Annotated in this window: 219 protein-coding genes (1 of these 219 cut by a window edge); 131 read left to right on the forward strand and 88 right to left on the reverse strand. The window is 63.0% G+C overall.

Annotated features, from left to right (window positions below; translation table 11 throughout):
* Positions 1-181 carry the beginning of a 3-oxoadipyl-CoA thiolase gene (pcaF, locus tag JL2886_RS13900; RefSeq protein WP_065272555.1) on the reverse strand. The gene continues 1,022 nt to the left of window position 1, outside the view, so 181 of the gene's 1,203 nt are visible here — the first part of the coding sequence; its start codon is at positions 179-181; its stop codon lies beyond the left edge, outside the window.
* 299 nt (positions 182-480) lie between these two features.
* Between pcaF and JL2886_RS13905 the strand changes: the two genes are divergently transcribed.
* The 4 genes from JL2886_RS13905 to JL2886_RS13920 all read left to right on the forward strand — a co-directional run bounded on the left by JL2886_RS13905 (position 481) and on the right by JL2886_RS13920 (position 7,141).
* Complete coding sequence (locus JL2886_RS13905; RefSeq protein ID WP_065272556.1) at positions 481-2,271, forward strand: acyclic terpene utilization AtuA family protein; 1,791 nt, start codon at positions 481-483, stop codon at positions 2,269-2,271.
* 129 nt (positions 2,272-2,400) lie between these two features.
* Entirely contained in the window at positions 2,401-4,017 is a 1,617-nt protein-coding gene (locus JL2886_RS13910) for an acyl-CoA carboxylase subunit beta (RefSeq protein ID WP_065272557.1), read from the forward strand.
* A gap of 14 nt (positions 4,018-4,031) precedes the next feature.
* Positions 4,032-6,002, forward strand: coding sequence for an acetyl/propionyl/methylcrotonyl-CoA carboxylase subunit alpha (locus tag JL2886_RS13915; RefSeq protein ID WP_065273709.1), 1,971 nt, complete (start codon positions 4,032-4,034; stop codon positions 6,000-6,002).
* Positions 5,999-7,141 (forward strand): nitronate monooxygenase, encoded by a 1,143-nt coding sequence (locus JL2886_RS13920; RefSeq protein WP_065272558.1) that lies wholly within the window; start codon positions 5,999-6,001, stop codon positions 7,139-7,141. Before JL2886_RS13915 ends, JL2886_RS13920 begins: the two co-directional genes overlap by 4 nt.
* An 18-nt stretch (positions 7,142-7,159) precedes the next feature.
* Here JL2886_RS13920 and JL2886_RS13925 read toward each other — a convergent pair whose 3' ends face one another.
* Positions 7,160-7,696 carry a GNAT family N-acetyltransferase gene (locus tag JL2886_RS13925; protein WP_065272559.1) on the reverse strand — a complete coding sequence of 179 codons (537 nt, stop codon included), beginning with the start codon at positions 7,694-7,696 and terminating at the stop codon, positions 7,160-7,162.
* Positions 7,697-7,911: 215 nt separating this feature from the next.
* On the opposite strand from JL2886_RS13925, the gene JL2886_RS13930 reads away from it, so the two are divergent.
* From JL2886_RS13930 to JL2886_RS13940, 3 genes are all read left to right on the forward strand, one after another.
* Positions 7,912-9,552 carry a sulfatase-like hydrolase/transferase gene (locus JL2886_RS13930; protein WP_065272560.1) on the forward strand — a complete coding sequence of 547 codons (1,641 nt, stop codon included), beginning with the start codon at positions 7,912-7,914 and terminating at the stop codon, positions 9,550-9,552.
* Positions 9,553-9,752: 200 nt separating this feature from the next.
* Positions 9,753-10,067 carry a DUF2834 domain-containing protein gene (locus JL2886_RS13935; protein ID WP_065272561.1) on the forward strand — a complete coding sequence of 105 codons (315 nt, stop codon included), beginning with the start codon at positions 9,753-9,755 and terminating at the stop codon, positions 10,065-10,067.
* A gap of 95 nt (positions 10,068-10,162) precedes the next feature.
* The gene (locus tag JL2886_RS13940) at positions 10,163-10,813 is read left to right on the forward strand and encodes a GntR family transcriptional regulator (protein WP_065272562.1); all 651 of its coding nucleotides are present in this window, start codon (positions 10,163-10,165) and stop codon (positions 10,811-10,813) included.
* A 6-nt stretch (positions 10,814-10,819) separates the two neighbouring features.
* Here the strand turns inward: JL2886_RS13940 and JL2886_RS13945 are convergent, their stop codons facing one another.
* Positions 10,820-11,509, reverse strand: a complete 690-nt coding sequence (locus JL2886_RS13945) for a type 1 glutamine amidotransferase (RefSeq protein ID WP_237028375.1) — start codon at positions 11,507-11,509, stop codon at positions 10,820-10,822.
* A 97-nt stretch (positions 11,510-11,606) separates the two neighbouring features.
* Here JL2886_RS13945 and JL2886_RS13950 point away from each other — a divergent pair, with 97 nt between their 5' ends.
* The 4 genes from JL2886_RS13950 (at position 11,607) to JL2886_RS13965 (ending at position 15,548) form a co-directional block, all read left to right on the forward strand.
* Entirely contained in the window at positions 11,607-12,866 is a 1,260-nt protein-coding gene (locus JL2886_RS13950) for a cytochrome P450 (RefSeq protein ID WP_065272564.1), read from the forward strand.
* A 179-nt stretch (positions 12,867-13,045) separates the two neighbouring features.
* The gene (locus JL2886_RS13955) at positions 13,046-14,335 is read left to right on the forward strand and encodes a glutamine synthetase family protein (RefSeq protein ID WP_065272565.1); all 1,290 of its coding nucleotides are present in this window, start codon (positions 13,046-13,048) and stop codon (positions 14,333-14,335) included.
* Between the two features lie 30 nt (positions 14,336-14,365).
* Positions 14,366-14,683, forward strand: coding sequence for a 2Fe-2S iron-sulfur cluster-binding protein (locus tag JL2886_RS13960; protein WP_065272566.1), 318 nt, complete (start codon positions 14,366-14,368; stop codon positions 14,681-14,683).
* Positions 14,684-14,813: 130 nt separating this feature from the next.
* The gene (locus JL2886_RS13965) at positions 14,814-15,548 is read left to right on the forward strand and encodes an FkbM family methyltransferase (protein WP_237028376.1); all 735 of its coding nucleotides are present in this window, start codon (positions 14,814-14,816) and stop codon (positions 15,546-15,548) included.
* Between the two features lie 173 nt (positions 15,549-15,721).
* Here the strand turns inward: JL2886_RS13965 and JL2886_RS13970 are convergent, their stop codons facing one another.
* Positions 15,722-17,077, reverse strand: coding sequence for an aspartate aminotransferase family protein (locus JL2886_RS13970; protein ID WP_065272568.1), 1,356 nt, complete (start codon positions 17,075-17,077; stop codon positions 15,722-15,724).
* A gap of 76 nt (positions 17,078-17,153) precedes the next feature.
* Positions 17,154-17,933 (reverse strand): IclR family transcriptional regulator, encoded by a 780-nt coding sequence (locus JL2886_RS13975; RefSeq protein WP_065272569.1) that lies wholly within the window; start codon positions 17,931-17,933, stop codon positions 17,154-17,156.
* 181 nt (positions 17,934-18,114) lie between these two features.
* On the opposite strand from JL2886_RS13975, the gene JL2886_RS13980 reads away from it, so the two are divergent.
* The 12 genes from JL2886_RS13980 (at position 18,115) to JL2886_RS14030 (ending at position 32,748) form a co-directional block, all read left to right on the forward strand.
* Positions 18,115-19,059: a tripartite tricarboxylate transporter substrate binding protein gene (locus tag JL2886_RS13980; RefSeq protein ID WP_065272570.1), complete on the forward strand. Its 945-nt coding sequence runs from the start codon at positions 18,115-18,117 to the stop codon at positions 19,057-19,059.
* Positions 19,060-19,132: 73 nt separating this feature from the next.
* Positions 19,133-19,663, forward strand: a complete 531-nt coding sequence (locus JL2886_RS13985; protein WP_065272571.1) for a tripartite tricarboxylate transporter TctB family protein — start codon at positions 19,133-19,135, stop codon at positions 19,661-19,663.
* Positions 19,664-19,687: 24 nt separating this feature from the next.
* Positions 19,688-21,307 carry a tripartite tricarboxylate transporter permease gene (locus JL2886_RS13990; RefSeq protein ID WP_065272572.1) on the forward strand — a complete coding sequence of 540 codons (1,620 nt, stop codon included), beginning with the start codon at positions 19,688-19,690 and terminating at the stop codon, positions 21,305-21,307.
* Positions 21,214-22,656 carry an aldehyde dehydrogenase family protein gene (locus JL2886_RS19255; protein WP_082996089.1) on the forward strand — a complete coding sequence of 481 codons (1,443 nt, stop codon included), beginning with the start codon at positions 21,214-21,216 and terminating at the stop codon, positions 22,654-22,656. The genes JL2886_RS13990 and JL2886_RS19255 overlap by 94 nt, the downstream gene beginning before the upstream one ends.
* Before the next feature lie 17 nt (positions 22,657-22,673).
* Positions 22,674-23,906, forward strand: coding sequence for a Tm-1-like ATP-binding domain-containing protein (locus JL2886_RS13995; RefSeq protein WP_065272573.1), 1,233 nt, complete (start codon positions 22,674-22,676; stop codon positions 23,904-23,906).
* A gap of 398 nt (positions 23,907-24,304) precedes the next feature.
* Positions 24,305-26,398 (forward strand): 3-hydroxyacyl-CoA dehydrogenase NAD-binding domain-containing protein, encoded by a 2,094-nt coding sequence (locus JL2886_RS14000; protein WP_065272574.1) that lies wholly within the window; start codon positions 24,305-24,307, stop codon positions 26,396-26,398.
* 1 nt (position 26,399) lies between these two features.
* On the forward strand, positions 26,400-27,575 hold the full coding sequence (locus JL2886_RS14005; protein WP_065272575.1) for an acetyl-CoA C-acyltransferase: 1,176 nt from the start codon (positions 26,400-26,402) through the stop codon (positions 27,573-27,575).
* A gap of 100 nt (positions 27,576-27,675) precedes the next feature.
* Positions 27,676-28,875 carry an acyl-CoA dehydrogenase family protein gene (locus JL2886_RS14010; RefSeq protein ID WP_065272576.1) on the forward strand — a complete coding sequence of 400 codons (1,200 nt, stop codon included), beginning with the start codon at positions 27,676-27,678 and terminating at the stop codon, positions 28,873-28,875.
* Positions 28,872-30,005, forward strand: coding sequence for an acyl-CoA dehydrogenase family protein (locus JL2886_RS14015; RefSeq protein WP_065272577.1), 1,134 nt, complete (start codon positions 28,872-28,874; stop codon positions 30,003-30,005). The genes JL2886_RS14010 and JL2886_RS14015 overlap by 4 nt, the downstream gene beginning before the upstream one ends.
* Positions 29,986-30,408, forward strand: a complete 423-nt coding sequence (locus JL2886_RS14020) for a PaaI family thioesterase (RefSeq protein ID WP_335645278.1) — start codon at positions 29,986-29,988, stop codon at positions 30,406-30,408. Before JL2886_RS14015 ends, JL2886_RS14020 begins: the two co-directional genes overlap by 20 nt.
* Positions 30,405-31,184, forward strand: a complete 780-nt coding sequence (locus JL2886_RS14025; protein ID WP_065272579.1) for an oxepin-CoA hydrolase, alternative type — start codon at positions 30,405-30,407, stop codon at positions 31,182-31,184. Before JL2886_RS14020 ends, JL2886_RS14025 begins: the two co-directional genes overlap by 4 nt.
* 64 nt (positions 31,185-31,248) lie before the next feature.
* Positions 31,249-32,748, forward strand: a complete 1,500-nt coding sequence (locus tag JL2886_RS14030) for a class I adenylate-forming enzyme family protein (protein ID WP_065272580.1) — start codon at positions 31,249-31,251, stop codon at positions 32,746-32,748.
* 271 nt (positions 32,749-33,019) lie between these two features.
* On the opposite strand, the gene rpe is transcribed toward JL2886_RS14030, so the two are convergent.
* Complete coding sequence (gene rpe / locus JL2886_RS14035; RefSeq protein ID WP_065272581.1) at positions 33,020-33,709, reverse strand: ribulose-phosphate 3-epimerase; 690 nt, start codon at positions 33,707-33,709, stop codon at positions 33,020-33,022.
* A gap of 265 nt (positions 33,710-33,974) precedes the next feature.
* Here rpe and phnC point away from each other — a divergent pair, with 265 nt between their 5' ends.
* The 5 genes from phnC (at position 33,975) to JL2886_RS14060 (ending at position 38,820) form a co-directional block, all read left to right on the forward strand.
* Positions 33,975-34,799, forward strand: coding sequence for a phosphonate ABC transporter ATP-binding protein (gene phnC / locus JL2886_RS14040; RefSeq protein ID WP_065272582.1), 825 nt, complete (start codon positions 33,975-33,977; stop codon positions 34,797-34,799).
* A 68-nt stretch (positions 34,800-34,867) separates the two neighbouring features.
* On the forward strand, positions 34,868-35,770 hold the full coding sequence (gene phnD / locus JL2886_RS14045; protein WP_065272583.1) for a phosphonate ABC transporter substrate-binding protein: 903 nt from the start codon (positions 34,868-34,870) through the stop codon (positions 35,768-35,770).
* 127 nt (positions 35,771-35,897) lie between these two features.
* On the forward strand, positions 35,898-36,779 hold the full coding sequence (gene phnE, locus JL2886_RS14050) for a phosphonate ABC transporter, permease protein PhnE (RefSeq protein ID WP_065272584.1): 882 nt from the start codon (positions 35,898-35,900) through the stop codon (positions 36,777-36,779).
* The gene (gene phnE, locus JL2886_RS14055) at positions 36,776-38,173 is read left to right on the forward strand and encodes a phosphonate ABC transporter, permease protein PhnE (protein WP_082996090.1); all 1,398 of its coding nucleotides are present in this window, start codon (positions 36,776-36,778) and stop codon (positions 38,171-38,173) included. The genes phnE (JL2886_RS14050) and phnE (JL2886_RS14055) overlap by 4 nt, the downstream gene beginning before the upstream one ends.
* 32 nt (positions 38,174-38,205) lie before the next feature.
* Positions 38,206-38,820 (forward strand): chloramphenicol acetyltransferase, encoded by a 615-nt coding sequence (locus JL2886_RS14060; protein WP_065273711.1) that lies wholly within the window; start codon positions 38,206-38,208, stop codon positions 38,818-38,820.
* Positions 38,821-39,000: 180 nt separating this feature from the next.
* On the opposite strand, the gene JL2886_RS14065 is transcribed toward JL2886_RS14060, so the two are convergent.
* Complete coding sequence (locus tag JL2886_RS14065; RefSeq protein ID WP_065272585.1) at positions 39,001-39,585, reverse strand: TetR/AcrR family transcriptional regulator; 585 nt, start codon at positions 39,583-39,585, stop codon at positions 39,001-39,003.
* Between the two features lie 105 nt (positions 39,586-39,690).
* Between JL2886_RS14065 and JL2886_RS14070 the strand changes: the two genes are divergently transcribed.
* On the forward strand, positions 39,691-40,155 hold the full coding sequence (locus JL2886_RS14070; RefSeq protein ID WP_065273712.1) for an MAPEG family protein: 465 nt from the start codon (positions 39,691-39,693) through the stop codon (positions 40,153-40,155).
* A gap of 92 nt (positions 40,156-40,247) precedes the next feature.
* Here JL2886_RS14070 and JL2886_RS14075 read toward each other — a convergent pair whose 3' ends face one another.
* The 3 genes from JL2886_RS14075 to apbC are packed head-to-tail and all read right to left on the reverse strand — an operon-like array spanning position 40,248 to position 42,507.
* A complete protein-coding gene (locus JL2886_RS14075) occupies positions 40,248-40,727 on the reverse strand; it encodes a DUF6505 family protein (RefSeq protein ID WP_065272586.1) in 480 nt (159 codons plus the stop codon).
* On the reverse strand, positions 40,727-41,443 hold the full coding sequence (locus JL2886_RS14080) for a biotin/lipoate--protein ligase family protein (protein ID WP_065272587.1): 717 nt from the start codon (positions 41,441-41,443) through the stop codon (positions 40,727-40,729). The genes JL2886_RS14075 and JL2886_RS14080 overlap by 1 nt, the downstream gene beginning before the upstream one ends.
* The gene (gene apbC / locus JL2886_RS14085) at positions 41,440-42,507 is read right to left on the reverse strand and encodes an iron-sulfur cluster carrier protein ApbC (RefSeq protein WP_065272588.1); all 1,068 of its coding nucleotides are present in this window, start codon (positions 42,505-42,507) and stop codon (positions 41,440-41,442) included. Before apbC ends, JL2886_RS14080 begins: the two co-directional genes overlap by 4 nt.
* 83 nt (positions 42,508-42,590) lie before the next feature.
* Between apbC and JL2886_RS14090 the strand changes: the two genes are divergently transcribed.
* Positions 42,591-43,475: a hypothetical protein gene (locus JL2886_RS14090; protein ID WP_237028377.1), complete on the forward strand. Its 885-nt coding sequence runs from the start codon at positions 42,591-42,593 to the stop codon at positions 43,473-43,475.
* Here JL2886_RS14090 and JL2886_RS14095 read toward each other — a convergent pair.
* Entirely contained in the window at positions 43,469-45,415 is a 1,947-nt protein-coding gene (locus JL2886_RS14095) for a 4Fe-4S binding protein (RefSeq protein WP_065272589.1), read from the reverse strand. The genes JL2886_RS14090 and JL2886_RS14095 overlap by 7 nt on opposite strands.
* Before the next feature lie 374 nt (positions 45,416-45,789).
* On the opposite strand from JL2886_RS14095, the gene JL2886_RS14100 reads away from it, so the two are divergent.
* The 10 genes from JL2886_RS14100 (at position 45,790) to JL2886_RS14140 (ending at position 55,649) form a co-directional block, all read left to right on the forward strand.
* Entirely contained in the window at positions 45,790-46,329 is a 540-nt protein-coding gene (locus JL2886_RS14100; protein WP_065273714.1) for a DUF3305 domain-containing protein, read from the forward strand.
* Complete coding sequence (locus JL2886_RS14105; protein WP_065272590.1) at positions 46,326-47,015, forward strand: DUF3306 domain-containing protein; 690 nt, start codon at positions 46,326-46,328, stop codon at positions 47,013-47,015. The genes JL2886_RS14100 and JL2886_RS14105 overlap by 4 nt, the downstream gene beginning before the upstream one ends.
* On the forward strand, positions 47,012-47,653 hold the full coding sequence (locus JL2886_RS14110) for a TorD/DmsD family molecular chaperone (RefSeq protein ID WP_065272591.1): 642 nt from the start codon (positions 47,012-47,014) through the stop codon (positions 47,651-47,653). The genes JL2886_RS14105 and JL2886_RS14110 overlap by 4 nt, the downstream gene beginning before the upstream one ends.
* 59 nt (positions 47,654-47,712) lie before the next feature.
* A complete protein-coding gene (locus JL2886_RS14115) occupies positions 47,713-47,904 on the forward strand; it encodes a twin-arginine translocation pathway signal protein (protein WP_065273715.1) in 192 nt (63 codons plus the stop codon).
* A gap of 115 nt (positions 47,905-48,019) precedes the next feature.
* Positions 48,020-50,914, forward strand: coding sequence for a formate dehydrogenase subunit alpha (locus JL2886_RS14120; RefSeq protein ID WP_065272592.1), 2,895 nt, complete (start codon positions 48,020-48,022; stop codon positions 50,912-50,914).
* 12 nt (positions 50,915-50,926) lie between these two features.
* A complete protein-coding gene (fdh3B, locus tag JL2886_RS14125; protein ID WP_065272593.1) occupies positions 50,927-51,520 on the forward strand; it encodes a formate dehydrogenase FDH3 subunit beta in 594 nt (197 codons plus the stop codon).
* Between the two features lie 97 nt (positions 51,521-51,617).
* On the forward strand, positions 51,618-52,838 hold the full coding sequence (locus JL2886_RS14130) for a formate dehydrogenase subunit gamma (protein ID WP_065272594.1): 1,221 nt from the start codon (positions 51,618-51,620) through the stop codon (positions 52,836-52,838).
* Between the two features lie 21 nt (positions 52,839-52,859).
* On the forward strand, positions 52,860-54,161 hold the full coding sequence (locus tag JL2886_RS14135) for a c-type cytochrome (protein WP_065272595.1): 1,302 nt from the start codon (positions 52,860-52,862) through the stop codon (positions 54,159-54,161).
* Positions 54,162-54,165: 4 nt separating this feature from the next.
* Positions 54,166-54,291 (forward strand): hypothetical protein, encoded by a 126-nt coding sequence (locus JL2886_RS19770; RefSeq protein WP_257784210.1) that lies wholly within the window; start codon positions 54,166-54,168, stop codon positions 54,289-54,291.
* Positions 54,288-55,649 carry a sigma-54-dependent transcriptional regulator gene (locus JL2886_RS14140; RefSeq protein WP_065272596.1) on the forward strand — a complete coding sequence of 454 codons (1,362 nt, stop codon included), beginning with the start codon at positions 54,288-54,290 and terminating at the stop codon, positions 55,647-55,649. The genes JL2886_RS19770 and JL2886_RS14140 overlap by 4 nt, the downstream gene beginning before the upstream one ends.
* 33 nt (positions 55,650-55,682) lie before the next feature.
* Here JL2886_RS14140 and JL2886_RS14145 read toward each other — a convergent pair whose 3' ends face one another.
* From JL2886_RS14145 to JL2886_RS14185, 9 genes are all read right to left on the reverse strand, one after another.
* The gene (locus JL2886_RS14145; protein ID WP_065272597.1) at positions 55,683-57,635 is read right to left on the reverse strand and encodes a sensor histidine kinase; all 1,953 of its coding nucleotides are present in this window, start codon (positions 57,633-57,635) and stop codon (positions 55,683-55,685) included.
* A gap of 147 nt (positions 57,636-57,782) precedes the next feature.
* A complete protein-coding gene (locus JL2886_RS14150) occupies positions 57,783-58,511 on the reverse strand; it encodes an SDR family NAD(P)-dependent oxidoreductase (protein WP_065272598.1) in 729 nt (242 codons plus the stop codon).
* Between the two features lie 10 nt (positions 58,512-58,521).
* Positions 58,522-59,241, reverse strand: a complete 720-nt coding sequence (locus tag JL2886_RS14155; RefSeq protein ID WP_065272599.1) for an SDR family NAD(P)-dependent oxidoreductase — start codon at positions 59,239-59,241, stop codon at positions 58,522-58,524.
* A gap of 1 nt (position 59,242) precedes the next feature.
* Entirely contained in the window at positions 59,243-59,791 is a 549-nt protein-coding gene (locus JL2886_RS14160) for a DUF3833 domain-containing protein (RefSeq protein ID WP_065272600.1), read from the reverse strand.
* Positions 59,788-61,008 (reverse strand): MFS transporter, encoded by a 1,221-nt coding sequence (locus tag JL2886_RS14165; RefSeq protein WP_065272601.1) that lies wholly within the window; start codon positions 61,006-61,008, stop codon positions 59,788-59,790. The genes JL2886_RS14160 and JL2886_RS14165 overlap by 4 nt, the downstream gene beginning before the upstream one ends.
* Complete coding sequence (locus JL2886_RS14170; protein ID WP_065272602.1) at positions 61,008-61,535, reverse strand: chalcone isomerase family protein; 528 nt, start codon at positions 61,533-61,535, stop codon at positions 61,008-61,010. Before JL2886_RS14170 ends, JL2886_RS14165 begins: the two co-directional genes overlap by 1 nt.
* Complete coding sequence (locus JL2886_RS14175; protein ID WP_065272603.1) at positions 61,528-62,685, reverse strand: SAM-dependent methyltransferase; 1,158 nt, start codon at positions 62,683-62,685, stop codon at positions 61,528-61,530. Before JL2886_RS14175 ends, JL2886_RS14170 begins: the two co-directional genes overlap by 8 nt.
* The gene (locus JL2886_RS14180) at positions 62,685-63,452 is read right to left on the reverse strand and encodes a DUF1365 domain-containing protein (RefSeq protein WP_065272604.1); all 768 of its coding nucleotides are present in this window, start codon (positions 63,450-63,452) and stop codon (positions 62,685-62,687) included. Before JL2886_RS14180 ends, JL2886_RS14175 begins: the two co-directional genes overlap by 1 nt.
* Positions 63,449-64,744, reverse strand: a complete 1,296-nt coding sequence (locus tag JL2886_RS14185; RefSeq protein WP_065273716.1) for an NAD(P)/FAD-dependent oxidoreductase — start codon at positions 64,742-64,744, stop codon at positions 63,449-63,451. The genes JL2886_RS14180 and JL2886_RS14185 overlap by 4 nt, the downstream gene beginning before the upstream one ends.
* Before the next feature lie 152 nt (positions 64,745-64,896).
* Between JL2886_RS14185 and JL2886_RS14190 the strand changes: the two genes are divergently transcribed.
* The 4 genes from JL2886_RS14190 to JL2886_RS14205 all read left to right on the forward strand — a co-directional run bounded on the left by JL2886_RS14190 (position 64,897) and on the right by JL2886_RS14205 (position 68,444).
* Positions 64,897-65,547, forward strand: a complete 651-nt coding sequence (locus JL2886_RS14190) for a sigma-70 family RNA polymerase sigma factor (protein WP_065272605.1) — start codon at positions 64,897-64,899, stop codon at positions 65,545-65,547.
* Positions 65,544-66,194, forward strand: coding sequence for a ChrR family anti-sigma-E factor (locus tag JL2886_RS14195; RefSeq protein ID WP_065272606.1), 651 nt, complete (start codon positions 65,544-65,546; stop codon positions 66,192-66,194). Before JL2886_RS14190 ends, JL2886_RS14195 begins: the two co-directional genes overlap by 4 nt.
* Positions 66,195-66,386: 192 nt before the next feature.
* Entirely contained in the window at positions 66,387-66,647 is a 261-nt protein-coding gene (locus JL2886_RS14200; RefSeq protein ID WP_065272607.1) for a helix-turn-helix domain-containing protein, read from the forward strand.
* 75 nt (positions 66,648-66,722) lie between these two features.
* Entirely contained in the window at positions 66,723-68,444 is a 1,722-nt protein-coding gene (locus JL2886_RS14205) for a SulP family inorganic anion transporter (protein ID WP_065272608.1), read from the forward strand.
* A gap of 106 nt (positions 68,445-68,550) precedes the next feature.
* Here the strand turns inward: JL2886_RS14205 and gap are convergent, their stop codons facing one another.
* Positions 68,551-69,579 (reverse strand): type I glyceraldehyde-3-phosphate dehydrogenase, encoded by a 1,029-nt coding sequence (gap, locus tag JL2886_RS14210; RefSeq protein WP_065272609.1) that lies wholly within the window; start codon positions 69,577-69,579, stop codon positions 68,551-68,553.
* Between the two features lie 187 nt (positions 69,580-69,766).
* Here gap and JL2886_RS14215 point away from each other — a divergent pair, with 187 nt between their 5' ends.
* On the forward strand, positions 69,767-70,771 hold the full coding sequence (locus tag JL2886_RS14215; protein WP_065272610.1) for a LacI family DNA-binding transcriptional regulator: 1,005 nt from the start codon (positions 69,767-69,769) through the stop codon (positions 70,769-70,771).
* A gap of 9 nt (positions 70,772-70,780) precedes the next feature.
* Here JL2886_RS14215 and JL2886_RS14220 read toward each other — a convergent pair whose 3' ends face one another.
* Positions 70,781-71,440: a TetR/AcrR family transcriptional regulator gene (locus JL2886_RS14220; protein ID WP_065272611.1), complete on the reverse strand. Its 660-nt coding sequence runs from the start codon at positions 71,438-71,440 to the stop codon at positions 70,781-70,783.
* A 79-nt stretch (positions 71,441-71,519) separates the two neighbouring features.
* Between JL2886_RS14220 and JL2886_RS14225 the strand changes: the two genes are divergently transcribed.
* From JL2886_RS14225 to JL2886_RS14240, 4 genes are read left to right on the forward strand one after another with little or no spacing between them, the layout of a single operon-like run.
* Positions 71,520-72,836: a flavin-containing monooxygenase gene (locus JL2886_RS14225; RefSeq protein ID WP_065272612.1), complete on the forward strand. Its 1,317-nt coding sequence runs from the start codon at positions 71,520-71,522 to the stop codon at positions 72,834-72,836.
* The gene (locus tag JL2886_RS14230) at positions 72,833-73,735 is read left to right on the forward strand and encodes a bile acid:sodium symporter family protein (protein WP_065272613.1); all 903 of its coding nucleotides are present in this window, start codon (positions 72,833-72,835) and stop codon (positions 73,733-73,735) included. Before JL2886_RS14225 ends, JL2886_RS14230 begins: the two co-directional genes overlap by 4 nt.
* Entirely contained in the window at positions 73,732-74,682 is a 951-nt protein-coding gene (locus tag JL2886_RS14235; RefSeq protein ID WP_065272614.1) for an SDR family oxidoreductase, read from the forward strand. The genes JL2886_RS14230 and JL2886_RS14235 overlap by 4 nt, the downstream gene beginning before the upstream one ends.
* Positions 74,679-75,452 carry an SDR family NAD(P)-dependent oxidoreductase gene (locus JL2886_RS14240; protein WP_065272615.1) on the forward strand — a complete coding sequence of 258 codons (774 nt, stop codon included), beginning with the start codon at positions 74,679-74,681 and terminating at the stop codon, positions 75,450-75,452. Before JL2886_RS14235 ends, JL2886_RS14240 begins: the two co-directional genes overlap by 4 nt.
* Here JL2886_RS14240 and JL2886_RS14245 read toward each other — a convergent pair.
* Positions 75,449-75,934, reverse strand: coding sequence for an Lrp/AsnC family transcriptional regulator (locus JL2886_RS14245; protein ID WP_065272616.1), 486 nt, complete (start codon positions 75,932-75,934; stop codon positions 75,449-75,451). The two genes, JL2886_RS14240 and JL2886_RS14245, sit on opposite strands and share 4 nt — an antisense overlap.
* Before the next feature lie 203 nt (positions 75,935-76,137).
* Between JL2886_RS14245 and JL2886_RS14250 the strand changes: the two genes are divergently transcribed.
* The 10 genes from JL2886_RS14250 to JL2886_RS19490 all read left to right on the forward strand — a co-directional run bounded on the left by JL2886_RS14250 (position 76,138) and on the right by JL2886_RS19490 (position 84,637).
* The gene (locus JL2886_RS14250) at positions 76,138-77,229 is read left to right on the forward strand and encodes a pyridoxal-phosphate dependent enzyme (RefSeq protein WP_082996091.1); all 1,092 of its coding nucleotides are present in this window, start codon (positions 76,138-76,140) and stop codon (positions 77,227-77,229) included.
* Positions 77,222-78,385: a M24 family metallopeptidase gene (locus tag JL2886_RS14255; protein ID WP_065272618.1), complete on the forward strand. Its 1,164-nt coding sequence runs from the start codon at positions 77,222-77,224 to the stop codon at positions 78,383-78,385. The genes JL2886_RS14250 and JL2886_RS14255 overlap by 8 nt, the downstream gene beginning before the upstream one ends.
* 3 nt (positions 78,386-78,388) lie before the next feature.
* Positions 78,389-79,129: an aspartate/glutamate racemase family protein gene (locus JL2886_RS14260; protein WP_065272619.1), complete on the forward strand. Its 741-nt coding sequence runs from the start codon at positions 78,389-78,391 to the stop codon at positions 79,127-79,129.
* 200 nt (positions 79,130-79,329) lie between these two features.
* On the forward strand, positions 79,330-79,455 hold the full coding sequence (locus JL2886_RS19775) for a hypothetical protein (RefSeq protein WP_257784211.1): 126 nt from the start codon (positions 79,330-79,332) through the stop codon (positions 79,453-79,455).
* Positions 79,456-79,846: 391 nt separating this feature from the next.
* Positions 79,847-80,983: an ABC transporter substrate-binding protein gene (locus tag JL2886_RS14265; RefSeq protein ID WP_065272620.1), complete on the forward strand. Its 1,137-nt coding sequence runs from the start codon at positions 79,847-79,849 to the stop codon at positions 80,981-80,983.
* Between the two features lie 57 nt (positions 80,984-81,040).
* A complete protein-coding gene (locus JL2886_RS14270) occupies positions 81,041-81,961 on the forward strand; it encodes a branched-chain amino acid ABC transporter permease (protein WP_065272621.1) in 921 nt (306 codons plus the stop codon).
* A gap of 2 nt (positions 81,962-81,963) precedes the next feature.
* Positions 81,964-82,947: a branched-chain amino acid ABC transporter permease gene (locus JL2886_RS14275; protein ID WP_065272622.1), complete on the forward strand. Its 984-nt coding sequence runs from the start codon at positions 81,964-81,966 to the stop codon at positions 82,945-82,947.
* A complete protein-coding gene (locus JL2886_RS14280; protein WP_065272623.1) occupies positions 82,940-83,707 on the forward strand; it encodes an ABC transporter ATP-binding protein in 768 nt (255 codons plus the stop codon). Before JL2886_RS14275 ends, JL2886_RS14280 begins: the two co-directional genes overlap by 8 nt.
* A complete protein-coding gene (locus JL2886_RS14285) occupies positions 83,704-84,393 on the forward strand; it encodes an ABC transporter ATP-binding protein (RefSeq protein WP_065272624.1) in 690 nt (229 codons plus the stop codon). Before JL2886_RS14280 ends, JL2886_RS14285 begins: the two co-directional genes overlap by 4 nt.
* Positions 84,394-84,430: 37 nt before the next feature.
* On the forward strand, positions 84,431-84,637 hold the full coding sequence (locus JL2886_RS19490; protein ID WP_133245354.1) for a hypothetical protein: 207 nt from the start codon (positions 84,431-84,433) through the stop codon (positions 84,635-84,637).
* Positions 84,638-85,622: 985 nt separating this feature from the next.
* On the opposite strand, the gene JL2886_RS14290 is transcribed toward JL2886_RS19490, so the two are convergent.
* The 6 genes from JL2886_RS14290 to JL2886_RS14315 all read right to left on the reverse strand — a co-directional run bounded on the left by JL2886_RS14290 (position 85,623) and on the right by JL2886_RS14315 (position 93,312).
* Entirely contained in the window at positions 85,623-86,900 is a 1,278-nt protein-coding gene (locus JL2886_RS14290; RefSeq protein ID WP_065273717.1) for an amidohydrolase family protein, read from the reverse strand.
* Positions 86,900-87,844: an ABC transporter permease gene (locus JL2886_RS14295; RefSeq protein WP_065272625.1), complete on the reverse strand. Its 945-nt coding sequence runs from the start codon at positions 87,842-87,844 to the stop codon at positions 86,900-86,902. Before JL2886_RS14295 ends, JL2886_RS14290 begins: the two co-directional genes overlap by 1 nt.
* 1 nt (position 87,845) lies before the next feature.
* A complete protein-coding gene (locus JL2886_RS14300; protein WP_065272626.1) occupies positions 87,846-88,895 on the reverse strand; it encodes an ABC transporter permease in 1,050 nt (349 codons plus the stop codon).
* Positions 88,885-90,429 carry an ABC transporter ATP-binding protein gene (locus JL2886_RS14305; RefSeq protein WP_065272627.1) on the reverse strand — a complete coding sequence of 515 codons (1,545 nt, stop codon included), beginning with the start codon at positions 90,427-90,429 and terminating at the stop codon, positions 88,885-88,887. Before JL2886_RS14305 ends, JL2886_RS14300 begins: the two co-directional genes overlap by 11 nt.
* Positions 90,430-90,445: 16 nt before the next feature.
* On the reverse strand, positions 90,446-91,471 hold the full coding sequence (locus JL2886_RS14310; protein ID WP_065272628.1) for a BMP family protein: 1,026 nt from the start codon (positions 91,469-91,471) through the stop codon (positions 90,446-90,448).
* Between the two features lie 233 nt (positions 91,472-91,704).
* Positions 91,705-93,312, reverse strand: a complete 1,608-nt coding sequence (locus JL2886_RS14315; RefSeq protein ID WP_065272629.1) for an acyl-CoA synthetase — start codon at positions 93,310-93,312, stop codon at positions 91,705-91,707.
* Between the two features lie 224 nt (positions 93,313-93,536).
* On the opposite strand from JL2886_RS14315, the gene JL2886_RS14320 reads away from it, so the two are divergent.
* From JL2886_RS14320 to JL2886_RS14330, 3 genes are read left to right on the forward strand one after another with little or no spacing between them, the layout of a single operon-like run.
* Positions 93,537-94,244 carry an ABC transporter ATP-binding protein gene (locus JL2886_RS14320; protein ID WP_065273718.1) on the forward strand — a complete coding sequence of 236 codons (708 nt, stop codon included), beginning with the start codon at positions 93,537-93,539 and terminating at the stop codon, positions 94,242-94,244.
* A gap of 4 nt (positions 94,245-94,248) precedes the next feature.
* Positions 94,249-96,612 (forward strand): ABC transporter permease, encoded by a 2,364-nt coding sequence (locus JL2886_RS14325; RefSeq protein WP_065272630.1) that lies wholly within the window; start codon positions 94,249-94,251, stop codon positions 96,610-96,612.
* A gap of 7 nt (positions 96,613-96,619) precedes the next feature.
* Entirely contained in the window at positions 96,620-97,828 is a 1,209-nt protein-coding gene (locus JL2886_RS14330; protein WP_065272631.1) for an efflux RND transporter periplasmic adaptor subunit, read from the forward strand.
* A 28-nt stretch (positions 97,829-97,856) separates the two neighbouring features.
* Here JL2886_RS14330 and JL2886_RS14335 read toward each other — a convergent pair whose 3' ends face one another.
* The 7 genes from JL2886_RS14335 to JL2886_RS14365 form a co-directional block, all read right to left on the reverse strand.
* Positions 97,857-99,353: a class I adenylate-forming enzyme family protein gene (locus JL2886_RS14335; RefSeq protein ID WP_065272632.1), complete on the reverse strand. Its 1,497-nt coding sequence runs from the start codon at positions 99,351-99,353 to the stop codon at positions 97,857-97,859.
* A gap of 49 nt (positions 99,354-99,402) precedes the next feature.
* Positions 99,403-99,849: a PaaI family thioesterase gene (locus JL2886_RS14340; RefSeq protein ID WP_065272633.1), complete on the reverse strand. Its 447-nt coding sequence runs from the start codon at positions 99,847-99,849 to the stop codon at positions 99,403-99,405.
* A 146-nt stretch (positions 99,850-99,995) separates the two neighbouring features.
* Positions 99,996-100,820 carry an IclR family transcriptional regulator gene (locus JL2886_RS14345; RefSeq protein WP_237028378.1) on the reverse strand — a complete coding sequence of 275 codons (825 nt, stop codon included), beginning with the start codon at positions 100,818-100,820 and terminating at the stop codon, positions 99,996-99,998.
* 18 nt (positions 100,821-100,838) lie between these two features.
* Positions 100,839-102,179, reverse strand: coding sequence for a TRAP transporter large permease (locus tag JL2886_RS14350; protein WP_065272635.1), 1,341 nt, complete (start codon positions 102,177-102,179; stop codon positions 100,839-100,841).
* The gene (locus JL2886_RS14355) at positions 102,179-102,691 is read right to left on the reverse strand and encodes a TRAP transporter small permease (RefSeq protein WP_065272636.1); all 513 of its coding nucleotides are present in this window, start codon (positions 102,689-102,691) and stop codon (positions 102,179-102,181) included. Before JL2886_RS14355 ends, JL2886_RS14350 begins: the two co-directional genes overlap by 1 nt.
* Before the next feature lie 121 nt (positions 102,692-102,812).
* Entirely contained in the window at positions 102,813-103,874 is a 1,062-nt protein-coding gene (locus JL2886_RS14360) for a C4-dicarboxylate TRAP transporter substrate-binding protein (RefSeq protein WP_065273719.1), read from the reverse strand.
* A 220-nt stretch (positions 103,875-104,094) separates the two neighbouring features.
* Positions 104,095-105,162, reverse strand: coding sequence for an AraC family transcriptional regulator (locus JL2886_RS14365; protein ID WP_065272637.1), 1,068 nt, complete (start codon positions 105,160-105,162; stop codon positions 104,095-104,097).
* Positions 105,163-105,344: 182 nt separating this feature from the next.
* Here JL2886_RS14365 and JL2886_RS14370 point away from each other — a divergent pair, with 182 nt between their 5' ends.
* Genes JL2886_RS14370 through JL2886_RS14380 form a run of 3 tightly spaced genes read left to right on the forward strand, consistent with a single transcriptional unit; the run spans position 105,345 to position 107,905 of the window.
* Positions 105,345-106,121 carry an SDR family oxidoreductase gene (locus JL2886_RS14370; protein ID WP_065272638.1) on the forward strand — a complete coding sequence of 259 codons (777 nt, stop codon included), beginning with the start codon at positions 105,345-105,347 and terminating at the stop codon, positions 106,119-106,121.
* 38 nt (positions 106,122-106,159) lie between these two features.
* Positions 106,160-107,395: a styrene monooxygenase/indole monooxygenase family protein gene (locus tag JL2886_RS14375; RefSeq protein ID WP_065272639.1), complete on the forward strand. Its 1,236-nt coding sequence runs from the start codon at positions 106,160-106,162 to the stop codon at positions 107,393-107,395.
* A gap of 9 nt (positions 107,396-107,404) precedes the next feature.
* Positions 107,405-107,905: a flavin reductase family protein gene (locus JL2886_RS14380; protein ID WP_065273720.1), complete on the forward strand. Its 501-nt coding sequence runs from the start codon at positions 107,405-107,407 to the stop codon at positions 107,903-107,905.
* Between the two features lie 19 nt (positions 107,906-107,924).
* Here JL2886_RS14380 and JL2886_RS14385 read toward each other — a convergent pair whose 3' ends face one another.
* Positions 107,925-108,860, reverse strand: coding sequence for a 2-hydroxyacid dehydrogenase (locus tag JL2886_RS14385; RefSeq protein WP_065272640.1), 936 nt, complete (start codon positions 108,858-108,860; stop codon positions 107,925-107,927).
* Positions 108,861-108,983: 123 nt separating this feature from the next.
* On the opposite strand from JL2886_RS14385, the gene JL2886_RS14390 reads away from it, so the two are divergent.
* Positions 108,984-110,219 carry an acyl-CoA dehydrogenase family protein gene (locus JL2886_RS14390; protein ID WP_065272641.1) on the forward strand — a complete coding sequence of 412 codons (1,236 nt, stop codon included), beginning with the start codon at positions 108,984-108,986 and terminating at the stop codon, positions 110,217-110,219.
* Positions 110,220-110,224: 5 nt separating this feature from the next.
* A complete protein-coding gene (locus JL2886_RS14395; RefSeq protein ID WP_065272642.1) occupies positions 110,225-111,040 on the forward strand; it encodes a thioesterase family protein in 816 nt (271 codons plus the stop codon).
* A 325-nt stretch (positions 111,041-111,365) separates the two neighbouring features.
* On the opposite strand, the gene truA is transcribed toward JL2886_RS14395, so the two are convergent.
* Positions 111,366-112,145: a tRNA pseudouridine(38-40) synthase TruA gene (gene truA / locus JL2886_RS14400; protein ID WP_065272643.1), complete on the reverse strand. Its 780-nt coding sequence runs from the start codon at positions 112,143-112,145 to the stop codon at positions 111,366-111,368.
* 176 nt (positions 112,146-112,321) lie between these two features.
* Between truA and JL2886_RS14405 the strand changes: the two genes are divergently transcribed.
* The 3 genes from JL2886_RS14405 to JL2886_RS14415 are packed head-to-tail and all read left to right on the forward strand — an operon-like array spanning position 112,322 to position 115,217.
* Entirely contained in the window at positions 112,322-113,740 is a 1,419-nt protein-coding gene (locus tag JL2886_RS14405) for a YcjX family protein (protein ID WP_065272644.1), read from the forward strand.
* The gene (locus JL2886_RS14410; RefSeq protein ID WP_065272645.1) at positions 113,737-114,192 is read left to right on the forward strand and encodes a GNAT family N-acetyltransferase; all 456 of its coding nucleotides are present in this window, start codon (positions 113,737-113,739) and stop codon (positions 114,190-114,192) included. Before JL2886_RS14405 ends, JL2886_RS14410 begins: the two co-directional genes overlap by 4 nt.
* Positions 114,192-115,217: a YcjF family protein gene (locus tag JL2886_RS14415; RefSeq protein WP_065272646.1), complete on the forward strand. Its 1,026-nt coding sequence runs from the start codon at positions 114,192-114,194 to the stop codon at positions 115,215-115,217. The genes JL2886_RS14410 and JL2886_RS14415 overlap by 1 nt, the downstream gene beginning before the upstream one ends.
* A gap of 9 nt (positions 115,218-115,226) precedes the next feature.
* Here the strand turns inward: JL2886_RS14415 and JL2886_RS14420 are convergent, their stop codons facing one another.
* Positions 115,227-115,667 (reverse strand): group III truncated hemoglobin, encoded by a 441-nt coding sequence (locus tag JL2886_RS14420; RefSeq protein ID WP_237028379.1) that lies wholly within the window; start codon positions 115,665-115,667, stop codon positions 115,227-115,229.
* Positions 115,668-115,842: 175 nt separating this feature from the next.
* Here JL2886_RS14420 and JL2886_RS14425 point away from each other — a divergent pair, with 175 nt between their 5' ends.
* Positions 115,843-117,138, forward strand: coding sequence for a calcium-binding protein (locus JL2886_RS14425; RefSeq protein WP_065272647.1), 1,296 nt, complete (start codon positions 115,843-115,845; stop codon positions 117,136-117,138).
* 111 nt (positions 117,139-117,249) lie between these two features.
* Positions 117,250-117,960 carry a VIT1/CCC1 transporter family protein gene (locus JL2886_RS14430; protein ID WP_065272648.1) on the forward strand — a complete coding sequence of 237 codons (711 nt, stop codon included), beginning with the start codon at positions 117,250-117,252 and terminating at the stop codon, positions 117,958-117,960.
* 149 nt (positions 117,961-118,109) lie between these two features.
* On the opposite strand, the gene JL2886_RS14435 is transcribed toward JL2886_RS14430, so the two are convergent.
* On the reverse strand, positions 118,110-118,652 hold the full coding sequence (locus JL2886_RS14435; protein WP_133245353.1) for a hypothetical protein: 543 nt from the start codon (positions 118,650-118,652) through the stop codon (positions 118,110-118,112).
* A gap of 327 nt (positions 118,653-118,979) precedes the next feature.
* Here JL2886_RS14435 and ileS point away from each other — a divergent pair, with 327 nt between their 5' ends.
* The gene (gene ileS, locus JL2886_RS14440; protein ID WP_065272650.1) at positions 118,980-121,901 is read left to right on the forward strand and encodes an isoleucine--tRNA ligase; all 2,922 of its coding nucleotides are present in this window, start codon (positions 118,980-118,982) and stop codon (positions 121,899-121,901) included.
* Between the two features lie 126 nt (positions 121,902-122,027).
* Here the strand turns inward: ileS and JL2886_RS14445 are convergent, their stop codons facing one another.
* Complete coding sequence (locus JL2886_RS14445) at positions 122,028-122,594, reverse strand: hypothetical protein (protein WP_065272651.1); 567 nt, start codon at positions 122,592-122,594, stop codon at positions 122,028-122,030.
* Positions 122,595-122,920: 326 nt separating this feature from the next.
* On the opposite strand from JL2886_RS14445, the gene JL2886_RS14450 reads away from it, so the two are divergent.
* Positions 122,921-123,409, forward strand: a complete 489-nt coding sequence (locus tag JL2886_RS14450; RefSeq protein ID WP_065273722.1) for a methylated-DNA--[protein]-cysteine S-methyltransferase — start codon at positions 122,921-122,923, stop codon at positions 123,407-123,409.
* Positions 123,410-123,452: 43 nt separating this feature from the next.
* Here JL2886_RS14450 and JL2886_RS14455 read toward each other — a convergent pair whose 3' ends face one another.
* The 3 genes from JL2886_RS14455 to JL2886_RS19495 form a co-directional block, all read right to left on the reverse strand.
* A complete protein-coding gene (locus JL2886_RS14455) occupies positions 123,453-124,127 on the reverse strand; it encodes a hypothetical protein (protein ID WP_065272652.1) in 675 nt (224 codons plus the stop codon).
* A gap of 192 nt (positions 124,128-124,319) precedes the next feature.
* The gene (locus tag JL2886_RS14460) at positions 124,320-125,015 is read right to left on the reverse strand and encodes a CDP-alcohol phosphatidyltransferase family protein (RefSeq protein ID WP_065272653.1); all 696 of its coding nucleotides are present in this window, start codon (positions 125,013-125,015) and stop codon (positions 124,320-124,322) included.
* Positions 125,016-125,054: 39 nt separating this feature from the next.
* The gene (locus JL2886_RS19495; protein WP_133245352.1) at positions 125,055-125,273 is read right to left on the reverse strand and encodes a hypothetical protein; all 219 of its coding nucleotides are present in this window, start codon (positions 125,271-125,273) and stop codon (positions 125,055-125,057) included.
* A gap of 224 nt (positions 125,274-125,497) precedes the next feature.
* On the opposite strand from JL2886_RS19495, the gene JL2886_RS14465 reads away from it, so the two are divergent.
* Positions 125,498-126,109: a class I SAM-dependent methyltransferase gene (locus tag JL2886_RS14465; protein ID WP_065272654.1), complete on the forward strand. Its 612-nt coding sequence runs from the start codon at positions 125,498-125,500 to the stop codon at positions 126,107-126,109.
* A gap of 19 nt (positions 126,110-126,128) precedes the next feature.
* Here JL2886_RS14465 and JL2886_RS14470 read toward each other — a convergent pair whose 3' ends face one another.
* From JL2886_RS14470 to fsa, 3 genes are all read right to left on the reverse strand, one after another.
* Positions 126,129-127,049 carry a tyrosine recombinase XerC gene (locus JL2886_RS14470; protein WP_065272655.1) on the reverse strand — a complete coding sequence of 307 codons (921 nt, stop codon included), beginning with the start codon at positions 127,047-127,049 and terminating at the stop codon, positions 126,129-126,131.
* On the reverse strand, positions 127,046-127,759 hold the full coding sequence (locus JL2886_RS14475) for a DUF484 family protein (RefSeq protein ID WP_065272656.1): 714 nt from the start codon (positions 127,757-127,759) through the stop codon (positions 127,046-127,048). Before JL2886_RS14475 ends, JL2886_RS14470 begins: the two co-directional genes overlap by 4 nt.
* A gap of 423 nt (positions 127,760-128,182) precedes the next feature.
* Positions 128,183-128,836, reverse strand: a complete 654-nt coding sequence (gene fsa / locus JL2886_RS14480; RefSeq protein WP_065272657.1) for a fructose-6-phosphate aldolase — start codon at positions 128,834-128,836, stop codon at positions 128,183-128,185.
* Positions 128,837-128,970: 134 nt separating this feature from the next.
* On the opposite strand from fsa, the gene JL2886_RS14485 reads away from it, so the two are divergent.
* Positions 128,971-131,166 (forward strand): primosomal protein N', encoded by a 2,196-nt coding sequence (locus tag JL2886_RS14485; RefSeq protein ID WP_065272658.1) that lies wholly within the window; start codon positions 128,971-128,973, stop codon positions 131,164-131,166.
* Between the two features lie 64 nt (positions 131,167-131,230).
* Here JL2886_RS14485 and JL2886_RS14490 read toward each other — a convergent pair whose 3' ends face one another.
* The 4 genes from JL2886_RS14490 to JL2886_RS14505 all read right to left on the reverse strand — a co-directional run bounded on the left by JL2886_RS14490 (position 131,231) and on the right by JL2886_RS14505 (position 134,099).
* The gene (locus JL2886_RS14490) at positions 131,231-132,010 is read right to left on the reverse strand and encodes an anti-sigma factor family protein (protein ID WP_065272659.1); all 780 of its coding nucleotides are present in this window, start codon (positions 132,008-132,010) and stop codon (positions 131,231-131,233) included.
* On the reverse strand, positions 132,007-132,531 hold the full coding sequence (locus JL2886_RS14495; RefSeq protein ID WP_065272660.1) for a sigma-70 family RNA polymerase sigma factor: 525 nt from the start codon (positions 132,529-132,531) through the stop codon (positions 132,007-132,009). The genes JL2886_RS14490 and JL2886_RS14495 overlap by 4 nt, the downstream gene beginning before the upstream one ends.
* Before the next feature lie 31 nt (positions 132,532-132,562).
* Entirely contained in the window at positions 132,563-132,940 is a 378-nt protein-coding gene (locus JL2886_RS14500; protein ID WP_065272661.1) for a hypothetical protein, read from the reverse strand.
* Between the two features lie 97 nt (positions 132,941-133,037).
* Positions 133,038-134,099 (reverse strand): YeeE/YedE family protein, encoded by a 1,062-nt coding sequence (locus JL2886_RS14505; RefSeq protein ID WP_065272662.1) that lies wholly within the window; start codon positions 134,097-134,099, stop codon positions 133,038-133,040.
* A gap of 129 nt (positions 134,100-134,228) precedes the next feature.
* Here JL2886_RS14505 and JL2886_RS14510 point away from each other — a divergent pair, with 129 nt between their 5' ends.
* The 3 genes from JL2886_RS14510 (at position 134,229) to JL2886_RS14520 (ending at position 136,917) form a co-directional block, all read left to right on the forward strand.
* On the forward strand, positions 134,229-135,464 hold the full coding sequence (locus tag JL2886_RS14510; protein WP_065272663.1) for an MFS transporter: 1,236 nt from the start codon (positions 134,229-134,231) through the stop codon (positions 135,462-135,464).
* Between the two features lie 125 nt (positions 135,465-135,589).
* Positions 135,590-136,462 carry a 50S ribosomal protein L11 methyltransferase gene (locus JL2886_RS14515; protein WP_065272664.1) on the forward strand — a complete coding sequence of 291 codons (873 nt, stop codon included), beginning with the start codon at positions 135,590-135,592 and terminating at the stop codon, positions 136,460-136,462.
* Positions 136,463-136,572: 110 nt separating this feature from the next.
* Entirely contained in the window at positions 136,573-136,917 is a 345-nt protein-coding gene (locus JL2886_RS14520; RefSeq protein ID WP_065272665.1) for a hypothetical protein, read from the forward strand.
* A 162-nt stretch (positions 136,918-137,079) separates the two neighbouring features.
* Here JL2886_RS14520 and JL2886_RS14525 read toward each other — a convergent pair whose 3' ends face one another.
* The gene (locus JL2886_RS14525) at positions 137,080-137,298 is read right to left on the reverse strand and encodes a DUF1127 domain-containing protein (RefSeq protein ID WP_065272666.1); all 219 of its coding nucleotides are present in this window, start codon (positions 137,296-137,298) and stop codon (positions 137,080-137,082) included.
* 349 nt (positions 137,299-137,647) lie between these two features.
* On the opposite strand from JL2886_RS14525, the gene ruvC reads away from it, so the two are divergent.
* The 18 genes from ruvC (at position 137,648) to folD (ending at position 154,443) form a co-directional block, all read left to right on the forward strand.
* The gene (gene ruvC / locus JL2886_RS14530; RefSeq protein WP_065272667.1) at positions 137,648-138,145 is read left to right on the forward strand and encodes a crossover junction endodeoxyribonuclease RuvC; all 498 of its coding nucleotides are present in this window, start codon (positions 137,648-137,650) and stop codon (positions 138,143-138,145) included.
* A complete protein-coding gene (gene ruvA, locus JL2886_RS14535) occupies positions 138,142-138,834 on the forward strand; it encodes a Holliday junction branch migration protein RuvA (RefSeq protein ID WP_065272668.1) in 693 nt (230 codons plus the stop codon). The genes ruvC and ruvA overlap by 4 nt, the downstream gene beginning before the upstream one ends.
* Before the next feature lie 137 nt (positions 138,835-138,971).
* Entirely contained in the window at positions 138,972-140,003 is a 1,032-nt protein-coding gene (gene ruvB / locus JL2886_RS14540; protein ID WP_065272669.1) for a Holliday junction branch migration DNA helicase RuvB, read from the forward strand.
* Between the two features lie 249 nt (positions 140,004-140,252).
* Positions 140,253-140,912 carry a hypothetical protein gene (locus tag JL2886_RS14545; RefSeq protein ID WP_065272670.1) on the forward strand — a complete coding sequence of 220 codons (660 nt, stop codon included), beginning with the start codon at positions 140,253-140,255 and terminating at the stop codon, positions 140,910-140,912.
* A gap of 18 nt (positions 140,913-140,930) precedes the next feature.
* Positions 140,931-141,488: an RNA 2',3'-cyclic phosphodiesterase gene (gene thpR / locus JL2886_RS14550; RefSeq protein WP_065272671.1), complete on the forward strand. Its 558-nt coding sequence runs from the start codon at positions 140,931-140,933 to the stop codon at positions 141,486-141,488.
* Positions 141,489-141,555: 67 nt separating this feature from the next.
* Positions 141,556-141,942, forward strand: a complete 387-nt coding sequence (gene ybgC / locus JL2886_RS14555) for a tol-pal system-associated acyl-CoA thioesterase (protein WP_065272672.1) — start codon at positions 141,556-141,558, stop codon at positions 141,940-141,942.
* A gap of 107 nt (positions 141,943-142,049) precedes the next feature.
* Positions 142,050-142,745 (forward strand): protein TolQ, encoded by a 696-nt coding sequence (gene tolQ, locus JL2886_RS14560; RefSeq protein WP_065272673.1) that lies wholly within the window; start codon positions 142,050-142,052, stop codon positions 142,743-142,745.
* Positions 142,746-142,748: 3 nt separating this feature from the next.
* Positions 142,749-143,267, forward strand: coding sequence for a protein TolR (gene tolR / locus JL2886_RS14565; RefSeq protein WP_065272674.1), 519 nt, complete (start codon positions 142,749-142,751; stop codon positions 143,265-143,267).
* A gap of 15 nt (positions 143,268-143,282) precedes the next feature.
* Complete coding sequence (locus tag JL2886_RS14570; RefSeq protein ID WP_065272675.1) at positions 143,283-144,428, forward strand: energy transducer TonB; 1,146 nt, start codon at positions 143,283-143,285, stop codon at positions 144,426-144,428.
* On the forward strand, positions 144,425-145,765 hold the full coding sequence (gene tolB / locus JL2886_RS14575; protein WP_065272676.1) for a Tol-Pal system beta propeller repeat protein TolB: 1,341 nt from the start codon (positions 144,425-144,427) through the stop codon (positions 145,763-145,765). The genes JL2886_RS14570 and tolB overlap by 4 nt, the downstream gene beginning before the upstream one ends.
* 106 nt (positions 145,766-145,871) lie before the next feature.
* Positions 145,872-146,378, forward strand: coding sequence for a peptidoglycan-associated lipoprotein Pal (gene pal / locus JL2886_RS14580; RefSeq protein ID WP_065272677.1), 507 nt, complete (start codon positions 145,872-145,874; stop codon positions 146,376-146,378).
* A 4-nt stretch (positions 146,379-146,382) separates the two neighbouring features.
* Positions 146,383-147,228, forward strand: a complete 846-nt coding sequence (ybgF, locus tag JL2886_RS14585) for a tol-pal system protein YbgF (protein WP_116560313.1) — start codon at positions 146,383-146,385, stop codon at positions 147,226-147,228.
* The gene (gene tilS, locus JL2886_RS14590; RefSeq protein ID WP_082996093.1) at positions 147,225-148,478 is read left to right on the forward strand and encodes a tRNA lysidine(34) synthetase TilS; all 1,254 of its coding nucleotides are present in this window, start codon (positions 147,225-147,227) and stop codon (positions 148,476-148,478) included. The genes ybgF and tilS overlap by 4 nt, the downstream gene beginning before the upstream one ends.
* Positions 148,479-148,553: 75 nt before the next feature.
* Positions 148,554-150,467, forward strand: a complete 1,914-nt coding sequence (gene ftsH, locus JL2886_RS14595) for an ATP-dependent zinc metalloprotease FtsH (protein WP_065272678.1) — start codon at positions 148,554-148,556, stop codon at positions 150,465-150,467.
* Positions 150,468-150,685: 218 nt separating this feature from the next.
* Positions 150,686-151,261 carry an MOSC domain-containing protein gene (locus tag JL2886_RS14600; protein WP_065272679.1) on the forward strand — a complete coding sequence of 192 codons (576 nt, stop codon included), beginning with the start codon at positions 150,686-150,688 and terminating at the stop codon, positions 151,259-151,261.
* A gap of 187 nt (positions 151,262-151,448) precedes the next feature.
* The gene (locus JL2886_RS14605; protein WP_065273725.1) at positions 151,449-153,125 is read left to right on the forward strand and encodes a formate--tetrahydrofolate ligase; all 1,677 of its coding nucleotides are present in this window, start codon (positions 151,449-151,451) and stop codon (positions 153,123-153,125) included.
* Positions 153,126-153,188: 63 nt separating this feature from the next.
* Positions 153,189-153,494, forward strand: a complete 306-nt coding sequence (locus tag JL2886_RS14610; protein ID WP_065272680.1) for a chorismate mutase — start codon at positions 153,189-153,191, stop codon at positions 153,492-153,494.
* A gap of 46 nt (positions 153,495-153,540) precedes the next feature.
* A complete protein-coding gene (gene folD, locus JL2886_RS14615; protein WP_065272681.1) occupies positions 153,541-154,443 on the forward strand; it encodes a bifunctional methylenetetrahydrofolate dehydrogenase/methenyltetrahydrofolate cyclohydrolase FolD in 903 nt (300 codons plus the stop codon).
* 90 nt (positions 154,444-154,533) lie between these two features.
* On the opposite strand, the gene JL2886_RS14620 is transcribed toward folD, so the two are convergent.
* From JL2886_RS14620 to JL2886_RS14635, 4 genes are all read right to left on the reverse strand, one after another.
* On the reverse strand, positions 154,534-154,944 hold the full coding sequence (locus tag JL2886_RS14620; RefSeq protein WP_065272682.1) for a PaaI family thioesterase: 411 nt from the start codon (positions 154,942-154,944) through the stop codon (positions 154,534-154,536).
* A gap of 75 nt (positions 154,945-155,019) precedes the next feature.
* The gene (gene pdeM, locus JL2886_RS14625) at positions 155,020-155,676 is read right to left on the reverse strand and encodes a ligase-associated DNA damage response endonuclease PdeM (protein ID WP_082996170.1); all 657 of its coding nucleotides are present in this window, start codon (positions 155,674-155,676) and stop codon (positions 155,020-155,022) included.
* A 26-nt stretch (positions 155,677-155,702) separates the two neighbouring features.
* The gene (locus tag JL2886_RS14630) at positions 155,703-158,129 is read right to left on the reverse strand and encodes a ligase-associated DNA damage response DEXH box helicase (protein ID WP_065272684.1); all 2,427 of its coding nucleotides are present in this window, start codon (positions 158,127-158,129) and stop codon (positions 155,703-155,705) included.
* Positions 158,130-158,163: 34 nt separating this feature from the next.
* Positions 158,164-158,820 (reverse strand): MarR family winged helix-turn-helix transcriptional regulator, encoded by a 657-nt coding sequence (locus JL2886_RS14635; RefSeq protein ID WP_165832668.1) that lies wholly within the window; start codon positions 158,818-158,820, stop codon positions 158,164-158,166.
* 131 nt (positions 158,821-158,951) lie between these two features.
* Between JL2886_RS14635 and JL2886_RS14640 the strand changes: the two genes are divergently transcribed.
* A complete protein-coding gene (locus JL2886_RS14640; protein WP_065273727.1) occupies positions 158,952-160,472 on the forward strand; it encodes an MFS transporter in 1,521 nt (506 codons plus the stop codon).
* 58 nt (positions 160,473-160,530) lie between these two features.
* On the opposite strand, the gene JL2886_RS14645 is transcribed toward JL2886_RS14640, so the two are convergent.
* The 13 genes from JL2886_RS14645 to JL2886_RS14700 all read right to left on the reverse strand — a co-directional run bounded on the left by JL2886_RS14645 (position 160,531) and on the right by JL2886_RS14700 (position 172,634).
* Positions 160,531-161,838: an ATP-binding protein gene (locus JL2886_RS14645; RefSeq protein WP_065272685.1), complete on the reverse strand. Its 1,308-nt coding sequence runs from the start codon at positions 161,836-161,838 to the stop codon at positions 160,531-160,533.
* A gap of 193 nt (positions 161,839-162,031) precedes the next feature.
* Entirely contained in the window at positions 162,032-162,553 is a 522-nt protein-coding gene (locus JL2886_RS14650; protein ID WP_116560311.1) for a prepilin peptidase, read from the reverse strand.
* Positions 162,554-162,556: 3 nt separating this feature from the next.
* Positions 162,557-163,408 (reverse strand): tetratricopeptide repeat protein, encoded by an 852-nt coding sequence (locus JL2886_RS14655; RefSeq protein WP_065272686.1) that lies wholly within the window; start codon positions 163,406-163,408, stop codon positions 162,557-162,559.
* A 41-nt stretch (positions 163,409-163,449) separates the two neighbouring features.
* Complete coding sequence (locus tag JL2886_RS14660; protein WP_082996095.1) at positions 163,450-164,064, reverse strand: tetratricopeptide repeat protein; 615 nt, start codon at positions 164,062-164,064, stop codon at positions 163,450-163,452.
* Positions 164,065-164,066: 2 nt separating this feature from the next.
* A complete protein-coding gene (locus tag JL2886_RS14665; RefSeq protein WP_065272687.1) occupies positions 164,067-165,047 on the reverse strand; it encodes a type II secretion system F family protein in 981 nt (326 codons plus the stop codon).
* 10 nt (positions 165,048-165,057) lie between these two features.
* The gene (locus JL2886_RS14670; protein WP_065272688.1) at positions 165,058-166,026 is read right to left on the reverse strand and encodes a type II secretion system F family protein; all 969 of its coding nucleotides are present in this window, start codon (positions 166,024-166,026) and stop codon (positions 165,058-165,060) included.
* Positions 166,026-167,486, reverse strand: a complete 1,461-nt coding sequence (locus JL2886_RS14675; RefSeq protein WP_065272689.1) for a CpaF family protein — start codon at positions 167,484-167,486, stop codon at positions 166,026-166,028. Before JL2886_RS14675 ends, JL2886_RS14670 begins: the two co-directional genes overlap by 1 nt.
* Before the next feature lie 26 nt (positions 167,487-167,512).
* Entirely contained in the window at positions 167,513-168,751 is a 1,239-nt protein-coding gene (locus JL2886_RS14680) for an AAA family ATPase (RefSeq protein ID WP_065272690.1), read from the reverse strand.
* 147 nt (positions 168,752-168,898) lie between these two features.
* Positions 168,899-169,528 (reverse strand): OmpA family protein, encoded by a 630-nt coding sequence (locus JL2886_RS14685; RefSeq protein ID WP_065273730.1) that lies wholly within the window; start codon positions 169,526-169,528, stop codon positions 168,899-168,901.
* 20 nt (positions 169,529-169,548) lie between these two features.
* Positions 169,549-170,955, reverse strand: coding sequence for a type II and III secretion system protein family protein (locus JL2886_RS14690; RefSeq protein ID WP_065272691.1), 1,407 nt, complete (start codon positions 170,953-170,955; stop codon positions 169,549-169,551).
* A gap of 238 nt (positions 170,956-171,193) precedes the next feature.
* Entirely contained in the window at positions 171,194-172,054 is an 861-nt protein-coding gene (cpaB, locus tag JL2886_RS14695; protein WP_065272692.1) for a Flp pilus assembly protein CpaB, read from the reverse strand.
* 110 nt (positions 172,055-172,164) lie between these two features.
* Positions 172,165-172,299 (reverse strand): hypothetical protein, encoded by a 135-nt coding sequence (locus JL2886_RS19780; protein WP_257784236.1) that lies wholly within the window; start codon positions 172,297-172,299, stop codon positions 172,165-172,167.
* Positions 172,300-172,439: 140 nt separating this feature from the next.
* Positions 172,440-172,634, reverse strand: coding sequence for a hypothetical protein (locus tag JL2886_RS14700; RefSeq protein ID WP_065272693.1), 195 nt, complete (start codon positions 172,632-172,634; stop codon positions 172,440-172,442).
* Between the two features lie 368 nt (positions 172,635-173,002).
* Here JL2886_RS14700 and JL2886_RS14705 point away from each other — a divergent pair, with 368 nt between their 5' ends.
* A complete protein-coding gene (locus JL2886_RS14705; RefSeq protein WP_065272694.1) occupies positions 173,003-173,827 on the forward strand; it encodes a lytic transglycosylase domain-containing protein in 825 nt (274 codons plus the stop codon).
* Between the two features lie 23 nt (positions 173,828-173,850).
* On the opposite strand, the gene JL2886_RS14710 is transcribed toward JL2886_RS14705, so the two are convergent.
* Complete coding sequence (locus JL2886_RS14710; protein WP_065272695.1) at positions 173,851-174,432, reverse strand: TetR/AcrR family transcriptional regulator; 582 nt, start codon at positions 174,430-174,432, stop codon at positions 173,851-173,853.
* 220 nt (positions 174,433-174,652) lie between these two features.
* Between JL2886_RS14710 and JL2886_RS19500 the strand changes: the two genes are divergently transcribed.
* From JL2886_RS19500 to JL2886_RS14725, 4 genes are all read left to right on the forward strand, one after another.
* The gene (locus JL2886_RS19500; protein WP_133245351.1) at positions 174,653-174,913 is read left to right on the forward strand and encodes a hypothetical protein; all 261 of its coding nucleotides are present in this window, start codon (positions 174,653-174,655) and stop codon (positions 174,911-174,913) included.
* A gap of 100 nt (positions 174,914-175,013) precedes the next feature.
* Positions 175,014-175,478, forward strand: coding sequence for a DUF1348 family protein (locus JL2886_RS14715; RefSeq protein WP_065272696.1), 465 nt, complete (start codon positions 175,014-175,016; stop codon positions 175,476-175,478).
* A gap of 35 nt (positions 175,479-175,513) precedes the next feature.
* Positions 175,514-176,128: a pyridoxamine 5'-phosphate oxidase family protein gene (locus JL2886_RS14720; protein ID WP_065272697.1), complete on the forward strand. Its 615-nt coding sequence runs from the start codon at positions 175,514-175,516 to the stop codon at positions 176,126-176,128.
* 56 nt (positions 176,129-176,184) lie between these two features.
* On the forward strand, positions 176,185-177,144 hold the full coding sequence (locus JL2886_RS14725; RefSeq protein WP_237028381.1) for an alpha/beta fold hydrolase: 960 nt from the start codon (positions 176,185-176,187) through the stop codon (positions 177,142-177,144).
* Positions 177,145-177,397: 253 nt separating this feature from the next.
* Here JL2886_RS14725 and JL2886_RS14730 read toward each other — a convergent pair whose 3' ends face one another.
* Positions 177,398-178,027 (reverse strand): 3-oxoacid CoA-transferase subunit B, encoded by a 630-nt coding sequence (locus JL2886_RS14730; protein ID WP_065272698.1) that lies wholly within the window; start codon positions 178,025-178,027, stop codon positions 177,398-177,400.
* Positions 178,027-178,749, reverse strand: coding sequence for a CoA transferase subunit A (locus JL2886_RS14735; RefSeq protein WP_065272699.1), 723 nt, complete (start codon positions 178,747-178,749; stop codon positions 178,027-178,029). Before JL2886_RS14735 ends, JL2886_RS14730 begins: the two co-directional genes overlap by 1 nt.
* Positions 178,750-179,007: 258 nt before the next feature.
* On the opposite strand from JL2886_RS14735, the gene JL2886_RS14740 reads away from it, so the two are divergent.
* Positions 179,008-180,138: a Hint domain-containing protein gene (locus tag JL2886_RS14740; protein ID WP_065272700.1), complete on the forward strand. Its 1,131-nt coding sequence runs from the start codon at positions 179,008-179,010 to the stop codon at positions 180,136-180,138.
* A 189-nt stretch (positions 180,139-180,327) separates the two neighbouring features.
* Here JL2886_RS14740 and topA read toward each other — a convergent pair whose 3' ends face one another.
* From topA to tldD, 3 genes are all read right to left on the reverse strand, one after another.
* Positions 180,328-183,024 carry a type I DNA topoisomerase gene (gene topA, locus JL2886_RS14745; protein WP_065272701.1) on the reverse strand — a complete coding sequence of 899 codons (2,697 nt, stop codon included), beginning with the start codon at positions 183,022-183,024 and terminating at the stop codon, positions 180,328-180,330.
* Positions 183,025-183,211: 187 nt separating this feature from the next.
* Positions 183,212-184,408 (reverse strand): DNA-processing protein DprA, encoded by a 1,197-nt coding sequence (dprA, locus tag JL2886_RS14750; protein WP_065272702.1) that lies wholly within the window; start codon positions 184,406-184,408, stop codon positions 183,212-183,214.
* Positions 184,409-184,665: 257 nt separating this feature from the next.
* Positions 184,666-186,087 (reverse strand): metalloprotease TldD, encoded by a 1,422-nt coding sequence (gene tldD / locus JL2886_RS14755; RefSeq protein ID WP_065272703.1) that lies wholly within the window; start codon positions 186,085-186,087, stop codon positions 184,666-184,668.
* Between the two features lie 207 nt (positions 186,088-186,294).
* Between tldD and coxB the strand changes: the two genes are divergently transcribed.
* The 11 genes from coxB to JL2886_RS14810 all read left to right on the forward strand — a co-directional run bounded on the left by coxB (position 186,295) and on the right by JL2886_RS14810 (position 196,479).
* Complete coding sequence (gene coxB, locus JL2886_RS14760; protein WP_065272704.1) at positions 186,295-187,134, forward strand: cytochrome c oxidase subunit II; 840 nt, start codon at positions 186,295-186,297, stop codon at positions 187,132-187,134.
* A gap of 127 nt (positions 187,135-187,261) precedes the next feature.
* The gene (gene cyoE / locus JL2886_RS14765) at positions 187,262-188,203 is read left to right on the forward strand and encodes a heme o synthase (RefSeq protein ID WP_065273732.1); all 942 of its coding nucleotides are present in this window, start codon (positions 187,262-187,264) and stop codon (positions 188,201-188,203) included.
* Between the two features lies 1 nt (position 188,204).
* Complete coding sequence (locus JL2886_RS14770) at positions 188,205-188,375, forward strand: cytochrome C oxidase assembly protein (protein WP_065272705.1); 171 nt, start codon at positions 188,205-188,207, stop codon at positions 188,373-188,375.
* Complete coding sequence (locus tag JL2886_RS14775) at positions 188,375-188,962, forward strand: cytochrome c oxidase assembly protein (protein ID WP_065272706.1); 588 nt, start codon at positions 188,375-188,377, stop codon at positions 188,960-188,962. Before JL2886_RS14770 ends, JL2886_RS14775 begins: the two co-directional genes overlap by 1 nt.
* A 23-nt stretch (positions 188,963-188,985) precedes the next feature.
* Entirely contained in the window at positions 188,986-189,801 is an 816-nt protein-coding gene (locus JL2886_RS14780; RefSeq protein ID WP_065272707.1) for a cytochrome c oxidase subunit 3, read from the forward strand.
* A 130-nt stretch (positions 189,802-189,931) separates the two neighbouring features.
* Entirely contained in the window at positions 189,932-190,618 is a 687-nt protein-coding gene (locus JL2886_RS14785) for an SURF1 family protein (protein ID WP_065273733.1), read from the forward strand.
* A 4-nt stretch (positions 190,619-190,622) separates the two neighbouring features.
* Positions 190,623-192,011 (forward strand): threonine synthase, encoded by a 1,389-nt coding sequence (gene thrC / locus JL2886_RS14790; protein WP_065272708.1) that lies wholly within the window; start codon positions 190,623-190,625, stop codon positions 192,009-192,011.
* Positions 192,008-193,273: a M16 family metallopeptidase gene (locus JL2886_RS14795; protein ID WP_065272709.1), complete on the forward strand. Its 1,266-nt coding sequence runs from the start codon at positions 192,008-192,010 to the stop codon at positions 193,271-193,273. Before thrC ends, JL2886_RS14795 begins: the two co-directional genes overlap by 4 nt.
* Positions 193,273-193,863, forward strand: a complete 591-nt coding sequence (locus JL2886_RS14800) for a GNAT family N-acetyltransferase (protein ID WP_065272710.1) — start codon at positions 193,273-193,275, stop codon at positions 193,861-193,863. The genes JL2886_RS14795 and JL2886_RS14800 overlap by 1 nt, the downstream gene beginning before the upstream one ends.
* 307 nt (positions 193,864-194,170) lie before the next feature.
* Positions 194,171-195,010, forward strand: a complete 840-nt coding sequence (locus JL2886_RS14805) for an MBL fold metallo-hydrolase (RefSeq protein ID WP_065272711.1) — start codon at positions 194,171-194,173, stop codon at positions 195,008-195,010.
* Between the two features lie 41 nt (positions 195,011-195,051).
* The gene (locus JL2886_RS14810) at positions 195,052-196,479 is read left to right on the forward strand and encodes an FAD-binding oxidoreductase (protein ID WP_065272712.1); all 1,428 of its coding nucleotides are present in this window, start codon (positions 195,052-195,054) and stop codon (positions 196,477-196,479) included.
* Between the two features lie 123 nt (positions 196,480-196,602).
* Here JL2886_RS14810 and JL2886_RS14815 read toward each other — a convergent pair whose 3' ends face one another.
* The 5 genes from JL2886_RS14815 to JL2886_RS14835 form a co-directional block, all read right to left on the reverse strand.
* Complete coding sequence (locus JL2886_RS14815) at positions 196,603-197,829, reverse strand: MFS transporter (protein WP_065272713.1); 1,227 nt, start codon at positions 197,827-197,829, stop codon at positions 196,603-196,605.
* A 67-nt stretch (positions 197,830-197,896) separates the two neighbouring features.
* A complete protein-coding gene (locus JL2886_RS14820) occupies positions 197,897-198,376 on the reverse strand; it encodes a fasciclin domain-containing protein (RefSeq protein WP_065272714.1) in 480 nt (159 codons plus the stop codon).
* Positions 198,377-198,589: 213 nt separating this feature from the next.
* Positions 198,590-199,129 (reverse strand): adenine phosphoribosyltransferase, encoded by a 540-nt coding sequence (locus JL2886_RS14825; RefSeq protein WP_065272715.1) that lies wholly within the window; start codon positions 199,127-199,129, stop codon positions 198,590-198,592.
* Positions 199,130-199,311: 182 nt separating this feature from the next.
* Entirely contained in the window at positions 199,312-200,178 is an 867-nt protein-coding gene (locus JL2886_RS14830; RefSeq protein ID WP_065273734.1) for an S-methyl-5'-thioadenosine phosphorylase, read from the reverse strand.
* Between the two features lie 139 nt (positions 200,179-200,317).
* Positions 200,318-200,728 carry a helix-turn-helix domain-containing protein gene (locus JL2886_RS14835; RefSeq protein ID WP_065272716.1) on the reverse strand — a complete coding sequence of 137 codons (411 nt, stop codon included), beginning with the start codon at positions 200,726-200,728 and terminating at the stop codon, positions 200,318-200,320.
* A gap of 55 nt (positions 200,729-200,783) precedes the next feature.
* Between JL2886_RS14835 and JL2886_RS14840 the strand changes: the two genes are divergently transcribed.
* A complete protein-coding gene (locus JL2886_RS14840; protein ID WP_082996096.1) occupies positions 200,784-201,308 on the forward strand; it encodes a DUF2938 family protein in 525 nt (174 codons plus the stop codon).
* A gap of 106 nt (positions 201,309-201,414) precedes the next feature.
* The gene (locus JL2886_RS14845) at positions 201,415-203,058 is read left to right on the forward strand and encodes a SulP family inorganic anion transporter (protein ID WP_065272717.1); all 1,644 of its coding nucleotides are present in this window, start codon (positions 201,415-201,417) and stop codon (positions 203,056-203,058) included.
* Between the two features lie 290 nt (positions 203,059-203,348).
* On the opposite strand, the gene JL2886_RS14850 is transcribed toward JL2886_RS14845, so the two are convergent.
* Both JL2886_RS14850 and JL2886_RS14855 read right to left on the reverse strand, forming a co-directional pair.
* Positions 203,349-203,990 (reverse strand): CatB-related O-acetyltransferase, encoded by a 642-nt coding sequence (locus JL2886_RS14850; RefSeq protein WP_065272718.1) that lies wholly within the window; start codon positions 203,988-203,990, stop codon positions 203,349-203,351.
* An 8-nt stretch (positions 203,991-203,998) separates the two neighbouring features.
* On the reverse strand, positions 203,999-204,604 hold the full coding sequence (locus JL2886_RS14855) for a flavin reductase family protein (protein WP_065273736.1): 606 nt from the start codon (positions 204,602-204,604) through the stop codon (positions 203,999-204,001).
* Positions 204,605-204,693: 89 nt separating this feature from the next.
* Between JL2886_RS14855 and JL2886_RS14860 the strand changes: the two genes are divergently transcribed.
* The 4 genes from JL2886_RS14860 (at position 204,694) to JL2886_RS14875 (ending at position 206,994) form a co-directional block, all read left to right on the forward strand.
* Positions 204,694-205,191 carry a GNAT family N-acetyltransferase gene (locus JL2886_RS14860; RefSeq protein ID WP_065273737.1) on the forward strand — a complete coding sequence of 166 codons (498 nt, stop codon included), beginning with the start codon at positions 204,694-204,696 and terminating at the stop codon, positions 205,189-205,191.
* A gap of 100 nt (positions 205,192-205,291) precedes the next feature.
* Positions 205,292-205,771: an NUDIX hydrolase gene (locus JL2886_RS14865; protein ID WP_065272719.1), complete on the forward strand. Its 480-nt coding sequence runs from the start codon at positions 205,292-205,294 to the stop codon at positions 205,769-205,771.
* Between the two features lie 50 nt (positions 205,772-205,821).
* Complete coding sequence (locus JL2886_RS14870) at positions 205,822-206,340, forward strand: DUF1178 family protein (RefSeq protein WP_065272720.1); 519 nt, start codon at positions 205,822-205,824, stop codon at positions 206,338-206,340.
* A gap of 12 nt (positions 206,341-206,352) precedes the next feature.
* The gene (locus JL2886_RS14875; RefSeq protein ID WP_065272721.1) at positions 206,353-206,994 is read left to right on the forward strand and encodes an SDR family oxidoreductase; all 642 of its coding nucleotides are present in this window, start codon (positions 206,353-206,355) and stop codon (positions 206,992-206,994) included.
* A gap of 86 nt (positions 206,995-207,080) precedes the next feature.
* Here JL2886_RS14875 and JL2886_RS14880 read toward each other — a convergent pair whose 3' ends face one another.
* Positions 207,081-208,835 (reverse strand): trypsin-like peptidase domain-containing protein, encoded by a 1,755-nt coding sequence (locus tag JL2886_RS14880; RefSeq protein ID WP_065272722.1) that lies wholly within the window; start codon positions 208,833-208,835, stop codon positions 207,081-207,083.
* Positions 208,836-209,088: 253 nt separating this feature from the next.
* Here JL2886_RS14880 and JL2886_RS14885 point away from each other — a divergent pair, with 253 nt between their 5' ends.
* The 7 genes from JL2886_RS14885 to folP all read left to right on the forward strand — a co-directional run bounded on the left by JL2886_RS14885 (position 209,089) and on the right by folP (position 218,577).
* On the forward strand, positions 209,089-210,048 hold the full coding sequence (locus tag JL2886_RS14885) for a glycine--tRNA ligase subunit alpha (protein ID WP_065272723.1): 960 nt from the start codon (positions 209,089-209,091) through the stop codon (positions 210,046-210,048).
* 14 nt (positions 210,049-210,062) lie between these two features.
* Positions 210,063-210,587, forward strand: coding sequence for a DUF6446 family protein (locus JL2886_RS14890; protein ID WP_065272724.1), 525 nt, complete (start codon positions 210,063-210,065; stop codon positions 210,585-210,587).
* 82 nt (positions 210,588-210,669) lie between these two features.
* Positions 210,670-212,895 carry a glycine--tRNA ligase subunit beta gene (glyS, locus tag JL2886_RS14895; RefSeq protein WP_065272725.1) on the forward strand — a complete coding sequence of 742 codons (2,226 nt, stop codon included), beginning with the start codon at positions 210,670-210,672 and terminating at the stop codon, positions 212,893-212,895.
* 236 nt (positions 212,896-213,131) lie between these two features.
* Complete coding sequence (locus tag JL2886_RS14900; RefSeq protein ID WP_065272726.1) at positions 213,132-215,696, forward strand: putative PEP-binding protein; 2,565 nt, start codon at positions 213,132-213,134, stop codon at positions 215,694-215,696.
* 169 nt (positions 215,697-215,865) lie between these two features.
* Entirely contained in the window at positions 215,866-216,513 is a 648-nt protein-coding gene (locus JL2886_RS14905) for a cell wall hydrolase (protein WP_065272727.1), read from the forward strand.
* 148 nt (positions 216,514-216,661) lie between these two features.
* Positions 216,662-217,582, forward strand: a complete 921-nt coding sequence (locus JL2886_RS14910; RefSeq protein WP_065272728.1) for a dihydroneopterin aldolase — start codon at positions 216,662-216,664, stop codon at positions 217,580-217,582.
* Positions 217,579-218,577 carry a dihydropteroate synthase gene (gene folP / locus JL2886_RS14915; RefSeq protein WP_065272729.1) on the forward strand — a complete coding sequence of 333 codons (999 nt, stop codon included), beginning with the start codon at positions 217,579-217,581 and terminating at the stop codon, positions 218,575-218,577. The genes JL2886_RS14910 and folP overlap by 4 nt, the downstream gene beginning before the upstream one ends.
* 8 nt (positions 218,578-218,585) lie before the next feature.
* Here folP and JL2886_RS14920 read toward each other — a convergent pair whose 3' ends face one another.
* The 3 genes from JL2886_RS14920 to ilvC form a co-directional block, all read right to left on the reverse strand.
* A complete protein-coding gene (locus JL2886_RS14920; protein ID WP_065272730.1) occupies positions 218,586-219,488 on the reverse strand; it encodes a DMT family transporter in 903 nt (300 codons plus the stop codon).
* A 174-nt stretch (positions 219,489-219,662) separates the two neighbouring features.
* The gene (locus tag JL2886_RS14925; protein ID WP_065272731.1) at positions 219,663-220,580 is read right to left on the reverse strand and encodes a DMT family transporter; all 918 of its coding nucleotides are present in this window, start codon (positions 220,578-220,580) and stop codon (positions 219,663-219,665) included.
* A 97-nt stretch (positions 220,581-220,677) separates the two neighbouring features.
* Positions 220,678-221,700 carry a ketol-acid reductoisomerase gene (gene ilvC / locus JL2886_RS14930; RefSeq protein ID WP_065273738.1) on the reverse strand — a complete coding sequence of 341 codons (1,023 nt, stop codon included), beginning with the start codon at positions 221,698-221,700 and terminating at the stop codon, positions 220,678-220,680.
* Between the two features lie 130 nt (positions 221,701-221,830).
* Here ilvC and JL2886_RS14935 point away from each other — a divergent pair, with 130 nt between their 5' ends.
* The 3 genes from JL2886_RS14935 to JL2886_RS14945 all read left to right on the forward strand — a co-directional run bounded on the left by JL2886_RS14935 (position 221,831) and on the right by JL2886_RS14945 (position 224,060).
* Entirely contained in the window at positions 221,831-222,286 is a 456-nt protein-coding gene (locus JL2886_RS14935) for an Lrp/AsnC family transcriptional regulator (protein ID WP_065272732.1), read from the forward strand.
* Entirely contained in the window at positions 222,283-222,747 is a 465-nt protein-coding gene (locus JL2886_RS14940; RefSeq protein WP_065272733.1) for an Lrp/AsnC family transcriptional regulator, read from the forward strand. The genes JL2886_RS14935 and JL2886_RS14940 overlap by 4 nt, the downstream gene beginning before the upstream one ends.
* Positions 222,748-222,935: 188 nt before the next feature.
* The gene (locus JL2886_RS14945) at positions 222,936-224,060 is read left to right on the forward strand and encodes an aminotransferase class V-fold PLP-dependent enzyme (RefSeq protein WP_065272734.1); all 1,125 of its coding nucleotides are present in this window, start codon (positions 222,936-222,938) and stop codon (positions 224,058-224,060) included.
* A gap of 28 nt (positions 224,061-224,088) precedes the next feature.
* Here JL2886_RS14945 and JL2886_RS14950 read toward each other — a convergent pair whose 3' ends face one another.
* On the reverse strand, positions 224,089-225,051 hold the full coding sequence (locus JL2886_RS14950; RefSeq protein WP_065272735.1) for an alpha/beta fold hydrolase: 963 nt from the start codon (positions 225,049-225,051) through the stop codon (positions 224,089-224,091).
* 18 nt (positions 225,052-225,069) lie between these two features.
* Positions 225,070-225,873, reverse strand: a complete 804-nt coding sequence (locus tag JL2886_RS14955) for a PaaX family transcriptional regulator C-terminal domain-containing protein (RefSeq protein WP_065272736.1) — start codon at positions 225,871-225,873, stop codon at positions 225,070-225,072.
* Positions 225,874-225,935 lie beyond the last annotated feature (62 nt).

Genomic DNA, 225,935 nt, shown 5'->3' on the forward strand with positions numbered 1-225,935 from the left:
CCCCGGCCTGGTTGGCATCGCCAAAGATCACATCGTCAATGCTGGCCCAGTCCACGTCCGGGTTGCGCGCGACCAGCGCGGCAATCGGGGCAGCGGCCAGATCATCGGTGCGGACCTGGCTGAGGGCGCCGCCGTAGCGGCCAATGGGGGTCCGGGTGGCATCGCAGATGAATGCATCCATGGGGTTCGCGTCTCCTGTTTGGCTCAAAAATTAGCCGACCGTGTAGTCGGTGTACATTAAAGCAGCGATTCGCGGCAAGCAAAATGTAACGTAAAAAGTATGCGGTTGGAAAATCTGTAACACATTTTCGAAATCTGAATGACTTAACGTCCTTTTCCAACGGCGCGGATTTTCTGTTGCGGCCTGCCTGCGCTTTCAGGCAGGCTGAAACAGAACGATCGGTCTGTTGTGGTGTGGAGGACATCGCGACAGCTTTGCTAGGCCTGAAACAGGCGCATTGCGTCACGGGGGGAGAGGACATGGCGGATATTCTGCGCATCGGCGGCGCCAGCGGCTTCTGGGGGGATGCTGCGCTGGCCACACCGCAGGTGCTGGCAGCGGGCGGGCTGGATTTCATCGTCTATGACTACCTGGCCGAGATCACCATGGCGATCCTGGCCCGCGCGCGCGCCAAGGATCCGGGCGCAGGCTACGCCACGGATTTCGTCAGCGGCGCCATGGCGCCCAACCTGTCCCAGATCGCGGCGCAGGGTGTGCGGATCATCTCCAACGCGGGTGGGGTGAACCCCGGCGCCTGTGCTGCAGCCCTGCGCGAGGAAATCGCCCGGCAGGGGTTGTCGTTGAAAGTGGCCACCATCGAAGGCGACGATCTGACCGGGCAGGCTGAAGAGATCGCCGCAACAGCCCCGATCGAGATGTTTTCCGGCGCGCCTTTTCCGCCCAAGGACAAGATCGCCAGCATCAACGCTTATCTTGGCGCCTTTCCCATCGCCGCCGCGCTGGACCGGGGCGCTGATATCGTCATTACAGGTCGTTGCGTCGACAGCGCCGTCACCCTTGGCGCCTGCATCCATCATTTCGGCTGGGCGCCGCAGGATCTGCACCAGCTCGCAGGCGGGTCACTGGCAGGGCATATCCTGGAATGCGGACCGCAGGCCACGGGTGGGAATTTCACCGATTGGCGCGATGTGGTGCAGGGGCTGGACCGCATTGGCTATCCCATCGCCGAAGTCTGCCCCGATGGCTCCTTTGATGTCGTGAAGCCCGAAGGCACCGGCGGGCTGGTCTCTTGCGGCACGGTGGGCGAGCAGATGCTCTATGAGATCGGCGATCCGCAATCCTACGTGCTGCCGGATGTGATCTGTGACTTCTCGAATGTGACACTGACAGAGACTGGTCCCGACCGGGTGCATGTGGCCGGGGCCAAGGGCCTTGGCGTGCCGGAGGCCTATAAGACCTGCCTGACCCATGCCGATGGCTATCGCGGCGGGCATATTTTCACCTTCTACGGGCTGGAGGCCGAGGAAAAGGCCCAGGCCTTTGCCGATGCGGCGCTAGCGCGAACTCGGGCGGCTTTGACCCGCATGAACGCGCCCGATTTCACCGATGTCAGCGTGGAGCTGATCGGCGCCGAAAGCCAGTTCGGCGCGATGCGCCAAAGCGCCCCGGCGCGCGAGATCGCTGCCAAGATTGCGGTGCGCCACGTCGATGCCCGCGCCATTGGCCTTTTCATGAAAGAGGCAACCGGCCTGGGTCTTGCCACACCGCCGGGCCTTTCAGGATTTGCGGGCACACGGCCCCGGCCCAGCCCGGTGCTGGCGCTGTTTTCTTACCTCACGCCAAAGGATCAGGTGCCGGTGACGCTGCGCGACGGGGCGGGAGAGGTCGAGATCCCGGCGGCTGCGCCGCAGCCCGCCGATCCGCCCAAGCGCCCTGCGCTGCCGGTAGCTTCGGCAGCGAATAGGGTGGTCGAGGTGCCGCTCGTGCGCCTGGCCTATGGGCGCAGCGGTGACAAGGGTGACATCGCCAATATTGGCATTCTCGCCCGTCGCCCAGACTTCATGCCCTGGATCTGGTCCGCGCTGGATGAGGACCATCTGCGGCGCGTGTTTGGCCATTTCACCAAAGGCCGGATTGAGCGGTTCTACCTGCCGGGCAGCCAGTCGATGAACATCCTGCTGCACGGCGCGCTGGGCGGGGGCGGCACCTCCTCCCTGCGCAATGACCCGCAGGCCAAGGGATACGCGCAACTGCTGCTGGCCGCCCCGGTGCCGGTGGATGCGGATCTGCTGGGGGGGTGGGATGAATAACGAGGTGTCAGCCAGAAGGGCAGAGCTCGTCCGCGGGCGGAAGCGAAGCGCCCGCCCATGGGGGCGGACGGGCGCTGCCCGGCCTGTTGGCCGGGCGGGACAAGGCAAGATGATACAGGGAGCCGTGACATGACAGTCTTTCAAAGCCGGATCAGCCCGGCCAGCGATGCCTTTCAGCAGAACCGCGCCGAGATGCTGGCGCTGGTGGATCGGATGCGCACATTGGAAGCCCGCGCGGCGGCGAAATCCGATGAGCGCCGCCCGGTCTTTGACAAACGCGGCCAGCTTTCTCCGCGCGAACGGATCTCGGCGCTCTTGGATCCCGGCATGCCCTTTGTCGAGCTTTACAACATGGCCTCATACCTCGTGGATGACCCGGACCCGGAGACCTCGATCCCCGGTGCCTCGATCATCACCGGGATCGGCTATGTCTCGGGTGTGCGCTGCATGGTCTTTGCCGATGATGCGGGGATCAATGCAGGGGCGATGACTGGAAAATCGGTGGACAAGGCGCTGGGCGCGCTGGAGATCGCGCATCGGCAGAAGCTGCCCTTTATCCATTTGGTCGAAAGCGCGGGCGCCGATCTGATGCGCTATACGGTGGAACTCTGGGCCCATGGCGGCGGCATGTTTGCGGGGCTTGCAAGGCTCTCGGCGGCGGGCATTCCGGTGATCACGGTGCTGCATGGCGCATCGACCGCCGGGGGCGCGTATCAGCCGGGACTGTCGGACTATGTGATCGGGGTCAAGGGCAACGGCATGGCGATGCTGGCGGGTGCCGCGCTGGTGCAGGCCGCCACCGGAGAGGTCGCCAAGGACGCCGACCTTGGCGGTGCCGAGATGCACGCCGAGGTGACCGGACTGGTGGAGTACCTCGCCGAGGATGACGCCCACGGGATCGAGATCGCCCGCGATGTGGTGGCGGGGCTGGGCTGGCCTTCGGGGGCTGCGCAGGTTCCAGACTATGATGCGCCGCAATACGACCCCGATGAACTGGCGGGCGTTGTGCCGGTCGATTACCGCAAACCCTACGACATGCGCGAGGTCGCGGCGCGGATCGTGGATGGCTCGCGCCTTTTGGATTTCAAACCGGGCTATGGGCCTGCAACCCTGTGTCTGCAGGCGCGCATTATGGGGCAGCCCGTTGGGATCCTCGCCAACAACGGACCCATCGACCCGGACGGCGCCACCAAGGCGACGCATTTCCTGCAGGCGATGGATCAGGCGGGCACGCCGGTTGTCTTTCTGAACAACACCACCGGCTACATGGTCGGCACCGAGTATGAGCGCGGCGGCATGATCAAGCATGGCTCCAAGATGATCCAGGCGGTCACCAATCTGCGGGTGCCCAAGATCTCGCTCTATGTAGGGGCCAGTTTCGGGGCCGGGAATTATGGCATGTGCGGCCATGCCTTTGGCGCCGACTTCTTGTTCACCTGGCCCAACGCGATGACCGGCGTGATGGGCGGGGAACAAGCCGCGCTGACCATGGAGCAGGTCGCCCGCCGCACCGCCGAACGCAAAGGGATTCCGGTGGATGAGGAACGACTTGCCGCCCAGCGGGCCAAGATCACAGCGCATTTCGACCGGCAATCGGACGCCTTTTACACCTCGGGGCATATGCTCGACATGGGGATGATCGATCCGCGCGACACACGCCGGGTGATCGGCTTTTGCCTTGCCACCTGCGCCGAAGGGCGGGCCCGCGATCTGCGGCCCAACGCCTTTGGCGTGGCGCGGGCATGACGGGGGAGACGGACATGACACAGATCACATCACTCCTTGTGGCCAACCGGGGCGAGATCGCTCTGCGCATCATGAAAACCGCCCGCGCCATGGGCATCACCTGCATCGCGGTCCACACCGAGGCGGACGCGGGCAGCCCGCATGTGGCTTTTGCCGACCGCGCCATCTGCATTGGAGCGGGGCCTGTGGGCGACAGTTATCTTGCGGCGGAAAAACTGATCGCGGCAGCGCGGGAGGCGGGTGCGGATGCGGTGCATCCGGGCTATGGCTTCCTGTCGGAAAGCGCCGAATTCGCAAGCGCCTGCACAGGGGTGGGCCTCATCTTCATTGGCCCCGGTGCAGAGGCGATTGCGCTGATGGGCAATAAGGCTGCCGCGAAGCGCCGCATGATCGCGGCGGGGGTGCCTTGTGTGCCGGGATACGAGGGTGAAGACCAGTCGGCGGATGTCTTGGCGGCAGAGGCAGACCGCATCGGCTATCCGGTGATGATCAAGGCGGCAGCAGGTGGCGGCGGGCGAGGCATGCGTCTGGTGGAGGCACCAGCGGAGTTTGCAGGCGCATTGGGGCTGGCGCAAAGCGAGGCTTTGTCCGCCTTTGGATCAGACGAGGTGATCCTGGAAAAGGCGGTGATCCGCCCGCGCCACGTGGAAATACAGGTCTTTGCCGACAGGGATGGCAACACGATCCATCTGGGCGAACGCGATTGTTCCGTGCAGCGCCGCCATCAAAAGGTGGTGGAGGAAGCGCCAAGCCCGGCGCTGGATGCGGATCTGCGCGCCCGCATGGGCGCCGCCGCCGTGGAGGCCGCCCGCGCCATTGGCTATGTCGGCGCCGGCACGGTGGAGTTCCTGCTGGACGACAGCGGTGCCTTCTACTTCCTTGAGATGAACACGCGTCTGCAGGTGGAGCACCCGGTCACCGAAATGGTCACCGGTCTGGATCTGGTGGCGCTGCAGATCCGCGTGGCGGGGGGGCAGCCCCTTGGGATCGTGCAAGAGGATGTAACCCTCTCGGGCCACGCCATCGAGGTGCGCCTTTACGCCGAAGACCCCGCGCAGGATTTTCTGCCGCAGGCCGGGCGCATTGCCCTCTGGCAGGCGCCGACGGGCGTGGGCATCCGCATCGATGCAGGGATTGTCAGCGGGCAGGAGGTCTCTCCCTATTATGATCCGATGCTGGCCAAGGTGATTGCCCATGGCGCGACCCGGGCCGAGGCTCTGGAACGGCTCATCGGCGCCCTGAAGGATCTCGCCCTCTTCGGCCCCGCCAGCAACCGCGACTTCCTGCTCAGGGTGCTGAGCCATCCGGAATTCGCCGCAGGCAAAGCGACGACCGGTTTTATTGCAGATCATCTGCCTGAGGATCTGACCACACTGCTCGGATCGGCGGAGATCGCCCTGGCAGCGGCGCTGATCTACCGCGCCGATCAGGCTGCGGCGGCGCGGGCCAGCGGTGTGGCGCCCGAGCTTCTTGGCTGGTCCGCGCAAGGGGCTTTGCAATCGCGGATGAAGATCGCCGCCGGTGAAGCGGTCCATGATCTGCGGCTCAGCGAGACGGGCGGTGTCTTGACCGTCGCAGGGGGGGAGTGGTCGCATCAGGTGACCGGGCTGGACAGCGCGCTGCGCGTGGATGGCACCCGCGCGGATCTGCGGCACACTCATATGGAGGGCGACCGTCTTTTCCTGGCGACGGGCGCGCGCATTTTCGAGGTCACGCGCATCCGCGCCGGGGCCAGCGCGGCAGCAGGAGAGGCTGATGGCCAGATCACCGCGCCGATGCATGGCGCGCTCTTGGAGGTCTGCGTCGCGGCGGGCGACAGTGTCACGCCGGGCAGCCGCCTCGCGGTGCTGGAGGCGATGAAGATGCAGCATGAAATCCTTGCCGCTGCTGCAGGCGTGGTGGCCGAGGTTCCGGTCGCTGCAGGCACACAGGTCAAGGCAGGCGATCTGTTGGTTTCCATCGACGTGGAAGGCGGCGCGGCATGAAATCGGATCTGTGCAAACAGCTTGGCATTGAATTTCCGCTCTTTGCCTTTTCCCATTGCCGCGATGTGGTGGCCGCCGTCACCAATGCGGGCGGCATGGGCGTCTTTGGCGCCGCGATGATGAGCCCCGAGCAGCTTGAAGAGGAACTAAGCTGGATCGACGATCACGTGGACGGGCGACCCTATGGCGTCGATCTGATCGTGCCCAATAAGTTCGAGGCCAAGGGGCAGGACATTCCTGACGAACAGATCCTTGCCATGGTGCCCGAGGGGCATAAGGAATTCGCCGCCTCGGTGCTGCGCGACAAGGGCCTTGATCCCGGAGATCTGGACGCGCGGCGGCAGGAGCTGTTGGTCTTTCGCGACAATATCAGTGCGGACGGGGCACGACGCAGTCTGGAGGTCGCCTTTCGCCACCCCATCGCGCTGATTGCCAATGCGCTGGGCGTGCCGCCTGCCGATATGCTGGAGATGGGCAAGGCGCATGGGGTTGCCGTGGCTGCGTTGGTCGGTACCGCACAGCACGCCCGCGCGCAGGTCGCTGCCGGGGTGGATATCATCGTCGCCGCAGGCGGAGAGGCCGGCGGGCACACGGGTGAGATTTCCACCATGGTGCTGGTGCCCGAGGTGGTTCAGTCCATCGCCGATATGGGCGCTGATGTGCCCGTGCTGGCGGCGGGCGGCATCGCCAGCGGTGCGCAGATGGCGGGCGCCATGGCGATGGGGGCGGCAGGGGCCTGGTGCGGCTCGGTCTGGCTGACGACCGCCGAGGCGGAGACCAACCCGGTGGTGAAGGAAAAGATGCTGGCGGCCAGCAGCGCCGATACGGTGCGGGCGCGGTCGCGCACCGGCAAGCCCTCGCGCCAGCTGGTCAGCGGCTGGACCGAGGCCTGGGAGGGGAAAGGCGCGCCCAAACCGCTGCCGATGCCCTTGCAGACGCTGGTATCTGAACCGGCGCTGGCGCGGATCGACCAGCTGAGCCAGACAGGCGACGCAGGCGCGCAGGAGCTGGCCACCTATTGGGTCGGGCAGGGCGTTGGTCTGATGACGCAGGCCATGTCCGCAGGCGCGGTGGTGCAGGCCTTCAAGGAGGATTTCCTGCGTGGCTATGAGCGGCTTCAGGCGGCGCTGGAAGGGTGAGGCAAGGCGCTGGAGCGGTCAGTCGCCGGTGTAGTGCAGCACCGTGTTGGGATAGCCGGTGCCGTCGATCTCAAAGACGGTTTCGCCAACCGAGGCAAATCCCTGACGGTGATAAAACCCGATGGCGGGAGTGTTTTCGGAGTTCGTGGAGAGCCACGGCGCGCCCAATCCCTTGGCGCGGCAATGGTCCAGCCCGGCCCGCAACAGCGCCTGTCCGATGCCTCGCCCGTGGTGGCGCGGCTGCACGTAAAGGGTTGTGATCTCGGTCTTCGCGCCGCCGACTGGTGAGGGGCGATCTTCGGTGATCCGGATATAACCATCGATCCCGACCCGGTTCTGCGACACGATCAGCGTCTCACCCGGGTCCTGCAGCAGCGCGGCGAAATGGGCGGGGGTAAAGGTCTCCAGCACAAAGGTGGCAAAGGTGTCATTAACGCCTTCGCGCAGGTAGGTGCCGGTCCAGACCTCGATCGACAGCGCCGCCAGCGCGGCGCAATCGGTGGTTTTTGCCGGGCGCAGCTGCAGGAGGTGTTTGGTTTGGGGCTTTGCGGACATGGGGTCTTTCCGTTTTCTGTCTGCGCATCCGTTGCGCCGCAACAGGGATCACATCCCGGCAGCGGTGGAAATGGCGCGCCTGCATTTCGCGCTGCGGTTGCGGCGCGGCGGCAACAGGCCGTGCGCTCTGATCTTAGGCTTTTGCGGCTGGCCTTCTTGCTTCACCTGTTTAATAGTTTGCTGACAAATCGCGGAGCAACGGGAGGGGAGCGCCGATGAATATTCTCTACATCATGTTTGACCAGTTGAGGTTCGATTACCTCAGCTGTGCGGGGCACCCTCATCTGCAGACGCCGCATATCGATGCGCTGGCAGCAAAGGGCGTGCGCTTTACCCGCGCCTATGTGCAGTCGCCGACCTGCGGCTCGTCGCGGATGTCCAGCTATACCGGGCGCTATCCTTCCAGCCACGGGGTGCAGTTCAACGGCTATCCCCTGCGGGTTGGGGAATGGACTATGGGCGATCACCTGCGCCGTGCCGGGATGGGCTGCCATCTGATCGGCAAGACCCATATGGTGGCCGATGCCGACGGGATGGAGCGTCTGGGGCTGGCGCCCGACAGTGTGATCGGCGTGCGGCAGAGCGAATGCGGCTTTGATCCATTTATCCGCGACGACGGGCTTTGGGCCGAGGGGCCCGATGGGTTCTACGACGCCAAGCGCAGCCCGTATAACGAATACCTGAAATCCAAGGGCTATCCTGGCGAAAACCCATGGAACGACTTTGCCAATGCCGGGGTCGAGGGCAACGACGTCGCCTCGGGCTGGTTCATGGTCAATGCCGACAAGCCCGCCAATATCGCCGAAGAAGACAGCGAAACCCCCTGGCTGACCACCCAGGCGATGGAGTTTATCACTCAGGCTGAGGCGAAGGGTGATCAGCCCTGGTGCGCGCATCTGAGTTATATCAAGCCACATTGGCCCTATATCGTTCCGGCGCCCTATCACGACATGTACGGCCCCGAACACGTGCTGCCTGCGGTGCGTTCGGAAGCGGAGCGGGAAGATCCGCATCCGGTCTTTGGCGGCATGATGAACAACCGGATCGGCAAGACATTCTCGCGTGATGAAGTGCGCGAGCGGGTGATCCCCGCCTACATGGGGCTGATCAAGCAGGCTGACGACCAGATGGGTCGGCTGTTCGCCTGGCTAGAAGAGACCGGGCGCATGAAGGACACGATGATCGTGGTGACCTCAGATCACGGCGATTATCTGGGTGATCACTGGATGGGCGAGAAGAACCTGTTTCACGAACCGTCGATCAAGGTGCCGCTGATCATCTACGATCCGCGCGCCGAGGCCGATGTCACCCGGGGCACTACCTGTGATGAGCTGGTGGAGGCGATCGACCTGTTGCCCACCTTCCTTGAGGTCGCAGGCGGCGCTCCGGCGCCGCATATCCTGGAGGGACGCTCACTGATGCCGCTGCTGCGCGGGGAGGAAACCGAGTGGCGCGATCACGCGGTGGCGGAATTCGATTACGCCACCAACCCGATCTGCGAAACGCTGGGGCTGGCGCCAAAGGATGCGCGGCTGTTCATGGTTGTGGACCGGCGCTGGAAGTTCATGCATGCCGAAGGTGGCCTGCGCCCGATGCTGTTCGATCTGGAAACCGACCCGGACGAGCTGGTGGATCTGGGCGCCAGCGCCGAGCATGCCGAGGTGATCGACCTGATGTACGACCGGTTGCTGGCCTGGGGGCTGCGCATGTCCCAGCGCATCACCCTGTCGGATGAACAGATTGCCGCACGCCGTGGCAAGGCGCCGCGCAAGGGCATCCTGCTGGGCGTCTATGAACCGGATGAGCTGGCGCCCGAGCTGACAGCGAAATACCGGGGCGCTGTTCCGTCAGAGTAGGGCAGGGAATACGGGGAGGCTCCCGCCCGGCCGGGTCCTTTTGAAAAAGGACGCAGGCCCGTTGGGCCGGGCGCCGCGCAGGGCGCGGCGCTGCACCGTGCAAAGCACGGTGCCATGCCCAAGGCCTCCAGGGACGACCCGGCCCCGCCGGTTGACCTGCGGGCGCGGGAGCCTGCGCTCCCTTCGTGAGGAGAAATCACATGCGCACATTCTATGCCGTTTCAGCCATCATCGGCACGTTGGTGCCTTGGCTGTTCTTCGGCTCCTTCTTTGCCCTCAACGGGATTGATATCCCGGCCTTTCTGCGTGGGTTGTTTGCCAATGGCGCGGCGGCAGGGTTCTCTGCCGATGTCCTGCTGTCGATGCTGGTGTTCTGGGTCTGGAGCTGGCGGGACGCCCGCGATCTGGGCCTGCGCCGCTGGTGGTTGGTCCTACCTGCAGGCTGCACCGTCGGGCTATCCCTTGCACTGCCGCTGTATCTCTGGATGCGCGAAGGGCGGATGGGCCCGGCCTGATCTTGTCAGACTGCCGGGGCCGGGCGCCGTTGCCTCTGGCCGGGGGGCACCCTATCCTGCGGCCAAAGCCAAAGAGGCGGGAGAACGGAACAGGCATGGCCGGGCAGAGCGAGCAGCTACTCAACGCGATCCTCAGCGATATCGACGCCGGGCGGCTGAGCCCGGGCGATGTGCTGGACGAAGCGGGTCTTGTGGCCCGCCACAATGTCTCGCGCACGCCTGTGCGCGAGGTATTGATCCAGCTGGAAACCGCCGGGCTGATCCGCCGCCTGCCGAGGAAGGGCGCGGTGCTGTTCAAACCGACGCTGGAGGAGTTCCTCGCCATCCTCGAAGTGCACGCCAAGCTGGAAGGACAGGCCGCGGGCCTTGCCGCGCGCCGCATGACCAAGGCGCAAGCCGCGGAACTGGAGCGTATTGTTTCTGCCTGCGAGGCGCACGCGGCCGAGAAGGGCGACGGCGATCCCGATGGTTACTATCAGCTAAACCTGCGCTTTCACGAGGTGATCGCGCTCGGCTCGGGCAATCCCTTCCTTGTGGAGATGATCAAGACGAACGCGCGCAAGCTGATGGCCTATTACCGGGCGCGCTATCGCTATCCCGGTTCCATCGCGCAATCGGCCAAGGACCACCGCAGGCTGGCTGGGTTGATTGAGGCGCATGACAGCGCAGCAGCGGAGGCCGAGATGGCCGCTCATGTGCAATTTGATCAGGTCACGGTGATGGATCTCTTGGCGGCGCTGGGCTGAGCTGCCTCAGCCGATGCCCTGCTCGAAGAACCGCGCCAGCGCCTCGGTGAAGCGGGCCTGATCAGATGTCTCCGCAAGGCTTGCCACAGCCTGCGCATGCACATCTTCCGGCAACATGCCCTTCATTTCCTCGGTCAGGGCGGTGATGAAGACATGGCTCATTTCCGGGTGATGCTGGGTGGTCCAGATGTGGCGGCCGATGGTGAACCCCGCGATCATGCCGTTGCTGGTGGCTGTCCGCACCGCGCCCTGCGGCATGGCGCAGACGCATTCCTTGTGAGACCCATAAAGGCGCAGGGGATCCGGCAGCTCCCGCGCCCAGGGCGGGGTGTTTTGCAAGGCGTTGAGCGTCAGCCCCTGCACCCAGCCGCAGGGGTTGACGCCAAGGCTGCCGCCAAGGGCAAGTGCCACGGCCTGATGGCCAAAACAGGCGCCGAACAGCGGCTGTTTGCGGGTGTTCATGTCTCGAATCAGATCCATCAGCGGTGCGATCCAGGGCAGATCATCGCGGACCGAGGCCGGGCTGCCGGTAATCATCGCACCGTCAAAATCCGCGATGTCCTTGGGGAACACGCCATCCTTTACCGAAAAGACCGAAACGTCCCAGCCGGGGCGGGCCATGTGGATGAGGTCCGCGAACTTTTCTCCATCCTTGGGGTGGTGCGCGGCAAAGTCGCTCTCGTCCGTGTTGGTCATCAGAATGGCCAAGTGCATGATATGACTCGCAAGATTTTCGTTTACATATTTATGAGGTCTAATAATATACACAAAGCAACCATTCGGGAAGCCCCTCATGACGATCTGGACACCGCAGGACGACGGCTTTGCCGATCTCAGCAGCCACGACACCTTTGCCAATGGCGCGCCGCATAACACCTTTGCCCGGCTGCGCCGCGACGATCCCCTGCACTGGACGGAATACGCGGGCGGTGAAAACTACTGGTCCGTCACCCGCTATGAAGACATCACCGCGATGAACAAGAACACCGAGGTGTTTTCCTCGGCGCGCGGTATCCGGATGGAGGATCAGTCCTACGAGGAATATCTCGCCCGCCGCACCTTTCAGGAGACTGATCCGCCGGAGCATTCCAAGGTGCGCATGAAGCTGATCAAGGCCTTCTCCAAGACCACCATGGCGCAATACGAAGAGGATATTCGCACGCTTTGTGCCGAGATCCTGGATCAGGCGCTAGCGAAGGGCACATTTGACGCCACCAAGGAAATTGCCCGGCAATTGCCGATGCGGATGCTGGGGCGCGTGGTGGGCCTGCCGGAGGAAGACCTGCCCTGGCTGGTGGAAAAGGGCGATGCGCTGATTGCCAATACGGACCCGGATTTCACCACCCATGTGCTCGACAAGATGGACACGGATGAATTCCGCATGATGCCGTTTAACTCTCCGGCGGGGGCGGAACTCTATGTCTATGCCAAGGAGCTGATGGAGGCGAAGGCGAAGAAGGGCGACACCTCTGGCGTTTTGAACCTGATCCTGGAACCGGCCAAGGACGGATCCACCATCACCGAGACCGAGTTCCGCAATTTCTTCTGCCTGCTTGTTGCAGCAGGCAACGATACCACGCGCTATTCGATTGCGGCTGGCATTCAGGCCATGTGCCATCAGCCCGAGCTGCTCGCGCAGATGCAGGCGGGCGGCGCGGTGTGGGACACGGCGGCGGATGAGATCATTCGCTGGGCCACGCCTGCGCTTTACTTCCGCCGCACCGCGACCCGCGACGTTGAGATGCACGGCAAGACGATCCGGGCAGGGGACAAGGTGCTCTACTGGTTCATCTCGGCTAACCGGGACGAAAGCTATTTCGGTGATCCTTTCCGCGTCGACCTGATGCGCAGCCCCAACCGGCATGTGTCCTTTGGGCAATTCGGCCCGCATGTCTGTCTTGGCATGTGGTTGGCCCGGCTGGAGGTCACGGTGCTGTTTCAGGAGCTGGCCAAGCGGATTTCGCATATCGAGGCAGCGGGGCCGCATAAATTCCTGCGCTCCAACTTTGTCGGCGGCATCAAGGAATTGCCGGTGCGGGTTAAGGCGGCTTAGGCTGGGATAAACCTTTGGTCCGGGGCAAAGGCCCGGACAGCGCCCGACCTCCCGCACGGGAGGGCGCTTACGCACCCACCCGAGGTCGGCCGCTGTCCTCTGGTGGTTGGGTGAAATGATATGGGCATAACGGCACGCAAAAGATGCCGCAGCCCGTCCAACAGGAAGGACCTTGAGCTATGAAGACCCGCCTGCGCGCGATGTTCTGCGATCACCTCAGCATCATGCGGGGAAAATACCTCCCCAATTCCAAGATCGGTGACGATGCCACGCGGTTCTGCCGCTCGGTCTTTGGCACCCATTACGACAAGGACCTGCTGGACGCGCCGGGATCCCTGGTCAAACAGGGCCTGCCGGATATGGAGCTGAAATGGCTGCACGATGATATCCGCGACAGCTGGCATGCCTCGACCAAGGTGGTGCTGGGTGACCTCTACGACGATGCGGGGGAGCCGCTCTCCCTTTGCCCGCGTGGGGCGCTGAAACGGGCAGTGGCGGCCTGGTCCGCCAAGGGGCTGCAGCCCAAGGTGGGGATCGAGCTGGAAGCCTTTGCCCTGCAGGCCGATGAGAACGGCCGCCTGATGCCATACGATGCGCCGGGTGGCGTGGTCTATGGCACCGGCCCTTTTGCTGACCCCTTGCGGTTCAACGACCGGATCTGGGCGATGGCGGATGAGATGGGCTTTAGCCTTGATATGATCACCGCTGAATTCGACAGCCCCCAGTTCGAATACACGCTGACCTTTGATGATGCGGTGAAGGCAGTGGACGATATCGTGCTGTTCCGCCTGATGGCGCGGGAGATCGCGCTGGAATACGGCATCGTGCTGACCTTCATGCCCAAACCCATCGCCGAGGCGGGCGGATCGGGCATGCATATCAATTATTCCTTCGTGGACGAGGCGGGCGGCAATGCGCTGTCCTCAGGCCCGCGTGGCGGGCCCGAGCACATGAACGATCTGGCGCGCGGCTGCCTTGCTGGTGTGCTGCACCACCACAAGGGGTTGGCCGGTCTGATTGCACCGACCGCAAACAGTTACATGCGGCTGCAGCCCGGCAGCTTGTCGGGGTACTGGCAGAACTGGGGCGGCGATCACCGCAACGTCACCACAAGGATCAGCTCCGAAGGCGGCGCCAAGGCGCGGCTGGAACACCGGATGGCCGATGCCTCGGCCAATCCCTACACGGCGGTGGCGGCGGTGCTGCAGGCGTCTCTCTTGGGGGTCGAGAAGGGTTACTCCCTGCCGCCGATGGAAACCGGCGACGGTTTTGACCGCACCGATGCGCGCGAAGGTACGGCGATCGACCTGAAAGGCGCGGTGACGGATCTGGAGCGCGACACGGTTCTGGCAAAGGCAGTCGGGGAGGAACTGGTGGCAAACCACGTCTTCATGAAACGTAAGGAAGTGCGCAAGACCCGCGATCTGGAAGGCGACGGGATGCGCGATTTCTATGTGCATTTTGTCTGACTGCGGCAGGCGGGACCGAGTGGGGGAGAGATGACAGTGAAAGTGACCTGGAAACTGCCGGATGGCACAGAGATCACCGGCGCAGCGGAAAACGGGCAGAACCTGATGCAGGCCGCGCTGGCTCATGATGTGCCGGGGATCATCGGTGAATGCGGCGGCACGCTCAGCTGCGCCACCTGCCATGTCTATGTGGATCCGGCCTGGTCCGACAAATGCGGTGCGCCCGAGGATTTCGAGGACGCGATGCTGGATATGGCCGAGGAACGGCGCGACAGCTCCCGCCTCAGCTGCCAGATCGAGGCGAGCCCGGATCTGGACGGGCTGGTGCTGATCGTGCCCGAAGAGTAACGCGCCCGGCGAAACAGCGGTGCCCGGCGCGGCTGCTCTTGTCTTTGGTCCGGGCGCTGCGCAGTCTGCGCCAGACCAACAACGGGACGAGGGCAAGCGCGTGGCGGAGACAGGGCAGAGGGCAGACGATTTGGAATTGCAACCCGATGTCGTGGCGGCCAATTGTCTTGGCGTTCTGGTGCCGCAATCAGGCTTCCTCAATGAAAAGCGCATCGCCCGGATCAACGCGGCCCGCTATGAGGGGCAGGAGATTGCCGGTGCGCTGCATGTGATCGAAAAGGGCGACCGGGTGCTGGAAATCGGCGCCGGGATCGGTGTCGTCGGTGGCGTGATGGCGCGCCACAGTGGGGCAGAGCGTATTCTATCGTTCGAGGCCAACCCGCAGCTGATCCCGGTGGTTCGCGCGCTCCATGCGATGAACGGGCTGGAAGAACGGATCGAGGTGCGCAACGAAGTGCTGGTGACGGCGCCCGATGCGCCGGAGGCGATGGAATTCCATGTGCGCAGCAGCTACCTCGGCTCTTCCCTCCTGAACCCGGAGGGGCGCCCCTCGGACCTGGTCCGGGTGCCGACGCGGTCCTTTGCAGAGGTTTGCGCCGAGCTGAAACCCAATATTCTGATCATGGATATTGAGGGAGGCGAGCTGGAACTGCTGCGCCACATGGATCTGTCGGGTTTCCGGGGCGTGGTGCTGGAATTCCACCCCGAGGCCTATGGCATCGGCGGCATGCGGGAATGCAAGAATGTGCTGCGGGATGCCGGATTTACCCGCATCGCGGAGAAGTCGACCCGCATCGTCTGGACCTGTCTGCGGATGGAGGTAAAGGTCGAGGGCGATGGGGCCTCTGTAGCGGAAACCACCTGAACTCTCGAAATAAAGTGCGCTGGCTGTACCCCGGTGCCGCGCCGCGTCAGCGGCGCTACCGAGAGGCGCGGTCCCGAAGCGGAGGCTTCGGGACCGCCATGGTATCTGGTGGCCTGTGCCGGGCCATTGGCCCGGCACAGGCGCCCGCGCACGAATGCAGAGCAAAGCGCAGATCAGCTGGCGGCAGCAAGGCCCGCATCAAGGGCCGAAAGGATGGTGCTGACATCGGCGGCCTCCAGCACCAGCGGCGGCGACAGGATGATATTTGGACCAGAGACCCGCACCATGGCGCCCGATTGATAGGCAACCTCCTGCACCATGCCGATGGTCTTCTTGTCGATCGGGGTCTTGCTGACGTGATCGCCAACCAGTTCCAGCGCGCACATCAGCCCGTGGCCACCACGCACATCACCGATGAGGCCGTATTTGTCCTTCAGCGCCAGAAGACCCTCGTGCAGTTCCGCGCCGCGCGCTGCGGCGTTTTCCGGCACGTTGAGGCGTTTGGTTTCCGCAAGGCAGGCGAGCGCCGCGGCCGCCCCCACCGGGTGGCCGGAGTAAGTGTAGCCGTGGCCAATGGCCGCCTTGCCGCTTTCGTCGCTCTCAAAGACCTCGGCCACCCCATCGGCGATCATCACCGCGCCAAAGGGGAAATACCCATTGGTGATCGCCTTGGCGGTGCACATCAGGTCGGGCTGCACCCCCCAGTGACGCGATCCGGTCCAGGAGCCGGTGCGGCCAAAGGCGGTGATCACCTCATCCGCGATCAATAGAATCCCGTGTTTCGAGCAGATCTGCCGCACGCCGGGCATGAAGCTTTCATGTGGCGGGATCACCCCGCCGGCGCCCAGGATCGGCTCCATGATGAAGGCGGCGATGGTGCCTGCGCCCTGAAAGGCGATCTCATCCTCCAGCGCCTGCAGGCAGAGCTGGGCCAGACGCTCGGGATCACTCTCATTGAAGGGGTTGCGATAGGTATAGGGCGCCGGGATGTGGTGGCAGCCGGGTAGAAGCGGTTCGTACTGGGTGCGGAAATTCGCGTTTCCGTTGACCGAGGCGCCGCCCATATGGGTGCCGTGATAGCCCTTCTTGAGGCTGAGGAACTTGGTGCGCCCCTCCTGACCGCGGATCTTGTGGTACTGGCGCGCCAGCCGCAGGGCGGTTTCCACCGAGTCCGAGCCGCCCGAGGTGAAGAACGCGCGGCTGAGGCCGTCGGGGGCAAAGAAATCCTTCAGCTCTTCGGCCAGTTGGATCACCTGATCGTTGGTGGTGCCCCGGAAGGTGGAATAATAGGGCAGGACATCCAGCTGCGCGGCGATGGCATCCTTCACTGGCTGGCAGGAAAACCCGAGGTTCACGTTCCAGAGGCCCCCGACCGCATCCACGACCTCGTGCCCGTCAACATCGGTGATCGAAACGCCCCGGGCGCCGGTCACGATGGTGGGGGGATTGGCAAGGCTGTCGGCCGGATGCGCCATCGGGTGCCAGAGTGATTTGGCGTTATGTTCTTTGAGGAAATTGGAATCTTTCATGGAACGAGCTCCTGATTGCGGGGCCATCCGGCGGCGCCGGTGGGGGAAAGGCGGAAAAACGGGATCATATGCGGCATCATGCGGCGGCCTCTTGGGGGTAGTCGGCCGGGGCGGCGCCGCCGATACGATGGGTCAGGGTCTGACCGGCGCGGTGCAGGGCGGCGGGGATCAGAACGGATTGTTCCGGCGTCATGCGGGACACCGGCGCGGCCACGGCAAGGGCGCCGATCACCTGCCGGTCGGCGCCAAAGACCGGCACCGCATGGGAATGCACCTCGGCTTCGAAGCCGCCGATGGATTGCGCCATGCCGCTGCAACGGACCTCTTCCAGCTGGCGGCGAATCTCTTCCGGATCGGTTACGGTGGCGGCGGTGTGGCTGTGCAGCGGCCCGGACAGAACCGCATCGACGAACTCGGGATCGGCATAGGCCAGAACGGCCAGGCCGGAGGCGGTGCCGTGATAGGTCAGAACCTCGGCATCCTCCATCATCACCCGGGCGGCGTGGCGCGGCGAATAGGCGTGGCTAAGTGAGTTGAGCTGGGTGCCCTGCACCAGCGACAGATGGGTGGTTTCCCCGGTTTCCTCGCTCAGATCCTTCAGCACCCGGCGCGAGACGGACAGGATCGGAACCGCGGCTTCGCGTAGGGCGGCGAGGCGCAGGACCTGCGGACCCAGCCGGTAGGACCGGTCGCCATCGGCCTGTTCGACAAAGCCTGATTCCTGCATTTCACCCATCAGCCGATAAACAGTCGCCTTGTTCATGCCTGACAGGCGCGTGAGATCGCTGAGGCCGATCTCGGTGCGGCCATGATTGAAATATGTCAGCAATGACAAGGCTTTGGAGACTGTACCCATGTGGTTCGGCGATCCCGTAAGTGCTGTGTGATCAGGCAAAGTCCAGGAATTTCCGCCTCTGCCTTTCAAATTTGTTGACAGATAACCGGGGAGGCTGTCAATCTAAATTCAAACCAACGGTTCGAATAATGAACCAACATGACCCAACAGAGTCCAACTGACAGCAACCGGGAGACTTGCAATGAAACTGACCACCATCGTCAAAGGCGCAGCGGCGGCCACCGCCCTTGGCCTCAGCGCCGTTGCGGCGCAGGCCGAGTATCCGGAAAAGCCGGTGAACTTCATCGTGCCTTGGCCTCCGGGCGATCTGGAAGACGTGCTGACCCGGATGATCGCCGAGGATTTCCAGAACGAATACGGCGTCGCGGCGGCGGTGGTGAACAAGCCCGGCGGTGGCGGTGGACCCTTCCCCGGTGCGATCGAGGTCGCCAATGCGCCCGCTGATGGTTACACCATCGGCTCCTTCGTGATCGGCGTGCCGGTTGTCGGTCACCAGATCGACATCCCGCCGCTGACCCCGGCCAAGTTCGACCCGCTGGGGATCTTCCTGACCTATCCCTTTGTCATCGCAACCTCGGGCGATGCGCCCTATTCCTCGATGGAGGAACTGGCAGCATACGCCAAGGAAAACGACGTGGCGCTGGGCCATTTCGGCGACGTGCTGACCCCGACCCAAGTGACCAAGGCCTTTGCCAAGAACGCCGGTTTCGAATGGGGCTCTGACGCGGCCTTTGACGCGCTGGATTGCAACACCCTGGCCTCGGGCGATGCGGATGTGATCAACACCACGCTGCAGCTGATCCTGCCCTGCCTTGATGATGTGAAGGTGCTGGTCTCGATCACCGATGAACGCATTCCGCTGGTGCCCGATGCGCCTGCGATCGGCGAGCTGGACGACAGCCTCAACATCGCGCTGTGGAATGGTCTCTTCGTGACCAAGGACACGCCGCAGGACGTGCGCGACAAGATCATCGCGGTGGCCGAGAAAACCGTGATGAGCGAACGCGCCCAGAACGTGGCCAAGGAAACCGGCGCGCTGATCTACTGGCAGAACGCCGAGGACAGCGCCGCCCGTGTGGCCGCTGACATCGACACAATGGCGCGGATCGGTTCGATCCTCGAATAAGCCATCCTCCCGGATCGGGGCGCCTCGCGGGCGCCCCGGACCCTTGTTTCCTGCGCGACAGAAGTTCCCCTCCATGACGACAGAACGCGAACGCCGTTTTCCCGGACCCCGGCGCGGACAGCTGGTTTTTGCCCTTGGGTTTCTTGGGCTTTCCGTGCTGCTGCTGGTGCTGATTGGTGATCAGACCGCTTGGGTGAAAAAGACCAAACTCTTTGCCCAGCCCCGGTTCTGGCCCGGCGTGGCCCTGGGCGGCATGGTTCTGATGGGGGGCTTGCATCTCTACCGGCTGCCCTGGCGACGCACGACGCGGTTCGACCTGAACGAGGCCCGGCGCTGGGGGCAGGCGGTGGAATACGTCGCCTGGTTCATGGCCTACGTGCTGCTGGTGCCGCTTGTGGGCTATCTGCCGGTGACGCTGGTCTTCGTGCCGCTGCTGACCTGGCGCATGGGCTATCGCAGCCGCCTGATGCTGTGGACCAGCGCTGGTTTCGCCCTTGCCGTGGTGCTGGTGTTCAAGGGGCTGCTATCGGTGAAGATCCCCGGCGCGCTGCTCTATGAATATCTGCCGGGGGCCCTGCGCAGTTTTGCCATCCTCTACCTCTAAGCCTTCAGTTTAACGGGATCCCCGATGGACCTTATTCTTTCTGCAATCGAGATCCTGATGCGCTGGGACGTGGCGCTGGCGCTGCTGGCCGGATCCATCGGCGGCGTGCTGATCGGTGCCATCCCCGGCGTCGGCCCGGCGGTGGCGATTGCCATCCTGCTGCCCGCGACATTCTCGATGGATCCCATCGTGGGGCTGACCGTGCTGCTCGGCATCTACGGCTCCTCCATGTACGGTGGTGCCATTCCGGCGATCCTGATCAACACGCCCGGCACGGCGGTCAACGCGCTGACCACCTATGACGGCTACCCGATGACCGCGCGGGGGGAACCGCGACGCGCGCTCAGCCTTGCCTATTCCGCCAGTTTCTTTGGTGGCGTTTTCTCGGTCATCTGTCTGATCCTTTTTGCCCCGGTGCTGGCTAAGGTGGCGCCGATGTTCGGCAGTCGCGAGATCTTCCTCGCCGCGCTGCTGGGCCTCTTGCTGGTGGTGGTGGCCCATCGCGGGCAGGCGCTAATCGCAGGGGCGCTCGCTTGCTTTGGCATTTTCCTCAACACCATCGGCATGGAGCCGGTGAAATACACCCAGAGATACACCTTCGGGCAGGATTTCCTAGGCGGTGGCATCAACCTCATAGTCGTGGTTCTTGGGCTGTTTGCGATCTCTCAGGCTTTTGTGCTGCTGACGGATGAGGACGAGAAGATCCGTCTGACACGCCTGCGCGGCGGCATGTTCCAGGGCTTGCGAGAGCTGTCGCGCCATCCCCGTGTGGCGTCAGTCTCTGCCGGGTTTGGCGTCTTGATGGGGATGATTCCCGGCGTCGGCGAATTCACTGCGCAGTTCATGTCCTACACCTATGCGCAGAAGACCTCCAAACGACCGCAGGATTTCGGGCGCGGGTCGTCCGAAGGGCTAATCGCCGCCGAAACCGCCAATAACGCCGTGCCCGCCGCCGCCATGGTGCCGCTGCTGGCGCTGGGTATTCCGGGTGAGGCGCTGACGGCGATGATGCTGAGCGTCTTTTACGTCCATAACGTGGTGCCGGGGCCGGGGCTGTTCCAGAACGACATGGATTTCGTGGTGGCGCTCTATCTCGCGCTCTTGATCCTCAACGTGCTGGTGCTGATCTTCCTTCTGTTTGCGACCCGCAGCCTGATCCAAGTGGTCAGGATCCCCAATCGCTTCCTTGGCGTCTGTATCCTGACGCTCAGCTTTGTCGGGGTCTATTCCCTGCGCAACTCTGCCACCGACTGCGTGATGGCGGCGGCATTTGGTCTGGTGGGCTATGTGCTGAAGCGCCTGTCGCTGCCTGCGGTGCCGATCATCCTTGGCATGGTTCTGGGCGGCATCATGGAGGTGAAGCTGCGCGCGGCCATGGCGCGGGTCAAAACCCCCCTTGATTTCATCGACCGCCCGGTGGCGTTCATCCTGTTTTCCATCATCATACTGGTCCTTGTGATGCATACCGTCCGCATTTTGCGCGACCGCAAGGAGCTGAAGGAGGCCGAATGGCAGACCAAAACCTCATCAACGAACTTCGGCGGGCTGATGTGGCGCCGCAAAAACTCTTTCTTGAAGGATCGTGGCAAGCAGGTTCGGGCACGCCATGCGAAGTTACTTCGCCGATTGACGGATCTGTTCTGACCACGCTTGAAGGCGCGTCAGCGGCGGATGTGGAGCGTGCGGTGGCTGCTGCCCGCGCCGCGTTTGAGGATGGCCGCTGGTCGCGCCTTGCGCCCGCTGCGCGGAAAAAAGTGCTGCATAAGATCGCCGATCGGATCGAGGCGGAGGCACTGTCGCTGGCCGTTCTGGGCGTGCGCGACAATGGCACCGAAATGGGCATGGCGCTGAAGGCCGAGCCGGGATCGGCGGCGGGCACCTTCCGCTATTATGCGGAGGCGCTGGACAAGGTCGCGGGAGAGGTCGCTCCCACCGCCCCCGATGTGCTGGGGCTGGTGCAGCGCGCGCCGGTGGGCGTCGTCGGCGCCATCGTGCCGTGGAATTTCCCGCTGATGATTGGCGCCTGGAAACTGGCGCCTGCACTGGCGATGGGCAATTCGGTGGTCTTGAAACCCGCCGAGACCGCCTCGCTGTCGCTGTTGCGTTTGGCCGAGATCTGCGCCGAATGCGGTCTGCCGGATGGGGTGCTGAACGTGGTCACCGGCGCGGGCGCAGAGACCGGCGCGGCGCTGGCCGAATCCATGGGCGTCGATGTGCTGGCCTTTACCGGATCGGGCGGCACCGGACGCAAGCTGCTGGAGGCCTCGGCGCGCTCCAACCTCAAACGCTGCTATCTGGAGTTGGGCGGCAAATCCCCCAATATCGTCTTTGCCGATGCCCCCGATCTGCGTCACGCGGCCAAGGTTTCGGCGGCGGGAATCTTCCGCAATTCAGGGCAGGTCTGCGTGGCTGGGTCACGCCTTCTGGTCGAAGCCTCGGTGCATGATGAATTCGTCGCCATGCTGATCAACGAGGCCGAGGCGCTGCGGGTGGGCGACCCGCTGGATCTGGGCAATCATATCGGTGCGGTCAATTCCGAGGACCAGCTGCGGCGCAACCTGTCTTTCATGGATATGGCCCGCGCCGAAGGTGGTCAGGTGGTGACCGGCGGCAACCGGATCCTGCAGGAGAGCGGCGGCACCTATATGGCGCCCACCATCGTGACCCACGTTGCACGGGACCATGCCCTGTTCCAGCGCGAGGTCTTCGGACCGGTGCTGTCGGTGACCAAGTTCGAAACCGAGGAACAGGCGCTGGCGCTGGCGAATGGCACCGATTTCGGCCTTGCCGCCGGGGTTTGGACCGCGAACCTGTCCCGTGCCCATCGCATGGTCGCGGGCATCCGCGCGGGGGTGGTCCATGTGAACACCTATGGCGGCGCAGATAATACGGTGCCGCTGGGCGGGGTCGGGCAGTCCGGCAATGGCCACGACAAATCGCTGCACGCACTCGACAAATACGTCGATCTGAAAACCGCCTGGATCCAGCTTTAACCGGAGGCAATGACAAGATGCCCGATAAAACCATTCTGATCGCCGGGACCTATGACACCAAGGATGCCGAGCTGGCCTACCTGGCGGATGTGATCCGGGGGCAGGGCGGCGGCGTCCTGACCATGGATGTCAGCGTCTTGGGCGATCCGAGCCAGCCCACCGACATCAGCAAGCATCAGGTGGCCGAGGCAGGCGGCAGCTCCATCCAGGCCGCCATCGACAGCGGCGATGAAAACACCGCCATGCAGATCATGGCGAAAGGATCGGCAGCCAAGGCGCTGGAGCTTTATCGTGCTGGTTCCATCGACGGGGTGATCGTGCTGGGCGGCACCATGGGCACCGATCTGGCGCTGGACCTCTGTGCGGCGCTGCCGCTGGGGGTGCCGAAATATATCGTCTCCACCGTGTCTTTTTCACCGTTGATGCCGCCCGAGCGTATCCCGGCGGATGTGCAGATGATCCTCTGGGCCGGGGGGCTTTATGGTCTGAACTCGGTCTGCAAGGCTTCGCTGAGCCAGGCGGCGGGCGCGGTTCTGGGCGCGGCCCGTGCGGTGGAGCCGCCAAAGCGGGAGCGGCCACTGATCGGCATGACCTCCTTTGGTAAAACGGTGCTGCGCTATATGGTGACGCTGAAACCGGCGCTGGAGGACCGCGGCTATGAGGTGGCCGTCTTCCACGCCACCGGCATGGGTGGGCGGGCCTTTGAAAGCCTTGCCAGCGAAGGCGCCTTTGCTGCGGTGATGGATTTCGCCCCGCAGGAGGTGACCAATCACCTGTTCGGCGGTCTGTCGGCGGGCGCGGACCGGATGACCAATGCAGGAGCCGCGGGCACCCCGCAGCTGGTGGCGCCGGGCTGTTATGATCTGGTGGATTTTGTCGGCTGGCAAGAGACCCCGCCGCAGCTACAGGGGCGACCCAGCCATGCCCACAACCGGCTGCTGACCTCGGCGGTTCTGGACGCCGACGAGCGCCGCCTTGTCGCCCGTACCATCAGTGACAAGCTGCAAGGCGCCACCGCCCCGGTCGCGGTGCTGCTGCCCGAGCAGGGCTGCAACGAATGGGACCGCCCCGGCGGCGATCTGCACGATGCCGAGGGGTTGTCGGCCTTTTGCGATGAAATGCGCGCGGCCTGCCCGGGCATTGCGACGCTGCACGCGCTGGACTGTCATATCAACGACGCAGCCTTCGCTGAGAAGGCGCTTGAGATCTTCGATGGCTGGGTGGCTGAGGGACTGATTCCGCAGGGATAGACGTCTGCGCGCCTGCCGGATCACCAAATCTTGAAAGCGCAACAAGGGCGCCCGCGACAGTGGGCGCCCTTGTTGCGCGTTAGGGTGAAGAGAATAGGGTCTCGGTGTTTTGCTGCCGAAAATACTTCCTGCGCGCAATGATATTACTTGCCAGGCGAAGGGACGCGGCCTAGGGTGCTGTCAAATTAGTGGAACAATGTTCTACATAGTGGAATAGGGATTGACAGTCAGACCGCTGGCCTGAATTCTGCGGCTCCGCAGATGACGCCGGGTTCTGGCAAGGGCGGCAAAGACCGGCCTTGGCGCGCGGAGGAGGGCGTGGCTAGATCCCGACAGGAACAGGGGGCGTGTGCAAAAGGCCAGAGGCCCGCAGCCCCGCCAAGGAGAGGAAAATACGGATGACGGATGCCATTGGATACGAACGCGTTGGGGATATTGCGGTCCTCAAGGCGCAGAACCCGCCGGTAAATGCGCTGGGCCTGGACGTGCGCCAGGGCCTGGTGGACGGGATCGAGCGGGCCGAATCGGAAGGCGCCAAGGCGGTGCTGATCTATGGTGACGGTCGCACCTATTTCGCCGGCGCCGATATCCGCGAATTCGGCAAGCCGCCGCAGGGGCCGTTTCTGCCCGATGTCTGCACCCGCATCGAATCGTCGCCGCTTCTGGTGATTTCGGCGCTGCATGGCACCGCACTGGGCGGCGGTCTGGAGATCGCGCTTGGCTCGCACTATCGCATCGCCGTGCCTTCCGCGCGTATCGGTCTGCCGGAAGTGCTGATCGGCGTGATGCCGGGCGCCGGTGGCACCCAGCGTCTGCCGCGTCTGATTGGTATTGACGCCTCGGTTGACGTGATCACCTCGGGCCGTCAGGTCGGCGCCAAGGAAGCTTTGAGCCTCGGCATTTTGGACCGCGTCGAAGAGGGCGAGCCGCGCGAGATCGGCCTTGCCTATGCGCAGGAACTGCTGGATCAGGGCGCCCCGCGCCGCGCCATCAGCGAAATGCCCGCGCCCGAATCCGTCGATTTCGATGCGCTTTATGACTCTGTGCTGAAAAAAGGCCGCGGCCTGCTGGCACCTGCGGTTGCGATCCGCGGCATTCAGGCCTGCTGCGAGCTGCCGTTTGACGAGGGCATGAAGCGTGAGCGGGAACTCTTCATGGAGCTGATGAGCACCGATCAGCGGCAGGGCATGATCCATGCCTTCTTCTCGGAACGCGCAGTCAGCAAGCTGCCGGAGCTGAAGGGCGTTGAGCCGCGCGCGCTGAACAGCCTCGGCGTTATCGGTGGCGGCACCATGGGGGCAGGCATCGCCACGGCAGCGCTGCTGGCCGGTCTGCCTGTCGTAATGCTGGAGATGACCGCCGAGGCCGCCGAAGCCGCCAAGGGCCGCATCGCGGGCAACCTTCAGGGCGCGCTGAAGCGCGGCAAGATCAGCCAGGAGAAGTTCGACCATCTGACCGGTGAGGCGCTGACTCTCGCCACCGATTACGATGCACTGAGCGATGTCGATCTGGTGATCGAGGCCGTCTTCGAAGAAATGGGCGTCAAGAAAGAGGTCTTTGGTAAGCTGGATGCCGTCTGCAAGAAAGGCGCGATCCTGGCCTCTAACACTTCGTATCTCGATGTGAACGAGATCGCCGCCAGCACCTCGCGTCCCGAGGATGTGATCGGTCTGCACTTCTTCTCTCCGGCGCATGTGATGAAGCTCTTGGAGATTGTTGTTGCCGACAAGACCGCGCTCGACGTGGTTGCCACCGGGTTCGAGCTGGGCAAGCGGCTCAAGAAAATCTCGGTCCGCGCCGGCGTCTGCGATGGTTTCATCGGCAACCGGATCCTTGCCACCTATCGCAAGGCGGCCGATCACATGGTTCTGGACGGTGCCTCTCCGTACCAGATTGACAAGGCGCTGACCGATTTCGGTTTCGCCATGGGGCCTTTCGCGGTGGCGGATCTGGCGGGGCTCGACATCGGCTGGGCCGTGCGCAAGCGCAAGCGCGCCGAGGGCATGGACCCGCGCGAGCGTGACAGCAGCTACATGGACAAAATCTGTGAGGCGGGCAACTTTGGCCAGAAGACCGGCAAGGGCTATTACGTCTACGAGGCAGGCAAGCGCGGCGGCACCCCGAACCCCGAGGTGGCCGAGTTGATCGAGGCAGAGCGCGCCGAGAAGGGCATCACCCCGAAAGAGTTCACCGACGAAGAGATCGTGACCCGCTACATGGCGGCCATGGTCAATGAGGCCGCCAAGGTGGTGGGCGAAGGTATCGCGCGCCGTCCGCTGGACGTCGATATGACGCTGCTCTTCGGCTACGGCTTCCCGCGCTATCGTGGCGGGCCGCTGAAATGGGCCGACATGCAGGGGCTGGATACGCTTCTGGCGAACATCAAATCCTACGCCGAAGAAGACGATTATTTCTGGCAGCCCGCGCCGCTGCTGGAGCAGTTGGTTGCCGAGGGGCGCACATTCGACGATCTGAACAAGGAAAACAGCTGATATGAAAGAAGTCGTTATCGTCTCTGCCGCCCGTACCGGGCTGGCCAAATCCTTTAGGGGATCCTTCAACATGACCCACGGCGCCACCATGGGCGGTGCCGCGGTCGAGGCCGCGATGGCCCGCGCCGGGATCGAAGGCGCCGAGATCGAGGATTGCATCATGGGCTGCGGCGCTCCCGAAGGGGAAACCGGCGCCAATATCGCCCGCCAGATTGCTCTGCGCGCCGGGCTGCCGGTCACCGCATCGGGCATGACCGTGAACCGCTTCTGCTCCTCCGGTCTGCAGACCATCGCCTTGGCGGCGCAGCAGATCATCTGCGAAGGCGCAGGCCCGATGGTGGCAGGTGGGGTGGAAAGCATCTCGATGGTGCAGCCGAAACTGCGCCCCGTGCAGGAAGCCTGGCTGAAAGAGCACAAGCCCGCCGTCTATATGACTATGATCGAAACCGCCGATATCGTCGCGGAGCGTTATGGCATCAGCCGCGAAGATCAGGACGCCTATGGTCTGCGCAGCCAGCAGCGTATCGCTGCGGCGCAGGAAGCCGGTCTGTTCAAGGATGAGATCATTCCCGTCTCCACCACCATGGCGGTGAAGGACAAGGAAACCGGCGAGATCTCGATGAAGGACGTTGTCGTGGACCGCGACGAATGCAACCGTCCTTCCACCACGCTCGACGGTCTCGCTGGTCTGGCGCCGGTGCGCGGCGACGGCAACTTCATCACCGCAGGCAACGCCAGCCAATTGTCCGATGGCGCGGCAGCGGTTGTGCTGATGGAGGCCAAGGAGGCCGAGAAGCGCGGGCTTGAGGCTATGGGCGCCTTCAAAGGCTTCTGCGTTGCAGGCTGCGAGCCGGACGAGATGGGCATCGGCCCGGTCTTTGCCGTGCCGCGGCTGCTGGAACGCCACGGGCTGACGGTGGATGACATCGATATCTGGGAGCTGAACGAAGCCTTCGCGAGCCAGGCGCTCTACTGCCGCGACCGTTTGGGTATCGATGACGAGAAATGCAACGTCAACGGCGGCTCAATCGCCATCGGTCACCCCTTTGGCATGACCGGCGCCCGTATGACCGGCCACATCCTGCGCGAAGGCAAGCGCCGCGGCGCCAAGCTGGGCGTCGTCACCATGTGTGTCGGCGGCGGCATGGGCGCAGCGGGCCTGTTCGAAATCTACTGAACCGCAATCAAAGACCACGCGGCACCCGGCGGGCAGTCATCGCCCGCCGGATGTCGCCCGGCCCGATTGGATCGTGCCAAAGGGCCATGAGGAGAATGAAATGGATCTGAGTTACACCCCCGAAGAACAGGCCTTCCGCGAGGAGGTGCAGCGTTTTCTGGACGAGAAACTGCCCAAGGAAATGTCGGATGCGGTCCGCGAGGGGCGCAGCCTCGGCAAGGAAGGCCACGAACGCTGGCATGCCATCCTGAACGAACAGGGCTGGCTGGCGCCGAATTGGCCGCGCGAATTTGGCGGCTGCGAATGGAATGCCGTGCAGCGCCATATCTTCGAAGAGGAATGCTGCCGCGCTCATGCACCGCGCATCGTGCCCTTTGGCCTGACCATGCTGGCGCCGGTGTTGCAGAAATTCGGATCCAAGGAACAGCAGGACTATTACCTGCCCAAGATCCTGAGCGGCGAACACTGGTGGTGCCAAGGCTATTCCGAGCCGGGCGCGGGCTCTGACCTAGCCAGCCTGAAAACCAAGGCGGTGCGCGAGGGCGACCACTATATCGTCAACGGCCAGAAGACCTGGACCACGCTGGGCCAGCACGCCAACTGGATCTTCTGCCTGGTGCGTACCGACCCCGATGCCAAGCAGCAGGAAGGCATTTCCTTCCTTCTGATCGATATGGACACGCCGGGCATCGAAGTGCGCCCGATCATCCTGCTGGACGGCACCCACGAGGTGAATGAAGTCTGGTTCACCGATGTGAAAGTGCCGGTCGAAAACCTGGTGGGCGAGGAAAACAAGGGCTGGACCTACGCCAAGTACCTCCTGACCCATGAACGTACCAATATCGCCGGTGTCGGATTCAGCCAGGCCGGTCTGGATGCGGTGAAACGTCTGGCGCGGGTGCAGATGCACAAGGGCCGCCCGCTGATCGAAAACCCCTATTTCGCGGCCCGCATGGCGCAGGCGGAGATCGATCTGATGGCCATGTCCACCACCAACCTGCGCATCATCTCGGCTGCGGCCTCGGGGCAGGCGCCGGGTGTCGAAAGCTCGATGCTGAAGGTGAAGGGCACCGAAATCCGTCAGGAAATCAACGATATGGCGCGTCGGGCCGCGGGCGTTTACGCGATGCCCTTTGCCTCCGAAGCGGTGGAAGGCGGCAATGAACCGCCGGTCGGCCCCGAAGGCACGGCTGCCGTTGCCGCGCAGTATTTCAACAACCGCAAACTGTCGATCTTTGGCGGTTCCAACGAAATCCAGAAGAACATCATCGCAAAAGTGAAAATGGGAGGCCGGGCATGAACTTCGACCTGACCGAAGAGCGGCAGATGCTGCAGGACAGCCTGCGTCGCTTCCTGTCGGACCGCTACACGACATCCGTGCGCAACGACATCCTGGAAAGCGAGACCGGGTTTTCCGCCGATATCTGGGGCCAGCTGGCCGAACTGGGTGTCATCGGTGCGCTGTTTTCCGAGGAAGACGGCGGGTTTGGCGGCGCTGGTTTCGATATCTCCACCGTGTTCGAGGAACTGGGCCGCGCCGGCGTGGTTGAGCCGCTGCTGGACACCGCACTGCTGGGTGGTGGTCTGATCGCGGCACTGGGCAATGACGATCAGAAGGCTCTCGTTGAAGAGGTGATCGGCGGCGCCGTGCAGCTGGCCTTTGCGCACGGCGAGCCGAACAGCCGCTATGAGCTGTCGCGCGTGGAAACCACGGCTCAGGCCGAGGGTGATCAGATCGTTCTGAACGGGCGCAAGGCTGTTGTCGTCAACGCCGAGGCTGCCGATCACCTGGTGATCTCTGCTCGCGAAAGCGGCGCAGCGGATGCGACCGATGGGATCTCGTTGTTCCTGGTGCCCCGCGATGCCGAGGGCCTGTCGCTGCGCGGCTATGCGCTGCTGGCTGGCGGTCGCGCTGCCGAGGTCGAGCTGGATAACCTGCGCCTGCCTGCCTCTGCCCGTCTGGGCGGTGCTGGCGCCGCATGGTCTGCCATGGCCGGGGTCTTTGCCCGCGCCGAGGTGGCGCTGGCTGCCGAAACCCTGGGCGCGATGGAAACCGCAACCGAGCTTACCCGTCAGTACCTGCTGACCCGCAGCCAGTTTGGCCGCCCGATCGGCACCTTCCAGGCGCTGCAGCACCGGGTGGCGGATCTGCTGATCGAGATCGAGCAGGCGCGCTCGGCCGTGATCAACGCGGCCGGCCATCTGGAAGGCGACGCGCGGATGCGCGATCTCAACGTGGCGGCGGCGCGCAACCTGATTGGCCGTGCAGGTCGTCTGGTGGCCGAGGATTCGATCCAGCTGCACGGCGGTATCGCCATGACGCAGGAATACGAACTGGCCCATATCGCCAAACGAATCGTCATGGCGGAGCACCGCTTTGGTGATGCGGACACGCAGCTGGAGCGTTTTCTTGACCTCAGCGCCGCGTGATACCGGCGAGGTCCGCCTGATCGAGGAACCCGGTTGTCAACAGATGGTTGGCTACCGGACCGAGGTCGATACCCGGGATGGCTCCTGCACCGTGACGCTGGAGCTGGAGCCCCGGCATATGAACCGCCATGGCATCGTCCATGGCGGCATGGTGGCCACGGTTCTGGATGTGGTCTGCGGCAATACTGCAATGCAGTTCTTCGATCCGGACGGAAACGCGGACCTGGTCACCGTTTCGCTGAACCTCTCCTATGTGGGGTCGACGCGGACCGGGGCCATTACGGCCCGCGCCCGGCCTACGGGGGGCGGCAAAAGCATCGCCTATGTCTATGGGGAGCTGTTTGATGACACCGGCCGCCTGCTGGCCACGGCAAACGGAATTTTCAAGAGGATACGGAAATGACCCGACGTGCACGGATGGACGATCTTGGCGACCGCGCGGTTGTCGTGAATATGAACCCGGATCGCCGGGGCGCCCTGTCGCAGGATCTTTACGACGCCATTCAGGCGGCGCTGGATCTGGCGCAGGAGCCGCGCATACGTGCTGTGCTGCTGACCTCGGAAGGTGGGTTTTTCTGCGCGGGCGGCGATCTCAACGTGCTGATCGAACGTCGCGGCCTCAGCGAGGACGAGCGCCGCGCCAAGGTCAACAACCTGCATGATCTGATGCGCGGGATCCGGGACTGCCCGGTGCCGGTGATCGCCGCCGTCGAGGGCGGCGCGGCCGGGGCCGGTCTGTCGCTGGCGCTGGCAGCGGATCTGATCGTGGCCTCTTATGGGGCGAAATTCACCGCCGCCTACGTCAAGGCGGGACTGGTGCCGGATGGCGGGCTGACCGCCTCGCTGGCTCGGATGCTGCCGCGTCCGCTGGCGATGGAAATGTGTCTTTTGGGTCGGCCGGTGACAGCCGGACAGTTGGCTGCCCTCGGCGCGGTCAATCAAGTGGTGGCGCCGCAGCGCGTTCTTGGCGCGGCGCACAGTCTGGCCGATGCGCTGGCCCAGGGCCCGCGCGCGGCGCAGGGCACCATCCGGCATCTGGTCTCCAGCGCTTATGAGGCGGCAGAAACTGCACAGCTTGATGCGGAATGCGCCGCCATGGCCCGTGCGGCTGGCGGCGAGGAGGCAGGCGAGGGCATCGCGGCCTTCCTGGAAAAACGCGCGCCGCAGTTCAGCGGCTAGGGTCCGGCCCGCACAGGGCCTGCACCCACGACATAACCGGCGCCGGATTTGGGAGGAGAGGGCAATGGAACGATGGCATGATTTACTGGCCGCTCAGGTGGCCGAGCGGCCGGAGGCTGCGGCCTTTTCCGACAGCGGCGGCACGGCCTGGAGCTATGCCGAGCTTTCGACAGCCGTAGAGGCGGTGGCAGACAATCTGCGCAAGGTTGGCGTGCAGCCGCGTGACCGGGTCATGGTCTTGTCGGAAAACTGCTGCGCGGCGGTGGCAGCGATGCTGGGCGCCTCGCGGATCGGGGCCATAGCCGTGCCGGTCAATGCAAGGATGAGCGCGGGGGAAGTGGACCGGATCCTGTCCCACGCGCGCCCGGCGGCGGTGCTGTGCACCTCTGCAATTTCCCCCGAGGCTGCGGCCCATGCCGCGCGGCTTGAGGCACGCGAGATCAGTGGCGCCTTTGGCACTCTGCATCTGGCCTGTCTCTATGCCTCAAATCCCGATGCACCGGAGGAGGTTGCGGTTCTGCTTTACACCACTGGCACCACGGGCGCGCCAAAGGGGGTGATGCTGACCCATGCGAACCTGCTGTTTGGCGGCAAATCCTCGGCCGAGCTGCGCGATATGGGACCGGGAGATGTGATCTATGGCGTGTTGCCGATGACCCATGTCTTTGGTCTGGCTTCAGTGATGACGGCGGCGATCCTGTCCGGGGCCGAGGTCTGGCTGGAGGTGCGTTTCTCGGCGGCGAAACTCTATGAGGCGCTGCGCCGGGGCGTAACGCGTCTGGCGGCGGTGCCGCAGATGCACGCGCTGGTGATGCAATACGCCAAGGAACAGGGGCTGGAACGGCTTGGCAGCGAGGTCTTGCAGTACGTTTCCTCCGGGGCGGCGCCGCTGGATCCCGAATGGAAGCGCAAGGCCGAAGGGTTTTACGGGGTGGCCCTGCAGAATGGCTATGGAATGACCGAGACCACTGCCGGGGTCTGCGCCACCAAGAACAGCCAGTTGGGGGATCCTGACATTTCCACCGGTCCGCCGATGCCCGGGGTCGAGGTGCGCATCGATGAGAGCGTTCCGGGCGGTGGCGATGGGCTGGGAGAGGTTCTGGCGCGTGGGCCGAACATCATGCTGGGCTATTATCGCAACCCCGAGGAAACCGCCAAAGTTCTGGACGCAGAAGGCTGGATGCACACCGGTGACATGGGCCGTCTGGACGCGCGCGGGTTCCTGCATATCGAGGGGCGCTCGAAGGAGTTGATCATCCACGGTGGTTTCAATGTCTTCCCGCCCGAGGTGGAGGCGGCGCTGAATGCCCATCCGCAGGTGGTGCAATCTGCCGTGGTCGGGCGCAGGGTCAGCAGCGATGAAGAGGTTCTGGCCTTTGTGCAGGTGGTGCCGGGCGATGCGCCGGATCCGGCAGAGCTGATGGCATTCGTGCGCGGTCAGCTGGCCGGATACAAATGTCCGGCGCAGATCATCCTGGTCGAAGCCTTGCCTGCGGCCCCGACGGGCAAGATCCTGAAGCACAAATTGCTGGAGACTTTTGCGGACCGGCTGCAAGAGGCGTGAGCGGGGCGCTCCCGTCCCCGGACGGGCGGCCTGCGGGGCAGGCCTTGTGCGGGGTTGGGCGTGGCGCCGCTGCGCGGCGCAGGGAAAGATCTGCTGAGAGGCGTTTCAGGGGCAGGTCTGCCCTGAAAGCGCGACGCCCAGTGTTGGGCCAGGAGAGCGCCGCCTCAAGGGTAAACCGCGCCGTTGGCGCGGCTGCAGGCGCAGCCCTTGACCCGCCGCTCTCCCTCAGATGCCGTCTCCGATGGAGACGGCGGCAGGAGGGGAGGTTCCCTCAGGTCCAGGTGCCTTCGGCGGCGGCGCGGATGGCGCGGATGTTTTCGCCATAGACGCCCGGGTTATCGACCGAGCCGCCGCGGAAGACCGCAGAGCCGGCCACCAGCACATCGGCGCCGACCTTGGTCACCAGCGGTGCGGTGCTGGGATCAACACCGCCGTCGATTTCAATATGCACGGGACGGTCGCCGATCATCTGGCGCAGCGTCGCGATCTTGCCGGTCATGTCGATGAATTTCTGCCCTCCAAAGCCCGGATTTACCGTCATCACGCAGATCAGGTCGGTGAGGTCGAGAAGATGCGCCACAGCCTCGGCCGGGGTGCCGGGATTGAGTGCAACGCCTGCCTTCATGCCTGCCGCGCGAATGGCTTGCAGAGTGCGGTGAATATGCGGGCCTGCCTCGACATGGGCGGTCAGAACATCGGCGCCCGCATCGGCATAGGCGTCGATATAGGGATCCACCGGCGCGATCATCAAATGCACATCCATCACCGTTTTCACATGCGGGCGGAAGGCTTTGACCGCTGCGGGGCCAAAGGTGAGGTTCGGCACGAAATGCCCGTCCATCACGTCCACATGGACCCAGTCGGCGCCTTCGGCCTCGATGGCCTGGATTTCCTGGCCGAAGTTGGCGAAATCGGCGGAGAGGATGGAGGGGGCGATCTTAACACTGCGGTCAAAGGACATGGGAGGGGTTCCTGCATACTGGGGCGCTGGTGGAGGGTCTTCTGCGCATATAGACTGGCGCGGGCGCGGTTTACAGGGGGCAGTTTGTCCTTGCCCGCTATTTCCCCCCGTTGCCCTGTGGCCCGTGGCCCTTGGTGCGCTCTGTGACGCGGGCATGACGGTTTTGGCACCGCGGGGCGGTCCGCGTTACAAATAATTCACCGCGATTACACAAATGATTTGAGGAGCACCGTTAGGCAGTCCCGGAAACGAACGGGGGCCGATTGTGCTGCGCATACAAAAACTCACCAAACGCTTTGGCGACAAGACCGCGGTGGATACCGCGACTCTCGACATCGACAAGCCCTGCATGATCGGCATTATCGGCCGCTCCGGTGCGGGAAAATCGACCCTGCTGCGCATGATCAACCGTTTGGGCGATGCCAGTGAAGGGCAGATCCTGTTCGAAGGGCGCGATGTGACCCGGCTGAAAGGGCGTGAGAAGCGCGCCTGGCAGTCGGACTGCGCGATGATCTTTCAGCAGTTCAACCTGGTGCCGCGCATGGATGTGGTGTCGAACGTGCTGCATGGCACGCTCAACCGCCGCTCGGCGCTGGCGACCATGTTCAACCTATATCCGATGGAAGACATCCACCGGGCGATCGACATTCTGGACCGTCTGGGCATTGCCGAACACGCGGCCAAGCGGGCCGAGGCCTTGTCGGGCGGGCAGCAACAGCGCGTCGCCATCGCCCGCGCCCTGATGCAGGACCCGAAGATCATCCTGGCGGATGAACCCATTGCCTCACTCGATCCGATGAATGCCCAGACCGTGATGGAGGCGCTGCGCCGCATCCACGAAGAAGACGGGCGCACCGTCATCGCCAACCTCCACACGCTGGATACCGCGCGCCGCTATTGCGACCGGGTGGTGGGGATGCGGGACGGGCGCATCGTCTTTGACGGGCTACCCGAGCAGCTGACCACCGGCGTTGCCCGCGAGATCTACGGCGCCGGCGCCGATTTCTCAGAAGCCGCGACATCCACCGAGATCGAAACGCTGACGCGTACCGAAGGCCCCATCCGAGAGGCCGAGGCCGCCGCGCTCTGATCTTCACCCTCTTTCATCATCCCAAAGCACGAGGCTTTGGGCCCAAACCAAACCGGAGTGACCTAGAGATGAAAAAACTGATTGCTGCCGCCCTGATGACAACTGCCCTGACCACACCGGTCATGGCCGAGGACATTCAGGAATTCCGCATCGGCATCCTTGGCGGTGAAAACGCCCAGGACCGCATGAACAACAACGAGTGCCTGCGCGCCAAGACCGAAGATCTGCTGGGCGTCGAAACCAAGCTGTTCGCCCCCGCTGATTATAACGGCGTGATCCAGGGTCTGTTGGGCGGCACCATCGACATGGCCTGGCTGGGCGCCTCTGGCTATGCCAAGACCTTCCTGTCCGACCCCGAAGCGGTTGAGCCGATCCTGGTGAAAGTGAACAACGACGGTGGCTACGGCTACTACTCGGTTGGTTTTGCCCGCAAGGACAGCGGCATCACCGCGCTGGAAGACGTCAAAGGCAAGGTCTTCGGCTTTGGCGATCCCAACTCCACCTCCGGCTTCCTGATCCCCTCGATCGAGATCCCGCAGGCAACCGGCGCCAGCATGACCTCGGGCGACTACTTTGGTGAAGTGAAGTTCACCGGCGGTCACGAGCAGACCATCGTTGCGGTCAACAACGGCGATATCGACGCCGGTGTGACCTGGGCCGACGGCCTGGGCAACTGGGAAGACGGCTACAACTCCGGCGCCCTGCGCAAGGCGGTTGATGCCGGTCTCGTCGACATGAACGACCTGGTCAAAATCTGGCAGTCCAAGCCGATCCCGGAAGGCCCCGTTGTTCTGCGCAAGGACCTGCCTGAAAACGTCAAGGTCAAGATGACCGGCCTGATGGCAAGCCTCAAATCCATGGATGCAGATTGCTTCTACGGTGTGGCCGCGGGTGAAGCCAAAGGCTTCATGCCGATCACCCACGATGCCTACGAGGTGATCATCGAAGCACGCAAATTGAAGTCCAACTGATTTTAGGACCAACGCGGCGGGGTCCGGTCTTTGTGCCGGGCCCCGTATTCCTCTGACGCGCGCCCTTGCAGGGGCGTCCCTGCGATCAGAGGCCCATCCGAACACCAATATATCCCCAGGAAACCCCATGGCAGATCTGACAGCGGCCCCGCCTTCCGGTGCCTCCTCGACCGAGGCCATCCGCGCCGAATATGTCGACCTCACCCGGCGCAAGCGTCTTTACGGGTCGATCCTTCTGATCGTCTTTGTTGCCATGATGGTGGCGGGGTTCCGCACGGCAGATGACCGCAATGCCGGGTCGTTTGCCGACGGCTTCACCCGTATTTTCGACTACCCGGCCGAGGTGCTGAGCGAAGCTGCCGAGAAGGTGACAGAGCTGCCCGGCCAGGTGGTGCATTTCTTCCCGGCGCTGGTGGAGACGCTGAATATCGCGGCGGCCTCGACCCTGATCGGTGCCATCTTCGGCACGCTTCTGTCGCTCTTGGCGACGCGGGGCATGGCGCTCTGGCCATCGCTGATCCCGGTCTTTCGCCGGGTGATGGATATCTGCCGGGCGATCCCGGAAATCGTCATCGCGCTGGTGCTGATCTTCCTCCTGGGTGGTGGCCCGGTGCCTGCCATGATCGCCATTGCCATCCACACGGCGGGGGCATTGGGCAAGCTGTTTTCCGAGGTGAACGAAAACGCCTCGCTGAAGCCGGTCGAAGGCCTGTCCTCGGTCGGGGCCACCTGGGCACAGCGCATGTGGCTTGGCGTCATCCCGCAGGTGGGGCCGAACTATGTCAGCTATGCGCTGCTGCGGTTTGAAATCAACATTCGCGCGTCGGCGATCCTTGGCTTCGTCGGCGCGGGCGGCATCGGCTACGAGCTGAAGAACGCCATGTCCTGGGGCAAGGGCCGCTACGACGAGGCCGCAGCCATCTTTATCCTCCTGTTCGTCACCATCGTCGTGGTCGATCAGATCTCTGGCAAGCTGCGTGACCGGCTGATCAATGGAGCCAAACAATGACGACTCTGGATGTGAACCCGGGTGCAGGCGCGCGCCGTGACGCCGCCGCGCTGAAGCAGGAGATGGCGGGGCTGTTCCGCACCAAGAAGCTGACGGCCTTTGCGGTGCCGCTGGTGGTGCTGGTCTATATGGCCTATGTCTTTTTCGCCTTCGACGTGCCGGGCCTGTGGGAGCGTGCCAGTCTTGAAAACGCCCGCACTCTTGTCAGCGACAGCTACAGCTACAAGACCCATGTGACGCGCGACAACCGCGATGCCTCTGTCTCGGTCGCTATCGAAGGTGAGCGTAAGGGCAGCTATCCCGAAGGCGAGGCGCCGGATTGGGTGAGCCTTGGCGAAACCACGGTGATCGATCTGGAAAACGGCCATACCGTGCGCTTTGGACCTGAAACCGTGGAATATGACATTCCCGGCTACGGCACCGTGCGCGCCACCCCCAGCCGAAGCGCCGGGGTGCAGGCCGAGTTTCCCGCGGGCGATGTACCGGACTGGATCAGCTCATCGAAGAACCGTCTGGCGATCAAGACCGACGCAGGCCGTCTGACAGTGACCCGCAACCGCTCTGAAGTGTTCCGCTATTTCACCGGCTGGGAGCTGTTCTTCTTTACCCTCGACAGTCCCTATCACGGGATGAGCGCTTCGGCGCTGTTGGGCCGCGCAGTGTCGGGTGAAGCGGGCGCGATCTTCAACGACTTCTGGACCAACAAGATGTGGCGCCATCAGGATGTGGCCTGGGCCATTGGGGAAACCCTGCTGATGGCCTTCCTCGGCACCATCGGTGCAGGCATCGTGGCGTTGCCGCTTGCCTTCCTTGCAACCCGCAACTTTATGCCGATCCGCACCCTGCGGTTCGCCACCCGCCGCCTGTTCGATTTCGTGCGCGGGGTGGACAGCCTGATCTGGACCGTGGTTCTGGCACGCGCATTCGGACCCGGTCCGCTGACCGGTGCGCTGGCGATCCTGGTGACCGATACCGGCACCTTCGGCAAGATCTTCTCGGAGGCGCTGGAGAATGTCGATGAAAAGCAGATCGAAGGCGTGGCCTCGACCGGTGCCAAACCGGTGCAGCGCTATCGGTTCGGGGTAATCCCGCAGGTGACCCCGGTTCTGCTGTCGCAGCTGCTCTACTTCCTTGAATCCAACACCCGCAGCGCCACGATCATCGGCGCCATCACTGGCGGCGGTATCGGCCTTTTGCTGACCCAGGCGATCATCACCCAGAAGGACTGGGAAGAGGTGGCCTATTACATCGTGCTGATCATCGTGATGGTGATGCTGATGGACTGGTTCTCGGGCATGTTGCGCCGCCGCCTGATCCAGGGCGATCCCGGCAAGCCGCGCCGGGACAAGGCGAAGAAGGGCGAGAAGAAGAAGATGCCCTTCGTGCTGCCCTGAGTATGCAAGAGACCGGAACAGGAAAACAGACCATGGCCCGCCTTCAGGCAGATCAGCCGTTCATCCATCCCGATTGCCAGATCACCGGTAGCCATTTCGGTGCCTATGTGGAGATCGGCGCAGGCAGCCGCATCGCGAACAGCCGCTTTGGCGACTACAGCTATTGCGACCGCACCTGCGATATCGCCAATGCGGAGGTGGGGAAGTTTGCCAATATCGCCAGCTTCACCCGCATCGGGGCGACGGATCACCCGATTGAGAAGGCGTCATTGCATCACTTCCTGTATCGGTCTGCCGACTATTGGGATGATGCCGGGGTCGATGAGGACTGGTTTGCCCATCGCGCCAGCCGCATGGCCCATATCGGCCACGACACCTGGATCGGCCACGGCGCGATGATCAAGCCCGAGGTCACCATCGGCCACGGCGCAGTTGTGGCGTCAGGTTCGGTCGTAACCAAGGATGTTGCGCCCTACACCATCGTCGGCGGTAACACTGCCCGCCTGATCCGCCGTCGCTACCCTGAACCAGTGGCCGAAGCGATGATGGATCTTGCCTGGTGGGACTGGGACAATACCACCCTTAGGGCCGCTTTGCCCGATTTCCGCGCACTGCGGGCCGAAGAGTTCCTCGAAAAATACGCCTGATTTCAGATGCGCGGGGGTGCTCCCGCCCGTGTCTGGCCCTTCTGTGAGAAGGGCCGGCCCGGTTGGGCCGGGCGCCGCTTGCGCGGCGCCGGGGATATTAGGGTGGCGTTGTAGGCGTTTGCAAAGTGTGTTGGGCGGGTTTGAGCACGGCGGAGATCACGATGCATACGGCACCGTTTTTCATGTGGATCGAAGAGACGCGATCAACGCGCTGACCATCTCGGATGCGTTGTGTTTCAAAGGGTCTCTCACACTGTCGGCAAGTCCGAACATGAGCAGCAATCCCAGGACCGCCGAGTGTATCGCCAGGGCTTCCTGACGCACGCCTTTTGCATCGCTGTCCAGCCTATCCGCAAGGGCGCCGTACATCCTGTCGGTCACAGGGTGAATCTTGTCTAGCAGCGCGGCATCGTGAGAGGCTTTGACGCTTTGCTTGATGGTCTGCGGCAACAGATACATCATCCGAAATCGGTCGAGGTCCTCAAAATGAAATCCGGCGATGGCTCTGACAAATGCCTCGACGGCCTCATCGCGCCTCGTGGTCCCGGACACCGACTGTATTGCGGTTTCCGCTTCAGCCTCAAGCCACGGAAGAAACATCGCGGCGAGCAGGTCATGCTTGCTTGGATACCAGTAGAGCACCGCTTGTTTCGTGCACCCCAGACGACGGGCTATCGCATCGAACGATACCGCCGCCAGACCTTCGGATGCCAACAGGTCGCGAGCGGTTTCCAAAATCTGATCACTTGTATTCTTGTGCGGCATCGACACGATCCTTGACTGCTTACCAATGGTAAGATACTTTGTTTACCAATGGTAAGGCAGGGTGGTAACCTCTGCAACCAAAGGCGCCATACGGGGAGCCGAAAGATGACCGCACTCACTTTGGAAAATCCGGTCTTCGTCACCTATGTGATTGCCGCTGCGCTCCTGGTGCTCAAGGTTATGGCACAGGGTTGGATGACAGTTCACCGAATGATGAAAGTCAGGGCGGGCTGGGCGAGTCCCGAAGACCTTCAAAAAGGGTTCCTCAATACAGCTCCCGATCCGTCGCAACTGGACGTCAATGAATACGTTGACCGATCCCGTCGGATGCACCGGAATGACCTGGAAAACATACCGGCCTTCTGGGCGGCAGGCCTTCTGTTTGTTGCAATCGGCCCTTCTGTCTGGCTGGCGCATGTCCTGATGTATGGTTTTGTTGCGGCGCGGCTGGCGCACTTCTGGGCCTATACGACGAAGCAATCCCATGAAATCCGGGCGACATTCTACACCGTCGGGTCCCTAATCGTCATTTACATGGCGTGCCATGTGCTCTGGGTTGCGATCACGTAGGCACACGCGTTCACCCGCGCCGCGTCAGCGGCGCCCGGCCCAACGGGAGCGGATCATACCCATGATCCGGCGCCGGGCGGGAGGGCTTCGCCTCAGCCCTCGATATCACCGTGGATGGCGAATTGCTCAAGGCCTGCCGATTGCGCTTCGATCATCCGGTAGCTTTCGCGCACGCCCGCATCGGTCAGCTCTCGCATCACGGTCAGCAGGGTGTTGGGCGCGTGATCGGCGCAGAGGTCGGCCATGTGGGCGATCTCCTCGGCCGCCACGGGGCGGGCGGCGGCCACATCCGGCGCGCCGTAGTAGCTGACAAAATGATGCGCCAGAAGGTCGGTCAGGGTTTCCAACTCGGCCTCTTCGATCTTGGTCACCGCGACGAAGGTCACCCGCCCGCCGGTTTCCAGCCCCATCCAGCCATTGGAAAAGGCCTGACGCTGCTTGCCGGTCAGATCCGCCTCGCCCCAGTTGGAAAATTCAAAACCGCCCGAGATGCACCATTCGCCGGTGCGGGCCGGGCTGGCAAAGACGTTTTGATCGCTCTCGTCGAAATGGATGGCGCGGGCCAGTTGCATCACGGGGTCTCCAGAAGCGTTGTCAGGGGTATGAGATGGGTGGTGTCGCCGTCGCGCAGCAGCATGCCGAAATCCTCGTCAATGCCAAGGAAGGTGCCGCTGAGGTCATTCTGCCGGGTCTCTTCGCCGATACCATGGGCGAGGCCGCGCCATTCTTCGTGCAGCGGTTTGCTGCCGTCCTCTTCCCAGCGGGTGATCCAGTGCAAGCAGTGGCGGGCCCAGCTTTCGACCAGGGCAGGCGCCTCCACATCGGCGCAGCCTTCGGCATAAAGCGCGGTGTCCTCGGGCGCGGCGCCGCCGTCCTCGTCTTTGGGCCAGAGCGGCAGCTCCAGCCCGATCACCAGCCAGTCGGGTTCCTCGTTGGGGGCGGCTGTGCTGGCGGCGGCGCGCAAGCGGCCGCAGCGGGCACCGTTGATGCGGATCGCGCCGCCCCAGTCCAGATGCACCGCGACCTCGGGCGGGGCCAGCGCGCCAAGCGCGTTCTGAAAACCGACGCCGCAGGTGGGCAGCATCGCCATCGCGCGCGTGAGTGGCACTTCGGGGGCAAAGACCAGTGCTGCGCGCAGGGTGTCATGCGCCAGATTATAGACCACCAGACCGGCATCACAGCCCAGGACCGCCCGTTTGCAGGCGGTCTCGAACGGGTCCTCAGGGCCGGTCACCGCCTCGCCGGACATCAGCGGTGGAAAGGACAGGGCAGGGGTGGCCTCGCTCATGCGGCGCCCCGTTGGATGAGGCCGAGCGCCACCTCCTGGAATGCCTTGGCCTGCGGGCTGTCGGGTTTGCTGACCACCACCGGCGCGCCGCCATCAGCGGCAAGGCGCACGTCCAGATGCAGCGGGATCTCAGCCAGGAGCGGCACGTTCAGCTTCTTGGCTTCGGCGGCGACGCCCCCATGGCCAAAGATATGTTCCTCATGGCCGCAGTTGGAGCAGATATGGGTGGACATGTTCTCGATCAGCCCGACGATCGGCACGTGCAGCTGTTTGAACATGTCGATGCCCTTGCGCGCGTCGATCAGCGCAACGTCCTGCGGGGTGGAGACCACGATGGCGCCATCCACATGGGCCTTCTGCGCAAGGGTCATCTGCACATCGCCGGTGCCCGGCGGCAGGTCCACGATCAGCACATCCAGCGCGCCCCATTGCACCTGCATCATCATCTGCTGCAGCGCGCCCATCAGCATCGGACCGCGCCAGACCACGGCCTGATCCTCGTTTGTCATCAGGCCGATGGACATCATGGTGACGCCGTGGTTGCGCATCGGCAGGATGGTCTTGCCATCGGGGCTGGCGGGACGGCCGGACACGCCCAGCATGCGCGGCTGCGAGGGGCCATAGACATCCGCATCCAGCAGACCGACACGGCGGCCTTCGGCAGCCAGCGCGCAGGCGAGGTTCGCCGAGACGGTGGATTTGCCAACGCCGCCCTTGCCCGAAGCGACCGCGATGATGCGATCCACGCCGGGGATCTTCTGCGGTCCCTGGGGCTGGGCGGCTTTCTTCGGTTTCAGATCCGGCGGCGGCGCCTTGGTGGAATGGGCGGTCAGCAGGGCCGAGACCTTTTCCACACCTGCAAGGGCGGTGACCTTCGCCTCTGCCGCGTCGCGCACGGGGGCATAGGCCTCGGCGCGGGCCGGGTCGACTTCCAGCACGAAACGCACGGCGCCGTCTTCGATATTCAGGGCCCGCACGATGCCGGCGGCGACGATATCGCTGCCGCTGACGGGGTCGGTGATGGTCTTCAGTGCCTCGAGGACAGTTTCACGGGTGAGGGACACGCCGGTCTACTCCTTTGGTGGGTTCGTTTGCGTCTGTGTACGGAACACTTGACTGAAATGTAGGTTGATCCCTAGCATTTCGAATGGTCCGTTTGTCTTTTCTCTATCCGATCCGGCCAGAGCGTGCAGCGCTCAATTTTACCGGGGTGCGTGCAGCGCTCAGTTTTGCAGGAGTGCCTGCATTGCTGCACTGGATCAGGACTGCGGCGGCGGGCCGGGCTGCGTTGATCCCGGTGCTTGTGCTCTGGCTGCTGACGGTCGGCAGTCCCGGTCAGGCCGAGGATCGGTTGGTCCGGCTGGCGGTGCCGCAGGCGCTGGTCGAAACCGGATTTCTGAAACATCTGCTGCCGCGGTTTTCCCTGAAAACGCAGGTGCGCATCGAACTCGTCACGCCCGGCGAGGCTGCCGAGGCCGCGTTTTCCGACGTGCCCAAGGGAACGCCGGTGTTTCAGGATGTGGCCGCGCTCTGGCACATGCAGGTGTTGGATGGCGCCCATCCGGGCACGGCGCGGTTTGTGGACTGGCTCGGCTCGGACGTCGGTGCGCGCACGATCACCGCCTATGCGCCGGATGGGGTGCAGATGTTCACCCTGCCGCAGATCACCACCGAGGTGGAGGAAGAGATCGTCTTCGAAGGCGACGCGATGAAAGGACAGGACCTGTCGCGCAGCAAATGCGGGCGTTGCCACGCGGTGGCCGAGGACATGCGCATGACCGATATCGGATCGACGCCGTCCTTTTTCGTGCTGCGGGCGCTGCCGGACTGGGATTACAGGTTCCAGGCCTTTTATGCGCTGAACCCGCACCCGTCCTTTACCCAGGTCGCCGATGTGACCGAGCCCTTCCCCGCGGACCGCCCGTCGCCCATCGTGCCCGTGGCCATGACGCTGGACGAGCTGGAGGCGATCCTGGCCTATGTGTCCAGCCTCACCCCGGCGGATCTGGGAGCCCCCTTGCAACATCAGTGATCGCGGCGCTTGCTGAGGTAATCGGCCGTGGTGCGTACGCGCGGGCGCTCCTTGCCTTCGAAGGGATTGTTTTCCTGATGGAACTGCGCGTTGACCCGGCAATCGTCGCACATCTGGATCATCCGTGCCGCATCCGAGGTGGCGAACATCGCGTGTTTTCCGGCCAGTTTTTCGGTGATCCGTTCGATGGTGGATTTCACCCCGAACAGCGTGCCGCACTCGACGCAGGCAAAGGGTTCTTCTTCGTGCACCACCACCTGGCTTAGCGCTTCGGGTTGGAGGTTCAGGCGCGGTTCATAGCTGATCGCCTGTTCAGGGCAGACATTGGCGCAGAGGCCGCATCGCAGGCAGGCGTCCTCTTGGAACCGCAGCTGTGGCAGGTCGGGATTGTCCCCCAGCGCGCCGGAGGGGCAAAGGGAGACGCAGGACAGGCACAGGGTGCAGCTGTCGGTATCGACCAGCACTGCGCCATAGGGCGCATCATCCGGCAGGGGCAGCATGTCGGCCTCAGGCGCCAGCGCGCGAGCGGCCTGACGGGTGATCTGGCGGCGGGTGCCCATGGGGCGCAACGGCTCATTTATCGGCGCGGGCACTTCGGCGCCAAACAGCGCATCGCTCAGCGCGTCAGGGTCGTTCAGGTCCAGCAGCGTGGCCTTGTCGCCCGCGATGGCCTGGGCCAGGGTCAGCTCACGCTCCTGCACTGCGCGGTCCACCTTGGGCGACATCAGCAGCGACACATGGGCAAATCCGGCGGCCAGTGCCGCGAGGATTTCGGCATGACCAAAGGTATTCATCGCTTCCAGCTCCAGCGGCAGCACATCGGCAGGCAGCCCGCGTCCGAACCGGGCCGCAAGGCGGATCATCTCGGCGCCGTGTTCGTTCACCACCAAGAGGCGCGGGGCGCTGCCCCCGGCATCGAGATAGGCCTTTGCCAGCACCTGAATGCGGCGCATCAGCGTATCGGTGGGCGGCGCGTCATAGGTGATCGAGCCAGAGGGACAAAGCGAGGCACAGGCGCCGCAGCCGGCGCAGATCATCGGGTCGATGCTGACGTGATCGCCATTGGGGCTGATGGCGCCGGTAGGGCAGACATCAAGACAATTGGTGCAGCCGGTCTGGCTGGCACGTGAATGGGCGCAGAGCAGCGGTTCGCTGCGCACGTAGAGCGGTTTTTCGAAGGTGCCGACCAGTTGGCTGGCCTCCAGCACTGCATCGGCCACCGCCTGCACGCCCTTGGGGTCGGCACGCAGGTATCCTTCGCGTTTTTCATGGGCCGGGAACAGCGGCGTGCCGCCGGTCAGGTCCAGAATGATATCGCATTCCGAGCGACCACCATCGCGGGGGGCTGTCCAGCTCCAGCTGCGGCCGGTGGTGTCGAGCTGCTGCAAGGCGTCGATGGTGACCTGAAACTGGCCAAGCGCGCCAGAGGCCTGCCGCAGCTGTCCCCGCACCACGTCGAAGTCGCGGCTCATCGGCGGTTCGTCGTCACCGGTCAGCAGCACCGTCACGGCCAGACTTTCCTGCAACCGTTTGGCGGCGGCCAGCGCCACATCGCCCGAGCCGACGATCAGGCACAGGCCCTCGGACACCACATCGACGGTCTTGGCCGCCGAGGTATCTAGCGCCGCCTCGGCCACGAGGGCGGACATTTTGGGTAGCAAATCGCCCTCATCGGCGGTCCATCCGGCCCTGTCCCTGAGGTCGAGGAAGGCCGGAGAGGGGGCACCGATCTCGCCCGCGATCTCCTCGAAAAGGCGCTGTTCCTGAGTGCAGCAAATGACCGCGTCTCCGGCACCGATTGCAGCGGCAGCGCTGTCGGTCTGGCTGGTGCAAAGGGCCGAATGCATCTTTGAACATGACAATCCCGTGACGTCGGAAAGTCGCTCCGAATCGATCTCCTGAGATCCGGAACAATCGCATAGAATCAACTGCTTGGCCATTCTTTCCTCGCTTGCATCAGGGCTGGCGTGACGGGCGGATAACCGCCATCCGGGCCACAGATTAGGCATGATTCTGAAGCCACGTAAACCGGTTTGCACCCCGCAGCAGGCCCCGGATGGGGCGCAAAATACCGGGGTGATTCGCGCGGTTTTGTGTACAGCGGTATTCCGATTATTTTTGTCGACATAGACAATTCGACCAAGGCGGAACTCTACCCCCCTGCGTCTGCCCCAATTTGTCCGGGTTGCGGGAAATTTGCAGATCGGGTGCAGAGCAGGCTTTCACGAAGGCGTGACCTTGCGGCACACTTGTCCGACGCAGGGAGATGTAGGGTGCGCAACCAGTGAGCCGTAGTTTGGACAAGACCGACGTGATGCCGCTTGGCATCGTACTTCGCCGGACCCCGGGGGTGACCCGCTGGGCACGATGGTCTTGGAAGGTGGCAGGCGTCTTGCCCGCAGCCCGGTCCGCAGACTGGCAATTGCTGCGCGAGGAAGACGGCGCCAGCGAATTCCACGCCGCGACACTGCCGCTGGAACTGCACCGCGCCGATGCCGAAGCCTATATGCACGGGCTGACCGCCGAACCGCCCTGTGTCTACGTTGTGATGCGTGAAAGCGATGATGCCGACCGCCCGCTGGAAATGACGCTGGTCACCGCCTCTCCTTACGAGGCGCAGGACTATGCCGACAGCGGCGAGGAACTTGTGGAGAAGGTGCCGATGCCCTCTGGTCTTGTGGCCTGGGTGCGGGAATTCGCGCTGGCGCATTTCAAGGAAGAGGAATTCAAGAAACGCCGCCGTGACAAGCGCACCGTGGGGGAGGCCGAGGATGGCATTGGCGATCCGCGCATCGCGCAGCTGACCGACGTGTACCGCTCGCCCGCCCTGGTCAAGAAGGGGCGCCTGCAATGAGCCGCGATTTCTGGTCCCGCCGCAAGGCCGCCGTAGAGGCCGAAGCCGCAGCCGAAGCCCGCGCAGAGGCTGCTGTTGAGGCAGCAGAACGCGACGCGGCGCTGGAGGAAAAGAGCGACGCCGAGATACTGGCTGAGCTGGAATTGCCCGATCCCGACACGCTGGAGGAAGGCGACGATTTCAAGGTCTTCCTGCGTGACGTGGTTCCGGCCCGCATTCGCACCCGCGCCCTGCGCCGCCTGTGGCGTCTGAACCCGGTGCTGGCCAATATCGACGGGCTGGTCGATTACGGTGAGGATTTCACCGACAGCGCCATGGTCGTGGAGGGCATGCAGACCGCCTATCAGGTGGGCAAGGGCATGACCAAACACGTCGAGGAACTGGCCCGTCAGGCAGCAGAAAAGGCCGAGGCCGAAGCGGCAGTCGCCGCTGCACCCGCCGAAGGCGCACCCGAAGAGGGCGCAGAAAGCGAAGAGCAGGGCACAGACATCGTTGCGGAGACCTCTGAGGTCGTCGCTGCCGGGCCTGCACAGACCGCCGACGACTGGAACGCCACCCGGCAAGAGCCGCAGACCGAGGCTGACCCGAGCGGGGATTCCGGTGATACTGCCCCCGGGAACATGATGCCGCGCCGGATGCGCTTTTCCTTTGATGGAAGCCAGAGCCAGATCCGGGGCACGGCATGAACAAGGAGCAAGACATGACAGCCACCGCTGATGCCGCAGCGCCGTTGGTAAGCGAAGAGGACCGCCTGCGCGCGGATCTGTATAATTTCCTGGGTCTCATCCTGGCGTCGCCGCCGGATGAGTTCCTGCTGGGGCAGACCGCTGGTCTGCAGGGGGATGACACCGATCTGGGCGTGGCGATCAACGCGCTGGCCAAGATCGCCAAACTGTCGAAGCCGCCCGCGGTAGAGCGTGAGTTCAACAAGCTGTTCATCGGCCTCGGCCGGGGCGAGCTGCTGCCCTATGCCAGCTACTACCTGACCGGGTTCCTGAATGAAAAACCGCTGGCGCAGCTGCGCCGGGACATGGCAGCGCGGGGCATGACCCGGGCGCAGAACGTCTATGAGCCCGAAGACAATATCGCCTCGCTGATGGAAATGATGGGGGCACTGATCGCGGGCCGCTTTGGCGAACCTGCCTCGCTGGCCGATCAGAAGACCTTCTTCAACACCCATATCGGCCCCTGGGCCGGTCACTTCTTTTCGGATCTCGAGAAGGCAAAGAACTCGGTTCTCTATGCCTCGGTCGGCGCTGTCGGCCGGGTGTTCATGGAGATCGAGGCCGAAGGGTTCCGGATGAGCGCGGAGAAATCCGCATGAGCCGGGGCGGCAAGGTCCGCCCCACAACCGTGAGCGATCACCAAGGAGGAGAGACTCACATGACCAAGAAAGCAGAGGCAGCATCGAGCCGCCGCGACTTTCTGAAGATCGCCGCAACCACGGCGCCGCTGGCAGCGGTGGCGGTTGCGACGACCGGGGGCGAGGCCGAGGCCGCCGCACCCGATCTTGCAAAGGAGACGATGCAGGATACCGCGCATACCCGCGCCTATTACGAAAGCGTCCGGTTCTAACGCGCCGCATGCATCCCATGACCGACGGCAACTGGTTGCGTGACGCCCGACCGCCAGAGGTTTTTCGTTAACCCAGCGCGCTTTCTGAGGAGGAAGCAAGCAAGGGAGGTTCTAAATGCTTAGGAAAAAGACCAACGGGGTTGCGAGACGCCCCCAGCGGACCAGTATCCTGTCCAACGTCGCGGAAACATCCGTCGACCGCCGCGCCTTTCTGCGCGGCTCCGGCCTGGCCATCGGCGGCCTGGCTGCCATCAGCGCCACCGGCGGGTCGGTGACCCAGGCCAATGCGGCCACCGCTGCGGCGGGCGCTGTTGAAACCGTAAAATCCGTCTGCACCCACTGCTCGGTCGGCTGTACCGTCGTAGCAGAAGTTCAGAACGGTGTCTGGGTCGGGCAGGAACCCGGCTGGGACAGCCCGTTCAACCTCGGCGCCCATTGCGCCAAGGGTGCATCGGTGCGCGAGCACGCCCATGGCGAGCGTCGTCTCAAGTACCCGATGAAGAAAGAGAACGGCGAGTGGAAGCGCATCAGCTGGGATCAGGCCATCAACGAGATCGGCGACGGCATGATGCAGATCCGCGAGGAAAGCGGACCTGACAGCGTCTACTGGCTCGGCTCGGCCAAGCATAACAACGAACAGGCCTACCTGTTCCGCAAGTTCGCCGCCTATTGGGGCACGAACAACGTGGATCACCAGGCACGGATCTGTCACTCCACCACCGTTGCGGGTGTTGCAAACACATGGGGCTACGGCGCCATGACCAACAGCTACAACGATATCCATAACTCCAAGGCGATCTTCATCATCGGCGGCAACCCGGCCGAGGCGCACCCCGTCTCGCTGTTGCACGTGCTGAAGGCCAAGGAGCAGAACAACGCGCCGCTGATCGTCTGCGATCCGCGTTTCACCCGTACCGCGGCCCATGCCGACGAATATGTGCGCTTCCGTCCCGGCACCGATGTGGCGCTTGTCTGGGGCATCCTGTGGCACATCTTCGAAAACGGCTGGGAAGACAAAGAGTTCATCCGCACCCGTGTCTGGGGCATGGACCAGATCCGCGAGGAAGTGGCCAAGTGGACCCCCGAAGAGGTCGAGCGCGTCACCGGCACGCCCGGCAGTCAGCTGCGCCGGGTTGCGCGCACCATGGCCAACAACCGTCCCGGCACCGTGATCTGGTGTATGGGCGGCACCCAGCACACCACCGGTAACAACAACACCCGCGCATACTGCGTGCTTCAGCTTGCGCTGGGCAACATGGGTGCATCGGGTGGCGGCACCAATATCTTCCGCGGCCATGACAACGTGCAGGGTGCAACCGACCTTGGCGTTCTGTCGCACACGCTGCCGGGCTACTATGGCCTGTCCAAAGGCGCCTGGGCGCATTGGGCGCGGGTCTGGGAAGAAGATCCCGAATGGCTGGCAGGCCAGTTCGACACGCTGAAAGGCGCGGACGGCAAGGACAAGAGCCTGCAGAACCTGACGGGTATTCCGGTCAGCCGCTGGATCGATGGTATCCTTGAAGACAAGGAAAACATGGATCAGCCGAACAACGTTCGGGCCATGGTTCTGTGGGGCCACGCGCCCAACTCGCAGACCCGGATGACGGAAATGAAGACGGCGATGGAAAAGCTGGACATGCTGGTCGTTGTCGACCCGTATCCCACCGTTTCCGCCGTGCTGCATGACCGCGAAGACGGTGTCTACCTGCTGCCGGCCTGTACCCAGTTCGAAACCCGCGGTTCCGTGACCGCGTCGAACCGGTCGTTCCAGTGGCGCGACAAGGTGGTGGATCCGCTGTTCGAAAGCCTGCCCGATCACGTGATCATGGCGAAATTCGCCAACAAGTTCGGCTGGGCGGATCGGCTGTTCCGCAATATCGAGATGGAAGACGCGGAAACGCCGAACATCGAGAGCATCACCCGCGAGTTCAACAAGGGTCTGTGGACCATCGGCTATACCGGTCAAAGCCCGGAACGGCTGAAGAAGCACATGGCCAACCAGCACACCTTTGACCGCACCACGCTGCGCGCGGTGGGTGGCCCGGCCGATGGCGACTACTACGGTTTGCCCTGGCCCTGCTGGGGAACGCCTGAGATGAACCACCCGGGCACGCCGAACCTTTATGACATGTCCAAACCGGTCTCCGAAGGTGGTCTCACCTTCCGCGCCCGTTTCGGCGTGGAGCGGGACGGTGACAACCTGCTGGCCGAAGGCGTCTATTCCGTGGGCTCTGAAATCCAGGACGGCTATCCTGAATTCACCATGCAGATGCTGATGGATCTCGGCTGGGACAGCGACCTGACCGACGAGGAACGCGCTGCGATTGATGCTGTGGCGGGTCCCAAGACCAACTGGAAAACCGACCTTTCCGGCGGCATCCAGCGGGTCGCGATCAAGCACGAATGCGCGCCCTTCGGCAACGCCAAGGCCCGTGCCGTCGTGTGGACCTTCCCGGATCCGGTGCCGGTTCACCGCGAACCGCTCTATACCAACCGCCGGGATCTGGTTGCGGATTATCCGACCTACGAGGATCGCAAATTCTATCGTCTGCCGACGATGTATGCCTCGATCCAGAAGAAGGATGTCTCGCAGGACTTCCCGATCATTCTCACATCCGGCCGTCTGGTCGAATACGAGGGTGGCGGCGACGAGACCCGCTCCAACCCCTGGCTGGCCGAGCTTCAGCAGGACATGTTCGTGGAAATCAACCCGCGCGATGCCAATAACCTTGGCGTGCGGGATGGCGAACAGTGCTGGGTCGAAGGTCCCGAGGGCGGCAAGGTCAAGGTCATGGCCATGGTCACCGAACGGGTCGGCGAGGGCGTTGCCTTCATGCCGTTCCACTTTGGCGGTCATTTCCAGGGCGAGGACCAGCGGCACAAATATCCCGACGGCGCTGATCCATATGTGCTGGGCGAAAGCACCAACACGGCTCAGACCTACGGGTATGACAGTGTGACCCAGATGCAGGAGACCAAGTGTACTCTCTGCAAAATCATGCCAGCGTAAGGAGATAGAGTAATGGCAAGAGCGAAGTTTCTCTGCGATGCCGAACGCTGCATCGAATGTAACGCCTGTGTCACCGCCTGTAAGAACGAGCATGAGGTGCCCTGGGGTATCAACCGCCGCCGCGTTGTGACCATCAATGATGGCAAGCCCGGCGAACGGTCGATCTCGGTCGCCTGTATGCATTGTTCGGACGCGCCCTGTATGGCCGTTTGCCCAGTGGACTGCTTCTACCAGAACGAGGAAGGGGTGGTTCTGCACTCCAAGGACCTCTGCATCGGTTGTGGTTACTGCTTCTACGCGTGCCCCTTTGGCGCGCCGCAGTACCCGCAGGCAGGCAACTTTGGCAGCCGTGGCAAGATGGACAAATGCACCTTCTGCGCCGGTGGCCCGGAGGAGAACCACTCCAACGCGGAGTTCTCCAAATACGGCCGCAACCGGATCGCCGAGGGCAAGCTGCCCATCTGCGCCGAAATGTGCTCGACCAAGGCGCTGCTCGCCGGTGACGGCGACGTGGTGTCTGCCGTCTACCGCGAACGCGTCGTGGCGCGCGGATTCGGCTCGGGTGCTTGGGGCTGGGGCACGGCTTACGAGCAAAAGGGCGGCTAAACCCGTCTTTTCAGCGTAAAGCTGGGGATGGCCTGCCGTGCGCGGGCCATCCTGACCTATCTGTTATACATACGACAAACCCGAAGGAGTGTGGCACATGCTGCGCATGGCTTTCGCATTTGTTCTGCAACTTACGCTGCTGGTTGGCGCGGTGCAGGCCCAGGAGGCGGCTGTACCAGCGCCTGCGGACCGCAGCGCCACAGGTGGTGCGCAGACGCTTGAAGATATCCTCGCCCGGCAACGCGGCGAGAAACTGGATGACTCCTTCCGCCGCGACGCAACCGGAGACCCGGATGCGGCGGCAGGGATTTCCCAACAACTTGGCACCCTTGGCGGTGTCTCTGATCCCGAGGTCTGGCGCCAGGTGCGCTATGGTTCGGCCGAGGTTACCGTCTCTGCCGGGGGCGAGGTCGCCAGCGTCCTGATGCAGGATGGCGGCATGACCTGGCTCTCCTTCCGCGAGGGGCCGCTGCGCCAATACGGCGGCTGGCTGCTGCTGGGCACCCTTGGGGCGCTGGTGGTGTTCTACCTGCTGCGCGGACGTATCCCCGTCGACGGAGAGCTGACCGGCCGCACCGTCACGCGATTCAAATTCATCGAACGGATGGCGCATTGGACATTGGCCGGATCCTTCATCCTGCTGGGGATCACCGGCCTTCTGACCCTGTTTGGCCGCGCCTTCATCGCGCCTTATCTGGGCAAGGATCTGAACTCCTTCCTGCTGATCTATGGCAAATGGCTGCACAACTCGGTCGCCTGGGCCTTCATGGTGGCGCTGGTATTGGTCTTCGTGATGTGGGTGATGCACAATATTCCCAACCGCACCGATCTGGTCTGGATCCGTCAGTTCGGCGGCATCATCGGCAACAAGCACCCGCCCGCGAAGAAATTCAACGCAGGCCAAAAGGTGATCTTCTGGTCGGTGATCCTGTTCGGCGCCTCGATTTCGGTCTCGGGTCTGTCGCTGCTGTTCCCCTATGAGCTGCCGCTTTTTGCCAAGACATTTGCGGTGCTGAACGACATCGGTCTGCCGCAGTGGGTCGGGCTTGGCACCCTGCCGGAGCAGTTGTCTCCGCAAGAGGAAATGCAGTTCGCCCAAGCCTGGCACGCGATCATGGCCTTTGTGCTTATGGCGATCATCATCGCGCATATCTACATCGGCTCGGTCGGGATGGAAGGCGCCTATGATGCCATGGGATCAGGTGAGGTGGATGAGGCTTGGGCTCATCAGCACCATTCGATCTGGCTGGACGAGGTGCTGGAGGAAGAAAAGGCCAAGAATGCCGGACGCGCCAAGGGCGCCACACCGGCGGAATAGCCTCTGGGGAGCTGCGGCACCATGCGTTTCCTTGCCAGCCTGAGCCTTGTTGCAAGTCTTTGCGCCGGAGCGGTTTCGGCGCAGGGCTTCACCACGCTCAAAGGCCACGGCGGCCCCGTGATGGGGCTGGCGACCGCGCCCTCGGGGCAGGTGGCCAGTGTCAGTTTCGACAATTCCGCGGCCCTGTGGCAGGACCGGCAGCCGCTGTGGCTCGAAGGTCATGATGCGGCGGTGACGGCGGTGGCCTTTGCCGGGGCAGGGCGTCTGGTGACGGGCAGCGATGATTTCACAGTCCGCCTGTGGGAGCCGGATGGCGGTGTGCGCCTGTTAGGCACGCACAGGGGCAAGGTGCGCGGTCTGGCGATTTCGCCTGACGGGCGATCTGTCGCCTCGGCGAGTTGGGACGGCAGCGTCGGGATCTGGCCGCTGGTAGGCGGTGCGGGGCGCAGCCTCAAAGTTGGCAGTGGTGTGAATGACGTAGCCTTTGGCCCCGAGGGCAGCCTCTTTGCCGCCACCATGGATGGCGGGGTGTTGCGGTTCGATGCAGAGCCGGGCACAGCGCCGCGCCCGCTGGTGCAGCAGGGGTTTGGTGTCAACCGGCTGATCGTCGACGCTCGGGCAGGCTGGCTGGCCTATGGCGCGGTGGACGGGGCGACCCGCATCATCGACATGGAGAGCGGCGCCCCGATTGCCGATTTTACCCTCGACCGTCGCCCGATCCTGGCGATGGCCTATCACGCCTCCACCCGCCAATTGGCGGTGGGGGATGGTCATGGCTACATCATGATGATCGACACTGGCAGTGATGGGAACGGCTGGCGCATCGCCCGCGATTTCCGTGCCACGCGGCAGGGGCCGGTCTGGGCCCTTGCCTTTTCGCCGGATGGCAACACCATTTGGGCGGGAGGACTTGATGATGTGGTCTATGGCTGGCCGGTGGCGCTGATGAATGAATTTGACCCCGCGATGGGGCAAGAGCGTACATTCCTGCGTCCGGCCGACAGCATGCCCAACGGCGAGCGGCAGTTCATGCGCAAATGCTCGATCTGCCACGCGCTGACTGGCGGGGAGAGCCGCAAGGCCGGACCCAGCCTGCACGGGCTGTTCGGACGCCGCGCCGGAACGCTGCCGGGATACCGGTATTCGCCGGTGCTGCAGGGTTCTGATATCATCTGGAACGACGACACGATCGATGCGCTGTTCGATCTGGGACCGGACCACTACATTCCGGGGTCGAAAATGCCGATGCAGCGCATCACCACCGCCGAGGACCGCAAGGACCTGGTGGGTTTTCTGAAACACGCAACGCAACCGGAGAAGTGACAGGATGAAAGCGATGTTTGCAGGCTTTGCGGCGATTGCCGTGATCGCCGTAGGAGCGGATCTGGCTCTGGATCGCGCAGGATTTGCCGCGGATGAGAAATTCGCAGGCCAAGCGGTGCGCCTGGATTGAACCAGCCCGTCATCTCTGCCGTCCCGCGCGATGAATACGGCGAAAACCTTGCCGGTGCTTCGATCCTGGTGATCGATGACGAACCGGGTATGCGCAATTTCATGACCAAGATCCTCAGCCCGCGTTGCAAGCGGGTCGAGCAGGCGGCATCGGCGGCGGAAGCCTCCGCAATCCTCGATCAGTCGCATTTCGATCTGGTGATCCTCGACAATATCATGCCGGGCAAGACCGGGCTGGAATGGGTGCAGGAACAGCGCCGGGTGGGGCTGTTTGCCGATACCATTCTGGTCACCGCCTATGCGGATCTGGAAACCGCGATCATGGCGCTCCGGGCCGGGGTGGCCGATTTCGTGCTGAAGCCGTTCCGGGCCAATCAGATCCTGAATTCGGTGGCGCGGGCGCTGGACCGCAAATACCTGCGCCGGGAAAACTACCTGCTGAAACACGAGTTGTCGGCCGAAGGGTCTGCGGCGCGCGGGCGGTTGCTGGGCAAATCGGCTGCCATCACCCAGGCGCGCGAGATGCTGACCCGGCTGGCGCCCCTGCCAACGCCGGTGTTGTTCACCGGCGCCAGCGGCACCGGCAAGGAAATCGCAGCGCGCACGATGCATTCGCTGTCGGATCGGGCGCAGAAGCCGTTTGTAGCTGTCAATTGCGCCGCCATCGCCCCGGACCGGATCGCGCATGAGCTGTTCGGCGTTCTGGACGACCAGGACCGGCGCCGAGACGGGTTGTTCCTGCACGCGGATGGCGGCACGCTGTTCCTTGATGAGGTGGCGCAAATGCCCGATCAGGTGCAGGCGGCGCTGTTGCGGGTGCTTGAGGACCAGCGGGTGCGCCCCGTCGGCGCCGAACGGGACATCCCGCTGAACTTGCGGTTCCTTTTTGCCACCAACGCGGACCTTGAGGCTGCGGTGGCCGAGGGCCGGTTCCGCGCCGATCTTTATCATCGCATCAACGTGGTGAAGATCGAGATGCCCCCGCTGCGCGAGCGGATCGAGGATATCATCGAACTGGCAGCGCTGTTCATGGAGCAATTCTCGGCGACGCTTGGCATGCCCGCGCTCGAGCTGAACGAGGAAACCTTGCTGAAGTTTTCCCGCTATGACTGGCCCGGCAACGTGCGTGAGCTGCGCAACCTGATCGAACGCTCGGTCATTCTGGGGGAGTTCCCGGAAGAATTCTCTGGCAAGGGATCGGTCACCGGCCCGGCAGCAATTGAAACGCTGGATCTGGTGACCCAGCGCCACATCATGCACATGCTGGACGCCTGCGATGGCAACCGCGCCGAAGCCGCCCGTCGCCTGGGCGTATCGCGCAAGACCATCGACCGCAAATGCGCCTCCTGGGGGGTGTAAAGAGGTTCAAGGACTGGCCGGGGAAGCGCCGTTTCAGTCGCGGCGCTCCGGCAGCCAGATCGCAAAGGCGGCGCCGCCTTCCTCGCGGTTTCGCACCGTGATGATCCCGCCTGCGTGCTGGATCAGGGTCTGGCTGATCGACAGGCCCAGCCCGGTGCCTTCGCCCGGTTTGGTGGTGTAAAACGGGTTGAACACCTCTGAAATGTGATCCTCGCTGATGCCCGGGCCGCTATCGGCCACTGTCAGGCAAGCCCCCGGCGTGCCATCGCGCTCTTCTGCCTTGAGTGTCAGGGTCAGCGTGCCGGTTTCCTTCATCGCCTGCGCCGCATTGATCACCAGATTGATGATCACCTGCTGCAACTCACCGGGATCAATACGCACCGCCGGGGCGACATCGAAATGACCATCGACCACGATGTTATGCTTGCTGAGCACGTGATCCACCAGCACCAGGCAATCGGTGACCACATTGGCGATATCGACGCTTTCCTTGAATGTGCCGAATTCCGAAGGCCGGGCGAATTGCAAGAGCTTGCTGACGATGGCGCCGATCCGCATGACCTGATTGTCGATGAGATCCAGCTCGGTCTTCACCTCTGCGGCGCCCGGTCCCAGCGTCATCCGCATCACGTCGACATTGCCCTGGATCACCGCGACCGGGTTGTTGATTTCATGCGCGACCCCGGCGGTGATTTCCCCGATCGAGGCCAGCTTTTCGCTCATCACCAGCTGTTTGTAGGTGTCTTCCAGTTTCTGGTTCGCGGCCCGCAGTTCCGCGGTGCGCTGATCGACGCGGGCGTTCAGCTCTCCGGCCCATTCGCGCAGCTTCTGATCGCGGTCCTGCAACTGATCCAGCAGGGTATCAAGGTGCGATGCCACCTGTCCGATCTCGTCGCGGCTGCCCACATCGCCGTTGCGCGCGGTCAGATCGCCGCGCTCCACCCGTTTCATGGTCACGGTCATCCGCTCCAGCGGTGAAAAGATGCCCTTGGCCAGCCACAGGAACAGCGGCGCCGACAGGGCCAGAACCATCAGGAAGGCGCCGACAATGGTCCAGTACGCCTCGGATTTGGCCGCCATATAGGGCGCTTCGAGGAAGCCGACATAAAGCATCCCGACCCGTTCTCCGAAACTGTCGGTCAGCGGCAGATAGCCCGAGATATACCAGTCGTTGACCACAAAGGCGCGGTTCAGCCAGGTGCGGCCCTCCTCCAGAACCACGCGGCGCACCACCGCCGAGACCCTTGTGCCAAGGGCGCGCACGTCTTCGAACAGGCGCACATTGGTCGACACCCGCGTGTCCTCAAGAAACAGGGTGGCGGTGCCCTGCCGGTTGCCGCCGTCCTCGTCGCTGAGATAGACCAGCGCGTTCAGCGTATCGATGAAATCGAGGTTGCGGTTCAGCAGGAGCCCGCCGCGCAGCACCCCGTTATGGCCGGGCATGATCACCGGGGCGGCAGTGTGCACCACCATGCCGCGATCCTCGACCTTGCGGGTGGTCGGCGCGGCGGCTTCTGTTTCGATCAGGGTGATATTGGCGCGTTCCTGCAGGGCAGGGGAGAGAAGGGACAGATCATCAGAGGAGAAAATGTCGATCTCCGAGGCCAGCTGCCCGGTGGCAGCCGTGCGGATCACTGGCCATTTCTGCTGTGGCCCTTCCAGTTCGGCAAGCGGCAGATATTCGAGGAAATCGAGCTGCAGTTGTTGTCTGCGACTTTCAAGAAGACGGTTCACCGCCTCGGAGCCATCGTTCAGCGCGGCCTGAAAGGCGGTGGATTGCGCCAGGTTCAGCATGCTGTTGGCGGTGCCGGTCTGCAGGTGGCCCAGATATTGCTCGGCGATGCGCAGGTCGCTGTCGACCTTGGCAATCAGGACGGCATCGTAGTCGGCATTCCAGCGGGTCATTGCCAGAATAAGCATCAGCGGCATCAGCACGCTGAGCGGTAACAGCGCCAGCAGCAACAGGCGTAGCCGAACGGATTTCAAAGTATGCCCCTCCCATGCCGTGCCATTGCTGCCCGGATCATGCTCGCATCACTGTGGCACCTCACGGGTCAGCGGGGCAAGGGGGGCTTGGCAGGTTGCGGAGGTTCCTCACAACCCGGTGATCCGTTCAGGCATCGGGCCGTGCCTTCAGGCCGGGACAGGTTTTCCGGCCCAGTCAAAAACCATGCCGCTGTTCTCGGGTGACAGCCCCGCGATAACCCCGGCCAGACAATCCGCAGCATAGGCGGGGGTGAACAGCTTGCCTTCGGGCACCGCGCGGCTGAAGGGGCGGGACAGATCAGTGTCTACGGTGCCGGGATGCAGGCCTGCACAGACGAAATCGGGATTGAGCCGCGCCATTTCGATGGCGTAGTTGCGCAGCAGCATGTTCAGCGCCGCCTTGGAGGCGCGATAGGCGTGCCAGCCGCCCAGCCCGTTGTCAGAGATCGAGCCGACCCGCGCCGACAGCGCCGTGAAGATGGTGCGCCGGTCCCGTGGCATGCGCGGGATCAGGTGACACGCTGCCATCGCCGGACCAAAGGTATTGACGGCAAAGACCTGTTCAAAGGCAGGCAGGCTTTGCTGTTTCAGGGATTTTTCGGGCCTGAGCGCGGTTCCGTCCGACAGGATCCCAGTGGCCAGAATGATCAGATCGGGCGCCTCCAGCGCGTCGGCCAGCGCGATCAGGCTGGCCTCGTCTGTGATATCGGCGGCATGGGGCACCACCGACCCGGCGGCGGGTGTGTCCCCTCGACGGGATACGGCGTGCACGGTTTCGACATCGGGCTGGGCGGCGTAATGCTGCACCAGCGCCGCGCCGATGCCGCCACTGGCGCCAAGGATCACAACCTGTTTCGGGGGCGTGTGTGTGGGCATCAATCCCTCGCTACATCAGTTTCAGGAACAGGCGGCGCGGCAGCAAGCGGCCAAGGGTGAAGACCCAGGAAAACGGCGCCGGAAAGCTGGTGCTGAAGCGCCCCCCCTGCATGGCGCGCAGGCAGCGCCGGGCGGCGTCTTCGGGCTCAAGGATCTGCGGCATCTTGAATTGGTTCTTCTGCGTCAGCCGGGTGCGGATAAAGCCGGGGTTGATCACCTGCACCCGCACGCCGCTGCCGCGCAGATCGGCCTGCAGGTTTTCCCCCAGATGCATCAGCGCCGCCTTGGAGGCGCCATATCCGATGGCGCCCGGCAGGCCGGTGAACCCGGCGAGCGAACCGATCAGCACGATATGGCCACTGTCCCGGCGGCAAAACTGCGGTACGATCTGCCCCAGTACCCGCAGCGCGCCGGTGAAATTGACCGCGCACATGGTCTCGATTGCCTCCGGCTGCCAGTCCTGCGCGCTGAGCGGATCATAGGCCCCGGCGCAGTAGACCACACCGTCCACAGGCCCCAGATCTGCAATGGCGCGGATCACATCATCCGGGTCCGTCACATCCATAGGCAGCGCCCGGGCATTGGACAGGCCGTCGCAAAGGTGCTGCAGCCGCCCGGCATTGCGGGCGGACAGGATCAGCCGGGCGCCCGCGCCGTCCATCTCCTTGGCCAAGGCCCGGCCCAGCCCTTCGCTGGCGCCGACGATCCACCAGGTCTGCCCTTCGAACATCTCAGCCCTCCGCCGGGCGCATGGTGGCGATCAGCTCGGCGACCTTGATGCCGAACTTGCGCATTTCCGAGCGGTTCAGAATGGTGCCGTTGTCCATCAGGTACATCCAGTCGGTGACGTCCAGCACGTGGCCTCCGGCATCTTCGGGCAGACGGATGCGATAGGTGAGCCGCACGGTGGCGCCCATCTGCTGCCCCTTGCCCTCGCCGATGATATCGTCGGCCGTGGCGGTGAAATGCCCGTCCTCGCCCATGGTTAGATACCATTTGCGCGCCTGGGTGCTGCCATTGGCATAGGCGAAATCCTCGCTCAGCGTGCCGGTGGCGCCGTCCCATTCCCCGTTCATCCGCGCAACAAAGCGCGACACAACGCGTCCGCGCGGCCCGTAGATCATGCCTTCGGAGATCAGTGTGCCGGAAAGGCGTTCCTGAATGTCAAAGGCGGGGCCGGTGTCTGCGTAATGCGCCAGCCGCTGGGCGCGAAAGCCAAATCCGGGCCGCCAGAGGGCGAGCACAAGCACGGCAACAAGAAGCAGGAGAACCAGTTTCATGACAAGGAGACCTCTCGCGGCAGGCGCATCACCAGGGCGATCGCCAGCAGTTTGATAAGACAGGGCAAAACGGCATAGGCCAGGGTCAGCGCCATCAGGGCGCTGGCACCATTGGGGCCGCCGGGTTCAAATCCGCTCAGTTGCAGCGCGGGCAGCAGGATCACTGCCGCGGCGGCTAGGGACAGTTTGGCGGCGAATGTCCAAAGGCCAAAGGCCTGCCCGCCGCGTAGCCCGGCCCGCGCCAGCGCCGTCGAGAACAACACCGGCAGGATCACCATATCCGCGCCAAGGGCGGCCCCCGATCCGATGCAGATCGCGGCAAAAGCCCAGGCCGCGCCTGCGGGCAGGAGTGCTGCCCCGCTGAACGACAGGATGGCCAGCGCCATGGCCGGAACCAGTACCTGCCGGGCGCCATAGGCAGCGCTGGCCCGGGTCCAGATTGGCACCGATAGGCCCGCCGCCAGAAAGAACAGGATCAGGAACGGTCCGGCGAGGTCCGGCAGCGCAAGTTTCTCATCGACAAAGAACAGAAACAGGGTCGAAGTCATCGCCACAGGCAGGCTGTTGACCAGGGCAAGCACCAGAAGGCGCAGGCCTCCGGCGCGGCGCAGGGCGGCCCAAGTGACCGGCGCCTCGGGGCTGCTGGGAATCTGCCACAGCGGGCGGGTCAATGCCCAGACGCCAACGCAGATCAGGGCCAGCAGGATACCAAAGGCGGCATAGCCGCCACCATTGGCCCCGGCCTGCTGCAACAGCGATGGCGCCAGCGCGGCGAGGATGATCCCGGCGAGCGTGCCGCCCTCGCGCCAGCCTGCCAGCCGGATCAGTGCTTCAGGCGATCCCGCCAGGCTGGTGCTGTGGCCATAAAACAGGATGGTCCCCAGGCTGTAGGCGCTGAACAGCAGCACCAGTGCGGCGATGAGCCAGACCAACCCTCCCGCGGCGGGTATCAGGGTGTAGAGCATCAGGAACCCCGCTGCCATGCCAAGGCAGGCGAGGGCGGCAAAGGCGCCGCGCGCATGCTCATACCGGTCAATCAGCCAACCAAGCGCTGGATCCTGCACGAAATCCACCACCCGGATCACCGCCAGAATGGCGCCAAGGGTGGCAAGGCTCATCCCCAGCTCTGCCGAGGCATAGCGCGGCAAATGGATATAGAGCGGCAACCCCGCTGCCGCCAGCATGAGCGCAAAAAGACTGATCCGGGCTGCGTGCATCAATCGCCTCGCAGCCGCGCCGACAGCCGCGCCGAGCGGCTGTTGTCCGAAAGCCAGATGCCAAGGAAGCGTTTGCGCAGGTCTGGGTGGCGGATGGCGCAGGTCTGCTGCCCGTTGAGATGCAGAACCAGACTGTCTGGCTGGGTTGAAACAGCCGTGAATACATCACCGCGCGCCACATCGCGGAAACAGCTGGCAAGTTTTTGCATCATCGCGGCCTGATCCGCGCGCGGCCCTTCGATCCGCTGGATCTCGACGCGGGTGGATTTGGTCAGATCGTCCTGCGAGATGCTGCGGAAATATTCGATCTGCAAGGCCAGCGGCTGGCGCCAGCCAAACCGGGACTCCCCCTCTGTGTGCAGGCTGGCGCGGTAGATCGGCAGACCCAGCCAGCGGACCATGACGGTGCCCAGCTCAACCGGCTGCGACAGGCCAAAGCCGCGCAGGTTTGCCGCTGCCGCGCCGGGCAGCAGCAGCGCCGCGATCAACAGCGCGGCGGCCAGAGGCGGGAACCGGTGCTCAGGCATGGGTCAGCTCAACCTGCACTACATCGGTCTGGCCCACGGCAAAGGAGCCGGCGCAGATCTCCAGATAATAGCGCCAGTTGCGCAGGAAGGCCGCGTCATAGCCCAGCTCCATGATCCGGGGCGCCCGTTTCGCCAGCTGCTCGGCCCATGTCCGGCAGGTGCGGGCATAATCCTGCCCAAAGGCGAAGGAGTTCGTCACCTGCAGACCCGCCTGCCGCGCCTGATGGGCAATCACCGCATCCGACAGCAGCATGCCACCGGGGAAAGTGTACTGGCGGATATAATCCGAGGAGTTGCGGTAGATGTCGAAATAGCTGTCCTGCACGGTGATCGCCTGAATGACTGCCTTGCCGCCCTCTGCCAGACGTGCCTTGACGGTCTGGAAATAGCTGGGCCAGTAGCGCTCGCCCACGGCCTCGATCATCTCGATCGAGACGATATTGTCGTAGGTGCCGGTGGATTTGCGGTAATCGCACAGCTCGATCGAGGCGCGCCCGTCCAGCCGCGCGTCGGCATAGCCGTGCTGACTGGGCGAGATGGTCAGCCCAGTGACATCGCGCCCGGCATCGGCGGCGCGTTCGGCGAAACCGCCCCAGCCGCAGCCGATTTCCAGCACCCGCTCGCCCCGTGTCAGCCGGTTCAGCACCCGGTCGTATTTGCGGTTCTGGGCGCGCTCCAGATCATTGTCGCCGGGGGCAAACAGCGCCGAGGAATAGGTCATGCCGCTATCGAGCCAAAGTTGGTAGAACTCGTTCCCGACGTCGTAATGCGCCTTGATGTTGCGGGCCGAACCACGGATCGAATTGGCGCGCAGGATCTTGTCGACGGCGCGGAACTTCAGCCCGCTCCAGAAGCTCGGGTAGGCAAAATCGCCAAAATAATCGAGGTTCAGGATCGCCACCTGGATCAGGGTTTCGATGCTGGAGGTCTCCCACATGCCTTCGATGTAGGTTTCGCCCAGCCCGATATCACCGCGCGCGGCCATGGCGGTGACGGCGGCCCAGTCGAACAGCACCATGTCTGCCGCCGGGGCGCCGCTGCCGAAATCATGCACTTCGCCTTCCGGGGTGGTCAGGCGCAGGCTGCCCTTGCGGATCTGGGCGCAGCTGTCGAGAAAATCGCGTTTTACACGGTTGGTAATGAAAAGCATCAGCTGACCTCCTGCTTTGGGGGGAGGGGGCGGGATCTGTATGGCGCCCCTTTGAGTTTCAGTTTCAGGGCCTGCCAATGGATCAGGGCGATGGTGCGGAACGCGCCAAAGGGCCGCCGTAGGGCCGCCCGAAGGATCGAGCCGTTGCTGAGCTGTCGCCGCCGCCCGGTCAGGGTGGCAATCACGCCTTCAGCGCCATGTTCCAGCGCAATGCGGATGGCGATCCGGTCCGGGCGGATATCGTAGTGGAACCGGTAGTCCCCCGCGATCTGCTGGAAGGGCGAGACGTGAAAGATCTTGCTGGCGGTGATTTCGTCACCGGCCGTAATCGGCGCAAACCCGTCAAGATGGCACAGGTAGCTGTGACGGTCGCCAAAGGTGTTGGAGACCTCGGCAATCACCGCCCGCAGCGTGTCACCCTCCATCGCCAGCCAGAAGCTGACTGGGTTGAAAGTGTACCACAGGAATCCCGGTTGCGTCAGCAGCAGAATCTGAAGGCCGTCCAGCTCCAGACCGGCCCCGGCAAAGACCTCTTGCGCCCAAGGCAGGCCGCGCCCGGCGCCCGGCGCGCCGCCATGGTTGCGGTCATTGACCGAAGACAGGTTGAAACCATTGCGCGAGAACAGCCCTGGCCGCGCCTCTGACAGCGGGTCGATCAGCACGTAATCGACACCATAGCGGAAGGCATTGCGGATGCCGCCGCGGCGCGCGTGGCTGGTGTGGCCCGCGATATGGTCGGGCCAGAGGGGAGCGGGGCTGTCGCTCATGCCAGCACCTGCGCCAGGCTGCGGGCGTCGATGCCGCGGGCGACTCGCACCGCGCTGGCAAATCCGTCCTCGTGGAACCCGTGGCGCAGATATGCGCCCGCGAACCAGGTGTTGTTGTCGCCCTGGATGTCGTGGATCTGTTTCTGGGCGCGGATGGCGGCCTGATCGAACACCGGATGGCGGAAGGTGTTGGTGTCATAGATCGTCTCGTCACGCACCGGCCTGACTGGGTTCAGCGAGATGAACAGCGGATCACTCTCTGGAATGTTCTGTAGCCGGTTCATCCAGTAGGTCACGCCGATCGCCGGGCGGCTGTCCTGCGCCGCCGCCTTGTAGACCCAGGAGGACCAGCAGGCGCGCCGTTTCGGCATTTGCCCGGCGTCGCGGTGCAGGATCACCTCGTTATCCTGATACCGCATATTGCCGAGGATCATCTCTTCCTGCGCGGTGGGAGAGGACAGCAGCCGCAGCGCATCGTCGGAATGGCAGGCCATGATGACCTGATCGAACTCCTGCGTTTCGCCATAAGGCAAGCGGATGGTGACGCCTGCCTCGGTGCGATCCACCGCCTGCACCGGCGTGCCGGGGCGCAGGGTGCAGCCATTGGCCTTCAGATGCGCCTCCAGCCTGCGGACGTATTCGATGCTGCCACCCTTTACCGTCCACCACTGGTGCTGCCCCGTGGCGCTGAGCAAGGCGTGATTGCGGAAGAACTGCACCAGCGACCGGGCCGGAAAGCCACGGATCTCCTCCATCGGGGTGGACCAGATCGCGCCGCAGATCGGCATCAGGTAATAGCGCTGGAACCAGTCGCCAAGGCGAAGCTCGTCCATCAGCTGACCGATGGTGACATCGTCACTGCGGGCGGTTTCGACCGCGCGGGCGTTAAAGCGCAGGATGTCGCGCACCATGCCGTGAAAGGCCGGGCGGGCCACGTTACGGCGCTGGCCGAACAGGGATGTAAGGCTTTTCAGCCCGTATTCGACGGCGCCGTCGTCAATGCTGGCGCCAAAGGTCATATCGCTTTTGATGATGGGCACATCCAGATCGCGGAACATCGCGGTCAGATGCGGATAATTGACAAAGTTGAACACGATAAAGCCGGTATCGACCGGCTGGGTCCCATGCATCCCCGCCTGGACGGTGCGCGCGTGTCCGCCAAGGCGCGGCGCGGCTTCGAACAGGGTCACGTCATGGCCGGGTGCCAGACGATAGGCGGCGGCGAGACCAGAAATGCCACCGCCAACAATAGCAATGCGCTGGCGACGTAGGGGTGGGACATCAAATGACATGTGTTCTCCGTTTCTTTTCAGGGAGTACGCCGCCATTCCCGGGCCGGATCAAAAGTTTTCGCCTTCTTGGGATGAAATCGAAGCGATGCGTTCGCGCAGAAAAAATTCTGGTGGCTTTTGATCCAGTCGCAGCGGCGCCACGTAACACTGGCATGTTGGAACTTGATGCAGATCCCGCTCTTGATGCGCCCGAGCTACCGGTTACGGTAGGTGAGGTGACCGCCGATGCGCGGGAAAGGAAACAAGTGGATACCAACAGCTTTTCTGAGCAGACCCTCTGGATGCTTGCGGTGCGGGACCAGCGGGACCGGGCCGCCTTTGGCTTGCTGTTCGACCACTTTGCGCCGCGGCTCAAAGGGGTGATCTGCCGCTCGGGCATTTCACAGGGTCAGGCCGAGGATATCGTGCAGGACGTGATGCTGACGGTCTGGCGCAAGGCACACCTGTTCGACCCGCAGCGGGCGCAGGTGTCGTCCTGGATTTACCAAATCGCGCGAAATCGTCAGATCGATGTGATCCGAAAGGAACGTCGCCCCGTACCCGAAGAGCTGAAGCAACCCGAAGAGGTGCAGGAAGACGCGGCGCAGATCGTTGCCCTGGAGCAAGAGACGTCGCGCCTGAGGGAGGCCTTGAAGCGGCTGAAACCCGCACAACGCGAGATGGTGGAAAAGGCTTACCTCGGGGAGCTGAGCCATTCGGACATCCGCGCTGAAACGGGTCTGCCGCTTGGCACGATAAAATCCCGCATCCGGCTTGGACTGGAACGGTTGCGGCACGAATTGAAGGGAACTGAAACCTCATGAGCAGCATCACCCATCATATCCCTGATGAGCTGCTGATCGCCTATGCCTCGGGGAGCCTGGAACAGGCTTTCTCGCTGGTGCTGGCGGCGCATATCTCTATGTGCGACGAGTGCCGCGCCCGGCTGGGCGCGCATGAGGCGGTTGGCGGCGCCATGCTTGAAAATGCTTGCGGCACCGAAGCCGGAATGGCCGTGTCGGCGGATCTGAAGGCGCGGCTTCTGGATGCGCTGGACGATCCTGTTGAGCCCGCGCCCCCGGCCTATCACCGCTCCGGTGTGTTTCCCGGACCGGTGATGGAGGCGCTGGGCGGGCTGCCCCCGAAGTGGAAACCGCTCGGCATGGGCGTGCGCCAGTCGATCCTGTCCCATGGCAAGGGCGGCAGCGTGCGGCTGCTATATATCCCCTCGGGGCAGGCGGTGCCGGACCATGGTCACAACGGGCTGGAGCTGACGCTGGTGCTGCAGGGCGCGTTCCACGATGAAACCGGACGTTTTGGCGTCGGCGATGTAGAGATTGCCGGCAGCGATCTGGAGCATACCCCGGTGGCCGAAGAGGGCGCAGCCTGTATCTGCCTGGCTGCCACTGACGCGGCGCTGCGGTTCCGTTCCTTCATCCCGCGTCTGCTGCAACCGGTGTTCCGGATCTAGACGGGCAGATCAGATATCTCCGCTCGGTTGGGCGGATTGAGGCAAGGGCCGCGCATCGCGTGGCCCTTTTTGCGTGTACCAGTCAGGGCGACGCATATTGTTGTGAAGGTACACCTCTGGACTTTGATTTTGATATTTCATATATCACTATACCTATATGGAATTCCCATAGTGTAATTTCAGGTATGCTTCATGATTACCGGCCCCCAGATGCGCGCGGCGCGTGCCCTTCTTGGTATTGATCAGAAAACCCTCGCGGAACGCGCCGGGCTTTCGGTGCCGACGATCCAGCGCATGGAGGCCAGCGCCGGCAACGTCCGGGGCGTGGTCGACAGCCTGACCAAGGTGGTCACTGCGCTGGAACAGTCGGGTATCGAGCTGATCGCCGAAGGCGTGCCCAGCACGGCGGGCGGGCGCGGTGTGCGCCTGAAATCTCCACCCCAGACCCCTTAAGATCCAAATCCGCGACGGCGACCGCCGACGTTATGCCGACGATCCCGCCGCACACCAACCAAAGGTGCGGCCCAGATGAAAGACCAGACCAGCAGTGCGCATGAAGCGCCAAGCTTTGCAGAGCTGTTTACCCCGAAACTGATTACCGTGTTGCGCGAAGGCTACGGTCTGGCGCGGCTGCGCGGCGATACCATTGCCGGGCTGACGGTCGCCATCGTGGCGCTGCCCCTGTCGATGGCCATCGCCATCGCCTCGGGGGCGACCCCGGCGCAGGGTCTTTATACGGCGATTGTCGGCGGATTTCTGGTCTCGCTGCTCGGAGGGTCGCGGTTCCAGATCGGCGGCCCGGCGGGTGCCTTTATCGTTCTGGTCGCCGCAACGGTGGCGCAGCACGGGATCGAAGGGTTGGTGCTGGCGACCTTCCTGTCGGGGCTGATGCTGCTGGCGGTGGGGTTCCTGCGGCTGGGCACCTTTATCAAGTTCATTCCCTTTCCGGTCACCGTGGGCTTCACGGCGGGGATCGCGGTGATCATCTTTGCCAGCCAGATCAAAGAGCTGTTCGGGCTGTCCCTGCCTCATGAACCGGGAGAGCTGCTGGAAAAACTCCCGGCGCTTTGGGAGGTGAGGGGCAGCATCACCCCGGCGGCGCTGGGCCTGTCGATTGTAACCGTTGCGGTGATCCTTGGCCTCAAACGCTGGCGCCCGCATTGGCCCGGCATGCTGATCGCAGTGGCGCTGGCGGCGACGGCCACGGCATTTCTGGCACTGCCGGTGCAGACCATCGGCACCAAATTCGGCGGCATTCCCGCCTCGTTGCCTGCGCCGCGCCTGCCGGATCTATCGCTGGATCACATTCTGGCGGTGCTGCCCTCTGCGGTGTCCTTTACCCTGCTGGGGGCCATTGAATCGCTGCTGTCGGCAGTTGTGGCCGATGGCATGACCGGGCGCCGTCACCGCTCTAATTGCGAGTTGGTGGCGCAAGGGGCGGCAAATATAGGTTCCTCCCTGTTCGGTGGCTTCTGCGTGACGGGCACCATTGCCCGCACTGCGACCAACGTGCGCGCCGGGGCGCATGGTCCCATCGCGGGGATGTTGCACGCGGTCTTCCTGCTGCTGTTCATGCTGATCGCGGCGCCGCTGGCCTCCTACATTCCGCTGGCGGGGCTGGCCGGGGTGTTGGCCGTGGTGGCGTGGAACATGATCGAACGGCCTGCGATCGCTATCCTGCTGCGCTCGGGCTGGGGTGAGGCGACGGTTCTGGCCGCGACCTTCTTCCTGACCATTTTCCGCGATCTGACCGAGGCCATCGTTGTCGGTCTTGCCTTGGGATCGGTGCTGTTCATCCAGCGGATGAGCCGGGCAACGGCGGTGTCGCGGCATACGCCACTGGTCGGGCGGGACGAGGCCGATAGCGCCGATGGGCGCGGCGAATACCACGAAGAGCAGGCGGCGAACCCGGATGTCGTGGTCTACCGCATCACCGGGGCACTGTTCTTTGGTGCCACCGCCTCGATCGGGTCGGTGCTGGACCGCATTCAGGATAGCCACAAGGCGCTGATCGTTGATTTCTCGGCGGTGCCGTTTCTGGATTCAACCGGCGCCAATATGATCGAAGGTCTGGCGCATAAGGCCCAAAAGCAAGGCGTCGCCCTGTGGCTGACAGGGGCGGGGCTGGATATCCGGCGCGTCTTTGCCACCCATGGGCTGAGCCACCCGCTGATCCATGACGCGGTCAGCGTGGAGGCGGCGCTGGCCACGATCACAGGCGCCGCCGACGAGGCCCGCAAGGCCGGGTGATCTGCGGTTTATATGGCACGAAAAAGGGGCCGCTGCGTGCGGCCCCCGTGCAATCCCACCCGCCATGATCTGCCGCGTGGGTCAGTGATTGCTTGGTCTTATGCGCTCAGCTGGCGAGCGCCATCTCTTCTGGCTTCATCAGGCGGCCCATGTGGCGGCCGGTGTCCAGCATGCGGTTAGAAAAGCCCCATTCGTTGTCATACCAGCTGACCACCCGCACCAGCCCTTCGCTGGTGACAGCGGTCTGCGCAGCGGCAAAACAGGAGGAATGCGGGTCGTGGTTGAAATCGACCGAGACCATCGGATCTTCTTCATAGGCCAGAATGCCTGACAGCCCGTTCTCCGAGGCTGCGCGCACGGCGTCATTCACCTCTTCGACCGTGGCGGCGCGTTCGGGCACAAAGCTGAGATCGACAACCGAGACATTCGGTGTCGGCACCCGGATGGCGGAGCCTTCCAGCCGTCCTTTCAGATGCGGCAGCACCTCGGCGATGGCGCGGGCGGCGCCGGTGGAGGTCGGGATCATCGACAGGGCTGCGGCGCGGGCGCGATAGGGGTCCTTGTGCGGGCTGTCGTGGGTCGGCTGGTCGCCGGTATAGGCGTGAATGGTGGTCATGTAGCCAGTCTTGATGCCAAAGGCCTGATCCAGCACCTGCGCCACCGGCGCCAGGCAGTTGGTGGTGCAGGAGGCGTTGGAGACCACCAGATCGTCCGCGGTCAGATCCATGTGGTTGACGCCATAGACCACGGTGCGGTCGACCTCTTTGCCGGGGGCGGAGATCAGGACGCGCTTCGAACCATTGCCCAAATGCGCGGCCGCCGCATCGCGGCTGGTGAACAGGCCGGTGCATTCATAGGCGATGTCGACGCCTTCCCAAGGCAGATCCGCCGGGTTGCGCTCGGCGCTGAGCCGGATGGTGTGGCGACCCACCCGCAGGGTCCCGTCCGCGAGAGAGGCAGGTGCGCGCAGGCGACCATGCACGGAATCGTATTTCAGCAGATGCAGCAGGGTTTCGGCGGGTGCCAGATCGTTGATCGCCACCACGTCGATGTCGGTGTCGCCGCGTTCCAGCAGGGCGCGCAGGACGCCACGGCCGATGCGGCCAAATCCGTTGATTGCGATCTTGAGGGTCATGGCATCTGTCTCCGTGCAGTGGGCGTGTTTGGAATCGCCCCTTGGTTGCGGTATCGATAGCGGTGGCGCTAACATTTGTGTATTCGTTATCGATAACGATCAAGTAAATCAACCCTGCCTGAAAACATCGGCCAATCCCGGCCCGCTGCCTCTTGCGGCTGGGCGCGAAGTGCTGGACCATGCGCGCATGACAAAGAAGCTGCTGCTCAAGGACGTCGCCCGTCTGGCCGGGGTCAGTGAAATGACCGCCTCTCGCGCGTTGCGCGGGACCACGGATGTGTCCAAGGCAACCCGCGCGCGGGTCGAGGAAATCGCCCGTGCCCACGGCTATGTGCCCAATCGCATCGCCGGATCGTTGTCCTCGCAATCGGTCAATCTGGTTGCGGTGGTGGTGCCGTCGCTGAACAGTTTTGTCTTTCCAGAGGTGCTGTCGGGGATTTCCCACGTGCTGAAGGAAACGCAGTTGAAACCGGTGGTTGGCGTATCGGGCTATGAGCTCGATGAAGAAGAGGCCGTGATTCGCGAAATGCTGAGCTGGCGTCCCTCGGGGCTGATCGTGGCGGGGCTGGAGCACACTGAGGCCACCCGGCGCATGCTCGAGCAGGCGGATTGCCCGGTGGTGGAGGTGATGGATGTGGATGGCACCCCGGTGCGCCACTGCGTCGGCATTTCCCATCTGCAGGCGGGACGCGACATGGCGGCGCAGATCCTGTCGCAGGGTTATCGGCAGATCGGCTTTATCGGCACGAAGATGCCGCAGGATTTCCGCGCCCGTAAACGTTTTGACGGCTTTGTCGAAGGATTGGCAGAGCAGGGTGTCACGCTGATGGACCGGGAACATTATGCCGGAGAAAGCTCGATCCAGACCGGGCGTCAGCTGACCGCGCAGATGCTGGAGCGCACGCCGGAACTGGAGTGCATCTATTATTCCAGCGACGTGATGAGCGTCGGCGGTCTGATGCATTGCCAGGCCGAGGGGCTTTCGGTGCCCGGCGACGTGGCGCTGGCGGGGTTCAATAACCTGCAGATCCTGCAAGGACTTCCGCAGGAACTGGCCACCACTGATGCCTGCCGCCGCGAGATCGGCGAACGCGCCGCGCGCATCGTGCTTGAGACGCGGGAGGCGGATCAGCCAACGCCGCCCGTTTGCGTGCAGTTGAGCCCGACCATCAGCCTGGGGCGGTCGCTCTAGCTCTGCCTATCAGCCTTGGGACTGGCCGGGGTTCGCTGTCAGGATCGCCTCCATTCCGGCGGTGCAAAAGGCGATCAGCTGGTCGACCTGCGCTTCGGCGGCGCCGGGGCTCAGAGCCTCGATCCGCCAGCCGGTGTTGAGAAAGGCGAGCATCGCAGCCACGGAATAAACCTGACCGGTGGCGGCGGCCTGACGTTCAGCCTGCGGATAAAGCGCCAGAATCTCCTCGATAAACCGGTTGGCTGTGGGGTCGAAACACTGCGCCGCCAGCGGCCGCCAGCGCGGATCAGCGGACACATGCGCCACCAGGCGGCCATAGTGCTGCCAATGGGGGCCGCCGGTGCGTGCCAGCGTCACATAGGCCCGCATGAAGACATCCAGGAGCCCCCGCAGCGACAGGGCACCCTCGGCCCTGAGGCGCTCCAGCCCTGCCAGACGCACGTCGGCCAGTTCATCGGCACGGCGGGTGACGGTCTGGTGAAACAGCTCTTCCTTGCCGCCACCGTGATGGTGCACCAGCCCGACCTGTACCCCGGCCAGCGCTGCGATATCGCGCAGCGAAGCGCCTTCGAATCCGCGCTCAGCAAAAAGCGCTTCGGCGGCGTCCAGGATCCGCGCCTTGGTCTGCAGTGACCGCGCCGAAGGGGCGCGTTTGCGTTGTTTTTCCACGAAAAACTCCCGTTGGTGAAAATATCTTGCCTTATTTTGAACGTTTGTTCAATCTAAAGTCGGAGGACAGGGAGGAATTATGACGGAAACGCGCGGGCGCTATGCCCTCATCGGCGCCGGGCCGATGGGGCTGGCCATGGCCAAGGTATTGGTCGAACAAGGCATTCCCTTTCAGGGGTTTGAATTGCATTCGGATGTGGGCGGTTTGTGGGACATCGAGGGGCCGAACTCCACGATGTACGAAAGCGCCCATTTGATCTCATCCAAGCGGATGACGGAATTTGCGGATTTCCCGATGAAGGACGAGGTGGCCGAATACCCCTCGCATCGGGAGCTGAAAAACTATTTCCACGATTTCGCGGATCATTTCGGCCTGCGGGAGCGGTATCACTTCAACGCCGAGGTCCTGAAGACCGAACCATTGGGCGGTCCGGGCGAGGGCTGGCGCGTCACCTGGCGCGATCCGGAGGGCGAGCACAGCGCCGAATTTGCCGGTGTGCTGATCGCCAATGGCACCCTGTCAGAGCCGAACATGCCGACATTCCCAGGCGACTTCACGGGCGAGCTGATCCATTCCAGCCAATACCGCAAGGCCGAGCAGTTCGGCGGCAAGCGCGTGCTGGTGGTGGGCGCGGGCAATTCGGGCTGCGACATCGCGGTGGATGCGATCCACCATGGCAACAGCTGCGATCTGTCGATGCGGCGCGGCTACTACTTCGTACCCAAATACGTCTTTGGCAAACCGGCAGACACCATGGGCGGGCTGATCCAGCTGCCGATGTGGCTGAAGCGGCGCATCGATGGTCTGATCCTGAAATGGTTTGTGGGCGATCCGCAAAAGTATGGCTTCCCGAAACCCGATTACCAACTTTACGAAAGCCATCCCGTGGTGAATTCGCTGGTGCTCTATCACGCGGGCCACGGCGATCTAAAGATCCGCCCCGATATTGACCGGATAGACGGCAAGGTGGTGTATTTCACCGATGGCAGCAGCAGCGAGTATGACATGATCCTCGCTGCGACGGGCTACAAGCTGCACTATCCCTTTATCGATAAGGAGTTGCTGAACTGGCAGGGCGATGCACCGCATCTGTATCTCAACGCGATGCACCCTGCGCGCGACGATTTGTTCGTTCTCGGCATGGTCGAGGCCAGCGGCCTTGGCTGGCAGGGACGGCACGAGCAGGCCGAGATGGTCGCGCGCTATATCAAGGGGCTTGAGACCGGCAATGCCGGGGCCAAGGCCCTGAAGGCGGAAAAGGCCGCGGGATTTGAACGCGCAACCGGCGGTATGGCCTATCTGAAACTGGCGCGGATGGCCTACTACGTGGACAAGGCGACCTATCGCAAGGCGGTCACGGGCTGGATCAAGCGGCTCTCCGGGGCGGGCGCATGAGCGGGATTGATGAGATCACGCTGAATTTCAGCCCCGCCTCTCTGACGCTTCTGAATGGGATCCTCGCGGTGGTGATGTTCTCCATCGCCATCGATCTGAAGCCTTCTGATTTTCACCAGTTACGCCGCGCGCCCAAACCGCTGATCGTCGGGCTGCTATCGCAGTTCATCGTGCTGCCGGTGCTGACCTTTGCGCTGGTCTGGCTGACCGCGCCGCGTCCCTCGATTGCGCTGGGGCTCATTCTGGTGGCGGCCTGCCCGGGCGGTAATATCTCCAACTTCATCACCCATCGCGCGGGCGGCAATTCCGCCCTGTCTGTGTCGATGACGGGGTTTGCCACCGTGGGGGCGATCCTGTTGACACCGGTCAATATCGGACTCTGGGGTGGGCTTTACCCTCCAACGCGGGCGATCCTGCAGCAGACCGAGATCGACCCGGTGCAGATCGCCATCACCGTCGGTCTGATGCTGATCCTGCCCCTTGTGTTGGGGGTGCAGCTCAATATGCGGGCGCCCGATCTGACGGCACGCATCCGGCGGCCCCTGCAATGGCTGTCGATGGGGATCTTCGTTGCTTTTATCGTGCTGGCGCTGGCGGCCAACTGGGGCTTCTTCCTGCAATTCGCAGGCGCGGTCGCCGGGCTGGTGATCCTGCACAATACGGTGGCGCTTGGCGGGGGCTGGATCACCGCGACGCTGGCGCGGCTGTCGCCTTATGACCGGCGCGCGGTGACGATAGAGACCGGCATCCAGAACTCGGGCCTGGGTCTGGTGCTGATCTTTGCCTTCTTCGGGGGCTTGGGCGGCATGGCCGTCGCGGCAGCCTTCTGGGGGATCTGGCATGCCATATCGGGGTTAGCACTGGCCGCTCTGATGTCCCGGACGGAGGCAGCGCGATGACCGAGGATGCAAAGACCAAAACCGTTCTGATCACCGGCGCTGCTGGCATGGTGGGCCGTGCCCTGCTGTGGGAGCTGCCCGCCTGCCGGGTGATCGCCTCGGATCTGGCGCCGCCTGCGGATCTGCCCAAGGGCGGAGAGTTCTGCCGCATGGATGTCACAACCGATGATCCCGCCCGGGTCATCGGCGAATATAAGCCCGACGTGATTGTGCATCTGGCCTCCATCGTGACCCCGCCCAAGGGCAGCAGCCGCGATTTCGCTTATGCCGTTGATGTCGCGGGCACGCGCAAGGTGCTGGAGGCCGCCGTGGCGCATGGGGTGGAACGTATCATCGTGACCTCCTCTGGTGCGGCCTATGGCTATCACGCGGACAACCCGCAGCCGCTGCGCGAGAACGACAGCCTGCGCGGCAATCCGGAGTTCGCCTATTCCGACCACAAGCGTCAGGTCGAGGAAATGCTGGCCGAATACCGCCGTTCGGCGCCGCAGCTGCAGCAGGTGATCCTGCGCGTTGGCACGGTGCTGGGGGCGGGCACGGAAAACCAGATCACCGCCCTGTTCCGCCGTCCGCGCCTGCTGGCGGTGACGGGCAGCGAAAGCCCCTTTGTCTTTATCTGGACCCGCGATCTGGCCCGCATTCTGGCCCGCGCGGCAACCGATGGACCAGAAGGAGTCTTCAACGTCGCCGGGGATGGCGCCATGGGCGTCACCGATCTGGCGCAGGCGCTGGGCAAACCGGTTCTGCGCCTGCCGGCCTGGGTGCTGAAGGCGGCGCTGGCGCTCGCGAAACCTCTTGGTCTCAGCCAATACGGGCCGGAACAGGTGCGGTTCCTGCAATACCGGCCGGTACTGGACAACAGCGCCCTGAAACGGGACTTCGGCTATACGCCCGAGCTGACCAGCGCCGAGGTGTTCGATCTGTGGAGGCAGCAGGCAGGCCTATGACGAAGAAGAAAACAGCAGTCATTTCCGGCGGCGCCGGTGGGCTTGGCCGGGCCTTGTCCATGGCGCTGCAGGCGCGGGGCTGGCGGGTGGTCCTGCTGGATCTGGATGTCTCGGGGTTGGACAGCAGCGAGACCCAGATCCCGATCCGCTGCGATCTGACCGATTCGACCCAGTTGCGCAGCAAGGCCGAGCAAATCGAGCAGCAGTATCCGGTGATTGATTTGGTCATCTACAACGCTGGTATCACCCAGATCGGGGGCTTTGATACCATCGACGAGGCCAGTCACCGGAGGGTGTTCGACATCAACTATTTTGCTGCCGTCGCCATGGCCGGGCATTTTCTGGCGGCGGTCCGGCGGGCATCGGGGACGCATATCGCGGTGTCTTCTGTGGCGGGGTTTACGCCGCTTTATCATCGTACCTCTTATGCGGCGTCCAAACACGCGCTGGAGGGGTTCTTCAAATCCCTGCGCTCGGAAGAGCGGCCCTATGGCGTCGATGTGCTGATCGCGGCGCCGTCTTTCGTGGCCACCAATATCGGCAACGACCAGCGTCAGATCGACGGCATCGCGCGGCCGGGATCGGCCGCAGATGGGATGGATTACATGACGCCCGAGGCTGCTGCCGAGGAGATCCTGCGCGGGCTTGGCCGACGGCAGCCGATGATCCCGGTGGGACGGGTGGCGCGGCTGGCCTGGTGGGTGAACAGCTTGGCGCCGCGCCTTTACCAGCGGTTGATGGAGCGGCAGATCGGCGGCCACGAGGGCTAGGCGCCGTCGCCCTCTGTGTCCGCGTCCGGCAGGATCGGCAGCGAGAAGCCTGTTTTCACCCGGTTCATCACGACGGAGGTACGGAACCGGGTGATATTTTCTTCGTCAAAGAAATGCCGCCGGGTGAAGGCTTCGAAATCGGGCATGTCGCGGGCGGTCAGGATGACGATGAAATCGGCATTGCCGGTCACATAATAGCACTGCATGACCTCGGGCGCCTCGACCATACGGCGGCGGAAGCGATCGATATCCTCGGCGCGCTCGCTGTGCAGGGTGACCTCGACGATCAGCATCAGTCCACGGCCCAGTTTTTCAGGATTGAGCATCGCGATATCGGCATCGATATAGCCCTGCGCGCGCAGCCGGGTCAGCCGCTTGCGGCAGGCATCGGGGGACAGCCCGGCGATATGCGACAGGGCCTCGGCTGTCAGCCGGTTGTTGTCCTGGATCGCGGCAAGGATGAGCTGGTCGAATCTGTCCATATCACGCCTCCTTAGGGCTGCAAGTTTGTCCGTTTTTCCGTGACTTGCACAGCCGGAGTGCTGCCATTGTCCGGTATTCTGCATCAAATGTGAAAAGTCATCAGAAAATCGGCCTGCAGGGCGGCGAAATTTCCGAGAAACCGATGGCGGTGCAGATTAGGTTGGGCAAAAATCGAACAACAAAAAGAAGAGGAGGTCGATCCATGGATGGGGCGTTGAGCAAGACACTCGATAACATGTGGCGGGGCGGCGCGTTGCCGGTCGCGGGAACTGAGCCTCAGCTTTATCCCAGCGTTGCCGCCGATGCGGTGGCCAAGCTGCTGACACTATGTCCGCGCCACGCGATCACACCGCTGATCGAGGCGGATGAACTGGCAAAAAAAGCCGGGGTGGCCAGGATCTGGATCAAGGACGAGCGCGCCCGCATGGGGCTGGGCAGTTTCAAGGCGCTGGGCGCGGCCTACTGCATTGCCAGCGCAGCGGCCGATGCATTGAAGGACAAGATCGGCGCCTCTCAGGTCTGGGAAACGGCCCTGCACGGACAAACTTATGCCACGGCAAGCGCCGGCAATCACGGGCTGTCCGTTGCGGCTGGGGCGCGGATTTTCGGGGCCGAGGCGGTGATCTACCTGTCGCGGGCGGTGCCCGAGGCCTTTGCCCAGCGGCTGCGCGACAAGGGCGCCCGGGTTGTACGCGCCGGTGATAATTACGAGGCCAGCATGGCCGCTGCTGCGGCGGATGCCGAAGAGAACGGTTGGACGCTGCTCTCCGACAGCTCATGGCCCGGCTACAGCGCCCCGGCCATCGCGGTGATGGAGGGCTATTTGCAACTGGCCGCCGAGGCTGTCGCCCAGATCGACGGGGTGCCGACGCATATCTTCCTGCAGGCCGGTGTCGGCGGTCTGGCGGCTGCGGTGGCCGCCTATGCGCGGCAGGTCTGGGGCAACACGCCGCAGATCATCGTGGTGGAACCGGACGCGGCGCCTGCGCTGATCGAGAGCATCCGCAGCGGCGAATTGCAGGACACGCAGGGGCCGGTCTCTTCCATGGGGCGGCTCGATTGCAAGACCCCGTCGATGGTGGCGCTGAACGGGCTGGCGCGCGATGCCGATGTCTTTGCCACCATATCCGAGGAAGAAGCTGCCGCAGGGGTCCGGACCCTTGCCGAATATGGCTATGCAACGACGCCATCGGGCGGCGCCGGTCTGGCAGCGCTTCTGGCGGGGCGTGTGAAGGATCTGGGACCCGATGCGCGGGTGCTGGCGATCCTCAGCGAAGGGCCGGAAGATGGCTGATCCCGCCCGCGGCTTTGACCGGGGTGAGTTCCTGCGGCGGCGTGATGCCCTGCAGGCGGGCATGGCGGCAGCGGGCATGGAGGCACTGCTGCTGACCACGGCGGCGGATATCTTCTATGTCACGGGGTTCCTGACGCGGTTCTGGGAAAGCCCGGCGCGTCCCTGGTTTGTGGTGGTTCCGGCCAAAGGTGACCCTGTTGCAGTGATCCCCGCCATTGGCGTGGATCTGATGCGGCAAAGCTGGATTTCCGACATCCGCTGTTGGGATGCGCCGGATCCGAAGGATGATGGCGTCAGCCTGCTGGCGGCGACCCTTGGCGATCTGGTGCCGGAAACCGGAGCCATCGGCACGCCGATGGGGCTGGAGACGCAATTGCGTATGGCGCTTGGCGATTACATGGCGCTGACCGCGCGGCTGGCACCGCGCCGCATGGTGGATGCCACGGATGTGGTGCAGCGGGTGCGAGAGATAAAGTCAGATGCCGAAGTATCCAAGATCCGCGCCGCCTGCGCGGTGGCGGATCGTACATTTGCCCGGGTGCCGGAGTTCGCAGGCCCCGGCAGGCCGCTTGATGCGGTGTTCCGTGATTTTCAGCGGGTGCTGCTGGAAGAGGGCGCCGATTGGGTCAGCTACACGGCTGGGGGTGCCGGGCCGGGCGGCTACGGTGATGTGATCTCTCCGGCGACGCCGCAGCCGTTGGCGGTAGGCGATGTGCTGATGCTGGACACCGGCGCGGTGCGCGATGGCTATTTCTGCGACTTCGACCGCAATTACGCCATCGGTCCGGTCGCGCCTGAGACCGCTCAGGCGCATGCGTCGCTTTATGCGGCCACGGATCTGGCGCTGGAGAAGCTGCGCCCCGGCATGACTGCCGCGGATGCGCACCGGATTCTCTGCGAGGGGCTGCGTGCCCATGGCGCCACGCCCGGCGGCGGGCGGCTTGGCCATGGACTGGGGGTGACGCTGACCGAATGGCCTTCGTTTACGCCCAAGGATCAGACGGTGCTGCGCGCCGGGATGGTGCTGACGCTGGAACCGGGCGCCGAGATCGCCCCTGGCCGCATTCTGGTGCACGAGGAAAACATCGTCCTGCGCGACAGCGGCCCCGAGCTTTTGTCCACCCGTGCCCCGGCAGAGCTGCCGGTTCTGGAGTAGATCATGCAGAATTTCCCCTATGAGCTGACTGGCCCGATCGGCAGCCGCGCAACCTTTGGCCATATCGTACTGCAGGTGGATGAGACGCTGGAGCAGGACATGCGCCGTCTGTTGCCGGGAGGAGAGGTCGCCCATCATGTCAGCCGTATTCCCAGCGGCGATGAGCTGACCCCGGATACCATTGCCACCATGAAAGAGACGCTGCCAGCGGCTGCCGCGCTGTTGCCCCCGGCGGCGGAATTCGACGTGATCGGCTATTGCTGCACTTCGGGCACCACCCTGATCGGCGCGGACCGGGTCGCGGATCTGGTACGGCAGGGCGCCGCCGCGACCCATGTCACCGATCCTCTGACTGCGGCTCTGGCAGCGCTTGCGACGCTGGAGGTCCGGTCGCTGGCCCTGGTGTCGCCTTATGTGGAAAGCGTCAGCGACCCGGTCCGACAGGCTTTTGCGGCGCGGGGGTATGATGTCAGCGGCACCGTGTCGTTCGGGGAAGAGGTGGAGGCGCGGGTGGCGCGGATCGATCCGGCCTCGATCCACGCGGCGGCCCTTTCCGTGGCTGGGGACGCCGATGCGGTGTTCCTGTCCTGCACCAACCTGCGCACGCTTGATATCATAGACGATCTTGAGGCGCGTCTAGGCAGGCCAGTGCTGAGCAGCAATCAGGTGCTTGCCTGGCATATGGCGCAGTTGGCGGGGGCGCCGAAACAGTGCAAGGGCCCGGGGCGCCTGCTCGGGATCTGAGCAGGGACCAGGGGGCGAGGGGGGATTGCGTTGGGGGCGTGTTGGAGAAACCAAGAGCTGCCCAAACGGATCCGATTCGTCTGACGGAAGCATCGGTCACTTAGGATGTGATCCTGCCCGAACGTCTTGGCGGCGAGCTGGTGGCACAAGGCCCGGAGGTTGTGCCGAGGTCGTTAGATATGCCTCAGATGAGGCGCGGAATGGATCTGGTGAAGATGTCGTCTGACCGTGAAATGAGCGGTGCGTATATCGTGGCAGAAGCCTTTCTGGAACAGGCGGGCGCGACTGGTGTTAGCTTAAGTAGTTTTTATATATCAGGTGCTTAGTTTGCTATTATGACTGATCTGACGCGTTGTGCTGCTGCGTAAATCACGGGTCCTTCAACCGTGGCGTGCACCCCTTTCCGACTCCATACTAAATTATGTTTTAGGGTTTAATATTTTAATCTTGAAACAAAACAGAGAAGCCGCCTAGAGTTTTGAGGTCAGCCACCAGGCGGTGGGCCTGCCGGATGCGGCAGCCTTGCCCCGGGCGGCGGATAAAACGTCAGGATGTGAAATCCACCACTGCACGGCAAACGGCAGAAGGTGTCCCCGTCAGAGGGAAAAGGCGATCAAGGACTGGCGCCACCCGCGTGAAGCGGAAATAGTGGGGTCACAGGAATAACCGCGGCCAACGCGGATCCGGTCGATAACTGCAATAGGGAGACTATAGGAAATGAAAGCAATCAAAACACTGGCGCTGGCGACAGCGGTGTCCGCTCTGGCCGTTGCGGCGCAGGCCGAGACCAAGATCGGCATGATCACCACCCTGTCCGGCGGCGGCGCCAGCCTTGGCGTGGATACCCGCGACGGGTTCATGCTGGCGATGGAAAACGCCGGGCGCGATGACGTCGAAGTGGTGATCGAGGACGATCAGCGCAAACCTGCAACCGCAGTCCAGATCGCCGATCAGATGATCCAGTCCGAAAAGGTGGATATCCTGACCGGTATCGTGTGGTCGAACCTGGCCATGGCGGTGGTGCCCTCGGCGACCGGGCAGGGGCTGTTCTACCTGTCGACCAATGCCGCGCCGGCACAGCTGGCGGGCAAGGGCTGCAACCCGAACTATTTCTCGGTCTCCTACCAGAACGACAACCTGCACGAAGCGGCCGGTGCCTACGCCACCAGCGCCGATTTCAAGAAGACCTTCATCATGGCGCCGAACTATCCGGCCGGGAAGGATTCCCTCAACGGGTTCAAGCGCTTCTACAAGGGTGAACTGGCGGGTGAGATCTACACCAAGCTGGGCCAGACTGATTATGCCGCCGAACTGGCGCAGGTCCGTGCCAGCGGCGCCGACTCGGTCTTCTTCTTCCTGCCCGGCGGAATGGGGATCTCCTTCCTCAAGCAATACGCCGCCAGCGGTATCGATCTGCCCGTAGTGGGCCCGGCCTTCTCTTTTGATCAGGGCATCCTGCAGGCGGTGGGCGATGCGGCGCTGGGGGTAAAGAACACCTCGCAGTGGAACAAGGATCTGGACAATGCGGCCAACGCCGAATTCGTCTCTGGTTTCCAGGAAAAATACGGCCGCCTGCCGTCGCTTTATGCGGCGCAGGGCTATGACACCGCCAACCTGATCCTGAGCGCGCTGGACAAGGCCGACGTGTCGGACAAAGACGCCTTCCGCGCTGCCCTGAAAGAAGCCGATTTCGCATCGGTGCGGGGTAAGTTCAGCTTTGGTCCGAACCAGCACCCGATCCAGGACATTTACGTCCGCGAGGTCATCAAGGAAGGTGATATCTTCACCAATAAGATCATCGGCACCAGTCTGACAGATCATTCCGACGCCTACGCGGCCGAGTGCAAGATGTAATCTGATCCTCCCTGCGGGGGCGCCGCATTGGCGCCCCCGTCAGAACGGAAATCTCCCATGTCCATTGTTCTCATTCTTGAGCAGATCCTGAACGGATTGCAGTTCGGGGTCATGCTGTTTCTCATGGCTGCGGGCCTGACGCTGGTTTTTGGCGTTATGGGCCTGATCAACCTCGCCCATGGTGCGCTTTACATGGTTGGGGCCTTCGCGGCGGCGGCAGTGGCCGGGCTGACCGGTTCCTTCCTGCTGGCGCTGATTGCCAGTTTGGCTGCGGCGGCTGCGGCCGGGGCTGTGGTCGAGATCGCGGTGATCCGGCGGCTTTATGACCGCGATCACCTTGATCAGGTCCTGGCGACCTTTGCGCTGATCCTGATTTTCTCCGAAGGCACTCGCTGGATTTTCGGCTCCTTTCCACTGTTTCTGGATGTGCCTGCCGCATTGGCCGGGCCGCTCAGCTTGCCGGGCGGTATCGAATACCCGGCCTACCGCCTTGCCATTATCGGCATCGGGCTGGTGGTGGCAGCGCTGCTGTTCTGGCTGATCGCCCGCACCCGTATCGGGATCCAGATCCGGGCCGGTGAAGCCGACCGCGAGATGATCGCAGCGCTGGGGGTGGATATTTCCCGGCTGTATACGCTGGTCTTTGCCCTTGGCGCCGCGCTGGCGGGGCTTGCCGGTGCCTTGGTCGGAGCCATTCAGTCGGTTCAGGTCGGCATGGGAGAGCCGGTTCTGATCCTGGCCTTTGTGGTGATTGTCATCGGTGGTATCGGCTCGATCAAGGGCGCGCTGGTCGGCGCGCTGCTGGTGGGGCTAACGGATACGCTGGGCAAGGTCTTCCTGCCGCAATTCTTTGGTCTGTTCCTGGAACCGGCAAGTGCTGCCTCGGTCGGGGCCTCGCTGGCGTCGATGTTGATCTACATCCTGATGGCGGCGGTTCTGCTGGTGCGCCCCTCGGGACTTTATGGGGGGAGCGCATGAGCATGACCCGTGAAAACCTGTTCAACTGGGCGCTGGCGCTGGCGCTGCTGGCGGTGCCGCTCTGGGCCAATGCCATGGACGAGCCCTTTGTCATTACCCTCGCTACCAAGGTCGCGATCCTGGCGCTGGCCGGTGTCGGCCTCAATATCGCGCTGGGGATCGGCGGGCTGGTGAGCCTTGGCCATGCGGCGTTCTTTGGGATCGGCGGCTATGCCATGGGCATTCTGGCCGCCCATGCCCAGAACTATGAGCCGCTGATGCAGGTGCCGTTTCTGATCGAAGGCACCAATCAGATGCCGGTGATCTGGCTGGTGGCCACCGTGGCCAGCGCGCTGGTGGCGCTGGTGATCGGGGCGCTGTCGCTGCGCACCTCGGGCGTCTATTTCATCATGATCACGCTGGCCTTTGGTCAGATGCTCTACTATTTCGCGATCTCCTGGTCCGCCTATGGCGGCGAGGACGGGTTGTCGATCTGGGTGCGCAACGAATTTCCCGGCCTCAACACGCTGGACCCGATCCAGTTCTTCATGATCGCCTATGTCATCCTCTGCCTGGTACTGGTCTTCTCTGCCCGGCTGGGTCGCTCGCCCTTTGGCCTAGCGCTGGCGGCCGCCCGCCAGACCGAAGAGCGGGTGATGACCGTGGGGCTGACGCCCTTTCATCTGCGGCTTGTGGCCTTTGTCATCTCGGGCGCGATCACCGGTCTTGCCGGCGCGCTTTATGCCGATCTCAACCGTTTTGTCAGCCCGACCATGCTGAGCTGGCACACCAGCGGTGAAATCATGGTCTTTGTCATTATCGGCGGGGTGGGGCGGCTGTTCGGCCCTGTTGTAGGCGCTGCCGTCTATATCCTGCTGGAGCATCTCCTGGGCGGGATCAGTGAATACTGGCAGATCTTCCTCGGGCTATTGCTGCTCCTGATGGTGCTGTTTGCCCGCGGCGGCCTGATCGGCGCCCTGACAGGACGTGAGGTGGCCCATGACTGATCCGCATACAAACCCGGTGCTGAAGGTCGAAGGCATCAGCAAAAGCTTTGGCGCGCTCAAGGCCAGCGACAATGTCAGCATCGACCTGCGCCCCGGTGAAATCCACGCCCTGATCGGCCCCAATGGCGCGGGCAAATCCACCCTGATCAAGCAGATCTCGGGTAGCTTGCGTCCCGACACCGGCCGGATCGAGGTTCTGGGCCGCGATGTCACCGACCTTGATACCGTGGCGCGGGCGCGGCTGGGGCTGGGGCGGACGTTCCAGATCTCCTCGCTCGCGATGGAGTTCACCGTGCTGCAGAACGTGGTGCTGGGCGCGCTTGGTGCGCAGGGCCGGGTGTTTTCCTTCTTCCGCAACGTGATGAAGGACAAGACCCTGCTGGAGCCTGCCCGCCGCGCCTTGGAACGCGTCGGTCTGCAGGATGAGGCGCAGCGGCGCACCGCCGATCTGTCGCATGGCCAGCGCCGTCAGCTGGAGGTCGCGGTGGCACTCACGCTCAATCCCAAACTGTTCCTGATGGATGAACCCATGGCCGGTCTTGGTGCCAGCGGCTCCAAGGTTCTGACCGGGTTTCTGGACGAGCTGCGTCACGAGGCGCCGATCCTGCTGGTGGAACACGATATGGACGCGGTCTTTGCCCTTGCTGACCGGATCAGCGTGCTGGTCTATGGCGCGGTGATCGCCACCGGCACCGCCGATGAAATCCGCGCAAATCCCGAGGTGCGACGTGCTTACCTCGGAGAGGAGGACGCCGCATGAGCCTGTTGTCCCTGAACAAAGTCGAGGCCTCCTACGGCCCCTCGCAGGCGCTGTTCGGCGTCTCGCTGGATCTGGCCGAAGGCGAGGTCGTCGCCCTGATGGGCCGCAACGGCATGGGCAAGACCACCACCATCAAATCGATCTGCGGCATGGTGCATCCCTCTGCGGGCGATGTGCGGTTCGACGGGCACGATCTGCGGCAATTGCCCTCGCACAAGATCGCGCGGCTGGGGATTGGTCTGGTGCCCGAGGGGCGCCGCTGTTTCGGCCCGCTGACGGTGGAGGAAAATCTGACCGCCGCCGCCCGCCCGGGCCCCTGGGATTTTGAGCGCGTCGCCGGGCTGTTTCCACGGCTCAAGGAACGGCGCGATCAGACCGCAAGTTCCCTGTCGGGCGGCGAGCAGCAGATGCTGGCCATTGGCCGCGCCCTGATGACCAACCCGCGCCTGCTGATCCTGGATGAGGCAACCGAGGGGCTGGCCCCCGTGGTGCGACAGGAAATCTGGGCGGCGATTGCCCAGCTAAAGCGTGAGGCGGGCTTGTCGATCCTGGTGGTGGACAAGACGCTGAAGGAACTCGCCCAGATCGCCGATCACGCGGTGATCCTGAACCGCGGCCAAAGCGTCTGGACCGGACGCATGGAGGACCTCACCCCGGATCTGACGGACCAGTATCTGGGGGTCTAGGCGTGTCTTGTGGTGAAAGTGCAAGAGGAGCTGTAAGGTGATTTGGAAACCTTTGGTGCCCAAATTTTTTATTGCAACTATTTTTCATCTGTTGTTGGCGTACGGAGTGATCTTCGATCCATGGGATTTCACTTCGGGAAAATTGTGGCTGATGTTTGTTTTGTTTCTTTTCTTTTGGCCGCCATTGTTCTTTGTTGAGATTGTTTTCGTGGTGCGCCGATGGGAGGAACAGCGTGCGCAGTGACGAGTTCATCAGAGCGAAAAAAGTTGTGCATGACATTGAGCTGAAACGGTAAAGGCTTCTGATCACCGGCTTCTATATCGCTCCGGTTTTTTGAATGCGGAAAGTTGACAATCTTGGGGCGAGTTGCGGCTTGTAGATCGCCTTAAAACCACGTAACCTTCCAAAGAATGAGTTTCACTGTTTTCGTAGCCTTTTTTTGTGGGTGCAGGTTTCTAATCTGAGATAGAGTTTGCTTTCCTAAAAGCCAGTTAGGTCCAGAGAATGAGAAAACAATTCAATTCTAGGCTCGTCGCCATCACAATCCTCGTGTCTTCTTTTCCTTGTATAGCTTACTCGATGGACTCGTTTGAACGAAAATTGCATGCTTCAATGAGGCTTTTGGAAAATTCACAGGTTCAATTTGAGGAATGCACCATTGAGGTTGTGAATCAGAGTCCGTATCCGTGTACTCATGTCGAACAGTACAAGAGTCACGAGTTAAGGATTGATTTGAGGGAAGTAGAGCATATCGTCCTGCGCGGCTCTTCAGATCGACAATTTTTAGAATTTAAATACTCTCAAAATATTCGTGAAGTTCTAGAGCGCGCGTACAATAGCCTGATGGATCGTACTTTCGATCATATTCTTGGAGATTTTAATGGAACTCCTCTGAGAAGATACGCAACTGCGGAGAAGATCTTGAGTGAAAATGGAGTTAGGTCTGGCAGTAGGTCGGTTCAATGTAATGGACTTAAAACCCGTTCGATCTCATCTTCTCTGAACGAATATGTGGTATTTGGAGGTGATTCTCGGTATGAAGTCCTGCAACAGTTGCGCGCAGAATTGGATATGTGTCGAGTAGGAATGTAGGCGAGGTAATTCAGCTTCGAAATTTTGGCGTCACAATGACAAGCATGACTTATGTGCATTTTTGCCCTGTGGTTTCCGTTTTGCGGGTCAAAAGTTCTTATGAGATTGCCAGTCTGCTCAGGTGATCAAGCTCCCTCTACCCCGCTTCATGCCGTCGCCGTACAGTTTCGGGCCGTCCCGGCAGCATAAGGCGCGCGTCCCCACGGGCGCTGCGGGCAATCACTTTGCCCTTGGCGACCACTGCCAGGCGGGCGGGGCGCAGGCGGACGGCTTCGGTGGGGGTGCTGGCATCCAGAACCACGAGGGAGGCATCGCTGCCAACTTTCAGGCCATAGTCCTGTAGCCCGATGATCTGAGCGTTGACCTCGGTCACCATGGTGAAACAGCGGCCCATTTCGTCCGGGTGGCTCATCTGCGCCACGTGCAGACCCATGAAGGCGACGTCCAGCATGTCTCCGGTGCCCAATGAATACCAGGGATCCAGCACGCAGTCCTGCCCCCAGCCCACGGGGATGCCCATCGCCTGCATTTCCTTCACCCGGGTGAGACCCCGGCGTTTGGGGAAGGTATCGTGCCGTCCCTGCAGCATGATGTTAATCAGCGGGTTGGGGATGGCGGAAATCCCGGCCTCGGCGATCAGCGGCAGCAGTTTGCTGACGTAGTAATTGTCCATCGAATGCATCGAGGTCAGGTGACTGCCCGCAACGCGGCCCTCTAGGCCCAGCCGCTGGGTCTCATAGGCCAGCGCCTCGATATGGCGGGACAGGGGATCGTCGGTCTCATCGCAGTGGATGTCGACCATCAGGCCACGTTCGGCGGCGATCTCGCACAGATCGCGCATCGACTGCGCGCCATCTGCCATGGTGCGCTCAAAGTGAGGGATGCCGCCCACCACATCAACGCCCATATCCAGCGCGCGGATCACGTTCTCGCGCCCCGTTTTGGTGCGGTAAAGACCATCCTGTGGAAAGGCGACCAGTTGCAGGTCGATGTAGTCTTTGACCTTCTCCTTCACCTCCAGCATGGCGGTAACGGTGTTGAGGTGATCGGGTGTGGTGTCCACATGGGAGCGGATCGCCAGCGTTCCCATTGAGGCGGCCCAGTCGCAATAGGTGAGGGCGCGCTCGACCATCTCATCCACCGTGGCGATGTCGCGCAGCTCCCCCCAAAGGGAGATCCCTTCCAGCAGCGTGCCCGAGGCGTTGAGCCGGGGTTTGCCATACGACAGCGTCGCATCCATGTGGAAATGCGGATCGACGAAAGGCGGCGCCACCAGATCGCCGCTTGCGTCGATGACCTCAGCCGCTTCGGCATCGAGACGGGCTTCGATGGCGGTGATCTTGCCGCCTGTAATGCCGATATCGGCGGTTGTTCCATCGGGCAGGGTGCCGCCCTTGACGATCAGGTCGAACATCATCTTTCCCCCTTGTTAAAGGGCACCATCAGCGCCGCCGGGATCTCGGCGCGGCGGGACATCACCACCAGCGCCAGAATGGACAGGATATAGGGCATCATCAGGAAGACCTGATAGGGCACCACCGCGCCGATGCCGGTTTGTTGCAGTCGGATCTGCAGGGCGTCAAAGGCGGCAAACAGCACCGCGCCCAGCACCGCCTTGCCCGGTTTCCAGGCGCCAAAGACGACCAGCGCGATACAAATCCAGCCGCGCCCGTTCACCATGTCGAAGAAGAAGCTGTCAAAGGCCGACAGCGTCAGGAAGGCACCGCCGATAGCCATGAAGCCCGAGCCGACCACCACCGCGCCCATGCGGATCGCGGTGACCGACAGGCCCTGCGCCGCTACGGCTTGCGGGTTTTCCCCGGCCGCCCGCACCGCAAGGCCCAAGGGCGTCCGGTAAAGGACCAGCGCCGTCAGCCCCGCCAGCACAAAGGCGGCATAGGTCAGCGGCGTTTGCGAGAACAGCGCAGGGCCTACGAGGGGCAGATCTGACAGAAGCGGGATCTCATAGGGCTGAAAGGCGGTGATTTTCGGCGGCGAAGACACCTCGGGCAGGATCACCCGGTAGGTATAGAAGGTCAGCGAGGTCGCCAACAGCGTTAGCCCGACCCCGACCACGTGTTGCGACAGGCCAAAGGGCACTGAGAATACCGAATGCACCAGCCCCAGCATCATGCCGGTCAGCATGGCCACCGCGACCCCGCCCCAAAGCGGCAGGCCGCCCCAGACCGCGATCCAGCCTGCAAATGCGCCCGCGACCATGATGCCTTCGATGCCGAGGTTCAGAACGCCCGCGCGTTCGCAGATCAGCTCTCCGATGGTGGCAAAGATCAGCGGCGATGCGATGCGGATGGCTGCAGCCCAGAAACTGGCCGACAGCAGGATGTCGATGAGATCCATGTCAGTCCCTCCGCAGGCGGAATTTAGTGAGAAGGATCGCTAGCACCATGAACAACAGGGCCGAGGCGAGCATGATATCGGCAAGGTAACTTGGTACGCCTGCGGCGCGGCTCATGCTGTCGGCGCCGACGAAAATGGCGGCCACGAACAGCGCCGCGACAACCACGCCCAGCGGGTGCAGCAGCGCCAGCATGGCGACCACGATGCCGGTGTAGCCAAAGCCGGGGCTGAGATCGAGCGTCAGCGATCCCTTGAGGCCGGAGACCTCGGAAAAGCCCGCAAGACCGGCAAGGCCACCGGACAGCAGCGCGGTTTTGAGGATCACCTTGGTGACCGGGATGCCGGCGAAACCGGCGGCCTCGGCGTTCTGGCCGACGGCGCGCATTTCATAGCCCAGCGTGGTGCGGGTGTTGATCACCCAGACGGCAAGTGCCGCGATCAGCGCCAGCGCAAAGCCCCAGTGCAGGCGCAGCCCTTCGACGATGCGGGGCAGGCGGGCCTCGGGCAATAGCCGCGCGGATTTGGGCCAGCCCATGCCCATGGGATCCTTCAGCGGTCCTTCGAGCAGGTAGCTGACAAACAGCAGGAAAATGAAGTTGAGGAGCAGCGTCGTCACCACTTCATCGACGCCCAGCCGGGTTTTCAGGAGGGCAGGACCCAAGAGGAGCAGCGCCCCGGCCAGCATCGCAGCGATGGCGCAAAGCGCCAGCATCAGCGGCGCAGGCAGCGACAGGGCACCGGTGCCCAGAACCACGGTGATCACCGCCCCGGCATAGAGTTGCGCCTCGGCGCCGATGTTCCACAGCTTGGCCCGGAACGCCACCGCGATGGCCAGCCCGGTAAAGATCAGCGGTGTTGCGCTGTTCAGCGTCTCCAGGATGGCGAATTTCGATCCAAACGCGCCTTCTAGGATCAGGCCAAAGACGGCAAAGGGGTTGCCGCCCGCGATCATCGCCAGCAGGGCCGCCACCACAAAGGTCGCGGCGATGGCCAGCGCTGGCGGCAGCACACGCCGCCCAAGGGAGGGCGCTGCAATCGGTTCAAGCCGCATCGGTCATGTCCTTGTCAAAGCCTTCGCCCGCCATCCAGCGGCCCAGATCCTCGGGGCGCATGGTGCCACGGGCAAATTCCGGGCTGAGCCGCCCTTCGGAAATCACGTGGATCACATCCGACAGGCGCATGATTTCATCGAGGTCCTCTGAGATCAGCAGAACGGCGGCGCCCCGATCGCGGGCCTTGGCCAGTTGTTCATGCACGTAGTTCACCGCGCCGATGTCCAATCCTCGTACCGGCTGGTTGGCGAGGATGATATCCGGTGCGCCTTCGAGCACCCGGCCGAGGATCAGTTTCTGCATATTGCCGCCCGACAGCAGGCGGATGCGGATATCGGGCCCCGGGCAGCGGATGTCGTAGCCCTTGATCAGGCCTTCGGCAAAGGCGCGGGCCTTTTTCCAGTTCATCCAGCCGCGCTGGCTGAACCGGGTGGCGTAGGTTTCGAGGATCGCGTTCTCGGTCAGGTCGAAATCGGCGATGGTGCCGGTCTTGTGCCGGTCCTCGGGAATGCGGGCGACGCCATTTGCGATGGCGCTGCGCGGCGACCAGCCTTTAGGGGCTTGTCCATGCAGCTCCATGCTACCGCTGGACGGGGCGATGAGGCCCGAGATCAGATCGGACAGCGCCGCCTGCCCGTTGCCGGACACCCCGGCAAGCCCGGTGATCTGGCCCGCACGCAGCTCCAGCGCCACTCGTGCCAGTCCCGGCGCCGATCCGGCGCCTGGCGTGGTGACTCCGCGCAATGACAGCAGCGGTGCGCCGGGGGTAGCGGGTGCGATGCTTGGCGCGCTGACCTCAGCGCCGACCATCAGCGCGGCGAGTTCCTCGCCATTGGTGTCTGCGGTGGCGCGCTCGGCCACAAGGCGGCCATGGCGCAGCACCAGCACGCGGTCGGAAATCGCCATGACTTCGTGCAATTTATGGGAAATGAAGATCACAGACAGCCCCGAGGCAATCGCCTCGCGCAGAGTGGCGAACAGCGCGTCGGCCTCTTGCGGGGTCAGAACCGCGGTGGGCTCGTCCAGGATCAAGATCTTTGCATCGCGGTAAAGCGCCTTCAGGATCTCGACCCGCTGGCGTTCGCCCACGGTCAGACGGCCGACCTTGGCGTCGGGATCGACCTTCAGGTGAAAGCGTTCCGACAGGTCGCGGATGCGCGCCTTGGCGGCGGCGGGCCTCAGGCTGGCAGCGCTAAGGGCATCAACGCCCAGCACGATGTTTTCCCAAACCGTCAGGTTCCCCGCGAGGGTGAAATGCTGATGCACCATGCCGACACCAGCATCCAGCGCCGCGCGCGGATTGCCCGCGGGCAGGGGCTGGCCGAACAGCTCGACTGATCCTTCATCGGCGGTGTACTGGCCGAACAGGATGTTCATCAGCGTGGTCTTGCCCGCGCCGTTTTCCCCCAAAAGCGCGATCACCTCACCCCGGTGCAGGGAAAAGCTGACGTCTTCGTTGGCGGTGACGGGACCGAACCGTTTCGTAATGTTCTGAAGGCGCAGGACAACCTGCGCCTTGTCTGTTTCTGTCATAGCCGAAAGGCCCGTATCAGGAGGATTTGGGTTCTTCGTCGTTGATCGCAACGGTGAAGGAACCGTCCTTGATCGCGGCGGTGCGGGAGGCAACCAGATCCAGCGCCTCTTGCGGGATCTTGCCTTCGAAGGTGCCATAGGGCGCCAGCGAACAGCCGCCTTCCTTCATGAAGGAATACATGCCGTAGTCAGCGGCGGTAAAGCTGCCGCCCTTGACCGCTGCGATGGCCGCATCCAGCGTCGGTTCGAAATGCCAGATCGCCGAGGCCACCACGGTTTCGGGGTAATCCGACTGGGTGTCGATGACGTTGCCGATGGCCAGAAGGCCCTTTTCCTTGGCTGCGTCTGACACGCCAAAGCGTTCGGCGTAAAGGATGTCGGCGCCGTTCTCGACCATGGCAAAGGCGGTTTCCTTGGCCTTCGGCGGATCGAACCAGGAACCGATGAAGGAGACCTGGAACTTCATCTCGGGGTTCATCTCCCGCGCACCGGCCATGAAGGCGTGCATCAGGCGGTTTACTTCCGGGATCGGGAAGCCGCCGACCATGCCGATATTGCCGGATTTCGACATTGCACCCGCGATAATGCCTGAAAGATAGGAGGCATCCTGAATGTAGTTGTCAAAAACGGACAGGTTCGGGATTGCCGGGTCTTCTTTGAAGGAGGAGCCCATCAGGAAGGCCACATCGGGGTACTCGGCGGCAACTTCGCGCGCTTCGGCTTCGACACCGAAGATTTCACCGATGATCAGTTGGTAGCCTTGTTCGGCATATTCGCGCATCACGCGGGAATAGTCCGAGTTCGAGGTGTTCTCGGAATAGGTATAGCTGATGTCGCCGCGGTCCTGCGCGGTCAGGGCGGCCACATGGATACGGCTTACCCATTGCTGTTCGACCGGCACGGTATATATGCCCGCGACTTTCAGCGGCTCAGAGGCCATCAGGCGGCTAGGCGCAGCAACGGCGCCTGCGGTCAGGGCCGCAGCCGCGCTGGTGGCCAGGAACTGGCGGCGCGATACGGCGCCCTTGAATTCATTTGTCATGGAACAATCCCCCTGTTGAATAAGCCCCTGAAACACGGGACAATTGTCCAATCGGTAGAAACACCGCGCCGATCAGGCAAGCGGTCATATGTTGGACATGTATCCTTCTGAGCCTTCGCCTAATTTGTGGGCAAAGGCAAGAATTTTCGCCACTCAAAGCGTCAGATGGAGGATGCGGATGGGGGGCGCCCCGCCCGTGCTCGGGGCGGGGTCTGGGGGCCTGGATCTACTGGTCAGGCACTCTCTTCTTCAAAGACGCCCGCGTATGCGATGCGCAGGTCGCGCTTCAGGATCTTGCCGCTGGCGTTCTTGGGCAGCGCCTCGACCAGGGCGATATGCTTGGGGCTTTTGAAATGGGCCAGGTTTTCACGGCAATAGTCCATCAGCGCCTCAATGCTGGTGTCTTCGCCGGGTTTGGCCACCACCACGGCGGTTACCGCCTCGATCCATTTGGGGTGCGGAATACCAAAGACCGCGACCTCGGCCACGGCGGGGTGGTGAAAGATGCATTCCTCCACCTCGCGGCTGGCGACGTTTTCGCCCCCCGTTTTGATCATGTCCTTCTTGCGGTCGACCACATAAAGGTATCCTTCCTCGTCAAAACGGCCCAGATCGCCGGAATGGAACCAGCCGCCCTGAAAGGCTTCGGCGGTCTTGGCGGGGTCCTTGTAGTAACCAAGGATCAGATGCGGGCTGCGGTGCACGATTTCGCCGACTTCGCCAACGGGCAGGTCGTTGCCATCGTCATCGACCACGCGGGTTTCGACGTTCAGCGCGGGCCGACCGGCCGAGCCGAGCTTGCTCAGCTGTTCATGCGGCAGAAGGATGGTGGCGACAGGGGCCATTTCCGTCTGGCCGTAGAAATTGAACAGGCGCAGGTTCGGCAGGCGGCTGGTCAGCTCCTCGATGATTGCCGTGGGCATGATCGAGGCACCGTAATAGCCCTTGCGCAGGGAACTGAGGTCGGTCTTGTCGAAATCCGGGTGGCGCAGCAGCGCGATCCAGACGGTGGGGGGGCAGAACAGTTTGGTGACGCCCTCGGCGGCGATGGCTTCCAGCATCTTGCCCGGATCGGCGGCCTCCATCAGAATGCTGGTTGCGCCCAGATACATGTCGGGTGTCAGGAAACAGTCCAGCTGCGCGCAGTGGAACAGCGGCAGGCAGTGCAGCTCGATGTCGTCGGCAGCCATCTCTCCATCGCTGATGCAGCTGCCGTATTGCGCATAAAGCGCGTCCGAGGAAAGCAGCGCGCCCTTGGGCCGGGATTCCGTGCCGCTGGTATACATCATCTGGATAGGATCATCGTCGGCGATCTCCACATACGGCGCGCTGTCGTTGGCATCCTCCAGCACGGTCTCGGCGGCTTCCCAGCCTGCGGGAACCGCGTCGGCGGCATGGGCAATCGACAGGCGGAACAGCATCGGTTGATCCAGCTGGGCGAGCGCCGCATCGGCAGTGGCACAGAGCGCGTCCTCGGCGATGATGGCACGTGCGCCGGAGTGATCCAGGATATAGGCCACGTCTTCGGCGTTCAGCATGAAGTTGACCGGCGTCGTCACCGCCCCCAGCCGCGCCAGTGCCAGTCGGAACACCACGAAGGCGCGGTTGTTGTGGGACAGGAGCGCCACCCGGTCGCCCTTGGTGATGCCGCGCGCGGCCAGACCGTTGGCAGCGCGGTTCACCGCTGCATCGAGTTCGGCAAAGCTGTCGCGCTGCCCACGAAACACCAGCGCGGTCTTTTGCGGCGTGCGGGCGGCGCTGCGGCGCAAGAGATCGCCCAACTGCTGGCTGCGGGCGCGGGCGATGGTGGCGGTAAGCTCCGCTTCGGTCTGTGTTGTCATTCTGTCCTCCCTGGTTCTGGCGAGATCCTGCCCGATGTCGCCGGGGCGTCAAGCCTTTGGACGGGCAGAACCCTCCGTCACGTTGCGTGCCTTTTGCAGGGCTAGGGGGGGCGTTGTGGCTGCAACGGTAGGGGGCCCATCTGCCGGGGCTTTGTATTCGGGGTTGAGCCATGTCAAAGTTCAGGGCGCGCCGTGCCCCTATCGATGGGGGCCAAGAGGTGAACATGCCCGACGTCGTCTTCAGAACCAAGGACCTGACCAAGGTCTATGATACCGGCCAGCAAAAGGTGCATGCGCTGGCGGGGGTCGATCTTGAACTATACGCTGGTGAGCTGGTGGTGCTGCTGGGGCCGTCAGGCAGTGGCAAATCCACGCTGCTGAACATTCTTGGCGGGCTGGATCACGCCACTGACGGCCGCGTCTGGTTCCGCGATCAGGAACTGACGGGCATGGGCGACCGGGGGCTGACCCGGTTCCGGCGCGATCACGTCGGTTTTGTCTTTCAATTCTACAATCTGGTGCCCAGTCTGACCGCCTGGGAAAACGTGCAGCTGGTGACGGACGTGGCGCGCGACCCGATGCCGCCCGAAGAGGCGCTGAAAGAGGTCGGTTTGGGCAGCCGCATGGATCACTTCCCGGCGGAAATGTCCGGCGGCGAGCAGCAGCGCGTCGCCATTGCCCGCGCCATCGCCAAACGCCCCGAGATCCTGTTGTGCGATGAACCCACTGGGGCGCTCGACAGCAAGACCGGGGTGCAGGTGCTGGAGGCGCTGCGCCGCATCAACGAGAGCACCGGAACCACCACCGTGGTGATCACCCACAATGCCGCGATCCGGCAGATGGCGCATCGGGTGATCTGGTTCCAGGATGGCAAGATCCGTCTGGTGGAGGAAAACGCCACCCGGCTCGCCCCTGCCGAGATCGAGTGGTAGGGCGATGCAGGCGCTGGATCTCAAACTCTTGCGCAGTTTCCGCCGTCTTTGGGCGCAGGCGCTGGCCATTGCACTGGTGCTGGCCTGCGGGGTTTCAATCCTGCTGATGGCCTTTGGCATGGAGCGGGCTCTGGATGACACCCGCGCCGCCTATTACGAGCGAAACCGCTTCGCCGATGTCTTTGCCCGCGCAACGCGGGTGCCGGATCACGAGATGGGACGGGTGCAGGCCATCGACGGTGTGCGCGCTGCCGAGGCGCGGGTCGAACACTACGCCATCCTCGATCTGCCGGAGAAGGTCGAGACGGTGACGGGGCTGGTGCTGTCGCTGCCCGGCAACGGCGGGCCGTTGCTGAACGTGCCACTCCTGCGGAGCGGGCGCCTGCCGGATGCGGATGCCTCGGACGAGGTGGCGATCAATGATCCTTTTGCCCGCGCCAACGGGCTGCGCCCCGGCGACCGGTTCAGTGCCAACCTGAACGGCCAGCGGCGCGACCTGCGGGTGACTGGCACGGTGCTGTCGCCGGAATTCATCTATACTCTGGGGCCGGGTGCGCTGCTGCCGGACAATGAAACCTTTGGCATTATCTGGCTGCCGGAACGGGTGGCCGAAGCGGCGTTTGATATGAAGGGCGCCTTCAACAGCCTGTCGGTCAAGCTCAACCCCGCCGCCCGGCAGGATGAGGTGATCGACCGGATCGACGATATTCTGGCGCCCTATGGCGGGCTTGGCGCGCATGGCCGCGATCTGCAACTGTCGGATCAGTTCATCGACGCCGAGCTGAGCGAGCTGCGCAATACCGCGCTGATCCTGCCGCCGATCTTCTTTGGGATCACCGCCTTTCTGGTGAATATGGTGGTGGGGCGGATCGTGCTGCTGGAGCGCAGTGAGATCGGCCTTCTGAAGGCGCTGGGCTATTCCAACTATGAGGTCTGCCTGCATTATCTGCTGCTGGCTGGTCTGATCGCCTGCCTTGGGGTGCTCATTGGCTGGGCTGCGGGCACCTGGCTGTCGCGGTCGCTGGCGCAGATCTACGCGCAGTTCTTCGAATTTCCCTATCTGATCTTCCACACGCGGCTTGATGCCTATGCGCTGTCCGGGGTGCTGGCGCTGCTGACCGCGGGTCTTGGCGCGGCGCAAAGCGCGCTGCATGTGGCCCGTATGGCGCCCGCGGTGGCGATGTCGCCGCCCGCGCCGCCCCGGTTCAAACGCAACCTCCTGGACCGGATGCTGACCCGGCTGCGTCCCTCGCAGGCGGTGATGATGATCCTGCGCAGTCTGGTGCGCTGGCCGGTGCGCTCGGGGCTCAGCATTCTGGGGCTGTCGCTGGCGGTGTCGGTGCTGGTGGCCTCGGGCTTTTTCCAGGACGCGCTGGACGAGATCATGGAGACCTCTTTCTATCAAGCGAACCGGCAGGATGCGGCGCTGATCTTTACGCCCGAGATCCCGGAAACGGCCCTGCCCGAGGTGGCGAACCTGCCCGGCGTGCTGCAGGCCGAGGGGCAGTTCTATCAGGCGGCGGTGCTGCGCCATGGTCATCTCAGCAAGGATATCTCGATCGAGGCCCGCCGCCCCGGCGCCGACTTGGCCCGCATTCTGGACGGCGACGGCCGGGTGGTGGAGCCGCCTGCAGGTGGCATCCTGCTGTCCGAACGGTTGGCCGGGCAGCTGGAGGCGCGCGCGGGCGATGTGATCGAGGTCGAGTTCAAGGGCGGGCGCAACGAAACGCACATGGTGCGGGTCTCGGGTAAGGTGACACAGTATTTCGGCATCGGCGCCTATATGGACCTCGACAGCCTCAGCGCGCTGCTGCGACAGGCGCCGCGCATCACCGTGGCGCATTTGCGGCTGGATCAGAACGCGGTGCCAGAGCTGCACGCGCTGCTGAAGGAAACGCCCTCGCTCAGCGGGCTCAGCATGATGAGCGAGATCCGCCAGTCGTTCCGCGAAACCATCCGCGAGAATGTCATCGTGATGACCACGGTCTATGGCGTGATCGCGGTGCTGATCACGGTCGGGGTGGCCTATAACGGCGCCCGCATCCAGATGTCCGAACGCGCCCGCGAATTGGCCAGCCTGCGCATCCTGGGCTTCACCCGGGCCGAGGTTTCTTTCATTCTGGTGGGGGAGACCATGCTGCTGGCGCTGCTGGCCCAGCCGGTCGGATGGCTTCTGGGCGCGGGGATTGCGGCGCTGCTGGCACATGGGTCGTCCAGTGACCTCTATTCGATTCCACTGGTCCTGAAACCGGCGGGCTTTGCCACGGCCAGCCTTGTGGTGCTGGGGGCGGCGCTGGTGTCGGTGCTGCTGGTGCGGCGGCGTCTGGACCGGCTGGATCTGGTCCAGGTCATGAAAACGCGGGAGTAGAAAGACGATGCTGAGAACACGAACCGTTGTCATGGCCGCAGGGGTGGCGCTGGTTGCCGGAACCTTGGCCTTTGTCGCCATGCGGACCGATCCTGTGGCGGTGGATCTGCACCAGATCGGCACCGGGCCTTTGCAGGTGACGGTCAATGCCGATGGCAAGACCCGCATCCGCGAAATCTACGATGTCGCGGCGCCGATCACCGGCACCGCGCAGCGCGCGCCGGTGCGGGTGGGCGATAGTGTCGTGGCCGGGGAAACCGTGGTGGCTGTGCTGACGCCCGCCGCCGCAAATCTGCTCGATGCACGCAGCCAGGCCGAGGCCGAGGCCGCCGTGCGCGAGGCCGAGGCAGGACTGGCGGTGGCGCGCAGCAAGATGCGCCAGGCCTCGGAAACATTGACCCTGTCGGAAAGCGAATTCCGCCGCGCCGATACGCTGGTGCAGCGCGGCGTGGTCTCCCGCACCCGGCTGGAGGAGATCGAACAGAAGTTGCACATTGACCGGGCGGCGATGACGGCGGCAGTGTCGGCGCTGGAAATGGCCAAGGGCACGCTGGATCGCGCCCGCGCCGCGCTGATCGAACCCGGCGCTGCCGAGGCGGGGCAGACCTGCTGCCTGACCGTGACCGCGCCGATGTCGGGGCAGGTGCTGACCGTCGATGTGCTGAGCGAACAGACCGTGCTGGCCGGAACCCGGCTGATCTCCATCGGGGACCCCGAGGATCTGGAGATCGTTGCCGATCTTCTGTCCACCGATGCTGTGCGGCTGAAGGAAGGCGACCGGGCCATCGTGGAACGCTGGGGCCGCGATGCGCTGCTGGAAGCGCGGGTGCGGCGCATCGAACCGGCAGCCTATACCAAGGTCTCCGCCCTCGGGATCGAGGAACAGCGGGTCGATGTGATCCTCGACCTGACCTCTGCGCCCGACGACTACGCGGGCATGGGCGATGGCTATGCCGTCTTCCTGCGCATCGTCGAATGGGAAGGCACGGATGTCCTGTCGGTGCCGCTGAGCGCGGTGTTCCGTCAGGGTGCAGGCTGGGCGGTCTTTGTCAATGAGGCGGGCATCGCCCGGCGCAAAGCGGTGACGCTGGGCCGCCGCAACGACCGCAGCGCTGAGGTGTTGGAGGGGCTCTCCCCCGGTGATCAGGTCATCCTGCACCCTTCGGACCTGATCTCGGACGGCAGCGCAATCGCGCCGCGCCCGGATCAGAGTTGAACCATGCTGGGCTGACCGCAGTGGCGGCTCAGTTCAGATCCGCTGCGAAGGTTTCGATCAACTTGTGCTTCAGGATCTTGCCCGTCGGGGCAGCAGGCAGTTGCAGTGTCAGTACCACCCGCGAGGGGCGTTTGTAGCCCGACAGCCGCTCGGCCACATGTGCCTTCAGCGTGGCTTCGTCGGTGGCAGCAAGATCGGCCACCTGCACAAAGGCCAGCACTTCTTCATTGCCATCCGCCGCGCGGCCCACCACTGCGCTTTGTACCACGGCGGGGTGATCGTTCAGGGCTGCCTCGACCTCTTGCGGGTAGACGTTGAAGCCTGAGCGGATGATGATTTCCTTGCTGCGCCCGACGATATGCAACCGGCCCTGTTCATCGAACCGGCCGATGTCACCTGTGCTGAGCCAGCCATCCGCGTCGATGGTGGCGCGGGTGGCCTCGGGGTTGCGGTAATAGCCGACCATGACATGCGGGCCACGGGCCTCGATCTCGCCGGTTTCGGCGCCGTCCTTGATGCGGGCCTCGGTACCGGGCAGGGCGGTGCCGACGCTGGTGTCGGGATCGCCGATCAGATTGGTGGTGGCCGACAAGCCGGCGGTGCATTCGGTCATGCCATAACCGTTCTGCAGCGCCAGACCGTAAAAGGCCTCGGCGTTGCGTTTCCAGGCTGGATCCAGCGGCGCCGCCCCGGAGGAGACATAGCGCAGCTTGCTGCCTTCGAGTTTGCTGACGCCCTGCTCGCGGGCGTATTGCATCAGCAGCGCGTGCATCTGGGGCACGGCGGGCAGCACGGTGACGCCATCCTGCAGCGCCTCATAAAGGGCGGCGGGCGTGAAGCGGGCCTGCAGCCGCACTGCAGCCCCGGCGCGGGCCGAGGCGACGATCATCGAGGCCAGACCAAAGACATGGGTGACCGGCAGTCCGCCATAGACCTGATCGCCGGGCTTGATCCCGCGCAGATTGGCCGAGGCCTGCCCGGCAAACAGCAGGTTCGCGTGGCTGAGCATCACGCCCTTGGGGTCGCCGGTGGTGCCGGTGGTATAGAGCATGACCGCGATCTGCTCCGGCCCGTCCTGAACCGGTTCCGGCGCGCTGGGACCAGCCACGGCAATGGCCACCTGACCATAAAGTCCATAACGGCTTTGTGCCTCCAGCCGGAGCGCATGGGCGGCGGCGTCCTTTGACGAAGCGGTGGTCAGGACGATCACGCGCGGGGTGGCATGGGCGGTGACGCGGGTGATTTCATCCGCGCTCATCCTTGCATTGACCGGCACCGCCCAGGCGCCGATCCGGCTGCAGGCAAACAGGAAAGCCACAGTCGCCGCCGCGTTTTCCGACACGATCAAAACCCGGTCCCCTGGCGCCACGCCTTCGGTGCGCAGATCCGCCTCGGCGTCCTTGCTGGCCTGCTGCAATTCAGCATAGCTCAGCGGGCGCCCGTCGAAATCAATGAGAGCCAGCGCCTCGGGAGAGGTCACGGCCCAATGCTCAACGGTTTCGTGGATGCGGGTATAATCGGTCATGAGCTGGGTCCGGGATCAGTGGTGAGTGTTCAGGAGTGGTGCACGCGGGTCAGTCTTTGGCAGCAGAGCCGCTGTTCAGCCGGTCGGTGGGAACCCGGCGAAATACCCCGTTCGAGGTGGCGACCAGGGTGCCGTCCTCGGCCTCCAGCCGCCCGGAAATGAACAGGGTGCTGCGCCCGCCGCCGGTGATCTGCCCGGTTGCGGTAACCCGTCCGGCATAGGCGGGGGCGATGAACTGGGTGGTCAGGGAGATGGTCAGAAACGGCGCGCGTCCCGTGGGATCGACGCTCATTGAGCCGGTGGCGCCGCTGGCGCTGTCCAGCAGCGTGGTGGCGATGCCGCCGTGCAGAACCCCGTGGCGGTTCAGGTGCGTTTCGTTGAGGTCCAGCCAGCAGCGCGCGCCGCCATCACCTGCGCTGTTGCTGACGTCCAGAACATAGCCGATCAGGCGCTGCGGGCCGGTTTCGGAATGGATGATCAGGTCGTCAGTGGACATTGAAGGCTCCTTGGTCTGCGGGGGCTGGACTGCGCCGGTCGCGGGCATGATGCGGGCACAACACGGGCGCGCGCAGCCGATTTTGCGGCACCTTAGCAGGGCCGTCGATCATTTCAATAAATAAAATACAATTCCGATATGCGGAATTATCCGCGTTGGACAAGCGCCGGACTTTTGCCTGTCATTCGCTCTAGCGTACGCACGGCGGCCTGCAGTTTCGGTCCCACTTCGTTCTCCATCCGCTCGACTGTCAGCATCTCGGGGGTGGCGCCGCAGGTAAAGACCACGGGCTCGTCGAATTCATGGCTGCGGAAGGGAACGGAAACCGCGTTGACCGTACTGGCATAGCGTAGCCCGTGCCCGGCGATCACGAAGCCCCGGGCGACCAGCTGCGAATAGGCATCCTCGCGCAGGCTGGCTACGGTGACGTCGGAATCCTCGACCATTTCGCCATAGGTGTCGACGTAGCTGGCGAATTCACGATCCGACTGGGCCGCGAGCTGCGCCTGCCCCGAGGAGGAATGCGTCAGCGGGATACGGTGACCGACCTCCAGCCAGATCGATGACGCCTGATGCGGGCGCCAGGTCTTGGTCAGCAGGATCTTCTGATCGTCCCGCACCCCGATCAGAACCAGGGTGCCGGTTTCATCCGCCAGCGGCTGCATGATGTCGGTGGCCGTGTCCACAAAGGACACCGAAGCCGCCGCTACATTGCCAAGGGCCAGCAGGGCAGGGCCGGGGCGATACCGGTCATGCCGGTGCCCATGCGACAGGTAGCCAAGCGCCTGCAGGGTGAAAGTCAGCCGCGACACGGTGGATTTCGGCAGGCCGGTGCGCTCGGACAGTTCCTGATTGCTGAGCCCGTCATCGCTGGGCCTGAAGGCGCGCAGAACACTCATCCCGCGCGCCAGGGTGGTTGCAAACCGGCGATCCGTCGGAGCTTCCTTGGCCATATGTGTCAATCCCGTCATGTTTTGCTTCAGACCGGATTACATCATCGAGTTCGGTAGAAGCAACGAAATCGCGGGAAAGGCCATCAGAAGGATCAGGACAATGACGTCGACGGACAGAAACCGTGCGATTCCGGCAAAGATCCGGTCGATCGGCGCGTCCTTGCCCACCACATTGGCGATGACAAAGACGTTGAGACCCACCGGCGGGGTGATCAGGCCGATTTCCAACAGCTTGATGATCACGACGCCGAACCAGATCAGGTCCATCCCATAGGTTTCCACCAACGGCACCACCAGCGGCAGGGTCAGAACCATGATCCCGATGGGATCGAGGAACATGCCCAGCAAAAGGTAGATCAGCGCAATCGACAGCAGCAGCCAGAACACCGACAGCTCGGCCTGGGTCACCACATCGACAATCGCGGGGGCGACGCCAGTCAGCGCCACGAAGGCGACAAAGATCTTGGCCCCAGCGGCGATGAAGAAGATCGACGCGGTCTGCAGGCAGGTCTCGCGGAAGGCTTCCCAGATCGAGGTCAGGGTCAGCTTGCGCTGCAGCACACCAATCAGCACTGCAAGGCTGAGACAGACAGCCGCTGCCTCGGTCGCGGTGAAGATGCCGCCGTAGATGCCGCCGATGATGACGATGAACAGCACGAAGGCAGGCCAGGCCAGTGCCGCGGCGCGGAACCGGTCGGCGTAGGAAATCTCGGCCGTGTCCACCGGGGCGGCCGCCGGGTCGCGTTTGACCCAGATAAAGATCACCAGAACGAACCCGGCGAGGGTCAGAAGACCGGGCAGGATGCCAGCGACGAACAGCCGGTTGATCGAGGTTTCGGTGAAGATGCCGTAGATGATGAACAGAACGCTGGGCGGGATCAGGGATCCCAGGGTGCCGCCCGCTGCGACCGATGCGGTGGCCAGGCGGTTGTCATAGCCCATGCGCAGCATTTCCGGCGTGCAGATCCGGCCCATGGTCGAAGCGCAGGCAATCGAGGATCCGGTGATCGCGGAAAAGCCGCCGCAGCCCATGACCGAGGCCATGGCAACGCCGCCGGGTACCGCCGATAGCCAGACCCGCGCTGCGTGGTAAATCCGCGTGGTGATATCGGCCTTATAGGCGATATGCCCCAGCGCGATGAACAACGGTATCATCGACAGATCGTAGGAGTGAATAAGGTCGAAGGAGTTTGAGAACACCATCGAGGTGGTCGCCCGGATGGCGCGTTCCGGCATGAAGGTGCCGGTACGGAAGGCGAAGATGCAGAAGGTGCCAACCGCCGCCACAGCGGCAAGGGTGAAGCTGATCGGCACCCGCAGCGCCAGCAGGATCAGAACGGCGGCAAAGGCAATCAGCCCAATCGTAGAGGCGTCCATCAGTCCAGTCCCTCGGCATGTGTGTCGGCAAAGCTGTAATCGCCCGCGCGGATGGCGCGGATGTCCTGCACGACCAGCACCAGAAGGCGGAGCCAGCACAGGGAAATCCCGATCAGGAAAATCAGGCGGCCGGGCCATTTCGGCAGTTCCAGATCGCCGTAGAAAAACCCGCCCGAGGTAAAGTTATGGGCAAATTCGCGCCCGCCGGCATAGATCAGCGGCATTAGGGCAAAGAGACCTACGATCGAGCCGAAGACCGCCAGCCAGGCCTGTGCCCGGGGCGGTAGGCGGTTGGCGAGGAATTCGACCGCTACGTGGCTGCGCGACAGGGTGGCAGCGGCCAGCGGCAGCACGATGGCGGCGACCATCAGTTCGCGCACGATGACGATCGTGTCGGGCAGGGCCACGTTGAAGATGGCCCGCGAAAATACGCTGGCGGTGATCATCAGCCCCAGGGCGATGACGGCTGCCACCGCAAGGTTCAGCAGGAAAGTTTCCAGTGCTTTCAGCATCAGAGCCTCGTGTGGGTCAGGCATTGCAGGAGAAAAAGCGGGGGCGGCAAGAGGCCCGCCCCCGCAGTCGTTGGTCCCGGTGTGGTGTTGCAACCAGTCATGAGGAGGCGGGACCTACGGTTTAGCGGGTCCAGGGATAACCCTTGCTGTCACGCTCTTCGGTGTATTTGGCGATCAGGCCGCGGTATTCCTCCAGGAGGGCCGCACCGTCCATGCCGGATGCGTTCATCTGCTCAACCCAGGCGTCAATGTGCTTGGTACCGGCGGCGACCAGCTTGGCACGCTCTTCCTCGGGCAGGGTGAAGACCTCGATACCCTTTTCCTTCATGGTTTCGATGGCAGCATCGTTCGCGGTGGTGATCAGACGACCGAATTCATCCGCCATGCCGCGACCGGCATCCAGCAGGACCTGCTGCTGGTCTTCGGAAAGGCTGTCAAAGACGTCCTTGTTCATCAGGATGCCAAGACCGCCGACCTGACCCCAGTTCAGCAGGGTGTAATTGTCCATGACTTCCTGCTGTTTCAGGGCGGTGACAGCGTAGGAATAACCTTGCGAGCATTCCAGCAGACCGGTGTCCAGACCCTGGTAGGCCTTGTAGATGCTCATGTTGACCATGTTGCCGCCCAGCTCGCCAAAGACTTTGCCGTAGGCGCCGGTGCCGCGGATCTTGCGGTCCTTGATGTCTTCGACCGAACGGATCGCATCGCCGGTGCAGCCGATGTGCACGGCTGAGGTGGTGAAGGTGCCGATGTAAACGAGGTTCTTCTTGGCCAGATCCTCGGCAATCACCGGGGAAGAGCGCATCAGCTCATCCGTGGCGCGCATGCCGACCCAGGCGTCGGGGTTGTCGAGCGGCAGATCCGCGATGCCATAGGACTGCATTTCCTGCGGGTAGTAGACCGCGATCACGGTGCCGAGGTCGGCAACGCCGTCACCGATGGATTGCACGGCGGCATTGGCCTTGAACAGGGCGCCGCCCCATTGCACGTCCACCTTCAGATCGCCGCCCGAGGTCTCGCCAACGGTATCGGCGAACCATTGCAGCGCGGCGGCACGGGCGCCGCGATTCGGGCCGGCCTCGCCGTGGATCAGGGTGGTCTGCGCCGAAGCAACGCCGGCAAAGGCCATCAGCGCAGCGGGCAGCAGGGCGGATTTCAGGCGTGATTTAAACGGGGTATTCATGACGGTCTCCTCCCAGAGATATTCCACTATGTAGAATTAAGTTCCGATATAGAGAAATTCTTGGCTGATCATGGGGAGAAAGGCAACAGGATTCTTGTGTCGATTGGCGCAGGTGGCTGACGCAAGGTCAGTTGCTGCATCGCAGCACTGACGGTGCAGGCGGAGGGCTTCAGCCTCAAACCTGCAGAAATCCAATGGAAAACGGGAAAGGGGTGGAAATTCAGCCGAGAAAGTCGCGGGCGCGGGCGTTCTTCAGCGTTTCCTGTGGGGTACACCCATAGCGTGTCTTGTAGTATTGTGAGAACCGCCCGAGATGGGTCATGCCCCAGCGTTCGGCCACTTCGGTGACGCTGGCCTCTCGCCGCCCCTGCAGCAGATCCTCGTGTGCCCGCTGCAGACGGATGTCACGCAGATAGGCCATGGGCGCCATCGACAGGAAGCGTTTGAACCCCAGTTGCAGGTTGCGCGCGCTGACCCCGGCATAGGCGGCGATCTCGTCGATATCCAGCGGCCGGTCGAGGTTGGCCAGCATATAGGCCTGCGCCCGGCGCACATGGCCGGGAATGACCGAGGAGGTCACCCGCCGCAGCTGGCCGGAATAGTTGTGCCGATGCGCCTCCAGCAGGCCGGTCATCACCGTGTTTTCCATGTAATGCGTCAGCAGCGGGCTGGGATTTGCCGAAACGGCGGACGGGGCAGGGAATGGGGCGCTGGGGGACAGGGCAGGATCCCGCGCCTGTTCCGCATCCGCCACCAGCAGATGCACCAAGCGCAGCAGCCGGGTCCCGGCGGCGCTGGTCAGATCCAGCGCCCCTTCGAATGCGATGGGTTGATCGGTGGTGAGGCCGAGATTGGCATTGGCGTGGGCGGTCAGCGCCCGTCGGCTGATCTGCAACAGCAGCTGCTTGCAGCCTTCCTCCCAGATCATCGTGGTTTCCCGGTGCGGGTTCAGCACCGCCGCTCGCCCCGCATCGCTGGTATAGCGATCAGCGCCGTTGACGATGGCGGCGCTGCCGCTGACCGGGATCTGCACCAGATAGAACTGATCCAGACATCCCGGTACGATCTGCGTCTTGGCGCCATATTCGATATAGTTCAGCGACACACGTTCCCCGGGGACATGGTGGTGCCGCGCCTGGAATGGCGCCTTGCCAATGGTATTGAGCTGATGCGGACAGAAAATGCGGCCGACGGCCTCCCGGGCCTCGTCCAGATCGTGGGTGCGGAACCGCGCAAACCGCGCAAGCGGTACTGCCGGTTCCCGGAATGTCTCCTGCGGGCCTGGCATCTGTCGTCCTGTTGAACCTGCCCCTGCATAGCACGGTTTCCGTCATTCCACCTAGGGCGACGCAGATTTCTTCGTTTTTTGGATAATGGCTGCGCCTATCGGATAGCCGGAGACCGATGCGGCGGGAAACCTGTCTTTCACAACTGCACAAGAACCACAACAGCACGACAGGGATATGACAGATGAAGGGACTGGACGGCAAGGTTGCCATCATTCCAGGCGGCGCCACCAAGATCGGCGCAGCCATCGCACAGGCGTTCCGCGCCGCGGGCACAAAGGTAATGATCGCCGACATCAATGAAGAGGCAGGTCAGGCGCTGGTCGCGGATGGCATCGCCTTTTGCAAGACCAACCTGCGCGAGGATGATGACATCGCGGCGCTGGTCGCGGCCACCAAGAAAGAATTCGGGCGCATCGACTTTCTGGTCAACGTGGCCTGTTCCTACCTCGACAACGGCGCGGAATCGACCCGGGCGGAGTGGCTGGAAAGCCTTGATGTGAATATCGTCGGCTCGGTCATGCTGATGCAGGCCGCGCATGAAGAACTGGCCAAGAACCGCGGCGCCATCGTCAATTTCGGCTCGATCTCGGCGCGTGTCGCGCAAAAGGGTCGCTGGCTCTATCCGGTGTCCAAGGCCGCGATCCTGCAGCTGACGCGCAATCAGGCGATGGATCTGGCGCCCGATGGCATTCGCGTCAACGCGGTCAGCCCCGGCTGGACATGGTCCAACATCATGGATGAGCTGACCGGCGGCGACCGGGAGAAAACCGACAGCGTGGCCAAGCCGTTCCACCTTCTGGGGCGCACCGGCAACCCCGAGGAAGTCGCCAATTCGGTGCTGTTCCTCTGCTCGGACGAGGCGGGCTTCATCACCGGCACCGATATCCGCGTCGACGGGGGCTATACCGCGATGGGGCCGGAACGCGACGAAGAAGCCATCGCCCAGCTGATGGCCTGAGCCTGCGCATAAAAACAAACCGACAGGGAGTAACAACCATGAGAAAAATCACCATCATCGGTGGCGGCCAGTCCGGACTGCAACTGGGCCTTGGCCTGTTGAAACAGGGCTACAAGGTCCGCATCGTGCAGAACCGCACCGCCGAAGACATCAAGACCGGCCGCGTCATGTCCAGCCAGTGCATGTTCGGCGAATCGGTACAGAACGAGCGCGATCTCGGTATTGATTTCTGGACCGAGGACCAGTGCCCCCCGGTCGAAGGCATTTCCTTTGCCGTGCCGCACCCCGAAGAGGCAGGCGCCAAGGCGATCGATTGGACCGGGCGGCTGGACCGCTTTGCCTATTCGGTGGACCAGCGGGTCAAGATCCCGGTCTGGCTTGAGGAATTCGAACGCCTCGGCGGCCAGCTGGTCATCAAGGAAGCCGGCATCAGCGATCTGGAGCTTTATGCGCGTGAAGACGATCTGGTGCTGGTCGCCTCGGGCAAGGGCGACGTGGGTCGGCTGTTTGAACGCGACGCGGAAAAATCCCCCTATGACAAACCGATGCGGGCACTGGCGCTGACTTATGTCACCGGCATGACCCCGCGCCCCGAGCATTCGGCGGTCTGTTTCAACCTGATCCCGGGCGTTGGCGAGTATTTTGTCTTCCCGGCGCTGACCACAACCGGCCCTTGCGAGATCATGGTGTTTGAAGGCGTGCCGGGCGGTCCGATGGATTGCTGGGGCGATGTGAAATCCCCCGAACAGCATCTGGCGAAATCCAAGGAAATCCTGTCGACCTTCCTGCCCTGGGAGGCAGAGCGGTGCACCAATATCGAGCTGACCGACGACAACGGCATCCTGGCTGGTCGCTTTCCGCCGACGGTGCGCAAACCGGTGGCGACGCTGCCCTCGGGTGCCAAGGTTCTGGGCATCGGCGATGCGGTCTGTCTCAACGATCCGATCACCGGGCAGGGCTCCAACAACGCCTCCAAGGCGGCCAAGGTCTATATGGACCGGATCCTAGCGCGGGACGATCTGCCCTTTGACGAGGCCTGGATGCAGGGCACCTTCAACGCCTATTGGGACTATGCGCAATGGGTGGTGAACTGGACCAACATGATGCTGCTGCCGCCGCCGCCGCATGTGCTCAACATCATGGGCACCGCCTGCGCAGAGCCGCGTCTGGCCAACCGGATCACCAACGGGTTCGACGATCCGCGCGACTTCTTCCCGTGGTTTGCCGATCCGCAGGCGGCAGAGGCCTATCTGTCGCAATTGCAGGCGGCCTGAGGCATGGGCATGAGCGTCGATCCAGCCAGCTTCCGTTCGGCGATGGCGCGGTTTCCGGGGGCGGTGACGGTGATCACCGCCTTGTCGGGACCCGAAGCAGGGCGGGAACGCCGGGGCATCACTGCCACCGCCGTCTGTTCGGTTTCGGCCGAGCCGCCCAGCCTTCTGGTCTGCGTCAACCGCGCCACCGGCACTGGCGCCGCGATCCGGGAAACCGGGCGGTTCAACGTCAACCTGCTGGCCAAACCAGACGACCAGCTGGCACTGCAATTCGCGGGGCAGGGCGGGGCCACCGGCGAAGAGAAATTTGCCGAGGGCGATTGGCAGGAGGACTCCCGCGGCCTGCCACGCCTTGCCTCTGCGCTATTGTGTTTCTCCTGCGAGGTGAGCGAAGCGACCGAGGCGGGCAGCCATACGGTATTCATCGGTGAGATCACCGATATCGCCCACGGCGATGGCGAGCCGCTGCTGTATGAACGGTCGGGGTTCCAATGTCTGGCCCCGATTTGAACACTGGTTTTCGGGCGCGTCAGTAACCGCGCGCCCGGTCCACCTCGTGCAGCAGCGCCTGACCGGTGCCAAGGCGGCGCAGGTTCTCCACCACATCCCCCAGCGCATCCCCCAGATGCCAGCCCGACACATGCGGGGTGATGGTCACACGCGGGTGGCGCCACAGCGGATCATCTTGGGGCAGGGGTTCCGTGCACAAGACATCCAGCACCGCATGACCGGGCGTGCCGCGATCCAGCGCTGCGATCAGGGCGGGTTCATCAATCAGATCGCCGCGCCCGGCGTTGATCAGCACCGCGCCGGGTTTCATCGCCGCCAGCAGCTCCGCATCCATCAGCCCGCGCGTATCGGTGGTCGAGGGCAGGATGGCGCAGACGTAATCGCATTGCCCCAGCATCTGCGGTAGCGCCTCCGCGCCATGGTGACAGGTGATGCCTTCGATCTCCTTGGGGGAGCGGCTCCAGCCGTGAACCTGAAAGCCAAGGCTCGCCATCAGTCGCGCGGTCAGCCCGCCGATATGACCAAGGCCAAGAACGCCGACCGTTGTCATATGGGTGCGTTTCGGGGCCACCGAATCCCATTCGGCCCGGGCCTGCGCTGCCGCGTGATGCAGCAGGTTGCGCTGTTCGCGCAAAATATAGGCGAGACAGTATTCCGCGATTTCGCGGGCGGGTTCTTCCGGCTTCAGCCGCGCCACGCGCACATGCGGTGCCACGGTGGGGTGGTTGACGATGGTTTCGACCCCGGCGCCCAGTTTCTGCACCAGTTGCAGGTTGGGCAGCTGTGCGGCGATGTCGGTTTTCAGCGAAGACACGGCCAGCATGGTGATCTCATCCAGATTGCCGGGGTTCGACGCCGGGCGGATATCCGAGCCGGGGCTGAGCGCGCGCAGCTCTTCTGCCAGCTCTTCCTCGGTGAACCAGCCGCCATGTCCGATGCTGATAAGTAGTGCCATTCGCTCTGTTTCCTTCCGTTACTTCCGTACCGTCTGCCTGTTACGTTCCGTCACAGTGCTGGACAGCGTTCGCGCGACTAAGCCATGATTTCAGCCAAAGCGAAAGGCGCAGGGAGGAAGGTCATGGATATGAATTTTGGGATGCGGGAAGAGAACCGCAAGCTGCTGGATCGGGTCGCAGCGATGGTGCGTGATGAGATCATGCCGCTGGAGGCCGAATACCAGGCCGAGATCGGCAAGGGCGACCGCTGGACCTATACAGAGCGTCAGGCAGAGATCCTTGAAGGGCTGAAGGCCAAGGCGAAAGCTGCCGGTCTGTGGAACTTCTGGCTGACCGACAGCGACCGTGGCTTTGGCCTCACCACCGTGGAATACGCGCATTTTGCCGAGGAAATGGGCAAGACGCCGCTAGGCTCCGAAGTGTTCAACTGTTCAGCTCCCGATACCGGCAATATGGAAGTCTTCGAGCGCTACGGTACCGAAAAGATGAAGAAGGAATGGCTGGCGCCGCTTCTGGAGGGGGAAATCCGCTCCGCCTATCTGATGACCGAGCCGGAAGTTGCATCTTCCGATGCCACCAATATCGACATGTCCTGCGTGCGCGATGGCGATGACTATGTCTTGAACGGTGAAAAATACTGGGCCTCGGGGGCAGGTGATCCGCGCTGCAAGGTCTATATCGTGATGGTGAAAACCGGCGGAGACGATCTGCCCAAACACGGGCGCCATTCGATGATCGTGGTGCCTGCCGATGCGCCAGGCATCGAGATCCTGCGCCCGATGGAGGTCTTTGGCCACGACGATGCACCCCATGGCCACATGCACCTGCGCTTCACCAACGTGCGCGTTCCGGCCGAGAGCCTGCTGGTCGGCGAAGGACGCGGCTTCGAGATCGCCCAGGGGCGTCTTGGGCCGGGCCGTATCCACCATTGCATGCGCTCGATTGGTCAGGCCGAGTCGGCGCTGGAGCTGATGTGCCGCCGCTCTCTCGAGAAAGAAGCCTTTGGCAAGAAGCTGGCGCAGCTGGGGGCCAACTACGATATCATCGCAGAATGCCGCATGGAGATCGAGATGGCGCGGCTTCTGTGCCTCAAGGCGGCCTGGATGATGGATCAGGGCGATGCACGCGCCGCGGCGCCGCATATCTCGCAGATCAAGGTGGTTGCCCCCCGGGTTGCGCTGAAGGTGCTGGACGAGGCGATGCAGATGCACGGCGGTCAGGGCATTTCTCAGGACACGCCGCTGGCCATGGGCTGGACCTGGCAGCGGGCGCTGCGCTTTGCCGACGGGCCGGATGCGGTGCACCGCCGTCAGGTGGCACGGACCGAGCTGAAGAAATACACGCAGGAAAAGGTCTGAGGCTGATGTCAAAGGCGCAGTCGTCGAACGCCCTGTCGGCGGCGCCGTTCTTTTCCCAGCGCGCCGATGGCGCCTTTGTCGGCAATGACCCGGCCCGGGGTCCCTGGTCCCCGGATCATTGCCACGCCGGTCCGGTCACCGGGCTGGTGGCGCGGGCGGCAGAGCAGGCGGTGGGGCCGGGCAAGATGCTGACCCGGCTCACCCTCGATATCCTGCGCCCCCTGCCGCTGGCGGGGCTTTGGGTGGCGGCGGAAACCACCCGCCACACCCGGACGCTGGCAACCACTTCGGTGACTGTCCACGATGACGACGGGACGCTCTGCGTGCGGGCCTCTTCGATGCATCTGGTCGAGAAGGATCTGGGACAGGTGCCGACGGCGCCGGTCACGCCCCTGCGGCTGGAGGAGGCCACGCCCGGCGATTTCACCATCGGCGCCGGGCTGCACGACAGGCCCTATTTCGGGCAGTTTCTGGATGTTGCCTACCCACCGGGGGCGGGCTTTGGCCCTGGCCCCAAGGCGATGTGGATGCGCACGACGACGCTGCTGGAGGGAGAGGAGCAGTCGCCGATCCAGTCGCTTTGCGCGCTTGCCGATTGCGGCAATGGTATCTCCTGGAACGCGCGTCCGGCCGAAATGGGCTTCATGAACACCGACCTGACCCTGCATGTGCACCGCGCCCCGGAAAGCGACTGGCTGGCCTCCGATTCCGTGTCGCATTGGCACGGCACCGGCATCGGCATGTCGCAATCGGTCCTGCAGGACACCAAAGGGCCGGTCGCGACCGCCTTGCAGACCCTGGTGCTGCACCCGCCCACCTGAGGTTGCGGCGGGGCAGGGCTCCCGCCTGTTTGCAGCATTCTGCGAATGCTCCGCACAGTTGGGCGTGGCGCCGCTGGCGCGGCGCAGGGGGGCTGGGGAAGCGGTTCAGGGGCAGGTCTGCCCTGAACGCGCGCCTTCGATTGTGAGTTTGAAATGCCGCCTCAAGGGTGAACCGCGCGTGCCGCGCGGCGGCAGGGCCGCCCTTGACCCGGCGGTTGCATGAGGGATCCGCGCCGCGTCAGCGGCACCCGGCCCAAGGCTTTGCCTGGTATCTGCGAAGCACGGAAAAGGCGCGGGAGCCCGCCCCTGCATTCTGGGACGGGTGCTATCGACTGTCTGTGGCAAAGACCGGATCGGGATAGCCGACGCGGGCGAGATAAAGGCCATGTCCGGGGCAGACCGGGCCACAGGCGGCGCGATCGCGGGTCTCAAGCGCCGCCTTTACGTCGGCGGGGGACCAGCTGCCTGCGCCGACCCTCTCCAGCGTGCCGACAAAGCTGCGCACCTGATTGTGCAGAAAGCTGCGGGCGCGCACGTGGAAATGGATTTCCGGCCCGGTGAAGCCCGCGACCCGTTCCACCGTCAGCTCGTCCAGGGTTTTAACCGGGCTGGCGGCCTGGCAGATGGTGGAGCGGAAGGTGGTGAAATCGTGGTGCCCGATCAGGTGATCTGCGGCCTGCTGCATTGCCTCGGCATCAAGTTCATGCGGCACCTGCCAGACCTGGCCTGCCTCATGGGTGGCCGGGGCGCGGCGCATCAGGATGCGGAAGAGGTATTGCCGCTCTACCGCCGAGAACCGCGCGTGCCAGTCATCGGCGACCCTTGCGCAGGAGGTGATGGCGACCGGATTGGGCTTCAGGTGGAAGTTCAGCGCCTCTGACAGGCGGAAGGGGTCCCAGTCTTTCTGCAGATCGCAATGCGCCACCTGGCCCAGCCCGTGCACTCCGGCATCGGTACGTCCGGCGGCGGCGATGGTGTGATCCCCAGGCTCCAGCCGCGCCAGCGCAGCCTCGATCGCCCCCTGCACAGAGGGGTGTTCCTTCTGCCTTTGCCAGCCGGCAAAGGGCGCCCCATGATATTCGACTTTGAGAGCAAAACGCGGCATGGCGCGGCAGTAGCGTGGCGCGGGACGCAAGGCAAGTCCTTTGCCCCGACGGGCCTTTGCCTGCTGCATCGGGCACTGGTATCCAGCCTGGAGCCTGCCTATCTTGGGGGCAGCGGCCCGGCCGCCGGAGCGACCAAGCAGAGCAGAGTGCAGCAGAACAGGACAAAGGCAGGCGCGTGGTACTGACATCCCTAGCCGACAGCGCAGCCCGCCGGGTCGAGGCCCTGGGCAGCAGCCTGTCGGAGACTTTTCTGGAACCGAGCCTGAGGCTCGGCGTCACCGGTCTGGCGCGGGCGGGCAAGACCGTCTTTATCACCTCTTTGGTGGCCAATCTGATGAACCGGGGCCGCATGGTGCAGCTATCGGCGGCGCGGGATGGGCGGATCGAGACCGCCTATCTGCAACCCCAGCCCGACGACACCGTGCCGCGGTTCGACTATGAATCCCATTTGGCCGCCCTCACCGGGGCTGATCCGCATTGGCCGGACAGCACCCGCGCCGTTTCCGAACTGCGCCTCAGCCTGAAGGTGCGGCCCTCGGGGCTGCTTGCCGGGTTGCAGGGCCCCCGGGTGCTACATTTGGATATCGTGGATTATCCGGGGGAATGGCTGCTGGATCTGGCGCTGCTGGACAAGAGCTTTGATCAGTGGTCCGGCGAAGTGCTGGCCCGGATCGCAGGGCGGGAAGAGGCGCAGGGGTTCCTTGCGGCCGCAGGGGCCACCGATGCGCATGCCGCCCATGACGAGGGGCAGGCACAGGCGCTGGCGGCCTCCTTCACCGAATACCTTAACGCCGCGCGAAATGCCGGGTTCTATGACTGCACGCCGGGCCGGTTCCTGCTGCCGGGTGATCTCGCAGGCTCACCGGTGCTGACCTTTGCGCCGCTTGCCGTCGGGGAGGGCAGCCCGCCGCGTGGCAGCCTGCGGCGGGAAATGGCGCGCCGCTACGAGGCCTATAAGGCGCGGGTGGTGAAACCGTTCTTTCGCGATCACTTTTCCCGCATCGACCGTCAGGTGGTGCTGGTCGATGCGCTGGGGGCGATCCATTCCGGCCCGCCCGCCGTCGAGGATCTACGCCAGTCGATGGCGGATATCCTGGGCGCCTTCCGGCCTGGGCGCAACCGGTTCCTGACCCGGATCCTGGGCGGCAAAAGGGTGGAGAAGATCCTGTTTGCCGCCACCAAGGCGGACCATTTGCACCACGTCCAGCATCCGCAGCTGACCGCGATCATCGAGGCGCTGACCCGAGAGGCGCAGGACCGCGCCCGCTTTGCCGGGGCGGAAACGGCGGCCCTGTCGCTGGCCTCTTTGCGGACCACGACCGAGGAAATGCGCGCCCATCAGGGACAGGAGCTGCCCTGTGTGCGCGGCACACTGCTGGAGGGTGGACGGCAAGCGGCCTTTTACCCAGGCGCTTTGCCCGAGGACCCGGGCAAGCTGCTGACCCCGGCGCGGCAAGGGGCGGAGAGCTGGCTGGAGGGAGACTATCAGAGCATGGCCTTTGCGCCTGCGCCCCTGAGCCTCAGACCTGGGGATGGCCTGCCGCATATCCGGCTGGACCGGGCCGCCGAATTCCTGATCGGAGATCGTCTATGAGCCTTGAATTGCGCCCGGCGCGCCCGACGGATGCGGGCACGATTGGCGATATCCTGCACCGGTTTGCGGCAGAAACGCCCTGGATGCCAGAGCTGTATTCCGGGGCCGAGGCGATTTCCTTTTGCGGGGTGATGATCGACCGGGGCTGGGTCACCGTGGCCGAGGAAGACGCCCGGGTGCTGGGGTTTGTGGCCCGTGATGGCGCGGAAATCTGCGCCCTCTATCTGGCGCCCGAGGCGCGCGGGCAGGGCATAGGCAAACGCCTTCTGGATGCAGCCAAGGGGGCCTGCGGGCATCTGCACCTCTGGACCTTTGAGGCCAATTCCGGGGCGCAGCGGTTCTACCTGCGCGAAGGGTTTACTGAGACGGCGCGCAGCGATGGCGCGCGCAACGACGAAGGGCTGCCGGATATTTCCTATGCCTGGCGGGCCGCGAAACAGGAGGCCGCGTGATGAGCCAGGGACCCGTCGTCTTTGATCTGGAGGAAGACCAGAAACCGGCCCCCGCTGTCAGCGATGCGCCGCCGGTTCCCGATCTTGGGCCGGAGGTGCCGGGCGGGCCGCCTCCGGCTGCCATGCAGCGGGCTGCGGCGCTGGCGGCGCGGCCACCCTCGCGGCTGTCGCGCTGGTTCTGGGGCACGGTTCTGGCACTGCTCGGCGCGATGGTGTCCGTTGCGGCCTGGGACTTTGCCACCGGGCTGATTGCACGGGTGCCGGTTCTGGGCTGGGCGATCTCTGCCGCTTTGCTGCTGGCGCTGGTGCTGGCGGCGCTGATGCTGCTGCGCGAAGGGCTGGCGCTGGCGCGGCTGAAGCGGGTTGACGATCTGCGACAGGCCGCGATCCCGGCGGTGGAGGATCCTACGGCAGCGCGCGCCTATGTGGCGCGGCTGGAGCGATTTTATGGAGATCGTGCGGATCTGGCCTGGCATCGCGCGCGACTGGCGGAACGCACTCCCGAGGTGATGGATGCCGATGCCTTGATGCAGCTGGCCGAGGACGAGTTGCTGGCGCCGCTGGATGCGCGCGCCCTGCAAGAGGTCGAAGGCGCCGCGCGGCAGGTGGCGACGGTCACGGCATTGGTGCCACTGGCGCTGGCCGATGTGGTGACGGCGCTTGTTGCCTCGGTGCGGATGATCCGGCGGGTGGCGGAAATCTACGGTGGACGCTCGGGCCTCTTTGGCTCCTGGCGGCTGACGCGGGCGGTGCTGGCGCATCTGGTGGCCACCGGCGCGGTTGCGGCGGGGGATGATCTGCTGGAATCCGTGCTGGGCGGATCGGTCCTGTCGAAACTGTCACGGCGGTTCGGCGAAGGCGTGGTCAACGGTGCCCTGTCGGCGCGGGTCGGCATCGCCGCGATGGAGGTCTGCCGCCCAATGCCGTTTTCCCCGCGCCACCGCCCTTCGACCCGCAAGGTCGTGCAGCGGGCGCTGTCCGGGCTGTTCTCCCGATCCAAGGCAAAGGCGGACGCAGACCGCTAGACGCGCACCTCAGAACAGTTTGGGCGGCGCATCCTTGGGCTGGCGCATGGCGGTTACGCCGGTTCTGAAGCCTTCGCCGATCCGGTCGGCGAGCGCGCCCCAGCTTTGCGCGGTCTGCGTGGGCAGTTCGGCCTTCAGAACGCTGTGAAACAGGTCAAGCCAGAGTGGGAAATGCTCGGCCTTGATATCAGAGCGGGAGACATGCACCCGCATCGGATTGCCGTTGTAGCACTTCTCGCGCAGTATCGCGTTGCGCCAGAACCGGGCGATCTTTTCCTCGTGTTCCGGCCAGTCGGTCACATGGGCGCCGAACACGGGCCCCAGCACGGGGTGCTGCCGTATCTTGCCATAAAAAACACGCACGACCTCGTCGATCTCGGCGCCGCTGATGTCAAAGCGGCGCAGCGGGGCGTCTTGCGCGGGGGGCCTGGGCAGATCGGGGGAGGTCACGGGAGCTCCTGACTTTGGTTTCGAAGGACAGCAATAGCCGGGCCGGAGGCGCGGGAAAAGGGGGCTGATGTAGGCCGACCGAAGCCGTTTAGAAAAAAATCGTATCGGGCATGAAACTTTTTGCGCGCGGGCTTCGTGGCTGTGGGCAGAGGTTCAAACAAAGGGAGAGATACCTATGGCCCATCTGGCTTCATCCTATGCATCCTACGAGACGTTCCTGCGCGGCGCCGACGCCTTCTGGTCGGTAGACCTGGGGGCGATGAACAATTCGGGCGTCACCGGCGATGCGCTGCTGTCGGTCAATACCGAAGAGGACGGTACCCGCTATCTGAATATCTCGATCTCGGCGGCGGGGCTGACCCCGGATGTGCGCCACGCCCAGCATGTGCATGGCACCTTTGATGACGAAGGGAACCCCTCGGATGCCCGCATGCCGGTGACTGCGGATGATGCGGATCAGGACGGTTTTGTCGAGGTGCTGGAAGGGCTGGCCGCCTATGGCGACATCCTGCTGCCGCTGACCGATGGCGATGGGGTGCTGCCGATGACCCGGTCGGACGGCACGATGAATTTCATCCAGAGTTATGAGCTGGGTGACGACAGCAACTTCTTCAGCCCGGTCAGCGGCAACGACTATACTGCGGCGGATCTGATGCCGATGGAAAACCGGGAAATCGTTATTCACGGGCAAAATGTGGGGTCGGGCTTCGGCGCCGGGACAGGCGGCGAGATCAACGGATCGCAGGATGGCTATGTCGGCCTGCTGCCCGTGGCAGCGGGTGAGATCGAAGGCACCAACCGGGCGCAGGCGCTCGACATCCTTGAGGACCAGTTCCAGCGGGCTTCGGAAACCGTGCGTCTGGGCGCGGGGGACGATGTCTTTGACGGCGGCCTTGGCAATGATCGGATTTATGGTGGCAAGGGCACTGATCGGATCGATGGCGGCGCCGATGATGACTGGCTCTGGGGACGTAGCCAGAACGATGTGCTGCGCGGTGACGGTGGCGACGATCATCTTTTCGGCAACAAGGGCAGCGATCGGTTGTTCGGTGATGAGGGGGATGACCACCTGAAGGGCCACGGTGGCGGCGATGATCTGAACGGCGGCTCTGGCAATGACATGCTGAAAGGCCACCGCGGAGATGATATGCTGGAGGGCAGCGCCGGACGCGACATGCTGAAGGGTCACAGCGGCGATGATGTCCTGACCGGCGGCAATGGCCGCGACGTGCTGACCGGTGGCGCAGGCTGGGATGAGTTCGTCTATACCGATATGCGCGAAGGGCGCGACCGGATCACCGATTTCGAGGACGGGATCGACCTGATCAGCCTCAATACGCTGGGCATGGATTTTGCCGATCTCAGCATCAGCGATGCGGCGCGCGGCGCGCGGGTCGAATTCGGCAATACCTCGATCCTGCTCGAAGGCGTCATGGCGGATCAGCTGGACCAAAGCGATTTCATCTTCTGATCCCTGCTGTTGAGGGCAGAACAACGACGGGGTGCGGTCTTCTTTTTGAGGGCTGCGCCCCTTTATCCGGCGCGATAGGGTAGCGTAAATGCCCTGCCCGGAGACCCCGCAATGACAGACCACGGCCACAGCCCGCAGGAGATCAAGGACCGGATCGGCGCACCGCCGGGGCGGGGGGTGCTGCGCGATGTGGTTTATGGCGGCATCGACGGATCCGTCACCACCTTTGCCATCGTGGCGGGGGTGGCGGGCGCGGGGCTGTCGCCCTTTGTGATTGTGGCGCTGGGGCTGGCCAATGTGCTGGCCGATGGGTTCTCCATGGCGGCAGGCAACTATTCCGGCACCAAGGCTGAACTGGACGACGCCCGCCGACTGCGCCAGGTCGAGAACCATCATATCGATCACTACCCGGATGGAGAGCGCGAGGAGGTCCGAGAGATCCTGCGGCTCAAGGGTTTGAGCGGTCGCGTGCTGGACGAGGCCACCGACGAGATCTGCAAGAACCGCGAAACCTGGGTCGATCTGATGATCGAGGGCGAATACGGGCTTGCCGGGGTCGACCCGCACCCGATGAAGGCCGCCATTGCCACATTCGTGGCCTTTCTGGTGGCGGGCATGGTGCCGCTGCTGCCGTTTCTGTTTGGCCTCTCCAATGCCTTTACCGTGTCGTCCTGGATGACCATGGGCTGTTTCTTTGCCATTGGCGCCCTCAAAAGCCGCTGGTCGCTGGCGCCCTGGTGGCGCTCGGGCGGGGAAACGCTGGTGATCGGCGGCGCGGCGGCGGCCATGGCCTATGGTGTGGGGCTGATGTTCCACGCTTGATGCACGGCGCCTGACCGGCCCCAAATTGTTTCGCGTGCGAAACGGTTTAAAACCCTGTCAGGTTATCCTGACATTCCATTTTTTTGGCGGGCTGAGGCCCCGCAACGGGGGCCGCAGAACCTGTGCTTCTGACGGATCCGCAGCGCGGATCACTTGACCTGGATTTTTGGAGGGTAGCCGTAGAGGTCCAGAGACTTGTCGCGTTCACTGGACATTCCGGCCAGCACAGCCGCCCCCAGCAGACCACCACCCCAAAGAACCTGCGCGGCGGCATTTTCCTGGGCCTTGAGCTTGGTGAGGTTCGTCACCTCTATGGTTTGAGTGACAGTCTTTTTGCCATCTGTGCAGGCGATCGTCATCGGCGGTGTGGCGCGACCAAAGCTGGGCAGGTTCACCTTGCCCGGAACCCGCAGAGCGCCTGAAAAGGCGGAGCTGGTCAGTGTACAGTCCGCTTGGGTCATGGGGGGATTGGCTTCGTTCAACTCGTTTTGCGCAAAGCTGATCCGGGTCTGTGTCGCCGTTTGCAATGGCAGCCTTTTCCCGGCCGCGGTCAGCGAGATATTCTTTGAGACAGGCAGCTGTTCTGCGGTTTGCAGCCTGCTGGCGTAGGTTTCGCTGGGGGATTCTGCTGTGTCGCAAGCCGAAAGCGTGACGCTGGCGGCAATCAACGTGGGTAGAATGTAGGTTTTCACTAAAAAGTGTCCTGTGTTGTGTTTTTTTAATTGATTATTCCTCCGTAAATACAGCGCATGGGTGTGCCCGGCAACTGTTGACGCGCAAGAATGTTGCACAGCAGCGCAGGGTGTCGCGACGTTGTGTGCTTTACCCTCCTGATGCAGCGCCCTATAAGGCCCGCATGTCCCACCGTGCGGCCATCATTATTCGAATTACGTACCCGGCGCTCTGATCCGAACACGGAATCCTAAGAGCTGCCGGGCAAAGGTGCTTGAGCCATCGCACCGAACCGAATATCCCACAGATAATCCTGACGACGACCAGCTATTCAAAGGACGCCACCGATGTGCGCCGACACGCCTCAGACCCCCGACTATAAGAACACCCTGAACCTGCCCAAGACCGATTTCCCCATGCGCGCGGGCCTGCCCAAGCGGGAACCCGCATGGCTGGAGCGCTGGGCAAAGATCGGTGTCTATGACCGGCTGCGCGAAAACAACGAAGGCCGCGAGCCGTTCACGCTGCATGACGGCCCACCCTATGCCAACGGCCACCTGCACATCGGTCACGCGCTGAACAAGACCATCAAGGACATGATCGTGCGCTCGCACCAGATGATGGGCTATGATGCGCGTTACGTGCCGGGCTGGGACTGCCACGGTCTGCCGATCGAATGGAAGATCGAGGAACAGTACCGCAAGAAGGGCAAGAACAAGGACGCGGTGCCGGTCATCGAGTTCCGCCAGGAGTGCCGCGCCTTTGCCGATGAATGGGTCGATATCCAGCGGGAAGAGTTCAAGCGTCTTGGCATCACCGGCAACTGGGCCAATCCGTATCTCACCATGGATTACCATGCCGAGGCGGTGATCGCGGGCGAATTTCAGAAGTTCCTGATGAACGGCACGCTCTATCAGGGATCAAAACCCGTGATGTGGTCGCCGGTGGAAAAAACCGCACTGGCCGAGGCCGAGGTGGAATACCACGACAAGGAAAGCTTCACCATCTGGGTGAAGTTCAAGGTGGCCGAGCCTGCGGATCACAAACTGGCAGGTGCCTATGTGGTGATCTGGACCACCACCCCCTGGACCATGCCCTCGAACAAGGCCGTGGTTTACGGCGAAGACATTGCCTATGGCCTTTATGAGGTGACCGGCACGCCAGAGGAATCCTGGGTCAAGGTGGGCGACAAATACGTTCTGGCCGATAACCTGGCCGCCGACGTCATGAAGCGCGCGCGGCTGGAGGAAGACCAGTATACCCGCGTTGCCGATGTACCGGTGGCCGATCTCGAAGGCATCGGCCTGACCCACCCCCTCGCAGGTGCCGAAGGCTCCAACGGCGAATGGGACGACATCCGCGATTTCCGCGCGGCCGATTTCGTCACCGACACCGAAGGCACCGGTTTCGTGCATTGCGCGCCCAGCCACGGGATGGAGGAATTCGAACTCTACCGTGACCTTGGCATGCTGAAGCAGGTCATCACCTACAACGTGATGGACGACGGTTCCTTCCGTGCCGATCTGCCGTTCTTTGGCGGCAAATACATCCTGAACCGCAAAGGCGGCGAGGGCGATGCCAACAAGACCGTCATCGACAAGCTGGTCGAGGTCGGCGGGCTGATGGCGCGTGGCAAGATCAAGCACAGCTATCCGCATTCCTGGCGCTCCAAGGCGCCGATCATCTATCGCAACACGCCGCAATGGTTTGCAGCCGTGGACAAAGAACTGGGCGACGGGCTCGATACCTATGGCAAGACCATCCGCGAGCGGGCGCTGACCTCGATCGACCAACTGGTGAAATGGACGCCGCAGACCGGGCGCAATCGTCTCTATTCGATGATCGAAGCGCGCCCTGACTGGGTGCTGTCGCGCCAGCGCGCCTGGGGTGTGCCGCTGACCTGCTTTACCAAGAAGGGCGCCCTGCCCACCGACGATGATTTCCTGCTGCGCAACGATGAGGTCAACGCCCGTATCGTCGCCGCCTTTGACGAAAAGGGCGCCGATGTCTGGTACGAGGACGGCTTCAAGGCGCAGGTGCTGGACGGTATCGTTGATCCCGACGCCTATGATCAGGTCTTTGACGTTCTCGACGTTTGGTTCGATTCCGGCTCCACCCATGCCTTCGTGCTGCGTGACCGCGAAGATGGCACCGAGGACGGTATCGCCGATGTCTATATGGAAGGCACCGACCAGCACCGTGGCTGGTTCCACTCCTCCCTGCTGGAGGCCTGTGGCACCCTGGGCCGCGCGCCTTACCGCAACGTGGTGACCCACGGCTTCACGCTGGATGAGAAGGGCATGAAGATGTCCAAATCGCTGGGCAACACCATCGTGCCGGAAAAGGTCGTACAGCAATACGGCGCCGACATCCTGCGTCTGTGGGTGGCCCAGACCGATTACACCGCCGACCAGCGGATCGGTCCGGAGATCCTGAAAGGCACCGCCGACAGCTACCGCCGTTTGCGCAACACCATGCGGTACATGCTGGGCAGCCTTGGCGATTTCACCGAGGACCAGCGCGTTGATCCCGCCGATATGCCCGAGCTGGAGCAATGGGTGCTGCACCGTCTTGCAGAACTGGATCACAAGGTGCGCTCCGGCTATGCCGCCTTCGACTTCCAGGGCGTGTTCTCCGCGGTCTTCACCTTTGCCACCGTGGATCTGTCGGCCTTCTATTTCGACGTGCGCAAGGATGCGCTCTATTGCGATGGCGATACGCTGAATGCCCGCGCCGCGCGCACCGTTCTGGACATCCTGTTCCACCGCCTGACCACCTGGCTGGCGCCGATCCTGGTCTTCACCATGGAAGAAGTCTGGCTGGAACGCTTCCCGGGCGAGGACAGCTCGGTGCATCTGGTGGACATCCCCGAAACCCCGGCCGACTGGCTGAACGAGCCGCTGGCCGCGAAATGGGCCGCGATCCGTCAGGCCCGTCGGGTGGTGACCTCGGCGCTGGAAATCCAGCGTACCGACAAGGTGATCGGTGCCTCGCTTGAAGCCGCGCCGGTGGTGCATCTGCGCGACCCGGAGGTTCTGGAGGCGCTGAAATCGGTGAATTTTGCCGATATCTGCATCACTTCGGATGTGGTTTTGACCGGCGATCCGGCCCCAGCCGAAGCCTTCCGCATGCCAGAGATCGACGGCATCTCGGTTGTGTTTGAAAAGGCAGAAGGCGAGAAATGCCAGCGCTGCTGGAAGATCCTGCCGGATGTGGGCACCCATGCCCATGCCGGTGTCTGTGGTCGCTGCGACAGCGCGCTGAGCTAAGACTTACCGCCTCCTTTTGCGGGGGCGGGTCCAAAACAGATTGCGCCGCCGTTGCCTGTTGAGGGCAGCGGCGGCGCTTTTTCGTCGGACATCCGGGTCTTCGGAAAGGGGGTAGGCGAGCGGGAATCAGGCAGCAACGACCTTTTGCGCCGCCTTGTAATTGGCGCAGGCGTTGATGACGTTCATCGGCAGCGGCCCAACCGGGTGGCCGGCCAGCAGCGCAATATACTGCCGCCACAGTGCCTTGGCAGCGGCGGAAATCTCGGATTGGGCACCGTAGGCAGAGCCTGTCACGCGTTCGCGGCGCATGTCGTCCTGCGCCTTTTCCCAGGGTGATGCATCCGGTTGCCCCGGCATCTGCTGCGCGTCGCGTACCACCAGGGACGGCTTGGCCGGACCAGTAAAGACCGAGTTCACACTGCTATTCTGCATCTTTGGCGAATTTTGCAGGGCCTCTTCGCGCTGCTGGCGGAAGGCCAGACCTTGCTGGCTGCCATCGACCTGTTCGGTCGCGGCTTGAACCTTTTCCTTCTCGGGCAATGCTTTCAGGCGATAGGCCGATTGTTCGGAGAGGCCCATCTTTTCGGACAGGCTGGTGTTCTCCTTTTCAGCCTGCACTGGGCCGACCATGACCGGCTGATTGGCTGACCAGCTTTGTTTCCAGGCCAGGTTGGCCGCATCCAGTCGAATCATGTCCTTGTTCCCACCTTTACTTTACCGAGACGTGCAGCTGGTCTGTCCTGTCATTGCTCCTCCAGGTGGCCGAAAGGCTGTCCGTGGCAGAGGCCGGGATATTGCAGCACGACGCAGGCACCCCGCTCTGCGTGCCTTCATTAATACATATTAATTAAACTGCTTGGCACCTGCCCGCTTGGGCAGGGGAGAGCGGCAGAGGGATAAGGCACCTATACCAAAGTGCGCATTTCGCACCTTGAGCGGCTCGCCCGGGCTTGCGGCCCGCTTCGGCCCGCCGCAGGGTGGGAATGCCCAAAGTGAACAACCGCAAGAGGATGGAACGCATGCAGCAGCCGAGCGCGCATCTGAAAACCCCGGTCGGGCGGGTGGTCGTGACCGCGCAGGATGGGGCGATCACCCGGCTGCGCTGGCAGGAAACTCCCGCAGAACCTGCGCAGGCGCCTGCCGGAGATGCCGCAACGGAGGAGGTGCTGAGCCGGGCAGTGGCGCAGCTGCGTGCCTATTTCTCGGGAGAGTTAGAGGCCTTCAGCCTGCCGCTGGATGTGGCAGGGTCCGCCTATCAGCAGGCGGTTTGCGCGGAAATCGCCGCCATTCCCTTTGGCGAGACGCGCACCTACGGTCAGCTGGCGCAGACTCTTGGCAGTTCGGCGCAGGCGGTAGGCAATGCTTGCGGCGCCAATCCCATTCCGATCATCATCCCCTGTCATCGGGTGCTGGGTGGCAGCGGGCTTGGCGGGTTTTCTGGGCAGGGTGGGGTCGAAACAAAAGTATCCCTGCTGCGCCATGAGGGCGCGGCAGGGTTGCTGATCTGAGATCCTAAGATTTGTCCGTCAGGCGAGACGCGTGAAACGCTGTTCAGGAAAATAGTGCTTTCGCCTTGTCATACTCTGACATGGCGCCGGTGCCGGTTGGGGCAGGATCGCCTGCGGCCAGACCCAGAACAACGGTTTCCATATCTGCGCCGCTGGTCTCTGCCAGGCTGGTGTCCACCTGCGCGGGCTCTGCCTCTTCGGGGACCTCAAGCGGGCTGACCGTGACCTCGGTCGCCGGATCAAGCGGGCTGACCGTGACCTCGGTCGCCGGATCGCTGTCGCTCACATTGCTTACCGAAACGGTGATCTCGCCCGCTTCATTGGTTTCAAACAGGGCCACAAGGCCGCCGTGTTCGCCGTTCTCGAAGTTAATCCTGATCTCACCGCCGCCGGTGCCGCTGTCTGTCGCGACATTCAGCCCGCCGTCCTCGCGGGTGACCTCGATGTCGAATGCGCCGCCGAGGTCTTCAATCCGGATGGAAATTTCGCCAAAGCTGCCGCTCAGCACCGCATTGACACCCTTGGGCGATGTGGTTTCTGCCGGAGGCTCTGCGGGCGTTTCAGCGGCCTGCTTGGCGCGCCAGCCCCAGGCCTTGGCATGATCGGGCGGACCAACGCGGTCCGGCTGGTCCGATTGTCCGGGCGGGGTGAACTGCCGGGGCGCAGAGTGGGCGTGATGGGCGGATGACAGGCCGCCGGGGGCATGGATCGAATTCATGGTATGATCTCCTGAACGATTGGAACGCACCCCCGGTGCAAAGGATGCTCCATCGATCTTGACGATCAGAATTTAAGGCAGGCTTACCCAAGGGAAGCCATAGTGCCTCGCATTTGAGACGGCTTTGAGACGCATTCAGAAGCTACTGGTTTCAGGCCGGTTTTGTCGCACGTGGTTGCGTCGGCAGCAGGCTCAGGCGCGTTTGGGCGGGAAGATCTGCTGCACGATCCCGACGAAAAGCAGGTAGACCGAGGTCACGATCAGCCCCCAGTGGGCCCAGCTTTCGGGATGGAAATCGATCCAGGCCGCATAGCCTGCCAACGCGGTCCAGACCAGCGCCACCGGCAGCGAAATGCGGCGCCAGCGCTGGGTGCGGACCGGATGAATGAACTTCAGCGGCAGGAACATCGCGATGGAGAGCAACGTCACCAGCGCCAGGCTGGTCCAGTGGCTCGGCTCCAGCGCAAAGATCACCAGCACCAGCATGTTCCAGCAGCCGGGGAAGCCGGAAAAGGAGTTGTCCTTTGTCTTCATCCGGGTGTCAGCAAAATACATCGCGCTGGCAAAGGTGATGACGATAATGGCGAACCAGCCGGTCCAGCCTGCCATCAGCCCGGATTTAAACAGGGCAAAAGCCGGGATGAAGACATAGGTCAGGTAATCGATGATTAGATCCAGCAGGACCCCGTCAAACTGCGGCGCGTAGCGTTTTACGTGATAATGCCGCGCCAGCGGGCCATCCACACCGTCCACCGCAAAGGCGACCACCAGCCACAGGAACATCAGGCTCCACTTGGCATCGGCGGCCGCCAGCATTGCCAGAATGGCAAAGACGGCGCCGGTGGCGGTCAGAAGATGAACGAGAATGGCGCGGATCTGAGGTTTCATTCACCCGTGATGGCGAATTTGCCCTCGGCCCGCAAGGGTTCAGTGCAGCGTTTTGCTGATATGGGGCGCGTTTTCCACGGCCGCATCAAAGGCGGCACCATCATCGGACATATACAGCATTTCCCTTGCGACGCCGGGGATGGAGCCGGGGAAGGGCCAATGGGAAACAGGAATGGAGCGGGGGAGGCGGATCTGAGAGACGGGCGCCGCCGGTGCAGCGGGAGCCTGGCCAAAACAGAAATGGGGGTCGTGGTACATCGGGCATCCTTTCTGGAGCGGGTTTGCCCCTATCAACTCTGAACGCGGTTAAGGAGAGGTTGTCGGCAGGCTTCGGAATATATTGAATTTTATTTATTCCGCGCGCTGGAATGCCTGTCTCACCCGGTGGGGTGCCACCTGAGCGTTTTGCTTTCTGATGACTGCATGTCTAATGTGCTGGCCAGATATGCTCCGGCACGGGGAGCGTCTGAAGGGGGAGCGTGATGCCAGACCAGAGCGCACATTGGAACGCTGTCTATGAGAGCAAGGCGCCGACGAGCGTCAGCTGGTATCAGGCGTATCCCAAGGCTTCGCTGAAGGCTATTGACCTGATCGGCGCGCAGGATCAGCCGTTTCTGGACGTCGGGGGAGGAGCTTCGGATCTGGCGGCGGTTCTGCTGGAACGTGGCTGGCGGGATCTGACGGTTCTGGATATCTCCGACGCTGCTTTGGCGGTGCAGGCACAGCGGCTGGGAGACCGGGCGCAGGAGGTCGTGCGCATCGCCGCCAATATCACCGAATGGGTGCCGCCGCGCGCCTATGGGATCTGGCACGATCGGGCGGTGTTCCACTTTCTGACCAACGCGGCCGACCGTGCCGCCTATGTGGCTGCTTTGCGGGTTGGGGTGCGTCCCGATGGACATGTGATCCTTGCAACCTTTGCGCCGGACGGGCCGGAGACATGCAGCGGCTTGCCGGTGCGCAGATATTCCGCCGAAGGGCTGGCGCAGGAGCTGGGGGACGCGTTCACCCTGTTGCACCACTGGCGAGAAGTACACCAGACACCGGGCGGCGCCGAGCAACCTTTTACCTGGGCTGTCTTCCAGCGACGCTGAGGGGCCTTTCGGTCTGAGATCAGGCCTTGGGATGGGCGCGGTTGTAGACTTCCATCAGATGCGCCGTATCCACCGCCGTGTAAGCCTGCGTGGTGGAAAGCGAGGCATGGCCCAGAAGCTCCTGAATGGCGCGCAGATCTCCTCCGGCCTCCAGCAGGTGAGTGGCAAAACTGTGCCGCAGCGCATGCGGCGTGGCCGAGGCAGGCAGGCCCAGCTGGGCGCGGGTTCTGGTCATGACCCCCTGGATCTGGCGGGGGTTGAGCGCTCCACCGCGCTGGCCGCGAAACAGCGGTGCGTCCTGCATCTGCGGATGCGGGCAGAGGTCCAGATAGCGATCCACCGCATCGCGGGCGGCGGCGATCACCGGCACCACCCGTTCCTTTTCGCCCTTGCCCTTGATCCGCAGGACCTGTGGCAGCGGCGCATCGCCGCCGGTGAGGCTGAGCGCCTCGGAAATGCGCAAGCCGCAGCCGTAAAGCAGAGTCACGACCGCAACATCGCGGGCGGCGACCCAGTCGCTGGTGGATTGCAGTTCGACCGTCTCGATGACGGCGCGGGCGGCGTCCTGCGCCAGCGGGCGGGGCAGCTTTTTCTGGAACTTCGGTGCCCGCACCGCAAGAACCGCGGTGGGCTCGAACCCTTCGCGTGTCGCCAACCAGCGATAGAAGCTTTTGACCGAGGAGAGTTTGCGTGCCAGCGAGCGTGAACCGGTGCCCGCGCTGCGCTCGGAGGCCATCCAGGCGCGCATGTCGGCGGTAGAGATCTGCGCCAGCGCCCCCAGCCCTTGTGGGCCGCCGGTATGGCTGCTCATGAAGGCGAGGAAGCTGGTGACATCGCCCTGATAGGCGGTGATCGTATTGGCCGAGGCGCCCCCCAGCGCGGCAAGCCCCTCCAGCCAGTGCTGCAGGGCGTCGCGGCAGGCCGGGGAAATCAGGCTCATGACAGCCAGCGGCGCATGGTCCGTTCAAAGACGCCCGCGAAGAAGCCGAGAAGGTCGGTGCCCTGCTGCGGCGAGAACTGATGCGGATCCTCAGAGCCGAGCACCAGCATGCCGGGCAGGCGGCCGCTGCCCAGATCCAGCTTCAGGCAAGCTTCGGAGCGGATCCACTCCGCCTTGCCGCCATAGATCCGGGCGCTGCCGGTCTGCAGCTGGCGCAGGGTAACCTGACGGTCCGGCCCGCCGCGCCCGCCTGCAGCGGCGTAGTCGGCGACATAGCCGGGCGAGACGATTTTCAGCACATCGCCGATACGTTCGGCGGCGGCGCTGCCGTCCTCCTGCCGGGTTTCCAGCACCAGCGCCAGCGCATCGACGCGCAGGATTTCGGCCATCTCCTGATTGAGGCTGGCCAGGAAATCGGTGAAATCGGTGGGGTCCAGCAGGCGCAGCACCGCGCGGTGGATCTGGTTGGTGCCGGACAGGTTTTCATAGGCTGCGGCGATTACTGAACGGTGCGTATCCTCCAGCCGATCCAGCCGCGCCTCCAGCCGCTCCATGGCGATGCCGCGCAGATCCACGATATTCGAGCCCATCGCGCGTTCATTGGCGCTGACGAGGGCGTTCATCAGATTCTGATCCTCCAGGATCGCGTCTGGTTTTTCCAGAATCGCGGCGCGCAGGGCGTCGTCGAGTTTGGCGGTATTGCTGCTCATGTTCGAACCTCTTTGGGGTCTTTTGACCGGGTTATAACATGGGTTTTGGGCGATGCGGGTGAAAAATGTGTCTCTGGTGGGAAAACGCCGAAGCTCCGCATCAAGGGTATCGGGAGGCTCCCGCCCACTGCGGGGCCGCCATGGGCGGCCTCCTCGCTGGTTGGGCCGGGCGCCGGGCCGTTGCCCGGCGCGGCGGTCCTGGCGGACCTTTTGAGGTTTGCTGCGAAGCGTTTGAGGGGGCGCTCTGCCCCCTCAAAGCGCCCTGTCGATTGTGTTTTGAAAGGCGCCGCATCAAGGGTGGATCGCGCGGGGCGCGACCGCTGCGCGGCCCTTGACCCGGCGGTTTGCGCCGGACCAGAAAACGCCAAGAAAAAAGCGCCCCGGGATGGGGCGCCTTTGGGTCGTTGGATTATTGGCCCCGGATCAGAGGATCTTGATGCCTGCGTCCTTGATGTCGGCGAGGAAGGCATCAAGCCCCTTGTCGGTGAGCGGGTGGTTCACCATGGATTTGATCACGGCAGGGGGTGCGGTGATCACGTCGGCGCCGATGCGAGCAGAGTCCAGTACGTGGTTCACGGTGCGGATCGAGGCGGCGAGGATCTCGGTCTCGAACCCGTAGTTGTCGTAGATGGTGCGGATATCCTCGATCAGCTCCATGCCATCGAGGTTGATGTCATCCAGACGCCCGATGAAGGGAGAGATGAAGCTGGCACCGGCCTTGGCCGCCAGAAGCGCCTGATTGGCGGAGAAGCACAGCGTCACGTTGACCATATTTCCGTCGTCGCTGAGCACCTTGCAGGCCTTGAGGCCATCCCAGGTCAGCGGCACCTTGACGGCGATATTCTCGGCGATTTCGACCAGCTTGCGGCCTTCGGCGATCATGGTTTCGGCATCGGTGGCGGTGACTTCGGCGGAAACGGGACCGTCGACCAGATCGCAGATTTCCTTGGTGACTTCGATGATGTCACGGCCGGATTTCTTGATCAGCGAGGGGTTGGTGGTGACGCCATCCACCATGCCAAGGTCATTGAGTTCGGCAATGGCATCGATTTCGGCGGTATCTACGAAGAATTTCATATCCGGGAATCCTTTGGCGTGGGTTGGCCTTGATTGGGCTAGCCTTTACCTCATGGGGGAGGCATTAAAAAGCCCCGGCGGTTTTGCAGGGACACTTTGCACGGACAATTTGCAAGGGCACAAGGTAGGTAGCGGTGAGCGATCAGGAGCATTTCGAAGCAGGAGAGCGAGTGGCGGTGCTGACCACGCAGCCGCTTGACCGGCTTCTGGATTACCGCGCCCCCGAGGGCGGTTGTTTCCTCGGTGCCTATGTCGAGGTGCCGCTGGGTCCGCGCAAGGTGCTGGGCGTGGTCTGGGGGCCGGGCGCGGGCGATTTTGATTCGTCGAAACTGCGCAGCGTGACCCGTGTGCTGGACGTGGCGCCGATGCGCAGCGAAATGCGCGCCTTTCTGGGAAAGGCCGCCGATTACACCCTGACGCCGATGCCCGCGATGCTGCGGCTGGCGAGCCGGGCGCCGGGGCTGTCCGATCCGCCCTCGATGCGCAAGATCCTGCGCCGCGGCGATCAAGAGCCGGACCGGCTGACCGATGCCCGCGCCCGGGTTTTGGACGCGATGGAGGAATTTGGCGGGCTGGCTTTCACCGCCAAGGAACTGGCCGATATGGCGGGCGTGACCCCGTCGGTGGTCAAGGGGTTGGTGAAACAGGGCGCCCTGCGCGAGGAAGAAACCCCGCGCGATCTGCCCTACCCGAATCTGGACCCCGATCTGCCGGGCAAGGCGCTGACCGACGATCAGGCGGCAGCAGCGGCGGCGCTGGAAGAGGGCGTCAAAAGCGGCGCCTATGGCACCACGCTGCTGAAAGGTGTCACTGGATCAGGCAAGACCGAGGTTTATCTGGAGGCGGTGGCGGCTGCCTTGCGCGCCGGGCGGCAGGCGCTGGTCCTGTTGCCCGAGATCGCGCTGACAGCGGAGTTTCTGAAACGGGTCGAAGCGCGGTTCGGCGCCACCCCGGCGGAATGGCATTCCGGCGCCACCATGACCGAACGCCGCCGGGTCTGGCGCATGGTGGGGCAGGGCAAGGCGCAGCTGGTGATCGGCGCCCGCTCGGCGCTGTTCCTGCCGTACCGGAACCTTGGGCTGATCATCGTCGATGAGGAACACGACACCTCTTACAAGCAGGAGGATGGCGTCCTTTACAATGCCCGCGACATGGCGGTGCTGCGCGCGGCCATGTGTTCGGCGCAGGTGGTATTGGCCTCGGCCACGCCCAGCCTTGAAACCTGGGCCAACGCCGACGCAGGCAAGTACAAGCGGCTGGATCTGACCTCGCGCTTTGGCGCCTCGGTGCTGCCGGAGATGCGCGCGGTGGATATGCGGGCCGAGGATCTTCTGCCCTCGACATGGATCTCTCCGACGCTGAAATACGCCATGAAGGCGCGGCTGGAGCGGGGGGAACAGTCGCTGTTGTTCCTCAACCGGCGGGGATTTGCGCCTGTAACCATCTGCCGGGCCTGCGGCGCACAGGTGGCCTGCGATCAGTGCGACAGCCGCATGGTCGAGCATCGCTTCCTGAAGCGGCTGATGTGCCACCAATGCGGTGAGACGAAACCGGTGCCCGAAGTCTGTCCATCGTGTCAGGTCGAGGGCAAGATGGCCCCGGTCGGCCCCGGGATCGAACGGCTGGGAGAGGAGGCAGCCGCGCTGTTTCCCGAAGCGCGCATCGCGGTTCTCAGCTCGGATCTGTTTGGGTCGGCCCGCGCGCTGAAGCAGCGGATCGAGGAGATTGCGGCGGGGGAGGCGGATATTATCCTCGGCACGCAATTGGTGGCCAAGGGGCATAACTTTCCGCTGCTGACGCTGGTGGGCGTGATCGATGCGGACCTGGGTCTGCAGGGGTCTGACCTGCGCGCAGCAGAGCGGACATTCCAGCTGATGCGGCAGGTCGCGGGGCGTGCGGGCCGGGCGGAAAAGCCGGGCGAGGCGCTCTTGCAGACCTTTCAGCCCGAGCATCCGGTGATCCGGGCGATCCTGTCCGGGGACGAGGAAGCCTTCTGGAAGGCTGAGGCCGCTGAACGGCAGGCTGCCGGGGTGCCGCCCTTTGGCCGTATGGCGGGGATCATCCTGTCGGGATCAGATCTGGCGCAGGTCTTTGATCTTGGCGAAACGCTGGCGCGCAACGATGGTGCCCTGCGCCAGATCGGCGCGCAGCTGTTCGGCCCGGCCCCCGCGCCCATCGCCCGGGTCCGGGGCCGCCACCGGGTGCGGCTTCTGGTGAAGGTGGCCAAGGGCGCGCCATTGCAAGAGGCCATCGCCCGCTGGATCGCGCCGGTGCGCCCCAAAGGCGATCTGCGCCTCAGCGTCGATATCGACCCGCAGAGTTTCTTTTAGGGCACGGGGCCTTCTTGCTCCCTTGCGTACACCGCTTTTCGCTGACCGATATGGTCACGAAAAGTCAGAGCAGCTGATCATAGGCCTTCTCGGCCAGTGTGCGCAGGTGATCACGTGGCATCTGGCCGACCACCGCATAGCCCAGCGGGCCATCCTGCCAGTAAAGGCCCTGTGTTGCTCCTTCACCAGCGTAACGGAAGGCGCTGTCGCCGCCGGAATGCTGGGGGGCAATATAAAGGGTAATCCGGGTGCCTGCGTCGTTTTCGTACATGAAAAGCCCGGCCGTTCCGTCCTCGGACGGTAGAACCCGGCCGCCCATCAGCGCAAAACCGGAGGCCGCGAGGTCGGGTGGAACCAGCGGGGCGCCGACGCGTTTTGAGATCCAGCTTTCCAGATGGTCGCGCTGACTGGCGGGCACTTCGACCGGGTGCACCACCTCGACCACATAGGTGTCATGAGCCTTGAGCGCGGCCTGTGCCAGATCATTGCCAGACGTCATGGGAGCCAGCGCGCCGCGCCCGATCCAGCCGCCAAGCCCGCCAAGTGTCAGAAGACCCACCATTGCCGCCACGCGTGCCGGGGCGCGAAAGGGCGAGCGCGGCGCGGTTGCAGGGGCGGGGCGGCGCAGAATATCGGTCAGGGCCTCGGGCGTGGGCTCCTCCGGTTCGGGGAAGAGCATCCGCAATTCCTCGTCCTGCTGCGCCCAGTCGGCGAGCCGTGTCTGTGCCGTGGGGTCGGCTGCGATCCGCTCGGTAAGCGCGGCGCGCGCGGCCTCGTCCAGTTCGCCGTGGTGATAGGCGAGCAGCTCATCATCGCTCAGCGGGGTGTCGGGATGGGTGGTCATCGGTTGGGTCTTCCGGTTGGTTTCGGTGCGGCGGACGTTGCGCCGCCGCGGCCGGTCATGGTGCGCAGGCTGGCGCGGGCCCGGGCCAGCCGTGACATCAGCGTGCCGCGCGGAATGTCGAGCATGGTCGCGGCCTCGTCGAATGTGGCGCCATCAAGCGCCACAAGCAACAGAGCGCGGCGCTGGTCCTCGGGCAGCCGGGCGATGGCAGCCTCGGTTTCACGCAGCGCTATATGTGCCTCCTGTCCTGCCGGGCGCGAGGGTTCGCTTGGCAGCTCGTCGACGGCGATCAGGTGGCCAGGCCGTGGGGCCCGGCGCATCAGGTCGCGGTGGCGGTTGATCAGGATGCGGAACAACCAGGCTCGCAGCGCGCCATCGGGACGGCGCTGGTGCAGCTTGGCTACGGCCCGTTCGAGGCAATCCTGGACAAGATCGTCGCCCGCCTCGGCGTCGCGCATCAGCGCATGGGCGTAGCGGCGCAGTGCCGGGATCTGGGCTTCGATCTTGTCCAGGTCAGTCATGGGAGGGGGGGACCTTCGGGCCGGGGCGCGCCTACGGGCGGGCCAGGTGCCAGACGCCCTTGACGCCGTCACCGGTAATATCGCCGGACTTGGCATCCTTGAACCATGTGTAGAGCGGCTTGCCCTCGTGGGTCCACTGGCGGGCGCCATCGGCGCGCAGGATGATGCCAAAGGCGCCCTGCGGTCGGGCCTTGCTGCTGGCCTCCAGCGGCGGCCATTTCGTGGCGCAATCGCCATAGCAGTTGGAAACGGCGGCTGTGTCCTTGTCGAAGGTATAAAGCGACATGCCGCTGCCGTCGGTCAGGATCGCGCCCTTGGCGCTGTCGCCGCTCTGGATCGCGGTAGCAGCCTGTACGACTGAGCCAATCATGGCTGCGGCGATAACGGCGATAGGGAAGGTGAAGCGCATCTTTTGGTCCTTTCATCTAAGATCGTACCGGTCCGTTGCGACCGGCAGATAATAAGACGCGCCTGCGCGAGAAATAATCCCGCTGACCTACAAATTTTTATGCGGTCACCGTCCGGCCCGGCTGATCGATCAGGAAATCGGTCAGCATCGCTCCGATCCACATGCAGAACAGCGCCAGCCAGGCGGTGCCGGCAAAGATCGACCCGCCGGTGACGCCCGCGCCGATGGCGCAGCCACCCGCCAGCATGCCCCCAAACCCCATCAGCGCTGCGCCGATCATCGCCTTGCGCATGGTGACGGCGCCGTCAAAAGCCTGGATCCGCATCTCTCCGGACAGGGCAGCGGCCAGCATCGCGCCGATAAAGACGCCCGGCACCAGGCCCACGTCGAATTCAAGAATGGCGTTGCGGTCGAGGAAGAACATCAGGGTATGGGCCGAGGGGCCGGTGAAGGTGGCACTTTCGATCTGCACCGGGTCAAAGGCGACGAGGCTGAGCTCATAGGTCAGCACCCATCCCATGGCGACGGCAAACCCCACGCCCGAGGCAAAGATCAGCCGCGCCGCGCCGATACGGTTGCGGCGCGACAGCCAGAGCGCCAGCACAGCAATCGCCGCGCCAAGGGCCAGACCGCCCCATTCCGGCAGGCCAAAGGTGGCCAGAAGGTCCATGTTGCGCCCGCCGGAGGTCACCCAGAGCCCGGCCAGCCGGTCACGCAGCGGTGACAGCACGCCCGAAAGGCTCATCTGCGCCACGACGGCAAAGATCAGCCCGGATACGACCGAGCGCAAGTTGCCGGTGGCCGCCAGCACCAGAAGCCGCCCCGAGCAACCCCGCGCCAGCACCATGCCGGCGCCAAAGATCAGACCGCCGATCACCGCGCCGGACCAGCTGCCCGGCACCGCCATCATCCGCGCATCGGCTGCGCTCATCAGTCCCAGAAGCTGCGCCGCCTGCACCCAGACCACGGCGGTGGAAAAGGTCAGCAGCCAGACCGCCACCTTGTCCTCCATCCGGCCGCGGGCGAATTCCACGGTGGCTGCGCGCAGGCAAAAGCGCGAGCGCTGCGCCGCAACGCCAAAGGTCAGCCCGGTGAGCAAACCGAACAGGGCCGCCGTCGGGGCCTCTCCGATGCCTTCTACAAGTGAAACCAGATCCATTGCGCGCCTCCCGATCTATGCACGCATCGTAATATGTATAAAATTGCCCGGCTGCATTGATGCAGATCAGATGTGCAGGGGCGGTTTTACTCTCGCCAGAGCGGGCAAAGGGGCGTACATGCTTGACCCATGTTCAATCCCGTCCCGATAGAGACCGCGCGCAATATGCCGCGCTGGCGCCGCCCGACCACGCTGTTGTTCGTCATGGCGCTATGTATGCCGATTGCCTTTAACGCGTGGAATGCGCTGCTCAACAACTTCGTCATCGAGGCGGCGCAGTTCGACGGCGCCGATATCGGCCTGCTGCACACGGTCCGCGAAATTCCCGGGTTTCTGGCCATCGGGGTGATCGCGGTGATCCTGCTGGTGCGGGAACAGGTGCTGGGGCTGGTGTCGCTTATGCTGCTCGGCGCGGCGACGGCGGTCACTGCCTGGTTCCCCTCGCTGGGCGGGATTCTGACCATCACCATGCTGTCCTCGATCGGGTTTCACTACTACGAGACGGTGAACCAGTCGCTGCAGCTGCAATGGCTGCCAAAGGCGCGGGCGCCGCAGATCCTGGGTTGGCTTCTGGCCGCTGGATCGGCGGCGACGCTGGTGGTCTACGGGCTGATTGTCCTGCTGTGGGAGCCGCTGAACCTCAGCTACAACGTCGTTTTCATGAGCGCAGGCGGGGTGACGACGCTGCTGGCGCTGGGCTGTTTGCTGGTCTATCCGCAGTTCGAGGCACCGCACCCGCAGGTCAAGAAGCTGGTCCTGCGCCGCCGTTACTGGCTCTATTATGCGCTGCAATTCATGGCCGGGGCGCGGCGGCAGATCTTTGTCGTCTTTGCCGGCTTCATGATGGTCGAGAAATTCGGGTTCGAGGTGCATGAGGTCACCGGGCTGTTCCTGATCAATCTGGTAATCAATATGATCGCGGCGCCGCTGCTGGGCCGGTTTGTCTCGGCCTTTGGTGAACGGCGCACGTTGATCTTTGAATATGCGGGTCTTGCAATCGTCTTTGCCCTTTATGGCGGGCTCTACTGGTTCGGCTGGGGTGTTGTGCTGGCGGCGACGCTTTATGTCATCGATCACGTGCTGTTTGCGCTGGCGCTGGCGCTAAAGACCTATTTCCAGAAGATCGCCGATCCCGGCGATATCGCCCCCACCGCGGCGGTTGCCTTTACCATCAACCATATCGCGGCCGTCTTCCTGCCGGTCCTGCTGGGTCTTTTGTGGGTGATCTCTCCGGCGGCGGTCTTTGGTCTGGCGGCGGCGATGGCGTTGATCTCGCTGACGCTGGCCTGCCTGATCCCGCGCCATCCCGAGCCGGGCAACGAGACGGTGTTCAGCAAGTTCACCGCTGCCGCCCCGGCCGAGTAAAGGCGAGACATTGGAGGGGAAGGCCGTGCGCAGTGCGTGGTCGGGCCGGTCGGCCTGCGCGCCTTACGCTTGACGGGACCGTCTGCGGGGCCTAGGCGCTGTACAGCACATCCTGGAGACCCGCCATGCCCACTTTCACCGCCCTGACCACCCTCACCGGAAAAGCCAAAGCCGAGGCGCTGGGCGATGCGATGGAACGTCTGACCCCGGAACCCACCGGTGTCGGCGTTTTCGAGGTCGAGGATGGATCGGGCCTGTGGGAGGTTGGCGGCTATTTCACCGAAGCCCCGGATGAGGCCGGTCTTGCGCTGCTGGCAGCGATGCATGAGGCGAAACCCTTTGCCGTCTCTGAACTGCCGGAAACCGACTGGGTCGCCCATGTGCGCCGGGAACTCGCTCCGGTCGAGGCCGGGCGGTTCTTCGTCTACGGCAGCCACGATGCGGATAAGGTGCCGGGGGACAAGATCCCGCTCCTGATTGAGGCGGCAATGGCATTCGGCACCGGCCACCACGGCACCACGTTGGGCTGTCTTCGGGCGCTGGATCATCTGATCGACACCGGATTTACTGGCGCCAAGGTGGCCGACATCGGCTGCGGCACTGCGGTTCTGGCCATGGCAGCGGCGCGGGTCTGGGATGGGCAGTTCATGGCCAGCGATATCGATCAGGTCGCTGTCGAGGTCGCCGAGGCGAACCTCAAGGCCAATGACATGGGCGGGCAGGTGACCTGTCTTGAGGCCGCAGGCTTTGATCACCCGGATCTGAAGGCGGTGGCGCCCTATGATCTGATTTTTGCCAATATCCTGAAAGGCCCGCTTGTGGCGCTGTCGCCGGATATCGCCGCGAACCTGCGCAAGGACGGCTTTGCCATCCTGTCGGGCATCCTCAACGAGCAGGCGGACGATGTGATCGCGGTCTACGCAGAGAACGGTCTGACCCTGCGGCGGCGGGATGAAATCGGTGAATGGACGACGCTCTTGCTGCAGAAAGAGAGCTGATTGAGCTAAGTTTGCCTCTTATTTTAAGTATCCGCCCAAAACTTGCCACATTTCGCGCGCATACTGCCTCAATCGCTGGTGGGGGCCAGTAGGTTTTGGGGGCTCGTGTTATGGGCAAGCAACATCAAGAATTCCAGGCGCGTCTGCGGCGCCTTGAAGGCAAGCACAACGACATGTCTGCTGGCTATTCCGCCCGGGTGCGCTCGGACGGTCTGATCGTGGTGGCACCGCGCCAGATACGCTCGCGGATCACACCGCGCGCGGTGGTGTTTTTCCTCTGCGCCTTTTTCCTGTTCAAGGGTTTCCTGATGGCGGCGCTGGGGTTCGCCAGCTACGACGCACGGGTGGCGGACCTGTCCAAAGGGGTCGCGGTCGAGCGGGTCGGTGCCTTTCTGATGCAAGCCGAGCCGGTGTCCATGCTGATCGGAGAAAAACTCCGCCCCTATCTGCACTGAAGAGCGGTATCGCGCGTTTTCCCTGCCGCCTGTATCGGTTGCGGCGGCGGGTGCCGACACATTCCTGAATTCAGACGAAAAACGCCGCAGACCAGGGTGGTCCGCGGCGTCTTACTGTGCGCCCTGAGGGAAAAAGAGCGTCAGTCAGGTCAAGGGAGGCGATCAGAAGACCGGCTTGCCCTCTGCAATGTCGTCGATGTCGCCGCGGCACATGCCGATGTCGGCCAGTTCGCGGTCGCTGAGACCGGACAGCGCCTTGCGGGTTACACGCGCGTCATTCCAGGCCACGACAGAGGCCAGAGTGGTGGTCAGAAGGCCGCCGATACGGCCAAACAGGCCGACGGAGCCATAGGTGGTGCGGGTGGTGTCGAATGCAGCCATATCCTTGTCCTCTTGGGTATGTGTTACTGTGATGCGCCGTGTGACGTTAATCGGCAGGTAGAGGCGAAATCCGTCGGCAGCAAGGTCGATTTTTGCATGGCCCCATGCAAATTTTGCATGGCTTTTGGCCTTGTAAATAAGGGCTCTCCTCCGTTTTGCAGTGTTTATGCCAGCGGATGTCGCAGCCCGACATCGAGAGGGCGTTTTCGAACCCGAATTTACCGATTTGCGCCGTCTCCGGTGTTCGCGCCCCTGGGCGGCCCAAGGCGAAAGCGTTTGGATATGTTCGCCTTTTGTGCTAGTGGATCTTCAAAACAATTCGAACCAATGAGCAGGGACCGGTCACAGCATGCGGATTTTGGGAATCGACCCGGGGCTGCGGACCCTCGGTTGGGGCGTTATCGAATCGCAGGGCACGCGCCTGTCGCATGTGGCGAACGGGCTGTGCCAGTCAGATGGGGATGATCTGGGAGAGCGGCTCTTGTCGCTCCACAATCAGGTCAGCGAGGTGATCGCGGCCTACCGTCCAGATCAGGCGGCCATCGAACAGACCTTCGTGAACAAGGACGGTGCAGGGACGCTGAAACTGGGGCAGGCGCGCGGCGTTGCGCTGTTGACCCTGGCCAAGGCCGGTCTGCCGGTGGGGGAATATGCGCCCAACCGGGTGAAGAAGACGGTGGTTGGCGTCGGACATGCGGACAAGGGGCAGATCCTGCATATGGTCAAACTGCAACTGCCCGGCTGCGCGCCCAAGGGCGCGGATGCCGCAGATGCGCTGGCGATTGCCATCTGTCATGCCTATTACGGGGGTACGCAGCAGCGGGTCCTGAAGGAGGTGCGGGCATGATCGGAAAACTCACCGGACGGTTGGAGTACCGCGCCCAGGACCACGTGCTGATCGACGTGCGCGGCGTTGGCTATATTGTCTATTGCTCGGATCGGACCATGGCGGCGCTGCCCGGTGTCGGAGAGGCGGTGGCGCTTTATACCGAACTTCTGGTGCGCGAGGACCTGATGCAGCTGTTCGGGTTTACTTCGCTGGTGGAAAAGGAATGGCATCGGCTGCTGACCTCGGTGCAGGGGGTCGGGGCGAAGGTCTCGCTGGCCATCCTCAGCGCGCTGGGGCCAGATGGGGTTAGCCGCGCCATTGCGCTTGGCGACTGGGCAGCGGTCAAGGCGGCCAAGGGGGTCGGTCCCAAGACCGCGCAGCGCATCGTGCTCGATCTGAAGGACAAGGCGCCCGGCGTGATGGCCATGGGCGGGACCGTCACCGAGGCAATGGACGGGCCTGAGCTGGACGCGGTGGTGGAAACGGGCGAACCCGCACCCGCGGCAAAACCCGCGCGCAAGAAACAGCAGAAACAGCCCAGCGGAGCTGCTGCGGCCTCGGCCGGGGCGCTGTCGGCGCTGGGGAACCTTGGCTATGGCCCGTCGGATGCCGCCGCTGCCGTGGCCGAGGCCGCAGCAGCAGAGCCGGAAGCCGGAGAGGCGGAGCTGATCCGCGCCGCGCTGCGCCTGCTGGCGCCCAAAGGGTGAACGAAGAATGGCAGTGAAGCACAAAGCGCAGTGCCCGGCCACGGGTGGAAACGAAGTGCCCGCCCGGGGGGGCGGCCGGGCACTGTCCGGCCTGTCGACCGGACGGGAGCGTGCGAATGATAGCCTGCGAGGCCGAAATGATTGACGCCGATCCCACTCTGCGCCCCGATCCATTGCCCGAAGACGGTGCAGGCGATGGCGACCGTGCCCTGCGCCCGCAGGGGCTGGGCGAGTTTATCGGTCAGGCCGAAGCGCGTGCCAACCTGCGCGTCTTTATCGAAAGCGCCCGCCGCCGCGGCGAGGCGATGGACCATACGCTGTTTCACGGGCCTCCCGGCCTTGGTAAGACAACGCTGGCGCAGATCGTGGCGCGCGAGCTGGGCGTCAACTTCCGCATGACCTCTGGCCCGGTGCTGGCCAAGGCAGGCGATCTGGCCGCGATCCTTACCAATCTGGAGGCGCGGGACGTCCTGTTCATTGACGAGATCCACCGGTTGAACCCGGCGGTCGAAGAGGTGCTTTACCCGGCGATGGAGGATTTCGAGCTGGATCTCGTCATTGGTGAAGGCCCGGCGGCCCGCACCGTGCGGATCGAATTGCAGTCCTTTACTCTGGTTGGGGCCACCACCCGGATGGGCCTGCTAACCACGCCACTCAGGGACCGGTTCGGCATTCCCACGCGGCTGCAGTTTTATACCGTGGAAGAGCTGCACGAGATCGTCACCCGCAACGCCCGCAAGCTGGGCGCCCCGGCGGATGAGGCCGGCGCGCGGGAGATCGCGCGGCGCGCCCGCGGCACCCCCAGGATCGCCGGGCGGCTCTTGCGCCGCGTGGTGGACTTTGCGGTGGTCGAGGGCGATGGCACCATCACCCGGGAGCTGGCCGATGGCGCGCTGACCCGGCTTGGTGTCGATAATCTGGGCCTAGATGGCGCCGATCGCCGTTATTTGCGGTTGATCGCCGAGAATTATTCGGGCGGCCCGGTGGGGATCGAAACCCTGTCGGCGGCGCTGAGCGAAAGCCGCGATGCGCTGGAAGAGGTGATCGAGCCCTTCCTGTTGCAGCAGGGGCTGATCCAGCGCACGCCGCGTGGCCGGATGCTGGCGCAGAAGGCCTGGACGCATCTGGGGATTGCACCGCCGAAATCGCAAAGCGATCTGTTTTCCTGAAGGGGCGGGGCGCCGCTGCCGCGGCGCAATAACTTGCTGAGAGGTTCCTGAAGGACAGATCTGTCCCTCAGGAACCTTTTCTATTGTGTGTTCCCCTTTTCCGCCTCAAGGGTGAACCACGCGTGCCGCGTGGCCGCTGGCGCGGCCCTTGACCCGAAAAAGGGGGCTAGGCGGCCCCCTTGCCGTTCTGGGGTGTTGCGGGCATAGACGGAAAAGAAACGAAACGGGAAAACCGACGGAGCCGCCAGTATGACATTGGACCTGACACCGGAGCAGATCGAAGCGCTGTTTTCCCGTCCCGGCGGTGGCTATGCCTTTGCGCGCTGGGGGCGCCCCATTGCGCCCATCGTCTTTGGCGTCGAAGAGGAAACACTGAAGACCGTCAAGGGCGCGCTCGAAGCCGTGGTGACGCTGGCAGGGCACCAGATGGCCGAGACCGATCCCGAGCTGGGCGCCAATCTGATGTTCTTTTTCTTCCGTGAGTGGGATGAGCTTCTGGAAGTGCCGGATCTGGGCCGCCTGATCCCGGATCTGGATCCGCTGGTGGCGCGGCTCAAGGCGGCGGATGCCAGCCAGTATCGCGCCTTCCGGTTCGACGATCAGGGTGCCATCCAGGCCGGGTTCGTCTTCCTGCGGATGCAGGGCGAACTGGCGCGGATGCCTGCGGAAACCCTGGCGTTGACGCAGGCGGTGCAGGTGATGCTGATGTGGGGCGAGGGCGCCTTTGCCGACAGGTCTCCGCTGGCGGTGCTGCCGGAAACCGGCGCGACCATCCTGCGCCCCGAGATCGCCGGGGTGATCGCCGCCGCCTATGACCGGATGATGCCGGTGGCTGCGGATGATGCCTCGCACGCGCTGCGTCTGTTTGCGCGTCTTCAGGCGCCGCCGCCGGACACACCTGTGCAATAGAGAGGGGAGGTCAGCGCCATGCGGTCCTTCGTCGGGCTGTCACTGCCAGAGGAGGCCATTCTGGCGCTGGAGACCCTGCAAGAGGAGATCCCGGTGGGGCGCGTGGTGCCTGGGGGCAATCTGCATCTGACGCTGGCCTTTCTGGACGATCAGCCCGATTTCGCACTGCAGCTGCTGCATGAAGAGCTGACGCGGATTGCGGCGGTGCCCTTGAGGTTGCGGATCACTGGGCTGGATCTGTTTGGCGGTCGTATGCCGCGTATCCTTTTTGCTGCGGTGGCGCCGGATCCCGGCCTGTCCCGGTTGCGCGATCAGGTGCGGCGGGCAGCAGAGCGGGCGGAGATCGACCTGCCGCGCGAAAGATTCCGTCCGCATATCACCCTTGCCCGGTTTCCCCGCCTGATGCCGGAGCACAGGGCGCAGCGCCTTGGCGCCTTCCTGCAGGCGCAGGGGGATTTCTCGCTGCCAGAGATGCAGATCGACCGGATGGCGCTGTTCCGCTCGACCCTGACGCCGGATGGTGCGCGCTATGAGGTGCTGGCGGACTACCCCTTGGAAGATCCCGCACCGTCATAAAGGCCTGGGGCTTGCTGGCCTGAGGGGGGCGCCCTAGGGTGCGGGCAAGAGCGAGAAAGGGCAGATCATGACGCATGAATTCCCGTTACAGGTCTACTATGAAGACACCGACATGGGCGGGATCGTCTATCACGCCAACTACCTGCGCTATATCGAGCGGGCGCGCAGCGACTGGGTGCGCAAGCTTGGCAATGACCAGAATGCCATGCGCGATGCTGGCATTATCTGGGTGGTGCAGCGGATCGAAGCCGATTACCTGGCGCCTGCCAAGTTCGAGGATGAGCTGATGGTGGAAACCGAGGTGGAAAAACTGACCGGGGCGCGGCTTACGATGCGGCAGCTGGTGCGGCGCGGCGACACGCCCCTGTTCAAGGCGGCGGTCACGGCGGTCTGTGTCACCGCGGCGGATGGACGTCCCACACGCCTGCCGGCAGAGATTCGCGCATTGCTCTAGGCTGGGGCCTCTGTCACGCCTGTTTCATTGGCTTTTCCGTGTGAACTGCGCTAGCGTTGCCTCAATCAAGGCCGCAGGCAGATGGCCGGAAACGATAGAGCAGGCAAATGGAAGCAGAAACTCTGGCGCTGGCGCAGGAGATTGATTTCTCTATGTGGGGCCTATTCGCGCGGGCCACGATCACCGTGAAACTGGTGATGCTGATGCTGATCGCCGCCTCGGTATGGTCCTGGGGCATCATCATCCAGAAAATCATCAATTATCGCAAGGCACGGGCCGAAGCGGCGGATTTTGAAGCCGCCTTTTGGTCGGGTGAGCCTCTGGACGGGCTGTTCGATCAGCTGGGGCCGGATCCGGCCGGGCCATCGGGGCGGATCTTTGCCGCTGGCATGGCGGAATGGCGCCGCAGTCACCGTAGCGATGGCGGGCTGATCCCCGGCGCGCAGGCGCGCATTGACCGGTCGATGGATGTGGCCATCGCCAAGGAGGCAGAAACCCTGCAAAGCGGGTTGCCAGTGCTGGCCACCGTCGGTTCTACGGCGCCCTTTATCGGTCTTTTCGGCACCGTCTGGGGCATCATGACTGCCTTTATCGAAATCGCCGAACAGCAGAACACCAACCTTGCCGTTGTCGCGCCGGGTATTGCCGAGGCGCTGATGGCAACGGGCCTTGGCCTTCTGGCCGCCATCCCGGCGGTGATCTTCTACAACAAGCTGAGCGCGGACAGTGACCGGATCCTTGGCGGCTATGAAGCCTTTGCCGATGAATTCGCTACCATTCTCAGCCGTCAGCTGGATTCCTGAGCCATGGGCGCCGCTGTTCAACAGTCGTCTTCGGGATCGGGCGGGCGCCGCCGGGGCCGCCGTCGCGGCCGGGTGCAGCCGATGGCCGAAATCAACGTCACGCCCTTTGTCGATGTGATGCTGGTGCTCTTGATCATCTTCATGGTGGCCGCGCCGCTGATGACGGTGGGTGTGCCGGTGGACCTGCCGAAGACCGCCGCGGGCGCCTTGCCTGGCGATGAGGAAGAGCCGCTGACCGTCACCATGACCGCAGGCGGCGATATCCAGATCCAGACCACCTCGGTGGCGCGGGATGACCTAGTGGTGAAACTGCGCGCCATTGCGGCCGAGCGCAGCTCTGACCGGGTCTATCTGCGCGCCGATGGGGCGATTGCCTATAGCGATGTCATGCAGATCATGGGCGCGCTCAATGCGGGCGGCTTTTCCAACGTGGGTCTGGTGACCGACGTGGGCGGTCCGGCGCTGGATGGTGCACCTGCGGGTGCGGCAGATGGCGGGTCGGGCAGCGGCCCGGATCAATAGGCGGGGGCACGACGCGTGCAGACCGGAACCAAGATCTCTCTTGCGGGGCATGGGCTGCTGCTGAGCTGGGTCGCCTTTGGCGCCTGGTTCCCGTCCGAGCCTTTGCCGTTCGAGGTGCAGGAGGTCTCTCTGATTAGCGCCGAGGAATTCGAGCGTCTCAGCCAGGTCCGGCAGGCGCCGCAGGTGGCGCCCGATGCCAGCACGCTGCAGCCGCCGGAAGAGAGCGCCGCGCCTGAGGTGTCCCTGCCGCCACAACAGCGACCAGAGCCGGAGCCCCCCACACCCGAGCCTCTGTCCCCGCCAATCCCCGATCCGGTGGTGGCAGAAACGCCCGAACAGCCCCCGGAACCTGCTGAGCCAGAGGTGCCGGACACGGCGCCCGGCGTGCCCGAGCCGCCAGAGACAACGGCGCTGGTGGCGCCGCAGCCCGAGGTACAGCAGCAGCGCCCGGTGGACCGGGTCGCCCCGGTGCCGGTGGCCCCGCCCGAGCCGGACACGGCAGTGGATGAGATCGAACAGCCCGAAGTCGCCCCCGACGTTGGCGCCGAGACAGAGCAGGAAGTCCAGGAGGCCACCGCCCCCGAGGCCGCCAGCGACCGTATCGTGACCGAAGAGAACGAAAGCGACGAGCAGACCGTGACCGCGCCCGAGCAGTCCCTGCGGCCCCGTGGGCGCCCGATACGCCGCGCGGCGGCGCCGGAGCCGGAGCCCGAAGCGGCGCCGACGCCGGTTGAGACCGAAGACACCCAGCCGCAGGTGGACCCTTCTGCTGTGGAGGATGCGCTTGCCGCTGCGCTGTCCGGCGGCGCGGATGTTGAGGCGCCGGAACCCTCTGGCCCGCCGCTGACCTCGGGCGAAAAAGACGCCCTGCGGGTCGCGGTGTCGCAGTGCTGGAATGTCGGCTCGCTATCGACCGAGGCGCTGAAGACCACCGTGGTCGTGGGTGTCTCCCTCGCGCAGGATGGCAAACCCGACAGCGGCTCGATCCGGATGCTGTCCAGCACCGGCGGCTCGGCAACGGCGGCAAAACAGGCATATGAGGCCGCCCGGCGGGCAATTATCCGCTGCGGTTCACGAGGATTTCAACTTCCCCCTGAAAAATATGCGCAATGGCGTGATATTGAGATGACATTCAATCCCGAAAGGATGCGGATCAAATGAAGACCTATCTGGCACGCCTGGCTCTGATTGGCCTGACATTCTGCGGCGCCGTTCTGGCGCTGAACGGGTCTGCCTTGGCGCAAAACGGGCCGTTGCGGATCGAGATCGATCAGGGCGTGATCGAGCCCTTGCCTTATGCGGTGCCCGATTTCATTCCAGACGACCCGGCAGCGCGCGATTACGCGGCGCAGATCGCCCGGGTGGTGGCTGCGGATCTGAGCGGCACTGGCCTGTTCCGCGAGGTTCCGGCCTCGGCGCATATTTCCAAGGTAGCCGCCTTTGACGACGCTGTGAAATTTGCTGATTGGAAGGCCGTCAATGCGCAGGCGCTGATCACCGGCGCAGTCAGCGTCAAGGGCAAGCGTCTGACCGTGCGCTTCCGCGCCTATGATGTCTTTTCCGAAGGGGAGCTTGGCGGCGGGTTGCAGTTTTCCGGCACCACCGATGGCTGGCGGCGCATGGCGCACAAGGTGGCCGATGCCGTCTACAGCCGGATCACGGGCGAAGGGGGCTACTTCGACAGCCGGGTGGTATTTGTGTCTGAGACCGGCCCCAAGAACGACCGCCGCAAACGGCTGGCGATCATGGATTATGACGGCGCCAACGTGCAGTATCTGACCAACAGCGATGCCATCGTGCTGGCGCCGCGGTTTTCGCCTACCGGCGACCGGGTGCTTTATACCAGTTACGAGACCGGCTTTCCGCAGATCCACGTGCTGGACGTGGGTAAGGTGCAGCGCCGCATCCTGTCGGCGGACGATGGCATCATGAGCTTTGCTCCCCGTTTCGCCCCCGATGGGCGCACTGTGGTCTATTCACAGGCCCAAGGCGGCAATACCGACATTTACACGATGGATATCGCCAGCGGAAAACGCACCCGCCTGACCAACGCACCGTCGATCGAAACGGCGCCTTCCTATTCGCCGGATGGCAGCCAGATCGTGTTTGAAAGCGACCGCTCTGGCGCGCCGCAGCTCTACGTGATGCCCGCAGCGGGCGGCGCGGCGCGGCGGATCAGTTTTGGCACCGGGCGCTATGGCACCCCGGTCTGGTCGCCACGGGGCGATCTCATCGCCTTTACCAAGCAAAGCAAAGGCCGTTTCCATATCGGCGTCATGCGCACCGATGGCAGCGAGGAGCGCCTGCTGACGGCGTCCTTCCTGGATGAGGGGCCGACCTGGTCGCCCAATGGCCGGGTGATCATGTTCACCCGCGAAACCCAGGGGGCGAGCGGCCGGGCGCTGCTCTATTCGGTGGATATCACCGGGCGCAACCTGAAGCCGGTCCGCACCCCCGACGGGGCATCGGATCCGGCCTGGTCGCCGCTGCAGAACTGAGGCCCGGACCGTAAAACGACGGTCATAGGGGTAAATACCGGCATGGCTGCCTGATCCGACATGTGGTAGGCTGCCAGCAAGAAACGTAAAGGGGTAGGGAATGAGCATGAGCGGTTTCAAAAAGGCACTTCTGGTGGTCGCGGCCCTTGGGGTTGCTGGCTGTAGCAACGCCTCCTGGGACGACACCAGGTTCGGGGATGGCAGCGGTGCGGGCGCCGGTGCAGCTGGATCGGTTTCAGACCCCACCAGCCCGGCTTATTTCCAGCAGGCCATCGGTGACCGGGTGCTGTTCGCGGTGGATCAGTCCAGCCTGTCGCCTGCCGCCGAAGAGGTCCTGCGCGGGCAGGCGGGTTGGCTGCTGACCAATACCGATTACAACGTCACGATCCAGGGCCACGCGGATGAGCAGGGCACCCGGGAATACAACCTTGCGCTTGGCGCGCGTCGGGCCAATTCGGCGCGGGAGTTCCTGATTTCCCAAGGGGTTGCAGGCAACCGGATCCAGGTCGTCAGCTATGGCAAGGAACGCCCGCTTGAGATCTGTTCGGCCGAAAGCTGCTATGCCAAGAACCGCCGCGCCGTGACCGTTCTGGCCAGCGGCCTGACGGGGTAAGGCGATGCAGCTGCCCCGCCGGATCCGCGCCGCCCTGATTGCCTCGGCCGCCGTTGCCGCGCTGTTCGGGCCGCTGCCCGCAGCAGCGCAGGACCAGCAGACCCTTGCCGATATTCGGCAGGAGCTGACCGTCTTGCACGTGGAGATCCAGCGTCTGACGCGCGAATTGTCCACCACCGGCGCACCTGCCACCAATCTGGCAGGCAGTTCCGTGCTGGACCGGGTCGAGGCGATCGAAACCGAGCTGCAGCGCCTGACCGCCCAGACCGAACAGCTGGAATACCGCATCAACCGGATCGTTGCCGATGGCACCAACCGCATCGGCGATCTGGAGTTCCGTCTGGTCGAACTGGAAGGCGGTGACATCAGTGCCTTGGGTGAAACCTCGACTCTGGGCGGGGACACCGAGGCGGCAAGCATCGAGACTTCTGTGCCGGTTCCTGTTCCGGGTGATGCCAGCGAGTTGGCGGTGGGCGAGCGCGCGGATTTCGACGCGGCGAAACAGGCGCTGGACGAAGGCAGCTATCAGGACGCCGCCGAGAAATTCGCTGCCTTCAATGCTGCCTACCCGGGCAGCCCGTTGGCGGCAAAGGCCGATTTCCATCGCGGCAAGGCGATGGATGGTCTGGGCGACACGCGCGAGGCGGCGCGGGCCTATCTGGCGTCCTTTACCGGCGATGCGGTTGGCCCGATGGCGCCCGAGGCGTTGTTCGAGCTGGGTGCCGCTCTTGGCCGGTTGGGCCAGCGCGATCAGGCCTGCATCACCCTCTCTGAAGTCAACGCACGGTTCCCCGGCAATGATACGGTGGCCCGTGCCGAGGCGGAGATGGCCACGCTGGGCTGTTCTTGACGCAAGACGCGGCGGATATCATTGCAGGCGTTCGCGCCCAGATCCCACACCCCCTGCCAGAGCGGCTGGGGGTTGCTGTTTCCGGGGGGAGCGACTCGGTTGCGCTTCTTCACATCCTACACCGCGCTTTGACGCCCGAAGGGGTGCAACTCTACGCGGTCACGGTGGACCACGGATTGCGCGCGGCCTCGGCCGCAGAGGCGGAGGGCGTTGCGGCGCTGGCCACGGGCCTTGGACTTTCACACGATATTCTGCACTGGGCCGAGGGACCCGGCGTCGGCAATCTGCAGGATCAGGCCCGGCAGGCTCGCTATGGTCTGCTGCGGGATTGGGCGCGTAGCAAAGGCATCGCCGCACTGGCGCTGGGTCATACGGCAGACGATCAGGCGGAAACCGTGCTGATGCGGCTGACGCGGGCCTCTGGCGTGGATGGATTGTCAGCAATGTCCGCCGTGCGGCAGCTTGAGGATCTGACGCTGCTGCGTCCGCTCTTGTCTTTGCGCCGGGCGGATCTGCGAGATTACCTGCGCGCCGAAGGCGTACCTTGGGGCGACGATCCGTCAAATGAGGACAGGCGATTCGACCGGGTGCGGTTGCGCCAGGCCCTGCCGATGCTTGAAGAACTGGGGCTGAGCGTCGAGGCGCTGTCGCTTGTTGCAAAAAATATGCAACAGGCGCGGCAAACGCTTGATCACTATGCACTATCGGCGGCGCAGGAGGGATTTTCGTTTCAGGCGGGCGCTGTGGCGGTAGAGCGAGCGTATTTTGCGGGTCTACCGGATGAAATTGCCCACCGGTTGCTGCGGGCGGCGCTGCAATGGGTTTCTGGCGGCACCTATCCGCCGCGGCGCGCGCCGATGATGGCAGCGCTGGAAACCGCCCGTACCGGCGGTTCGGCTACCCTTGCTGGTGGGCGCATCCTGTGCCGCCGGGGCCGTGTCTGGATCTGCCGCGAAGCGCAGGCCGTACGTGGCCAGATCGCGGAAGTTGGGCAGGTCTGGGATGGGCGATGGGAAATTAGTTGCGTAAAAACAGATGATTGCAAGGTGCGTGCCCTTGGGGCAGAGGGGCTGCAGCTCTGTCCGGATTGGCGGGAAACCGGTCTGCCGGGACCAGTGCTGGAGGTCACCCCTGCTTTGTGGCGCGGGGCCGATCTGGTTGCCGCACCGCTGGTGAGACCGGCGCCGGGATGTAAGGCAGAGCTGACCTGCAGCGAAGAAGAGTTCTTTGCATCCTTTTTATCGCATTGAACCTGACCGAATGTTCCCTATTTTAAGCGCAACGTGGGCGATCTACGCGTCGCCTCGAATATTGGGAGATTTTCCTTGGGTAATGCACGCAATATCGCCTTCTGGGTCGTTCTGTTTCTGCTGATCCTCGCGCTGTTCAATTTGTTCAGCGGGTCGGGCAGCACCATGCAGAGCCGTGAGCGCACCTATTCCGACTTTGTCGCCGCCGTCGAAGGCGGGCAGGTCAGCACCGTCACCCTTGACGGTGAGCAGGTTCGTTTCACCACATCCGATGGCCAGAGCTATGTCACCATCAAGCCGGGGGACGCGGAAGTCACCTCGATGCTGATCGAGAACAACATCCCGGTGCGGGCTGAGAAACAGCAGCAGTCGGGTTTCCAATCGTTCCTGATCACATTGCTGCCCTTCCTGCTGCTGATCGGTGTCTGGGTCTATTTCATGAACCGGATGCAGGGCGGAGGCAAAGGCGGCGCCATGGGCTTTGGCAAGTCCAAGGCGAAGATGCTGACCGAGAAACACGGCCGCGTCACCTTTGACGATGTTGCCGGTATCGATGAAGCCAAGGAAGAGCTCGAAGAGATCGTGGAATTCCTGCGCAACCCGCAGAAATTCTCGCGTCTTGGTGGCAAGATCCCCAAAGGTGCGCTGCTGGTAGGCCCTCCGGGTACTGGTAAAACGCTGCTGGCCCGCGCGATTGCGGGTGAGGCAGGCGTTCCCTTCTTCACCATCTCCGGTTCGGACTTTGTTGAAATGTTCGTTGGTGTCGGTGCATCCCGTGTGCGCGACATGTTCGAACAGGCGAAGAAAAACGCGCCTTGCATCGTGTTCATCGACGAAATCGACGCCGTGGGCCGCCATCGTGGTGCCGGCTACGGCGGCGGTAACGACGAGCGCGAACAGACGCTGAACCAGCTGCTGGTCGAGATGGACGGTTTTGAAGCCAACGAAGGCGTGATCATCTTGGCGGCGACCAACCGTAAGGACGTTCTTGACCCCGCGCTGCTGCGTCCGGGCCGCTTTGACCGTAACGTCACCGTCGGTAACCCCGACATCAAGGGCCGCGAAAAGATCCTCGGCGTGCACGCACGCAAGACCTCGCTGGGCCCCGATGTGGATATGCGCATCATCGCACGCGGGACCCCGGGCTTCTCCGGTGCGGATCTGGCGAACCTGGTGAACGAAGCCGCCCTGATGGCTGCTCGCGTCGGCCGCCGCTTTGTCACCATGGAAGACTTTGAGAACGCCAAGGACAAGGTGATGATGGGCGCCGAGCGTCGCTCGATGGTGCTGACGGCGGACCAGAAGGAAAAGACCGCCTATCACGAGGCCGGTCACGCCGTTGTCGGCCTGAAGCTGCCCGAGTGTGATCCTGTCTATAAGGCGACGATCATTCCGCGCGGCGGTGCCCTGGGCATGGTTGTCAGCCTGCCCGAGATGGACCGGCTCAACTGGCACAAGGACGAGTGCGAGCAGAAGCTGGCGATGACCATGGCCGGTAAGGCAGCCGAAATCATCAAATACGGTGAAGGCCACGTTTCGAACGGCCCGGCCGGCGATATCCAGCAGGCCAGCCAGCTGGCCCGCGCCATGGTGATGCGCTGGGGTATGTCGGAAAAGGTCGGCAATATCGATTATGCCGAGGCGCACGAAGGTTACAGTGGCAACACCACCGGCTTCTCTGTTTCCGCCCATACCAAGGAACTGATCGAGGAAGAGGTACGCGAGTTCATCCAGATGGGCTATGACCGCGCCTTCAAGATCCTGACCGATCATCACGACGAATGGGAACGTCTGGCGCAGGGTCTGCTCGAGTACGAAACCCTGACCGGCGATGAGATCAAGCGCGTCATGGGTGGCGAGCCGCCGCATTCAGGCGAGGATGAAGGCGACGACACCGATCAGGGTAGTGCCTCGGTCACCGCAGTGCCCAAGGCCAAGCCGAAGAAAACCCCGCCCGAGGGCGGCATGGAGCCGGAACCGTCCTCCTGAGGCGCTTCCTGAATTTAAAAGGCCCGGTCTTTGACCGGGTCTTTTTCTTTGCAGCAGTGGGCATTTGTTTGGACTGGGCCAGTTGGGGTGGGGATGGCGCTGGGTAAAGCCCATGGTTCTCTCTGGCGGTTCGGGGCTTAGCGTGTATGGTTCGGCAAAAGCGCTGTGCCCTGCGAAAGCGGCAGTGCAAAGCGGATGAAGTACAGGGGAGCCTTCACATGCCAGTCTTGCGCGAAACCGAATTCACCGGGGAAATTGTCTGGATGGGACAGGTTCCGGCAGGAGAGGGGCTTGCAGCGATTCCACAGCAGACGCTGGACCTCGGCTTTGACGGCATTGCGGGGGAGCGTCACGAGGGCAGTTTGCGTCCCTCCTGTGTGCGGGTGAAGAACCTCTATCCCACCGGCACCGAAATCCGCAACGTGCGCCAGCTGACCATTCTCTCTGAGGAAGAGCTGGCACTGATTGCCGCGGATATGGGGTTGGAGCAGATCGACCCGGCCTGGCTGGGTGCCAGCCTGGTGCTGCGCGGTATTCCCGATTTCACCTTCATCCCGCCCAGTTCCCGGCTGCAGGGGCCGGATGGCACTACCCTGACCGTGGATATGGAGAATCGCCCCTGCGTGCTGCCGGGGCGCGAGATCGAAAAGGATCATGGCGGTTACGGCGCGAAATTCAAACCTGCGGCGAAAAACCGACGGGGAATCACCGCCTGGGTAGAACGTCCGGGGCGGCTCTCAATCGGGGATGCTCTGACGGTTTTTGTGCCGGATCAGCGCGCCTGGGCGCCCTGAAGCCGCGCCCGAAAGGAACAATGCGTTCCTTTCGGACACTCGAAGTTCCGATCGAATTCGCGCTACGCCGCTTCAAGACACGATAATGTCGGAAATCACGCGCGCCATTTGCCGCAGTCTGGCTAAGTCTTGGTCAACTCCGGCCCGCGAGCCGGTCAACGGACAGAAACAGGTCAGGAACCAGGCCATGAGCTACAAGAGTGACATCGAAATCGCGCGCGAAGCGAAGAAGCTCCCCATTCAGGACATCGGCAGCAAGCTGGGCATGTCGCATGACGATCTGCTGCCCTACGGCCACGACAAGGCCAAGGTGAGCCAGTCCTTCATCAACTCGGTGCAGGATAAACCCGATGGCAAGCTGATCCTGGTGACCGCGATCAACCCAACCCCGGCGGGCGAAGGCAAAACCACCACCACCGTGGGGCTGGGCGATGGTCTGAACAAGATCGGCAAGAACGCCATGGTCTGCATCCGCGAAGCCTCGCTTGGCCCGAACTTCGGCATGAAGGGCGGCGCCGCTGGTGGTGGCTACGCGCAGGTCGTGCCGATGGAGGACATGAACCTCCACTTCACCGGTGACTTCCACGCGATCACCTCGGCACACTCGCTGCTGAGCGCGATGATCGACAACCACATCTACTGGGGCAACGAGCAGGAAATCGACATCCGCCGCGTCCAGTGGCGCCGCGTTGTCGACATGAACGACCGCGCCCTGCGCCAGATCAACGTGTCGCTCGGCGGTGTTGCCAACGGGTTCCCGCGCGAAGGTGGTTTCGACATCACCGTGGCCTCCGAAGTGATGGCGATCCTGTGCCTGGCCAACGACCTGCAGGATCTGGAAAAGCGTCTGGGCGACATGATCGTGGCCTACCGCCGCGACCGCAGCCCGGTTTATTGCCGTGATATCAAGGCAGAAGGCGCCATGGCGGTGCTGCTGAAGGACGCAATGCAGCCGAACCTGGTGCAGACGCTGGAAAACAACCCGGCCTTTGTCCACGGCGGTCCCTTCGCCAACATCGCGCACGGCTGTAACTCTGTCATCGCGACAAAGACCGCGATGAAGGTTGCTGATTACGTGGTGACCGAAGCGGGATTTGGTGCGGACCTCGGCGCCGAGAAGTTCATGAACATCAAGTGCCGCAAGGCCGGTATCGCACCCGACTGCGTTGTGCTGGTGGCCACTGTCCGCGCGATGAAGATGAACGGCGGCGTGGCCAAGGCAGATCTTGGCGCCGAAAACGTCGAAGCGGTGATGGAAGGCTGCGCCAACCTCGGCCGTCACATCGGCAACCTGAAATCCTTTGGTGTGCCGGTTGTCGTCGCGATCAACCACTTCGTCACCGACACCGATGCGGAAATCCAGGCGGTCAAGGACTACGTGGAAACCCAGGGCTCCGAAGCGATCCTGTCGCGTCACTGGGAACTGGGTTCGGAAGGCTCTGCCGATCTGGCCCGCCGCGTCGCGGAAATCGCCGACAGCGGCGTCAGCCAGTTCGCACCGCTCTACAACGATGAGCTGACCCTTTTTGAGAAGATCGAGCGCATCGCCAAGGGCATCTACCGCGCCGATGAGGTGCTGGCCGACAAAAAGATCCGCGATCAGCTGAAACTCTGGGAAGATCAGGGTTATGGCAACCTGCCGGTCTGCATGGCGAAGACCCAGTACAGCTTCTCGACCGATCCCAACCTGCGCGGCGCGCCCACCGGCCACTCGGTCCCGGTACGTGAGGTCCGCCTCTCTGCGGGCGCCGGGTTTGTCGTGGTTGTCTGCGGTGAGATCATGACCATGCCGGGCCTGCCCCGCACCCCTGCGGCGGAAAACATCCATCTGAATGCCGAAGGGCAGATCGAAGGCTTGTTCTAAGGCGCAAATTGCGCAATCTGCGGCCCGGGGACCTATTCCCGGGCCGTAGGAGTTTTTGTGACGATGACCAATCCGAAACCACCGCAGGACTGCGCCGATATGGGAGAGTTGCGCGCCGCGATTGATGCGCTCGATGTGGCACTGGTCAGGATGCTGCGGGCGCGGGCGGATTATATCGACCGGGCGGTAGAGCTGAAGCAGGTGAATGGCTGGCCCGCACGGATCCCGGCCCGTGTTGAGGAGGTTGTGGTCAACGCCTGCCGCACCGCCGAGGCCGAGGGGCTCGATCCTGCTCTGGTCGAAGGTATCTGGCGCGATATGGTGGATTGGTCGATTTCGCGCGAGGCGCGAGAGATCCCCGAGACATGAGCGCGAGGCCGCATCTGGTCTTGCAGCCCTGAGAAGGAACGAAGCGATGGCAGCAAATATCATTGACGGCAAGGCCTTTGCGGCCAAGGTCCGCGGTCAGGTCGGCGAACATGTGGCGCGCCTGAAGGAAGAGCACGGCATCACCCCCGGTCTGGCGGTTGTGCTGGTGGGCGAGGATCCGGCGAGCCAGGTCTATGTCCGCTCCAAGGGCAAGCAGACCGTCGAGGTCGGCATGAACTCCTACGAGCACAAGTTGGAGGCGGAAACCTCCGAAGCCGACCTGCTGGCGCTGATCGATCAGCTGAACAATGATCCCGCTGTGCATGGTATTCTGGTGCAGCTGCCGCTGCCCGGTCACCTGGACGAGGATCTGGTGATCAACGCCATCGACCCGGCCAAGGACGTGGACGGCTTCCATATCTCCAACGTCGGCCTTCTGGGCACCGGCCAGAAATCCATGGTGCCCTGCACGCCGCTGGGCTGTCTGATGATGCTGCGTGATTATCACGGCAGCCTGTCGGGCATGGACGCGGTGGTGATCGGCCGCTCCAATATCGTGGGCAAACCGATGGCGCAGCTGCTGCTGGGTGACAGCTGCACCGTGACCATCGCGCACAGCCGCACCAAGGATCTGCCCGATGTGGTGCGCCGCGCCGATATCGTGGTGGCCGCCGTCGGGCGCCCGGAAATGGTGCCCGGCGACTGGATCAAGGAAGGCGCTACTGTGATCGACGTTGGTATCAACCGCATCGACGCCCCCGAAAAGGGCGAAGGCAAGACCCGCCTTGTCGGTGACGTGCATTTCGAAAGCGCCGCGGCCCGCGCCGGTGCCATCACCCCGGTGCCGGGTGGTGTCGGTCCGATGACCATCGCTTGCTTGTTGGCCAACACGGTCACCGCCTGCTGCCGGGCCAACGGTCTGGCAGAGCCGGAAGGTCTGACCGCCTGATTGCTTTGATACTCTGACGCTTTTGTCAGCTGCACCCGCCGGACTGTTTCGGCGGGTGTTCTGCTGTTTGGTCTCTGGTGGGGCAGGATTTTATTTGGCGACCGGCACCATGGTGCCTTGCAGGATCGCCACCAGCTTTTCTTCCTCACCGGTGATGGCATGGACTTCGCAGGTGGCCACGACCAGCCGCCGCCCGGGTTTCACCACGGTGCCGGTGGCCCGCAGGCGATCCCCAGCGCCGGGCGCCAGCAGGTTGATCTTAATTTCTGCGGTCATCACTTCCTGATCCTCGGGCATCAGGGACAGCGCCGCGTATCCTGCTGCGGTATCGCCGATGGCAAAGGTCAACGCCGCGTGGGCGACGCCGTGCTGTTGCAGGCTGCTGGGCAGGATGGGGGCGGAGACCACAACCTTGCCTGGCGACACGGAATCCAGCGTGGCGCCAAGGGTCTGCATCATGCTTTGGCGGGCGAAACTGTCTGATATGCGATCTGTGCTCATGCCGCGATCATACGGCCTGCAGGGACCGGTGGGAACAAGACGTTGCGTTAGCGGGGCCGGTCTAGCGGGGGCAGCCTAGCGGGGCATTGGGCAGGGCAGGGGTTTTGGTCCGGTCAGGATCGCAATCGCTTCGGACGCCATCAGTCCCGCAAGGGCAGGATCACTGCTGCGCAGCCCACCGGTATAGGTGCCAAAGGCGGGCAGGATCAGTCGGGTGCGATCCAGCAGAAAGGCGGGGCGGGCACTGCCCCGGCGTAGCCGCGCCTTGGGGTGGTAATGGCCCGAGATCTCTCCGGCTTCGGCGTCACCCTCGGCAATATGGCGAAAGGTGAGCGGTCCAAGGCGCATCTCGGTGCAGGAGCGACCGCCAAATCCCGCAGGACCCGGATCGTGGTTGCCCTCCACCCAGATCCAGTCCTGTGCGGCGATCAGGCTGCGCAGGTCCTGCACGTCCTCTGGAGGCAGCGCCTGGGCGGCGGCCAGATCGTCGAAACTGTCGCCAAGGCAGAGCAGGGTTTCGGGCTGGAGTTGCCGGATCAGCGCCGCCAGCCGCGCCAGTGTATCGCGGGTCTCATACGGAGGCAGGGGAGCGCCGCCGCGCCGCAGGTGACGTTCGGATTTGCCCATATGCAGGTCCGAGACACAAAGCAGTCGCCGCTCTGCCCACCAGAGCGCGCCGCTGCCAAGCGCGGTGAGCCGTGCGCCTGCCAGTGTGAAATCATAGCCGACCAAGGCGCCCTGAAATCCTGCCGGATCGTTCATGAATCCAGCTCCGCGAGGCCCGAGGTGCGCATCAGCTCTTCGGCTTCGCGCTCCAGAAGTTTCTGTGCCCCAGCGCCCTGAACCGGCACCTTTCCCATTTCCAACAGTAAAGGCGCGGCCAGCGGGCTGATCCGCTCAAGTCGCCGCAGGGTCACGCGGCCCCGGATGCGGTCGGCCATTTCCTCGATACGGGCAAAATCCACCAGCCCGCTCAGCGCTTCGTCGCGGGTGATATCCAGCAGCAGGTGATCGGGATCGTATTTGCGCAGCGTGTCATAGAGGATATCGGACGAAAACGTCGCCTGCCGCCCGGATTTGCGGGCGCCGGGGCTGTTGCGTTCGATCAGCCCGGCGATGGTGGCCGCGCCGCGAAAGGCGCGTTTCATCACAGAATTTTCGGCCAGCCAGCGCTCCAGCCCGTCGCGCAGGGCGTCGGCCTCCAGCAAGGGCGCGGGGTCGGTTAGCTCGGCAAGGCCCCAGATCAGCGTGGCGTAATCTGTGGCGACAAAGCCCAGCGGATCAAGGCCCAGCTCCTCCATCCGTTTGGTCACCAGCAGCCCCAGCGTCTGCTGAGCGTTGCGTCCGGCAAAGCCATAGAGACAGGTATGTTCCCGGCCCTGATGCGGAAAGCTTTCGATCAGCATCTGCCCGGCGCGCGGCAATTCGGATACCTGGCGCTGCAGGTCCAGCCAGTCGGCGGTGTGGGCGGGCAGATCGGGCCAGTGGCCGCGCGCCAGAAGGTCCAGAATGCCCTGGCTCAATTGGGTGGAGGTGGCGAATTTGGTGCCCGAGAACACGGCGATCTTCGGCTTGCGGCCCCGGTCGCGGCTAACTTCCACTGTCATTTCGCGCAAGGATTCATAGCGCACGATCTGGCCACCGATCAGGAAGGTATCGCCGGGGGTCAATGTGGCGGCAAAGGCCTCTTCGATCTCGCCCAGCGGCTTGCCGCCGCGGCTGTGTTTCATCCGCACCTTCAGAAGGTCGGCGTCCTGAATGGTGCCGATATTCATGCGGATGCGGGCCGCCGCACGCGGATCGCGCAGCTGCCACAGGCCGTCCGGGCGCTGCAGCAGGCGCTGCCATTGGTCATAGGCGCGCAAGGCGTAACCACCGGTGGCGCAGAAATCGAGACAGGCATCGAATTCCGCGCGGCTGAGGGCGGCATAGGCGCCTGTGCTGATGACCTCGGCGAAAAGCGCATCGGCATCAAACGGCCCCGCGCAGGCGGTGATCAGGATATGCTGGCACAGTACATCGCGCGGTCCCGGTGGGCGTGGATCGCCATCAAGCCTGCCTGCCTGCACCGCCTCCAGCGCGGCGTGGCATTCGATCACTTCAAACCGGTTGGCGGGCACCAGAAGCGCTTTGGACGGGGCGTTGTAGCGGTGGTTGGCGCGCCCGATGCGTTGCACCAGCCGTTTGACGTTCTTTGGGGCGCCGATCTGGATCACCAGATCCACGTTGCCCCAGTCGATGCCCAGATCCAGCGAGCCGGTACAGACCACGGCGCGCAGCTCTCCGGCGACCATCGCGGCCTCGACCCGCTCGCGCTGCGCCCGGTCGAGCGAGCCGTGATGAATGGCGATGGGCAACGCGTCTTCATTGGCAAGCCACAGGTTGTGAAAGAAGATTTCCGCCTGTGCCCGGGTGTTGTGAAAGATCAGCGTGGTCTGATGGGCGCGGATCTGTTCCAGCACGGCAGGGATCGCATAGGCCGCGCCGCCCCCCGCCCAGGGCGGTGCCTCACTCGTGTGCAACATGGCGATATCGGGGGCGGGGCCGGGATCAGCCAGCACGATATCGCAGGGGTCCGGATGGCGCGCCAGATAGCGGGCGATGGCGGCGGGATCATCCACCGTGGCCGAAAGGCCCACCCGGCGCAGATCCGGGCAAAGGCTTTGCAGCCGCGCCAGCGCCAGCATCAGCTGATCACCGCGTTTGCTTTCGGCGAGAGCGTGGATTTCGTCGATGACGATGCGCCGCAGCCCGCCAAAGGTGCGGGCGGCATCCTCGTAAGAGACCATCAGCGCCAGGCTTTCGGGGGTGGTCAGCAGGATATGCGGCGGGTCGGCGCGCTGGCGTTTGCGGCGCGATTGCGGGGTGTCGCCGGTGCGGTCGTCAATCCGGATCGGCAGTCCCATTTCCTCGACCGGCGTGCGCAGGTTGCGTTTGATATCCGCCGCCAGCGCCTTGAGTGGTGAGACATAGAGCGTGTGCAGACCTTCGTGGCTGCCGTCCGCCAGCTCGGACAGCGTCGGTAGGAAACCGGCCATCGTCTTGCCGCCGCCGGTGGGGGCGATCAGCAGCGTGGCGGGATCGGTGGCACGGTCCAGCATGTCCTGCTGATGCGGATGGATGGACCAGCCCCGGGCGCTGAACCAGTCCAGGATCCGGGGCGGCAAGGCGGCAGTGCTATCCATAAAGGTTCCGTTTGGGGCGGCGGCGGGCAGGGCGTCAGGAGGCGCCGGGGACCTGCGCCAGCCGTGCGCTGATGGCGTTGATCTCGTCCGGGAAACGGTTGTTGCCGATATCCCCGGCTTCTTCGGTCCAGGTGACGAACCGTTCGAACAGGGGGACAAATAGGGCGAGTTCCTCTTCGCTCCAGCCCGACAGGAATTCGCCAAGAACAAGGAACTTGAACTGGCGCACGGCTTCGATGATGGCGGTGCCCCGTTCCGTCAGCTCGACCAGAGTGCGGCGGGCGTCGCGCTGGCTGACGGTGCGCTGGGCCAGCCCCCGAGCGATCAGGTCGCTGGTGAGGCGGGAGGCCCGCGACGGGTCGATGCGCAGGCGCGCGGCAACGGTGGAGACCATGACCTCTTCCTCGGCATCGTCGCTGCCAAAGGTACTCGCCGGGGCCCAGATCGCCATCATCACGTCAAGCTGGGCCAGATCGACCTCCTCGGCCAGCCCAAAGGCCGCCAGCGCCGCCGAGCCAAGCTCGCGCTTGTTCACCCGGCGCCGCCACTGTTGCAGCACGTCGTCAATCTCCAGCGCTGCCGTGCTGGTGCGGCTGTCAATCCCGGCCTCTTCCAGGAAATTCGTCAGTTCGGTGTTGCGCCCGGCTATGGTTCCATCCTCCAGGAGGTCGTCGGCCCGGGGGGCTGACAAAATTACATGCTGTTGACATGTAAATGACGTCGTCATACATGTGCTGTTATCAGATGACCTGTTTCAGGGCCGAACGCAATGCAACTGCGGAGCGGCCCCCTTTCAAATCAAGCCAGAGCAAGGATTATCACGTGAGCGGACCGATCCCAAGCACCCCCGGAGCCCTGGACGACAGAGAGCTGAAGCTGATGATCGGCGCGGTGGCCTCTGTTTTGTTCATTGCTTCGCTGGGTCAGACGGTGGTGACGACGGCGCTGCCCACGATCCTGAGCGAGCTGGGCGGATTGTCGCAGATCACCTGGGTCATTACCGCCTATCTGATGGCGGCGACCGTCGGGGCGCCGGTCTGTGGCAAGCTGGGCGACCTGTTCGGGCGCAAGCCGGTGATGCAGGGTGGCATCGTGGTGTTTCTTGTCGGCTCGCTGATCTGCGCGCTGGCACCGAACCTCTGGGTGCTGGTGGCGGGGCGGTTTGTGCAGGGCGTTGGCGGCGGCGGGCTGATCGTCGTCTCTATGGCCACTGTCGCCGATGCTGTCCCCGCCCGCGAACGGGGCCGCTATCAGGGGATGCTGGGCAGCGTCTTTGCTGCCTCGACCGTGGTCGGCCCGCTGGCGGGTGGCTTTATCGTGCAGCATTTCGCGTGGGAGTGGCTGTTCCTGCTGAACCTGCCGCTGGGGCTGGCGGCTTTTGTGGTGTTGGCCCGTTCGCTGGCCACGGTGCCGACCGGGCGGCGACCGTCGATTGACTATGCCGGCGGGCTGAGCCTGTCGCTGCTGCTTTCACTTGCGGTCATCTCAGCGAGCCTTGGCGGCTCTACCCTGCCCTGGAGCAGCGCAGAGATGCAGGGGCTGTTGATCGCGACACTGGCGGCACTGGCCGTCTTTGTGATGATCGAAAGCCGAGCCAAGGAGCCGATCCTGCCGCTCCGCCTGTTCCGGATCAACAATTTCCTGGTGTCCAATGCAGTTGGGCTGATCGTTGGCTCGGCGATGTTCGGCACCATCGTGTTTGTACCCTTTTTCATGCAGGTGGTGCGGGGCATGTCGCCGGCGCTGTCGGGGATGTTCACCTTTCCGATGATGGTCGGGATCATCCTTGGTTCTTCCATCTCGGGGCGGATCATGGTGCGGACCGGGCGGTATCGGTGGATGCCCACCGTGTCCACGCTGATCCTGGCCGGGGCGATGGCCTCCCTTGCGCAGATGGGCACCAGCACACCCGAATGGTGGATCGCGGTGTCGATGGTGCTGACCGGGCTGGGGATCGGGCCGGTGATGGCGGTTGGCGTCACTTCGATCCAGAACGCGGTGCCGCTGACCATGGTCGGCGTCGGCACCGCCAGCGCCAATATGTTCCGGATGATCGGCGGCTCTGTCGGCACGGCGGTCTTTGGAGCGGTGTTTGCCGCCGGTCTGACGCGGGAACTGGGCGGCGCCCTTGGCGGTATGAACCCGCGCAGCCTCAGCAAGGATGCCATCATGGCGATGGAGCCGGGCCTGCGCGAGGCGGTGGTGACTGGTATCGCCGAGGCGCTGCACCCGGTGTTCTGGGCAGCAACGGTGCTCGCTTGCCTTGCTTGCCTGATGTCGCTGTTCCTGGCGGAAATCCCGCTGGAGGAGCGCAGCATGAGCCGGACGGCAGAAGCGGATTAGATGCCGCCAAAAGGCAGGCCGCACAGAGCCTGATCCGGGGCGTGCTGTTTGCCGCGCCTTACTTCACGATTTCCTCGTCCTCGACAAACATGTTCGCCCAGGCCCGGTCGATCAGATCGGGGCTCATCTCGTAGGGGATGCCTTCGAAATCGCAGATCGCCATCATCTGGTCGATCAGGAACACCGGCTGGTAGTTGGCGTATACGTTGTCGATGGTGGGGTATTTCGTCTTCAGGAGATGCACCAATGTGGCTTCGTCCAGGCGCATCCCTTTCTTGCGGGCCACCAGAGCAAAGATCTTGAGGAAGTTTTCCTGATCCGGACCGTCGATCTTGATCTTGAAGAAGATCCGACGCAGCGCGGCCTGGTCAAAGATCTCGTTCGGGTGAAAGTTGGTCGAGAAGATCACCAGCGTGTCGAAGGGCACTTCGAACTTTTCGCCCGATTGCAGCGCCAGGATGTCGCGCCCCTCTTCCAGTGGCACGATCCAGCGGTTGACCAGGGCCTGTGGCGGCTCTGCCTGACGGCCAAGGTCGTCGACGATGAAGATGCCGCCAGTGGATTTCAATTGCAGCGGCGCCTGGTAGGTGCGCGCGGTCGGGTTGTAGACCAGATCCAGCATCGACAGGGACAATTCGCCGCCTGTGACCACGGTGGGCCGTTCGCATTTCACATAGCGCGTGTCGAACCGGCGCGGGCGGCGCAGGGCATTGGGGTCTTCGGCTTCTTCGGGGGCCGCGGTGTGCACGATGGGGTCATAGACAGTGATAACCTGACCGGCGTATTCGATGGCGCGCGGCACGTAGACACAATCGCCCAGGGCATCGCGGATCCCGTTCGAGATCGAGGATTTCCCGTTGCCGGGCGGGCCGTACATCAGGATCGACCGGCCGGCGCTGACGGCAGGGCCGAGGTGATCCAGCAGGCTGTCCGGCAGGATCAGATGCCCCATCGCATCTGTCAGCTGCTGCCGGGTGACCATGATGTTGCGGATCGACTGGCGCTCGACCTGTTCGCGGTAGACATCCAGCGGCACAGGCATGGCGCCGTAGTATTCGGACTGGCTGAGCGCATCGAGCGCGCGCGCGCGCCCCGCATCGGTCAGCTGATAGCCCATTTCATTGCCGCTGTTGGCGTTGAGCGTGCCGGTCGCCTCCAGCAGTTTCTGTTCGCGTGCCATGTCGACCAGTTCCTGGGTCACCGGGATCGGCAGGCACAGCGCGGCAGCGATATCGCTGACCATATCCGCGTTCTTGCGGAACATGGTTTTTAGAAGGATATCGCGCATCATCACGATGGGCAGCTGCATCTGGGCAAGCCCCTTGGGCGCGGGCGGCGCCACCACGGCGCTGGTCTGCATGTTCATGTCACGGCCTGTCTGTTCATCCTGTGCCCCTGCTACGCCTCTGCCTGGCGGGGCAGGGGACAAGAGCTGCGTTGCTGACCTCACAGTCTATTCACCACTGTGGCAAGACAACGGCAATGCTGGTGCATTTCCGGGAAAGGCGTTGCAATTTGAGCTGGATTTTAGTGACCGACAGGAGGTCTCAGCTTTGGTATCAGGCGGCTGCAGGCAGGCTGCCAAACAGGGCGCCAAGGATCAGGTAGATGGCCAATGTGCCGCCAAGGCATAGGCCCATTGGAAACTTGCTGCCGACGTTCCAGCTGCGCCAGTCGGGCGCGAGCCTGCGCAGCGGTGTGTATTTCACCAGCCTATGGGTGAAAAAGCCGGCAAGGAGATTGGCGGAAAAGATCATCATCACCGCTGGCAGATCAGCGAGCGCCACCAGCGGCGCGGCAGCCCCTGCGAATTTGGCATCCCCGGCGCCGATCATGCCGGCCGAATAGAACAGAAAGCCAAGGCCGATCCCGACGGGAAGATGCAGCAGCTGCCAGCCATAATCGGCCCAGGACGGCATCACGAAAAGCCCAACCACCACATAGACCGCGCCCAGCGTGTCATTGATCCAGTTGGGAATGCGCATGCCGCGCAGATCCGTCAGCGCCGCCGCATAGCACAGCGGCAGCACGAAGGGCAGGAACCACAGCGCGGCCTGGGCCGGGATGGCCAGATGGACCATGGATCAGCCGTTTTCGAGGGCTGCCAGCGAACGGGCTGCGGCCTCAAAATGCTGGGGATGGGTAGCGATGGCTTCGCGCAGCAGGTTCTCACCTGTCTTGACGTCGCCCTGCTTCACCGCCGACAGCGCCAACGTGTGCAGCAGTTGGGCGCGCTCTGTCTGATCGAGCGGGATCACCGGCAGGGTGTAATTGCGCTGGGCACCGCGGGCCAGAACCAAGTTGTTCTTGGCGGTGAACAGCGAGGGATCCTGACGGATGGCGTCGCTGAATAGGCGCTCGGCCTGGGCATAGCTGCCGCGCGAGAGTTTTGAATAGCCCCAGTTGTTCATCACCTTGGCTGGCTGCGTGGTGAGGCCAGTGGCGATTTCATAGAAACTGTCGGCGCGTTTCCATTCCTTGTTGGCATCCGCCACCATCGCCTCAAGCCGATACCGGCGGTAGGTTTCATGGGTGGGCGGCACGGAATCCAGCGCGGCCTTTGCGCCTTTCCAATCGCCGGTGCGGATCAGGGCGTCTGCCAGCGAGACCTTGTCTTCCACGGTCGCCTCGGGATGGGCGGCGACTTTTTTCCAGGCGCTTGCGGCCTCGGTATTGCGTTTGGCGCGGATCATCGAAGTGGCCAGTCCGCGCTGGAAATCGATCCGGTCCGGAGCGGATTTCAGCGATTTCTGGAAGTAGCTCACCGCCTCATTCGGGTCCGCCACGGTCAGCATCACATCGTTGAGGTTGTGTTCATCGACGACGTTCACGTCCTGAAACGCCCGTTCGACGGTTTCCTTGCCATCGGGTTTTACGCAGGCCGACAGGGCCAGTGCGCCGATCAGGCATGGTGTCACAAGAATTGACTGGCGCATTTTATGCGTCCTTTTGCTGCTCTGCCTTTGCGGTCTTGGAGTCAGGGCACCTTGCCAATCCGGTAGCTGCCGCCGCCTTGCCGCATCAAAGTGTAGTCGTTTCGACTTTCGTTTTGCGGATCACTATGCGCGGAATTTTCAAGATTTTCGAGAGCCCGGCGCAAATTATCCCGGATTGCGTCACTTTCGCCATTATCCAGCGCATAGGCACGGCGCAGAATTTGTGTGGCTTCCGGAGTTTTTCCGCGCTCCATCAGGACGACGCCAAGGTTGTTCAGGGCCTCAGGCCAGTCTGGCGCGGCCTTTGTTGCGCGTCGCAGCAGGGTTTCTGCCTGACCCAGACGGCCAAGCCCCAGATTGGCCGATCCCATGCTGGACAGCACCTCGGCGGTCAGCCCGTGCTCCAGCCCGGCGCGGGTAAAGGCGTCAAGGGCCAGCTCGTACTCTCCGGCATCCATCAGCCGGTGGCCGACCACCAGCCCGTCCTCGGCCTGTTTGCGGGTATCCACGCCGGGTGCCCAGGGGCTGGCGGGATCTTGATGCATAATCTGCGTATCGCAGGCCCCAACAGCAAACACCGCCATCAGCGCGGCGGCACGGATGGCGGTTTCAGAAACGTATGGGCGGTGGGGCACTGCCCTCCGCGAATTGGCCATGATCAGTTACCCATGTTGCCCATATTCAGGATGCCCTGCACCGATGGTCCGACCAGAATGATCAGCAGTGGCGGCACCGTGAGGCCCATTGTGGCAAGAGTCATTTTCACTGGCAACTTGTTTGCAGCCTCTTCGGCGCGCATCACGCGTTTGTCCCGCATTTCGTCGGCATAGACCCGCAGCGCATCGGCGATCGAGGTGCCGAAGGCCTGCGACTGGATCATCACGGTGGTGAAGGACGAAACATCCTGAACCCCGCAGCGGGTGCCCATGTCGCGCAGCACCTTTTCCCGTTCCTTGCCCGCTTTCATCTCATAGGCCACCACTTCGAACTCCTCGGCCAACGCCGGGTAGGAGGCGTGCAGCTCCTTGGCGACGCGCACGATGGACTGGTCCAGCGACTGACCTGCCTCAACGCAGACCAGCATCATGTCGAGCGCATCGGGAAAGCCTTGGGTGATCTGTTTCTTGCGCTCTTCGATACGGCGGGTGACCCAGTATTTGGGCAGCATATATCCGGCACCGCCGGGGCCAATGATGCGCAGGGCCAGCTGTTGGCTGTCAAATTCAGTGCCGGCCTTTAGCACGAAGACATAGAATAGCCCCGCGCCAAGCCCCAGAAGACCCAGGGCAAACTGGGCAAAATGGAACAGGCGCACTGAGTCCTTTGAGGCATAGCCGGCCTGACGCAGCTTCAGCTCCATCGCCGAAAGTTCCTCGGCGTTCTGTGGCTCCAGGAAAGAGGCGAATTTTTGCAGCTGTTCGTTGCGGTTGGCCTGGCGCAGGCGTTCTTTTTGCGGTTTCGCCTGCGTTTCCGGCGCCATGTTCTTTTGCAGCTTCTTCAGCGGATCCTCAGGCTGATTGAGGATCAGCGGGATCGCCAGCAGGATCATGAACAGCCCCAGAAGACCCAGCGCCAGCAGCGGACCGAAGGCACCGAACTGATCGGTCAGAAAGCCGTTGATGTCGGAAAGAATGGACATTGCGCGCTCCTCAGACCTCGATATTGGTCAGCATTTTCATCACGAACAGGTTCACGGTCAGCATGATCCCGACAAGGAAACAGGCAGGTATGAACCACGGGTGATCCAGAACATTGTCGTAATAGTTCGGATCCTTTAGAAGGATGCCCCCCAGCGCCAGCAGTGGAAAGGCAGAGAGGAACTTGCCCGACCACTGCGCTTCGGCGGTGATCGCCTTCACCTTGCGGAACAGGCGGAAGCGGGCGCGGATCACTTTGGCCAGCCCGGCCAGAACCTCGGCCAGGTTGCCGCCCGATTGCTGTTGAATGGTGACGGCGACTGCCAAGAAACGCATGTCTTGCATGTCCAGCCGTTCGGCCATTTCTTTCAGCGATTCACCCACGTCGCGGCCATAGGCGGCTTCATCGGCAATCATGCCGAACTCTGAGGCAAGCGGGTCTTCGATTTCGTTCGAGACGATCTGAATGGCCGAGGTGAAAGGATGGCCGACCCGCAGCGAACGCACCATCAGTTCGACCGCGTCCGGCAGCTGTTCCTCGATCATCGCCATACGTTTGGTGGCCTTCTTGTTGACCCAGAAGAAGACGCCGCCGACGCCGATCACGATGGAGCCCAAAATGCGCACGGGGAACGGTGCAGCGGTGCCCACGCTGAGCCCGATAAAGGCGATGATCGCAACCCCGCCCATGATCATGATCAACTGCTTGGGGGTAAAGGCGATCGCTGCCTTTTGAGCCCGTTCCGCCAGCAAAGAATAAAGTGGGATGGTTTGAGATTTGCCGTGCTGTTTCAGCTCTTTACGCAGCTGTTCCAGAACCTGTTCGCGGGTATTGCCCTTCTCCATCATTTCCAGACGACGGCTGACCCGGCTGTTGAGCCGGATGGACTTGCCAAAGACGACCAGATAGATGCCTTCGACCAGCACGATGACGCCGACGAAAATCAGTCCGTAGATCAGCGGTTCGATAGGGATTTGCATCAGATCACCTCCATCCGCGTGGGCTCATAGATCGACGGCGGCAGGTCATAGCCCCATAGGCGGAAGCGTTCGGAATAGTGGCTGCGTACGCCGGTGCCGGTGAAATGGCCGATGATCTTGTTTTCCGGGGTCAGCCCGACGCGTTGAAAGCGGAAGATCTCCTGCATTGAAATCACATCGCCTTCCATGCCGGTGATTTCGGTGATCGAGGTCATTCGGCGCGAACCATCCTGCAGGCGTGAGGCCTGAACGATCACGTTCACCGCGCTGGCGATCTGGCTGCGCACCGCCTTGATCGGCATTTCAATCCCGGCCATGGCGATCATGTTCTCAAGGCGCGAAATCCCGTCGCGGGCCGAGTTGGCGTGGATCGTGGTCATCGATCCGTCGTGGCCGGTGTTCATCGCCTGCAGCATGTCGATGACCTCTTCACCGCGCGTTTCGCCGACGATAATCCGATCTGGGCGCATCCGGAGGGCGTTTTTCAAACAGTCGCGCGGGGAAACTTCGCCTTTGCCTTCGACGTTTGGCGGGCGGCTCTCCATGCGGCCCACGTGGGTCTGCTGCAGCTGGAGTTCGGCGGTATCCTCAATGGTGAGGATGCGTTCCGAATCGTCGATAAAGCTGGACAGCGCGTTGAGCGTGGTGGTCTTGCCCGAACCGGTACCGCCCGAGACGATCACATTCAGCCGGGTCGACACGGCAGCTTGAAGATAGGCGGCCATCTCTTCGGTGAAGGCGCCGAAGTTCACCAGATCGTCGATGCCGAGCTTGTCTTTTTTGAATTTCCGGATCGAAACCAGCGATCCGTCAACCGCAACTGGCGGGACCATGGCATTGAAACGGGAGCCATCGGCAAGGCGGGCGTCCACATAAGGGTTGGATTCATCGACCCGCCGACCCACAGCAGAGACGATCTTGTCGATGATCCGCATCAGGTGCTTTTCATCTTTGAAGGTCACATCCGACAGTTGCAGCTTGCCGTCGCGCTCAACAAAGATCTGCTGCGGCCCGTTGACCAGAATATCACTGACGGTTTCGTCCTGAAGCAGGGTTTCCAGCGGCCCCAGACCGGTGACCTCGTCATACAGCTCCTTGTTGAGCGTCATGCGGTCTTCGCGGTTGAGGGCGATACCCTTTTCTTCAAGGATTTCGCCGGCGATCTGCGAGATTTCGGTACGCAATTCCTTTTCGCTGGCTTTTTCAAGGGCTGCGAGGTTCAGGTTTTCCAGAAGTTCACGGTGCAGCTGCACCTTGATTTCGCCCAGCCGTTCTTTGCGCTTGCGGTCCCTGTCCGCCTGCGGCGCTTCGGCCTTGGCGCGCGTCATGGGCCGACGTAGAGAGGCGGCCGCTTTGGGCGCAGCTTCGGCGGCCGTTGGGGCAGCTGCGACAGGCGCAGCAGATGCCTGAACCGGTGCCGGACGTTTCTTGGCGGCTGGTTTTTTGTATTTCGAAAACAACTTCTATCCCCCGGTTTTGCCGCAGCCTAAGCGGCTGCGTCGGCTTCCGCCTGGCCCAGCTCGTGCAGGGATTGCGCGAGCTTCGCGATTTCCTTACGCAGTGGATTCTTTGGATTGGACAGCGCCAGCGGCAGACCGTGGTCGCAGCTTTGCAGTACAGGTTTGCCGCCGTCCGGTAGCAAGAGTTCAATCGAGATCCCGAGACTGTCTGCCATGCGTTTGACGCGGCTCTTGCCACTCAGATCGGTGAATTTCGGCGCCCGGTTCAGTGCAAAGCGCAGCTTGTCAAACGGCAAGCCTTCAGATTGCAGCGCCCGCTTCAGCCGCAGGGTGTTCTGGGCCGAGCGCATATCAAGCTCGATCATCGCGAAATAGACATGCGCCATGTGCAGGATGGTTTCGGACCATTGCACCAGCGTATGTGGCAGATCGACCACCACGAAATCAAAATGGCTGCGCGCCATTTCGATCACCCGTTCCACGTCCTCAGGGGTGATGATTTCCAGCGGGATCATGTCCGATGGGGCGGTCAGCACCTGAAGTTTATCCTGGAAGGGCAGCAGGGCCTGTCCAAACACCTCTTCGTCCAGGCTTTCGGTTTCGCTCAGCATTTCCATCACGACTTCGCGGCGGGGCAGGTCAAGATAGGTGGAAACCGAACCGTATTGCATGTCGAAATCCAACAGGCAGACGCGTGGTTCCTTGCTCTTGCTGAGCTCGGCCAGCTCCCAGGCGAGGTTCACCGCCAGCGTGGTCGATCCGGTGCCACCGGCCAGGCCGTGGCAGGCGATCAAGGCCCCTTCGCGTCGACTGCCGCTTTTCAGCTGGTGCGGATTGGTGTCGGGTTCCGGCGGCTTGTCCTCGGCGCTGAGCCGGTCGATGGCCGCCTGCAATTCCTGTTCCGGCAAGGGGTAGGGGATGAATTCATCGGCGCCCTGGCGCAGCAGCGAATGCAGCGCTGCCGGGGTCACGTCTTCGGCGATGAGGATGACCTTGATCTCCTTGGCATGAGCCTGTGCAATGATTTCCCCCATCAGGGTCAGATCATCCTCGTCCTGGGCATCCATCGCCATGGCAACGAATTGCAGGGTTTCTGCCTCGGGCTGGGCGAAGAACGCCAGCGCCTCGGAAAACCCGAGATCGCCCCAGGCTTCACCCAGAGCTGCCTCCATGTCTTCGATCAAGAGGTCGAAATTCTGAACATCGCGACTGATCGTACAGGCAACAATTGCAGGTGTATCAGTTTGCGGCAGTCCGCTGCTCATCGCCAACATCCTCATAGTCAAAAGAAGCCGGGCCCCGGAGCGGGGCGCACCTCACCTCTTGTAGAGAATGTCCGTTAAGATCTTGACCACAATTGGACGAAAAAGCCCCAATTGTAGGGAAAAGTTAAGGGGTTTTGAGTCGGAATTTTATTCCAGATTGCTTTGCAGCGATTGCTCAGCCGTCAGCGTCGAGGCGGGAACGGCACTGGCCACATACTCGCGGTAGATGATCTGCGCATACTTGCCATCTAGCACCGTGGGATGGCGTTTCAGGAAGCCGCTGACCTCGGTCACGGTGCGGCGGTTGCGCCGTTCACGGTCCTGCGTGACGATGAGCGGCTGGGTCTCGCCATAGGATACCATTGCCTCCAGCCGGGCCCGGCTAATCCCGCGTGAAACCAGGTAGTTAACGGCGGCCTGTGCGCGGCGCCGACCAAGGCGTATGTTATAGCTGCTGCTGCCGACGGCATCGGTATGGCCGTAAACGCGGAAGCGGACCTCGGGGAACTGTTTGATCCAGTGTGCCTGCTGGTCCAGCGTCGCGCGGGCGGCACTGTCAAGCTGGGCGCTGTCGAATTCGAAGTTGATGGTGGTCGGAACTTCCTCGGCGAACCGGCCCGCGAGCTGGATTGCGAAATCGCGCTCGCCGCTCATCACGGCAGTATTATTGGCATTGGATTGGCCAAACAGGTCACCTGACAGCGGTTTGCCCGCTTCCCGCGTTGCGCAGGCGGAAGTGGCAAGAAGCAGTGCCAGAACAGCGGATTTCTTGATCATCGGCCCCATCTTTCCTGTGGTCAGTCCATTACATAGCCATAAGAGCCGTTGAAGTCCTGTTTCGCCACTTCACTGGCGGGGCCGGAGCTGCTGCGTGCGGTGCGGCCGAACAGGAACAGGTCCGCTTCGCTCGGCGGCTTGATGCGGTCGGTCGGAAGCGTCAGGGCCTCGCCACGGGTCGGGGTGACCAGATGGGCGCTGACGATGATGACCAGTTCGGTCTGGGCGCGTTGGTAATCGGCGCTGCGAAACAGGGCGCCCAGCACCGGTACATCCCCAAGCCAGGGCAATTGTGACGAGTTATCAAGGAATTCGTCCTTGATCAGTCCGGCAATGGCAAAGCTTTCGCCATCACGCATCTCAACTGTGGTCGAGGTTTCGCGGCGTGAAAATGCGTTGATCGATAGCCCGTTCAGCTCCAGCGAATTGGTCGGGTCGATGGCCGAGACGGCGGCCTTCAGTTCCAGGTTCACGATGTCCTCATCCACCACGCGGGGAATGAAGTTCAACTCGATCCCGAAGGGTTTGAATTCGACGGTGATCAGCCCATCTTGCTGGGCCACCGGAACCGGATATTCACCGCCGGCCAGGAATTTTGCCTCTTGTCCGGACAGGGCGGAAAGGTTGGGTTCGGCCAGCGTGCGCACGACACCCTTCTGTTCAAGTGCCTCCAACAGCAGTCCGACCTGAACCGATCCGGCGTTAAAGCCAAAGAGGACCGCGCCGGTGTTGCTATTGGCGACGGGGATATTTCCGGACAGCGAATTGGTCAGGCCGGTCTGGTTGTTGAGCGTGTTGGTGCCGCCATTAACGCCAAAGCTGCTGCCGCCGTTGATCCCCAGCGAAGAGCTGAGCGATTTGGAGACGGAACGCTGCATTTCAGCAAAACGGACCTTGAGCATGACCTGCTGCACACCGCCGACGGACATCAGGTTGCTGACGCGGTCGGGGGCATAGCGTTCTGCCAGATCCAGCGCCCGCTGCAGTCGGGCCGAGCTGGAGGCGGTGCCGGAGAGCACAATACCGTCATTGGCTGTACGCACTTCGATCTTCTCGCCGGGCAGGATCTGGCGCAGGCGTTCCTTGAACTCGGTCACATCGGCGGCGACGCGCACATCCACATTGGTGATCAGCCGCCCCGAGGCATCCAGCAGCGTCAGAGTGGTCAGGCCGGGCGATTTGCCAAGCACATAGATCGTGCGGTCGGAAAGAGAAGAGATGTCGGCGATGCTGGGATTGGCGATGCTCAGTTCGGCAAAGGGTTCGTCGCTTTCGACCACGACGGCGCGGTTCATAGGCACATTCAGCGATGCCGAAGTCCCTTTCTTCACCACGCGCAATCCATTGGCCAAAGCCCCGTCCGGGACGGCCATACACACCAACGATAGCCCGGTCAGGGCTGCCGCTACAAACCTACGAAATGCCATGTGACCTGCCTTTCCGATCACGCCTCAACTCCGGGTCTTTTTGCCCGATATTTCAGGTCACTGTGCGGCAGTTCCCGATTTATTGCAAGAATCAAAGGATAACGGGCTGTTGTGGCGGCGCGGCTGTGTGGGGTCGGGGCAACAAAAAAGCGCGCCAGAGACCCATTCTGGGCAACTGGCGCGTGGTCCAAGGTTTTGGGACTATTTCATTTTTCGGCATGTGGCGCCTGTTTTTGCTTCAGTCGGAGCAGGGGATCGGGATCTCGACCACCTCGGCTCCGCGGCGGGTGCGGATGGTGCAAACCCGCTCTTCCTTGGCGATAACCGGTGCTTCCACCGCGCTGAGCCCCAGCAGTTTGCGCTGGTCCACTTCGACAAGCGCAGCCACGGTATCGTCCTGCGCGCCAACAAGGGCGAGGGACAGTTTGCCGGTGCTTTGGGCCTGGGCGAGGGCAGCGACCTGCTCGGGGCGGGCGGCCACGGTGACGGTGCGGGCGATCACCGCGCCGCTGATGTCTCCGCCTGCGCTCTGATCGACGGCGATCAACTCGACGTTGGTTTCGATCAGCCGGGTGACTTCCCCTTGGACATTGGAATTGGTGCCCCGCACGGTGCCGGTCCAGTAGACATCGACGCGGTCACTGGGGCGCAGGAAGCCGGACACACCGGATGCCACATCAACCTTGATGGCAAAGGCACGCATGCCGCGAGCCAGGCGCGAGGTAATACCTGCATCTTCGCCCGGTGCGGTGACCTTGACCGCAAGCAGCGGTTCGCCTTTTTCCATGGTGCGCAGCACGACGCGCGGCTCATCGGCGCGTTCGGGCGGGAACAGCGCCTCAAGGCTGGTAAATGCACCTTCCGGAACGGCATTTTCCGGCCAGCGTACCTTGCGGACGGCATCCTCGGACAGCCGTTCGCCATATTTCAGCGCCTTGTCTGCAACGTATACATCTGTGACCGGGACGACTTCGGCCCGGTTTGCCCGCTCGCGGGCCAGTTCGTTCTGATAGGCCGAGATGTAGTTCTTCGCCATCATAACGGCGCCACCGGCCAGGGCGACACCGACAATCAGCACGAGTCCGAAAACCGCACGCATTGTGGTACCTCTCATTCACGTTAACCGGTTCCGCGGCATGCGACACCGGTGCATGGATCGATCAGGACGCTGCCGTCCTGTCATGCAAACAGTCTGTTGTGTGGCTGGCTTCAGCCGAACGACCAGTTAGACATGTAAGCGAGCATCGCATTGGCCAGCCCCATCGCCCCATCCTGCATGGCAGAAGAGATCAATACGGCAAGCCCCACGATAGCAGCGGCCAGAACGACCCAGTCAACAGTCACTGCGCCCTCATCCCTGGCTAGGAAAGACCAGATCTTTTTCATGTCGGGCTACCTTTTAAAACGGGAATTCCGGGAAAGGAAAAGGGCCACGCCTTTGACGTGAAAGACGCGGCCCCGATAGTCTTGCCTAGGTGAGGCTATTAGCCGCCGGTCGAGTCGGTCGGGGTCTTGCCTGCGATGTAGGAGCCGGTCGAGGTGGTCAGGTTGCCTGCGCCGGTTTCGATTGCGGTGTAGACAGCGCCTGCCAGGGCGGCAACGGCTGCGGTCAGAACAACCCAGTCAACGGTCACGGCGCCAGAGTCGTCTTTACGGAAGTTTTTGATGAACTTGATCATGGTTATGTCCCTCCAAAGGATCACTGAATTTGCACTATCCCGCCGTCCGTTGTGTGGGTCTGTCTCTCTCTCTCACCGACCCTGTCCGGCTTGGATGAATACATATAGCCGGGTGAGCGTGGCAGCATTTGGGCCGAAAACCGGAAAGGCAGTCAAAATTTAATGATTTTTAAAGAAATTTAGCAAAGCTCTGAAACTAAAGGACTTACGTCTTTATGAGATGTAAACCTGCGTGGCTTTTGCGCGGCAGGCCCCTGTAAATATGGCGAATATGCCAGATTCTGAACCTGTGGACTGGATTCGGGTAGGGATTTCACCGAGTCTTGAGAACCAAAAGCTGAGCGCTTCACAGGATTTTGAATAGTCCCATGACCATTCGTCGTTTTCGTGCCGCTGTTGCGGTGTGGTTTTCCCTTTGGCTTGCGTTTCCCGTAAGCGCGGAACAGGCGCCTAAACCTTTTCCCGACTTCGAGGCAAAGCGGGTTAAGCCGCCGCAACCCGGGGCAGGGCCGCGCATCACCGTGCAAATCGAACCAAATGCAGAGGCGCCCCCAGCGCAAGCGGTGGCGACCGGCGAAGCTGACGGAGAGATCCAGCCGGGGCGCTATGAGTGGTTCTGGGAGCAGGTTGCGCCGGAACTGGGGGCGACAACCGGCGCTGCACGTCTGGAGCTTGCCATCGCCGCGCTTTCCTCACCCGGGGGCACAGGTGGCGTTGCTGCGCCGCGGCTGCAGCTGCTGCAGGACATCGTTGCAGCGCAAGGCACGCCGATCCTTTTGTCCAGTGTGGGCACACGGGTCTCTCCGGCGCTGGCTCTGGCGGTGATCGCGGTGGAAAGCGAGGGGCGGGTAGATGCGCAAAGCTCGGCCGGGGCGCAGGGGCTGATGCAGTTGATGCCGGACACCGCCATCCGGTTTGGGGTCACCGATGCCTTCGAGGCGCCGCAGAATATTGCGGGGGGCGTCAAATACCTCGATTGGCTGATGCAGGAATTTGAAAACGACGCGGTTCTGGCCCTGGCCGGATATAACGCGGGTGAGGGCGCGGTGCGCAGCCATCAGGGCGTGCCGCCCTTTCCGGAAACGCGGGATTACGTGCCAAAGGTGCTGGCGGCCTATCAGGTGGCCCGCAGCCTGTGCATGACGCCGCCCGAGTTGATCACCGACGGCTGCGTTTTCCGCCGGTTTGAATGACCGGTTGAACAACCGGGCAGGTGTCAGGTTGAGGGGATCTGCAGATCAATCAGCCCGCGCGCGGCCTCTTTGGCGTCCGCAGCGGGGTCTCCGGCCAGCCCGCCGCCGCGCGCCAGCACTGCCGAGACGATTGCGCCTTCTTTCAGCAGCAGCAGCTGACGGGCCAGCAGCCGGGGATCATTGGCGTCGGCGGCCTCTGCGATTTCGGAAAAATGGTCCTGCAGGATCTGCTTGTGCGCGGCCGACTGGGCGTGGATCGGGTGGTTGATCTCCTGGAACTCGGCGCTTGCCTTGATGAACATGCAGCCACGAAACTCGGGCTTGGTGAACCATTCCGAAAGCGCGTCGAACAACGCCAGCATCTGTCCTTTCGGCGTGTCGCTCAGCTCTTCGATGCGGCGATAAAGCCAGTGGCGGAAGTTTTCATCCCGAAGGCGCAGCACCGCGAGGATCAGATCCTCCTTGGTGCGGAAGTGTTTGTACATCGATGTCTTCGACACACCGGTTTCGCTCACCAGCTTGTCCATGCCGGTGGCGTGAAACCCGTTCCGGTAAAATACATCAAGGGCCTTTCGGACCAGCTCGTCTCGCTTGTTTGGGCGCATGATTCGTCTCTTTGTGTACCGATCTGTACATAGTTTGCAGGTACAGCGTTGGCAACTGCGACACATTAAAGTGAACAATTTCATAGGATTGAGATCGTGTTCACGAATTCGTTCAATGGACATCACAAAAAATGAATTGCAAAAGGGTACCGATCAGTACACTTTGGGTTCAAGATTTACCGATCAGTACAGTTAAGCAAGCGCAGCAGTGGAGGCGCAGATGAAACGACTATTCAGCCCCATGCGATCCCCTTTGGCTCCCGTTGTTCTGACCGCAGGTATTGCCGTGGCGATGCTAGCGCCCCCACCGCCGGAAGCTACCGTTCTTTCCCTTCCGTCTGACCCCGCCAATGGCGTCATGGCGCCGAGCCGCGCTGCCGCTCTCGCAACCCTTTTTACCGTTCATGTGGCTGCCCCGGTGGCTGCCCATGTGGCGAAGGCCAACACCCCGGCTTTCGCCTTGAAGGTGGCCGCCGACTGATTGGTGCCGCCCTCAATAAACCCCGGCCAAGCCTCCCCCTGGCCGGGGTTTCCTTACCTTCTCCTCCTCCGAACCAAATGAAGACCAAAGGACACGCCGAATGACCCGTCCCCCCTTGCCGCCTTTCGACGAAGCCAGCGCCAAAAAGAAGGTGCGCCTTGCCGAAGATGGCTGGAACACCCGCGATCCTCAGATCGTTGCACCGGCCTATACCGATAACTGCCCCTGGCGGAACCGCGCCGAATTCGTCACCGGCCACGATGAAATTCGCGCCCTGCTGACCCGCAAGTGGTCGCGTGAGCTGGAATACCGCCTGATCAAGGAACTATGGGCCTATACCGACAACCGCATTGCCGTGCGGTTTGCCTATGAATGGCGCGATGATAGCGGCCAGTGGTACCGGGCCTATGGCAACGAAAACTGGGAATTCGCCGAAGACGGCCGCATGCAGCGCCGCATCGCCTCGATCAATGACAAGCCGATCAGCGAAGACGAGCGTCTGTTCCACTGGCCGCTGGGCCGTCGCCCCGATGATCACCCCGGTCTGTCTGACCTCGGTCTCTGATCTGCCCGTTCAGTCCTAAGAAAGCGAGAGCAACCATGCCCCGTGCCTTTGCAGAAATTGCCTTTACCGAATCCGTGCGTGAGCATCAGAAGCGGCAGGGGTCTGCCCGTGCCTATGGGCGCCTGCTGGAAACCCCGGAACGCTCCGGCGATCGGATCGGCGTCGCCGAAGCCGCCTTTATCGCCGAGCGCGACGGCTTCTATCAGGCAACCGTTTCGGAAACCGGCTGGCCCTACGTCCAGTTCCGGGGTGGACCGCGCGGTTTCCTGAAAGTGGTGGACGAAAAGACCATCGCCTATGCCGATTTCAGCGGCAACAAGCAGTATATCTCGCTTGGCAACCTGACCGACAACGCCCGTCTCGCGATGATCCTGATGGATTACCCGAACCGGCGGCGGCTGAAGATCTGGGGCACGGTTGAAATCATCGAAGGTGCCGAGGCCACGGATGGCCTGTTCCCGACCGGCGCGCGCGCCGCGCCTGAGCGGGCCATCCTGATCCATCTGGAAGCCTTTGACTGGAATTGCCCCAGCCACATCCCCGAGCGTCTGACGCTGGAGGAGCTGGAGCCCCACCTGGCCCCCCTGCGCAGCCAGCTGGCCCAGCTCAAGGCGGAGAATGAAAGACTGAAAGCAGGCCAGAAGGTCTGAAGGCAGCCATTCCGTTTCTGCTGGCTGCAGTACGTTCTGTTACGAGGTAAATTGATATGACATTCGACCCGATGAACATGCTGAATTCAGCCCTTGTTACGGCGGCGCTTACGCTCTCTCCTGCGGTGGCGCCGTCGGCTCAGGCATCCACGATGCCTGAGACCGCCTTTTCCTCGCAAATGATCGAGGGCCTCACGATTGCCTATCGTGAGGCAGGTGATCCCGGGAACCCGACGGTGTTGCTGCTGCACGGGTTCCCCAGCTCTTCCTATATGTTCCGTGACCTGATCCCGGTGCTGGCGCAGGAGTATCATGTGATCGCGCCGGATTATCCCGGGTTTGGCGCCTCGGACATGCCGCTTGCTGCCGATTATGACTACAGCTTTGCCAATACGGCGGATCTGGTGACGCAGCTTCTGGACCAGAAGGGCGTGAATAATTACGCAGTCTATATGACCGATTATGGCGCGCCGGTTGGGTTTCGCATGTTCGCCGAGGATCCGGCGCGGGTCTCGGGTTTCATCATCCAGAACGCCAATGCCTATGAAGAGGGGCTAAGGGAGTTCTGGGGGCCGATGCGCGCCTATTGGGCCAATCCCAGCCCGGAGAACGGCGATGCGCTGCGCGGCTTTCTGACCCTTGATGCCACCAAATGGCAGTTCACCCATGGGGCAGAGAACCCCGCCAGCGTCAGCCCGGACCATTTCTGGCACGCCCAGTATCTGCTGGACCGCCCGGGCAACCAGGAGGTGCAGCTGGAAATGTTCCTCGATTACGGCAAGAACCTCGGCGAATATCCCAAGTGGCAGGCACTGTTTCGCGAACACCAGCCCCCCGCGCTGTTGGTCTGGGGCGCCAATGATCAGATCTGCCCCGAGGAAGGGGCGCACCCCTATAAACGCGATCTTACCGATCTGGAGTTTCACTTGCTGAACACCGGCCATTTCGCCCTGCAGGAAAAGGGTCATGAAATCGCCGGGAAGATGCTGAGCTTTCTCGATCGTATCAACAACTGACAGGGTGGGGGCCGGGATGATATCCGCCCCCGCCTGTTTAACTGCCGTAATACCTTTGCCATCGACACTACCCGGGGCGAGGACATGGGCGCTACATCGCTGCTGCAGGCCGTCATCTCCTGTGGGCACAGCGCAAGTATGTACGCCTCTGGCACGGCGCGGGTGATCTGAGGTCCTGCACCCGCTTCGGCCAAAAAGAAGGCCCGCCTAACGTATCAGGCGGGCCTTTTTTGTTTCTGCTGTCGCTAAGCAATCAGTTGACGATGGTCGCCTCGGTTGCGGCGCGCAGTTCTTCTTCGGTGACGCCTTCGGCCAGCTCAACGATCTTCAGGCCACCTTCGACCACGTCCAGAACGCCCAGACCGGTGATGATGCGGTCCACGACGCCCTTGCCGGTCAGCGGCAGGGTGCAGGCCTTCAGAACCTTGCTGTCGCCGTGCTTGTTGGTGTGGTCCATGACCACGACCACACGGCCAACGCCTGCGACCAGATCCATCGCGCCGCCCATGCCTTTGACCAGCTTGCCGGGGATCATCCAGTTGGCCAGATCGCCGTTTTCCGCCACTTCCATCGCGCCCAGGATCGCCATGGCGATCTTGCCGCCACGGATCATCGCAAAGGACTGTGCCGAGTCGAAGAACGCGGTCTGCGGCAGTTCGGTGATGGTCTGTTTACCGGCGTTGATCAGGTCGGGATCCTCGTCACCCTCATAGGGGAAGGGGCCCATGCCCAGCATGCCATTCTCGGATTGCAGCGTCACCTCGACGCCTTCGGGGATGTAGTTCGACACCAGCGTCGGGATACCGATGCCGAGGTTCACATACCAGCCGTCCTGCAGCTCCTGTGCCGCGCGTGCGGCCATCTGATTGCGATCCCAAGCCATTATGCGGTCTCCTTCTGACGAACGGTGCGCTGTTCGATGCGCTTTTCGTGCTCGCCCTGGATGATGCGGTGCACATAGATACCGGGCAGGTGGATGTGATCAGGGTCAAGGCTGCCAGTGGGCACGATTTCCTCGACCTCGACAACGCAGACCTTGCCGCAGGTGGCGGCGGGCACGTTGAAGTTACGCGCGGTCTTGCGGAACACCAAGTTGCCGGTTTCGTCCGCTTTCCAGGCTTTCACGATGGCGAGATCGGCAAAGATGCCCTCTTCCATGATGTAGTCCTGCATGGCGCCATCCGGTCCGGTCGGGAACTGCTTTTCGAACTTGCCTTCGGCAATCACGGTGCCCACGCCGGTCTTGGTGAAGAAGCCGGGGATGCCCGCGCCGCCTGCGCGCATGCGCTCGGCCAGGGTGCCCTGCGGGTTGAATTCCAGCTCCAGCTCTCCGGACAGGTACTGACGCATGAATTCGGCGTTCTCACCCACGTAGGAGGAGATCATCTTTTTCACCTGCTTGGTCTGCAGCAGGATGCCGATGCCAAAATCATCAACGCCCGCGTTGTTGGAGGCGAAGGTCAGATCCTTGGTGCCGGCGTCTTTGATCGCGTCCAGCAGAAGCTCTGGAATACCGCAGAGGCCAAAGCCCCCGGCGGCGATGAACATGCCGTCATGAAGCAGCCCGTCAAGCGCTTCGGCGGCGTTGGAGTAGACTTTTTTCACGGAGTTCTCCCTAAACTGCCTATTGGACAGGGTTCTGCGCCTCGGCGTCGGCAGAGTCAATAATACGGAGAAAAACGCGTATTTCTACGGAGTCAGGTTCCCATGACCGACGCCGTGACCACCGGTGTCGCGTGGCATGGCCGTGCCAGGACCTACTGTCAATGATGCTCAGCGAAACGGGTTTCCGGAAAGGGGAATGTTAAGAGTTGTCCGGCTAATGTTGGAATAGTTGAATATGTTGCGTGTAGGAGCCCTGTATTGGCTCAGAAAACAATCGAAGTTATCAATCTGGGGGCCATGGCCGATCTGGATCCTGACGAACAGGATGCGGTGGCCGAGAATGCGGCGGCGCTGGTCGGCATGACCTTCGGCTCTGCTGAATCTCCCTTGTATCAGCAGTTGGACTATCTCACTCTCGATGATCCAAGCGGTGACGGTGCGGTTTCCAGCAATGATTACGGCTGGTCTCCCGAAGATGTGATCTTTGATGGCATCGCGTCGGGGCTCGACAGCGTCATCGACTACCAAGTCGATCTCGTCTTCAATGACGGCTCCACAGCCGCAGCCGAGATTCTGTTGCTGCAGGATATGTCCGGGCGCACCTTTCTGGCGCCCTTCCTGGTGGGGTCGGCCAAAAACGATGTGCTGAATGATGGCGGCATTCGCTCGATGACGTTCACCGGCATCGTCAATGACGCGGGCACCCATGCCTATGTCGACCGCGAAGCCGATGCTTTTGTTGTCTGCTTCCTTGAAGGAACGCGGATACGCGCAGCGGCCGGGGAGGTCCCGGTGGAGCGCCTGTCGGTCGGCGATCTCGTGGAAACGCTGGATCATGGGTTTCAACCCCTGATCTGGCTGGGGCAGGAAACCGTGTCAGCGGGGCGGCGGACCTCCCCGATCCGGCTTCGGGAAAAGGCGCTGGGTGCGGGATTTCCGGAACGCGATCTCTATCTGTCGCCGCAGCACCGGGTTTTGTTCGACTCGCCCATTGCAGGCCGGATGTTTGGAACGGATCAGGTCTTTGTCCCGGCAACGAAGATGATCGATCTGCCGGGCGTCACCCAGCCGGTGGTGCAAGCGAGGCATCACTACTGGCACCTGATGCTCAAACGGCACGAAATCCTCTTCGCCGAAGGCGCGCCGGTCGAGAGTTTTCTACCGGGCCCCATCGCACTGGCAGGCCTGTCGCCGGAAAACCGCGCCAGCCTGCGAAAACGCCTGCCGTTTCTGATGCAGGGACAGCCCGCGCCAAGTGCCGCCAGACCCTGCATTTCCGGCGCTGCGGCTGCGAACCTCGTCCGGCGTCACCGGCGTAACAAACGGCCGCCTCTGGCGAACCCAGCCGCTTGGGAGGCTTCGTCAGGCATGCTGTGGGATCGCGCCTAGGCGCTGAACCTAGAATGCCGCCTGGACGAGCTTGAATTTGGGTTGTGCAAAGATGGCCAGCCCGGACCGCGCCGCGTCAGCGGCGCCGGGCCCAACGGAACGGTCACAGTTCTTCACTGTGACCCGGTCCGGCGGGAGCCACCCGGTTTCTGGCCGGGCAAGGGTAGTCATGTGTGGCGAAGGTCGAGCCTAGCTGTCGCCTGCGTCTTTGGCTGCGGTCTTCTTGCTGGCTGTCTTTTTCGCCGCAGGTTTCTTGGCAGGGGTTTTCTTTGCAGCGGCCTTCTTGGGCGCGGCCTTTTTCGCCGGGGCTTTCTTCTTGGTCTTGCCCGCTTTGTCGGCGATCAGCTGCACCGCCATTTCCACGGTAACATCCTTGGGCTCTACGTCCTTGGGCAGGGTGGCGTTTACCTTCTCCCATTTGACGTAAGGCCCATAACGACCGTCCATGATGCTGATGGCGCCGCCGCTTTCGGGGTGTTCGCCCAGTTCCTTCAGCGGCTTGGCAGCAGCGCGGCGGCCGCGGCCCGGGTTGGCGCGTTTCTCGGCCAGCATTTCCACCGCCCGGTTCATCCCGATTTCAAAGACATCCAGCGTCTCTTTCAGGTTCACGTAGACCGGTTTTTCTTCATCCGGGCGCTGGTGCATGATGTAAGGACCGAACCGGCCGAGGTTCGAGGCGATCATGCCGCCATCGGGGTGTTCCCCAATCTGGCGCGGCAGGGTCAGTAGCGTTACGGCTTGCTCCAGAGTGATCTCGTTCGGGCCCCAGCCCGGCAGATAATCGCGGCCCTGTTTTGGCAGGGAGGAGCGTGGCGGCTTCTTGTTTTCCGGCGTGGCCTCGCCGCGCTGGACATAGGGGCCAAAGCGGCCGGATTTCAGGTGGATCTCGTCACCGTCATCCTCGCCAAGGACCCGCTCATAGCCTTCGGCGCCTTCGCCAGAGATCGGGCGGGTGTAGTTGCATTCCGGGTAGTTGCCGCAGCCAACAAAACCGCCGGTGCGCGAAGTCTTCAGGTGCAGCTGGCCCGCGCCGCATTTGGGGCAGATGCGCGGGTCGGTGCCATCTTCGCGCGGCGGGTAGAGCTGCGGCGCCAGCGCATCGTCCAGCACATCCAGCACCTCGGAGATCCGCAGATCCGATGTCTCGGCAATCGCAGCGGAAAAGTCGCGCCAGAAATTGCTCAGGATGTCCTTGTAATCGGCCTCACCGGCGCTGACGTCATCCAGCTGTTCCTCCAGCGCTGCGGTGAAATCGTATTCCACGTAGCGTTTGAAGAAGTTCAGTAGGAATATGGTGACGATCCGGCCCTTGTCCTCGGGGAACAGGCGGTTCTTTTCCTTGCGGACGTATTCGCGGTCCTGGATCGTGGTGATCACGCTGGCATAGGTCGACGGACGGCCGATGCCCAGTTCTTCCATCTTCTTGACCAGCGTCGCCTCGGTATAACGCGGTGGCGGCTGGGTGTGGTGCTGCAGGCCCAGAACGGCGGCGTTCTCCGACAGGATCGCGGCGTCCTTGCCTGCTTTTTCTGCCTGCGCTGCCAGCGAGGAGGCAAAGCTGACGTTTTCGCCGTTCATGATTTGCGGCAGGCGCTTGTCGTCCTCGTCCACCACATCGTCGCGGCCTTCTTCGTAGACGCGCATGAAACCGTCGAACAGCACCACTTGACCAGTGGCGCGCAGCACCACCTGACCGTCGCCTGATCCGATATCGACGGTGGTGCGCTCCATCCGGGCTCCTTCCATCTGGCAGGCGATCGTGCGCTTCCAGATCAGATCATAAAGCTTGCGCTGCTCTTCTTCGCTGACCTTCAGGCTTTTTGCATCGCGGCTCATATCCGTGGGGCGGATACATTCGTGCGCTTCCTGGGCGTTCTTGGCCTTGTTCTTGTAGATGCGCGGCGAGGAGGGCACATAGTCGGCGCCATAGCGGGTTTCGATCTCGGCGCGGGCGGCCTGAACCGCCTCGGGCGCCATGTCGATACCGTCGGTCCGCATATAGGTGATATAGCCTGCCTCATAAAGCCGCTGCGCCGCGTTCATACACTGGCGTGCACCCATGCCGAACTTGCGGCTGGCTTCCTGCTGCAGGGTGGAGGTCATGAAGGGCGCCGACGGGTTACGGGAGGCAGGCTTTGCCTCCACCGATTGCACCTTCAGGTCGCGGCTGGAAACTGCTTTGACCGCCAGGTCTGCGGCAGTGGAGTTGGCGAGGCTGTATTTATCCAGCTTGTCGCCGCCCAGGACCGTCAGGCGTGCTTCGAATTCCTGCCCGCGCGGGGTCGAAAGTTGCGCCTTCACCGACCAGTATTCGCGCGGATTGAAGGCTTCGATCTCCATCTCGCGCTCAACGATCAGACGCAGGCAGACCGATTGCACACGGCCTGCGGACCGTGCGCCGGGCAGTTTGCGCCACAGCACCGGCGACAGGTTGAAGCCCACGAGGTAATCCAGCGCGCGGCGGGCCAGATAGGCCTCGACCAGCGGCATATCCACCTGACGCGGGTTTTTCATCGCTTCGGCGACAGCTTCCTTGGTGATCGCGTTGAAGGTCACGCGGCTCACCGGTGTGTCCTTCTTGATCGACCGGCGCTTGGTCAGCGCTTCCTGCAGGTGCCAGCTGATCGCTTCTCCTTCGCGATCAGGGTCAGTCGCGAGAATCAGGGCGTTGTCTTCTTTCAGAGCGTCGGCGATGGCCTTGACGTGTTTTCGGCTGTCGTTTCCGACCTCCCATTTCATGTCAAACTCATGCTCGGTATCGACCGACCCATCCTTTGGCGGCAGGTCACGGACGTGTCCGTAAGACGCCAGCACAGTGTAGTCAGAGCCCAGGTATTTATTGATTGTTTTGGCCTTGGCCGGGGATTCGACGACAACAACTGGCATGTAAATTCAGGACCTCTTGAGGGGCGGATACTGCGCGTTCTATGGCGGGGCAACATGTGGCGCGCAAGGGGAGATTGTCAATCCGTGGGCTTTGGACGCATGCGTTGCGCTGCCTTTGCACCATGTTTTGCGCCATGTGGGGCAAGCTGTGAGGACCGGGTTGCCGGCCCGGATCGGCTGGCCCACGTCATCCTTCGTCCCTTCCGGGCGGGCGGGACAGCATGCCCCCGGGATGGCGGTCGACTGCGCCATCCAGTTCCAGTTCGGTCAGGACCGACGACAGCTCCTTTGGCGCGACAGAGAGGTCCTGCAGCAATTGATCCTCCGGCGTGGGAGAGGGGCCAAGACGAGCCAGAACCTGTTGATGCAGCGCGGCTGTTTCGCGCAGGCTTCGCCGTTCGGGAGGCGGCGGCGGCAGATCCGCGAGGCCTGCGTTGGCAGGTGGCGCGTCAGGCTGATCCGTAGAGCCTGAAAGAGGGGCAGGCTGTTCCACCGGCGGCAGCGCGGCGATCACGTCTGCGGCATTGCGCACCAATTGCGCCCCGTCGCGGATCAGCATGTTGCAGCCCGAAGCGCGGGCATCGAAGGGATGGCCAGGAACCGCCAGCACCTCGCGGCCCAGATCTAATGCGTCGCGGGCGGTGATCAGGCTGCCGGATTTGGCTGCGGCCTCGACCACCACAACGGCCTGGGCCAGCCCGGCAATGATTCTGTTGCGTTTCGGGAAATGGCGGGCCTGGGGTGCCAGGCCCATGGGTTGTTCGGACAGGATCAGACCTTGCTCGCCGATACTCTTGCCCAGACGGTTGTTTTCCGAAGGATAAATCACATCAGCGCCGCCTGCCATGACGGCAATGGTGCCGGAGGGCAGGGCGGCAAGATGCGCGGCGGTGTCCACGCCGCGCGCCAGCCCGGAGACGACCACATATCCTGCGGCACTGAGATCATGCGCCAGTGCCCGCGCCATCCGCGTCCCGAGGGAGGAGGCATTGCGGGCCCCGACGATGGCAATCATGGGACGTTGCAGCAAGGACAGGTCGCCAATGGCCCAAAGCGCGGGCGGTGCGTCTTTCAGGTGCGCAAGCGGAGCGGGATATTCAGGATCCGAAAAGCACAAAAGCCGCGCTTTGGCGGCTTTTGCGACATTTATTTCGGCGTCTACCGCATCGGAAGGGCATATTTCATACCCTTTGAGCCCAGCGGAACGTGCCATTTTAGGCAACGCTTCCAGCGCATTCTGCGCTGAACCGTGTTCAGACAGCAGCCGGTAAAATGTAGCCGGACCTACCCGTCTGGAGCGCAAAAGGCGAAGCCACGAACGCCGGAGATCTTCCGTGGTGGGTGGGAGTGGGGGGTGAGTGGAAGAATATGCTTCTTCAGTCATCCGTTGCTCCGCCTGTTTGCACAATTAGAATTAACCTTGACGGGTTAACAGGTGGTGAATGACCCTTAATTTTCCGAAGATTTTCGAATTCTTTGAATAGCTATTTGTTTTTAAATGAAAAAAGTTGGCGCGATCGCGAATGGCGCCCTCTTCTCGGCGGCAAGACTGATTCAGTTTCTGATACAGTCACGCAAAAAAACGGACCGTTGGGTCCGTTTTGTGCTCAACCCAGAAGGGGATGATGGGAGAATCTTTACCTATATTGCGGCCCCGCCAACGGTGAGTCCCCCCATCAGAACAGAGGGTTGGCCGACTCCGACGGGTACCCATTGGCCTGCTTTACCGCAATTGCCCATGCCGGGATCCAGTTCCATGTCGTTGCCGAGGGCGCGAATCTGCTGCAGCGCGGTGGCACCATCGCCGATCAGGGTTGCGCCCTTCACCGGTGCGCCGACCTTGCCGTTCTGCACGCGGTAGGCCTCGGTGCAGGAAAACACGAACTTGCCGTTGGTGATGTCTACCTGGCCACCGCCGAATCCCACGGCCCAGATCCCGTCCTTGATTCCGGCCACCAGGTCTGCCGGATCGGCATCGCCGCCCATCATATAGGTGTTGGTCATCCGCGGCATGGGGGCGTGGGCATAGCTTTGCCTGCGTCCGTTGCCGGTGGCCTCAACCCCCATCAGGCGGGCGTTCTGGCGGTCCTGCATAAAGCCAACCAGAATGCCGTCCTCGATCAGAGTGGTTTTCTGGCTAGGGGTACCTTCATCGTCGACCGTAATCGAGCCGCGCCGATCCGGGATGGTGCCATCGTCAAGCACTGTGACTCCCGGGGAGGCGATCCGCTGCCCCATCAGCCCGGCAAAGGCCGAACTGCCCTTGCGGTTGAAATCGCCCTCAAGACCGTGACCGATGGCCTCGTGCAAGAGGATGCCCGGCCAGCCCGGCCCAAGCACGACTTCCATCTCCCCGGCAGGGGCGGGCACTGCTTTAAGATTGACCAGCGCGATTCGCAGCGCTTCGCGGGCTTTGGCCTGCCAACTAACGGGATCAATCAACCCGTCCAGACCAACCCGACCACCGCCTCCGGCCGAGCCACTTTCGCGGCGGCCGTCCTGTTCCACGATCACCGAGACATTGAGCCGGGTCATCGGGCGCACGTCGCGCACCCGCACCCCGTCGGCGCGCAGGATCTCTACCTCTTGCAAGGAGGCCGCCAGCGTCGCCGAGACCTGAACCACCCGAGGATCCAGATCGCGGGCGAACGCGTCGATCTCGCGCAGGGTCTCGACCTTCACCGGGAAGGGCAGAGCGCTGATCGGATCGGTGTCGGCGTAAAGATGTCTGTTGGTGGCCGCAGGTGGTTCGGCATAGGTGCCGCCGCCATCGCCCACCGCAAGGCGCGCCGTTTCCGCGGCGCGGGTCAGAGCGCTGATCGACACGTCGGTGGAATGGGCGTAGCCCGCCACATCCCCATTGACCGCCCGCAAGCCAAAGCCTTCGGAGGCATCGTAACTGGCGCTGCGCAGCCGCCCGTCATCAAACACCAGCGCCTCCGATTTGCGCCGCTCGGCAAAAATCTCGCCATCGTCGGCCCCTTGAGTGGCGCTGCGCAGCACGCCAAGCGCCTCATCCTCGGGGAGGCTGGTCTCAAACGGGCGGTAGGCCGTGGTTTCCATGTCTCAAATCCTCTTCGCGACGGCGGTTTTTTTTGATCTAAATCAAGAAAGCGACGCTTTGCCGCTCGCCTGCCTCTTTATCTGCACGTTGGAATATGATTTTAAGCAGCGTCAAAGACAACGGGTTCGGTGCGTTTTATGGAATCAAGCTTTCCAGCGACGTTACCGGTAGCAGCTAATAACGCGATCAAACGATCAGGACACGATATGAAGAATGCTTTGATGCTTTCGGGCCTTTTCGCTGGCCTCTCAAGCCTTCCAGCCACAGCGCAAGAAGGTCTTGAATCCATTGGTAAGCCGACCAACGGCGGTCTGGGTTTCCAGCCGGCCGCAACTGAACTGGCGGAAGGCATTCACATGCTGGACGGGCTGATCCTGGTGATCATCACCGCCATCTGCGTTTTTGTGGCTGGTTTGCTGCTGTTCGCAATCGTTCGCTTCAACAAGCGCGCGAACCCCAACGCGGCGCAGTTCACCCACCACACTCCGATCGAAATCGCATGGACCGTGATCCCGATCCTGATCCTGGTTTTCATCGGCTCCTTCTCGCTGCCGGAACTGTTCCGCCAGCAGGAAATTCCCGAAGCCGACGTCACCATCAAAGTAACCGGCTACCAGTGGTACTGGGGCTATGAATACGTCGACCACGAGTTTGGCTATGAAAGCTTCCTCCTCGCCAAGGACGAACTGGCCGATTACGGCTATGCCGAGGACGAGTACCTGCTGGCAACCGACACCGCTGTTGTTGTCCCCGTTGGCAAGACCATCGTGATGCAGGTGACCGGCGCCGACGTGATCCACTCCTGGGCGATGCCTGCCTTCGGCGTGAAGCAGGACGCGGTTCCCGGCCGTCTGGCTGAACTGTGGTTCAAGCCCACCAAAGAAGGCATCTACTTCGGTCAGTGCTCTGAACTCTGCGGCAAGGACCACGCCTATATGCCGATCACTGTAAAAGTGGTCAGCCAGGAAGCCTATGACGCATGGCTGGACGGCGCGATCGAGGAATATGCGGGTCTGCCGCAGTCCTATCAGGTTGCCTCCAACTGACTAAAGCAGGGGCCGGAACGTCCGGCCCCGAACATGGGCGCGCCGCGATGGTAGCGCCCATAGCACCATCTTAAATGCAACGAGGATGCGCCCGCGCGGCTATCCTTCAGTGGCCGAAGAGACTGACATGAGCGACGCAAGCATCAATGCCAGCACCATCCGCGAAGACGAGCCCAGCTTTGGCGATTATTTCGCCCTGCTGAAGCCGCGCGTGATGTCACTGGTCGTGTTTACGGCCCTCGTCGGCCTGCTGGCTGCTCCGGTTGGTGTCCATCCGGTCATCGGATTTGCCGCGATTCTGTTCATTGCCATCGGTGGTGGCGCCTCTGGCGCGCTCAACATGTGGTGGGATGCGGATATCGATCAGGTGATGAAACGTACCAAGTCGCGCCCGATTCCCGCAGGCAAGGTCGACAAGGGCGAGGCGCTGAGCCTTGGCTTGGCGCTTTCGGGCCTTTCCTGCATCATGCTGGGACTGGCGACGAACCTCTTTGCCGGTGCGTTTCTGGCCTTCACTATCTTCTTTTACGTCGTCATCTACACCATGTGGCTGAAGCGGGCGACGCCGCAGAACATCGTCATCGGCGGTGCCGCCGGGGCCTTCCCGCCGGTGATCGGCTGGATCGCCGCCACCGGCACCATGTCGGTTGAACCCTGGCTGATGTTCGCGCTGACCTTCATGTGGACGCCGCCGCACTTCTGGGCGCTGGCGCTGTTCATGCGCTCGGATTACGATGATGCTGGCGTTCCGATGCTGACCGTGACCCACGGTCGCCGCGCCACCCGCGTTCATATCCTCGTCTACACCATCCTGCTGGCGGTTCTGGCTGTGGGCACCGGGTTCTCGGGCATCGGTGGTCCGGTCTATCTGGCCGTGGCCGTGGTACTGAACGCGCTGTTCCTGCACGGCGCCTGGAAGATCTTCCGCCGCGATGAGGACGACAGCGAGGCCGACAATTTCAAGGCTGAGCGCAGCTTCTTCAAGCTGTCGCTGCTCTACCTCTTTTTGCACTTCGGCGCGATTCTCGTCGAAGCCCTGTTGAAACCCTATGGTCTGGGAGGCTGGTAATATGGCTTTGCGCAAGGAACATGAACTGCACAAACGGCGTCTCGGGCGCAACATGGGCGTTGGCCTGCTGCTGGGCGCCTTTGTGGTGCTGGTTCTGGCTCTGACCATGGTCAAGGTCACCTCGAACGGCTTCAAATTCCCCCAGACCCAATCACAGGCGGGGCAGGGCTGATGGCGATCAAAGGACCTCAGAAAACGGTTCTGCAACTGGTCGGCGTGGTCGCGCTGATGGGCGGGCTGTCCTGGGCATCGGTGCCCTTCTATGACTGGTTCTGCCGGGTCACCGGATTTGGCGGCGTCACCGGCGTGGCCGAGCAAGGCGCGGATACTGTGCTGGATCAGACCATCACGGTGCGCTTTGACGGTTCCAAGGAACGCGACATGCCCTGGGAGTTCAAACCCGTGCAGCGCGAGATGGAGCTGAAGATCGGCGAGACCGGTCTGGCCTTCTACGAAGCATACAATCCAACCGACCACCCCGTCGCGGGGCAGGCAGCGTATAACGTGACGCCTTATTCGGCCGGTGGCTACTTTGAGAAAATCGCCTGTTTCTGCTTCACAGAGCAGGTGCTGCAACCGGGGGAGCGGGTGCAGATGCCCGTGACCTTCTTTGTGGATCCGGAAATCGTCAACGACCGGGACGCAAAATACGTGCATACGATCACGCTTTCGTACACGTTCTATGAAATCGATCTGCCCGAGGGCTATGCCGCTCTCGACACCGGTGATAAAGCCGGGGCAGGCATAACCACGAACTAGGCCGCTAGGTGAGGGACACTTAAATGGCGCATGCTAAAAATCACGACTTTCATATTCTGCCGCCGTCGATCTGGCCGTTTCTGGGCTCCGTAGGCGGGTTTGCAATGCTGTTCGGCGCAGTGCTGTGGATGCATGGCATCACGGCATGGCTGTTCTGGGGCGGCCTGGCGATGGTGCTCTATGTCATGTTCGCCTGGTGGTCCGAAGTGGTGGCCGAAAGCCGTCAGGGCGATCACACCCCGGTGGTCCGCATCGGCCTGCGTTATGGCTTCATCCTCTTCGTGATGTCCGAGGTGATGTTCTTCTTCGCCTGGTTCTGGTCGTTCTTCAAACACGCCATCTACCCGATGGAAACCTATGTCGGCACCTCCTATGTGCAGCCCGACATCTACCCGGTTGACGCCTTCCATCTGCCGCTGATCAACACCCTGGTCCTGCTGCTGTCCGGCTGTGCCGTGACCTGGGCGCACCACGCACTGGTGCACAACAACGACCGCAAGGCGCTGGTTCAGGGCCTGTCCATCGGTATCGTTCTGGGCCTCTTCTTCACCTTCCTGCAGGGCTATGAATACGCGCACCTGCTGCACGAAGGCTGGGAATTCGGCGCTGATGAGTTCTACTCGAACTTCTTCATGGCCACCGGTTTCCACGGTTTCCACGTGATCATCGGCACCATCTTCCTGACGGTTTGCCTTATCCGTGCGCTGAAAGGTGACTTCACCCCCGAGCAGCACGTCGGTTTCGAGGCCGCTGCCTGGTACTGGCACTTCGTTGACGTTGTCTGGCTGTTCCTCTTCGTAGCGGTCTACGTCTGGGGCACCGCGGGTCTGGCGCACTAAGCCGACCCGGGCGACACCGGAAATTGTAGCGGGTACAGGTTTGTGGTTCCAAAATCCGCAGACAGCCCGTAAGAAACGCAGCGCGCGGGGGGCTTCCTCCGCGCGCTTTTCCATTGGCGATGAGGACGCGATGCGGCGGTTTATCTTTCTATCCCTTGTTGGCGGGCTGGGCCTATTGGCGCTGCTATCGCTTGGGATCTGGCAGATGCAGCGCCTGGCCTGGAAGGAAGATATCCTGGCCACCATCGAAGCGCGCATTGCGGATGCCCCCGGCCCTTTGCCCGAGGTGCTGGAGCCAGAGCGTGACAAATACTTGCCTGTGCGTCTTGAGGGCGAGATCCTGCCGGGTGAATTGCACGTTCTGACCTCGATCCAGGGCACCGGCGCGGGCTATCGCGTTATCGCGCCTTTCGTGACCGACGGCGGTCGTCGCCTGCTGCTGGACCGTGGCTTCATCATCGCCAGCCGCAAGGATGAAACCCGCACCATCGGTTCCGCGACCGTGATCGGCAACCTGCACTGGCCGGTCGAGGTGGACGGGTTCACACCGGAGCCGGACACGGAAAAGAACATCTGGTATGCCCGCGACGTTGCGCCGATGGCGGCAGAACTGGGCACCGAACCGGCGATGGTGATCCTGCGCGAGCTGCGCTCGGATGTGGTCGATGTCGGCGCGACCCTGCCGCAGCCCGTTACCATGTCGGGCATTGCCAATGACCACTTGCAATATGCACTCACCTGGTTTTCGCTGGCCTTTATCTGGGCCGCGATGACCGCCTATTTCCTGTGGCGCAACCGCGCCAAATCCGAAGGCTGAAGCGATGAAATACATCTCCACCCGCGGGCAGGCGCCCGAGCTGACGTTCGAAGAGGCGATGCTGACCGGGCTGGCCCGCGACGGCGGCCTGTATGTGCCCGCCGAGATCCCGCAGATGAGCCATGATGAGATCGCGGCCCTGTCGGGCCTGTCTTACGAGGAAACTGCCTTCCGGGTGATGCGCCCCTTCCTCGGCGATTGCTTCACCGATGACGAATTCCGCGAGATCATCGCCAAGGCCTATGCCGGGTTTGGTCACGCTGCCCGCGCGCCGCTGAAACAGCTGGCGCCCAATCATTTCCTGTTGGAGCTGTTCCACGGCCCGACCCTCGCGTTCAAGGATTTCGCGATGCAGCTGATCGGTCAGCTCTTCGAAGTCGCCCTGAAACGCCGCGGCGAAAGCGTGACCATCGTCGGCGCCACCTCTGGCGATACCGGCTCTGCCGCGATTGAAGCTTTCCGGGGGCTGGATGCGGTCAATGTCTTCATCCTTTACCCCCATGGCCGCGTCAGCGAGGTGCAGCGCCGCCAGATGACAACCCCTGCGGACAGCAACGTGCACGCGCTGGCGGTCGAAGGCGACTTCGACGACTGTCAGGCGGCGGTCAAGGACATGTTCAATGATTTTGAGTTCCGCGACAGCGTGCGCCTTGCCGGGGTGAACTCGATCAACTTTGCCCGCGTGCTGGCGCAGGTGGTCTATTACTTCTCCTCCGCCGTCAGCCTTGGCGCGCCGCATCGCAAGATCAGCTACACCGTGCCCACGGGCAACTTTGGTGACATCTTCGCCGGCTATATCGCGAAACAGATGGGCCTGCCCATCGAGCAGCTGGTGGTCGCCACCAACCAGAACGACATTCTGCACCGCTGCCTCTCGGGGCAGGGCTATTTCAAGGGCGACACCATCCCCTCGATCAGCCCGTCGATGGACATTCAGGTCTCATCCAACTTTGAACGGGCGCTGTTCTATGCCTACGGGCAGGATGGCGCCGCCGTCGGTCAGCTGATGAATGAGCTGAAAACCGGTGGTTTCAACGTCAGCCAGGGCGCCATGCAGGCGCTGCAGGAGACCTATGTTTCGGGCCGGGCCTCGGAAGAAGAAACCATGGCGACGATCAAATCCGAATGGGCCGCCTCGGGCGAACTGCTGTGCCCCCACGGCGCCGTTGGTGTGAAGGTTGCAAACCAGTTGCGCGTTGCCGATATCCCCATGGTGACGCTGGCGACGGCCCACCCGGCGAAATTCCCAGCCGCGGTGGAAGAGGCGAGTGGTATCCACCCGCCGCTGCCCGCCCGCATGGCGGATCTTTATGAGCGCGACGAGCGCGTCACCCGCATCGACAACGATCTGGCCGCCCTTGAGGCGCATATCAGAAAGAACATCGCGAATTGACAGTTCAGCAACACACACTCGCCAACGGGTTCCGCATCGTTTCGGAGAACATGCCGGGGCTGGAATCCGCCTCTATCGGGATCTGGGTGACAGCAGGCGGCCGCCACGAGCGGCCTGAACAGAATGGGATCGCCCATTTTCTTGAGCATATGGCCTTCAAGGGGACTAAGACCCGGTCGGCGCTGCAGATTGCCGAGGCGATCGAGGATGTGGGCGGCTATATCAACGCCTATACCAGCCGCGAGGTTACAGCCTATTACGCGCGGGTTCTGAAGGATGACGTGCCGCTGGCGATGGATGTGATCGGGGATATCCTGCTCAATCCGGTGTTCGACCCGCGTGAGATTGAGGTCGAGCGCGGGGTGATCCTGCAGGAGATCGGTCAGGCGCTGGATACGCCGGACGATGTGATCTTTGATTGGTTGCAGGAAGAAAGCTATCGCGATCAGGCGCTGGGGCGCACTATTCTGGGCCCGGCGGAACGCATTCGCAGCTTTTCTCGTAATGACCTGCAAGGCTTTGTCGATCAGCACTACGGACCGGGACAGATGATTCTGGCTGCGGCCGGTGCGGTGGATCACGACGCGCTGGTGCGGCTGGCCGAGGCGCAGTTCGGCCATATGGCGCCACGACCAGTGCCGGAACCGGATGCCGCGCGCTTTACCGGTGGCGGCGAGGCGCGGCGGGATAAGCAGCTGGAGCAGGCTCATTTTGCGCTGGCTCTTGAAAGCCCCGGCTACCGCGATGATGAGATCTACACCGCGCAGATCTATGCCAGCGCCCTTGGCGGCGGCATGTCCTCGCGCCTGTTCCAGGAAATCCGCGAAAAGCGGGGTCTTTGCTATACCATCTTTGCGCAGGCAGGCGCCTATGCGGATACCGGGTCGACGACGATTTATGCAGGGACTTCGGGCGATCAGCTTGCCGATCTGGCGCATATCACCATCGACGAAATGAAGCGCGCCGCCGAAGATATGCGCGAAGACGAGGTTGCGCGTGCGCGCGCCCAGATGAAGGCCGGCATGCTGATGGGGCTGGAAAGCCCGTCGAACCGCGCCGAACGTCTGGCCCGTCTGGTGCAGATCTGGGACCGGGTGCCGCCGTTGGAGGATACCGTGGCCCGCATTGATGCGGTAACCGTCGCCGGGGTGCGGGCTTTGGCCGAACGCCTTGCGGTCGCGGCACCGGCGGCGTTGGCGCTTTATGGTCCGGTCGCAGATGCGCCCAGTCTGGCGCGGCTGCAGGAGAGGCGCGCTGCCTGATGCTGCTGTCCCGCCGTAAAGTCCGGCTTGAAACAGAACGTCTGACGCTCAGACCGCCGGTGCATGGCGATTTTCACGGCTGGGCGGCGCTGCGGCTGCAAAGCCAGGACTACCTTGTCCCTTGGGAGCCGGTCTGGGCGCCGGATCACCTCAGCCGCAAGGCCTTTACCAACCGGGTCTACTGGGCGCAGCGGGCGGTGTCCTCCGGCTCGGCGCTGCCGCTGTTCCTGGTCCGGCGCTCGGATCAGACGCTGGTGGGGGCGATCACGCTGGATAATATCCGCCGCGGTCCAGCGCAGGCGGGTACCCTTGGATACTGGACCGGGCAGCCCTTTGCGCGGCGTGGTTACATGGCCGAGGCGATTGGCGCGGTGGTGCATCATGCCTTTGGCAAGCTGGACCTCAGCCGGATCGAGGCAGCCTGCTTGCCGGAAAACGTGGCTTCGCGCGGTTTGCTAGAACGCTCAGGCTTCAAATACGAAGGCGTGGCGCAATCCTATCTGCAGATCAATGGCCGCTGGCGCACGCATGTGCTCTACGCCTCGCTGCGCCACGATAGGCGCGGTAAGACCCTGGTTGGTCAGGCTTAGAAATACCTCTTCAAAGTATGAGGGCGAACCCTCCCGCGCCCATAGGTGCACCGGCTGCGCCGATGCGCGCTAGCGGCCTTGGGCATGGCACCGCGCGTTGCACTGTGCAGCGCCGCACCCTGTGCGGCGCCCGGCCCAACGGGGCAGGGGCATTCTGTGAATGCAGCAGGCCGGGCGGGAGTGTTTGCCGACACGATCAGAGCGCAGCGGCGCATAACTCGGGGCAGTGTCTGGGGACAGAGGCTCACTTATGCTGATTTTGCGGAAAACAGGCTGACAGAAAGGGCGAGTGCGCTACACTTCTGCCATGCGTGTTTTTGCTCAGTATCTGGTTTCGCTCGTAGTCTCGGCAATCTTCGCCGCTCCGCTGGCCGCGCAGGAGCGCCGGGCCAGCCATTGCATTGCTCTCGCTGAGGCGGCCCCAGGGATCGCCTATCTGCACAAGGCCAGTTGGCAGGACCCGGTGCCGGAACATTCGGTGCGGATCCGGTATCTGTCGCACGCCAGTTTCCTGATTCAGACCGAAGGTGGACTGAACGTGGTGACCGATTTCACCGGTTTTACCGGATCGGCCGACTTCATCCCGGATGTGGTCACCATGAACCATGCCCATGAAACCCATTGGACCGCCCATCCCGATCCGGCCATTCCGCATGTGCTGGAAGGCTGGGGCGCCTTTGGGGAGGGGATCCGCCATCATCTGGATCTTGGTGAAATGCTGATCCGCAACGTGCCCACCGATATCCGCTCTGCTTACAGCGATGGGGTCGAGGTGGCCGGGAATTCGATCTTTGTGTTTGAGGTCGCAGGGCTGTGTATCGGGCATCTGGGCCATCTGCACCACGTGCCGACGCCCGAGCAATTCGCGGCGCTGGGGCGGCTTGATGTGGTGATGGCCGCCGTGGATGGGGGCATGACCCTGGCGCTGCCTGAAATGGTCGAGGTGTTGAACCGGCTGCGGTCCTCGGTAATCCTGCCGATGCATTGGTTCACCGATTACTCGCTGGAGCGTTTCCTGTCGCAGATCGGGCCGGAGTTCGATGTGGTGCAGGATGGCGCGGCAGATATCACCGTGTCGCTGCGCAGCCTGCCGGACAGGCCGACGATCCATGTGCTGCGCCCCTCTTATCTGCGCAAAGACGAGTAAGCAGTCTTGCCTTGAGAGGCGCAATTGGACATGCAGGTTTCATGACACTAAATTCTGCCGATTCCGCCTTTGTCGCCCGCCTTGCCGATCAACTGCCCGAGGGCGTTTTGCGCCCTGCCGATCCGCGTTATCTGGAAGAGCCGCGTGGAAGATATCAGGGACAGGCGGGGCTGCTGGCCGTGCCGCATTCCACCGAAGAGGTCGCAACGCTGGTGCGCGCTGCGCATGAGGCGCGGGTGCCGGTGGTGCCCTATGGCGGCGGTACCGGTCTGGTCGGCGGTCAGGTGATGCCGGAAGGCCCGGCGCCGCTGCTGCTGTCGCTGGAAAAGATGACCGCGATCCGCGGCGTCTACCCCGCGGAAAACGTGCTGATTGCCGAAGCGGGCGCTATCCTTGCCGATGTGCAGGCGGCCGCGACTGAGGCCGGACGCTTGTTCCCGCTGTCGCTGGCCGCCGAAGGCTCGGCCCGGATTGGCGGCAACCTTGCGACCAATGCAGGCGGGGTCAATGTGCTGCGCTATGGCAATGCCCGCGATCTTTGCCTGGGGCTGGAGGCGGTGCTGCCCAATGGAGATATCTGGCACGGGCTGTCGCGCCTCAGGAAGGACAACACCGGCTACGATCTGCGCAATCTTCTGGTCGGCTCCGAAGGCTCTTTGGGCGTCATCACTGCGGCATCGTTGAAACTGTCACCGATCCCGGCGGCGCAGGGCACGGCGGTGTTCGTGGTGCCATCGCCGCAGGCGGCAATTGCACTGCTGTCGCTGGCGCGTGACCAGTTGGGCGAAGGGATCAGCGCCTTTGAACTGATGCACCGGCAGGGGCTGGCGTTTCTGGCAGAAACCATGCCGCAGGTACGCCAACCCTTTGCCGAGGCTCCGGAATGGTGCGTGCTGATCGAGCTAGGGCTGGCGCGCGGGCTGGACCCGGAAGAGGCGCTTGCGGACCTGTTCGAGGCGGCGCTGGAGGCCGATCTGGCGCAGGACGGGGTGATTGCCCAGTCGGCGGCGCAGCGCGAGGCCCTGTGGACGGTGCGCGAGACGATCCCCGAAGCCAACCGCCTGATCGGCGCGATTTCCAGCCACGATATCTCGGTGCCGATCTCGGAAATTCCGGATTTCATCACGCGCGGCGGAGAGGCCATCGCCCGACTGGGAGTGGGCGATATGCGGATCAATTGCTTTGGCCACCTTGGCGATGGCAACCTGCATTACAACGTCTTCCCGGCGGCGGGAAAGACGCGCAAGGAATACGAACACCTGCGCGAGGATGTGAAACGCACGGTGCATGATCTGGTGGCTGATTTCGACGGGTCGATGAGTGCGGAGCATGGCATCGGGCGCATGAAGACCGGCGATTTGGAGCGTTATGGCGATCCGGTAAAACTGGCCGCGATGCGCGCCATCAAGGACGCGCTCGATCCCCACGGCATCATGAACCCCGGCGCGGTGCTGCGGCAAGGTACCTGACAACGTGGCGCTCCCGCGCCTGCAGGATTGGGCTGTGCCAGCCCCCTCACAGTCTTGGGCCCGGCAGCGGTCAAAGCCCGCTGTGCGCAGGGGGCAGCGGTGCAGCAGAGCGCGGACGTAGGGTCAGGCGATGCTGGGGGTGGCCGACGGTTTCTGCGGGCGGCTGCGCATCAGCAGGTAACCGATGATCAGGATATTCAGCCCGTTCCAGGCAATGCCGTTGATGAAGGCCATCTGGTAGTTGCCGGTCACGTCGTAGATCCAGCCAGACATCCAGCCACCCAGAGCCATGCCGAGGATGGTCATCATCATCACAAAGCCGACCCGCGCGCCGGCCTCTTTCGGGGGCATGTATTCGCGCACCACCAGCGCATAGCTGGGCACGATGCCCCCCTGCGCGAGGCCGAACAGTGCGCTCACCAGATAAAGCGGCACCATGCCGTCAAAGGGCAGGTAGAAGAACAGCGCGATGCATTGCAGGACCGAACCGATCAGCAGGATCGCCACGCCGCCGAGCCGGTCCGCCGCAAGGCCTGAAAGGATCCGGCTGACCACACCGCCCAGCAGCATCAGCGACAGCATCTCCGCCCCCACTGCAGGCCCGTAGCCAAGGCCGACGCAATAGGCAACGATATGCACCTGGGGCATCGACATGGCGACGCAGCAGCCGATCCCGGCCAGCCCCAGCAGCCATTGCAGGGTGCGCGCCGACATGCCGGTGCTGCGCGCATTGAGCGCCGAGGCTGCATCAGAGGCGGCATAGGCCTCGGCCGGGACACGGCGGCGCAGCAGCAGCGCAAGCGGGATCACCACGGCAACGGTGATCGCGGCCAGGGCAAAATAGACCATGCGCCAGCCGCCGCTCTCCAACAGCCCGGCCAGCAGCGTCGGCCAGATCGCACCGGAGAGGTAATTGCCGCTGGCCACCAGTGCCACGGCGATACCGCGCCGCCGTAGGAACCAATGCGAGATGTCAGCAATAAGAGGCCCGAAACCTGCTGCCGTGCCCAGACCCAGAAGCAGGTGCGTGAGAGACAGAACCGCCATCGTCGGCGCAAAGGTGGAGAGCACATAACCCGAAGCCGTCGCAGCAACGGCGCCAATCAGCGCGAGGGTAATGCCAAACCTGTCCACCAGCCGCCCGATCAGCAGGTTGCCAAGGGCAAAACCCACCATGGTGAGCGTATAGGGCATGGAAGAGGCCGCGCGTCCGGAGCCGAATTCGGCTTCGACGGCGGGCATGATGACGATGATCGCCCACATGCCCACATTGGCCACGGTTGCAATGGCCAGGGTGATGAGAAGTCGAAGCCAGGAATAGCGGCTGTCAAGGATCGCGGCAGTGTTCATGCCGGCACGCTAGGGCGCGTGCCGGCGGGCTGCAACTGAATTCGCCATCACGAATTCGCGTCTGCGCTTACTTCGGGAGGATGACCTTGTCGATCACGTGGATCACGCCGTTCTCGGCCTCGATATCGGCGGTGACCACGCTGGCATCATTGACCATCACACCCTTGTCGAGATCAATCATCACCGCGCTGCCCTGCACGGTTGCGGCGCTCATGTCGTCGGTAAGGTCACCGGACATCACCTTGCCCGGCACCACGTGGTAGGTCAGGATCGCCACCAGCTTTTCCTTGTTCTCGGGCTTCAGCAGGTCTTCGACCGTGCCTTCGGGCAGGGCGGCAAAGGCGGCATCGGTGGGGGCGAAGACGGTGAAAGGACCTTCGCCTTTCAGGGTGTCCACCAGACCGGCCGCCTTGACGGCGGCGACCAGGGTGTTGAAGTCTCCGGCGCCGACAGCGGTGTCGACGATATCCTTGGAATGACCGCCTGCGAAGGCCGCTCCGGCCATGAACAGCGTGGCTGCGGTGGTCGTCATCATCTTGCGGAACATCTTGGTCTCCTCATGTGTTTCTGTTGAGCGACACCTTTCGTCAGGCATCGTGAGACCTACGGCAGAGGAGATGGTTCGGATGAAGCGGGTTTTCGCCGGGAGGGGTTTGACAAGAAAACCGCCGGAGCTAAGCCCGGCGGCGTCATGATTTCCAATCAACAAAACGTGATCAGGCTGTGAGTGATCCGTGACCCTGTTTCGGCGCGGGCCGGTTCAGTCGCCTTCGAATTCGCACAGGACGTGGACGTCCATTCCGAGATCCTCAAGCTTCTTGCGGCCGCCCAGATCGGGCAGGTCGACAATGAAGGAACAGGAGATGATCTCGCCACCCAGCCGCTCGATCAGCTTGATCCCAGCGCCTGCGGTTCCGCCGGTGGCCAGCAGATCATCGACCACCAGCACCTTTTCTCCGGGCTGGATGGCATCGTCGTGGATCTCGACAATCGCTTCGCCGTATTCCAATTGGTATTCTTCGCTGATGGTGGTGCCGGGCAACTTGCCTTTCTTGCGGATCGGCACAAAGCCGACGCTCAGCTGGTGAGCGATGGCGCCACCCAGGATGAAACCGCGCGCCTCAAGACCCACGACCTTGTCGATCCGCTCACCGGCGTAGGGGTGCAGCATCTGATCGATGGCCATACGGAACCCGCGCGGATCGGCGAACAGGGTGGTGACATCGCGGAACATGATCCCTTCGTGCGGGAAATCGACGATGGTGCGGATGTAGTCTTTGACGGCGGTTTTCTTGGGCATGGAAGGCTCCTGCTTGCGGGAACGGATGGCGCGGATGGGTGCGGCCCGGACCGGTAAAGGGGCACCGGAGCCGCCACGGGGTTTGGCCGAAGCGCGCCGCCCATGCAAGGAAAACCTTGCGATCCTGGGCCGCCCGGTGCCGCAGAGCGGCGGTGAGCGGGCCCAAAACGATTAGAGGGCGATCAGGCGCTGAGCACGCGGCCTGCCACCGCATCCAGTTTGGCCAGAACCGCAGGGTCGCGTTTCTCGGGAGCGGTCATGATGGCGTATTCAAGAGCCCGGTCGCAGCCATGCGGACAGGGCGCGCGCTCGGCGCCCAGAATGCCTGGCAGGCGACGCACGAGTTCACGCCCGTTGCTGGAGTTGCCCTGTAGCGTGGCCAGGATCTCGGTGATGTCCACGGCGCCGTGGTCGGGGTGCCAGCTGTCGTAGTCGGTCACCATCGCGATGGAGGCGTAGCACAGCTCTGCTTCGCGGGCGAGTTTGGCCTCGGGCATGTTGGTCATGCCGATCACGTCGCAGCCCCAGCTTTCGCGGTACATTTTGCTTTCCGCCACCGAGGAGAACTGCGGCCCCTCCATGCAAAGATAGGTGCCGCCGCGGTGCACGGTGATCCCGGCATCGCGCGCTGCCGCCTCGGCCGCATCGCTGAGCCGCTCGCAAGTGGGGTGGGCGACGCTGACATGGGCGACGCAGCCGGTCCCGAAGAAGGATTTTTCCCGTGCAAAGGTGCGGTCGATGAACTGATCGACGATGACGAAATCGCCCGGCGCCATGTTTTCGCGAAAAGACCCGCAGGCAGAGACGGAAAACACATCTGTAACGCCCAGCCGTTTCAGCGCGTCGATATTGGCGCGGTAGGGCACTTCGGTCGGGGAATGCACGTGGCCACGCCCATGCCGCGGCAGGAAGGCCATTTTCACGCCGTCCAGCGTGCCGGTCAGGATCTGGTCCGAGGGCGTACCCCAGGGGGTTTCAACGCTGACCCACTCGGCCCCGTCCAGCCCGTCGATATCGTAGATGCCGGAGCCGCCGATGACGGCGATCATGGTGTCCTTGGTCACGTCCTATTCTCCTGCTGATGTTGCTTCTTGGGTATGCGCAAGACGGCGCCCTTTTGGCAAGCCCCGCTGTCTCACGATGCCGAAACCGGATGGGCTGGGCACGCAGGTGACCCCGTGCGAGAGGTCAGCGCTTTGGTGTCGATGCGCGGGTCAAGGCGCTATCCATCATGCGCCGGAAGGTGGGGCACTGACTGTGGTCCGGAGCAGTGCAATCTGCCACGTGGCGCAGCGCACGGGACAGGACACGGAGCTCTCGGATGCGCTGCTCGACCTCATCTGCGCGCGCGTGCAGTCTTTGGCGGTCCAGATCGAACCCGTCTGCATTGCCCAGCATGGCGCCTATCTCTTGCAGGCTGAACCCGGCGGCCCGTCCCATGGCAATGAGCGCGAGCCGGTCCAGAACGCTGTCGTCATACTGACGTCGCAAGCCCTTCCGGCTGTCGGCGCGGATCAGGCCGATATCTTCGTAGTATCGCAGGGCAGAGGGTTTGACGCCGCTGCACCGGGCAACCTCGGCGATATCCAGGGATTTCATCTTGACCTCAAGCTGGCTTGAATTTGCACACCTCAGATCTCTAGCAGTTTGAGTTATGAAACAGGAGCAAATTATGGAGATACATTGGAGCCTGATCTGGCAGGTCACTTTCGTTGGAAGCGTTGCAACTGCGCTGATTGATGTCGCAGCATGGGCGCGGGGCCGCTGGATGGGCGTGCCGGGGCCGAACTGGGGACTTGTCGCACGCTGGGTGTTGGGTCTTTTCCAAGGACGCTTGATGTTGGGCGCCGGGGGAAAGAAGATGCCCCCAAGGGGTTTTGAAACCGCGCTGGGTTGGATGTTTCACTATGCGGTGGGGGGCGCGCTAGCCTTCGGCCTGTGCGGCATAGTCGGCGCAGGATGGCTTCAGGCTCCTGCCCTTGGCCTGTCGCTTGGCTACGGAGTATTGACAGTGGTCTTGCCCTTTTGCCTGTTGCAGCCCGCAATGGGTTTGGGATTTGCCGCCCGCAAGACAGCCTTTCCGTGGCGCGCTCGATTGAACAGTCTGATCACGCATGGTCTTTTTGGGTTTGGTCTGTTTTTGGGCAGTGCGCTATTGCAGGTGATTTCAGCCCGCTAACCAAAGGGCGAGAGGAGGTCAGATCGGATCACGAGCCTTGCCCCCAAGGCCAGTTTCAGCTAGGGGCGGGCCACAACGTGACCTCCTCCAACCGCAGGTATTCTTGATGAAACGCGCCGCCATGGCCCTTTTGGCCAATCGTATTTCCCCGCCGAACCTATCCATCATGCAGGACGAGGGCTGGTCCGTGGGCCGCGTGCGCACCGAGCTGTTGTCGGGGCTGACCGTGGCGCTGGCGCTGGTCCCCGAGGCGGTGGCTTTTGCCTTTGTCGCCGGGGTGCACCCGCTGGTGGGGCTTTACGCGGCCTTTATGGTGGGGTTGATCACGGCGCTGATCGGCGGACGGCCCGGCATGATCTCGGGGGCGACCGGGGCGCTTGCGGTGGTCATGGTGGCGCTGGTGGCGGAACACGGCGTCGAGTATCTTTTTGCAACCGTGGTGCTGATGGGCATCCTGCAGGTGATCGCCGGGGTGATGCATTGGGGTAAATTCATCCGTCTGGTGCCGCATCCGGTGATGCTGGGCTTTGTGAACGGTCTGGCCATCGTTATTTTCCTGGCGCAGCTCACCCAGTTCAAGGTCCCCGGCAGCGGTGGCACCGAGTGGTTGTCCGGCCTGTCGCTTTATATGATGCTGGGGCTGGTGGCCCTGACCATGGCGATTATCTGGGGCACGCCCAAGATCACCTCGGTGATCCCGGCGCCGCTGGCGGGCATTGGCATCGTGGCAATCCTCGTGATCGCACTGGGCCTTGATGTGCCGCGGGTCGGCGATCTGGCCTCGATCGAAGGCGGCTTTCCGGCCTTTCACAATCCCTTTGGTGATGGCATTGGCCTTTATGGGACTGCGCTGGCGCCGTTCAATCTGGAAACCCTTGAGATCATCCTGCCCTATGCGGTGATCCTGGCCGCCATTGGTCTGATCGAAAGCCTGCTGACGCTGAACCTGGTGGGCGAAATCACCGGCAAGCGCGGCGGTGCCAGCCAGGAGTGCATCGCGCAGGGTACCTCGAATATCGTCACTGGTTTCTTCGGCGGCATGGGCGGCTGCGCCATGATCGGCCAGTCGATGATTAACGTGAAATCGGGTGGCCGCACCCGGATTGCGGGCATCGCGGCTGCGCTGTTCCTGTTGACCTTTATCGTCGTGGCTTCGCCGCTGATCGAACAGATCCCGCTGGCGGCGCTGGTGGGGGTGATGTTCATGGTGGTGATCGGCACCTTCGCCTGGAACAGTCTCAAGATCATGACCAAGGTGCCGCTGATGGATGCCTTTGTGATCGTGCTGGTGACGGTGGTGACGGTGATGACCGACCTTGCCATCGCCGTGGTGGTCGGGGTGATCGTCTCGGCGCTGGCCTATGCCTGGAACAACGCGCGCCGCATTCACGCCCGCACCCGCGAATCCGCCAGCGACAAGGGTGCGAAGGTCTATGAAATCGAAGGTCCGCTGTTCTTTGGCTCCACCGATGGTTTTATCGAGCTCTTCGACGTGGCAGCCGATCCCGAGCGTGTGATCGTCGATTTTGCCAATAGCCGGGTGGTGGACCAGTCTGCTCTGCAGGCGATCGAGGCGCTGGCCGGAAAGTACGAGGAGGAGGGCAAGACCATCGTGCTGCGTCACCTCAGCCGTGATTGCCACCAGCTCCTGTCCAAGGCCGGCCACTTGATGGTCGACAGCGACGATGACCCGGAATACGCGCTGGCGGTGGATTACTCGGTTAAGACCGGGGTGCTGGGCGGCCACTGACCGTCTGGGTCAAGTCTGGAAAATTGAATGGGGCCTCCAGATGCGGAGGCCCCTTTTTGATGTGTGTAGGGTATTAAGGGAGAAGTCTCGGGCTCACCAAAGCAGCAGCCCCGGATCCGCCCACGCGCGGCCTGTCTGTCACGAACCCTGTCCCGCGCGACAAGCAAAATGGCCGTATCCACGCCCTTCTCAGGGGCGCGGAACCTCGGCAATTTGGCTTGCACGTGGTCCGGCATCGTGCCCGCAGGCTTGCGTCGAGGGCGGCTCCGAAGCAGCAGCTTGGGCAGGTGTCAGTCTGGCGCGAGGCTTTCGAGCATATCGAGATCGCCGGACAGCAGCGCAGGCTCGGCGCGCAGGATCAGATCGACAGGCCAGTCCCACCATTTGAGGGCCAGAAGCCGCGCGATCTGGGGTTTTGAAAACCGGAACCGTTCGGCGCGTCCGGGATTGCCGGTGACGATTCCATAGGCCGGAACCGAGCCGCGCACCACAGCGCCTGCGCCGATGATGGCGCCATCGCCGATGCGCGCACCGGGCAGGATTATCGCGCCATAGCCGATCCAGACGTCATTACCGATCACGGTATCGCGGGTGTCGGGCTGAAAACCTGCCATCTGCGCGGGGTCGAAGACCGGGAAGGGGTAGCAGCTGAGCCCGTCCTGCCCGTGGTTGGCCGAGGCGGTGATGAAACGCGCGCCATGGGCGATCTGGCAAAAGCGTCCGATCACCAGCCTTTCGCGGGCACCGGGGAACAGGTAGGGCGCCAGATGCGACGCCCAGTCCTTTGGCGGATCGAAATCCGAGGCATAGCTGTAGTCGCCCACCTGGAAATTGGGATGGTCCACCGCGCGCGACAGCATCACGGTGCCCGCATGGGGCGTGCCGTCTGGCAGGATAATCGGGTGGCGCAGGCCGGGATCGGGAAGGGGCATGATGGGGCTCAGTCGTCGGGGCGGGCCAGCGAGAAGACCTCGGTCACGCGGGAATAATCGCGGTAACCAAGGCGGGCCAGCGGTTCAAATGTGGTGACGTCGAACATGCCGTCCTTCATGCAGTCATCGCGCAGGTGCACGCCGGTCACTTCGCCAAAGGCGACGCGGTTGGAGACTCCGGGCAGCGTCACGATCTTGGTCAGCTTGCACTCCAGCGCGGCGGGGGCACCGGCAATGCGGGCGCAATTGATGGTCTGGCAGTCCTCGGCGGTAAGACCCGCATGGGCGAATTCATCGACCTCTTTGCCCAAGGTCTGCGAGCTGGCATTCATCGCATCGCGCATGGCGTAGGAGACGATATTGACGCAGAAGACGCCGGTCTCCTCGATATTGGCCATGCTGTCCTTGGTGTTGTCCTGGTCTTCCTTGCTGCCGGTGGAGGCAAACATCACCTGCGGTGGGGTATAGGCGACGCCGTTGAAAAAGGAATAGGGCGCCAGGTTGTTGACACCGTCAGCCGAGCGGGACGAGATCCAGCCGATCGGGCGCGGCGTGATTACGGCGTTGAACGGGTTATGGGGCAGGCCGTGGCCGTCTTCGGGGCGGTAGAACATGCGCATCTCCAATTGTTTGCTCAATGCTTAGGCCCGTGCTAGGGCGAATTCCACCCCTTTACGGGTGATTTCGCGGAGGCGTGAGTGGCGTGATCGAACTGAAACCGGAGCAGCCGGACGACCGCTGGGAAGTGGAGGCGCTTTATGATCTGTGCTTTGCGCCGGGGCGTGAGGCGCTGTCGTCCTATCGGTTGCGCGATGAGGTTCCGCCGGTTTCGGGCCTCAGCCTTGTGGCGCGGGATGAACAGGGCATTCTGGCCGGTGCGATCCGGTTCTGGCCGGTGCATGTGGGCACGGCGGATGCGCTGTTGCTGGGGCCGGTGGCGGTACACCCGACCCACCAGGGGGAGGGGCTGGGCGGGTCCCTGATCCGGGACAGCCTTGCGCGGGCCGCCGATTCTGGCTGGGCGCGCGTCATGCTGGTGGGCGATGCGCCCTATTACCGCCGGTTTGGCTTCGAGAAGCTTGAGGGCGTGTTGATGCCGCCGCCCACCAACCCCGACCGGGTGCTGGGGCTGGCGCTGACCGCGGATGCCTGGGACGGTGTTGACGGAGATGTGACCCGCTGGACCCGCATGCAGGATTAAGCGGTCGATCCCGCTTCAACTGGGGGCCTTTTCTCTGCTATCGTAAAAGGAGGATAGGGGCTGTATCCACAGAAACCCTGCAAGCCCAGGTGGTGCCACATTGAACAGATCCGCTCTGTCTGCCATTTCAAAGTCGGGGACGGGGACCGCAACCCAGGTCGCGGCGCTGTGTTTTCGCATCACTAAGACCGGCAAGCCGCGGATTCTGATGATCACGTCGCGGGGAACCGGGCGCTGGATCTTGCCGAAAGGCTGGCCGATCCCGGGGCGCAGCCTGGCCGAATCCGCAGCCATCGAAGCCTGGGAGGAAGCGGGCGTGCGGGGCGTTCCGGTGGACAACTGCCTGGGTGAGTTTACCTATGACAAATGGCGCAGCGAATTATCACCTGTGCCCTGTGTCGTGCGGGTCTATCCCGTCATCGTGACGGCCCTGCAGGATGAGTTCCCCGAACGGCATCAGCGCCAGCGGGCGTGGACATCCCCGCGCAAGGCTGCGGGGTTGGTGCAGGAAAAGGCGCTGAAGAAAATTCTTACCCGGTTTGATCCTGATGGGATCGGCTCTGAACTTTTCAACTCTTGAAGTGAGGTGAGGGGAACGCGTAATGGGCAGTATCCGCTGCGAGAAACGAGATGATACAGTATAGTCTGAAATGCGCCGAGGGTCACAGCTTTGACAGCTGGTTCCAGTCGGCTGCTGCCTTTGACAAACTGGCCGCCGCCGGGATGGTGTCCTGCGCCATCTGCGGTTCGCAAAAGGTGGAGAAGGCCATTATGGCGCCGCATGTGCGTCCCGGTCGCAAGTCTGTTTCCCCCTCAATTGACCCCGATACCGACGCCGCGTCCGCGCAGGCAGGCGGAGCTTCGCCGCAGGCTTCTGTTCCTGCCCAGGTGCCGGAGGGGGTGCCAGGTGCGCTCAGTGCTCCTGCCAGCGAGCAGGAAAAGGCCCTCCGCGAGCTGCGGCGCCAGGTCGAGGAGAACTCGGACTACGTCGGAAAGGACTTCGTCTCGGAAGCGCGTGCCATGCATTTGGGCGATGCGCCCGAACGGGCAATTCACGGCGAGGCGCGGCTGGACGAGGCAAAGGCATTGATCGAGGACGGGGTGCCGGTTTTGCCGCTGCCTTTCGGTCCGACGCGAAAAACGAATTAAAGGGACAGGCATATGCACGCAGTTGTGACCGGGGCGAGCCGGGGCATTGGCCGGGAGCTGGTAAAGCAGCTCACAGAGGCCGGGCACGAGGTGACAGGCACCTCGCGGGATCATTCCTCGGGGGTGCGGCTTGATGTCTGCGATTCCGGCCAGCAGGCGCGATTTGCCGCCCACCTGGGCGACAAGCCGGTTGATCTTCTGGTCTGCAACGCTGGTGTCTATATCGACAAAGGCATGGCGCTGGAGGATTACACCACTGAGGTCTGGAGCAAGTCCCTGGCGGTGAATGTCACCGGCGTGTTCCTGACTGTGCAGGCGCTGCTGCCGAACCTGCGCCTGTCGGATAACCCGAAAATCGCGATCATTTCTTCCCAGATGGCCAGCCATGCCCGCGCCCCAGGGGGCAGCTATGCCTATCGCGCCTCAAAGGCGGCGGCGCTGAACATCGGGCGCAATCTGGCGACGGATTTGAAACCTGAAGGTATTTCGGTCGGGATCTATCATCCCGGCTGGGTGCGCACTGATATGGGCGGCAGCGAAGGGGATATCTCGGTCCAGGAAGCGGCGGCTGGGTTGATGCATGAATTCGACGTGCTGACACTGCAGACGACAGGCTGCTTTCACACCTGGGATGGCCGTATTCACGCCTTCTGAGCCGAACCAACGCGTGTCGCCAAATGAAAACGCCAGAGCGGTCAGGCTCTGGCGTTTTGCTTTATGTGCAGGTCTTTTCTACGTCGTTACTCCCAGCAGCTGACCAGAACGGTCATGCCGCTGGCGTGGCGTACCAGTGCCTCGTTCGACAGGGGCGCGGCGCCGGCGGATTGATCGGCACTGGCGATCCCTGCAGCCGTGATTGCATTGCGCAGCGCGGTGGCATTGATGCCAAAGCTGACGCCTTCGGGCAGTTGGCGGCCCTTGATTTCGCGCGGCAGCAGCATGCCCAGAACCGCACCAGAGGCATCCAGCACCGGACCACCCGCATCGCCGGGCTGGGCTGCGAGATCCAAGCGGATCACGCCGTTGTTGCCATCAAGGCTTTTGATATCGGCTAGGGTGCCGAAGGTCAGGCTGGGAGCGCCCAGAATGCCCTCGTAGGAGAAACCCGACACGGCGATTTCGGATTGCAGGCGCGGCGTCTGGGTGGTGAACCCAGCAACGGCCATCGGGGCCAGGTTCTGGACAGGCTGCAGAATCGCGAGGCCATCCTCGGCATTGTTTGCGGCGACGGTTGCCTGATAGCCATGGTCCAGCGTGATCCGGCTGCAGCCTGCAACCACATCCGAGGTCGTCACCACGGCGCCGTTCTGGTCGACAAAGAAACCGGTCCGGGACAGGCGGGGCTTGCGCACTTCCAGACCGGACACCAGATCGACGCTCTGGCGCACATCGCTGCCTGCGGCGGCGTCCAGCACCCCGTCAAGCCGCTGGAAACTGTTCTGCATGGCGGCCAGCACCCGGGCACGGCGGTCCTCATCCCCGGTCGGCCAGATCAGGGTGAAGCCCTTGATCTCACCATTCTGCAGTCTGGCCTCGGTATGAGAGACGATCTGCCCGTTGCTGCCTTCGATGGTGAAGCTGTCGTTGCCGCGCTGCCGGGGGCCGTCCAGAGGAACGATCTCAAGCGTCTGCATGATGTCATAAAGACCGAGCAGCGTGTTCTTGTCGCCGCGCTGGCTGATCATCAGCACGCGCACGCCCAAAGAGCCGCGGCTGTCGTAATGGGCAAAGGGCGATTCATAGCGGGAGAAGGCGACTTCACCAGCGGGAATATCCATCGAGATCCCGGCGCCGGTATCGATGACATTGGCCATGCCGACGGAAATCAGCGGCGCGTTGTAATCATCCAGCAGAACCTGACGCTGTGCGGTGGTCAGAACGCCGGTGGGCTCAAAACCCTTGAAGGACTGCCAGTCCGACATGGACCGGCGCGTGCCGCGACCAAAGGCGCCATCGATCGCAGCAGCATAGAAACCGGCGGCTTTCAGGGCGATCTGAAGCTCCTCGCGCTCTTCTCGGGTCAGCAGGCGTTCGCTGCGGCGGGCCTCGGCCGGGGTTTCATCGGGCAGGGTGATTTGCGGCTGCGATTCAACAACAGGTTCGGACACCTGCGGTACGGTCGGAGCCGTCGCGGTGGCCTGATCCTGTGCGCCGACCGGATAGAACTGATTGCGTAGGTTGGCCTGGAAGGCGATGAAGCTGTCGCGGGGGATCTGCCCCTCACTGCGGTAGACCTGCAGGACCCGTTCGGCATCCTGGCGGGTATAGGGGCCAAGAACGATGCCGTACCAACCTGCGCCAAGGGTGAAACCGGCCACATCGGGCAGTCGCGCGGCATAGCTCTGCGCCTCCTGCTGGGCATCGGCCAGAGACGGGCGGGCCGCAATCTGGATCCAGACGGTCTCCTGTCCGGCTTGTTGCGCCTGTGCTGGGCCAGCCAGAGCAAATGCAAACATATTGAGCGCCAGCAGCAGGGCGGTGACTATTCTTTTCATTACAGGACCTCTATCCCGATGGGGCAATTTGTTGTTGCGCAGATAAGCATTTTGATGGGGTAAAGAAAACTCCTGCAGAAGGGGGAATTCGTGCCTTGATGCAGCAAACCATCACCTTTGCTGCAGCCAGAGGCGCAAAGCATCCCTTACCTTGCCGTTCAAAGGCGACTAGCCGTTGACCCCCGGCGGGGGCTTGCATAGGAAGAACCCCGCATTTGCTGCCCTATTGAGATGTCCCAGAGAGGGATCTGATATGACCCAGACCACCAGCGGCGCCGCCGCCACCACTGCCTCCACCGACGCGCCGCGCTCGTTTCAGGAAATCATCCTGCGGCTGCAGGCCTACTGGGCATCCAAGGGCTGCGCCATCATGCAGCCCTATGACATGGAGGTCGGCGCCGGCACCTTCCACCCGGCCACGACGCTGCGCTCGCTAGGCTCCGCGCCCTGGGCTGCGGCCTATGTGCAACCTTCGCGCCGCCCCACCGATGGCCGCTATGGTGAAAACCCCAACCGTCTGCAGCATTACTACCAGTATCAGGTGCTGATCAAACCCAGCCCGCCGAACCTGCAGGAGCTTTATCTCGGCAGCCTCGAGGCGATCGGCATCGACATGGAGTTGCACGACATCCGGTTCGTCGAGGACGACTGGGAAAGCCCGACCCTGGGTGCCTGGGGACTTGGCTGGGAAGTTTGGTGCGATGGCATGGAAGTCAGCCAGTTCACCTATTTTCAGCAGGTCGGCGGTCATGACTGCGCGCCGGTGTCGGGTGAGCTGACATACGGTCTGGAACGCCTTGCGATGTATGTCCTTGGTATCGACCACGTGATGGACATGCCCTTCAACGATCCGAATGCGCCGATCCCGCTGACCTATGGCGATGTGTTCAAGCAGACCGAAGAGGAATACGCCCGCTGGAACTTCGACGTGGCCAATACCGAGGTTCTGCTGCGCCATTTCGAAGAGGCCGAGGCGGAGTGCAACACGATCCTGTCGCAGGCGCATGACGACCCCAAGACCGGCAAGCGCATCATCATGGCGCATCCGGCCTATGATCAATGCATCAAGGCGAGCCATATCTTTAACCTGCTGGATGCGCGCGGGGTGATCTCGGTCACCGAACGTCAGGCCTATATCGGCCGGGTGCGGGCGCTGGCCAAGCAATGCGCCGATGCCTTTGTTCAGACAGCGGCTGGCGGACAGGCCGCCTGAAGGGGACAGACGCCATGCTGGGCAAGGTTCTTGCGATCATTCTGGGGCTGTCCGCGCTCGTCGCGGGCGGCGCCATGTACTACCTTCAGGTCTATGGATTCTACGAAGAGGTGGCGCCGCAGCCGGGCCGCGACGTGGTGTTGTTGCCGCTGGATGGCAGTGAGCCGCGCCCGATTGCCTATGATGATTTCCAGGCGATCGACGCGGACAGCTCTCCGATCCGCTATCGGGCCTGTTTCACGACCGATTTGACGCGGCAGGATCTGGCAGCGGAATTCACCCCCTCCAAGCAGACCGTGCCGCGCAATGCGCCGGGCTGGTTCGATTGTTTCGACGCCGAAGCGCTGGGCGCCGCCCTTGAGGAGGGCACCGCCACCGCGTTCGTTTCAGTGAAGAACATTTCCTATGGTGTCGACCGCATCGTGGCGATCACCGATCAGGGACAGGGCTTTGTCTGGCACGATATGAACGATTGCGGCAAACAGACCTATGATGGCACCTCTGTGGTGGAGGGCGCCTGCCCGGAGCGGGACGAGTAAACCACCTGACAGCCCATCCGGGGCTGCTGCACTGACTGAAGATTTTTCGCGCCACCGGCGCATCTACCCCCGAGGACCTGGAATGCCCGATCTGCTGATTGAACTGTTTTCCGAAGAAATCCCGGCCCGTATGCAGGCGCGTGCGGCGGCGGATCTGAAAAAACGGATGACCGACGGTCTGGTCGAGGCCGGTCTGACCTATGCCGCCGCCCACGCCCTGTCGACACCGCGCCGTCTGACCCTTGCTGTCGATGGTCTGCTGGCCGAAAGCCCCACCCTGCGCGAAGAGCGCAAGGGCCCCAAGGTCGGCGCGCCGGACAAGGCCGTCGAAGGCTTCCTGCGTGGCGCCGGAATTTCCCGTGATCAGCTGGAAGAGCGCGAGACGCCAAAGGGCGCCGTCTATTTCGCCACTATCGAAAAAACCGGTCGCCCGGCGGCAGAGATCATCGCCGAGGTGCTGGAGACGACGATCCGCAACTTCCCCTGGCCGAAATCCATGCGCTGGGGCGCTGGTTCCTTGCGCTGGGTGCGTCCGCTGCAATCGATCCTCTGCATCCTGTCGGATGAGGGCGGCGCCGAGGTGGTGCCGTTTGAAATCGAAGGCCTGAAGGCGGGCGACAGCACCCGGGGCCACCGCTTCATGGCGCCGGACAGCTTTACCGTCACCGGTTTTGAGGACTATTCCGCCAAGCTCAAGCGCGCTTACGTGATCTTGCACCCGGCAGAACGCGAGGCAGCGATCTGGCATGATGCTACCAACCAAGCCTTCGCTGGTGGTCTTGAGGTGGTCGAGGACAAGGGGTTGTTGACCGAAGTCGCGGGTCTTGTGGAATGGCCGGTGGTCCTGATGGGCAAGATCGACGACGATTTTCTGGAGTTGCCGCCCGAGGTGCTGCAGACCTCGATGAAGGAGCACCAGAAGTTCTTCTCGGTCCGCAATCCAAAGACGGGCCGGATCGAAGGTTTTGTCACCGTTGCCAACCGCGAAACCGCCGATCACGGCGCCACCATTCTGGCGGGCAATCAGAAGGTTCTGTCGGCGCGTCTGGCCGATGCGAAATTCTTCTGGGAGAACGATCTGCGCGTGGCCAAGGAAGGCATGTCCTCCTGGACCGAGGCGCTGTCGAACGTAACCTTCCACAACAAGCTGGGCACCCAGGCCGAGCGGATCGAGCGGATTGCCGCGCTTGCCCGCGAGCTGGCACCGGTGCTGGGCGCCGATCCGGACCTGGCCGAACAGGCGGCCCGCGTGGCCAAGGCGGATCTGTCGTCGGAAATGGTCTATGAATTCCCTGAGCTTCAGGGCCTTATGGGCCGCTATTACGCCGAGGCCGCGGGTCTGCCGCAAGAAGTGGCCAATGCCTGCGAACAGCACTATTCTCCGCTTGGCCCGTCGGATGATGTGCCGAGTGAGAAGATCTCGGTCGCGGTCGCGCTGGCGGACAAGCTGGACACGCTGACCGGTTTCTGGGCCATCGATGAAAAACCCACCGGGTCAAAAGACCCCTTCGCTTTGCGCCGCGCGGCGCTGGGCGTCATCCGGCTGGTGCTGGAAAATGACATCCGCACGCCGCTGGACCAGCATATCGACACCCATCTGCTGCGCCACGAGCTGGAACAGAATGGCGATGACGCTGTATCGGCCGGGCTGATGCGCGACATGATCAAGGAAATCGCCGAACATGGCGTCTTCGGCTCCGCAGTGCGCACAGTTCTGGATGCCTTTGACGGCGATCTGCCCAAGCATATGGAAGAGCTGAAGGACAGCCTGCCGGATGTGTCGCGCGATCTGCTGACCTTCTTCCATGACCGGCTGAAGGTGTTCCTGCGCGATCAGGGTATCCGCCACGATGTGATCGATGCCTGTATTGCCATGGACGGCAACGACGATCTGACACTGCTGGTGAAACGCGCCCGGGCGCTGGAAGCCTTCCTCAAGACCGAGGATGGCGAGAACCTGCTGCAGGGCTTCAAACGCGCCAATAACATCCTGTCCCAGGCCGAAGAGAAGGACGGGGTCGAATACTCCTTTGGCGCTGACAAGAAATTCGCCGAGGACGACAGCGAGATTGCCTTGTTTGATGCGCTTGAACTGGGCGAGGGGGCGATCTCCTCGGCCATCGAGGCCGAAGATTTCGCGGCCGCCATGGGCGGCATGGCGGCGCTGCGGGCACCGATCGACGCCTTCTTCGAGGCGGTGCAGGTCAATTCGGACAAGGAAATCGTGCGCCGTAACCGGCTGAACCTGCTGCACCAGATCCGCGCGGTCTGTGGCCAGGTGGCTGACCTGACCCGTCTGGAAGGCTGAACGGCATCCTGAGCATCAGGCCCGAATGAAACTACAGTAAACGCCGCGCTGATTGCGCGGCGTTTTTCGCTGGACGCGGCAGGGCCTTCGCAGGGCACCCGGCTCGGCGTGGATAACGTCAGGAAAATATGGCGTTGCATGGGCTTCTCTTCTGTTCTCCTCTTGCAGGAGCGCAAAGGCGGCTTATGCTGCTAGGAAACTGTGAGTGCCGCAGTGCAGAAAGTTCAGGATAAACAATGCCCGATGCGCCCCTGGCCACGCTGATCACCCAGACAGCCCCAATTGCGACCTCCAGCCATGGCGGGCGCGCCAAATGTCTGCAGCGCTTGGTCCGGCTGGATCTGCCGGTGCCGCGCACCGTTGCTCTGTCTTTTGATGCGGTGCACGAAATCGCCGCGGGAGATATGCCGGATATCAGCGCCATTCTGTCGGAGTTTCCAACCGATGCGCTGCTCTGCGTACGGCCCTCATCCGAAGATCCGGACTGGGGCGGACCGGGTGCGATCCTCAACATCGGTATGAACGAGGACCGCTGCAAAGGGCTGTGCAATCGGCTTGGAGAAGAGGCAGCAGCGGGTCTGTATTTGCGGTTCGTGCAATCCTATGCGGTGCATGTGGCGCGGCTGGACCCGGACGCCTTTGACGATGTCGAGGACGGCGGCCCGGATGCGCTTCGCGAAACGCTGATGGCCTATGAGGCGGAGACGGATGAGCCCTTCCCGCAGGATCCGGCTGAGCAACTGGCGGCCGTTTTGCGCTCAATGGCGCGCGCCTGGGAAGGCACCTCGGCACGGCTGTTGCGCCAGGCCAAGGGCGCTCCGGCGGATGCTGGATTGGGTCTTGTGGTGCAGGAGATGATTCCGGGGCTGGGGCAGGGGGAATGCGGCTCTGGCGTGTTGCAGCTGGTCGACAGCCGCACCGGTAAGCCGCAGCTCACCGGCCGTTACCTGAGCCAGTCGCAGGGCCGCGAGGCGCTGGGCGCCGGGGCGCGCGCGCTGTTTCTGGAAAAGGACGCCCGGGGTCCCTCGCTTGAGGAACTGGCGCCCACGGCCTTTGCCGATTTGAAATCCTATGCCGGATTGATGCGGCGTCGGCTGCGCGAAGAAATGCAGGTGGAATTCGTCATTCAGGACGACGACGTGCATATTCTGGACGGGGTGCGGGTGGCACGCTCGGCGCAGGCGGCGGTGCGGATCGCGGTAGCGCTGGCGCAGGATGGTATTATTCCCCCACACGAGGCGGTGATGCGGGTCGACGCCCATGCCCTGAACGAGCTTTTGCACCGGCAGGTGCTGCCAACGGCCGAACGGGATGTGATTGGTGCCGGGATCGCGGCCAGTCCAGGCGCTGCGACAGGCAGGCTCGTGTTCACGGCGGCTGAAGCGCAGGCCAGTGCCGCGCGCGGTGAGCCATGTATTCTGGTGCGGCGGGAAACCTCGCCAGAAGATGTTCGCGGCATGCATGCGGCCGTCGCAGTTCTGACCGAACGGGGCGGCATGACCAGCCACGCCGCGGTGATCGGTCGGGGGCTGGGGGTGCCGTGTATCGTTGGCGCCTCGAACATGAAGTTCCTGACCAAGCAAAAGCAGCTGGTGGCCACGGACGGCCGGGTCTTCAAGGCCGGTGACACCGTCACCATCGATGGCAGCAACGGTCAGGTTTTGGCCGGTGAGCCGGAAATGCTGGAGGCGGCGCAGGACGATGCCTTCCAGACCCTTCTGACCTGGGCGGACGAGGCGCGCGACATGGGAATTCGCGCAAATGCGGATACGCCTGCCGACGCCCAGACGGCGCGCAACTTCAAGGCCGAAGGCATCGGGCTGTGCCGGACCGAGCATATGTTCTTCGATCCCGGTCGGCTGACCGTGATGCGCGAGATGATCTTTGCCGAAACTTCGTCAGGACGGGCGGCGGTTCTGGCCCGACTGCTGCCGATGCAGCGGGACGATTTCCGCGAGCTGTTCCGGATTATGGAGGGGCTGCCGGTCTGTATCCGGCTGTTCGATCCACCCTTGCACGAATTCCTGCCCACATCGCTGTCCGGTCAGCGTGAGCTGTCCGAGGCGCTGGGCATTCCCGTCAGCGATGTCACCCGGCGGGTGGAGGAACTGCACGAGTACAATCCGATGCTGGGTCTGCGCGGTGTACGGCTGGGGGTCACAGTGCCGGAAATCTACGATATGCAGGCCCGCGCCATTTTTGAGGCCACGCTTGAGGCCTCCAAGGACGGGGCGCCCGTGGTGCCGGAAATCATGATTCCACTGGTCTCGGCCAAGCGCGAGGTGGAACTGGTCAAGGCGCGCATCGATGCGGTGGCCTCGGCCGTCAGCGCCGAGCGCGGTCAGAAGTTCGATTACCGTCTGGGCGTCATGGTCGAAACGCCGCGCGCTGCCTTGCGCGCCGAAGAGATCGCGCCGCATACGGCGTTTCTCAGCTTCGGAACCAACGACCTGACGCAGATGGCCTATGGTCTGTCGCGCGATGATGCGGGCCGTTTCATGTCAAACTACGTGCAGCAGGGCGTCTTCCCAGAGGATCCGTTCCACGTTCTGGACGTGGACGGGGTCGGAGAATTGCTGAAACTTGGTGCGCAGCGGGGTCGCACGGGGCGCGCAGATATCACCCTGTCGATCTGCGGTGAACACGGCGGCAACCCCGAATCGATTGCCTTTTGCCGTGAGGCGGGCTTTGATTACGTGTCTTGCTCTCCGTTCCGCGTTCCGGTGGTGCGTCTGGCTGCGGCGCAGCTGGCGATTGGAGAGAAGATCGGCAAGGCCGCTCCAACCTACGTAAAGACTTAATAAAATTCGATTTCAGACAGCTTTGGCTGGGTCCATCTGGGCGGTTCCCTACTGGGCGCACAGGGACCTGACCATTCGTATAGGTGGACGATCTGCGGATATTCGTTTAGAGCCTGCCACCGCGCAACCTGGGGAGGCCGTGCGCGAGCTGACAAACGAGGATCTGTAGATGAAACTCCTGACGCTGGCTGCCACTCTGGCGGCCCTGACGGTCACGTCACCCATGGCCCATGCCGAGACTGGCCTGAAGTCTCTGTTCGAACGCGAACAGTCCACCCTGAACGCCGTGCCCACACGCCGCCTGAACGGATTTTTCGGGTTCAAGCGTACCCCATCCAAGCCGGATGTAAAGGACCTGCGGTTCACCCGTGCATGGCTCGACGAACAACCCAAGGCGACTGGCGGCGAAAACTTTGCTTGCCTCGCAGAGGCGCTCTATTTCGAGGCGCGCGGTGAAACCGTCAAAGGCCAGTTCGCTGTCGCCGAGGTGATCCGCAACCGGGTCGAAAGCAGCCAATTCCCCGGCAGTTTCTGCGGCGTGATCAATCAGGGAACCGGCCGCCGCTACCAGTGCCAGTTCACCTATACCTGCGATGGCCACAAAGAGGTCATTCGCGAAAAACGCGCCTTTGAACGCGTGGCCAAGGTTGCCCGTCTGGTGCTTGACGGTGTTGATACCGGCCTGACCAAGGGCGCCACCTATTACCACACCACCGCAGTGCGCCCGCGCTGGAGCAGCCATTTCACCAAGACCGCACGGATTGGCGTACACCAGTTCTACCGTGACGACCGGTTCCGCACCGCTTCCAGCGAGTGATCGGGCCGCAAGGGTGATTGCACCGACCGGATCGCCGTAAAGGCGGTTTCGGTCGCTGGTACGGCGCATGCGGGCCTGCTATGGACGGGGAGACAGATGTACGGTGGACACCGTACGTTTTGATACCGCCAGACAAAGGCCCGCAGCCATGCCCTCAGAAATCCGTCTCGCATTTGAACACCCTTCGGAACGGTCGATTGCGACCGCCAGCGGTGGTCCTCTGGACCGGATCTCGCTGCGGGATCACCTGGTCGAAGTGGAAATCGGCGCCTTTCAGGCCGAGCGCGGCACTACACAGAGAATCTGTTTCAATGTGGTGGTCGAAGTGGCGCCGCTGCCTGCGGATCTGGATGATGATGTCGACCGCATCCTGTCCTATGACAAGGTGACCGAGGCAATCGCCTATGAGCTGGCCGCCGAGCGGCTGAACCTCCTTGAAACTCTGGCCGAACGCGTGGCCGAACGGGTCCTGCTGGAACCGCAGGCGATCCGCTGTTTCGTGCGGGTGGAGAAACTGGACCGTGGACCGGGGGCGCTGGGGGTGGAAATCGTCCGCTCCAAGGATCAGGTCACGCACACGGTGGACGAAGGCGAAGTCCCGCATCCGCGCCTGATGTACCTGTCCAATGAGGCCATCGACAGCGACAATCTGACCGGCTGGATCGATCAGATGGAGTGTCGTCAACGACCGCTGATCCTTTGTGTCGGCGCGCATCCTCTTGCGGTGCCGCAGACCGGCCACAAGATGACCCAGCGCCGGATCGACCTTTTGGCGATCGAGCAGAACGCTTGGCGTCTGGCGGCCAAGGACCACCGCTGCGTTGTGGTGGCGACCCGGACTGAATTGGACTGGGCGATGAAAAACGGCCAGATCTGCGTCTGGGCCCCGTCCAAGATCGTTCTGGATGCCGTCGATGGTCCTTCCGCGGCCCCTGCCGAAGCGGTTGCGCTTGCCTCGTGGTTTGCGGCAACATTCGAAGCAGGAGAGATGATCGTGATCGGTGCGGACCTGCCGGCCGATCCGCAGGTGCCCTTGCGCGCCGTCGATATGGAGCAAACCACACTGTGATGTATTACCGCCCGCTGGTGCAGCACGGAGACCTCCGCCCCGAAGGGGCGGTGCCCCTGGCGGGCGGATCTTCACTGTGGTTTTCCGAGGCAGAGGTGCTGAGCCGCGATGCGCCGCCGTGCCTTATTCCAGCAGGGCTTATCCCGGAAGACATCTGTCACCGGCTGAGTGGCCGCCGCGCTGCGATTGCCGGTCTTGATATGACCCAGCCGCAGGTCATGGGGATTCTGAACGTCACCCCGGACAGTTTTTCAGACGGTGGCCGCCACAGCGGGGTAGAGGCAGGCTGCGCTGCCGCCCTGCGGATGGTCGAGGAAGGCGCTTCGATCATCGATGTGGGCGGCGAATCGACCCGCCCCGGCGCGGATTTCATCCCCGAAGACGAGGAAATCGCCCGCACCGCGCCGGTGATTGCCGCCATCCGCGAGGTGTCGCAGGTGGCCATATCCATCGACACCCGCAAGGCCGAGGTCGCCGCGGAAACGCTGGAGGCCGGGGCCGGGCTGATCAACGATGTGTCGGGATTTACCTTTGATGCCGCATTGGCGCCGCTGGCGGCGCAGGCCGGGGTGCCGGTCTGCGTGATGCATGCGCAGGGCGATCCCGCAACCATGCAGGAAAACCCGGTTTATGAAAATGTGCTGCTGGACGTCTATGACTTTCTGGCGGCGCAGGTGGACCGGCTCGAGGCGACTGGGGTTCTGCGGGACCGGATCGTCATCGATCCCGGCATCGGCTTTGGCAAGACGCAGGAGCACAACCTGACCCTGCTGCGTAATCTTAGCCTGTTTCATGGTCTTGGCTGTCCGATCCTTCTGGGCGTGTCGCGCAAGGGCTTCATCGGAAAGATCGGTCAGGCACCTGCACCAGATGCCCGCGCGCCGGGATCAATCGCCGTCGGGCTGGCTGGTCTGGCGCAGGGCGTTCAGATTCTGCGCGTGCATGACGTGGCAGAGACCGCGCAGGCCGTGCGCCTGTGGCAGGCTGTGCGCTGAAAACAGGCTTAGGCGCGTGAGAACAGGCGGCGCAGGGCGCCCCATTGGCTGATGCAGAGGCCGCTCAGGATCAGGGCCATCGCCAAAAGCATCGAGGCGGGCAGGGCTTCGCCCAGAAAGACCGCACCAATGACCACGGCCCAGACAGGCACCTGATAATTCGTCAGGGTCATGAAGGTGGGGCCGGCCTCGCGCACCACAATCACCCGCAGGAAATTGGCGGCAGCGGTTGGGATCAGCCCCAGGAAGGCGATAATCGCAAGAGTGTGCGTATCCGGCATGACCGGAGGGCCTTCGATGGCCCAGGCTGTGGGCAGGATGATGACGCTGCCGATGACCAGCAGGATCGCGGCAAGACCCACCGGATCGACGGGCGGCAGGCGGCGGGTCAGGATCGAGCTGACCGCATAGCATCCTGCGGCAGAGAGGCAGGCGATACGGCCCAGAAGTTCCAGCTCTGAATTGCTGCTTTCAAAGGCCTTGCCGCCGATCAGCAGGGTAACACCGACAAAACCGATCACAAAGCCGACGACGCGCCGCAGGATCATGCGCTCGCCGGGTACAAAGAAATGCGCCAAGGGGAGCACAAAGAGCGGGATTGCTGCCATGCTAAGCCCCGTGAAGCCGGCCGAGACATGCTGCTGTCCCCAATTGATCAGCATGAAGGGAAGGGCCGTGCTGGCAAAGCCGATAATCAGAAGAGGCGTCCAACTGGTCTGCGCCTTGAATAAACCACCGCCTCGCAAGCCCCAGATTGCACAGAGCAAAACGGCGGCAAAGCCAATGCGTCCGGCTGCCAGCCAGAAGGGCGTGATCCCTTCCAGAGCCACTTTGATCAGGGGAAAAGTACCGCCCCAGACCAGCCCGAGGGTGGCGATCATGGCCCAGTATTTTCCCATCCGCTCTGGCATCTTTTCGCTGTCCCTATTTCGCCTGCAAGTGATTGCCCTAAGGTGGGGCAGTCAACCTGACTGACACCCCTCTTGCGTCAGCCGCGCGACAAGACCCGAGCGCTGCGCCGAGGTCAACCAATTAGTCTTTGGTTCAGGAGGGCGTTCAGGATTGCGAAGGGCTTGTCGGTTGTCTCAGGAATGGGCCGGGGCGCGGCGGCGGGGCGTGCGGCTCAGCAGCAGCCCGCCAAGGATGAGCACCAAAGCTGCAAAGAGCTGTGGTGGCAGGGTCTCGTTCAGCAGGGTGGCGCCGAACAGCACCGACCAGACTGGCACCTGATAATTCACCGTCGACAGGAAGGAAGGCCCGGCGCTGCGGGCGATTTGCACCAGCAAAACCTGCGCCAGCGCGGTGGGCAGCAGCCCAAGGTACAGAACCGCTGCCAGCGGCGTTGTCTCCGGCAACTGCGGGACGCCCTCGGCCCAGAGCGCGGCGGGCACAATCATCATGGCAGCACAGCTGAGCGCCGCCGCCGAGAGCGACAGCATGTTCACAGAGGGGCAGAGCCGGGTGATGATGGAGCCGACCGCATAACAGAGCGCAGCGCCAAGGCAGGCAAGGCGCGCAAGCGATTCAAAATCCGTACCCGCGCTGCTGAAGGCCTCAAGCCCGATCAGCACAACCACGCCTGCAAAGCCGGTCAGGAACCCGATACTGCGCCGCAGGGTCATATGCTCGCCCGGTACCAGAAAATGCGACAGCGGCAGCACGAAGAGCGGCACCACTGCCATGCAGACCCCGGCAAAACCGCTGGCCACATGGGTCTGCCCCCAGCTGAGCAGGGTAAAGGGCAGTGCGTTGCTGAAGAAGCCCATACCAAAGGCGCAGGCCCAGATCAGCCGCCCGGCGCGGTTGGCTATTGGCGGCAGTGAGATCCCCATGGCGCGGATGATGCCGAGCAGGCACAGGGCGCCAACCGTGATCCGCGCGGCTGCGATCGTGACCGGCCCAAGACCATCCAAAGCGACCGAAACCGCCATGAAGGAGGCGCCCCAGATCATGCCGAGAAACAGAAGCTTGATCCAGTTGAGGGTGCCGGGGCCGTCGTGCATGGGAATACTCCGAAAACAAAAGAGGCGCTCCGGTTGCCCGAAGCGCCCTGCAGAGGAATAAGGCGGCGGGACAGGCCCGCCAAGCCGAAAAGGCGCCTTAGTTCTTTTCTTTGTCGACCATCTTGCCGGCCGAGATCCAGGGCATCATGTCGCGCAGTTTCTCACCGACCTGCTCGATCTGGTGTTCGTCGTTCAGGCGGCGGGTGCCTTTGAAGAACGGCTGGCCAACGGCGTTTTCCTGCATGAAGTCACGCACGAATTTGCCGGTCTGGATGTCGGTCAGAACCGCTTTCATCCGGGCTTTGGTTTCGTCGTAGGGCAGGATGCGCGGACCCGAGACATACTCGCCGTATTCGGCGGTGTTCGAGATCGAGTAGTTCATGTTCGCGATGCCGCCTTCGTAGATCAGGTCCACGATCAGCTTCACTTCGTGCAGGCACTCGAAATAGGCCATTTCCGGCGCGTAACCGGCTTCGACCAGGGTTTCAAAGCCCATGCGGATCAGTTCAACGAGACCACCGCAGAGAACGGCCTGCTCACCAAAGAGGTCGGTTTCGCATTCTTCGCGGAAGTTGGTTTCGATGATGCCCGAGCGGCCGCCACCGATGGCAGAGCAGTAGGACAGGCCGATTTCCAGCGCCTTGCCGGTGGCGTCATTGTCCACGGCCACCAGGCAGGGCACGCCGCCGCCTTTGGTGTATTCGCCGCGCACGGTGTGGCCGGGGCCTTTGGGCGCCATCATGATGACGTCGACGCCTTCTTTCGGCTCGATCAGGCCGAAGTGCACGTTCAGGCCGTGGGCGAATGCGATGGCTGCGCCGGGCTTGATGTTGTCGTGGACGTATTTCTTGTAGGTCTCTGCCTGAAGTTCATCGGGCATGGTGAACATGATCACGTCACACCAGGCTGCCGCTTCGGCGATGCCCATGACCTGCAGGCCTTCGGCTTCGGCTTTCTTGGCCGAGGCAGAGCCTTCGCGCAGGGCGACGACAAGGTTCTTCGCGCCGCTGTCGCGCAGGTTCAGGGCGTGGGCGTGGCCTTGCGAACCGTAGCCCAGGATGGCCACTTTCTTGTCCTTGATCAGGTTCACATCGCAATCGCGGTCATAGTAAACGCGCATGTCAAAATCCTCCGGTTGACGTTTGAGGGTGATCATAGACAGTGAGGGGGCGATTGCGATGGATCTGCGCGCATAAATCGCGCTCATTTTGCAATAGTCATTCGTTGATTTGATCTATATTGACTAAATCATGCTTGATGATCTGGATCGGCGCATTCTGCGCCACATGCAAAGCGAACCGGAGCAATCGATTCCGGATCTTGCTGAACGGCTGGGCCTCACGCCATCGCGCCTGTCGCGGCGGCTGGAAAAGCTGCGCGAGACAGGCGTCATTCTGGGCCAGCACGCGGTGATCGACTGGCGCGCGCTGGGTTATGCGGTGGAGGTTTCCTTGCGGGTGACACTGGACAAGACCAACCCGCGGGCCTTTGACGAATTCCTGGAGGCCGCGCGGCTGATCCCCGAGGTGCTGGAGATCCAGACCTTTCTGGGGCAGGTCGATGTGCGCCTTTCGGTGATTGCCCGCGACATGCCGCATTATCAGGAGATCTACCGGGCCCAGATCCTGACCCTGCCGCATATCACCGATATCGAGGCGTTGATGCATGTGGCGCGGATCAAATCGAACGAAAGCCTGCCACTATGAGCCGCAGCGATCTCGACGATATCGATTTTGCCATCTTGCGGGCGCTGTCGCGGGATGCCACGCGCACTGCCGGGGCGCTGGGGCGGGAACTTGGCCTCAGCCAGCCCGCCACATGGCGCCGTATCCGCCGCCTGCAGCAGGCGGGGATCCTGCTGGGGCGTCGTCTGGATCTGGACCGCAAGAAGCTTGGCTTTGGCGTGACAGTGTTTCTGGGCATCAAGCTGGCGACCAAGGGGCGTGTCAGCCTTGAGGACTTCGAACGCGCGGTCTCTGCCATCCCCGAAGTGGAAACAGTGGAGCATATCCTGGGCATGTATGACTACCGCCTACGCGTCACCGCCCGGGACATTGCCGATTTCGAGCGGGTCCTGCGGCGCCGGATCATGACCTTACCTGGTGTCGGAAACGTGGACGCAAACGTGCTGCTCTCCGAAGAACGCAGGCCGGGGCCGCTGGGATAGGCAGCGCTTTGTCGATGATCGGAAACCCGATTTCCATTTTCCATGCGGCGGGGCGTCGCTTTGATCTATGCTTTTTCACCTGCTCCGCACATACCAAGGCCAGCATCGCGCCCCCGTATGCCAAAGTAGACTTTGCCAAAGCAGGGCGACAGCGCTAGCGATAGACAGCAAAAGAAGGAGGATCACCGATGGCATTGCTTGATACCGTGGACCCGAAGGGGCTGGATGAATTTTCGGTGGTCTTCACCGACCGCTCGCTCAACCATATGTCGAAGGCCTTCCAGCAGGTGATGCTGGATATCAGCGACATGTTGAAAGAGGTGTACAGCGCCGAGGCCGTGGCCCTGGTGCCCGGCGGCGGTACCTTCGCGATGGAGGCTGTCGCCCGCCAGTTTGCCCGCGGCGCCAATGCTCTGGTGGTGCGCAACGGCTGGTTCTCCTACCGCTGGAGCCAGATCTTTGAAAGCGGCGGCTTCACCGCTTCCAGCACGGTGATGAAGGCGCGCCAGACCGGCAACAGCACCCCGTCGCCCTTTACCCCCGCGCCGATCGAAGAGGTGGTGCAGGCGATCCGCGAACAAAAGCCCGATATCGTCTTTGCGCCGCATGTGGAAACATCGGCCGGGGTGATCCTGCCGGATGATTATGTGACAGCCATGGCCGCCGCCGCCCATGAGGTCGGCGCGCTGATGGTGCTGGATTGCATCGCGTCGGGCTGTGCCTGGGTCGATATGAAGGCCACTGGCGTTGATGTGCTGATCTCGGCCCCGCAAAAGGGCTGGAGCGCGTCTCCCTCGGCGGGGCTCGTGATGTTCTCCGAGGCGGCGCTGAAACGTCTGGAGGAGACCACATCGGACAGTTTCGCCATCAACCTGAAGCAGTGGCGCGCCATCATGAAGGCCTATGAGGACGGCGGTCACGCCTATCACGCCACCATGCCCACCGATGCGCTGCGCGCCTTCCGCGATACCATGCTGGAAACCCGCGAGTACGGCTTTGACCGGCTGCGGGACGCGCAATGGCAGCTGGGTAACGGCGTGCGCGCCTATCTGAAGGACAAGGGCGTGGTCTCGGTCGCCGCCGAAGGGTTCGGTGCGCCGGGCGTCGTGGTCAGCTATACCAGCGATCCTGAGATTCAGAACGGCAAGAAATTTCTGGCGCTGGGCATGCAGATCGCCGCTGGCGTTCCGCTGCAATGCGACGAGCCCGATGATTTCCGCACCTTCCGTCTGGGTCTGTTCGGTCTTGATAAGCTGTATGATGTGGAAGGCACGCTGAAGCGCCTGACATCGGTTCTGGATCAGGTGCTCTGACCAGATAGCAACATCAGCCTGCCGGGGATCATGTCGGCAGGCTGGCCGCCGTTGCCCGGATGAAGTCCTCGCAAAGCGCGGGCTGGGTGATGGGCAGCATATGGCCAAAGCCCGGTTCGATCCGGCATTTGAGGCCAAAGGCCTCCATCGCGCGGCCCTGTTCTTCGGCATTCAGCACTGCGTCATCCGCTCCGAACAGCACCGCGCCGGGCGTGCGCAGCTCGCGCAGGTACCGGTCGGCTTGCTCTGCAATCGTCGGGTAGAGCAGCGTGGCATCGGCCGAGGCGGCGATAAAGCTTTGCGGGCGCAGGCCCAGAATGCCCCCGGCCCGGTCAAGGAAATCCGAAGGGCAGGTTTCAGGAGCGAAGATCTGCGTCAGAACCGCCTCAGCGGTGCGTTTGGCCGCGGGGATGGCAACCGTATGGGCCATCAGGCGCCGGACCATGGGGGAATGTACGATCAGCCCCTTGAAGGCATCTGCCCCGCCCGCCGAAGGATGGGTCAGGGGCGCCAGCAGCGCCAGCCCCCGGATCCTGTCCGCCGCGGCCAGTGCCATTGCCAGCGATACCGCGCCGCCTAGCGAGTGCCCCACCAGAACCGGGTTTTTCACCCCTTTGGCATCCAGAAGCTCCTGGATCATCGCGGCTTGCGCGGGCAGGCGGGCAAGTGTGTCGCTGTTGCGGGTGGAGTATCCGCAACCGGGCCGGTCCAATGCAATGATATGAAAATCCTGCGCCAGACGTCCGGCCAGCGCATAAGTAAAATGTTGCAATTGCCCCGATAGGCCGTGGATCAGCACCAGTGTCTGCGCTTTCTGCGGTCCCATTTCCACGTAATGCAGCCGCCCGTGGGCGGTCTGGTGGAACTGTCCGGCCGGAGGCACCAGTCGCTCTGCCTCGCGGGCCTGCTTGCGTGTGCTAAGATGCGCCGCGCCGAACAACGCTGCGGGCGCCGCGAGGGCTGCGATCGAGAGCGTACTGAAAACCGACATTGAAAACTCCGGGTGGGATTAGCGCTCCTGCGGGGCACCCAGCTCTGAAAGATCCGGGGAGGGCAGGGCGTCCAGCAGTTGAAACACGCGGTTCCGGCAGGCTTCCCCGCTCCAGGATGCGGGATGGAAGATCGGCGGCAGGCCCGGGTGGCGCAGCACAATCCGGCGCCAGCGGTGCACGATCAGGGTGCGCAGCGTGGCGATCTGGGCCGGATCCAGATCCGTCGGCGGGGTCTTGATCCCCTGCAGGGCCGTGTTGAGCCTATCGCAGGCCTCTTGCAGGTCCTCGGGGAAGAGACGGTCTTTCAGCCAGACGGGCACCGAGATCTTTGAAAACTCGATGGCCAGCAGGTCATCAAGGTTCCCCGGTATCTTGCCATGGCCAAGGGCGGTGTGCCGGTTAACCGCCACATATTGCGGGAGCAGCAGAACGTCATCCAGCGTGGCCTGTCCTGCGCCTTCCTCACTGATCAGCAGGTGCCAGTCGGTGGGTGCGGGCGGGTGGCGCTCGTAGATGCGCGGGGTCACCGCAGCGGATTGGCTGCGGCCGAATTTCGTCAGGAAATGCACAGAAGCGCGCCCGGAACGGGAGCTTTCGACCCAGCCGTCCTTGCGCAGGCGGTGCAGCGCTACGCGGATGGCTTCGGGTTTGATGCCCATGGGTGTGATAATCCGCGTCAGGGCGCTGCCGCTGATCTGGGCGCCCTCCTTCTGCGCAAGATCACCAAAAAGGGAGACGATGATCGACCAGACCCGCAGGTTCTGCGGATCGTTCAGCTGCGCGACGCTGGCTTCAAACCACTGGTTTTGTTCTGTGCTCATTCTCACAGAATAGAATGCCCGGGCCGCTTGCGCTAGCCCGGGCAAAATTTCTCTTTGATTGC

Source organism: Phaeobacter gallaeciensis (genome assembly GCF_001678945.1).
GTDB classification, from domain to species: Bacteria; Pseudomonadota; Alphaproteobacteria; order Rhodobacterales; family Rhodobacteraceae; genus Phycobacter; species Phycobacter gallaeciensis_A.

Excerpts from the sequence above, each read along its gene's own strand:
- JL2886_RS14525 (WP_065272666.1), bottom strand. The coding sequence starts at position 137,298 with ATGGCTGCATTCGACACCACCCGCACCACCTATGGCTCCGTCGGCCTG.
- JL2886_RS13985 (WP_065272571.1), top strand. The coding sequence starts at position 19,133 with ATGACGACAGAACGCGAACGCCGTTTTCCCGGACCCCGGCGCGGACAG.
- JL2886_RS14770 (WP_065272705.1), top strand. The coding sequence starts at position 188,205 with ATGGCTTTGCGCAAGGAACATGAACTGCACAAACGGCGTCTCGGGCGC.
- JL2886_RS13905 (WP_065272556.1), top strand. The coding sequence starts at position 481 with ATGGCGGATATTCTGCGCATCGGCGGCGCCAGCGGCTTCTGGGGGGAT.
- JL2886_RS14305 (WP_065272627.1), bottom strand. The coding sequence starts at position 90,429 with ATGACAGAAACAGACAAGGCGCAGGTTGTCCTGCGCCTTCAGAACATT.
- JL2886_RS14205 (WP_065272608.1), top strand. The coding sequence starts at position 66,723 with ATGAAAGACCAGACCAGCAGTGCGCATGAAGCGCCAAGCTTTGCAGAG.
- JL2886_RS14005 (WP_065272575.1), top strand. The coding sequence starts at position 26,400 with ATGAAAGAAGTCGTTATCGTCTCTGCCGCCCGTACCGGGCTGGCCAAA.
- JL2886_RS14645 (WP_065272685.1), bottom strand. The coding sequence starts at position 161,838 with ATGAACATGCAGACCAGCGCCGTGGTGGCGCCGCCCGCGCCCAAGGGG.
- JL2886_RS14195 (WP_065272606.1), top strand. The coding sequence starts at position 65,544 with ATGAGCAGCATCACCCATCATATCCCTGATGAGCTGCTGATCGCCTAT.
- JL2886_RS13930 (WP_065272560.1), top strand. The coding sequence starts at position 7,912 with ATGAATATTCTCTACATCATGTTTGACCAGTTGAGGTTCGATTACCTC.
- JL2886_RS14225 (WP_065272612.1), top strand. The coding sequence starts at position 71,520 with ATGACGGAAACGCGCGGGCGCTATGCCCTCATCGGCGCCGGGCCGATG.
- JL2886_RS14025 (WP_065272579.1), top strand. The coding sequence starts at position 30,405 with ATGACCCGACGTGCACGGATGGACGATCTTGGCGACCGCGCGGTTGTC.
- JL2886_RS14655 (WP_065272686.1), bottom strand. The coding sequence starts at position 163,408 with ATGCGCCAGTCAATTCTTGTGACACCATGCCTGATCGGCGCACTGGCC.
- JL2886_RS14250 (WP_082996091.1), top strand. The coding sequence starts at position 76,138 with ATGGATGGGGCGTTGAGCAAGACACTCGATAACATGTGGCGGGGCGGC.
- phnD (WP_065272583.1), top strand. The coding sequence starts at position 34,868 with ATGAAAAAACTGATTGCTGCCGCCCTGATGACAACTGCCCTGACCACA.
- JL2886_RS14180 (WP_065272604.1), bottom strand. The coding sequence starts at position 63,452 with ATGAGCGACAGCCCCGCTCCCCTCTGGCCCGACCATATCGCGGGCCAC.
- JL2886_RS14320 (WP_065273718.1), top strand. The coding sequence starts at position 93,537 with ATGCCCGACGTCGTCTTCAGAACCAAGGACCTGACCAAGGTCTATGAT.
- JL2886_RS14785 (WP_065273733.1), top strand. The coding sequence starts at position 189,932 with ATGCGGCGGTTTATCTTTCTATCCCTTGTTGGCGGGCTGGGCCTATTG.
- JL2886_RS14850 (WP_065272718.1), bottom strand. The coding sequence starts at position 203,990 with ATGCCCCTTCCCGATCCCGGCCTGCGCCACCCGATTATCCTGCCAGAC.
- JL2886_RS19500 (WP_133245351.1), top strand. The coding sequence starts at position 174,653 with ATGAAACGACTATTCAGCCCCATGCGATCCCCTTTGGCTCCCGTTGTT.
- JL2886_RS14620 (WP_065272682.1), bottom strand. The coding sequence starts at position 154,944 with ATGAGCACAGATCGCATATCAGACAGTTTCGCCCGCCAAAGCATGATG.
- JL2886_RS14350 (WP_065272635.1), bottom strand. The coding sequence starts at position 102,179 with ATGGACGCCTCTACGATTGGGCTGATTGCCTTTGCCGCCGTTCTGATC.
- gap (WP_065272609.1), bottom strand. The coding sequence starts at position 69,579 with ATGACCCTCAAGATCGCAATCAACGGATTTGGCCGCATCGGCCGTGGC.
- JL2886_RS14060 (WP_065273711.1), top strand. The coding sequence starts at position 38,206 with ATGGCCCGCCTTCAGGCAGATCAGCCGTTCATCCATCCCGATTGCCAG.
- JL2886_RS14380 (WP_065273720.1), top strand. The coding sequence starts at position 107,405 with ATGAGCGTCGATCCAGCCAGCTTCCGTTCGGCGATGGCGCGGTTTCCG.
- JL2886_RS14495 (WP_065272660.1), bottom strand. The coding sequence starts at position 132,531 with ATGACTGACCTGGACAAGATCGAAGCCCAGATCCCGGCACTGCGCCGC.
- JL2886_RS14855 (WP_065273736.1), bottom strand. The coding sequence starts at position 204,604 with ATGTTCTACCGCCCCGAAGACGGCCACGGCCTGCCCCATAACCCGTTC.
- JL2886_RS14095 (WP_065272589.1), bottom strand. The coding sequence starts at position 45,415 with ATGGCCAAGCAGTTGATTCTATGCGATTGTTCCGGATCTCAGGAGATC.
- JL2886_RS13960 (WP_065272566.1), top strand. The coding sequence starts at position 14,366 with ATGACAGTGAAAGTGACCTGGAAACTGCCGGATGGCACAGAGATCACC.
- JL2886_RS14200 (WP_065272607.1), top strand. The coding sequence starts at position 66,387 with ATGATTACCGGCCCCCAGATGCGCGCGGCGCGTGCCCTTCTTGGTATT.
- JL2886_RS14300 (WP_065272626.1), bottom strand. The coding sequence starts at position 88,895 with ATGCGGCTTGAACCGATTGCAGCGCCCTCCCTTGGGCGGCGTGTGCTG.
- JL2886_RS13925 (WP_065272559.1), bottom strand. The coding sequence starts at position 7,696 with ATGTCCGCAAAGCCCCAAACCAAACACCTCCTGCAGCTGCGCCCGGCA.
- JL2886_RS14215 (WP_065272610.1), top strand. The coding sequence starts at position 69,767 with ATGACAAAGAAGCTGCTGCTCAAGGACGTCGCCCGTCTGGCCGGGGTC.
- JL2886_RS14185 (WP_065273716.1), bottom strand. The coding sequence starts at position 64,744 with ATGTCATTTGATGTCCCACCCCTACGTCGCCAGCGCATTGCTATTGTT.
- JL2886_RS14725 (WP_237028381.1), top strand. The coding sequence starts at position 176,185 with ATGACATTCGACCCGATGAACATGCTGAATTCAGCCCTTGTTACGGCG.
- topA (WP_065272701.1), bottom strand. The coding sequence starts at position 183,024 with ATGCCAGTTGTTGTCGTCGAATCCCCGGCCAAGGCCAAAACAATCAAT.
- JL2886_RS14390 (WP_065272641.1), top strand. The coding sequence starts at position 108,984 with ATGGATATGAATTTTGGGATGCGGGAAGAGAACCGCAAGCTGCTGGAT.
- JL2886_RS14425 (WP_065272647.1), top strand. The coding sequence starts at position 115,843 with ATGGCCCATCTGGCTTCATCCTATGCATCCTACGAGACGTTCCTGCGC.
- JL2886_RS14115 (WP_065273715.1), top strand. The coding sequence starts at position 47,713 with ATGACCAAGAAAGCAGAGGCAGCATCGAGCCGCCGCGACTTTCTGAAG.
- JL2886_RS13975 (WP_065272569.1), bottom strand. The coding sequence starts at position 17,933 with ATGGGTACAGTCTCCAAAGCCTTGTCATTGCTGACATATTTCAATCAT.
- JL2886_RS14840 (WP_082996096.1), top strand. The coding sequence starts at position 200,784 with ATGAAACAGGAGCAAATTATGGAGATACATTGGAGCCTGATCTGGCAG.
- JL2886_RS14090 (WP_237028377.1), top strand. The coding sequence starts at position 42,591 with ATGGTCCGTTTGTCTTTTCTCTATCCGATCCGGCCAGAGCGTGCAGCG.
- JL2886_RS14940 (WP_065272733.1), top strand. The coding sequence starts at position 222,283 with ATGAGCCGCAGCGATCTCGACGATATCGATTTTGCCATCTTGCGGGCG.
- cyoE (WP_065273732.1), top strand. The coding sequence starts at position 187,262 with ATGAGCGACGCAAGCATCAATGCCAGCACCATCCGCGAAGACGAGCCC.
- tldD (WP_065272703.1), bottom strand. The coding sequence starts at position 186,087 with ATGGAAACCACGGCCTACCGCCCGTTTGAGACCAGCCTCCCCGAGGAT.
- JL2886_RS13945 (WP_237028375.1), bottom strand. The coding sequence starts at position 11,509 with ATGACCAACACGGACGAGAGCGACTTTGCCGCGCACCACCCCAAGGAT.
- JL2886_RS13935 (WP_065272561.1), top strand. The coding sequence starts at position 9,753 with ATGCGCACATTCTATGCCGTTTCAGCCATCATCGGCACGTTGGTGCCT.
- JL2886_RS14450 (WP_065273722.1), top strand. The coding sequence starts at position 122,921 with ATGCAGCAGCCGAGCGCGCATCTGAAAACCCCGGTCGGGCGGGTGGTC.
- JL2886_RS14610 (WP_065272680.1), top strand. The coding sequence starts at position 153,189 with ATGACCAATCCGAAACCACCGCAGGACTGCGCCGATATGGGAGAGTTG.
- JL2886_RS14670 (WP_065272688.1), bottom strand. The coding sequence starts at position 166,026 with ATGCAAATCCCTATCGAACCGCTGATCTACGGACTGATTTTCGTCGGC.
- JL2886_RS14890 (WP_065272724.1), top strand. The coding sequence starts at position 210,063 with ATGCTGGGCAAGGTTCTTGCGATCATTCTGGGGCTGTCCGCGCTCGTC.
- JL2886_RS14000 (WP_065272574.1), top strand. The coding sequence starts at position 24,305 with ATGACGGATGCCATTGGATACGAACGCGTTGGGGATATTGCGGTCCTC.
- JL2886_RS14490 (WP_065272659.1), bottom strand. The coding sequence starts at position 132,010 with ATGACCACCCATCCCGACACCCCGCTGAGCGATGATGAGCTGCTCGCC.
- JL2886_RS14130 (WP_065272594.1), top strand. The coding sequence starts at position 51,618 with ATGCTGCGCATGGCTTTCGCATTTGTTCTGCAACTTACGCTGCTGGTT.
- JL2886_RS14330 (WP_065272631.1), top strand. The coding sequence starts at position 96,620 with ATGCTGAGAACACGAACCGTTGTCATGGCCGCAGGGGTGGCGCTGGTT.
- JL2886_RS14230 (WP_065272613.1), top strand. The coding sequence starts at position 72,833 with ATGAGCGGGATTGATGAGATCACGCTGAATTTCAGCCCCGCCTCTCTG.
- phnE (WP_065272584.1), top strand. The coding sequence starts at position 35,898 with ATGGCAGATCTGACAGCGGCCCCGCCTTCCGGTGCCTCCTCGACCGAG.
- phnE (WP_082996090.1), top strand. The coding sequence starts at position 36,776 with ATGACGACTCTGGATGTGAACCCGGGTGCAGGCGCGCGCCGTGACGCC.
- JL2886_RS13980 (WP_065272570.1), top strand. The coding sequence starts at position 18,115 with ATGAAACTGACCACCATCGTCAAAGGCGCAGCGGCGGCCACCGCCCTT.
- JL2886_RS14505 (WP_065272662.1), bottom strand. The coding sequence starts at position 134,099 with ATGGATCTGGTTTCACTTGTAGAAGGCATCGGAGAGGCCCCGACGGCG.
- JL2886_RS14720 (WP_065272697.1), top strand. The coding sequence starts at position 175,514 with ATGCCCCGTGCCTTTGCAGAAATTGCCTTTACCGAATCCGTGCGTGAG.
- JL2886_RS14155 (WP_065272599.1), bottom strand. The coding sequence starts at position 59,241 with ATGTTCGAAGGGCAGACCTGGTGGATCGTCGGCGCCAGCGAAGGGCTG.
- JL2886_RS19495 (WP_133245352.1), bottom strand. The coding sequence starts at position 125,273 with ATGTACCACGACCCCCATTTCTGTTTTGGCCAGGCTCCCGCTGCACCG.
- JL2886_RS14510 (WP_065272663.1), top strand. The coding sequence starts at position 134,229 with ATGTTCAATCCCGTCCCGATAGAGACCGCGCGCAATATGCCGCGCTGG.
- JL2886_RS13955 (WP_065272565.1), top strand. The coding sequence starts at position 13,046 with ATGAAGACCCGCCTGCGCGCGATGTTCTGCGATCACCTCAGCATCATG.
- JL2886_RS14410 (WP_065272645.1), top strand. The coding sequence starts at position 113,737 with ATGAGCCTTGAATTGCGCCCGGCGCGCCCGACGGATGCGGGCACGATT.
- JL2886_RS14600 (WP_065272679.1), top strand. The coding sequence starts at position 150,686 with ATGCCAGTCTTGCGCGAAACCGAATTCACCGGGGAAATTGTCTGGATG.
- JL2886_RS14820 (WP_065272714.1), bottom strand. The coding sequence starts at position 198,376 with ATGTTCCGCAAGATGATGACGACCACCGCAGCCACGCTGTTCATGGCC.
- JL2886_RS14715 (WP_065272696.1), top strand. The coding sequence starts at position 175,014 with ATGACCCGTCCCCCCTTGCCGCCTTTCGACGAAGCCAGCGCCAAAAAG.
- JL2886_RS14290 (WP_065273717.1), bottom strand. The coding sequence starts at position 86,900 with ATGTTCGACCTGATCGTCAAGGGCGGCACCCTGCCCGATGGAACAACC.
- JL2886_RS14955 (WP_065272736.1), bottom strand. The coding sequence starts at position 225,873 with ATGAGCACAGAACAAAACCAGTGGTTTGAAGCCAGCGTCGCGCAGCTG.
- JL2886_RS14475 (WP_065272656.1), bottom strand. The coding sequence starts at position 127,759 with ATGAGCAGCAATACCGCCAAACTCGACGACGCCCTGCGCGCCGCGATT.
- ruvB (WP_065272669.1), top strand. The coding sequence starts at position 138,972 with ATGATTGACGCCGATCCCACTCTGCGCCCCGATCCATTGCCCGAAGAC.
- JL2886_RS14700 (WP_065272693.1), bottom strand. The coding sequence starts at position 172,634 with ATGATCAAGTTCATCAAAAACTTCCGTAAAGACGACTCTGGCGCCGTG.
- JL2886_RS14705 (WP_065272694.1), top strand. The coding sequence starts at position 173,003 with ATGACCATTCGTCGTTTTCGTGCCGCTGTTGCGGTGTGGTTTTCCCTT.
- JL2886_RS14065 (WP_065272585.1), bottom strand. The coding sequence starts at position 39,585 with ATGCCGCACAAGAATACAAGTGATCAGATTTTGGAAACCGCTCGCGAC.
- JL2886_RS14680 (WP_065272690.1), bottom strand. The coding sequence starts at position 168,751 with ATGAGCAGCGGACTGCCGCAAACTGATACACCTGCAATTGTTGCCTGT.
- JL2886_RS13920 (WP_065272558.1), top strand. The coding sequence starts at position 5,999 with ATGAAATCGGATCTGTGCAAACAGCTTGGCATTGAATTTCCGCTCTTT.
- fsa (WP_065272657.1), bottom strand. The coding sequence starts at position 128,836 with ATGAAATTCTTCGTAGATACCGCCGAAATCGATGCCATTGCCGAACTC.
- JL2886_RS14360 (WP_065273719.1), bottom strand. The coding sequence starts at position 103,874 with ATGAATACCCCGTTTAAATCACGCCTGAAATCCGCCCTGCTGCCCGCT.
- JL2886_RS14885 (WP_065272723.1), top strand. The coding sequence starts at position 209,089 with ATGACCCAGACCACCAGCGGCGCCGCCGCCACCACTGCCTCCACCGAC.
- JL2886_RS14920 (WP_065272730.1), bottom strand. The coding sequence starts at position 219,488 with ATGCCAGAGCGGATGGGAAAATACTGGGCCATGATCGCCACCCTCGGG.
- JL2886_RS14825 (WP_065272715.1), bottom strand. The coding sequence starts at position 199,129 with ATGCCCAAGAAAACCGCCGTCAAAGACTACATCCGCACCATCGTCGAT.
- truA (WP_065272643.1), bottom strand. The coding sequence starts at position 112,145 with ATGCCGCGTTTTGCTCTCAAAGTCGAATATCATGGGGCGCCCTTTGCC.
- JL2886_RS14605 (WP_065273725.1), top strand. The coding sequence starts at position 151,449 with ATGAGCTACAAGAGTGACATCGAAATCGCGCGCGAAGCGAAGAAGCTC.
- JL2886_RS13915 (WP_065273709.1), top strand. The coding sequence starts at position 4,032 with ATGACACAGATCACATCACTCCTTGTGGCCAACCGGGGCGAGATCGCT.
- JL2886_RS14445 (WP_065272651.1), bottom strand. The coding sequence starts at position 122,594 with ATGATTCGACTGGATGCGGCCAACCTGGCCTGGAAACAAAGCTGGTCA.
- JL2886_RS14110 (WP_065272591.1), top strand. The coding sequence starts at position 47,012 with ATGAACAAGGAGCAAGACATGACAGCCACCGCTGATGCCGCAGCGCCG.
- JL2886_RS14235 (WP_065272614.1), top strand. The coding sequence starts at position 73,732 with ATGACCGAGGATGCAAAGACCAAAACCGTTCTGATCACCGGCGCTGCT.
- JL2886_RS14685 (WP_065273730.1), bottom strand. The coding sequence starts at position 169,528 with ATGATCAAGAAATCCGCTGTTCTGGCACTGCTTCTTGCCACTTCCGCC.
- JL2886_RS14710 (WP_065272695.1), bottom strand. The coding sequence starts at position 174,432 with ATGCGCCCAAACAAGCGAGACGAGCTGGTCCGAAAGGCCCTTGATGTA.
- JL2886_RS14415 (WP_065272646.1), top strand. The coding sequence starts at position 114,192 with ATGAGCCAGGGACCCGTCGTCTTTGATCTGGAGGAAGACCAGAAACCG.
- dprA (WP_065272702.1), bottom strand. The coding sequence starts at position 184,408 with ATGACTGAAGAAGCATATTCTTCCACTCACCCCCCACTCCCACCCACC.
- JL2886_RS14255 (WP_065272618.1), top strand. The coding sequence starts at position 77,222 with ATGGCTGATCCCGCCCGCGGCTTTGACCGGGGTGAGTTCCTGCGGCGG.
- JL2886_RS14520 (WP_065272665.1), top strand. The coding sequence starts at position 136,573 with ATGGGCAAGCAACATCAAGAATTCCAGGCGCGTCTGCGGCGCCTTGAA.
- JL2886_RS14240 (WP_065272615.1), top strand. The coding sequence starts at position 74,679 with ATGACGAAGAAGAAAACAGCAGTCATTTCCGGCGGCGCCGGTGGGCTT.
- JL2886_RS14780 (WP_065272707.1), top strand. The coding sequence starts at position 188,986 with ATGGCGCATGCTAAAAATCACGACTTTCATATTCTGCCGCCGTCGATC.
- JL2886_RS14365 (WP_065272637.1), bottom strand. The coding sequence starts at position 105,162 with ATGCCAGGCCCGCAGGAGACATTCCGGGAACCGGCAGTACCGCTTGCG.
- JL2886_RS14465 (WP_065272654.1), top strand. The coding sequence starts at position 125,498 with ATGCCAGACCAGAGCGCACATTGGAACGCTGTCTATGAGAGCAAGGCG.
- JL2886_RS14950 (WP_065272735.1), bottom strand. The coding sequence starts at position 225,051 with ATGTCGGTTTTCAGTACGCTCTCGATCGCAGCCCTCGCGGCGCCCGCA.
- JL2886_RS14430 (WP_065272648.1), top strand. The coding sequence starts at position 117,250 with ATGACAGACCACGGCCACAGCCCGCAGGAGATCAAGGACCGGATCGGC.
- JL2886_RS14730 (WP_065272698.1), bottom strand. The coding sequence starts at position 178,027 with ATGGCTTGGGATCGCAATCAGATGGCCGCACGCGCGGCACAGGAGCTG.
- JL2886_RS19770 (WP_257784210.1), top strand. The coding sequence starts at position 54,166 with ATGAAAGCGATGTTTGCAGGCTTTGCGGCGATTGCCGTGATCGCCGTA.
- JL2886_RS14100 (WP_065273714.1), top strand. The coding sequence starts at position 45,790 with ATGCCGCTTGGCATCGTACTTCGCCGGACCCCGGGGGTGACCCGCTGG.
- fdh3B (WP_065272593.1), top strand. The coding sequence starts at position 50,927 with ATGGCAAGAGCGAAGTTTCTCTGCGATGCCGAACGCTGCATCGAATGT.
- glyS (WP_065272725.1), top strand. The coding sequence starts at position 210,670 with ATGCCCGATCTGCTGATTGAACTGTTTTCCGAAGAAATCCCGGCCCGT.
- JL2886_RS13910 (WP_065272557.1), top strand. The coding sequence starts at position 2,401 with ATGACAGTCTTTCAAAGCCGGATCAGCCCGGCCAGCGATGCCTTTCAG.
- JL2886_RS14835 (WP_065272716.1), bottom strand. The coding sequence starts at position 200,728 with ATGAAATCCCTGGATATCGCCGAGGTTGCCCGGTGCAGCGGCGTCAAA.
- tolR (WP_065272674.1), top strand. The coding sequence starts at position 142,749 with ATGGGCGCCGCTGTTCAACAGTCGTCTTCGGGATCGGGCGGGCGCCGC.
- JL2886_RS14295 (WP_065272625.1), bottom strand. The coding sequence starts at position 87,844 with ATGGATCTCATCGACATCCTGCTGTCGGCCAGTTTCTGGGCTGCAGCC.
- JL2886_RS14015 (WP_065272577.1), top strand. The coding sequence starts at position 28,872 with ATGAACTTCGACCTGACCGAAGAGCGGCAGATGCTGCAGGACAGCCTG.
- JL2886_RS13940 (WP_065272562.1), top strand. The coding sequence starts at position 10,163 with ATGGCCGGGCAGAGCGAGCAGCTACTCAACGCGATCCTCAGCGATATC.
- JL2886_RS14875 (WP_065272721.1), top strand. The coding sequence starts at position 206,353 with ATGCACGCAGTTGTGACCGGGGCGAGCCGGGGCATTGGCCGGGAGCTG.
- ruvC (WP_065272667.1), top strand. The coding sequence starts at position 137,648 with ATGCGGATTTTGGGAATCGACCCGGGGCTGCGGACCCTCGGTTGGGGC.
- JL2886_RS14270 (WP_065272621.1), top strand. The coding sequence starts at position 81,041 with ATGTCCATTGTTCTCATTCTTGAGCAGATCCTGAACGGATTGCAGTTC.
- JL2886_RS14275 (WP_065272622.1), top strand. The coding sequence starts at position 81,964 with ATGACCCGTGAAAACCTGTTCAACTGGGCGCTGGCGCTGGCGCTGCTG.
- JL2886_RS14385 (WP_065272640.1), bottom strand. The coding sequence starts at position 108,860 with ATGGCACTACTTATCAGCATCGGACATGGCGGCTGGTTCACCGAGGAA.
- JL2886_RS14135 (WP_065272595.1), top strand. The coding sequence starts at position 52,860 with ATGCGTTTCCTTGCCAGCCTGAGCCTTGTTGCAAGTCTTTGCGCCGGA.
- JL2886_RS14500 (WP_065272661.1), bottom strand. The coding sequence starts at position 132,940 with ATGCGCTTCACCTTCCCTATCGCCGTTATCGCCGCAGCCATGATTGGC.
- JL2886_RS14905 (WP_065272727.1), top strand. The coding sequence starts at position 215,866 with ATGAAACTCCTGACGCTGGCTGCCACTCTGGCGGCCCTGACGGTCACG.
- JL2886_RS14070 (WP_065273712.1), top strand. The coding sequence starts at position 39,691 with ATGACCGCACTCACTTTGGAAAATCCGGTCTTCGTCACCTATGTGATT.
- JL2886_RS14160 (WP_065272600.1), bottom strand. The coding sequence starts at position 59,791 with ATGAAACTGGTTCTCCTGCTTCTTGTTGCCGTGCTTGTGCTCGCCCTC.
- JL2886_RS14010 (WP_065272576.1), top strand. The coding sequence starts at position 27,676 with ATGGATCTGAGTTACACCCCCGAAGAACAGGCCTTCCGCGAGGAGGTG.
- JL2886_RS14665 (WP_065272687.1), bottom strand. The coding sequence starts at position 165,047 with ATGTCCATTCTTTCCGACATCAACGGCTTTCTGACCGATCAGTTCGGT.
- JL2886_RS14910 (WP_065272728.1), top strand. The coding sequence starts at position 216,662 with ATGCCCTCAGAAATCCGTCTCGCATTTGAACACCCTTCGGAACGGTCG.
- JL2886_RS14455 (WP_065272652.1), bottom strand. The coding sequence starts at position 124,127 with ATGAATTCGATCCATGCCCCCGGCGGCCTGTCATCCGCCCATCACGCC.
- JL2886_RS13950 (WP_065272564.1), top strand. The coding sequence starts at position 11,607 with ATGACGATCTGGACACCGCAGGACGACGGCTTTGCCGATCTCAGCAGC.
- JL2886_RS14285 (WP_065272624.1), top strand. The coding sequence starts at position 83,704 with ATGAGCCTGTTGTCCCTGAACAAAGTCGAGGCCTCCTACGGCCCCTCG.
- JL2886_RS14260 (WP_065272619.1), top strand. The coding sequence starts at position 78,389 with ATGCAGAATTTCCCCTATGAGCTGACTGGCCCGATCGGCAGCCGCGCA.
- JL2886_RS14945 (WP_065272734.1), top strand. The coding sequence starts at position 222,936 with ATGGCATTGCTTGATACCGTGGACCCGAAGGGGCTGGATGAATTTTCG.
- JL2886_RS14340 (WP_065272633.1), bottom strand. The coding sequence starts at position 99,849 with ATGTCCACTGACGACCTGATCATCCATTCCGAAACCGGCCCGCAGCGC.
- JL2886_RS14315 (WP_065272629.1), bottom strand. The coding sequence starts at position 93,312 with ATGACAACACAGACCGAAGCGGAGCTTACCGCCACCATCGCCCGCGCC.
- JL2886_RS14630 (WP_065272684.1), bottom strand. The coding sequence starts at position 158,129 with ATGGATAGCACTGCCGCCTTGCCGCCCCGGATCCTGGACTGGTTCAGC.
- thpR (WP_065272671.1), top strand. The coding sequence starts at position 140,931 with ATGCGGTCCTTCGTCGGGCTGTCACTGCCAGAGGAGGCCATTCTGGCG.
- rpe (WP_065272581.1), bottom strand. The coding sequence starts at position 33,709 with ATGTCCTTTGACCGCAGTGTTAAGATCGCCCCCTCCATCCTCTCCGCC.
- JL2886_RS14845 (WP_065272717.1), top strand. The coding sequence starts at position 201,415 with ATGAAACGCGCCGCCATGGCCCTTTTGGCCAATCGTATTTCCCCGCCG.
- JL2886_RS19775 (WP_257784211.1), top strand. The coding sequence starts at position 79,330 with ATGGATCTGGTGAAGATGTCGTCTGACCGTGAAATGAGCGGTGCGTAT.
- JL2886_RS14660 (WP_082996095.1), bottom strand. The coding sequence starts at position 164,064 with ATGGCCAATTCGCGGAGGGCAGTGCCCCACCGCCCATACGTTTCTGAA.
- JL2886_RS14515 (WP_065272664.1), top strand. The coding sequence starts at position 135,590 with ATGCCCACTTTCACCGCCCTGACCACCCTCACCGGAAAAGCCAAAGCC.
- ybgF (WP_116560313.1), top strand. The coding sequence starts at position 146,383 with ATGCAGCTGCCCCGCCGGATCCGCGCCGCCCTGATTGCCTCGGCCGCC.
- JL2886_RS14370 (WP_065272638.1), top strand. The coding sequence starts at position 105,345 with ATGAAGGGACTGGACGGCAAGGTTGCCATCATTCCAGGCGGCGCCACC.
- JL2886_RS14245 (WP_065272616.1), bottom strand. The coding sequence starts at position 75,934 with ATGGACAGATTCGACCAGCTCATCCTTGCCGCGATCCAGGACAACAAC.
- JL2886_RS14690 (WP_065272691.1), bottom strand. The coding sequence starts at position 170,955 with ATGGCATTTCGTAGGTTTGTAGCGGCAGCCCTGACCGGGCTATCGTTG.
- JL2886_RS14105 (WP_065272590.1), top strand. The coding sequence starts at position 46,326 with ATGAGCCGCGATTTCTGGTCCCGCCGCAAGGCCGCCGTAGAGGCCGAA.
- ybgC (WP_065272672.1), top strand. The coding sequence starts at position 141,556 with ATGACGCATGAATTCCCGTTACAGGTCTACTATGAAGACACCGACATG.
- JL2886_RS14150 (WP_065272598.1), bottom strand. The coding sequence starts at position 58,511 with ATGCCCACACACACGCCCCCGAAACAGGTTGTGATCCTTGGCGCCAGT.
- JL2886_RS14165 (WP_065272601.1), bottom strand. The coding sequence starts at position 61,008 with ATGCACGCAGCCCGGATCAGTCTTTTTGCGCTCATGCTGGCGGCAGCG.
- JL2886_RS14080 (WP_065272587.1), bottom strand. The coding sequence starts at position 41,443 with ATGAGCGAGGCCACCCCTGCCCTGTCCTTTCCACCGCTGATGTCCGGC.
- cpaB (WP_065272692.1), bottom strand. The coding sequence starts at position 172,054 with ATGCGTGCGGTTTTCGGACTCGTGCTGATTGTCGGTGTCGCCCTGGCC.
- JL2886_RS14460 (WP_065272653.1), bottom strand. The coding sequence starts at position 125,015 with ATGAAACCTCAGATCCGCGCCATTCTCGTTCATCTTCTGACCGCCACC.
- JL2886_RS14925 (WP_065272731.1), bottom strand. The coding sequence starts at position 220,580 with ATGCACGACGGCCCCGGCACCCTCAACTGGATCAAGCTTCTGTTTCTC.
- JL2886_RS14170 (WP_065272602.1), bottom strand. The coding sequence starts at position 61,535 with ATGCCTGAGCACCGGTTCCCGCCTCTGGCCGCCGCGCTGTTGATCGCG.
- JL2886_RS14935 (WP_065272732.1), top strand. The coding sequence starts at position 221,831 with ATGCTTGATGATCTGGATCGGCGCATTCTGCGCCACATGCAAAGCGAA.
- tolQ (WP_065272673.1), top strand. The coding sequence starts at position 142,050 with ATGGAAGCAGAAACTCTGGCGCTGGCGCAGGAGATTGATTTCTCTATG.
- JL2886_RS14355 (WP_065272636.1), bottom strand. The coding sequence starts at position 102,691 with ATGCTGAAAGCACTGGAAACTTTCCTGCTGAACCTTGCGGTGGCAGCC.
- JL2886_RS14120 (WP_065272592.1), top strand. The coding sequence starts at position 48,020 with ATGCTTAGGAAAAAGACCAACGGGGTTGCGAGACGCCCCCAGCGGACC.
- JL2886_RS13990 (WP_065272572.1), top strand. The coding sequence starts at position 19,688 with ATGGACCTTATTCTTTCTGCAATCGAGATCCTGATGCGCTGGGACGTG.
- JL2886_RS14470 (WP_065272655.1), bottom strand. The coding sequence starts at position 127,049 with ATGAGCCTGATTTCCCCGGCCTGCCGCGACGCCCTGCAGCACTGGCTG.
- folD (WP_065272681.1), top strand. The coding sequence starts at position 153,541 with ATGGCAGCAAATATCATTGACGGCAAGGCCTTTGCGGCCAAGGTCCGC.
- ileS (WP_065272650.1), top strand. The coding sequence starts at position 118,980 with ATGTGCGCCGACACGCCTCAGACCCCCGACTATAAGAACACCCTGAAC.
- JL2886_RS14775 (WP_065272706.1), top strand. The coding sequence starts at position 188,375 with ATGGCGATCAAAGGACCTCAGAAAACGGTTCTGCAACTGGTCGGCGTG.
- ilvC (WP_065273738.1), bottom strand. The coding sequence starts at position 221,700 with ATGCGCGTTTACTATGACCGCGATTGCGATGTGAACCTGATCAAGGAC.
- JL2886_RS14830 (WP_065273734.1), bottom strand. The coding sequence starts at position 200,178 with ATGATCGCCGTCATCGGCGGCTCCGGCATCTACGATATCGACGGGCTG.
- JL2886_RS14815 (WP_065272713.1), bottom strand. The coding sequence starts at position 197,829 with ATGAACACTGCCGCGATCCTTGACAGCCGCTATTCCTGGCTTCGACTT.
- JL2886_RS14900 (WP_065272726.1), top strand. The coding sequence starts at position 213,132 with ATGCCCGATGCGCCCCTGGCCACGCTGATCACCCAGACAGCCCCAATT.
- JL2886_RS14075 (WP_065272586.1), bottom strand. The coding sequence starts at position 40,727 with ATGCAACTGGCCCGCGCCATCCATTTCGACGAGAGCGATCAAAACGTC.
- JL2886_RS14030 (WP_065272580.1), top strand. The coding sequence starts at position 31,249 with ATGGAACGATGGCATGATTTACTGGCCGCTCAGGTGGCCGAGCGGCCG.
- JL2886_RS14190 (WP_065272605.1), top strand. The coding sequence starts at position 64,897 with ATGTTGGAACTTGATGCAGATCCCGCTCTTGATGCGCCCGAGCTACCG.
- coxB (WP_065272704.1), top strand. The coding sequence starts at position 186,295 with ATGAAGAATGCTTTGATGCTTTCGGGCCTTTTCGCTGGCCTCTCAAGC.
- JL2886_RS14800 (WP_065272710.1), top strand. The coding sequence starts at position 193,273 with ATGCTGCTGTCCCGCCGTAAAGTCCGGCTTGAAACAGAACGTCTGACG.
- JL2886_RS14345 (WP_237028378.1), bottom strand. The coding sequence starts at position 100,820 with ATGACGGGATTGACACATATGGCCAAGGAAGCTCCGACGGATCGCCGG.
- tolB (WP_065272676.1), top strand. The coding sequence starts at position 144,425 with ATGAAGACCTATCTGGCACGCCTGGCTCTGATTGGCCTGACATTCTGC.
- JL2886_RS13995 (WP_065272573.1), top strand. The coding sequence starts at position 22,674 with ATGCCCGATAAAACCATTCTGATCGCCGGGACCTATGACACCAAGGAT.
- JL2886_RS14310 (WP_065272628.1), bottom strand. The coding sequence starts at position 91,471 with ATGACAAATGAATTCAAGGGCGCCGTATCGCGCCGCCAGTTCCTGGCC.
- JL2886_RS14810 (WP_065272712.1), top strand. The coding sequence starts at position 195,052 with ATGACACTAAATTCTGCCGATTCCGCCTTTGTCGCCCGCCTTGCCGAT.
- JL2886_RS14880 (WP_065272722.1), bottom strand. The coding sequence starts at position 208,835 with ATGAAAAGAATAGTCACCGCCCTGCTGCTGGCGCTCAATATGTTTGCA.
- JL2886_RS14280 (WP_065272623.1), top strand. The coding sequence starts at position 82,940 with ATGACTGATCCGCATACAAACCCGGTGCTGAAGGTCGAAGGCATCAGC.
- JL2886_RS14265 (WP_065272620.1), top strand. The coding sequence starts at position 79,847 with ATGAAAGCAATCAAAACACTGGCGCTGGCGACAGCGGTGTCCGCTCTG.
- thrC (WP_065272708.1), top strand. The coding sequence starts at position 190,623 with ATGAAATACATCTCCACCCGCGGGCAGGCGCCCGAGCTGACGTTCGAA.
- JL2886_RS14335 (WP_065272632.1), bottom strand. The coding sequence starts at position 99,353 with ATGACCGATTATACCCGCATCCACGAAACCGTTGAGCATTGGGCCGTG.
- JL2886_RS14395 (WP_065272642.1), top strand. The coding sequence starts at position 110,225 with ATGTCAAAGGCGCAGTCGTCGAACGCCCTGTCGGCGGCGCCGTTCTTT.
- ruvA (WP_065272668.1), top strand. The coding sequence starts at position 138,142 with ATGATCGGAAAACTCACCGGACGGTTGGAGTACCGCGCCCAGGACCAC.
- JL2886_RS14870 (WP_065272720.1), top strand. The coding sequence starts at position 205,822 with ATGATACAGTATAGTCTGAAATGCGCCGAGGGTCACAGCTTTGACAGC.
- JL2886_RS14545 (WP_065272670.1), top strand. The coding sequence starts at position 140,253 with ATGACATTGGACCTGACACCGGAGCAGATCGAAGCGCTGTTTTCCCGT.
- JL2886_RS14805 (WP_065272711.1), top strand. The coding sequence starts at position 194,171 with ATGCGTGTTTTTGCTCAGTATCTGGTTTCGCTCGTAGTCTCGGCAATC.
- JL2886_RS14175 (WP_065272603.1), bottom strand. The coding sequence starts at position 62,685 with ATGCTTTTCATTACCAACCGTGTAAAACGCGATTTTCTCGACAGCTGC.
- JL2886_RS14650 (WP_116560311.1), bottom strand. The coding sequence starts at position 162,553 with ATGGTCCATCTGGCCATCCCGGCCCAGGCCGCGCTGTGGTTCCTGCCC.
- JL2886_RS14325 (WP_065272630.1), top strand. The coding sequence starts at position 94,249 with ATGCAGGCGCTGGATCTCAAACTCTTGCGCAGTTTCCGCCGTCTTTGG.
- JL2886_RS14375 (WP_065272639.1), top strand. The coding sequence starts at position 106,160 with ATGAGAAAAATCACCATCATCGGTGGCGGCCAGTCCGGACTGCAACTG.
- JL2886_RS13970 (WP_065272568.1), bottom strand. The coding sequence starts at position 17,077 with ATGAAAGATTCCAATTTCCTCAAAGAACATAACGCCAAATCACTCTGG.
- pal (WP_065272677.1), top strand. The coding sequence starts at position 145,872 with ATGAGCGGTTTCAAAAAGGCACTTCTGGTGGTCGCGGCCCTTGGGGTT.